The organism is Paenibacillus radicis (ex Gao et al. 2016), assembly GCF_014641555.1.
GTDB lineage: Bacteria > Bacillota > Bacilli > Paenibacillales > Paenibacillaceae > Pristimantibacillus > Pristimantibacillus radicis.
Map to the genome: position 1 here is coordinate 230,687 of NZ_BMHY01000004.1, position 230,686 is coordinate 461,372.

221 protein-coding genes, 5 pseudogenes and 3 other annotated features (1 of these 229 only partly in view) are annotated in these 230,686 nt (G+C 45.0%); of the genes and pseudogenes, 175 read left to right on the top strand and 51 right to left on the bottom strand.

What is annotated here, in order from left to right; translation table 11 throughout:
• The 3 genes from IEX98_RS12625 to IEX98_RS12635 all read left to right on the top strand — a co-directional run.
• Positions 1 to 1,198 carry the 3' portion of a DUF4179 domain-containing protein gene (locus tag IEX98_RS12625; RefSeq protein ID WP_188889547.1) on the top strand. 107 nt of this gene lie to the left of the window's left edge, so only the last 1,198 of its 1,305 coding nucleotides appear in the window; its start codon lies off the left edge, out of view; its stop codon occupies positions 1,196 to 1,198.
• 132 nt (positions 1,199 to 1,330) lie between these two features.
• A complete protein-coding gene (locus tag IEX98_RS12630; protein WP_188889548.1) occupies positions 1,331 to 1,864 on the top strand; it encodes a GNAT family N-acetyltransferase in 534 nt (177 codons plus the stop codon).
• 92 nt (positions 1,865 to 1,956) lie between these two features.
• Positions 1,957 to 2,601, top strand: coding sequence for an SGNH/GDSL hydrolase family protein (locus tag IEX98_RS12635; RefSeq protein ID WP_188889549.1), 645 nt, complete (start codon positions 1,957 to 1,959; stop codon positions 2,599 to 2,601).
• Between the two features lie 57 nt (positions 2,602 to 2,658).
• Here IEX98_RS12635 and IEX98_RS12640 read toward each other — a convergent pair whose 3' ends face one another.
• Complete coding sequence (locus IEX98_RS12640) at positions 2,659 to 3,393, bottom strand: EcsC family protein (protein ID WP_188889550.1); 735 nt, start codon at positions 3,391 to 3,393, stop codon at positions 2,659 to 2,661.
• 265 nt (positions 3,394 to 3,658) lie between these two features.
• On the opposite strand from IEX98_RS12640, the gene IEX98_RS12645 reads away from it, so the two are divergent.
• Positions 3,659 to 5,314, top strand: a complete 1,656-nt coding sequence (locus IEX98_RS12645; RefSeq protein WP_188889551.1) for a DUF6138 family protein — start codon at positions 3,659 to 3,661, stop codon at positions 5,312 to 5,314.
• A 140-nt stretch (positions 5,315 to 5,454) separates the two neighbouring features.
• Here the strand turns inward: IEX98_RS12645 and IEX98_RS12650 are convergent, their stop codons facing one another.
• Both IEX98_RS12650 and IEX98_RS12655 read right to left on the bottom strand, forming a co-directional pair.
• Entirely contained in the window at positions 5,455 to 6,030 is a 576-nt protein-coding gene (locus tag IEX98_RS12650) for a dihydrofolate reductase family protein (protein ID WP_188889552.1), read from the bottom strand.
• 383 nt (positions 6,031 to 6,413) lie between these two features.
• The gene (locus IEX98_RS12655) at positions 6,414 to 6,917 is read right to left on the bottom strand and encodes an RrF2 family transcriptional regulator (RefSeq protein ID WP_188889553.1); all 504 of its coding nucleotides are present in this window, start codon (positions 6,915 to 6,917) and stop codon (positions 6,414 to 6,416) included.
• Between the two features lie 235 nt (positions 6,918 to 7,152).
• Here IEX98_RS12655 and IEX98_RS12660 point away from each other — a divergent pair, with 235 nt between their 5' ends.
• The 9 genes and pseudogenes from IEX98_RS12660 to IEX98_RS12695 all read left to right on the top strand — a co-directional run bounded on the left by IEX98_RS12660 (position 7,153) and on the right by IEX98_RS12695 (position 14,353).
• Complete coding sequence (locus IEX98_RS12660; RefSeq protein ID WP_188889554.1) at positions 7,153 to 7,602, top strand: carboxymuconolactone decarboxylase family protein; 450 nt, start codon at positions 7,153 to 7,155, stop codon at positions 7,600 to 7,602.
• 54 nt (positions 7,603 to 7,656) lie between these two features.
• On the top strand, positions 7,657 to 8,292 hold the full coding sequence (locus IEX98_RS12665; RefSeq protein WP_188889555.1) for an FMN-dependent NADH-azoreductase: 636 nt from the start codon (positions 7,657 to 7,659) through the stop codon (positions 8,290 to 8,292).
• Positions 8,293 to 8,300: 8 nt separating this feature from the next.
• Complete coding sequence (locus tag IEX98_RS12670) at positions 8,301 to 9,242, top strand: EamA family transporter (RefSeq protein WP_188889556.1); 942 nt, start codon at positions 8,301 to 8,303, stop codon at positions 9,240 to 9,242.
• The gene (locus IEX98_RS12675; RefSeq protein ID WP_188889557.1) at positions 9,233 to 9,694 is read left to right on the top strand and encodes a carboxymuconolactone decarboxylase family protein; all 462 of its coding nucleotides are present in this window, start codon (positions 9,233 to 9,235) and stop codon (positions 9,692 to 9,694) included. The genes IEX98_RS12670 and IEX98_RS12675 overlap by 10 nt, the downstream gene beginning before the upstream one ends.
• A gap of 83 nt (positions 9,695 to 9,777) precedes the next feature.
• The gene (locus IEX98_RS12680; RefSeq protein ID WP_188889558.1) at positions 9,778 to 10,473 is read left to right on the top strand and encodes a YjjG family noncanonical pyrimidine nucleotidase; all 696 of its coding nucleotides are present in this window, start codon (positions 9,778 to 9,780) and stop codon (positions 10,471 to 10,473) included.
• A 21-nt stretch (positions 10,474 to 10,494) separates the two neighbouring features.
• On the top strand, positions 10,495 to 11,241 hold the full coding sequence (locus IEX98_RS12685) for an SDR family NAD(P)-dependent oxidoreductase (RefSeq protein ID WP_188889559.1): 747 nt from the start codon (positions 10,495 to 10,497) through the stop codon (positions 11,239 to 11,241).
• A 126-nt stretch (positions 11,242 to 11,367) separates the two neighbouring features.
• Positions 11,368 to 11,490 (top strand): annotated as a pseudogene (locus IEX98_RS29140) (SRPBCC family protein); the annotation flags it as partial.
• Positions 11,491 to 11,668: 178 nt separating this feature from the next.
• A complete protein-coding gene (locus IEX98_RS12690) occupies positions 11,669 to 13,924 on the top strand; it encodes an ATP-binding cassette domain-containing protein (protein ID WP_188889560.1) in 2,256 nt (751 codons plus the stop codon).
• Between the two features lie 12 nt (positions 13,925 to 13,936).
• Positions 13,937 to 14,353, top strand: coding sequence for a hypothetical protein (locus IEX98_RS12695; RefSeq protein WP_188889561.1), 417 nt, complete (start codon positions 13,937 to 13,939; stop codon positions 14,351 to 14,353).
• Positions 14,354 to 14,412: 59 nt separating this feature from the next.
• On the opposite strand, the gene IEX98_RS12700 is transcribed toward IEX98_RS12695, so the two are convergent.
• Positions 14,413 to 14,784, bottom strand: coding sequence for an iron chaperone (locus tag IEX98_RS12700; protein WP_188889562.1), 372 nt, complete (start codon positions 14,782 to 14,784; stop codon positions 14,413 to 14,415).
• Between the two features lie 406 nt (positions 14,785 to 15,190).
• Here IEX98_RS12700 and IEX98_RS12705 point away from each other — a divergent pair, with 406 nt between their 5' ends.
• The 3 genes from IEX98_RS12705 to IEX98_RS12715 all read left to right on the top strand — a co-directional run bounded on the left by IEX98_RS12705 (position 15,191) and on the right by IEX98_RS12715 (position 16,747).
• Entirely contained in the window at positions 15,191 to 15,832 is a 642-nt protein-coding gene (locus IEX98_RS12705; protein WP_188889563.1) for an FMN-dependent NADH-azoreductase, read from the top strand.
• 144 nt (positions 15,833 to 15,976) lie between these two features.
• Entirely contained in the window at positions 15,977 to 16,282 is a 306-nt protein-coding gene (locus tag IEX98_RS12710) for an ArsR/SmtB family transcription factor (RefSeq protein WP_229692179.1), read from the top strand.
• A gap of 15 nt (positions 16,283 to 16,297) precedes the next feature.
• Positions 16,298 to 16,747, top strand: coding sequence for an SRPBCC family protein (locus IEX98_RS12715; protein ID WP_188889565.1), 450 nt, complete (start codon positions 16,298 to 16,300; stop codon positions 16,745 to 16,747).
• Between the two features lie 118 nt (positions 16,748 to 16,865).
• Here IEX98_RS12715 and IEX98_RS12720 read toward each other — a convergent pair whose 3' ends face one another.
• Entirely contained in the window at positions 16,866 to 17,282 is a 417-nt protein-coding gene (locus IEX98_RS12720; protein ID WP_188889566.1) for an NUDIX hydrolase, read from the bottom strand.
• A gap of 393 nt (positions 17,283 to 17,675) precedes the next feature.
• Between IEX98_RS12720 and IEX98_RS12725 the strand changes: the two genes are divergently transcribed.
• From IEX98_RS12725 to IEX98_RS12780, 12 genes and pseudogenes are all read left to right on the top strand, one after another.
• Positions 17,676 to 17,864, top strand: a complete 189-nt coding sequence (locus IEX98_RS12725; RefSeq protein ID WP_188889567.1) for a helix-turn-helix domain-containing protein — start codon at positions 17,676 to 17,678, stop codon at positions 17,862 to 17,864.
• Positions 17,857 to 18,564, top strand: a complete 708-nt coding sequence (locus IEX98_RS12730; protein WP_188889568.1) for a response regulator transcription factor — start codon at positions 17,857 to 17,859, stop codon at positions 18,562 to 18,564. The genes IEX98_RS12725 and IEX98_RS12730 overlap by 8 nt, the downstream gene beginning before the upstream one ends.
• Before the next feature lie 5 nt (positions 18,565 to 18,569).
• A complete protein-coding gene (locus IEX98_RS12735) occupies positions 18,570 to 19,487 on the top strand; it encodes a sensor histidine kinase (RefSeq protein ID WP_188889569.1) in 918 nt (305 codons plus the stop codon).
• A 156-nt stretch (positions 19,488 to 19,643) separates the two neighbouring features.
• A complete protein-coding gene (locus IEX98_RS12740; RefSeq protein WP_188889570.1) occupies positions 19,644 to 20,567 on the top strand; it encodes an ABC transporter ATP-binding protein in 924 nt (307 codons plus the stop codon).
• Positions 20,560 to 21,297, top strand: a complete 738-nt coding sequence (locus tag IEX98_RS12745) for an ABC transporter permease (protein WP_188889571.1) — start codon at positions 20,560 to 20,562, stop codon at positions 21,295 to 21,297. Before IEX98_RS12740 ends, IEX98_RS12745 begins: the two co-directional genes overlap by 8 nt.
• Positions 21,298 to 21,307: 10 nt before the next feature.
• On the top strand, positions 21,308 to 22,036 hold the full coding sequence (locus tag IEX98_RS12750) for an ABC transporter permease (RefSeq protein ID WP_188889572.1): 729 nt from the start codon (positions 21,308 to 21,310) through the stop codon (positions 22,034 to 22,036).
• A gap of 206 nt (positions 22,037 to 22,242) precedes the next feature.
• Positions 22,243 to 22,839 carry a recombinase family protein gene (locus IEX98_RS12755; RefSeq protein ID WP_268237832.1) on the top strand — a complete coding sequence of 199 codons (597 nt, stop codon included), beginning with the start codon at positions 22,243 to 22,245 and terminating at the stop codon, positions 22,837 to 22,839.
• Between the two features lie 96 nt (positions 22,840 to 22,935).
• A pseudogene (locus IEX98_RS29360) lies at positions 22,936 to 23,097 on the top strand (DUF4368 domain-containing protein); the annotation flags it as partial.
• A 112-nt stretch (positions 23,098 to 23,209) separates the two neighbouring features.
• Positions 23,210 to 23,818, top strand: coding sequence for an ATP phosphoribosyltransferase (gene hisG, locus IEX98_RS12765; protein WP_188889573.1), 609 nt, complete (start codon positions 23,210 to 23,212; stop codon positions 23,816 to 23,818).
• An 87-nt stretch (positions 23,819 to 23,905) separates the two neighbouring features.
• Positions 23,906 to 24,235: an ArsR/SmtB family transcription factor gene (locus IEX98_RS12770; RefSeq protein WP_188889574.1), complete on the top strand. Its 330-nt coding sequence runs from the start codon at positions 23,906 to 23,908 to the stop codon at positions 24,233 to 24,235.
• Positions 24,232 to 24,648, top strand: coding sequence for an SRPBCC family protein (locus IEX98_RS12775; protein ID WP_188889575.1), 417 nt, complete (start codon positions 24,232 to 24,234; stop codon positions 24,646 to 24,648). The genes IEX98_RS12770 and IEX98_RS12775 overlap by 4 nt, the downstream gene beginning before the upstream one ends.
• 34 nt (positions 24,649 to 24,682) lie before the next feature.
• A complete protein-coding gene (locus IEX98_RS12780; RefSeq protein WP_188889576.1) occupies positions 24,683 to 25,279 on the top strand; it encodes a YdeI/OmpD-associated family protein in 597 nt (198 codons plus the stop codon).
• A 168-nt stretch (positions 25,280 to 25,447) separates the two neighbouring features.
• Here the strand turns inward: IEX98_RS12780 and IEX98_RS12785 are convergent, their stop codons facing one another.
• Positions 25,448 to 26,086, bottom strand: a complete 639-nt coding sequence (locus IEX98_RS12785) for a helix-turn-helix transcriptional regulator (RefSeq protein WP_188889577.1) — start codon at positions 26,084 to 26,086, stop codon at positions 25,448 to 25,450.
• 172 nt (positions 26,087 to 26,258) lie between these two features.
• Here IEX98_RS12785 and IEX98_RS12790 point away from each other — a divergent pair, with 172 nt between their 5' ends.
• Genes IEX98_RS12790 through IEX98_RS12800 form a run of 3 tightly spaced genes read left to right on the top strand, consistent with a single transcriptional unit; the run spans position 26,259 to position 27,958 of the window.
• The gene (locus IEX98_RS12790) at positions 26,259 to 26,615 is read left to right on the top strand and encodes a HesB/IscA family protein (protein WP_188889578.1); all 357 of its coding nucleotides are present in this window, start codon (positions 26,259 to 26,261) and stop codon (positions 26,613 to 26,615) included.
• Positions 26,616 to 26,631: 16 nt separating this feature from the next.
• Positions 26,632 to 26,910, top strand: coding sequence for a HesB/YadR/YfhF family protein (locus IEX98_RS12795; protein ID WP_229692157.1), 279 nt, complete (start codon positions 26,632 to 26,634; stop codon positions 26,908 to 26,910).
• Positions 26,911 to 26,914: 4 nt separating this feature from the next.
• On the top strand, positions 26,915 to 27,958 hold the full coding sequence (locus tag IEX98_RS12800) for a UDP-N-acetylmuramate dehydrogenase (protein WP_229692158.1): 1,044 nt from the start codon (positions 26,915 to 26,917) through the stop codon (positions 27,956 to 27,958).
• Between the two features lie 66 nt (positions 27,959 to 28,024).
• Here IEX98_RS12800 and IEX98_RS12805 read toward each other — a convergent pair whose 3' ends face one another.
• Positions 28,025 to 28,663, bottom strand: coding sequence for a BBE domain-containing protein (locus IEX98_RS12805; protein WP_188889579.1), 639 nt, complete (start codon positions 28,661 to 28,663; stop codon positions 28,025 to 28,027).
• A gap of 298 nt (positions 28,664 to 28,961) precedes the next feature.
• Here IEX98_RS12805 and IEX98_RS12810 point away from each other — a divergent pair, with 298 nt between their 5' ends.
• The 17 genes from IEX98_RS12810 (at position 28,962) to hmpA (ending at position 44,332) form a co-directional block, all read left to right on the top strand.
• Positions 28,962 to 29,741 (top strand): restriction endonuclease, encoded by a 780-nt coding sequence (locus IEX98_RS12810; protein ID WP_188889580.1) that lies wholly within the window; start codon positions 28,962 to 28,964, stop codon positions 29,739 to 29,741.
• A 74-nt stretch (positions 29,742 to 29,815) separates the two neighbouring features.
• A complete protein-coding gene (locus IEX98_RS12815) occupies positions 29,816 to 30,673 on the top strand; it encodes an ATP-binding cassette domain-containing protein (protein WP_188889581.1) in 858 nt (285 codons plus the stop codon).
• Positions 30,670 to 31,389 carry a hypothetical protein gene (locus IEX98_RS12820; RefSeq protein ID WP_188889582.1) on the top strand — a complete coding sequence of 240 codons (720 nt, stop codon included), beginning with the start codon at positions 30,670 to 30,672 and terminating at the stop codon, positions 31,387 to 31,389. The genes IEX98_RS12815 and IEX98_RS12820 overlap by 4 nt, the downstream gene beginning before the upstream one ends.
• A gap of 156 nt (positions 31,390 to 31,545) precedes the next feature.
• On the top strand, positions 31,546 to 32,622 hold the full coding sequence (locus tag IEX98_RS12825; protein WP_188889583.1) for a Gfo/Idh/MocA family protein: 1,077 nt from the start codon (positions 31,546 to 31,548) through the stop codon (positions 32,620 to 32,622).
• A 279-nt stretch (positions 32,623 to 32,901) separates the two neighbouring features.
• Positions 32,902 to 33,885 carry an SLAC1 anion channel family protein gene (locus IEX98_RS12830; RefSeq protein ID WP_188889584.1) on the top strand — a complete coding sequence of 328 codons (984 nt, stop codon included), beginning with the start codon at positions 32,902 to 32,904 and terminating at the stop codon, positions 33,883 to 33,885.
• Between the two features lie 194 nt (positions 33,886 to 34,079).
• Entirely contained in the window at positions 34,080 to 34,760 is a 681-nt protein-coding gene (locus IEX98_RS12835; RefSeq protein ID WP_188889585.1) for a VOC family protein, read from the top strand.
• 170 nt (positions 34,761 to 34,930) lie between these two features.
• Complete coding sequence (locus IEX98_RS12840) at positions 34,931 to 35,584, top strand: M48 family metallopeptidase (protein ID WP_188889586.1); 654 nt, start codon at positions 34,931 to 34,933, stop codon at positions 35,582 to 35,584.
• Positions 35,585 to 35,636: 52 nt separating this feature from the next.
• Complete coding sequence (locus IEX98_RS12845) at positions 35,637 to 36,329, top strand: CTP synthase C-terminal region-related (seleno)protein (RefSeq protein ID WP_188889587.1); 693 nt, start codon at positions 35,637 to 35,639, stop codon at positions 36,327 to 36,329.
• Between the two features lie 326 nt (positions 36,330 to 36,655).
• Positions 36,656 to 37,648 carry a biotin synthase BioB gene (gene bioB, locus IEX98_RS12850; protein WP_374705344.1) on the top strand — a complete coding sequence of 331 codons (993 nt, stop codon included), beginning with the start codon at positions 36,656 to 36,658 and terminating at the stop codon, positions 37,646 to 37,648.
• 154 nt (positions 37,649 to 37,802) lie between these two features.
• Positions 37,803 to 38,333: an AAA family ATPase gene (locus tag IEX98_RS12855; RefSeq protein WP_229692160.1), complete on the top strand. Its 531-nt coding sequence runs from the start codon at positions 37,803 to 37,805 to the stop codon at positions 38,331 to 38,333.
• A gap of 206 nt (positions 38,334 to 38,539) precedes the next feature.
• Positions 38,540 to 39,817 (top strand): ABC transporter transmembrane domain-containing protein, encoded by a 1,278-nt coding sequence (locus IEX98_RS12860; RefSeq protein WP_188889589.1) that lies wholly within the window; start codon positions 38,540 to 38,542, stop codon positions 39,815 to 39,817.
• A 236-nt stretch (positions 39,818 to 40,053) separates the two neighbouring features.
• The gene (locus IEX98_RS12865) at positions 40,054 to 41,133 is read left to right on the top strand and encodes a phosphotransferase enzyme family protein (RefSeq protein WP_229692161.1); all 1,080 of its coding nucleotides are present in this window, start codon (positions 40,054 to 40,056) and stop codon (positions 41,131 to 41,133) included.
• A 107-nt stretch (positions 41,134 to 41,240) separates the two neighbouring features.
• A complete protein-coding gene (locus tag IEX98_RS12870; RefSeq protein WP_188889590.1) occupies positions 41,241 to 41,606 on the top strand; it encodes a DUF6442 family protein in 366 nt (121 codons plus the stop codon).
• A 4-nt stretch (positions 41,607 to 41,610) separates the two neighbouring features.
• The gene (locus tag IEX98_RS12875) at positions 41,611 to 41,817 is read left to right on the top strand and encodes a helix-turn-helix transcriptional regulator (protein ID WP_188889591.1); all 207 of its coding nucleotides are present in this window, start codon (positions 41,611 to 41,613) and stop codon (positions 41,815 to 41,817) included.
• Positions 41,818 to 41,849: 32 nt separating this feature from the next.
• Entirely contained in the window at positions 41,850 to 42,335 is a 486-nt protein-coding gene (locus IEX98_RS12880; RefSeq protein ID WP_188889592.1) for a small multi-drug export protein, read from the top strand.
• Positions 42,336 to 42,506: 171 nt separating this feature from the next.
• Complete coding sequence (locus IEX98_RS12885) at positions 42,507 to 42,956, top strand: ParB N-terminal domain-containing protein (protein WP_188889593.1); 450 nt, start codon at positions 42,507 to 42,509, stop codon at positions 42,954 to 42,956.
• Between the two features lie 158 nt (positions 42,957 to 43,114).
• A complete protein-coding gene (gene hmpA, locus IEX98_RS12890; RefSeq protein ID WP_188889594.1) occupies positions 43,115 to 44,332 on the top strand; it encodes an NO-inducible flavohemoprotein in 1,218 nt (405 codons plus the stop codon).
• 6 nt (positions 44,333 to 44,338) lie between these two features.
• Here the strand turns inward: hmpA and IEX98_RS12895 are convergent, their stop codons facing one another.
• A complete protein-coding gene (locus IEX98_RS12895; protein ID WP_188889595.1) occupies positions 44,339 to 44,845 on the bottom strand; it encodes a Crp/Fnr family transcriptional regulator in 507 nt (168 codons plus the stop codon).
• A gap of 251 nt (positions 44,846 to 45,096) precedes the next feature.
• Positions 45,097 to 45,951 (bottom strand): manganese catalase family protein, encoded by an 855-nt coding sequence (locus tag IEX98_RS12900; protein ID WP_188889596.1) that lies wholly within the window; start codon positions 45,949 to 45,951, stop codon positions 45,097 to 45,099.
• A 451-nt stretch (positions 45,952 to 46,402) separates the two neighbouring features.
• Between IEX98_RS12900 and ppsA the strand changes: the two genes are divergently transcribed.
• The 4 genes from ppsA to IEX98_RS12920 all read left to right on the top strand — a co-directional run bounded on the left by ppsA (position 46,403) and on the right by IEX98_RS12920 (position 51,884).
• Complete coding sequence (ppsA, locus tag IEX98_RS12905) at positions 46,403 to 48,997, top strand: phosphoenolpyruvate synthase (RefSeq protein ID WP_188889597.1); 2,595 nt, start codon at positions 46,403 to 46,405, stop codon at positions 48,995 to 48,997.
• A gap of 516 nt (positions 48,998 to 49,513) precedes the next feature.
• The gene (locus IEX98_RS12910) at positions 49,514 to 49,990 is read left to right on the top strand and encodes a hypothetical protein (protein WP_229692162.1); all 477 of its coding nucleotides are present in this window, start codon (positions 49,514 to 49,516) and stop codon (positions 49,988 to 49,990) included.
• A 406-nt stretch (positions 49,991 to 50,396) separates the two neighbouring features.
• Entirely contained in the window at positions 50,397 to 50,906 is a 510-nt protein-coding gene (locus tag IEX98_RS12915) for an AAA family ATPase (protein ID WP_188889598.1), read from the top strand.
• A gap of 51 nt (positions 50,907 to 50,957) precedes the next feature.
• Entirely contained in the window at positions 50,958 to 51,884 is a 927-nt protein-coding gene (locus tag IEX98_RS12920; RefSeq protein WP_188889599.1) for an aminoglycoside phosphotransferase family protein, read from the top strand.
• A gap of 107 nt (positions 51,885 to 51,991) precedes the next feature.
• Here IEX98_RS12920 and IEX98_RS12925 read toward each other — a convergent pair whose 3' ends face one another.
• Positions 51,992 to 52,912, bottom strand: a complete 921-nt coding sequence (locus IEX98_RS12925; protein ID WP_188889600.1) for an AraC family transcriptional regulator — start codon at positions 52,910 to 52,912, stop codon at positions 51,992 to 51,994.
• A 186-nt stretch (positions 52,913 to 53,098) separates the two neighbouring features.
• Between IEX98_RS12925 and IEX98_RS12930 the strand changes: the two genes are divergently transcribed.
• Positions 53,099 to 53,836 carry an SDR family oxidoreductase gene (locus IEX98_RS12930; RefSeq protein WP_188889601.1) on the top strand — a complete coding sequence of 246 codons (738 nt, stop codon included), beginning with the start codon at positions 53,099 to 53,101 and terminating at the stop codon, positions 53,834 to 53,836.
• Positions 53,837 to 53,903: 67 nt separating this feature from the next.
• Positions 53,904 to 55,052, top strand: coding sequence for an MFS transporter (locus IEX98_RS12935; protein ID WP_188889602.1), 1,149 nt, complete (start codon positions 53,904 to 53,906; stop codon positions 55,050 to 55,052).
• An 87-nt stretch (positions 55,053 to 55,139) separates the two neighbouring features.
• Here the strand turns inward: IEX98_RS12935 and IEX98_RS12940 are convergent, their stop codons facing one another.
• Entirely contained in the window at positions 55,140 to 56,084 is a 945-nt protein-coding gene (locus tag IEX98_RS12940; RefSeq protein WP_188889603.1) for an AraC family transcriptional regulator, read from the bottom strand.
• Positions 56,085 to 56,276: 192 nt separating this feature from the next.
• On the opposite strand from IEX98_RS12940, the gene IEX98_RS12945 reads away from it, so the two are divergent.
• From IEX98_RS12945 to IEX98_RS12970, 5 genes and pseudogenes are all read left to right on the top strand, one after another.
• Complete coding sequence (locus tag IEX98_RS12945) at positions 56,277 to 57,107, top strand: SDR family NAD(P)-dependent oxidoreductase (protein WP_188889604.1); 831 nt, start codon at positions 56,277 to 56,279, stop codon at positions 57,105 to 57,107.
• 549 nt (positions 57,108 to 57,656) lie between these two features.
• A complete protein-coding gene (locus IEX98_RS12950) occupies positions 57,657 to 59,090 on the top strand; it encodes an MDR family MFS transporter (RefSeq protein ID WP_188889605.1) in 1,434 nt (477 codons plus the stop codon).
• Between the two features lie 62 nt (positions 59,091 to 59,152).
• A pseudogene (locus IEX98_RS29155) lies at positions 59,153 to 59,860 on the top strand (DsbA family oxidoreductase).
• Positions 59,861 to 60,059: 199 nt separating this feature from the next.
• Entirely contained in the window at positions 60,060 to 60,611 is a 552-nt protein-coding gene (locus IEX98_RS12965) for a GNAT family N-acetyltransferase (RefSeq protein WP_188889608.1), read from the top strand.
• A 52-nt stretch (positions 60,612 to 60,663) separates the two neighbouring features.
• Positions 60,664 to 60,735: pseudogene (locus tag IEX98_RS12970) on the top strand (VOC family protein); the annotation flags it as partial.
• A 116-nt stretch (positions 60,736 to 60,851) separates the two neighbouring features.
• Here IEX98_RS12970 and IEX98_RS12975 read toward each other — a convergent pair.
• On the bottom strand, positions 60,852 to 61,760 hold the full coding sequence (locus IEX98_RS12975) for a LysR family transcriptional regulator (protein WP_229692180.1): 909 nt from the start codon (positions 61,758 to 61,760) through the stop codon (positions 60,852 to 60,854).
• Between the two features lie 110 nt (positions 61,761 to 61,870).
• Between IEX98_RS12975 and IEX98_RS12980 the strand changes: the two genes are divergently transcribed.
• The 3 genes from IEX98_RS12980 to IEX98_RS12990 all read left to right on the top strand — a co-directional run bounded on the left by IEX98_RS12980 (position 61,871) and on the right by IEX98_RS12990 (position 63,780).
• Positions 61,871 to 62,485, top strand: coding sequence for a histidine phosphatase family protein (locus IEX98_RS12980; protein WP_188889609.1), 615 nt, complete (start codon positions 61,871 to 61,873; stop codon positions 62,483 to 62,485).
• Between the two features lie 155 nt (positions 62,486 to 62,640).
• Positions 62,641 to 63,048, top strand: coding sequence for a hypothetical protein (locus IEX98_RS12985; RefSeq protein ID WP_188889610.1), 408 nt, complete (start codon positions 62,641 to 62,643; stop codon positions 63,046 to 63,048).
• Positions 63,049 to 63,177: 129 nt separating this feature from the next.
• Positions 63,178 to 63,780 (top strand): aspartate/glutamate racemase family protein, encoded by a 603-nt coding sequence (locus IEX98_RS12990; protein WP_188889611.1) that lies wholly within the window; start codon positions 63,178 to 63,180, stop codon positions 63,778 to 63,780.
• Here the strand turns inward: IEX98_RS12990 and IEX98_RS12995 are convergent.
• On the bottom strand, positions 63,755 to 64,567 hold the full coding sequence (locus IEX98_RS12995) for a serine hydrolase domain-containing protein (protein ID WP_188889612.1): 813 nt from the start codon (positions 64,565 to 64,567) through the stop codon (positions 63,755 to 63,757). The two genes, IEX98_RS12990 and IEX98_RS12995, sit on opposite strands and share 26 nt — an antisense overlap.
• A gap of 136 nt (positions 64,568 to 64,703) precedes the next feature.
• Here IEX98_RS12995 and IEX98_RS13000 point away from each other — a divergent pair, with 136 nt between their 5' ends.
• The 34 genes from IEX98_RS13000 (at position 64,704) to IEX98_RS13165 (ending at position 118,525) form a co-directional block, all read left to right on the top strand.
• Entirely contained in the window at positions 64,704 to 65,354 is a 651-nt protein-coding gene (locus IEX98_RS13000) for a hypothetical protein (protein WP_188889613.1), read from the top strand.
• A 75-nt stretch (positions 65,355 to 65,429) separates the two neighbouring features.
• Positions 65,430 to 65,798, top strand: coding sequence for a GNAT family N-acetyltransferase (locus IEX98_RS13005; protein ID WP_229692163.1), 369 nt, complete (start codon positions 65,430 to 65,432; stop codon positions 65,796 to 65,798).
• Between the two features lie 148 nt (positions 65,799 to 65,946).
• A complete protein-coding gene (locus IEX98_RS13010) occupies positions 65,947 to 66,258 on the top strand; it encodes an ArsR/SmtB family transcription factor (RefSeq protein WP_188889615.1) in 312 nt (103 codons plus the stop codon).
• Between the two features lie 34 nt (positions 66,259 to 66,292).
• Positions 66,293 to 67,153 carry an aldo/keto reductase gene (locus IEX98_RS13015; protein ID WP_188889616.1) on the top strand — a complete coding sequence of 287 codons (861 nt, stop codon included), beginning with the start codon at positions 66,293 to 66,295 and terminating at the stop codon, positions 67,151 to 67,153.
• A 179-nt stretch (positions 67,154 to 67,332) separates the two neighbouring features.
• Positions 67,333 to 70,788 (top strand): DUF4132 domain-containing protein, encoded by a 3,456-nt coding sequence (locus IEX98_RS13020; RefSeq protein ID WP_188889617.1) that lies wholly within the window; start codon positions 67,333 to 67,335, stop codon positions 70,786 to 70,788.
• 314 nt (positions 70,789 to 71,102) lie between these two features.
• Positions 71,103 to 71,669 carry a hypothetical protein gene (locus tag IEX98_RS13025; RefSeq protein WP_188889618.1) on the top strand — a complete coding sequence of 189 codons (567 nt, stop codon included), beginning with the start codon at positions 71,103 to 71,105 and terminating at the stop codon, positions 71,667 to 71,669.
• 18 nt (positions 71,670 to 71,687) lie between these two features.
• A complete protein-coding gene (locus tag IEX98_RS13030; RefSeq protein ID WP_188889619.1) occupies positions 71,688 to 72,254 on the top strand; it encodes a hypothetical protein in 567 nt (188 codons plus the stop codon).
• A gap of 59 nt (positions 72,255 to 72,313) precedes the next feature.
• Positions 72,314 to 72,874, top strand: a complete 561-nt coding sequence (locus tag IEX98_RS13035; RefSeq protein WP_188889620.1) for a DUF4303 domain-containing protein — start codon at positions 72,314 to 72,316, stop codon at positions 72,872 to 72,874.
• Positions 72,875 to 72,959: 85 nt separating this feature from the next.
• Positions 72,960 to 73,574 carry a hypothetical protein gene (locus IEX98_RS13040; protein WP_188889621.1) on the top strand — a complete coding sequence of 205 codons (615 nt, stop codon included), beginning with the start codon at positions 72,960 to 72,962 and terminating at the stop codon, positions 73,572 to 73,574.
• Positions 73,575 to 74,597 (top strand): hypothetical protein, encoded by a 1,023-nt coding sequence (locus tag IEX98_RS13045; protein ID WP_188889622.1) that lies wholly within the window; start codon positions 73,575 to 73,577, stop codon positions 74,595 to 74,597.
• Positions 74,598 to 74,697: 100 nt separating this feature from the next.
• Positions 74,698 to 75,759, top strand: coding sequence for a glycosyltransferase family 2 protein (locus tag IEX98_RS13050; RefSeq protein ID WP_188889623.1), 1,062 nt, complete (start codon positions 74,698 to 74,700; stop codon positions 75,757 to 75,759).
• Between the two features lie 431 nt (positions 75,760 to 76,190).
• Entirely contained in the window at positions 76,191 to 76,574 is a 384-nt protein-coding gene (gene panD, locus IEX98_RS13055) for an aspartate 1-decarboxylase (protein WP_188889624.1), read from the top strand.
• Between the two features lie 6 nt (positions 76,575 to 76,580).
• Complete coding sequence (locus tag IEX98_RS13060; RefSeq protein ID WP_188889625.1) at positions 76,581 to 88,736, top strand: non-ribosomal peptide synthetase; 12,156 nt, start codon at positions 76,581 to 76,583, stop codon at positions 88,734 to 88,736.
• Positions 88,737 to 88,812: 76 nt separating this feature from the next.
• On the top strand, positions 88,813 to 89,667 hold the full coding sequence (locus IEX98_RS13065) for a CPBP family intramembrane glutamic endopeptidase (RefSeq protein ID WP_188889626.1): 855 nt from the start codon (positions 88,813 to 88,815) through the stop codon (positions 89,665 to 89,667).
• Positions 89,664 to 90,473, top strand: a complete 810-nt coding sequence (locus tag IEX98_RS13070; protein WP_188889627.1) for a CPBP family intramembrane glutamic endopeptidase — start codon at positions 89,664 to 89,666, stop codon at positions 90,471 to 90,473. The genes IEX98_RS13065 and IEX98_RS13070 overlap by 4 nt, the downstream gene beginning before the upstream one ends.
• Entirely contained in the window at positions 90,470 to 91,273 is an 804-nt protein-coding gene (locus tag IEX98_RS13075; RefSeq protein ID WP_188889628.1) for a CPBP family intramembrane glutamic endopeptidase, read from the top strand. Before IEX98_RS13070 ends, IEX98_RS13075 begins: the two co-directional genes overlap by 4 nt.
• 12 nt (positions 91,274 to 91,285) lie before the next feature.
• Complete coding sequence (locus tag IEX98_RS13080) at positions 91,286 to 101,551, top strand: non-ribosomal peptide synthetase (RefSeq protein WP_188889629.1); 10,266 nt, start codon at positions 91,286 to 91,288, stop codon at positions 101,549 to 101,551.
• Positions 101,520 to 102,491: a hypothetical protein gene (locus IEX98_RS13085; protein WP_188889630.1), complete on the top strand. Its 972-nt coding sequence runs from the start codon at positions 101,520 to 101,522 to the stop codon at positions 102,489 to 102,491. Before IEX98_RS13080 ends, IEX98_RS13085 begins: the two co-directional genes overlap by 32 nt.
• Positions 102,492 to 102,530: 39 nt before the next feature.
• The gene (locus IEX98_RS13090) at positions 102,531 to 103,247 is read left to right on the top strand and encodes a thioesterase II family protein (RefSeq protein WP_188889631.1); all 717 of its coding nucleotides are present in this window, start codon (positions 102,531 to 102,533) and stop codon (positions 103,245 to 103,247) included.
• Between the two features lie 19 nt (positions 103,248 to 103,266).
• A complete protein-coding gene (fabD, locus tag IEX98_RS13095) occupies positions 103,267 to 104,547 on the top strand; it encodes an ACP S-malonyltransferase (protein ID WP_188889632.1) in 1,281 nt (426 codons plus the stop codon).
• A gap of 15 nt (positions 104,548 to 104,562) precedes the next feature.
• Positions 104,563 to 105,939: a M20/M25/M40 family metallo-hydrolase gene (locus IEX98_RS13100; protein WP_188889633.1), complete on the top strand. Its 1,377-nt coding sequence runs from the start codon at positions 104,563 to 104,565 to the stop codon at positions 105,937 to 105,939.
• Positions 105,940 to 106,343: 404 nt separating this feature from the next.
• Positions 106,344 to 107,549: a hypothetical protein gene (locus IEX98_RS13105; protein WP_374705345.1), complete on the top strand. Its 1,206-nt coding sequence runs from the start codon at positions 106,344 to 106,346 to the stop codon at positions 107,547 to 107,549.
• Between the two features lie 100 nt (positions 107,550 to 107,649).
• A complete protein-coding gene (locus IEX98_RS13110; protein ID WP_188889635.1) occupies positions 107,650 to 108,093 on the top strand; it encodes an SMI1/KNR4 family protein in 444 nt (147 codons plus the stop codon).
• A gap of 11 nt (positions 108,094 to 108,104) precedes the next feature.
• Positions 108,105 to 109,184 carry an ankyrin repeat domain-containing protein gene (locus tag IEX98_RS13115; RefSeq protein ID WP_188889636.1) on the top strand — a complete coding sequence of 360 codons (1,080 nt, stop codon included), beginning with the start codon at positions 108,105 to 108,107 and terminating at the stop codon, positions 109,182 to 109,184.
• Between the two features lie 680 nt (positions 109,185 to 109,864).
• Positions 109,865 to 110,194, top strand: coding sequence for a PadR family transcriptional regulator (locus IEX98_RS13120; protein ID WP_188889637.1), 330 nt, complete (start codon positions 109,865 to 109,867; stop codon positions 110,192 to 110,194).
• 16 nt (positions 110,195 to 110,210) lie between these two features.
• Positions 110,211 to 111,077: a pentapeptide repeat-containing protein gene (locus IEX98_RS13125; protein WP_188889852.1), complete on the top strand. Its 867-nt coding sequence runs from the start codon at positions 110,211 to 110,213 to the stop codon at positions 111,075 to 111,077.
• A 12-nt stretch (positions 111,078 to 111,089) separates the two neighbouring features.
• Positions 111,090 to 111,860 (top strand): ABC transporter ATP-binding protein, encoded by a 771-nt coding sequence (locus tag IEX98_RS13130; RefSeq protein WP_188889638.1) that lies wholly within the window; start codon positions 111,090 to 111,092, stop codon positions 111,858 to 111,860.
• A complete protein-coding gene (locus IEX98_RS13135) occupies positions 111,860 to 112,627 on the top strand; it encodes an ABC transporter permease (protein WP_188889639.1) in 768 nt (255 codons plus the stop codon). The genes IEX98_RS13130 and IEX98_RS13135 overlap by 1 nt, the downstream gene beginning before the upstream one ends.
• Positions 112,628 to 112,881: 254 nt before the next feature.
• Positions 112,882 to 113,769 (top strand): LysR family transcriptional regulator, encoded by an 888-nt coding sequence (locus IEX98_RS13140; RefSeq protein WP_188889640.1) that lies wholly within the window; start codon positions 112,882 to 112,884, stop codon positions 113,767 to 113,769.
• 108 nt (positions 113,770 to 113,877) lie between these two features.
• Positions 113,878 to 114,537: a type 1 glutamine amidotransferase domain-containing protein gene (locus IEX98_RS13145; protein ID WP_188889641.1), complete on the top strand. Its 660-nt coding sequence runs from the start codon at positions 113,878 to 113,880 to the stop codon at positions 114,535 to 114,537.
• A 32-nt stretch (positions 114,538 to 114,569) separates the two neighbouring features.
• Entirely contained in the window at positions 114,570 to 115,499 is a 930-nt protein-coding gene (locus IEX98_RS13150) for an NAD-dependent epimerase/dehydratase family protein (protein ID WP_188889642.1), read from the top strand.
• Positions 115,500 to 115,801: 302 nt separating this feature from the next.
• Complete coding sequence (locus IEX98_RS13155; protein WP_188889643.1) at positions 115,802 to 116,083, top strand: ArsR/SmtB family transcription factor; 282 nt, start codon at positions 115,802 to 115,804, stop codon at positions 116,081 to 116,083.
• 94 nt (positions 116,084 to 116,177) lie between these two features.
• Positions 116,178 to 117,245, top strand: a complete 1,068-nt coding sequence (locus tag IEX98_RS13160) for an Atu2307/SP_0267 family LLM class monooxygenase (RefSeq protein WP_188889853.1) — start codon at positions 116,178 to 116,180, stop codon at positions 117,243 to 117,245.
• An 89-nt stretch (positions 117,246 to 117,334) separates the two neighbouring features.
• Complete coding sequence (locus IEX98_RS13165; protein WP_188889854.1) at positions 117,335 to 118,525, top strand: MFS transporter; 1,191 nt, start codon at positions 117,335 to 117,337, stop codon at positions 118,523 to 118,525.
• 125 nt (positions 118,526 to 118,650) lie between these two features.
• Here the strand turns inward: IEX98_RS13165 and IEX98_RS13170 are convergent, their stop codons facing one another.
• Positions 118,651 to 119,316 carry an MgtC/SapB family protein gene (locus IEX98_RS13170; RefSeq protein ID WP_188889644.1) on the bottom strand — a complete coding sequence of 222 codons (666 nt, stop codon included), beginning with the start codon at positions 119,314 to 119,316 and terminating at the stop codon, positions 118,651 to 118,653.
• Positions 119,317 to 119,682: 366 nt separating this feature from the next.
• Here IEX98_RS13170 and IEX98_RS13175 point away from each other — a divergent pair, with 366 nt between their 5' ends.
• The 8 genes from IEX98_RS13175 (at position 119,683) to IEX98_RS13210 (ending at position 128,234) form a co-directional block, all read left to right on the top strand.
• Positions 119,683 to 120,177, top strand: a complete 495-nt coding sequence (locus tag IEX98_RS13175; protein WP_188889645.1) for a sigma-70 family RNA polymerase sigma factor — start codon at positions 119,683 to 119,685, stop codon at positions 120,175 to 120,177.
• 1 nt (position 120,178) lies between these two features.
• Positions 120,179 to 121,420 carry an anti-sigma factor gene (locus tag IEX98_RS13180; RefSeq protein ID WP_188889646.1) on the top strand — a complete coding sequence of 414 codons (1,242 nt, stop codon included), beginning with the start codon at positions 120,179 to 120,181 and terminating at the stop codon, positions 121,418 to 121,420.
• Positions 121,421 to 121,578: 158 nt separating this feature from the next.
• Positions 121,579 to 122,253, top strand: a complete 675-nt coding sequence (locus IEX98_RS13185) for an SDR family NAD(P)-dependent oxidoreductase (RefSeq protein WP_188889647.1) — start codon at positions 121,579 to 121,581, stop codon at positions 122,251 to 122,253.
• A 49-nt stretch (positions 122,254 to 122,302) separates the two neighbouring features.
• Positions 122,303 to 122,875, top strand: coding sequence for a TetR/AcrR family transcriptional regulator (locus IEX98_RS13190; RefSeq protein WP_188889855.1), 573 nt, complete (start codon positions 122,303 to 122,305; stop codon positions 122,873 to 122,875).
• Positions 122,876 to 123,184: 309 nt separating this feature from the next.
• Positions 123,185 to 124,369 carry an MFS transporter gene (locus tag IEX98_RS13195; protein ID WP_188889648.1) on the top strand — a complete coding sequence of 395 codons (1,185 nt, stop codon included), beginning with the start codon at positions 123,185 to 123,187 and terminating at the stop codon, positions 124,367 to 124,369.
• Between the two features lie 335 nt (positions 124,370 to 124,704).
• On the top strand, positions 124,705 to 125,658 hold the full coding sequence (locus IEX98_RS13200; RefSeq protein WP_229692164.1) for an AraC family transcriptional regulator: 954 nt from the start codon (positions 124,705 to 124,707) through the stop codon (positions 125,656 to 125,658).
• Between the two features lie 132 nt (positions 125,659 to 125,790).
• Complete coding sequence (locus IEX98_RS13205) at positions 125,791 to 126,690, top strand: SDR family oxidoreductase (RefSeq protein ID WP_188889649.1); 900 nt, start codon at positions 125,791 to 125,793, stop codon at positions 126,688 to 126,690.
• Between the two features lie 191 nt (positions 126,691 to 126,881).
• Complete coding sequence (locus IEX98_RS13210) at positions 126,882 to 128,234, top strand: FAD-binding oxidoreductase (protein WP_188889650.1); 1,353 nt, start codon at positions 126,882 to 126,884, stop codon at positions 128,232 to 128,234.
• Positions 128,235 to 128,309: 75 nt separating this feature from the next.
• Here the strand turns inward: IEX98_RS13210 and IEX98_RS13215 are convergent, their stop codons facing one another.
• Positions 128,310 to 129,239, bottom strand: a complete 930-nt coding sequence (locus IEX98_RS13215; RefSeq protein WP_188889651.1) for a hypothetical protein — start codon at positions 129,237 to 129,239, stop codon at positions 128,310 to 128,312.
• A gap of 80 nt (positions 129,240 to 129,319) precedes the next feature.
• Here IEX98_RS13215 and IEX98_RS13220 point away from each other — a divergent pair, with 80 nt between their 5' ends.
• From IEX98_RS13220 to IEX98_RS13245, 6 genes are all read left to right on the top strand, one after another.
• Positions 129,320 to 129,817, top strand: a complete 498-nt coding sequence (locus IEX98_RS13220) for a GNAT family N-acetyltransferase (protein WP_188889652.1) — start codon at positions 129,320 to 129,322, stop codon at positions 129,815 to 129,817.
• 70 nt (positions 129,818 to 129,887) lie between these two features.
• Positions 129,888 to 130,376 (top strand): NUDIX hydrolase, encoded by a 489-nt coding sequence (locus IEX98_RS13225; RefSeq protein ID WP_188889653.1) that lies wholly within the window; start codon positions 129,888 to 129,890, stop codon positions 130,374 to 130,376.
• Between the two features lie 114 nt (positions 130,377 to 130,490).
• Entirely contained in the window at positions 130,491 to 131,300 is an 810-nt protein-coding gene (locus IEX98_RS29435) for a collagen-like protein (RefSeq protein ID WP_308421783.1), read from the top strand.
• A gap of 229 nt (positions 131,301 to 131,529) precedes the next feature.
• Positions 131,530 to 131,682: a Ger(x)C family spore germination C-terminal domain-containing protein gene (locus tag IEX98_RS29540; RefSeq protein ID WP_188889654.1), complete on the top strand. Its 153-nt coding sequence runs from the start codon at positions 131,530 to 131,532 to the stop codon at positions 131,680 to 131,682.
• Between the two features lie 80 nt (positions 131,683 to 131,762).
• The gene (locus IEX98_RS13240) at positions 131,763 to 132,290 is read left to right on the top strand and encodes an RNA polymerase sigma factor (RefSeq protein ID WP_188889655.1); all 528 of its coding nucleotides are present in this window, start codon (positions 131,763 to 131,765) and stop codon (positions 132,288 to 132,290) included.
• Complete coding sequence (locus IEX98_RS13245) at positions 132,290 to 133,561, top strand: hypothetical protein (protein ID WP_188889656.1); 1,272 nt, start codon at positions 132,290 to 132,292, stop codon at positions 133,559 to 133,561. Before IEX98_RS13240 ends, IEX98_RS13245 begins: the two co-directional genes overlap by 1 nt.
• 26 nt (positions 133,562 to 133,587) lie before the next feature.
• Here IEX98_RS13245 and IEX98_RS13250 read toward each other — a convergent pair whose 3' ends face one another.
• Entirely contained in the window at positions 133,588 to 134,151 is a 564-nt protein-coding gene (locus tag IEX98_RS13250; protein ID WP_188889657.1) for a DUF4269 domain-containing protein, read from the bottom strand.
• Positions 134,152 to 134,386: 235 nt separating this feature from the next.
• Positions 134,387 to 134,863 carry a GNAT family N-acetyltransferase gene (locus IEX98_RS13255; protein WP_188889658.1) on the bottom strand — a complete coding sequence of 159 codons (477 nt, stop codon included), beginning with the start codon at positions 134,861 to 134,863 and terminating at the stop codon, positions 134,387 to 134,389.
• 129 nt (positions 134,864 to 134,992) lie between these two features.
• Between IEX98_RS13255 and IEX98_RS13260 the strand changes: the two genes are divergently transcribed.
• The gene (locus IEX98_RS13260) at positions 134,993 to 135,439 is read left to right on the top strand and encodes a MarR family winged helix-turn-helix transcriptional regulator (RefSeq protein WP_188889659.1); all 447 of its coding nucleotides are present in this window, start codon (positions 134,993 to 134,995) and stop codon (positions 135,437 to 135,439) included.
• Between the two features lie 83 nt (positions 135,440 to 135,522).
• Positions 135,523 to 135,793 (top strand) — a binding site (T-box leader).
• Positions 135,794 to 135,852: 59 nt separating this feature from the next.
• Positions 135,853 to 136,124: a binding site (T-box leader), on the top strand.
• 59 nt (positions 136,125 to 136,183) lie between these two features.
• Positions 136,184 to 136,455 (top strand) — a binding site (T-box leader).
• Positions 136,456 to 136,523: 68 nt separating this feature from the next.
• Positions 136,524 to 138,236, top strand: coding sequence for a biosynthetic-type acetolactate synthase large subunit (ilvB, locus tag IEX98_RS13265; RefSeq protein ID WP_188889660.1), 1,713 nt, complete (start codon positions 136,524 to 136,526; stop codon positions 138,234 to 138,236).
• Between the two features lie 160 nt (positions 138,237 to 138,396).
• On the opposite strand, the gene IEX98_RS13270 is transcribed toward ilvB, so the two are convergent.
• The 4 genes from IEX98_RS13270 to IEX98_RS13285 form a co-directional block, all read right to left on the bottom strand.
• Positions 138,397 to 139,569 carry an MFS transporter gene (locus IEX98_RS13270; RefSeq protein ID WP_188889661.1) on the bottom strand — a complete coding sequence of 391 codons (1,173 nt, stop codon included), beginning with the start codon at positions 139,567 to 139,569 and terminating at the stop codon, positions 138,397 to 138,399.
• A gap of 209 nt (positions 139,570 to 139,778) precedes the next feature.
• The gene (locus IEX98_RS13275) at positions 139,779 to 140,543 is read right to left on the bottom strand and encodes an SDR family NAD(P)-dependent oxidoreductase (RefSeq protein ID WP_188889662.1); all 765 of its coding nucleotides are present in this window, start codon (positions 140,541 to 140,543) and stop codon (positions 139,779 to 139,781) included.
• Positions 140,544 to 140,655: 112 nt separating this feature from the next.
• Positions 140,656 to 141,234 (bottom strand): TetR/AcrR family transcriptional regulator, encoded by a 579-nt coding sequence (locus IEX98_RS13280; protein WP_188889663.1) that lies wholly within the window; start codon positions 141,232 to 141,234, stop codon positions 140,656 to 140,658.
• A 93-nt stretch (positions 141,235 to 141,327) separates the two neighbouring features.
• Positions 141,328 to 142,206: a LysR family transcriptional regulator gene (locus IEX98_RS13285; RefSeq protein ID WP_188889664.1), complete on the bottom strand. Its 879-nt coding sequence runs from the start codon at positions 142,204 to 142,206 to the stop codon at positions 141,328 to 141,330.
• Between the two features lie 129 nt (positions 142,207 to 142,335).
• Here IEX98_RS13285 and IEX98_RS13290 point away from each other — a divergent pair, with 129 nt between their 5' ends.
• Together IEX98_RS13290 and IEX98_RS13295 are read left to right on the top strand one after the other, a co-directional pair.
• Complete coding sequence (locus IEX98_RS13290; protein ID WP_188889665.1) at positions 142,336 to 143,421, top strand: polysaccharide deacetylase family protein; 1,086 nt, start codon at positions 142,336 to 142,338, stop codon at positions 143,419 to 143,421.
• Between the two features lie 107 nt (positions 143,422 to 143,528).
• Positions 143,529 to 144,767: a YbfB/YjiJ family MFS transporter gene (locus IEX98_RS13295; protein ID WP_188889666.1), complete on the top strand. Its 1,239-nt coding sequence runs from the start codon at positions 143,529 to 143,531 to the stop codon at positions 144,765 to 144,767.
• 111 nt (positions 144,768 to 144,878) lie between these two features.
• Here the strand turns inward: IEX98_RS13295 and IEX98_RS13300 are convergent, their stop codons facing one another.
• Positions 144,879 to 145,736 carry a patatin-like phospholipase family protein gene (locus IEX98_RS13300; protein WP_188889667.1) on the bottom strand — a complete coding sequence of 286 codons (858 nt, stop codon included), beginning with the start codon at positions 145,734 to 145,736 and terminating at the stop codon, positions 144,879 to 144,881.
• 103 nt (positions 145,737 to 145,839) lie between these two features.
• Here IEX98_RS13300 and IEX98_RS13305 point away from each other — a divergent pair, with 103 nt between their 5' ends.
• Positions 145,840 to 146,208: a MerR family transcriptional regulator gene (locus tag IEX98_RS13305; RefSeq protein ID WP_188889668.1), complete on the top strand. Its 369-nt coding sequence runs from the start codon at positions 145,840 to 145,842 to the stop codon at positions 146,206 to 146,208.
• Positions 146,209 to 146,245: 37 nt separating this feature from the next.
• On the opposite strand, the gene IEX98_RS13310 is transcribed toward IEX98_RS13305, so the two are convergent.
• A complete protein-coding gene (locus tag IEX98_RS13310; RefSeq protein ID WP_229692165.1) occupies positions 146,246 to 146,863 on the bottom strand; it encodes a DMT family transporter in 618 nt (205 codons plus the stop codon).
• A gap of 392 nt (positions 146,864 to 147,255) precedes the next feature.
• Here IEX98_RS13310 and IEX98_RS13315 point away from each other — a divergent pair, with 392 nt between their 5' ends.
• From IEX98_RS13315 to IEX98_RS29160, 10 genes are all read left to right on the top strand, one after another.
• Positions 147,256 to 148,137: an AraC family transcriptional regulator gene (locus IEX98_RS13315; protein WP_188889669.1), complete on the top strand. Its 882-nt coding sequence runs from the start codon at positions 147,256 to 147,258 to the stop codon at positions 148,135 to 148,137.
• Positions 148,138 to 148,356: 219 nt separating this feature from the next.
• Positions 148,357 to 148,647, top strand: coding sequence for an ArsR/SmtB family transcription factor (locus IEX98_RS13320; RefSeq protein ID WP_188889670.1), 291 nt, complete (start codon positions 148,357 to 148,359; stop codon positions 148,645 to 148,647).
• Positions 148,648 to 148,873: 226 nt separating this feature from the next.
• Positions 148,874 to 150,055 (top strand): MFS transporter, encoded by a 1,182-nt coding sequence (locus IEX98_RS13325; protein WP_188889671.1) that lies wholly within the window; start codon positions 148,874 to 148,876, stop codon positions 150,053 to 150,055.
• 149 nt (positions 150,056 to 150,204) lie between these two features.
• Positions 150,205 to 150,375, top strand: coding sequence for a PspC domain-containing protein (locus IEX98_RS13330; RefSeq protein WP_308421784.1), 171 nt, complete (start codon positions 150,205 to 150,207; stop codon positions 150,373 to 150,375).
• Positions 150,376 to 150,450: 75 nt separating this feature from the next.
• Complete coding sequence (map, locus tag IEX98_RS13335; RefSeq protein ID WP_188889672.1) at positions 150,451 to 151,197, top strand: type I methionyl aminopeptidase; 747 nt, start codon at positions 150,451 to 150,453, stop codon at positions 151,195 to 151,197.
• A gap of 163 nt (positions 151,198 to 151,360) precedes the next feature.
• A complete protein-coding gene (locus IEX98_RS13340) occupies positions 151,361 to 152,002 on the top strand; it encodes an FMN-dependent NADH-azoreductase (RefSeq protein ID WP_188889673.1) in 642 nt (213 codons plus the stop codon).
• A gap of 258 nt (positions 152,003 to 152,260) precedes the next feature.
• Positions 152,261 to 152,704 carry a cell wall hydrolase gene (locus tag IEX98_RS13345; RefSeq protein WP_188889674.1) on the top strand — a complete coding sequence of 148 codons (444 nt, stop codon included), beginning with the start codon at positions 152,261 to 152,263 and terminating at the stop codon, positions 152,702 to 152,704.
• Between the two features lie 438 nt (positions 152,705 to 153,142).
• The gene (locus IEX98_RS13350) at positions 153,143 to 153,856 is read left to right on the top strand and encodes a PEP-utilizing enzyme (protein WP_188889675.1); all 714 of its coding nucleotides are present in this window, start codon (positions 153,143 to 153,145) and stop codon (positions 153,854 to 153,856) included.
• A 152-nt stretch (positions 153,857 to 154,008) separates the two neighbouring features.
• Complete coding sequence (locus IEX98_RS13355) at positions 154,009 to 154,698, top strand: PEP/pyruvate-binding domain-containing protein (RefSeq protein ID WP_268237833.1); 690 nt, start codon at positions 154,009 to 154,011, stop codon at positions 154,696 to 154,698.
• 430 nt (positions 154,699 to 155,128) lie between these two features.
• The gene (locus tag IEX98_RS29160) at positions 155,129 to 155,287 is read left to right on the top strand and encodes a hypothetical protein (protein WP_229692166.1); all 159 of its coding nucleotides are present in this window, start codon (positions 155,129 to 155,131) and stop codon (positions 155,285 to 155,287) included.
• A gap of 87 nt (positions 155,288 to 155,374) precedes the next feature.
• Here the strand turns inward: IEX98_RS29160 and IEX98_RS13365 are convergent, their stop codons facing one another.
• Positions 155,375 to 156,097, bottom strand: coding sequence for a YheC/YheD family protein (locus IEX98_RS13365; RefSeq protein WP_188889678.1), 723 nt, complete (start codon positions 156,095 to 156,097; stop codon positions 155,375 to 155,377).
• 167 nt (positions 156,098 to 156,264) lie between these two features.
• On the opposite strand from IEX98_RS13365, the gene IEX98_RS29165 reads away from it, so the two are divergent.
• Together IEX98_RS29165 and IEX98_RS13375 are read left to right on the top strand one after the other, a co-directional pair.
• Positions 156,265 to 156,474: an NUDIX domain-containing protein gene (locus IEX98_RS29165; RefSeq protein WP_229692167.1), complete on the top strand. Its 210-nt coding sequence runs from the start codon at positions 156,265 to 156,267 to the stop codon at positions 156,472 to 156,474.
• Positions 156,475 to 156,648: 174 nt separating this feature from the next.
• Entirely contained in the window at positions 156,649 to 157,143 is a 495-nt protein-coding gene (locus tag IEX98_RS13375; RefSeq protein WP_188889679.1) for an NUDIX domain-containing protein, read from the top strand.
• A 342-nt stretch (positions 157,144 to 157,485) separates the two neighbouring features.
• Here IEX98_RS13375 and pdxR read toward each other — a convergent pair whose 3' ends face one another.
• Positions 157,486 to 158,982 (bottom strand): MocR-like pyridoxine biosynthesis transcription factor PdxR, encoded by a 1,497-nt coding sequence (pdxR, locus tag IEX98_RS13380; RefSeq protein ID WP_188889680.1) that lies wholly within the window; start codon positions 158,980 to 158,982, stop codon positions 157,486 to 157,488.
• Positions 158,983 to 159,059: 77 nt separating this feature from the next.
• Here pdxR and IEX98_RS13385 point away from each other — a divergent pair, with 77 nt between their 5' ends.
• The 14 genes from IEX98_RS13385 to IEX98_RS29620 all read left to right on the top strand — a co-directional run bounded on the left by IEX98_RS13385 (position 159,060) and on the right by IEX98_RS29620 (position 168,749).
• Positions 159,060 to 159,641 carry an NAD(P)H-dependent oxidoreductase gene (locus IEX98_RS13385; RefSeq protein ID WP_188889681.1) on the top strand — a complete coding sequence of 194 codons (582 nt, stop codon included), beginning with the start codon at positions 159,060 to 159,062 and terminating at the stop codon, positions 159,639 to 159,641.
• Positions 159,642 to 159,817: 176 nt separating this feature from the next.
• Positions 159,818 to 160,507 carry a hypothetical protein gene (locus IEX98_RS13390; RefSeq protein WP_188889682.1) on the top strand — a complete coding sequence of 230 codons (690 nt, stop codon included), beginning with the start codon at positions 159,818 to 159,820 and terminating at the stop codon, positions 160,505 to 160,507.
• A 198-nt stretch (positions 160,508 to 160,705) separates the two neighbouring features.
• A complete protein-coding gene (locus tag IEX98_RS13395) occupies positions 160,706 to 161,137 on the top strand; it encodes an organic hydroperoxide resistance protein (protein ID WP_188889683.1) in 432 nt (143 codons plus the stop codon).
• Between the two features lie 252 nt (positions 161,138 to 161,389).
• Positions 161,390 to 161,965: a TetR/AcrR family transcriptional regulator gene (locus IEX98_RS13400; RefSeq protein WP_188889684.1), complete on the top strand. Its 576-nt coding sequence runs from the start codon at positions 161,390 to 161,392 to the stop codon at positions 161,963 to 161,965.
• Between the two features lie 55 nt (positions 161,966 to 162,020).
• Positions 162,021 to 162,635: an isochorismatase family cysteine hydrolase gene (locus tag IEX98_RS13405; protein ID WP_188889685.1), complete on the top strand. Its 615-nt coding sequence runs from the start codon at positions 162,021 to 162,023 to the stop codon at positions 162,633 to 162,635.
• Between the two features lie 65 nt (positions 162,636 to 162,700).
• Positions 162,701 to 164,041, top strand: a complete 1,341-nt coding sequence (locus IEX98_RS13410) for an MFS transporter (RefSeq protein ID WP_188889686.1) — start codon at positions 162,701 to 162,703, stop codon at positions 164,039 to 164,041.
• A gap of 243 nt (positions 164,042 to 164,284) precedes the next feature.
• On the top strand, positions 164,285 to 164,638 hold the full coding sequence (locus IEX98_RS13415) for a hypothetical protein (protein WP_229692168.1): 354 nt from the start codon (positions 164,285 to 164,287) through the stop codon (positions 164,636 to 164,638).
• 51 nt (positions 164,639 to 164,689) lie between these two features.
• The gene (locus IEX98_RS13420) at positions 164,690 to 165,304 is read left to right on the top strand and encodes an isochorismatase family cysteine hydrolase (protein WP_188889687.1); all 615 of its coding nucleotides are present in this window, start codon (positions 164,690 to 164,692) and stop codon (positions 165,302 to 165,304) included.
• Positions 165,305 to 165,338: 34 nt separating this feature from the next.
• Positions 165,339 to 165,887, top strand: coding sequence for a hypothetical protein (locus IEX98_RS13425; RefSeq protein WP_188889688.1), 549 nt, complete (start codon positions 165,339 to 165,341; stop codon positions 165,885 to 165,887).
• A 92-nt stretch (positions 165,888 to 165,979) separates the two neighbouring features.
• Positions 165,980 to 166,849, top strand: coding sequence for an isocitrate lyase/PEP mutase family protein (locus tag IEX98_RS13430; RefSeq protein WP_188889689.1), 870 nt, complete (start codon positions 165,980 to 165,982; stop codon positions 166,847 to 166,849).
• 67 nt (positions 166,850 to 166,916) lie between these two features.
• Complete coding sequence (locus IEX98_RS13435) at positions 166,917 to 167,336, top strand: hypothetical protein (protein ID WP_188889690.1); 420 nt, start codon at positions 166,917 to 166,919, stop codon at positions 167,334 to 167,336.
• A gap of 33 nt (positions 167,337 to 167,369) precedes the next feature.
• Complete coding sequence (locus IEX98_RS13440) at positions 167,370 to 167,894, top strand: hypothetical protein (protein WP_188889691.1); 525 nt, start codon at positions 167,370 to 167,372, stop codon at positions 167,892 to 167,894.
• Positions 167,895 to 168,088: 194 nt separating this feature from the next.
• Positions 168,089 to 168,544 carry a DinB family protein gene (locus IEX98_RS13445; RefSeq protein WP_188889692.1) on the top strand — a complete coding sequence of 152 codons (456 nt, stop codon included), beginning with the start codon at positions 168,089 to 168,091 and terminating at the stop codon, positions 168,542 to 168,544.
• A gap of 40 nt (positions 168,545 to 168,584) precedes the next feature.
• Complete coding sequence (locus tag IEX98_RS29620) at positions 168,585 to 168,749, top strand: DUF7336 domain-containing protein (protein WP_445376013.1); 165 nt, start codon at positions 168,585 to 168,587, stop codon at positions 168,747 to 168,749.
• A gap of 75 nt (positions 168,750 to 168,824) precedes the next feature.
• Here IEX98_RS29620 and IEX98_RS13450 read toward each other — a convergent pair whose 3' ends face one another.
• The gene (locus IEX98_RS13450; protein ID WP_188889693.1) at positions 168,825 to 169,535 is read right to left on the bottom strand and encodes a class I SAM-dependent methyltransferase; all 711 of its coding nucleotides are present in this window, start codon (positions 169,533 to 169,535) and stop codon (positions 168,825 to 168,827) included.
• A 212-nt stretch (positions 169,536 to 169,747) separates the two neighbouring features.
• On the opposite strand from IEX98_RS13450, the gene IEX98_RS13455 reads away from it, so the two are divergent.
• The 7 genes from IEX98_RS13455 (at position 169,748) to IEX98_RS13485 (ending at position 175,449) form a co-directional block, all read left to right on the top strand.
• Positions 169,748 to 170,146: a hypothetical protein gene (locus IEX98_RS13455; RefSeq protein ID WP_188889694.1), complete on the top strand. Its 399-nt coding sequence runs from the start codon at positions 169,748 to 169,750 to the stop codon at positions 170,144 to 170,146.
• Between the two features lie 41 nt (positions 170,147 to 170,187).
• Positions 170,188 to 170,694 (top strand): hypothetical protein, encoded by a 507-nt coding sequence (locus IEX98_RS13460; RefSeq protein WP_188889695.1) that lies wholly within the window; start codon positions 170,188 to 170,190, stop codon positions 170,692 to 170,694.
• 597 nt (positions 170,695 to 171,291) lie between these two features.
• Entirely contained in the window at positions 171,292 to 171,915 is a 624-nt protein-coding gene (locus tag IEX98_RS13465; RefSeq protein WP_188889696.1) for a TVP38/TMEM64 family protein, read from the top strand.
• Positions 171,916 to 171,992: 77 nt separating this feature from the next.
• Positions 171,993 to 172,796: a DUF2262 domain-containing protein gene (locus IEX98_RS13470; protein ID WP_188889697.1), complete on the top strand. Its 804-nt coding sequence runs from the start codon at positions 171,993 to 171,995 to the stop codon at positions 172,794 to 172,796.
• Positions 172,797 to 173,011: 215 nt separating this feature from the next.
• Positions 173,012 to 173,860: a DMT family transporter gene (locus IEX98_RS13475; protein WP_188889698.1), complete on the top strand. Its 849-nt coding sequence runs from the start codon at positions 173,012 to 173,014 to the stop codon at positions 173,858 to 173,860.
• Positions 173,861 to 173,918: 58 nt separating this feature from the next.
• Positions 173,919 to 174,977, top strand: a complete 1,059-nt coding sequence (locus tag IEX98_RS13480; protein WP_188889699.1) for a flavin-containing monooxygenase — start codon at positions 173,919 to 173,921, stop codon at positions 174,975 to 174,977.
• A gap of 124 nt (positions 174,978 to 175,101) precedes the next feature.
• Positions 175,102 to 175,449 (top strand): ArsR/SmtB family transcription factor, encoded by a 348-nt coding sequence (locus tag IEX98_RS13485; RefSeq protein WP_188889700.1) that lies wholly within the window; start codon positions 175,102 to 175,104, stop codon positions 175,447 to 175,449.
• A 158-nt stretch (positions 175,450 to 175,607) separates the two neighbouring features.
• Here IEX98_RS13485 and IEX98_RS13490 read toward each other — a convergent pair whose 3' ends face one another.
• Positions 175,608 to 175,808 carry a hypothetical protein gene (locus tag IEX98_RS13490; RefSeq protein ID WP_188889701.1) on the bottom strand — a complete coding sequence of 67 codons (201 nt, stop codon included), beginning with the start codon at positions 175,806 to 175,808 and terminating at the stop codon, positions 175,608 to 175,610.
• A gap of 207 nt (positions 175,809 to 176,015) precedes the next feature.
• On the opposite strand from IEX98_RS13490, the pseudogene IEX98_RS29170 reads away from it, so the two are divergent.
• The 11 genes and pseudogenes from IEX98_RS29170 to IEX98_RS13540 form a co-directional block, all read left to right on the top strand.
• Positions 176,016 to 176,369, top strand: a pseudogene (locus IEX98_RS29170) (M24 family metallopeptidase); the annotation flags it as partial.
• 111 nt (positions 176,370 to 176,480) lie between these two features.
• On the top strand, positions 176,481 to 177,776 hold the full coding sequence (locus IEX98_RS13495; protein ID WP_229692182.1) for a pyridoxal phosphate-dependent decarboxylase family protein: 1,296 nt from the start codon (positions 176,481 to 176,483) through the stop codon (positions 177,774 to 177,776).
• A 295-nt stretch (positions 177,777 to 178,071) separates the two neighbouring features.
• A complete protein-coding gene (locus IEX98_RS13500) occupies positions 178,072 to 178,746 on the top strand; it encodes an SMI1/KNR4 family protein (RefSeq protein ID WP_188889703.1) in 675 nt (224 codons plus the stop codon).
• A 186-nt stretch (positions 178,747 to 178,932) separates the two neighbouring features.
• Positions 178,933 to 180,528: a xylulokinase gene (locus tag IEX98_RS13505; RefSeq protein WP_188889704.1), complete on the top strand. Its 1,596-nt coding sequence runs from the start codon at positions 178,933 to 178,935 to the stop codon at positions 180,526 to 180,528.
• A gap of 211 nt (positions 180,529 to 180,739) precedes the next feature.
• On the top strand, positions 180,740 to 182,548 hold the full coding sequence (locus IEX98_RS13510) for an SWIM zinc finger family protein (RefSeq protein WP_188889705.1): 1,809 nt from the start codon (positions 180,740 to 180,742) through the stop codon (positions 182,546 to 182,548).
• Positions 182,545 to 185,601 carry a DEAD/DEAH box helicase gene (locus tag IEX98_RS13515; protein WP_188889706.1) on the top strand — a complete coding sequence of 1,019 codons (3,057 nt, stop codon included), beginning with the start codon at positions 182,545 to 182,547 and terminating at the stop codon, positions 185,599 to 185,601. The genes IEX98_RS13510 and IEX98_RS13515 overlap by 4 nt, the downstream gene beginning before the upstream one ends.
• 18 nt (positions 185,602 to 185,619) lie before the next feature.
• On the top strand, positions 185,620 to 185,895 hold the full coding sequence (locus IEX98_RS13520) for a hypothetical protein (protein WP_188889707.1): 276 nt from the start codon (positions 185,620 to 185,622) through the stop codon (positions 185,893 to 185,895).
• A gap of 113 nt (positions 185,896 to 186,008) precedes the next feature.
• The gene (locus IEX98_RS13525; RefSeq protein ID WP_308421785.1) at positions 186,009 to 186,677 is read left to right on the top strand and encodes a chloramphenicol phosphotransferase CPT family protein; all 669 of its coding nucleotides are present in this window, start codon (positions 186,009 to 186,011) and stop codon (positions 186,675 to 186,677) included.
• 135 nt (positions 186,678 to 186,812) lie between these two features.
• Positions 186,813 to 187,328, top strand: coding sequence for an SMI1/KNR4 family protein (locus IEX98_RS13530; protein WP_188889708.1), 516 nt, complete (start codon positions 186,813 to 186,815; stop codon positions 187,326 to 187,328).
• Between the two features lie 215 nt (positions 187,329 to 187,543).
• Complete coding sequence (locus tag IEX98_RS13535) at positions 187,544 to 187,837, top strand: hypothetical protein (RefSeq protein WP_188889709.1); 294 nt, start codon at positions 187,544 to 187,546, stop codon at positions 187,835 to 187,837.
• Between the two features lie 227 nt (positions 187,838 to 188,064).
• Positions 188,065 to 189,567 (top strand): alpha/beta hydrolase family protein, encoded by a 1,503-nt coding sequence (locus IEX98_RS13540; protein ID WP_188889710.1) that lies wholly within the window; start codon positions 188,065 to 188,067, stop codon positions 189,565 to 189,567.
• A gap of 101 nt (positions 189,568 to 189,668) precedes the next feature.
• Here the strand turns inward: IEX98_RS13540 and IEX98_RS13545 are convergent, their stop codons facing one another.
• Positions 189,669 to 190,244, bottom strand: a complete 576-nt coding sequence (locus IEX98_RS13545) for a DUF1572 family protein (protein ID WP_188889711.1) — start codon at positions 190,242 to 190,244, stop codon at positions 189,669 to 189,671.
• Positions 190,245 to 190,422: 178 nt separating this feature from the next.
• Here IEX98_RS13545 and IEX98_RS13550 point away from each other — a divergent pair, with 178 nt between their 5' ends.
• The gene (locus IEX98_RS13550; RefSeq protein WP_188889712.1) at positions 190,423 to 191,010 is read left to right on the top strand and encodes a histidine phosphatase family protein; all 588 of its coding nucleotides are present in this window, start codon (positions 190,423 to 190,425) and stop codon (positions 191,008 to 191,010) included.
• A 265-nt stretch (positions 191,011 to 191,275) separates the two neighbouring features.
• Here IEX98_RS13550 and IEX98_RS13555 read toward each other — a convergent pair whose 3' ends face one another.
• Positions 191,276 to 191,722 (bottom strand): hypothetical protein, encoded by a 447-nt coding sequence (locus IEX98_RS13555; protein ID WP_188889713.1) that lies wholly within the window; start codon positions 191,720 to 191,722, stop codon positions 191,276 to 191,278.
• A gap of 355 nt (positions 191,723 to 192,077) precedes the next feature.
• On the opposite strand from IEX98_RS13555, the gene IEX98_RS13560 reads away from it, so the two are divergent.
• Together IEX98_RS13560 and IEX98_RS13565 are read left to right on the top strand one after the other, a co-directional pair.
• Positions 192,078 to 193,025: a helix-turn-helix transcriptional regulator gene (locus tag IEX98_RS13560; RefSeq protein ID WP_188889714.1), complete on the top strand. Its 948-nt coding sequence runs from the start codon at positions 192,078 to 192,080 to the stop codon at positions 193,023 to 193,025.
• A gap of 67 nt (positions 193,026 to 193,092) precedes the next feature.
• Entirely contained in the window at positions 193,093 to 193,638 is a 546-nt protein-coding gene (locus tag IEX98_RS13565; RefSeq protein WP_188889715.1) for a DinB family protein, read from the top strand.
• A 104-nt stretch (positions 193,639 to 193,742) separates the two neighbouring features.
• Here the strand turns inward: IEX98_RS13565 and IEX98_RS13570 are convergent, their stop codons facing one another.
• The gene (locus IEX98_RS13570) at positions 193,743 to 194,654 is read right to left on the bottom strand and encodes a ketopantoate reductase family protein (RefSeq protein ID WP_188889716.1); all 912 of its coding nucleotides are present in this window, start codon (positions 194,652 to 194,654) and stop codon (positions 193,743 to 193,745) included.
• 141 nt (positions 194,655 to 194,795) lie between these two features.
• On the opposite strand from IEX98_RS13570, the gene IEX98_RS13575 reads away from it, so the two are divergent.
• The 12 genes from IEX98_RS13575 to IEX98_RS13630 all read left to right on the top strand — a co-directional run bounded on the left by IEX98_RS13575 (position 194,796) and on the right by IEX98_RS13630 (position 208,142).
• Complete coding sequence (locus IEX98_RS13575) at positions 194,796 to 195,347, top strand: TetR/AcrR family transcriptional regulator (protein WP_188889717.1); 552 nt, start codon at positions 194,796 to 194,798, stop codon at positions 195,345 to 195,347.
• A 152-nt stretch (positions 195,348 to 195,499) separates the two neighbouring features.
• Entirely contained in the window at positions 195,500 to 195,928 is a 429-nt protein-coding gene (locus tag IEX98_RS13580; RefSeq protein ID WP_188889718.1) for an SRPBCC family protein, read from the top strand.
• Positions 195,929 to 196,830: 902 nt separating this feature from the next.
• The gene (locus IEX98_RS13585) at positions 196,831 to 197,901 is read left to right on the top strand and encodes a serine hydrolase domain-containing protein (RefSeq protein ID WP_188889719.1); all 1,071 of its coding nucleotides are present in this window, start codon (positions 196,831 to 196,833) and stop codon (positions 197,899 to 197,901) included.
• 18 nt (positions 197,902 to 197,919) lie between these two features.
• Positions 197,920 to 198,501 carry a histidine phosphatase family protein gene (locus tag IEX98_RS13590; RefSeq protein ID WP_188889720.1) on the top strand — a complete coding sequence of 194 codons (582 nt, stop codon included), beginning with the start codon at positions 197,920 to 197,922 and terminating at the stop codon, positions 198,499 to 198,501.
• A 113-nt stretch (positions 198,502 to 198,614) separates the two neighbouring features.
• A complete protein-coding gene (locus IEX98_RS13595) occupies positions 198,615 to 199,217 on the top strand; it encodes a copper resistance CopC family protein (protein ID WP_188889721.1) in 603 nt (200 codons plus the stop codon).
• Positions 199,218 to 200,330 carry a copper resistance D family protein gene (locus IEX98_RS13600; RefSeq protein WP_188889722.1) on the top strand — a complete coding sequence of 371 codons (1,113 nt, stop codon included), beginning with the start codon at positions 199,218 to 199,220 and terminating at the stop codon, positions 200,328 to 200,330.
• Between the two features lie 512 nt (positions 200,331 to 200,842).
• Positions 200,843 to 201,217 (top strand): ArsR/SmtB family transcription factor, encoded by a 375-nt coding sequence (locus IEX98_RS13605; RefSeq protein WP_188889723.1) that lies wholly within the window; start codon positions 200,843 to 200,845, stop codon positions 201,215 to 201,217.
• The gene (locus IEX98_RS13610; RefSeq protein WP_188889724.1) at positions 201,198 to 203,711 is read left to right on the top strand and encodes a heavy metal translocating P-type ATPase; all 2,514 of its coding nucleotides are present in this window, start codon (positions 201,198 to 201,200) and stop codon (positions 203,709 to 203,711) included. The genes IEX98_RS13605 and IEX98_RS13610 overlap by 20 nt, the downstream gene beginning before the upstream one ends.
• 385 nt (positions 203,712 to 204,096) lie before the next feature.
• Positions 204,097 to 204,801 carry a GntR family transcriptional regulator gene (locus IEX98_RS13615; protein ID WP_188889725.1) on the top strand — a complete coding sequence of 235 codons (705 nt, stop codon included), beginning with the start codon at positions 204,097 to 204,099 and terminating at the stop codon, positions 204,799 to 204,801.
• 124 nt (positions 204,802 to 204,925) lie between these two features.
• On the top strand, positions 204,926 to 205,738 hold the full coding sequence (locus IEX98_RS13620) for an MTAP family purine nucleoside phosphorylase (RefSeq protein WP_188889726.1): 813 nt from the start codon (positions 204,926 to 204,928) through the stop codon (positions 205,736 to 205,738).
• 213 nt (positions 205,739 to 205,951) lie between these two features.
• Positions 205,952 to 207,325, top strand: coding sequence for an MFS transporter (locus IEX98_RS13625; RefSeq protein WP_229692169.1), 1,374 nt, complete (start codon positions 205,952 to 205,954; stop codon positions 207,323 to 207,325).
• Between the two features lie 31 nt (positions 207,326 to 207,356).
• Complete coding sequence (locus IEX98_RS13630; protein WP_188889728.1) at positions 207,357 to 208,142, top strand: inositol monophosphatase family protein; 786 nt, start codon at positions 207,357 to 207,359, stop codon at positions 208,140 to 208,142.
• 301 nt (positions 208,143 to 208,443) lie between these two features.
• Here the strand turns inward: IEX98_RS13630 and IEX98_RS13635 are convergent, their stop codons facing one another.
• The 19 genes from IEX98_RS13635 to IEX98_RS13725 form a co-directional block, all read right to left on the bottom strand.
• Positions 208,444 to 208,995: an MFS transporter gene (locus tag IEX98_RS13635; RefSeq protein WP_374705346.1), complete on the bottom strand. Its 552-nt coding sequence runs from the start codon at positions 208,993 to 208,995 to the stop codon at positions 208,444 to 208,446.
• Positions 208,996 to 209,251: 256 nt separating this feature from the next.
• Positions 209,252 to 209,482, bottom strand: coding sequence for a hypothetical protein (locus IEX98_RS13640; protein WP_188889729.1), 231 nt, complete (start codon positions 209,480 to 209,482; stop codon positions 209,252 to 209,254).
• Positions 209,483 to 209,569: 87 nt separating this feature from the next.
• Positions 209,570 to 210,109 carry a hypothetical protein gene (locus IEX98_RS13645; RefSeq protein ID WP_188889730.1) on the bottom strand — a complete coding sequence of 180 codons (540 nt, stop codon included), beginning with the start codon at positions 210,107 to 210,109 and terminating at the stop codon, positions 209,570 to 209,572.
• 247 nt (positions 210,110 to 210,356) lie between these two features.
• On the bottom strand, positions 210,357 to 210,836 hold the full coding sequence (locus tag IEX98_RS13650) for a carboxymuconolactone decarboxylase family protein (RefSeq protein WP_188889731.1): 480 nt from the start codon (positions 210,834 to 210,836) through the stop codon (positions 210,357 to 210,359).
• A gap of 152 nt (positions 210,837 to 210,988) precedes the next feature.
• Complete coding sequence (locus IEX98_RS13655) at positions 210,989 to 211,144, bottom strand: hypothetical protein (protein WP_188889732.1); 156 nt, start codon at positions 211,142 to 211,144, stop codon at positions 210,989 to 210,991.
• A gap of 24 nt (positions 211,145 to 211,168) precedes the next feature.
• Positions 211,169 to 212,269: a GerAB/ArcD/ProY family transporter gene (locus IEX98_RS13660; protein WP_188889733.1), complete on the bottom strand. Its 1,101-nt coding sequence runs from the start codon at positions 212,267 to 212,269 to the stop codon at positions 211,169 to 211,171.
• Positions 212,270 to 212,305: 36 nt separating this feature from the next.
• A complete protein-coding gene (locus tag IEX98_RS13665) occupies positions 212,306 to 213,526 on the bottom strand; it encodes a Ger(x)C family spore germination protein (protein ID WP_188889734.1) in 1,221 nt (406 codons plus the stop codon).
• A gap of 30 nt (positions 213,527 to 213,556) precedes the next feature.
• Positions 213,557 to 215,098, bottom strand: coding sequence for a spore germination protein (locus tag IEX98_RS13670; RefSeq protein ID WP_188889735.1), 1,542 nt, complete (start codon positions 215,096 to 215,098; stop codon positions 213,557 to 213,559).
• 140 nt (positions 215,099 to 215,238) lie between these two features.
• The gene (locus tag IEX98_RS13675) at positions 215,239 to 215,970 is read right to left on the bottom strand and encodes a glutamine amidotransferase (RefSeq protein WP_188889736.1); all 732 of its coding nucleotides are present in this window, start codon (positions 215,968 to 215,970) and stop codon (positions 215,239 to 215,241) included.
• Between the two features lie 74 nt (positions 215,971 to 216,044).
• Complete coding sequence (locus tag IEX98_RS13680) at positions 216,045 to 217,355, bottom strand: M20 family metallopeptidase (RefSeq protein ID WP_188889737.1); 1,311 nt, start codon at positions 217,353 to 217,355, stop codon at positions 216,045 to 216,047.
• A 94-nt stretch (positions 217,356 to 217,449) separates the two neighbouring features.
• A complete protein-coding gene (locus IEX98_RS13685; RefSeq protein WP_188889738.1) occupies positions 217,450 to 217,959 on the bottom strand; it encodes an ureidoglycolate lyase in 510 nt (169 codons plus the stop codon).
• A 27-nt stretch (positions 217,960 to 217,986) separates the two neighbouring features.
• Positions 217,987 to 219,024: an autoinducer 2 ABC transporter substrate-binding protein gene (locus IEX98_RS13690; protein ID WP_188889739.1), complete on the bottom strand. Its 1,038-nt coding sequence runs from the start codon at positions 219,022 to 219,024 to the stop codon at positions 217,987 to 217,989.
• A 5-nt stretch (positions 219,025 to 219,029) separates the two neighbouring features.
• Entirely contained in the window at positions 219,030 to 219,968 is a 939-nt protein-coding gene (locus IEX98_RS13695; protein WP_188889740.1) for an ABC transporter permease, read from the bottom strand.
• Entirely contained in the window at positions 219,965 to 220,927 is a 963-nt protein-coding gene (locus IEX98_RS13700) for an ABC transporter permease (protein WP_188889741.1), read from the bottom strand. The genes IEX98_RS13695 and IEX98_RS13700 overlap by 4 nt, the downstream gene beginning before the upstream one ends.
• The gene (locus IEX98_RS13705; protein ID WP_188889742.1) at positions 220,924 to 222,435 is read right to left on the bottom strand and encodes a sugar ABC transporter ATP-binding protein; all 1,512 of its coding nucleotides are present in this window, start codon (positions 222,433 to 222,435) and stop codon (positions 220,924 to 220,926) included. The genes IEX98_RS13700 and IEX98_RS13705 overlap by 4 nt, the downstream gene beginning before the upstream one ends.
• Before the next feature lie 135 nt (positions 222,436 to 222,570).
• Positions 222,571 to 223,497: a ribokinase gene (rbsK, locus tag IEX98_RS13710; protein WP_188889743.1), complete on the bottom strand. Its 927-nt coding sequence runs from the start codon at positions 223,495 to 223,497 to the stop codon at positions 222,571 to 222,573.
• Positions 223,498 to 223,512: 15 nt separating this feature from the next.
• Complete coding sequence (locus IEX98_RS13715; RefSeq protein ID WP_188889744.1) at positions 223,513 to 224,529, bottom strand: LacI family DNA-binding transcriptional regulator; 1,017 nt, start codon at positions 224,527 to 224,529, stop codon at positions 223,513 to 223,515.
• A 571-nt stretch (positions 224,530 to 225,100) separates the two neighbouring features.
• The gene (locus tag IEX98_RS13720; RefSeq protein ID WP_188889745.1) at positions 225,101 to 226,267 is read right to left on the bottom strand and encodes an MFS transporter; all 1,167 of its coding nucleotides are present in this window, start codon (positions 226,265 to 226,267) and stop codon (positions 225,101 to 225,103) included.
• Positions 226,268 to 226,356: 89 nt separating this feature from the next.
• Positions 226,357 to 226,947 carry a TetR/AcrR family transcriptional regulator gene (locus IEX98_RS13725; RefSeq protein WP_188889746.1) on the bottom strand — a complete coding sequence of 197 codons (591 nt, stop codon included), beginning with the start codon at positions 226,945 to 226,947 and terminating at the stop codon, positions 226,357 to 226,359.
• 146 nt (positions 226,948 to 227,093) lie between these two features.
• On the opposite strand from IEX98_RS13725, the gene IEX98_RS13730 reads away from it, so the two are divergent.
• Positions 227,094 to 227,750, top strand: coding sequence for an NADPH-dependent F420 reductase (locus IEX98_RS13730; RefSeq protein ID WP_188889747.1), 657 nt, complete (start codon positions 227,094 to 227,096; stop codon positions 227,748 to 227,750).
• A 362-nt stretch (positions 227,751 to 228,112) separates the two neighbouring features.
• On the opposite strand, the gene IEX98_RS13735 is transcribed toward IEX98_RS13730, so the two are convergent.
• Positions 228,113 to 229,048: an alpha/beta hydrolase gene (locus IEX98_RS13735; protein ID WP_188889748.1), complete on the bottom strand. Its 936-nt coding sequence runs from the start codon at positions 229,046 to 229,048 to the stop codon at positions 228,113 to 228,115.
• Between the two features lie 244 nt (positions 229,049 to 229,292).
• Positions 229,293 to 230,525 carry an MFS transporter gene (locus tag IEX98_RS13740; protein ID WP_188889749.1) on the bottom strand — a complete coding sequence of 411 codons (1,233 nt, stop codon included), beginning with the start codon at positions 230,523 to 230,525 and terminating at the stop codon, positions 229,293 to 229,295.
• Positions 230,526 to 230,686: the final 161 nt, after the last annotated feature.

Here is a 230,686-nt window from a genome sequence, read left to right on the forward strand (position 1 = left end):
TGTTCGAAAGAGAAAAAGGAATCGGGCATTGATATGGATTGCGACAGCAGCCGCGGCCTTTATTCTCATTGCAGGAACGTATCAATATCCTGCTTTTGCTTATTTTAGCGGAAAGCTTTTTAATAAAGTCGAGCTGCACACTCTTAGCTTTGCAGAGCTGTCGGAGCAAGGCTATGGACAAACGGTCAATACAAGTAAAACGCTTAAAGATGGCACAGTCATTACGATTAGCGGTGTTATTGCGGACGATAATGCCTTGTCGATGTACTACAGTATTGATCGGCCTGAAGGTTCTTCTATCTATGATGCCAACGGTTCACACCGTTATAATGTTTGGAAGGTGGAAGGATTTCTGACGGATTCAAGTGCGACAGATGGCGGCGGCAATCCTAGCGAAAACGACACTCGTTTTGAAGGTGTACAAAAATTTGGACCGGTTAGTCCATTCGCCAAAACGTTAACCGTTGAATTCAGTGAATGGCTGGACAATGGGAAACGGGCAATCTACCCGATATCCTTCAAGTTTGATGCTAATAAAGCGATGAAGAGCTTGATCAGCCAGGATATCGGGAAATCCGTCATTGTCGATAAGGGGGCCGTACATTATGATTCCATAACGGCTTCGCCAACTTCAACGATTGTGAAGGGACACTTTGAAATGGACAATGGAGAATTACCGAGATTTACAGGTAAAACAACGCTTTATGTCAATGGAACAGCATTTTCAATGCAGGGGGGGCGTTCTGGCGCTAATGGATTTGAATTGGAATTTGACGTGCTTCCAACAGATAAGATTGAGAGCATGGAACTTGTACTCGACAATTTCCCCGGCTATCAGAAAGTAGAGAAGCCTATTTCCTTGGCTTCGCCTTCTGATCTGTCTTTGAAAATTGGCAGTGAAAAGCTATGGATTCGAAGTGTCACTAAAACGGCGCAGGGCTATGATATCGTAATTGCCAGAAAGCAATTTACATTTCTAGTGAAGGACGGCTTGTCCGTGCAAGCAGGGGGTCAAGTTGTTCCAGTTTCATCCATATCTAAGGAACGCCCATGGGATCTGAAGAACGGCAACATCTTGTGGGAGCAGACGTATTCTTTTGCAACGAAAGATAAACCGGAGTTTCTGCTGGTTGACGGATTTGATTATATTAAAGCGTATAAAGAAACGATTTCCATTCCTGTATCAGCAAAAAAATAATAGCATCTTAATGCTCGAACCGCGCTGCTGCGCGGTTTTTTATTGTAATAAATCTCGCACTGTCGAATAAACAGGATAGTTGCAAGTCTAGTTTTCTTGTATAATTGGAAAATAACGGAGGAGGTATATAGCATGAAAATCATAGGAAATAAAATCCGATTGCGAAATTTTACAGAAGATGATTTCTCTTTCTATAATGAACTGGAACAAAATCCAATCACACATCAGTATGAAAGCAGTGCACCCGATGACGCTGAAATCCAAAATGATTTTCAAAAAGCGCTCTCTGAAGTTCATGACAGTCCGCGAGAGCGTTATGAGCTGGCAATTAATCTGAAGGATGATGGAACGCCTGTCGGCCGGATTAGTATTAAGCTAAATTGGAGTGAAATTAGAGAATGGGAGATTGGCTGGGCGCTGCATCCAGATTTTTGGAAGAACGGGTATGCAACAGAGGCGGTTGAGCTGCTGATCGGTTATGCATTCAGCGATCTGAATGCACATCGGGTTGTTGCCTATGCGAACACAGAAAATACGGCATCTGAGAAGTTGATGACTAGAGCTGGTATGAAATTGGACGGCATACTTAGAGAAGTCAGAATTTGCAATGGTAAATGGTGCAATGAGTTTATTTACTCTGTACTTGAACATGAATGGGACAAGTAGAAGATTGATACTGTGCAAGTTAATAGAGTCGTAATATACTAACTATTGGCAATAGAAAACACATAACACTATACATACTGGAGGATGCAATCATGACAACGATTTTATTTCAAGGCGATTCCATTACAGATGGTGCGAGAGGCCGCAGCGAAGATCCAAATCATCTGCTTGGACACAGTTATGCGTATTTGATCGGGGCAAAGCTTGGTTATGAACTGGGCGAGAAGCAGCCTTTGTTCATTAACAGAGGGATTAGCGGCAACCGTGTCTCTGATTTATATGCCCGATGGAATGAGGATGCTATCGCACTCAAGCCTGATTTGATCAGCATTCTGATTGGGGTCAATGACGCGTGGAGAATGATGAGCGGAGAGCCTTCTGGTGTTACGGACCGTTTTGGTCGCGCTTACAAAGTGCTGCTTGAAGAGACAAGAGAGGTTATGCCGGATACGGGACTGATTCTTCTGGAGCCTTTCATTCTGAAGACGGGCGCTACGGAAGAGAAATGGGAGGAATGGCAGCAGATCATTGGGCTATACCAGAACATCACCAGAGAGCTGGCGGAAGAGTTCGGTGCGGTATATGTTCCGCTTCAGGCTGCCTTTGATGAAGCATGTACTCGCGCAGAAGCCGCTTATTGGATTTGGGATGGCGTGCATCCGACGAGCGCAGGTCATCAGATTATTGCGAATCAATGGCTGTCCGTTGTTCAGAGCAGCAAGCTTGCGCTTAGCTAGTAAAGAGATAAAAGATGGCTTCTGCAGGCGAGCAGAAGCCATCTTTTTCGTTAATCCTCATAATCCCTCGTTCAATCGGCGCAACCGGTATGCGTTCATTGCGGACTCATTAAGCTCATCGAGAATGGTATAGTTGGCCCAAGCTCCCGCTATTGCTCCAATTCCCGGTACCATCTGCAGCATTTTCCGGAAATCAATCGCGTCGCGGTATTCTTTCTGGAAGGTTTCCCAGTCCAAATTGTTGGCGTATTGAGAATCCGAGTAATACTGTTTTTTTTCAGTATCCCATCGTTTAATCGAGTACAGCAGTTTAGCACGTTGTTCCGGACCAGAGAACGCCAATTGGAACAGTTTTAGAACGAAAACTCGCTCGGAAAACTCGTTGGTATCATATCCGTAATTATGGGCCAACTCGAACAAAAACTTCATCTTGATGGCAATTAAAGCAGGAAAGTCTACCAGATTAAGTACAAAACCGCCCGCTCCTGTACCTGCGCCTTCCGCTACTGCGATTTTTTGATAGAGGGAAAACAAACGCTGCGCTTCTTGGTCGGCGAGTTCGAGCGTATCATATTGGCGAACCGGCTTTTGAGGCGTATATTCCGCACCGAATAATGCGGTACGTACGATCGATTTAACGGTAGCCGTAATAACAGTGTGTACCTTGTCAGGAATCAGTTCATTAATTCGCGTACCGATCGTCTTCGAAGTTTTCTCCAGCCACCCCGGCGATTTGAATAATTTGCGTTCCCAAGCGGCAACTTCACCGCGAACCTTTTGTTCATAATTCATCGACACTCTCTCCTCCAACAAATCTCACTATATTGTACCGGAAAACTTCTCCATTAGGAACAGACTGGAGCAGGTAGCGGACCCCGACTAGAGTCGTGGAGCGCTGTATGGCAGGCAGTAAGCTATTACTAACTTTATAACGAGTTAGGTATCCCGGCCAATTGTTCCGCATTCAAGGACAGGCTATGATAGAAATGAATGTACAACAACGAAATAAGAGAAACGCATAACAATTAATAATGCTGCCTAAAGGAGAATGATATAGATGGATTGCACGCTTGAACCGATTCTGGAGGAGATGGAACGGGAAATCGACACATGGATAACCTATATAAGAGATAAGGACGCAGAAAAAATCGTAAAACGCACTACGCTGCAAGTTGGAATTCACGGCAATGCGCTGCTCGAATATGCCAAGGGCAGGGTGGATGTGACAGATAAGGAGCTCGATTTAACAAAGCCGAAGGGTCAGGTGAATCTGGACGAATCTCTAACCGAGGAAGAAGTTCAAGCGAAGATTATTCCCAAGCTTGCTTCTTATATACAGGAGAAATTGAACGAGCTGCCATCCGCTTTAATCGATTATCGATTTACATTTAACGGAAAATTTCGGACGCGGGACGGCAGAATCAACGTTCTTATCCATGAATACGTCGACGAGACGAAGAAGGAGCAGTTGCTGGAACAAATTTCTGTGTATATCGCTAATAAGCTGGAAGCGGGAAACTTTCCGACCAAGCCGTTGGAGACCTTTTTTCTCTCCAGGCATCTGCTGGATGAGGGACTGTACCCTGATCCGGACCCCGGCAGAATCATTTCTATTTTTGAGAGCATTCAACAAGTGAATAAAGGGAATAAACATCTTGCAGAGCATCGGAATTATATCGTTTCAGCTTTGCGGAATTGGGTAGAGGATTACGGGCTGCCTCTTTATTACGATAATACAGGAACGGAGTGGCAAAAAACATATCAGAAAAAAGACGGTGCCTGGCTGGAAAAGACCGAGCAGGGTCCGATTGAACTCGTCATTTACACAGCGATAATGATTCTGAAATACGAGCCATCCTACAGTAAAAGTACAGGACTCGCTTTTATGAATTACGCGATCGAATTGGGCAGTGCTGAGGCAAAACGCCTGATGAAGGAAGGCAGCGGCACATTTGCCAAGGAAGACACCGGGTTATGTGACGAGCTGGTTGAATGCACGGCTAACGATGTATTGGCCCAGATCACTATAGCCATTAAGCAGGAAACGGAGGAGAGCTACGCGCGTGCGCTCCAGTTTCTGATTCGATTATTAAGTCAAGGCTTCCCCAAAAGCTATCAGATTAAGCTAAAGTCAGGTGTCAAGCAATGGCTGCCGGTCAAAGGGCTGGCAAAATCGAGTACGCACCGTTTCTTCGCCAATGCTCTGGAATACCCCAATTTACATCCCTTGTTAGAGCAATACTCGCATACAGCGATGGAAACCTTCGAATGGTATTCGGATACAGAAGGGGAGAAAAATTGCATGCCGGGCAGCTATGCCGTCTTCGGCCTTGGGCTGACGGATCAGACTTATTTTCCGCTGGTCGAACAGTATATGGGTAAGGTGGATGAAGAGCATCAGTCCGTTCAGAATCACTTCACGGTCGCTTTGGCCGAAAGGTTTGGTGTTAACGCGGAAACCATTCCTACTCTCGTGAAGTGTATGCTGCATAGCACGGATTCGATGAAGTTGAAGATCAAAGCCGAGATGGAGGATGAGAAGCATCTACGGCTGCTGCTCGCACAGATTCATGGTCTTCCGGACTATATGGTCGAGCATATCGTTTATTTGATCTGGGGCGGAACAGACAAGTTGAAGAAAATAGCTGCCAACGCCGACGGAGATCGGGGAAAATGGCTCTCTAAACTGGTACGGGCCGCCAGCAGCAGTTAAACTAAATGATGAATATAGCTATGCCGTTTCACTCTTTATTAAAGGCTTTGTTACATTCTAATGTTGATTTGTGACCATAAGAAAACCGCCTTTGTGAGAAGGCGGTTAATTGAGCTATCTCTTCCGTTTAAGTGACAAGCTCATCTTACCGTCTGATAGACGAGTCCTATGGCCCCGGAATCAAAGGTCTTGTTTTCGATTAGCTTAAGATTGGTTTTCTCTTTGATACCTTGGAATAGCGGCAATCCCTTACCAATGAGGACGGGAGAAACCGTAATTTTATACTCGTCAATTAAATCAAGCTGCATGAGGTGGTGTGCGAACCTAGGACTGCCGAGAATGACCAAATCCTTGCCTGGCTGCTGTTTGAGGGTATTGATCTCTTTCTCGATATCTTCTTTCACGAGTCTGGAATTATTCCATTCGGCTTTCTCCAGCGTTGTGGAAAAGACGACTTTGGCTGTCTTTTCAATCCACTCGGCATGATTCAGCTCATGCTGCGAAGCTGATGGGTTCGAAGGCACAGATGGCCAGTAACTATGCATCATCTGATAAGTCCCGCGTCCCCAAATGACAGTGTCGGCAGTACTCAGAATTTCTTGCGCATGTTTCTCCAAATCAGCATCGTAGGAAACCCAGCCAATGTCCATTTGCCCATTCGGCCCTTCTACAAAACCGTCAAGCGATGCGTGCAGAAATAGAACGAGTTTTCTCATTTTCAGTTCTCCTTTGTCCATATGGGATATGCAACTCTATTATAGAACATCTGTTCGCGATTATCAAATATTAACATTAAGGTTTAAAAAGCCTTATTAAAAGAGATCAACCCGCACTTTTAGCGGGGAAATTGAGCGACATAGAAGGGGAGCTTCAAAGCTTTACAGCAGAACAGAAGGTTGGTTTTTCGGAGTATGAAAATTTGCTTCGCCGTTATACAGAAATTCAAGCACTGCGCAGCCTAATTAATCCATAAAACAGAAGATACATATCCTATCGAAGATCGCGGAAATCCGCGATCTTTTTTTTTGCAATAGGCGTAATTAACGTAAAAATCCTCGAGAACCGCATTTTTATAACTGCGACATCTCCCGGATTTTCATTACACATTAGTGCTGTTAGCAAAAAATTGACGGGTATCTTTACGTGATTGAGGAGTTAATACGCGATCAAGCTCTTCATTTAGCCAAGAGAGCGTTTTATTACGCAGCACATTGCGCATACTCTCCTCGGCTTCTAACATAGTCATGTTAATCACACAAGGAGATGCTTTAGAACAAGCGGCATACTCCTCATCCTGACATAGATAGCTATTATCTTTAATTTTTTTACATTGAAAAATAGGAGTAGCACCTTCGACTGCTTCAACTACATCCCAAAAAGAAATGTCATCAGGAGACTTCGATAAGCGATAGCCTCCCTTTACGCCAGGAACAGAAACTACGATACCCGCTTTTGTTAACTTACTGAAAATTTTGGAAAGATAGGTCTCCGAAACACCTTGAAATGCGGAGAGCTCTTTAATTCCAATTGTAGCATCTGGAGGAATATCAATTAAATATACCAAGCAATGCAGTCCATATTCAACGCCAATACTATACTGCATGCAAACACCTGCCTTCTGTATAAAACAATACTATTAATCATCTTAGGTGGATTTAAAACCATTGTCAAATAAGGCGAAATGGATATTTGTGGTCGAATATTTTAAGTTGACACTTTGAAATGAACGAGCTATATTGTAGATGACCTTAATCGCCGATTAATGTTGTCGTCGATAAGTGTTGTCGGTGATGAATCGCGAATGCAGGATCAATTTATTATTTATGGAGGAGATTACGATGAAGGTTCGATTCAATCATATCAGCGCAAATCCGGGTGCTATGCAAACGATGTTGAAGCTGGAGGGTTTTATTCAGACAAGCGGACTGGATAGCAGGTTGTATGAACTCATTAAGTTGAGAGCTTCACAAATTAATGGCTGTGCCTATTGTTTGGATATGCATACACGTGAGTCGCGGAAAATGGGCGAGACGGAGCAACGGATCCATTTGCTTCATGCATGGCGTGAAGCGCCATTTTACTCCGAGAAAGAAAGAGCGGTGCTTGAACTGACGGAAGCTGTAACCCGTATTTCGGAGCAAGGTGTGCCGCAGGATTTGTACGAACGAGTGCGGACACATATAGATGAGGCGGAATATGTGACGATCATCATGGCAATCAATACCATTAATGCATGGAATCGGATCGCCATCTCCACGGGGATGTTTCCGGAAACAGAGACCAGATAACTTACAGTTCATAGGGAGTCATAACAAATACTGCAACTTAAGAGGGGAACCAGAATGTCGACTGTACTATATGTAAATGCACACCCGTTAGATCAGAGTGAGTCCTACAGCTTGTCTGTAGGCCACGAATTCGTCCAAGCTTACAGTAAGGCAAATCCTAATGATAAAGTGATTCAACTGGATCTATATAAAGAGGAAATCCCTCAACTAGATGCTGAAGTTTTGACGGGCTGGGGGCAGCTGAAGAATGGTATTTCTGCTAATCAATTGAGCCCGAGTTCGCAAGCCAAACTGGCCCGATTGAACGAACTGGTTGATCAATTTCTGGCCGCAGATAAGATTGTCATCGTTAATCCGGTTTGGAATTTCCTATTCCCGCCCGTACTGAAAGCTTATATTGATGCCATATGCATATCTGGAAAAACGGTCAATTACACTCCTCAAGGTATTGTTGGTTTAGCTTCTGACAAAAAGCTGCTTCATATTCAAGCTTCCGGAAGCGTGCTCTCTAAGGGAACATGGGCTGACTTTGAATTTAGCCACCGGTACTTGGAAGCTGTATCTAAATTCATGGGTATACCGTCCGTTGAAGTTATTTATATCGAGGGCACGGGAGCTGCCCCGGATCAAGCACCTGTCATTAAAGAAAAAGCGGTACAGCAAGCATTGCAGCTAGCCCAAGTTTTTTAAACACGACAGTGAAGTATATTTTATTTGTTTTAGCTGGGGCGTGCAGTTTTGGTTTATTAGCTACTTTTGTAAAAAAAGCTTATGCAGCTGGCTTCAGTGTCGGCGATGTCGTCGGCAGTCAAAATTTATTCGGTGTGATTATGCTCTGGAGCCTGTTACTGGTGAGCGCTAAATCCGCTAAGCCGTCCGCAGCCGGCCACACCTTCAAAGTAACCATACGTCAAGTGATATCGCTCATGGCAGTTGGAACGACAACAGGCTTAACAGGCATGCTTTATTATGCAGCGCTCCAGCATATTTCAGCCTCTTTCGCCATAATCTTGTTGTTTCAATTTACGTGGATGGGCATCTTATTGGAAGCGGTAGTTGAACGCAAGCGTCCGAGTAAAGATAAAATAATCTCACTCGTCATCTTATTTGCCGGGATTAGCATGGCAAGCGGCTATTTGAACGGAGGTCAGGGAGAAGTTTCTTGGATAGGAATGACGCTTGGGTTATTGGCTGCTGCCGCCTATACACTCTTCATTTGGTTTAGCGGTAAAACAGCCGTTCAAGTCGTTCCAATTAAACGAAGCGCGATCATGCTGTCCGGCTCGTTCATTCTTGTCATGATCGTTTTCCCGCCGAATTTTCTGATCAATGGCTCGTTGCACGAAGGGCTTTTACCTTTGGGGCTGCTGCTCGCTGTATTTGGCATCGTTATTCCGCCTTTGTTCTATGCCATAGGCGTGCCGCATATTGGCGGTGGACTAGCTACAATTCTAAGTGCTGCTGAGCTGCCGACAGCCGTCATGATGTCGTATGTCGTTCTGCATGAATACGTCAATTGGATGCAATGGGCGGGTGTTGGCATTACGATGCTTGGCATTGCTCAGCCCGAACTTATGAAACGCATGACTCGCAATTCTGAAATCACAAAAAAAATTAGGGGTGTAACGAAATGGAAATGAGACTGAACTATATGAAAGTGCAACCGGAATCTCTGCAGACGCTATTGAAATTAGAAGGGTATGTGAAGAAAAGCGGATTGGATCACAGCCTGTTGGAGCTGATTAAAATTCGCGCTTCTCAGATTAATGGCTGTGCCTACTGCCTGGACATGCATACGAAGGATGCACGTGCGATGGGAGAAACGGAGCAACGATTGTTCATGCTTAGCGCATGGCGTGAAGCTCCATTCTATTCGGAGGAGGAGCGTGCTGCGTTAGCTTTGACGGAAGCTGTAACCAAAATTTCGGATGCTGGCGTACCTCAGCCTTTGTATGAACAAGTCCGCAAACATTTTGACGAGAGCCAATTCGTCAATTTAATTATGGCGATTAATGCCATTAACTGTTGGAATCGTATGGCGATATCAACAGGTATGGTGCCTGGCGATTACCAGCCGGCCGTTCAAAAATAACGGACTGGTGAACGAAGCAATCCCCTAACACCGGTTAAGTTAGGGGAATTGCTATAACCGTTATCATTTTTAATGGAGGAAAAATGAGTTATAAACTGCTTTTATTTGATCTAGATGATACGCTGCTGGATTTCGGCGCTATTGAAACCGATTCGCTGAACAAATTGTTTGAGCAGCATGGATATACATGCTCAGATGAATTGTTGGACATTTATCATTCCGTCAATAAACAGCTATGGAAAGAATACGAGAATGGAAAAGTTGGACTAGACGTTGTACTAAACTCCAGATTCTCAGAAACGATGTTGAGATGGGGAGAAGTTGTTGATGGCGTGAAATGGGAAAAGCTATACAGAGAGCTATTGGGCAATAGCAGCCAATTGCTTATGGAAGGTGCTTTAGAAGTATGCCAGCGCTTGTCTGCATCCCATAGGTTGTTCATTATCACGAATGGGATAACGCAAACTCAAATCAAGAGACTGAAGCAGTCCGGTTTATATGAATTTTTTGAGGATATTTTTGATTCACAAAGCATTGGCTATCAGAAGCCATCCAGCACTTTTTTTGACTATGTAGGGAGTCATATCCAAGATTTTGATAGAAAAGAAGCGCTTATTATCGGTGATTCATTATATACAGATATAAAAGGCGGACTCCATTCGGGTATCGATACCTGCTGGGTTAACAGAACGTCTCACAAAGGTTCTTCGGAAATTCCAAGTACATTTACGATTACTAGCCTGACGGAATTATATGACATCTGCAGCGCTATAAAATAAACATTAAGGGAGAGTTATATTATGGGGAAATTTGACGGTAAAGTTGCGGTTGTGACAGGCGGTACTAGCGGAATTGGTCTTGCGACCGCACAGCAGTTCGTAGAAGAAGGCGCATATGTCTTTATTACAGGACGCAGACAAAGTGAGCTGGATGCAGCGGTGAAGCGGATCGGAAAAAATGTAACGGGGGTACAAGGCGATATTTCTAAGCTGGAGGATTTGGACAGGCTGTATGAAACCGTGAAGCAAGAGAAGGGGCACTTGGACATCCTTTTCGCAAATGCAGGGCTGGGCTCTTTGCTTCCGTTGGGCCAAATTACAGAAGAGCATTATTACAAAACATTCGATGTGAATGTGAAAGGAACTCTGTTCACTCTACAGAAGGCGTTGCCTTTGTTTCCGGATCAGTCAGGTTCGATCATTCTGACGGGGTCCACGGCTGGCTTAATGGGCAATCCAGCGTTTAGTGTCTATGGCGCATCTAAGGCAGCAATCAGACAACTGATCCGAAGCTGGATTATTGATCTAAAAGGTACTGGAATCCGCGTAAATGTCCTTAGTCCAGGAACCGTTTATACCCCTGCATATGACGATTTATTCGGAGCAGCACTGGATCATGTTCTTGAGCATGCGAAGGAGACAACTCCGCTAGGCCGAGTTGGACAAGTTGAAGAAATCGCTAATGCTGTCATGTTCCTTGCTTCTAATGAAAGCAGCTATATCAATGGAGTTGAATTGTTCGTTGATGGCGGAGTAGCGCAAATTTAATTCAGCAAGCTTCTATTTCTAGTAGACCTTCAAAAAGACCTTTCTCCGTATGAATCGGAGAAAGGTGCAAGAAGCAGGTGAAATGAAGGGTACTTCTTTGGTAATACTGAAGAGTGGCTGTTGTAAGATTTAGGGGATGGGAAGGTTAACCTTCACCTCGACCAAACCGGATTTTCCACATCTCAAGGACTAGAAGGCGCTAGATATGGCTGGAGCAATTGGTTTCGCGGGTTTGAAAAGGCGTTGTAACAGTAGTGGAAAGTGTATCACCGGAATCGACATAAAGCGGCTGCATTTCGTGTGCAGCCGCTTTATGTCGGCTTCGGACTAACATTTAAGCGCTTGGTGCTGCGGAACAAACTCGCACCTAGTGCGTATAGATTAAACTAGTAGTGAGAATTTACAAGATCGGAAGGATGTTAAGCATATGAGTGAATCTTATCAGGAGTATATTGTAATCTCCGGTGCTAGGGAAAATAATCTGAAGAACGTTTCCTTGCGTATTCCGAAGCGGAAAATTACGATCTTCACCGGAGTATCCGGCTCTGGCAAGTCATCGATCGTCTTTGATACGATTGCCGCTGAATCCACAAGATTGCTGAATGAGAATTTCAGTATGTTTGTGCGCAATTTTTTGCCCCGCGTTCCACAGCCGGATACAGATGCGATTGAGAACCTGAGCATGGCTGTTATTGTGGATCAGAAGCGGCTGGGCGGCGGTTCACATTCTACGATGGGCACCATTACTGATATTTCTCCGATTCTCCGTTTACTATTCTCCCGAATAGGTCAGCCTTATGTTGGACAAGCCCATATGTTCTCCTTTAACGATCCGCAAGGCATGTGTCCGGAGTGCAACGGAATTGGCCGCAGACTAGGTGTCGACATGAGCAAAGCGATAGATCTGTCTAAATCGTTGAATGAAGGGGCAATCATGCTGCCGGACTATGCGGTCAACAGCATGGATTGGAATATGATCGTACAGACAGAGGCTTTCGACCCCGACAAGAAACTAAGTGATTATACGGAAGAAGAGATGGATCAGCTGCTTTATAGTAAGGCAAGAAAAGTGCAGATGCAGTTCGCCGGCAAGGCAGTGAATATTACAGTAGAAGGTATCATTGAGAAGTTCACCAACAAGTACATTAAGCGGGATTTAAAGACGATGTCCGAGCGTACACAACGTTCGGTTGCACCCTATATTTCGGAAGGGTACTGTTCCAGCTGTCACGGAGCAAGACTTAGTCAAGCCGCGCTCAGCTGCAAGATCAATGGACATAACATTGCGGAATTATCCTCGATGGAGGTTGGACAGCTTATCCGTGTTATACGGGAGATCGATAATGCTGTCGCCGCGCCGATCGTCAGACCGCTAACGGAGCGATTGCAGCATTTGGTCGATATCGGACTTGATTACTTGACACTGGATCGTGAGACGGATACGTTATCCGGCGGCGAGTCGCAGCGTGTCAAGATGGTGAAGCATCTAAGCGGAAGTCTGGTGGATGTCACTTATATTTTCGACGAGCCTAGCGTTGGCTTGCATCTACGAGATGTACACCGGTTAAATGAATTGCTGCAGAAGCTGCGCGACAAGGGGAATACCGTGATTGTCGTTGAGCATGATCCTGATGTCATTAAGCTGGCGGATCATATCGTCGACGTTGGCCCTCATGCTGGCAGCCGCGGCGGTACGATAGTCTATGAAGGAAGCTTCGATGGCCTGCTCGAATCCGGTACACTGACAGGTAATTATATGAAGCGGCCGCTTCAACTCAAGCAAGATTGCAGGCAGCCGTCCGGCAAGCTGTCCATTAAGGATGCTCAGCTTCACAATCTGCAAAATGTTAGTGTCGATATTCCAACCGGGATACTGACGGTCGTTACGGGTGTCGCCGGCTCGGGAAAAAGCACGCTGATTAATGAAGTATTTCTCAGCCAGCATCCGGATGCGATCGTCATCGATCAATCGGCGGTAGGCGTATCCACACGCTCTAATCCCGCAACCTATACAGGCATTATGGATGATGTGCGCAAGGCGTTTGCTTCTGCAAACAAGGTTAATCAGGGCTTGTTCAGCTTTAACTCCAAGGGAGCTTGTGAGAACTGCCAAGGGCTTGGTGTTGTATACACAGATCTAGCATTTCTCGAGAGCGTGAAGCTGCCTTGCGAAGTCTGCGGAGGCAAGCGGTTCAAGGAGGAAGTGCTTGCGTACAAGCTGAACGGCAAATCTATTGCAGATGTGCTTGAGATGACGGTGGAGCAGGCATTGGAATTTTTCCAGTTGAAAGAAGTTGTGCGTAAGCTCCAAGCGATGAGCGATGTGGGGTTGAACTATATTACACTAGGCCAGCCGCTTAGCACGCTCTCTGGCGGAGAATGCCAGCGCATTAAGTTGGCAAGCGAACTGCATAAGAAGGGCAGCATCTATGTCATGGATGAGCCGACGACCGGTCTGCACATGTCAGATATCGGACACCTTCTAGAGATCATGAACCGTCTCGTCGACGCCGGCAATACAGTAATCGTCATTGAGCATAATCTCGATGTAATCAGCCAAGCGGATTGGAATATCGATATGGGACCAGATGGAGGAAGCAAAGGCGGACAGGTTGTATTCGAGGGAACACCGGCGAAGATCGTTCATGCAGAGCAGTCGATTACGGGGAAATATTTAAAATAGGAGGCATGCTGCTTGCAAAGTTATAAGGACAGCGAACGACCCCGAGTTGATGACGATGCGGGCGTTTTGAAAGAAATCCCATGTTGTGAATCAACAAGACGTATTATTATCGTTAGCCCGCTCCCGGCTGTTGTTCTTCCGTTGGTGATGCAACTAATGGTTCGTTGTTACGATGTATTGATCTTTCATCAAGAGAATGATCCGATTCTGGAAACGATTCCTAGCGATTTATTGATAATTGACCATTCTAAGGAGGTATCGGTAGAGCGGATGAAGATACCATCCTCCAGAACGGTACTTCTCTTGGTGGGGGACGAGGAACAGTTATTGAAGAGCAGTAATGACCAAACTGGACTAGTATGGCCCTGCCCGATATCGGAAGCGCTGGAGAAAATCGAGCAGATGGCGATTTTGAGTAGTAAGAAATAGGGGAGACTTAAATAAAGGATTACCAAGCAGGCTGCCGGTGTAACGGCAGCCCTATTTTTTTATTTTCGCCAAAACGTTGAGCAGTCTTGCTTGTCCAAAATATTAAATTCGATCATCCGTTCCAGTAAGGAATAATCAACGGGCTGATTCCAGCGGATACGTAATAACCCTTTGGTATGGTCATAGCCTGCTTGAACAATTTCTTCCGAAAAACGATGGATTCCCGCCTCTTCCGGAGCAACTGCCATATGCTGTTTGGAAATGCTAAACCCAATGATAAAGGTGTCGTGGTCGGTAAACATAGGCTGATTCCAAGCGATTTTTGGCACTAAATTTGGGAACCTCGTTATTACCCAATTGAAAACCTCTTCCGCACGGATTCGATGATCCGGGTTGTCGATACGCGTTAAAAATGGTTCAAAAACCTCCATGTTATTCCTCCTAGAAATATAAAAAGTTCTTCATTAACGTTAATCATATCAGGAGGTTATGCCACAAACAACCTCGACTGCATGAGCAAAATAACCGTCTCCCAATTTTGAAAATGATGGCCATCGAAAATTCAAGGCTATTCTTTCTTGACAGCCATTTAAAACTGCTCTATATTTAATCATGTGGTTAAATAACCAAATGGTTAAATAGTGAATTTGAAAAGTTGAATGAGTTTTCCCGAATGCTTTTCAAATCCTTCGAAGCTTTAAGAGGTGTGACCGAGCTTACTGAGAAAAGAAAGGAGGACTATTATTTTACTTTCGGGATTGGATGGAAGCGGGAAATTATGACTCATTCAATGAGGCAGGCTCAAAACCAAATTTAATAAAAGGCAGGTAATTTATTATGGCAACCGTGTTATACATTACAGCACACCCAGGTGTTCAAGAATCAGCTTCTTATAGTCTAAGTGTGGGGAAAGAATTTATTGAGAGCTACCGCTACGCAAATCCGAATGATGAAATTGTTCATCTTGATCTATATAAAGCCGATGTTCCACAGCTTGATGCCGATATTTTTAGCGGTTGGGGCAAGCTGGGAGCGGGCACAGCGTTTGCAGATTTGACTGACACCGAGAAGGCAAAAGTAAGCCGTCTTGGTCAACTTGTTGATCAGTTTGTTGCTGCGGATAAATATGTATTTGTCAGTCCGATTTGGAACTTTTCTTACCCTCCTGTTCTGAAAGCTTATATCGATTCTATCTGCGTTGCAGGAAAAACCTTCAGATATACAGAAAAAGGCCCGATCGGATTGCTGTCCGATAAAAAAGGGGTTCACATTCAAGCAAGCGGAAGCGTGCTGTCAGCCGGTTCCCAGTATGCGGAATCTGAAATGGGTCACCGCCATCTGAATTCCATTATGGAGTTTTTCGGCATTACTAATTTTGAAGGCATCTTTGTTGAAGGGATGGCTAAGGCTCCAGCCCAAGCAGCAGAAATTAAAGAGAAGGCCATTCAACAAGCGCGCGAAGTTGCTGCAAACTTTTAAGGATAGGACAAGCAAGAGCCAAGTGAATTTCAGGAATTCTAAACCTGAGCCGCTTGGCTCTTTTTTTGTAACTTCTTGACAATAGCTGAGAATCCGCCTAAACTTAAACACATGGTTAAATATGATGATGAACTCTTGGACGATGTGTTCCATGTGCTTTCCGATCCGACGAGAAGAGAAATTCTCAAACAACTGGGTGTCGGAGAGATGACGGTTATGAATTTAGCAAAACCTTTTGATATGTCATTGCCAGCCATCTCTAAACATCTTAAGGTGTTGGAAAAGGCTGGCTTAGTTTCGGTTCGGAAGGAAGGAACGTTCCGGTATTACGGATTAAATCCAAAGACGGTGGACAGTGCGTTTGAGTGGCTGATGGAGCTTAGAAATTTCTGGACCACACAATTGACCAGTCTGGAGCATTTTTTGGACAATCAACCAAAAGAAAAATAACGGAGGCACCTTCTGATGATAACAACGCTTAATGGAAAATACTTGCTTGAGCTTCATCACGTTTATAATGCGAGTAAGGAAAGAGTGTTCCTCGCTTGGACGAAAAAAGAACAATTAGAGCAATGGTGGGGGCTGACAGGTTTAACGACGACAGTTGAACTTATGGATGTTACAGTGGGAGGGAAATACCGTTTCCATATGGCAGCTCCTAACGGCAAGGTTTTTACATTAGAAGGCCGGTACGTGGATATCGTTCAGAATGAAAAGCTGTCGTTTACTTGGAAGTGGCTGAATGAAGGGGAGGATGCAGAGGAAACGGTTGCTACGATAAATTTTGTCGAAAAGGACAATAAGACCGAGCTTGTCGTCACGCACTCCGCTTTCTCCACTATGCAAATAGCGAAAAGACATAATAATAACTGGAATACTTGTTTAGAAGATGGCTTGCTTAATTATATGAATTAAGACATACAACTGGTTAAAAGTCACTTTATAGTGACTTTTTATTTTCACTGTTTTGTATAAATTGTTGCTTTCTAGAAAAGCGACAATTTAACTAACATAGCCTTATGACAACGAGAATCTACTTCGATATATCTGTTTGGTATTTAATTATAAACTCAGGGTTCGTTACATAATCTATGTAATTTACTACACCGTTAAACTCCAAATAAGCCTTATAGCGAGTGCGAATAGCTAGCGTTCCACCAAAAGGCTTACATACGAAATCAAATATAACTTGCGTAGGAACATCAGTAACACTATCATACCATTTAAATATCCCAGTATTAGAATAGATACCGATTAAGTAACTAACAGTGGTATCAATGCCGCTTTCCTCTTGGATTTCACGAACCAAAGCATCCATCAGATTTTCTCCAACTTCTACTTGTCCACCAGGGTAAACCCAACCACCATCACGAGTTTTTACTAAAAGGATATTTCCTTCACCATCTTCAACAAAACCACCTGCGGCTACAATGTGAGTAGGAAATGGCATATTTAAACCTCCTTATATGAAACGATCACTAAAAAAGCGCAAGTTTCCGTCCCGGATATGGTTCTAGGGGAATCTGATAAAGCAGAAAAAGGCACAGTCGGCACAGCAGACCATACCGTATCAATAAATGTTCCGGGACGGGATCTGCAAGATGCGGGAGGGCTACTACACCAAAACGCTCTCTTATGAGGATTTTAACTATGCCGTGGCTTCATCGGATGCCCAAAGCGCCATCTTTGACGGATATTGCGCGTTCCTCAACTATTTTGACAGCGCACATATTTTCGCACATTCGACAAAAGCATACTTTATCTCGTCTGCAAATTGGTATTGTTCGTCTGTCCGTATATAATAGATGGTGATATTGTTTGCATACGAAAGGACGGTCAAGTTATGGAATATATTTCAGCTCCCGAAGCCGCGAAAAAATGGGGCGTTTCAGAACGGCGTGTACAAAAACTTTGCGAAGAAAACCGCATACCAAGCGTTTCAAAACTCGGATATATGTGGCTGATACCAAAGGATGCGGAAAAACCGGTTGATGGCAGAATAAAGAGAGGAAAGGGGCTACAAAATGAATAATGTTTTGATTATAGATGATGACAAAGAGCTCTGCGCTCTTATGAAAAAATGCGTAGATCAAGAGAATTTATCTGCTATTATTGCACATGGAGGTGTGGAGGGGCTGCGTTTGGCCGACGAAAGTAAAAATAGCTGCTCCCTTTCTCTTGTGATTTTGGACGTAATGATGCCGGATATAGATGGTTTTCAAGTTCTGAAAAAAATTAGAGAAAAAAGTAATATCCCGGTACTCATGCTAACCGCAAAAAATGACGAGGAAGATAAAGTTTCCGGGCTGCGGCTTGGTGCTGATGATTATTTGACAAAGCCTTTCAGTATTAACGAACTGATGGCTCGTGTCAATTCTCTTATCCGCCGCTATACCACCTTAAACCCTACGACGGAAACAGATACGGAATGTATGGTACTGAAAGGAATGGTTATTGATAAAGCAAACCGCCATGTTTCAGTCAATGATATTCCAGTTGAGCTTACAAGTAAAGAGTTTGATTTGCTGTCGTTTCTATCTTCTAATAAAGGACGGGTGTTTACCAAAAAACAGATTTATACACATGTATGGGAAGAAGAATACGCTTTTGACGATAGTAATATTATGTCTTTCATCAGTAAATTGCGTAAAAAGATTGAACCAGACCCCGACCGCCCATTTTATATTTTAACAGTCAGAGGTGTAGGCTATCGTTTTAATAAGGAGGCTTGACATATATGAGTGGTTATCTACTTGTTGCGTTGGTTCTTGCCCTGCTTATTATCGCGTACCTTGTTTCTGTGCTACGGCGTGTCCAAACACAGCTTACACTTATACAAGACGCTTTAGAAGATATAAAAAATGGAAATCTTAATCGACGGGTTTTAGCAACGCAGAGCGATATGACAAGGCAAATTTGTTATGGTATTAACGAAATTGCAATCAACACCCAATCACAGCTTATTCAGCAAAAGCAATCCGAGCAGGCATACAAACGGCTAATGGCAAATCTTTCGCATGATGTGAAAACTCCACTTGCTTCATTGGTTGGATACTTGGAAGCAATCGAAAGCAAAATTGTTGTAGGAGAAGAAAAGGACGAATATATTCATGTTGCGTCTGATAAAGCCCAAAATTTAAAACATTTTGTAGAAAATCTGTTTGAATGGGTTAAATTGGACTCCGGGGAACAAATTTTTCATTTTGAGATTTTTGATTTGAATGAGTTATCCCGTAATATTATAGCTGATTGGATTCCTATTTTAGAAAACAGTCATTTCGAATATGAATTTGACATACCTGAAACAGAGTATTCCATGCGCATAGACGCAACTGCGTATACTCGTATTATCAATAATCTATTACATAATATTATTACACACAGCGGAGGTGATAATATGGCCTTACGCATTGTTGAGAATGAACAGCAAGCCAAAATTGTAATAACAGATAACGGGAAAGGTATATCTTCTGATAACCTCCCACATATTTTTGAAAGAATGTACCAATGTGACCATTCACGGGTTGCAAAAGGAAATGGTTTGGGTTTGGCTATTGCTAAGGAACTTGTCAGCGTGCACAAAGGAACTATCACTGCCGAGAGCACTCCCGGTACGGAAACCATATTTACAATATTACTTCCTAAAGCCCTGTAATGTGCAGGGCTTTCTTGCTGCCAAAACAAGATAAAAGCAAGATTACGGCAAGGTTTTGGCAAGGTTAATGTTTTATACTTTTAACTGTGATTGTTTTGCCGTTATATCGGTTCTCATATTGCGAGAGCACAATTATTGAAAGTGAGGATATATGATATGAATGATTTTGTGATTGAGACGAAACAACTGACAAAAGTTTACGGAGAGCAGACAGCAGTTAACTCAGTCAATCTCCATGTAAAAAAAGGTCGGATTTACGGTCTGTTAGGACGTAACGGAGCCGGAAAGACCACTATTATGAAAATGATTTTAGGGTTGACCTCAATCACTTCCGGCGAGGTAGATGTGTTTGGCAAGAATATCAAAGGCCGGGAAAAACGAGTATATCCCCGTATCGGTGCTATTATTGAAACACCGGGATTTTATCCAAACTTGACAGGAACGGAAAATCTGGAGATTTTTGCGAAGCTGCGTGGTACAGCCGCCCCACACGCGGTTGAAAACGCATTGAAAGTAGTAGGATTACCCTATAAAGGCAAAAAGCTGTTTAGTAAATACTCCCTTGGAATGAAGCAGCGTCTTGGTATTGCGAACGCTATTTTGCATGACCCGGAACTGCTTATTTTGGACGAACCTACAAACGGTCTTGACCCTATCGGTATTGCAGAAGTAAGAGATTTTATTAAGAATTTAAGCGTGGAGCGAGGAAAGACAATCCTTATTTCCAGTCATATTCTTTCGGAAATTTCATTATTGGCTGACGATATCGGAATCATCGACCACGGCGTTCTTTTGGAAGAAAGCAGCATGAGCGAACTGGAAAAGAAAAACCGTAAATATATCCTGCTGCAAGTTTCAGACATTCCCAAAGCGTCATTGATTTTAGAACGTCAATTTCACTTGAAAGATTATTCTGTTCAAGACGATCATACTTTACGGCTTTATGACACCGCTCTGGATATGGGTGAAATCAATAAAGCCCTTGTGACGCAGAATATAACGGTTATTAGCTCTCAACTTTGTAATGACACCTTAGAGGACTATTTCAAAAAAATCACAGGAGGAGAAGGCATTGCTTAGACTTATTCAAATAGAATGCCTTAAACTGCGCCGCAGGAAATTTGTCTGGCTAATGCTGTTATCCGCCCTCCTTATGCCGTTTTTCGCACTATTATATTTCAAATATGTGAAAGAAACAGGTGGTGATCCGTTACAGTTTTATAGATGGTCAGCGTTCGGTTATACGCTTTTCTTTATCTTGCCTGTTGTTTTGGGAACACTTTGCACCATGCTCATGTACGAGGAAAACCAACACGATATGCTCAAACAACTTTGGATTGTGCCTATCAGCAAAATGGGATACTTTTTCAGTAAATTTTTTGTAGTTTTGATTTACTCCATTTGTTTCATGCTGATTACAGCCGTTGCTTCTGTTATGTTCAGTGTACTTCCCGGATATGTCGCATTTGAATGGGAAAGCGTTTTATATTTGCTGAAAAAATGTTTAGAGATTGGTGTTATTACTTCTTTTGCAATGCTGCCGATTTTGGCAATTGCTGCGTCGCAAAAAGGATATATCCTCCCCGTTTCTTTAACCTTGGTCTATGCCTTTCTCGGTTTTATTTTAATGACGGTAAATATGTATATACACCCATTGCCTAGTATGGCAGTTATTGTCATGCGAAATGGAGATATTCCGGGTCATGTATTTGCACAATCAATCAACATTCCTTTTGCATTTCTTTGTATTTGCGTTTGGGGTATTGTCGCAGTATTACTTGCAAATATCGCATTGGGAAGAAGAAAGTGAGGTGTGAATCATGAAAAAACTACTTTGGGCGGAACGTCAAAAGATTCGCCGTTCAAATATTGTTTGGATTGCCGTTTTTGCAACCGTTATGGTAGCGGTTATTGTCTTTTTAGGAGGGCAGGAGGTATATGAAGGCTCTAGGAATATAGACAATGCAGGCTGGTATATGACTATGGCTCAACCATGGGCAACTATTTTTGTTCTTCCTGCGGTTATTGCCCTTTTGGGCAGTTATATGATTTGTCGTGAAGAACAAGAGGACACTATAAAATCTCTGCGGCTTATTCCCGTAAATGAAGCAAGCTTAACCGCCGCAAAAATGATTGTTACTTTTGTGTTCAGCATACTCCTTTACTTGTTGCTCTTTGCTATAACATTTTTGGTAGAAGCCTTTTTACATTTTTCCGATTTGTCGGTAGAAATGGTTTTAGGTTTTCTGAAAGCATATTTTCTAGATGGCTTCGGTATATTCCTTGCTATCTCACCCATTATTGCTTTTGTATCGCGTATGAAAAAGGGGTATTGGCTTGCACTGTTATTTGCTGAAATTTACTCTTTTGCCGGACTATTTATGAGTATGTCAAATTTCACAAAAGCCCTTTATCCCATTACGGCTGTATTTACTATTTCTGGATACTATGACGCCTCAACAAATCAAGTAATACTAAGTTGCATTAGCTTACTCCTTTGCTGCTACCTTTCTGCCTTTATACTGAAGGGCCGAGAAAAATCAAAGTAGGTCATCTCAAAATGAAGAAGTTGGCAAGCTTGGTCTGGATTAGTAGCTTAATTCTAATAAAAACAGTACAGCATCCACGATCGTTTGCTTTGGGTATGTACTAATGGTCTGCTCATGGATGGAAATGAAGGAATCTTACCGAATATGATGGTTGAGAGTTGGAGAAATGGAGCCTGCCTTGGGTATGTTATCCAAGCCATGGAGGTGTGATAGGAAGGAGGACAAATGGCACGGCCAAAAACAGAGGTACAGAAAGGGCAAGTTCTTTCCCTTTCAACTATCGGCGCTGGAATCTTGGAGAATACATCCGTCTTTCCAAAGAGGACATGAACCGGGAAAGCGATGACAGTAACAGCGTTGTCAATCAGCGCCGCTTGCTGGATGAATTTTATGAGAAGCATGTGGACGAGTTCGAGAGCGTAACCCGTTACATCGACGATGGGCACACTGGAACGGATACCAGCCGGGAAGGCTTTCAAAGGCTGCTGGCCGATATTACAAGCAAAAAAGTCAACTGCGTAGTTGTCAAAGACCTTTCCCGGCTATCCCGCAATTATACGGATGCCGGGGGCTTGATTGAGAACTTGTTTGAGAACTTGTTTGTGCAGTTGAATGTACGCTTCATCAGCTTGACCGAAGGCGTGGACAGCTTTCTCAACCCGGATAGCGTATCGAACATTATTGTTCCGATTACCAACGTGATGAACGACCAATATTGCTATCAGACATCCAAGAAAATCCGGCAGGTATTCGATTATAAGTGGCGTAACGGCGAGTTTATCGGACTACGAGCGGCAAATTGAAGTGACGCAAACGATTATTAAAAATCTGAAAGCGAAACTGGCCGAACTTGAAAAAGGCGTAGATACCGAGAACCCGTTTTAACAGCATTCAGTAAGTACGAAAACATTGACAAACTGACAAGGGAAATCTTGATTGAACTGATTAACCACATCAAAGTACACGAAGGCGGCGATATCAGCATACGGTTCAAGTACGCTGACGAATACCGCAGAGTTATGGAGTACATTGAAGTCAACACCCATGAGGCGGCTATCTAACGCCGCCTATCCAAAGGCAGTTTGTTTTCCTAATATAAATGGCTCATACATAAGTTTACATCAATGCTTTATTGCGATGGTATATTAGAGAAGTAAAGTGATAAAGGGTGTGATGGCAATCGAATCGGTTAGGCTGGCAATTCCAAAAGGCAATACAGAGGTATCGGCGTTATTCCGCAGCTTAGGCTATTCTTTACCTGATGACTTTGATAACTCAAGAAATTACATCGTACCAGTTGCCGGCAGAAATATAGAGTTTATATTGGCTAAAGCTGTAGACATCCCTACCTATGTTGAATATGGAGCTGCGGATATCGGTATTGTTGGCAAGGACGTTTTACTGGAAGAGAACCGAGATGTGTATGAATTGATGGATTTAGGTATTTCTAAAGGTGAATTATCAGTGTGGAGCATGTTTGCAGAGGCAAGAACGATTCCCAGAGTAGCAACCAGCTGTCCCAAGTTTGTGCAAAGATATTATCGTGAGAGAGGTATCCAGGTTGAGATCATTAAACTGAATGGCGGGCTTGAGCTTTCCTTACTGACGGGAGTAGCGAATTGCATAATCGAAGTGTACAATACGGAGACTTCAAATCATTTATTTAAGTTAGAAAAGATTTGCACTACTTCTTTACGATTGATTGCAAATAGGGCAAGCTATCAGATAAAGCATTCTATAATACAGCGTCTTTATGAAGAAATGATTGCAGTACGAAGTTGACATGACACCAAATGGTGTCTTACAATAAAAAATGTCACCGGATGGTGTCTTATTAGAAAATCGATAACTCGCTTAGGAGAGGGTGTTGTGAGCGATAACAACCAGTTGCGGGATGTGTTTGACGCGATTGCAGATTCAACTAGGCGCCGACTGATACGACTGCTGGCAGAGACAGAAGAGCTGCCTCTGCATGAATTGACACCACAGTTTGAAATGGGGCGTACAGCGGTATCCAAACATTTGACAATTCTTAAAGAAGCCGGGTTAGTATATGACCGTAAAGTCGGAAGAGAAACGCGATATAGATTAAATGCCTCTCCACTCAGCGAGGTTCAAGACTGGGTGGGGTTCTACAACAAGTTCTGGAGTACGAATATGCTGCGCTTAAACCAACTATTAGAGGAGGAAGAAGAATGAGTTTAACATTATCTTTGGATTTTCAATACACAACAACGATCGAGAAGCTTTGGTCCTACTTAACCGATTCCAGCAAGCTTGCCAAGTGGGTGGCTAATATCCACACGGGTGAAGCAATGGATAACAACTTTGAACCCGTTGTGGGACATCAGTTTCAATTTCGTACGAAACCGTCAGAATACTGGAATGGCCTTATTGAAGGCGAAGTATTGATCGTTGATGAACCAAATCGGTTGTCCTATACGTGGGCGAGCGGTGAGAAGCATACGATCACCTGGACGCTGCAGGATTTAGGAAACGGAAAGGTTAACCTTCATCTCGAACAAACGGGAATCTCTAGTGAGCCAGCACTCGGTGGGGCTAAGTACGGCTGGACGAAATGGTGCGGAGAGCTTGAGAAGGTTTTCGCCTAATTGTAAAACTTAAAACAACAGGAGGGTTAACTTGATGGCAGCCGGTGTAAGGAATTCGAAGATAGATCCTTATTTTAATAAACTGAAGAAGTGGAAAGAAGAGTTCCAGCTGTTGCGGGAAATCGTTCTGGACTCAGAACTGACTGAGGATTTCAAATGGATGCATCCGTGCTACACGTATGACAATAAAAACATCGTTCTGATTCATGATTTCAAGGATTATTGCGCGCTTCTCTTTCATAAAGGGGCGTTGCTCAAAGATCCTCATGGCATTCTAGTCCAACAAACGGAAAATGTTCAGGCGGCGCGCCAGATACGGTTCACAAGTGTTCAAGCTATTGATGAAATGCAGCTGATCTTGAAAGACTATATTGATGAAGCCATTGAAATTGAGAAGGCCGGCTTGAAAGTGGAGATGAAAAAGAATACCGAATATTCAATACCTGAAGAGTTAGAAAATAAATTCGCTGAAATTCCCGATTTGAAAACGGCATTTGAAGCATTGACGCCAGGACGTCAAAGAGGATATCTGCTTCATTTCTCTTCAGCCAAGCAATCCAAAACCCGAGAGTCCAGAATTGAAAAGTATATTCCGCATATTCTCGATGGCAAGGGATTCGATGATAAATAGCCGTAAATTGAGCTGCAGCAAAAAAAGGATGTTCCATCCGTCTTTCAGTAGACGGCAGGGAACATCCTTTTTTGCTGTTGACAAATGACTCATAAAATCAAATAATGGTATTAGTAAACATAAATATTTACTAAGTATAAAAAGAATGGAGTGGTGCAGATGAAGCTATTAAGTTTGATTTCGTCTCCGAATTCGATATACGCATTTTTTACCGCCCTTGGTCAAGCATTCCGGACGGCTGATATCCGCATCGAGCAAAGCTTCGAATAAACGCAATTCGCATTGGCAGGCATGTGTATACTGATTCGCTAATTTCGCGATCGGGCAGTTATGCTCAATTAGAACATATTCGTCATCGCTGTTTTTTTGCAATTCCGCCATATAGCCGTTCTCGTTCTGGATGGCCGTAAGCGTGGAAAGCTTATCTTGAAAATCTTTGTCATTCATCTTACCGGAGTATTTCTTGTAAAGCGTTTCTTTGCGAAGTTCAAACAATCGTTCGACCATACTTTCGCCCGATTCCTTTGCCAGCTCATCTAGCAAGTCGAGGGCGACGGTGGAATATCTGTTCGGAAACAATTCTTCGGCGCTCTCTGTTAAATGGTATGCGGCAGTTGGCCTGCCCATCGGCTGCCGGACTAATCTCGACTCGATTAATCCGTCACGCTCTAGTGTATCGATATGACGGCGGACCGCTATGGATGTAATGTCCAGCCGATCGGTAAGTTCTTTGGCTGTTAGTTCATTATTAGTTTTTAACAAATGCAATATCGTATCACGGGTCGATAAATCGGCATTAGGCTGCAAGGGGTCACCACCTTTATTTAGAATTACATGTTTCAGTAGAAACTTAGATCAATTCTAGTTATATAAAGTATTTTAACACAATACATCACATTGACAACCGCGGTTGTACGCATCAAATTTTAGAAATTCAAACTTTTGTAAAATATATAAAATAGAAGCGGAGGCGCTGGCTATGATTCAAATTAGCGATACGGCAGCAGACAAAATTACGGAAATGATAGGAGATATGGAATCCGATCGTTATTTTTTGCGTGTTGGTGTGAGTGACGGGGGATGCAGCGGCCTGTCGTATAGCATTCGGTTTGACGATACATTGGCTGAAGAGGATCAAGTCATTGGATGGGAAAGGTTTCAAGTTGTCATCGACTATGCTAGCGTGGAGTACCTTGAAGGCATTCAAATCGATTACAAGGACATGGGGATGAGCGGGGGCTTTACGATCGACAACCCCAATGCCAAATTCTCTTGCGGTTGCGGAGCAAGCTTTAGAACCGCTACTTATCGGGGCAAATCGAAAAAATGTGACTAATCTTAAGGAGGAACACATGATGAAGCTAACAGTAACGGATGCTGCTGTAGATTGTTTCCGGAAGGATTGGGGTTATCGCGATGGAGACAACATACGGATTTATGTCAGGTATAGCGGAGGCGGGGGAGATGCATTCGCATTCGGCATTACGAAAGACGATCCGCAATATCCCGCAATCTTGAATGAGCATAATCATCTTACATTTTTCGTTGAGGAAAATGATGTATGGCACTTAGATGGCCGTGATTTGTCCATCGATTGCCGCAACGATGAGATCACCTTTATCCGCGGTTAGAGCGATGATGAATGATCGATATGAGCTTTTTAATAAGCTATGTTTACGGCATGTACCGTTATCGGAGCAAAGCTCTTATGGAATCGGCGGATTGGCAGATTATTTTGCGTTGCCGGCAACGGTAGAGCAGCTCGTGACGATACTGGAAGTGAGCTCGCTGTATGGGATGGAACGCGTGGTGTTCGGTATGGGCTCGAACATTCTATTTCCAGATCAACCGAAGCAGGGGACGCTGTACATTTCCTTGAAAAATATGGCCAACATTAGCGTTGACGAGTCCAGCTGGTTTCTTACATCAGGATTGCCGCTCTCCATGTTGTCTCTTGTCGGGCTGCTCACCGGCTCGTCAGCGTTTCAATTCACCTATTTGATGCCAGGAAGCTTTGGCGCGGGTATTTATATGAATGCGAAATATTATAAGGAGCAGGTCGGCGATAAGGTAGCGACGATTTCTTATATCGATCTGACCGATCCAGCGTTAGCGGTGCGTCAGATACGTGCTGAGGATTGTGAGTTTGCTTATAAGCAATCCATTTTCCAGCATAAACCTTGGATCATTGTCGGGGCGGAAATAACGGTGCCCGAGCAAGACGGGATGAATTTTCACGTTGACGGCATAAGTCGGCTTCTAACCCATTACAAAGATTCGAATGGCAAACTATCGTCCTTGTTTTCGTTCTACTCCTTTTTCTCAAGTGAATTACGAGAGCTTCAGAGAGGAAGGAGAAGGATCGACATACCTGAGCCGATGCTGGACATTGATCAGTATCGTACGGGCAATAGGCACTTTACCTACCGTTCTTGCGGCTCTTTCTTTAAAAATAATTACGCAGCTGGTTCGTCCATCGGGGCTCTTGTCGACCGATTGGGGCTCAAAGGGGTTGCCCATGGCGGGGGTATCATTTCGCCCTATCATGGCAATATGATTTTGAATGCCGCGAATGCGACGGCTGCAGATATTTTATATTTGAAGGATATGGTCTCGGAAGCCATTCACCAGCGTTATGGTTTTATTCCGGAGCCGGAAGTCGTAATCATGAAAGAATGAATAAGTAACATCATACAAAGAACTCCGCTTCGTTGAAGAAGCGGAGTTCTTTGTATGTTCAGGGCGTTAAGCCTGCGGCTGTGGTTCGATATTGTGATTATGCCGGAAAAAGTTAGTTGGATCGTAATTGTACTTGATGATGGCCAATTTCTTGTAATTGTCCTCATATGTAGCTTCATTAATTTGACGGTCATTCTTGACCGTATTCAGGTACGAAGTGTTGCGGACGGAGAACGGCAGCATCGCTTCATAAGCGGAATCAATCCATTGTTTGAATTTCTGCTTTTCTTCCATCGGATAATAGGTCAATTCCGCTCCATTTCCCTGGCCTACGTTGGATAAATCCAACGTAGAAGTCAATTCCGCTCCGTTTCCCTCCTCTACGTTGGATAAATCCAACGTAGAGGCCAATTCCGCTCCATTTCTCTCGCCTACGTTGGATAATTCCAACGTAGAGGCCAATTCCGCTCCATTTCTCTCGCCTACATTGGATAAATCCAACGTAGAAGTGAATTCCGCTCCATTTCTCTCGCCTACGTTGGATAAATCCAACGTAGAGGCCAATTCCGCTCCATTTCTCTCGCCTACATTGGATAAATCCAACGTAGAGGCCAATTCCGCTCCATTTCTCTCGCCTACATTGGATAAATCCAACGTAGAGGCCAATTCCGCTCCATTTCCCTCACCTACGTTGGATAATTCCAACGTAGACTAATAGCCAACCATTCACAACCATCGCATGTAAATGCTTACGGGTTGTACGATCATCAACGCCCAGATACTCCCGTGCGGATGGTCCCTTCGCGCCTCCAAGCTGCCTGCATCAATTCGTTTTCGATAAGCAGTGATAAACCCGATACGCTCACAGCATGTTCATTATGCAAGAAAGCAGGTTCTAGACTTACCCAGAGAATAGATGCAAGTATAGCTCAAAAAAACTACATATCTGTGTGCAATCCGATATAATAGGGAGTAATTATTAATTGAGGGGATTTGTGGATATATGGCGAAGAAGAGAAGAAAGAAGAAACAGGCCGATCCTATTTCAGCGTTTGTTGTTTTATTAATGTTAGGTTCGTTTTTTGGGATGTATAAATGGACGCATTCATTAATCGGCGCCGCGATTTCCGCAGGGTGTATTCTTGGAATATACGCTGCTATCGTCATCCTATACAATCAAAAACAAACGGCACGATTAAAGCGATCAGGTATCAAAGAAATAGATAAAATGGAAGGGCGCCGATTCGAGATTTACCTGGGTCATCTCTTTCGAATGCACAACTACAATGCGGAAGTAACCCAAGCAACGGGTGATTTTGGCGCTGATCTGGTTATACAAAAAGGGGGAAAGAAAATCGTAGTTCAAGCTAAGCGGTACGGAAAGAATGTGGGACTGAAGGCTGTGCAAGAGATTCGCGCTGCTATGGATCATTATGGTGCTGCAGAAGCCTGGGTTGTGACAAACCGTGATTATACCGAGCAAGCATATGCTCTTGCAAAATCAAATGGCGTGCGATTGATTAATAGGGAGCAGCTCATTGCGATGATTTTAGCAGTTAATCCGGAAACCAAGAGTGGAGGACAGCCTGTGATTCAGGTAGAACAGGTGACAACCCCCGCACAAGTGGCGGCTTCTTTAGAAGAGCCAGATGATCTCGAATGCCCCAAATGCGGTTACTTGCTCGTCAAAAGAAGCAGCAAGCGTGGTGAGTTTTATGGTTGTTCGAATTTTCCGAAGTGCCGGCATACTCGAACCCTTAATGAAATAGCTGAAACGGTTTGAGGTCAGTTGCAAAACTAAAAATAGGATGCTCTTCTCTTTAAATTATTTTATTCACATTTTTAAGGTGGTTAAAAATGACAGATGGCGCTCTTGTAACCTTAAAAGATATTACAAAAAAATATGGCAGCCGAGCTGTCCTGACAGACATTTCGCTAAGTATTAAGCATGGAGAATGTATCCTCTTAAGAGGAAGGAATGGATCGGGAAAAAGTACGTTACTTCGAATTGTAACCGGATTAATCCCAGTCACTACAGGCGAACGATTACTTGATAACTCTCAATTAATTATCGGTTATACACCTGATCAATTACCGAGATTAAGACTGACATCAACGGAGTACTTAACCCATATGGGGAGAATATCGGGAATGCCGGCAAAGGAACTTGCGAATCGGATAAAGGCATTGCATGCATTCTTTAATCTTGAACAAAGCTCAAAATTGAAAATGACACATTTCTCGAAAGGGATGCTGCAGAAGGTTAATTTAATGCAAGCAACACTCAAAACTCCCAATTTACTCGTTTTGGATGAACCCTTTTCCGGACTGGATGCTGAGTCGATTCAGCACTTGCTAGACTCTCTGAAAAGAATAAAAGCTGAAGGGACATCCATTCTAGCAGCAGTTCATGATCCTTTGCTGGCGAATCAATTGGAGGGGCGGACATATTGGATCCGTCAAGGAAAACTAATTGAGGAAAAAGGGGAACAACCTCAAAATTCATTGGCTCCACACTTTGAGCTTGAATGTATCTTGAGTGAGGAGGAGCTTTCACATGTCTCAAATCAATTTCCTGATGTAACTTGGATAACGGATGAGCACGGAAGAATTACATTTACTATATTGAAAAATGACTATCGTGATTTTTTATTAGAATTTATAAACAATGACTTCGAGATCATCAGTTTACAACGAAAAGAGATGAATGCATGATTTCGATAGTTTCATTCCTACATACTTGCTTCATTCGCTCTTATCGCTATGGTCCGCCTGCCTTTATTTTTTTCATTGGCATTATTTTTGTATATAGTGTTGTTCCTAATCCTATTATGGAGAGTTATGCGTTCTCATCTGCCTTTTTATTTATTGTCTCGACTATAATTTGTTATATCCTCATCGATATCGAGACAGCTAATCAAGAAGCAATAACGATGCTTCATTCTAGAAGTTTATTAAAGCTTTATTTAGCAAAACTCCTGTATAGTTGGATTTTTACAATTCCACTAGCACTATATGCAGTCCTATTTCCTGCCATCTTTCATAAGTTTGATCGGAATCCGACTTTCGATGAGTTAATGATGTCCTTCTTGTATCATACAGCTTTATCCTGGCTGGGTATTTCATTGGCTTGCTGGTTTACCTCAAAGCTCATCCGTTCTCGCTTAATATCTTTTTTAATGCTAAGCGTTTTTGTAGTTATCACATTTTGTGTGCGGGCAATCGAAAACCTGCTTCCAGAAAACTTGAAACCAATTATAGTTCTGCTGCCTCCGTTAGATAAAACCATTAATGTCTTAATGAATTATCATACTGCTACCTCGTTCATGAAGTTTTCTGTAATAGGTGCTTCTCTAATTTACGGAATTATTCTGAATGCACTATTCCTAATCTTGCTGAATAAGCGAAAATTAGATTCTCCACAAGAATAGGTGCTTTGAATCGTAAGTAATAATTGGACACGATATAGCAGAAATTATTATAATACATAGCGAGTGCCTTTCTAGCGCTAACGAAGAATGATAGCTGAACGGGGTACCCGAATGGACAATCCTAGAGCATTTAAACGAGAAGCGAGGGAACACGTTATGTCTTTAATAGAGTTTGGCATTGTAGGCAGAGGCTGGAGAGCCGATTTTTATTTGCGGATTGCGAAATTGCTGCCTCATCGTTTTGCCGTTCGTGCAATGCTAGTCCGTGACGAGGAACGGGGCAGGGAGATCGAGCAGGAATGGGGTGTAAAAACCTATCGCGATATGGATTCTTTCGTCGCAAGCGGACCTCTTATGTTTGCAGTCGTTTCCGTTCCATGGGAAGCCATGCCAGATTGCACATTGGAACTGGCAGAGAGGAACATCCCCGTATTGACGGAGACACCGCCTGCCAGCGACATTCCAGGCATGATTGCCTTGTACGAGTCACTGCGCAAGCTGAAGGGACGCGTACAGGTAGCTGAACAGTATTTATATCAGCCGCTGCATGCTGCTCGTATTGCTTTCGTGAATTCAGGAAAGCTGGGCGACGTCTCTCAGGTGCAAGTATCGGCCGCTCACGGCTATCATGGCATCAGTCTGATCCGGAAAATGCTTGGCATTCAATTCGAGAACGCCGTCATTCAGGGACAAAGATTTACCTCTAAGATTGTGCAGGGCCCAGGACGTTATGGACCTCCAGAAAGTGAAGCGATAGACGATTCCGTACAGGATATCGCTACTCTTCGCTTCGGGGATAAGCTGGCTTTGTTTGATTTTACAGGAGATCAGTATTTCTCTTGGATTCGCCGTAATCGTATTCTCGTTCGCGGAAGCCATGGAGAGATAACAGACGAAACTTATCGGTATTTGAAGGACTTCAAGACCCCTATATCCGGGCAATTCCGAAGAGTGGATACTGGTCATAACGGCAACTTGGAAGGGTATTATCACCAAGGGATTACAGCTAATGATGAATGGGTGTATGAAAATCCGTTCGTTCCCGGACGTTTATCCGACGATGAGATCGCCATTGCGACGAGCTTAGCAAAGATGGCGGACTATGTACAAGGCGGGCCGCCATGCTATGCTTTGGAAGACGCGATGCAGGATCATTATTTGTCGATTATGATGCTTTCGGCTATCGAGTCTGGTGAGGAACTGACGACGGCAACTCAGCCATGGGCGCTGTAGCGCGAAATCCGGCGCGAGAATTATGGGATTTAAGTATACAAACATAACTTTAAGGCTGATGGAATTTTCCATCAGTCTTTTTAATTTGTCTGCAAGCATCTTTCGTTGCGTTAAAAAAATCATAAATCTCATCTATCATTATCATAAGAAAAATGATATTGATCAATAATTCTGAATTTCATACAATGAGGCATCGGCCGAGAGTTGCAATGAATTATTCATTTTTTCCAAGTAAGCACTTCGTATTCATTACACAATCATAGAAAGTGGTGACCGTCCATGCAAACCTTGGCTGCCTTACCGAAACAAAAAGCAATCGGTTCTATTCAATTTTTGCCTGTTAATCTATTTGCGTCTGTTATGGGGATTTCAGGTTTGTCATTAGCTTGGAGAGAAGCAAGCAAGTTATTTGGTACTTCGACCCTCATAGCCGATATCAGCGGCATTGTTGCAATTCTTGTATTTATCGCGTTAAGTTTAGGATATATTTCAAAATGGATCTTATACCCGCAAAAAGTTACAGATGAATTTAAGCATCCTATAATGGGCAATTTTTTCGGTACGATCACGATTGCAATGCTTTTGCTCTCTTCAGTAATCAGCAGCTACAGTCAAATAACGGGGCAAATCATGTGGGTCATCGCTACAGCAGCGACTATCGTGCTTAGCTTTATTTTTGTGACACGCCTATTGAATGGAAATCATGAACCGGGTAACGCAGTTCCAGCTTTGCTTATTCCTGTGGTAGGTACGATTGATATTGCGGTTGCTGGCGGAACCATGCCGTTTCCATGGGCACATGAAATTAATTTGTTGTCCCTTGCGATAGGCGGATTTGTGGCTGTCGTATTCTTCACCTTAATTTTATCCAGATTGATTCATCATGCTCCGCTGCCGCCAGCATTAATGCCTTCGATGATGATCATGATTGCACCGTTTGAGGTTGGCTTTCTTGGCTATACGAATTTCGTGCAGCGAATCGATTCGTTTGCTTCCATTTTGTTTTACTTCGGTCTGTTCTTGTTCATTGTCTTATTCTTTAAAGTGTTTAAAACGTCCATTCCGTTCAGCGCTTCCTGGTGGGGGATAAGCTTTCCGATAGCTGCCCTCAGCAATGCCGCTTTAAAATACGCGATGTTCGTACATTCTTGGCTGTTCATCGCGATATCCGCAATCATTCTAGCATTCTTAAGCATTGTTGTGGCCGTTCTCTTTATTCGGACGATAAACATGCTGGCTAAAGGAAATCTGCTTAAAGGTTAACCCTATTAAATATTTATTGCTATAGATACAACTAAGGTCGCGTAATTCGCGGCTTTTTTATTTTTCAGGCTATGTTAAATGATGATGCTGATGGCTATCGCACTTACTGAAATAACTGTTAGACTAACGAACTCTGTGGTATTATAATCCAACTATGGATTTATGCTTTTGATGTAAGGTGAGGGGTGATCATTTTGAGGATTCAAAGTATACGGTTACTTACGAAAAATGTAGAACAACTCCAACAGTTTTACGCTCAGCTTCTTGGACTTCCATTATTGGACCGTTCAAAGGATTCATTTACTGTATTAGCAGGGAAATCCTACTTAACTTTTGAGCAAACAGAAGATGCTGACGAAAACCCGTATTATCATTTTGCCTTTGACATACCCCAGAATAAAATGGATGAAGCGATTAACTGGTTAAGCTCTAAAAAAATATCCTTAAATTTATTGCCAGATCATTCATACAAAACTTACTCTAAAACTTGGGATGCTACATCCATTTATTTTGATGATCCTTCTGGTAATATTATTGAATTTATATCGAGGCATTCCCTTATTAACGAAGTAAATACTTCCTTTTCGGGTATGAGCATTTTAAATATTAGTGAGATTGGTCTAGTTGTTCATGATGTAACCAGTACTATGGAGTTTTTGAAGAGTAATCTAAAGCTGGATGCATATAAGAATAACTATAATTCTTTTGCTGCTGTGGGAGACGAGAATGGCTTATTCATTCTAGCTGCTCACGAGAGAGTGTGGTTTGGTTCGGATAAGAAAGCAGATATTTTCAGAACAGAAGTTACAATTGAAGGAGGCGATAAAGGCACATCGTATCTCGGTTCGTACCCTTACAAAATAACAATTAAATAACAGTCCGTGTATGGAAAATGTTAACCGCCCTTACATAAGGTCGGTTTTCTTTATCCCGAAAATCAGTTTCCCTTTTTGTTAAGAAGCTATAAACTATAATAGATTAGGTGGACTGATTACATTCTTGGATTGGTCTTGTTATTTATAACATAAAAGGAACGATAAACGATATGCACATTGTAGTTGATGACCAAAAGATTTACTTTCATGTTCAGTACGGAGCTGGTAAAAAAGTTTCGATTCAAATGGACCCATCGGGATTAATAACCGTTAAAGCGCCCAATGGCACAAAAGATGAACAATTAATGCAGCTAGTGAAGCGATATAGCAAGCAGATATTGCAGCGAAGACATGCGCTGGAAGCGGCGCAAACCGTTTCTCATACCAAGGATTATGAAGGTAATGGAAAGTTCCTTCACTTCGGCAAATACTATTCGTTGAATGAGTTGATAGAGACGGAGGGGCTCAGTACAGAAGAGCAGAAGCACAAGCTGAAGAGATTTTATTTTACAAGCTGCAAAAAGATCGTCGGCGAACGAATCAAAGTTTATCAAGAGCAGCTAAAAGTGAGGCCGAAGTCGTTCGAAATCGTAGAGTCGCTTACCAAATGGGGGAGCTGCAGCTCTAATCGAAATCTCACGTTTAATTACTTACTTGCCATGGCTCCGCTCGATGTGATTGATTACGTTGTCGTCCACGAACTGGTTCATCTCCATCATATGAATCATGACCGTTCGTTCTGGCGCCGCGTCGGCAGCATCATGCCTGATTACGAAGAGAAGGAGCAATATTTGGCGAGGCACGCGCAAGCAATGACACTGTGATCGCGAATCATTGCGGGTAACTCGGTGATTTCTTTTATAAGGGGGAATCTAGTTGAAGATTGGTGTTATTGGTGACTTCAATCCGGAGTACCTCTCACAGCAAGCCACGAGTGATGCATTAAACCATTCTATCTATACAATTGGAGCTCAGATGGAGTATGACTGGATTCCAACAGCATCAATTCCAGAACAACTAGATTCGATCAAAGAAACCTATAAAGGATTTTGGATAGCCCCAGGTATCCCTGATTCTATAGACGGCGTTTTTCAAATCATAAGATATGCCCGCGAGAACAATGTTCCCTTAATCGGAACTTGCGGCGGATTTCAACATATGATTTTGGAATTTGCTAAAAACAAATTAATGCTTGAAGATACCGGACACGAGGAGCTAAACCCGGATGCTTCTAACCTAGTCATTAGTAAACTTGCTTGTTCGCTTGTTGGTCAACAAGGTGAAGTTTTTATTAAGCATCCTTCATTGGTTTCAGGACTATATCAAGAATCAACTGCAGTCGAACAATTCAGATGCAGCTATGGGCTAAATCCGAATTTTGAGGCACTCATTCATGAAGCAGGGTTGAAAATGGTAGGCACTGATGCCGAAGGAAGACCGCGAATTGTGGAGCTGACCGGGCATCCATTTTTTATCGGTACGTTGTTCGTTCCTCAATTGAGTTCAGCCCAAGAGAATCCGCATTGCCTGGTAAATGCATTTATTGAACAGGTGAGTAATCAGAAGTGAATAACATAGCACATTAGTAGTCTCAGCCCTTTTGCAATCCATGCAAAAGGGCTGTTTGATATTCACTCTTATGTTTTTTCCCATCGTGATTATGTATCCATATTTAGATTCTCATCTTGTTGTCTCTTTACAGCGATATCCCGATCTGCTAGTATATTTAATTGTTAACCAAATAACTTTATTTTTAGGTTAACAATAAACGATTGAAAGCTGCAGAGAACTTAGCTTTTCAGACGTTACTACATAATTTCCGAGAAACAGTAGAGTCTTACCAATTAGAGACACAAGGCAGTTCAAACCATGGGAGGATGATTGAGTTGGATACTATTATTGCAGCAGATACGAAATGGCAATTGATTGCCGAGAAAGCATTAAACGGGGGGCCTCTAACTCTAGAGGAAGGACTCGAGGTGCTCGATGCCGACAATGATGAAGTGCTGTTGATCATGAATGCCGCGTTTAAGGTTAGAAAACATTTCTACGGTAAAAAAGTGAAGCTGAACATGATCATCAACGCCAAAAGCGGCCTGTGCCCCGAGGACTGCGGCTATTGTTCGCAATCGATCGTTTCGACGGCTCCGGTTAATAAGTATACTTTGCTCGATAAAGAAACGCTGCTTGCAGGTGCAAGAGAAGCGTTAGCTCGCAAGGCGGGAACCTATTGCATCGTAGCCTCCGGGAAAGGACCAACAGATAAAGAGCTTAATCAAGTGGTCGACGCGGTGAGAGAAATTCGGGAAACGATGCCGCTCAAAATTTGCGCCTGTCTGGGCATCCTTAAGGAAGATCAAGCCGAGCGGCTTGCTGAAGCCGGCGTTCATCGTTATAACCATAACTTGAATACTAGCAAAGCCAACTATCCATCCATCACAACAACTCATACTTATGATCAGCGTGTCGCAACTGTAGAGAAGGTGAAATCGCATGGCATGTCTCCTTGCTCGGGCGTTATTATCGGTATGGGTGAGACCCATCAAGAGATTGTCGAAATGGCCTTTGCGTTACGCGAACTCGATGCGGATTCGATTCCGATCAATTTCTTGAATGCAATACCGGGAACGCCTTTAGAGCATGCTGGCCGTACCCCCTCGATGAAAGCATTAAAGGTGCTAGCCTTATTCCGGTTTATTTGTCCGTCCAAAGAAATTCGAGTGGCCGGCGGCCGCGAAGTAAACCTCCGTACGCTGCAGCCTTTGTCTCTGTACGCTGCAAACTCACTATTCGTCGGTGATTACCTAACGACGGCTGGCCAAGAGGTATCGGCCGATCATCAGATCATCGAAGATTTAGGATTTGAAATCGAATTGAATGCTCTGTAGAGCCGTGAAGAGCCGCGTAATTTGCGGCTTTTTATTTGTTTTCATAAAATTATCATATAGACTGAAATATAAAGTGTTAGACTGAGACAATAAGGCTGTAGTGGGCGAGGAGGAGCCGTTTCAACAAGACAAGGACAAAAGGAGTTGAAGGATTGTGCTTAGTGAAGAAGTTGTAATCGAGCGATTGGTGCAGCGTACAAGTGCAGCTCCCTTAATTGTGATGATGTGCGGCGTGGCAGGATCAGGCAAGACGACTTTTGCCCAAAAGTTAGAAAGTAAGGGGTTCGCCCGGCTCTCGGTAGACGAGGATATTTGGACTACACATGGACGCTTTGGCATTGATTATCCTGAAGGGGATTATGAGTCCTTAAAGAAAGAATCAGAAATAAAGCTGCGAAAGAAACTAGTGAATTTAATTCAGGCTGGACAGCATGCCGTTGTGGATTTTAGCTTTTGGCAGCGTCAAAGACGAGATGAATATAAGCAGCTAATCGAGCAGTATAACGGCGTGTGGGAGCTGATTCATTTGAAGGTTCAGCCAGATGAGCTGCGTCGAAGGCTGCTAATTCGAAGCGAACGATTTGACGCCAATGCGGCATTTCCGATTACGGAAGATATTTTAATCCAATATTTAAACGGCTTCGAGACTCCTGCTGGAGAAGGGGAAACGGTAATCGAAGCGTAAGGTAGAAAATGATTGACGTTCCTTACTGATTTGGATAAAATCTCCTTATATCTTATTTTTTATTCAACTCCGGAAAGAGGCTTACGTATGTTAAATGACTTCCATTTCATCAAGTTGAGGAAATAAATGCGAATCAAATTTTTCCCTTTTTAAAGGGTTAGTTTGTGTTGCGTTATTCATCTAACTAATGAGATGGAGGCTTTTCTATGTCTAAAAATGTAGACTCACGGTATAAATCTGTCCTTTTCTTTATTTCCAATGTCATACTTCCCCATAAAAAGTGGGCTGTTGCCTGCGCACTGCTCTCTGCTGCATCCGCTGCGGTATCTCTTTTGCTTACCTTTTTCACCAAACAACTGGTTACCCAAACTGTCCACGGCGAAATATCGCTTATTACTGTTTGGGTATTTGTGCTGCTTGTTTTGATTTCTGCCGTGACAGGTGGGATGATCGTTCTGACATCCGGCAGGCTTGGGGCATATGTTGGCCGAGATTTGAAACAGTCCCTTGCTGCAAAGATTATGAACGCGGAATACCGAACTGTACAGAGCATATCATCGGGTGATGCGATATCCATTATGAATAATGACTGCAGACAAATCTCGTCATTTCTATCCAGTGATTTATTTGCGCTCGTCACACAAATGTTGACGGCCATCTGTGCCTTTGTCTATCTGCTAACAATCCATCCGCTTCTGGGCTTGCTTACATTTGCTTACACACCTATAGGGATGATTCTCGCGAGCAAAATAAATAAGCGCTTGAACACCTACTATCCTGCTGCATCCAATCAAAAGGGAGAAGCGCTAACTGCTGTCGAGCAGGCCTTATCCTCTTTGCCTGTTATCAAGTCATTCAAGATGGAACGTAAAATGATGCACAAGCTCAATTCTGTCTTCCATAGCCTATACACAACAGATCGGCAAATTAAGTGGTGGGATGCTTTGCTTCAGCCTGCTTGTCTCTCTGTGGCTAATGGTCCGCATCTGATTTTTGCAGTTGCAGGAGGGATGTACGCTGTATCCGGGCAGTTGGAGCTAGGAGCCTTCATCGCAATTACGCAAATTCTCAGTTACATTATTCCGCCAACTGTTATGCTGCCTTTTATGTTGAATAACGTGAACCAAACTTCGGCTTCCATACAAAGGATTAACAGAATATGGAGCCTTCCTGCCGCACAGAGATACGGAGCAGAGCAGCAGGAGCCTGTAGAATTTTGCGGTGAACCCTCGATTCGGGTCGAGCGGGTATCATTCTCCTATGCTTCAGATACCGGTGCCGGTTCGAGAAGACTGGAATTAAATAATGTCTCTTTTACCGTTAATGGGGCCGGCCTTATCGCTATTGTTGGGGGAAGCGGCGGAGGAAAGTCGACGCTCTTATCCTTACTGTCTGGTTTATACAGACCGGATCAAGGCACTATTCAGATCAACGGACAAGATACTGCACGAATGAATGACAGAGAAACCGGGATTCAACATTGAATTATGCGGATCGCATTTTCAAATTGGAATCGGGAATTCTGACTTCAGTATAAGTTAAATTTACTATTATAGAAAATTTATCTAGAAATAATTGGCGGTTTTCGGTAATATGGAAAAAGATGAAAGGAGTGAAGTCAATGTTAATCAAGGTGACTGACGTTTAAATCCACAGAAGATTATTTAGCATTTGTTAGGTGTCTTCTGTGGCCCCAATTAATGAGGAGGTTATAGCAGACATGATGACTTATGACGAGGCTGTAAAGATTAGTGATTCTTATTTAATCTCATTGGGATCAGAGTTGTATGGATTACAAGGTTATGAAATGAAGCGGATTCCGGCTCATGACGGAGGGCGGAATATCGTTTATACCTGTGAGAGAGAAGGAGAAGAAGCAAAAATTCTCAGAATTTCTTATTTACCTGACAGGAGCCGGGAAGACTTTCTGGCCGAATTGGAGTATATCCGGTATTTATTTGAGCATGGCGTAATGGTCTCAGATGTAGTCCCTTCCCTAAAGGATAATCTGTTGGAAGAGATTGTTCATCATAATCATACCTTTTTTATCTGCTTGTTTAAAAAGGCCAAAGGAAAAATGCTTGCGGAAAATCATTATCAGTATCGTGAAGGAGTACCTATTACCGAGTATTTTTATAATTGCGGTAAAGTTCTGGGAAAGCTTCACAAGTTGTCGAAAGAGTATATCCCTGCTGTCCATCGGCGGTATAGTTTTTTTGATAAATATAATGCCGAGTATATTGATAAACTGATACCCGATTCCTTGTCTCATCTTAAGAAGAAGATGGTAGAGCTTCTTAAAACCTTAGAAGGATTGGAGAGGGACAGCGAGTCATATGGCATGCTTCACTTTGATCTCAACGATGGGAATTATTCGATTGATTTTGATAACGGGGATATTACGGTATATGATTTCGATAATTCATGCTTCGGGTGGTATATGTATGAGCTGGCAGATATTTGGATCAATGGAGTGGGCTGGGTACAATTTGAACCAGACGCCGGCAAACGCAAGCAGTTTATGGATGATTATTATGCAACCGTTCTTGAGGGATACAGATCCGAGACCAGGATCGAAAATTCGATGCTGGAGAAGTTGCAATTATTTTTTAAAGTGACCCTCATGGAAGGAATTGTAGATTCATTCGAGGTCATGCGAAACAACGGCGAAGATCCAGCGTGCGACGAGGAATTGTCCTATCGCATAAAATGTCTGGAGGACGATATACCGTTTAGGGGTTTTTTCCATGACATTTACTCGTGTGAAAACCCATTTGAGTATGAGGCACGAATGATTTAATCTATTTAGTGAAAGCCGCATAGATTGCGGCTTTTTTTTCTGTTTATTTTCAAAAAAAATTGACAAGTAAACTTGGCATGTATATAGTAATGATATGCCAATAAAACTTGGCAAATATCCTGGGAGGGATTCCTATTAACAAAGAAGAAATTTTGTCCAAGAGCAGAAAAGAGAACAAGGATCGGGATTTATTTAAAATAGAAGTTCAGGTAAGTGCGGGGAATATTGGCTCTTTTGCAGCTACATTATTAGCAACCCTATTTTTTGTGACGCAAAGTGTGATTGGCGATGGCTTTGATTTTGGATTATACGCCATCATCCTTTCGATATCCGCCGCGGGCTTTATCTTCAAAGCGATCCGTCTGAAACGCAGACGCGATATTGTGCTTTCAATTATTTATACACTTGCGACGCTGATTCTATCGGTTGTTCATATTTATAAATTGATAGCGACTTATACGGATATAGGGTGAGCCAATGGAAGAAGAATTGATCCTGAGAAATCATTTGAAAGAAGCAAGGGCAGAGAAAAACTTATCACAAGCACAGCTTGCCAAGTTAGTCGGTGTTTCCCGGAATACCATTAGTTCCATAGAGACAGGACAATTTAATCCAACAGCAAAGCTGGCCTTAATTCTTTGTATTGCGTTGGATAAAAAGTTTGAAGAGCTTTTTTATTTCTGATTGTTATTCTGATAACATATGGAGGTTTGGAGATGGATATTGGGAATCTACTGGAGAGCGTAAAGGATGCAAATCTATTTATTCAATTAGGGGCTGTATTTTTGGTTTCGCTCGTCCCTTTTCTGGAAGGCTATGTTGCGGCCCCGGTCGGCATTATATTGGGTTTTCCGGCCGTTCCGACGATTATAGCTGCATCGCTTGGAAATTGGGTTTCGATTATGGCGATTGTTGTGTTGTTCGATAAGCTGCGTCAGCGGCGAAATGCGAAACAGAAGGACGGGGGCCCCAGCAAGAGAATGGAGACTGCACGCAAGTTTTTCAATAAATACGGCGTACCGGGTGTAGCTTTTATCGGACCTCTCACTTTTGGCCATCATATTGGCGTATTTATTTCGCTGGTATCGGGAGCAACTAGACGTTATGTGACATTGTGGATGACTATCGGTGTGTTGGCCTGGACGATCGCTGCAGGCCTGCTAGCAACTGCGGGTATTGATATTGTAGGCCGTTTGCGATAAAAAATATCGAGAGAACCTTGTGCTTGGTGCGCACAAGGTTTTTTTTGACGTCAATAGGTTGAGAACAATTTCACTTAAATTCTACCTATTTTTTAACTTCCCGCGCCTTTATTATGTATGAATAAGCAGCAGAATATGAGGAAGCGACAAGATAAGAAAGGTGATGTTGGCATGATATATGGCAATACAAAATGTGCAATGGAATATGCTCAACGAGGCGCTATTGACGAATGGATTCAATTATTTTTAAGAAATGATGGAGATAATATGGCTCTTGCAGATGGATTATTACAAGAGAAAAGATACTATATAGGTCCGATCCGTGCGGATATATCAGAGTTTGGAATTGAAGAAGGTGCCCCGTCCTATTTGACAAAAGCGAATGATATAGAGTGGTTTTTTCATAAGGTTGATAAAATAAAGGAGGTTTATGGGGAGTGGGATATCCCGCCTCTCATTGTTAATTACTCAAATGGCAAATATGAGATCAATGATGGACGCCATCGGAATGAAGCCTTGCGCCAAATGAAAATAAAGCATACACCAGTTATTTTTTGGACGAGCTCTGAAGCGGATCATCATTATATCGCAAATCTGATGTTACAAAATCCTCGCATTTGATTGCGGGATTTTTGCATGTGTATAGATAAATGAGAAAATGCTGTTTGAAGTAGTCACAGTATCTACTTAATTACTGTGATTGCAATCACATCGGGTGCACCTCTGCGGCTCGTATACTGGAGTCAAATCCAAACATGCTGAAAGAGGGGAATACATCTATGTTAAGCCAATCGACGATTGCGATTATCAAATCGACTGTTCCTGTTCTGGAGATTCACGGCGTAGCCATCACAAAGCGTTTTTACGAGATGCTGTTCGAGAATCATCCAGAGTTGCTTCATATATTCAATCATGCCAACCAAAAACAAGGCAAACAGCAAACAGCACTTGCGAACGCGGTTTACGCAGCTGCGGCTAACATCGACAAGCTGGAGTCAATTCTTCCAGTAGTTAAAGGAATCGCACATAAGCACCGGAGTCTTGGCGTGAAGCCGGAGCACTATCCAATCGTTGGCCAACATTTGCTGGCTGCCATTAAAGAAGTGCTAGGTGATGCCGCAACAGATGAAATTATTCAGGCATGGGCGGATGCATACGGCGTAATAGCCAGTGTATTCATCGACGTTGAAAAGGAAATGTATGTAGATGCGGCAACACAAAATGGAGGATGGGAAGGGTTTCGTCTCTTCAAAGTGAAGCGTAAAGTAATCGAGAGCGAGGTCATAACTTCCTTCTATCTGGTTCCAGAAGACGGCGGCCCTATTGCCACATTCGAGCCTGGCCAGTATCTAAGTATGAAGATAGACATTCCGGGAGAAGAGCATTCACATATCCGCCAATACAGCTTGTCAAGTATACCGGGTCTGCCTTTCTACCGTGTATCCATCAAAAGAGAAGATGGGATGAGCGACAGGCCTGACGGCCGGGTATCCGTCTACCTGCATAAGACGATTCAACCGGGAGATGTGCTTCATATATCCGCCCCAGCAGGCGACTTTAAGCTGCATCAGAATGATTCCCGTCCAGTTGTGCTTATAAGCGGCGGCGTTGGCCTTACGCCAATGGTCAGTATGCTTCGCACCCTAGCGGATACGAAAACAAACCGTGCTGTAACGTTCATCCATGCCGCGCAGCACAGCGGCGTCCACGCATTGAAAGCAGAGGTGGAAGAGTTGGTTAGCCAGCACCCGGACTATTCGGCGCATTGGATATACAATAAACCGTCTGATGAGGATCGAGAGTCGAAAGCTTTTCATAAAGAAGGCTACATCGATCTGCCATGGCTGCGGGAGATTGTTCCTGTAAAAGATGCAAAATTCTATTTCTGCGGCCCGCTGCCATTTATGAAAACCGTCAATAAAGCACTGAAGGATTGGGAGATTCCATCTGAAGACATCCATTTCGAATTTTTCGGTCCGGCAGGGGCGCTGGACTAAATCGTTTTATACGTCTGGCTGCTGCGCGCGCAGCAGCCGATTCACAGTCTCGCGGCGTAAGCCGATGAGCTGGCCAATCTCATCTTGAGTCAACACGTCACTCAATGAAGCCGGTTCAATATAGACGCGAAACCATGCTTGCAGCTTCTGCAGTTTGAGAGCTGGAGTTAATTGGGTGAGCTGATCGATGCGCTGCTGCATCGTACGCAGCTTGTCCTGCAGCAGCAACGCGATATCCCGGTAGCGTTCCGGATGTTCTTGCAGCTGCTGATACCATTCAGATGCAGAAATCACTTCGATCTCTGAAGCAACCAGAGCGATAGCCGTGCCGAAGTAGGGATTTGGGCTGACTAGGGAATGGTGGGGAATCCTCTCATTAGGTGTAATGATGTTGACAATAAAAGGCGTTCCATCTGCATGGATGCGAACAATCTTAAGCAGGCCGGACTTCAGATGGAAGAGCGGGCCTGATTCACCTTGGCGAAACAATACTTCACCTTTATTCAATTGCATGACGAGACTCCTTCGTAAGTAGAAACATAGTGAATCAAATATATCAATAGCTGGCGCTGAACTTCAACCTCTTTATTCCAAAGCAGGTTGGAGTTTTTTGCACGAATGCCGAGTATAGTTTATTATGCAGAAAAATTAATGGGGTTAATGATCAGATCGGAGGAGCTGGGGGGAGAGAGAGCTGAAGTTGGACGTTAAAAAAGGTGACCCGACCTGCTCTGAAAATAAGAAGCCGGGTCACAAAGCACAAGTTATCTCAGCATATCCGCTGTACCGGGGCTATGCTCATTCGGCATGTCTGGAAGCTGAGGTACAGGAAAGCCATTAGGGGGAGGTGTGACGGATAGCTGTCCGCTATTGCGGCTTGGACTTTCACCTTGGAAGATCTCAGCGATACGAGTCTCGTCTAATCTGAAATTGAATTGAGCATTATGATATCCTAAATCGACGTACTTACGGCACTCCGGGTATTTGTTAATATCATAATTCGGTACAGGAAACGTTTTGCCCCAGTCGACTCCTAGTGTTTCAAGCGCTTTGGCAAAAGCATTCTGATGCGCATTGTCCCGAACGATGAGGAAACCCAACGTTTCCCTGAACGTTTTGTTAGAGCTCATTTCATAAATCCTCGATTTTTGCAGGACGCCTGTTGATTCTAGGACAACATTGTTCAACAAATCTGCTATCAAGTTACCGTGACTGTAAACATAGGAGCCAGTCCAGGGATTGCCGCCTGCATCAACCGGCAGAGAGCTCTTCGCTCCCATAATATAATGATGGGGGTTCGCATGCTTAACTGCCTCGTCAATCGGAGCAGCATCTACACCCGCATTGCCCGGAACGTCTAACCCTGAATCGTTCAAGAGCTGATTAATCGTACTTTGTACAAGCTCCACATGAGCGATCTCTTCCAAGAACACCCCGCGAATAAGATCGCGAAATTGCTTTTCTTTTCCTCTGAAATTGGAGCTTTGGAAAAAGTATTGCATCATGGTCCGCATTTCGCCAAATTGTCCGCCAAGCGCCTCCTGAAGCACCTTAGCCGCGGCTGGATCCGGCTTGTCCGGTTGAATAATGTTAATCAATTCTTCTTTGTAATAATACATGGTGTTCCTCCTTTTAGGTTTGAAGTCGATCAATAGCGGAGTCCTGAATGGAATCTCCATTATGATCTGTAATTGGAGGAAAAATTAACACGAATTCGAGTTATATTCATGTGGAATAATAAGTAAAGAGTGCGACAAGAAATCATGGAAAATGAGGCTGTATAGCGCAGACGTCGTATACATACGGAGGAGAAGGAAGGAACGAAGCATGACAGAAAGGGGTACGAATCAAACTTTTATAATAACGTGATGTGCCCAAAAATCAAAAAAAGAACCTGAAAACACTCAGGTCCTTTAATTATTGCGTATAAACAAACAGGATGATATAATCAGATTGCAATTTTATTAAGATAAATCAGGCATAGTTATCGTATCTTACAATTTAATCTTAACATGCCGGTAACTTCGTGTCAAATGTTTTTCTCAATTTCATGGTTAGGAGAGATGTTCAATGAGTTCTTTGGTTCTTGGTTTTCAAGAAATGGATACAACACAGCTGTCTCTCGTTGGCGGAAAAGGATTAAATTTAGGGGAATTATCAAAAATTGAAGGCATACATGTGCCAGAAGGATTTTGCGTCACAACAACAGGATACCGAAAAGCCATCGAACTAGATGAAACGTACCAAGCTTTATTGGATCGCCTAACCATGCTAAAAGTAAAAGAGCGAGATCAAATTAGCGAAGTCAGCAGAAGGATACGCGAGGTCATTATGGGAGTCGAAATTCCTTCCGATGTTGTAATAGCAGTTACTCACTATCTATCGCAGCTTGGTGAAGAGCATGCTTATGCTGTACGTTCTAGTGCAACTGCTGAAGATTTGCCGCATGCCTCTTTTGCGGGTCAACAAGACACCTATTTAAATATCATCGGCCGTGAAGCCATCCTGCAGCATATCAGCAAATGCTGGGCGTCTCTATTTACAGATCGTGCTGTAACGTACCGTATACAAAACGGATTTCACCATAGGCAGATTTATTTATCTGTAGTTGTTCAAAGGATGATTGTTCCACAGGCTTCAGGGATTTTGTTTACCGCGGATCCGATTACTTCTAACCGGAAGATAATATCCATCGATGCCAGCTTTGGACTTGGAGAAGCATTGGTCTCTGGCTTGGTATCTGCCGATTGTTATAAAGTTCATGACGAGGAAATCGTCGAAAAACAGATAGCAGCTAAAAAAATAGCGATCTATGGATTGAAAGAAGGCGGAACTGAGACCCGTCAAATTGATCCTGATCAGCAAAAGGCTCAAACCCTTCATGAACAACAGATTTTACAACTAGCACACCTAGGAAGACAAATCGAAAAGCACTTTGGTTGTCCGCAAGATATCGAATGGTGTTTGGCTGATGATATCTTTTATATCGTCCAGAGCCGGCCGATCACGACTTTATATCCGATCCCTGAAGCGGCTGATCAAGCAAATCACGTCTATCTCTCTGTTGGTCATCAACAGATGATGACAGATCCCATTAAACCATTGGGATTGTCTTTTTACCTGATGATAACTCCTGCACCTATGCGCAAAGCCGGCGGGAGGTTGTTTGTTGATGTTGCACCTAGGCTCGCTTCACTTGTCGGCCGGGAAGCTTTATTAAAGACAATGGAATCGGATCCGCTTATTAAAGGCGCACTCATGACCATAATCGACCGAGATTTTATGAAATTGTTGCCAAATGATCAAACAGCACCGATTCCGAGCAGAAGTCATACAGATAGGCTTGCCCCATTCGTGAACGATCCGACAATCGTGACTGATTTGATTAAGCGCAATCAAGCATCAATAGCAGAGTTACAACAAAACATCCAAGCGAAATCGGGATCGGATTTGATTGATTTTATTGTGGAAGATATCCAGCAATTAAAGAAGATCTTATTTGACCCGCAAAGTACGGCTGTGTTTATGACGGCTATGAATGCTACATCATGGGTTAATGAAAAGATGAACGAATGGTTAGGCGAAAAAAATGCAGCAGATACGCTTTCTCAATCTGTGCCGCATAATGTCACTTCGGAAATGGGTCTGGCGCTGCTGGATGTCGCAGATGTGATTCGTCCTTATCCAGAAGTGATTGATTATTTGCAGCAGGCAAAGGACGATAACTTCCTCGATGAGTTGGTTAGGTTGAATGGAGGAAGGGAAACCCAAGAAGCTATCTCTAATTATCTCAGCAAATACGGAATGCGATGTGCCGGAGAAATCGATATTTCAAAAACTCGTTGGAGTGAAAAACCAATTACACTTGTCCCCATGATTCTTAGCAATATCAAAAACAATGAGCCTAACGCAGGCAAGCGAAAATTTGAGCAAGGACGCCAGGAAGCTCTGGATAAAGAAAAAGAGTTATTAGGCCGTTTGAAGCAACTACCGGACGGTGAAAAAAAAGCTGCGGAAACAAAACGAATGATCGACATAATACGGAATTTTATCGGTTATCGGGAATATCCCAAATACGGCATGGTTAGCCGCTATTTCATTTATAAACAGGCTTTACTGAAAGAGGCCGAACAGCTTGTACAAGCGGGCGTCATTCATGACAAAGAAGATATATACTATCTGTCTTTTGAAGAATTAAATGAAGTCGTACGTACGAATAAACTTGATGATCAGATTATCAGCAAACGAAAAGAAGAGTACCAATTATATGACAAACTAACTCCGCCGCGAGTCCTCACTTCTGATGGTGAAATTATTACTGGTACGTATGAGCGAGAAAATCTCCCACCAGAAGCGATTTTAGGTTTGCCTGTTTCCTCGGGCGTTATTGAGGGACGAGCACGAGTCATTTTGAATATGGAAGAGGCTGATCTGGAAGAAGGAGATATATTAGTCACCGCCTTTACAGATCCTGGATGGACAGCCTTATTTGTATCTATTAAAGGTTTAGTTACCGAAGTTGGCGGACTCATGACCCATGGAGCAGTTATCGCGCGTGAATACGGCTTGCCAGCAGTTGTTGGGGTGGAGAATGCGACCAAACGGATAAAAGACGGGCAACGAATTCGAGTGCATGGAACGGAAGGGTATGTTGAGATATTGTAAAAGCAGGACAGCAGCGGATCAGTGATCCGCTGCTGTTTTTTATTGAAGTATCGGGCAGGATAATTTCATGACTCTGCGAATATATACTATCAATTGTATGCATCTATCTCTGTGTTTCATGGCAGGAGTTGATATTCTGAGAGCCTTCATTAATTGGTTAAACCAAACTAGGATATGTTACTGCAATCAATGTAACACAGAAATTAATATTTACGCCTATAACTCTGGGGGATCATTAATATTATTCTGTGTAAACTGTAAGGAGTATTTTTATAGGGAAACAGAAGGCTCGCCCATAGTGAAATATATTGTGCCGGATGGACTTCTGAACATATGGAAAATGATTCCGGATAATAGTGAATATACAGGCATACCAATTAGTCAAGCTTACGAACCCAAGTGGATTAAAATTCTCCGTAAGTTATTGCGATAAATTAAAGCATTATGCAGCATGCTTGACTTAGACCCTACTCTAAGGAATTATTCGTCACGAATAAGACCGGTTACGCGGACGAGATGAATACCCGTCCTCAGACTATCGGCTATGCACTCAATGATTCGCCAGTTGCACTTGCGACCTGGATGTATGAGAAGTTTCATGAGTGGACGGACAACGATGGTCGTCCAGAGGATGCGCTGACCCGCGAGCAAATGCTGAATGACATTTCGCTATACTGGTTCACCGGCACTGGCGCATCCGCTTCACGTTTGTACTGGGAAGGTGTGGGTGCCACCATTCAAGGTCCGGAGTTCTTCTCGTCTGCCCGCTCTGGCGGCTGCCGTATTACCGTGCCGATGGGCGCGAGCCTATTCCCGGCTGAGACCTACATCCCGCCGCGCGAATGGGCCGAGCAAGTGTGGGAGAATCTTTTCTACTGGAATCATGTAGAGGCAGGCGGACACTTCGCCGCGTTCGAGGAGCCGGATATATTCGCCCGCGAGATGGCCGAGGCGTTCCGCCAGTTTCGCTTAAGCAAAATTAATGTTGACTAGAACACTATTTGCTTTATACTGGTAACAAATAGTGGAATGGTGGGATAAGTGCAGTGATGATGATGACGGTATTTCTGACGGAACTAAAAGGTTAATTAACCTAATAAGTACATGAGCGTGATAGGGGCACTCTGCTTATTTAAGTAGAGATAGATTTGCTATGTCATCGTTTATGTACTCCGTCATGAACCGATATCATCATCACTGCTTTCGCATGGAATGCTTGTTACAAGGTGTTGCCTTGTTTAGGCATTTCTTCGAATAGAAGCCGTGGGTGAACGATTGTTCATCTGCGGCTTCTTTTTGTTTCCATTCACTATTTGATTCATGCTAAGACAATCATGCAGTTAATTAATACTAGTCTATGACCCGCAACAATATAAAAAATAACATTGGGGGATTTTAAATGGAAAAATCACCGATTTTTTTCGTAACAGGGGCAAGTGGTTCAGGTAAAACAACGGTTACTCCAGATTTATATAAAATATGTTCGGAATTTATTATTTTGGATGTAGATTCCTTATATGGTCCTGGTCTAGAGGATTGGGATGTGATAGCTAACTTATGGATACGCATAGCAAATCAAATGCTACTCAATCAAAAATTAACTATCGTTTGCGGTACTTACATGCCGGCACAATTTGAAAATGCATATTTAAAAGAGAAGTTTACACCGTATTTCATTGGTTTGTTTTGTGATGATGAGACAAGAGAATATCGCTTGAAAAGGAGGGGATGGTCTGATGAAATGGTGCAGGATCACAAAGAGTTTAACAGTTGGATCATTCAGAATGCGGAAACAGCATTTGGTACCCCAATGCCTTTAATCAATACAAGTGTCGCTGAACCTAGCAAAGTTGCTGAAGATATTAAACATCATATTATGAGCATCATAGGCAGCAGTCAGCTGTTCTAATTAGCTGTGGACCGAATCCACATTAATCTTTTATAAAAAGGAGTTAGAGCGATGACAGCTTACAATAAACCGAATGTCGCCATCAACGATATTGAAAAAGTATTGCAGAATCATTTTGGACCAGGTGTGACTAAGATTACTCCACTGTTGGGCGGCAACTTGAGCAGCGTGTTTTCTTGCATGCTCGAAGAAAAAGGTTATGTAGTGAAATTCAGTGATTTAGAAGGAGCGTATGAGACGGAGCACTATGTATCGAAATTGCTGTCGGGACAGGGCATCCCTTTTCCTAAAAGTTTGGCGCTCGGAAAAATGGGCCAGTTCACCTATTCGATTATGGAGCGGGTAGAGGGGCGCAACCTATCTGATTGCACACTAGAGGAACAAAACCGCCAGTTGCCGGAGATTATAGACATCTTGACTAGAATGGCTGCAACGGATGTTGGAGCAACTAGAGGCTATGGCTGGATCGGGGCTGACGGTAACGGTTCCCATGCATCTTGGAAGGATTTCGTCGTTGCCGTAAATGCGGAAGATCAGACGGGGACGTTCTGGGAGAACTGGCACGAACTCTTCAGTACTTCTTGCTTGGAGAGAGACGTTTACGAAGAGATCTATGGCCGTTTAATGAACTACGTATCCTATAATGAAGCAAATAGAGGTTTTATACATGGAGATTTTCACCAGTGGAATATCTTGTCCGACGGAACACGGATTACCGGGATCATTGACGGGAATTGCATGTATGGCGATTCTCTCATAGACCTTGCCATTCTCGATCGGCATATGCCAAGGAGTGGAGTTGTTGAGGCATATCAGAGCTATCAAGAGAAAGGCGAAATGGTGATCCCTAATTTTAAGGAACGGTTAATGGGCGCCTATTATTTTAAAGGTCTCGACGGACTTCGTTTTTACGCGAAGATGGGAATGAGAGATGCCTACGTGGGCACTCGGCATTTTCTTTTAAATTTGAAAGCTTAGTAGCGAATAACACTGCGAAATAAAATGAAACTGCACTTTCTAGTTAGACGACTAGAAGGTGCAGTTTTTTTGGTTCTCAACCTGTAATTACCGATGTGCTGTTCGTTTCAGTTCGTAATCGAGCTGAGAATGGCTTGGATATCCAGCATCGGTGGTCGTCCGTATATACGTGCATATTCCCGGCTGAACTGGGACGGGCTCTCGTAACCTACACGAAAGGCAGCATCGGAGGCTTGTACGGTTTCCGTCAACATTAAACGCCGGGCTTCTTGTAGCCGCACTGTTTTCTGATATTGCAACGGACTCATTTCTGTAACTCGCTTAAAATGTTTGTGAAACGCCGATGTGCTCATATTTACGGACTTTGCAAGCTGATCGATCACCAGAGGACGGGCGAATTCCCGGTTAATCTGTTGGATCGCTTGGGCGATGTTATGTGCTTGACTGCCAATAATCGCGAATTGATGAATTTGCGCACCTTGTTCGCCTTGCAGTACCCGGTACAGAATTTCGCGAATGACGAGCGGCGATAGAATCGAAATATCCTCGGGTTCGTCTAGCAGCTTCATCAGCCGCACGAGGGCTTCAAGTAATGCGGGTGACGTACGGCTGACAGCTATGCCTCGACTGGCTTTCGAGGGTGCGGATGTAGAATGGCTAGTTTCTTTTACAATGTCTAATATAACGTCGGAGTCAAAGCTTAGTCTCAAGCTTAAATGCGGCTTCTCAGGCGAAGCAGCAAGAATTTTGCTGATAATCGGCAATTCGACAGAGATGACGAGGTAAGTCAAGGGATCGTATCTATAGTGTTCGTCTGCGAGTGCAGCGGATTTTGCTCCTTGTGCCACAACGCAAATTGATGGTTTATACACAGATTCAATGGGTTCAGACAGCTGTGCAGCATGCATCAGTGTCAAAGAGGGTACAGCAGTCTGAGTCGTACCGTTCGATGGAGCATGACGCCGGATCAAGAGCGCCAATTGCTGTAGGGCTTCCTCTATGCGCGTTGATTCATTTTCGTAATTCATAATATAGCGGGCTCCTGTTCAAGAAGGATGTATGTTGTTTTTTATTATATGGATACAGAAGAGAATTAGGCAAGCATCAGACAGGATTGATCTAACGGCGTCATACAAGCGCCTACTATAATGAAATTGCAAAGCCGGTTTCGGCTTGATAACTACAATTACAAGCAAACAAAGGGGCGAAGAGATATGAGTTTAAATGGGAAAGTTGCAATTGTTACCGGAGCATCTCGAGGCATTGGGCGTCAAGTGGCCATTCAATTGGCACAATCCGGCGCCAAGGTGGCCGTTAATTATTCTTTGAATAAGGAGAAAGCGGAAGAGGTTGTTCAAGTGATCGAGGATAACGGCGGACAAGCAGCAGCCATTCGTGCAGACGTGAGCCAGATATGCGAGGTCGAAGAATTGTTCGGGGAGACGATCGAGCAATTTGGACGGGTAGACCTTCTAGTCAATAATGCGGCCATTATGGAATGTAAGGCGATCTCGGAAGTGACGGAGGCGATGTTTGACCGGCAATTCGCAATCAATGTGAAAGGGACTTATTTTGCTTGCCAGCAAGCTATGAAGCATATGGAAAAGGGCGGAACAATCATCAACTTCTCGACCTCTGTGTCCGGCGCGATGCTTCCGACTTACAGCGTCTATGCGGCAACGAAAGGTGCAGTCGAGCAGTTGACTCGTCAATTGGCTAAGGAATTCAGTCCCAAGGACATCGTTATCAATTGCTTAGCACCCGGTCAAGTTTCGACCGAGTTATTCCTTAATGGAAAATCACAGGAATTAATTGATTCGTTCAGCCGAATGAACGCTTTTGGACGGCTTGGAGAGCCGGAGGACATCGCAAATGCTATTGAGCTACTCGTCAGTGACAAAGCACGTTGGATAACGGGACAGACGATTCGCGTAAATGGCGGTTTTAATTGAGTATTCCAATTACAAGTTTAGATCATACATGTTTTTTCTAATGCTGCAAGAAAGGAAAATAACCTTCATGTCAAGTACACTCAAAATTTACATTTTAGCAATTCTAAGCTTTCTTGTCGGTACTTCGGAATATGTAATAGCAGGGATACTTGATCGGATCGCAGCATCAACGGGTGTTTCTCTCGTCACGGCCGGACAGCTGATCACGGTCTTCTCGCTGGCATATGCCTTTGGCACACCCCTTGTGATGGTAATGACGGCGCGGATGGAGCGGAAAAAGCTGCTTCTCTTCGCGATCGGATTTTTTGTACTAAGCAATGCGCTTGCCTACGTACTGCCGGGGATTGAACTGCTGAATGCGTCCCGGATTCTAATGGGGATCAGCGCTGGGGTTGTCGTAGTCGTATCGATGACGATCGCGACAAAGGTCGCCCGGCCTGGTAAAGAGGGAAGTGCCCTGGCAGCAGTACTGATGGGCTTCACCGCTTCTTTGATTTTCGGAGTACCTCTTGGGAGGATCATGGCCACCGCCTACGAGTGGAAGGCAGTATTCGGAGTAATAGCACTGCTTGGTTTTGCAGCCATCTTTCTAATTGCGCTGCTGATTCCGCGGGTACAGGGGGAAGAAGTGGTCTCCCTGCGCCAACAACTGGCGTTGCTGAAGCGGCCTAGAGTGATGATTGTTTTATCTGTGACATTCTTCTGGATCATTGGATATTCGATCTTTTACTCTTATATTACGCCATTTCTGATGACGGAAGCCGGCATGAGTGACAGCGCCCTTAACACGATACTGTTCGTAATTGGCATAGCCAGCCTGATCGGCTCGCGCTCAGGCGGTTCTGCGACAGATAAATGGGGGCTTCACCGTGTGCTTATTATCGGGCTTATACTGAACGGTATTGCATTAGTTTTGATAGCCTTTGGCTTCCATGCTCCGGTACTGCTGATAGCCATGCTAGTTCTGTGGTCGATCGCTGTATGGTCTTTAGGACCGCCTCAGCAGTTGCATGTGATTACTATCGCTCCCGAATCGACAGGGATTATGTTGAGCTTGAACAGTATGATCCTTCAATTGGCGATGGCAGCCGGCGCTGGTATAGGAGGGCTGGTGGTTGAACGAATCTCGTTGCCTTCGATCACTTGGTTTGCCGCCGCTGCCATTGCTTTGGCATTCGTTGCAGCTAACGTATCACGACGAATGAGCAGCCGATAACCACAGTTGGAAAGGTATTGCATGATATAGAATAGAAAACCGCCCTATTCATGGCTAAAAGGCCGTGTTGAGGGCGGTTTTATTAGGTTACAGCTTTAGCATCTCGTCAGCATGCGGGCTTTCCTTAGCTTGGTTGCTTATTGCACGAATATCCTTAAGAGGCGGCAAGCCGAAGAATCGTTTGTATTCACGATTGAACTGCGTCAGACTTTCATACCCAACCTCTAATGCGGCTGAAGTGACATCCATATCATCAGTAAGCAAAATTCTTCGCGCTTCCTGTAGCCGGAGCTGCTTCTGATACTGAATTGGGCTCAGCGTAGTGACAGCTTTAAACTTGTGATGCAACGTAGAAGGGCTCATGCCGCCTGCTTGGGCAATCTCCTCAATAGTTAGGGCACGTTCATAATTTGTTTTTACATACTGAATCGCTTTGCTGATACCTGCCGCATCATGATGCAGCAGCATGTTGTTATAGAAGCGTGCGCCACCCTCATCAGTCAGCAGACGGTAAATCAGCTCGCGTTTGACGGCAGGTGCGAGAAAATCGGCTGCCTCACGATCTTCAGCCAGCTGCAGCAGCCGCTCCAGCACATGAAGGACTTCAAGTCCAGTCTTGCCAATAAACGCGCCTTCTGTCAGTTGATTCTCGCCGAAAGCTTTGAACTTGGCATCCAGAGCAACGGATGCAATCTCGTCCGTTGTAAAGGCAATTCGGATTGCCAGGTATGGCGCGATTTGCGTCGCATGGGTTACCTGGCCTTTGATTGGCATTTCGAGGTTGGATGCAATATAATCTCCAGCTCCATAGTTGTAGGTGCTATTGCGGTAGATTAATGTTTTACTGCCTTGAATGACTATACATATCCCTGGATTGAAGATGCCGTATTGAACAGTTGTTGGCTGGTCTGCTTTCAGCAGCGAAATAAACGAAATGCCGGTCTCACAGATACCTCGGGGAAAAGAGTAAGTATCGCAGAGCTGCAGCAGCCGCTGTAAAACAGCTGGAAATGGCTCGTTTTGATGGAGCATAGAATCTTCCTCTCTAAAGGCAAGCGCAGCATAGCAAGGTTTGCGCTTCTTGCCCCTATGTTATTGCGTATCGGAGTTTTAGGCAATAATCAGGCATAATCCGCCTATTTCCTCCATTATAATTGCATTATAATACAAGACACAAGGCCGCCGGACAGGGGCTTTCCACTAAGATAGCAGGGAGAGGATTACATGTCTAAAGTATGGTTAATTACAGGAAGTGGAAGCGGGTTAGGCCGAAATATAACTGAAGCTGCACTTGCAAAAGGTGAGCGTGTAGTCGCAACAGCCCGCAATATCGAGCAGTTGGATGATCTTGTTAAGCAATATGGCGATCAGATCCGTGTCGCTACGCTGGATGTGACAGTTGAGGAAGCCGCACAAGCGGCGGTTCAACTCGCACTGGATGCTTTTGGACGATTAGATGTCCTAGTAAACAATGCAGGTTATGGCGATATTCGTCCCTTCGAAGAAACAAGCTCCGAGGATTTCAAGAAGCTGATGGACACCTGCTTTTATGGTGTCGTATATCTGACGCGTGCGGCATTGCCAATAATGCGTAACCAACGCAGCGGGCATATTCTGCAGATTTCATCAGTCGGAGGACGATTGGCAACCCCGGGGAGTGCGGCCTACCATGCAGCCAAATGGGCAATTGGCGGCTTCACTGAGGCTCTCGCTATGGAAACGGCTCATCTTGGTATTAAGATCAGTGCACTTGAGCCTGGCGGAATGCGAACGAACTGGGTAAATCGAGCCATTCAACAACGCCCTCCAATGCTTCCAGATTACGAAGCATCAGTAGGACAGCTGCTCAAAATGATGGATGGCTTGCAAGGCCAGGAGAAAGGGGATCCGGTAAAGGTGGCAGAGGTCGTTCTTCAGCTGGCTTATGCGGATGAGCTTCCTGCACATTTGCTGCTTGGTATAGATGCTGTACAAGGTGCTCAATTTGCTGAAAAACAGCGTGCTGCCGATGCCGAACGCTGGTATGAAGTCAGCAGATCAACAGAATTTGAGTGAACGAATGGAAAGAAGGAGGCGTCGAACTGCGAAGGTTCGACGCCTTTAATTATTGCATGAGAGTGAAGTTGTCGCGTAATCGTCAGCGTTTATTTTACTCTGCTGACAGCAGCTGTTCTAATTTCTGATGATAAAAAGTCATTGCAAATTGAAGTTGAACCAAGTATTATGGATATTAAAGGTCTTTAATAGTTGCAATGAAGAAAGGAGAGGGTTGCCCTACGGAATTAAACGCATTCGGGAGGTCGGAACAGCAACGGCATCAATATTTTTGGAGAACATAAGATTTAGCCGCTGCAGAATGAGGCATGGCATTAAAGCCCTGCAGCGATTAAGCAACAAGCAGTATATTTTTTTATTTTAATTATGGATATTAAAGATCCATTGAGGTTTATTTAGAAGGTGAAAAAACAACTTTTGGATATGGTCATTACTGGCGGCGGGCCAGCGGGTTTAAATGCACCAGGCTATAGCAGCGGCTTCGATGGGCTCATTTATTGCTGTGGTCATAAATAATGAGCTAAATACAAAGGCTTGGGGGAAAAACGGATGATTGATTTAAACAATATGAAGCGCGGTCCGATCATGTTTGCACTTATTGTCGGCATGTTCGTGGCTGCTTTGAATGAAACGCTTATGGGCAATGCCCTCCCTGAATTGATGAAATCATTTGAAGTGTCTGCAGCAACGGCTCAATGGCTATCTACGGCCTACATGCTCGTCGTTGGCGTACTCGTTCCGGTGACAGCAATTCTGCAGCAATGGTTCACGACCCGGCAAATCTTTCTGTCGGCGATGGGGTTGTTCTTCGTCGGCACAGTTACTTCGGCGCTATCACCGGAATTCAGCGTACTGCTGGTCGGCCGAATCATTCAAGCGATAGGAACCGGTATGCTGCTGCCGCTTGTAATGAACGTAATCATGACCATCTATCCGCCGGAAAAGCGGGGAGGGGCTATGGGGATGTTAGGGCTCGTCGTCATGTTCGCGCCGGCGATTGGCCCGACGATATCGGGATTAATCGTTGACGGGCTTTCTTGGCGCTGGCTGTTTTACTTGGTCATACCGTTTGCGCTGCTCTCCGTTATTATTGGAGCCGCTGTTTTAAAAAATGTGTCGGAAGTAACCAAGCCGCGAGTGGACTTCTTATCCATCGTCTTGTCGACTATCGGCTTCGGCGGCATCGTCTATGGATTCAGCAGTGCCGGCGAGCATGGCTGGTCGGAGCCGGCAGTCATCTGGACGATCTCCGCGGGCGGTGCAGCCTTGCTGCTGTTCGTCTGGAGACAGCTATTGTTAAAGCAGCCTGTGATGGATTTACGTGCATTCCGTTATCCGACTTTTGCCCTTGTTGCGGTACTGCTATTTGTATTAATGATGACCTTTTTCTCATCGGCGATCATGCTTCCGATGTTCATGCAAGGCGTACTGATGGTAACCGCATTCAAGTCGGGTTTAATTCTCCTTCCTGGCGGGATTGTGAACGGGTTCATGGCTCCTGTTTCAGGGAAGCTGTTTGATAAATTCGGGCCTCGCGTTCTGGTTATCCCAGGACTGGCTATTGCCGTCATTTCGTTGTGGCAATTTACCCGTTTCGATGAATCCACGAGCACCGGCTTCCTCGTTGCCGTTCACATCGCGCTGATGATTGGCATCGCTCTAGTCATGATGCCCGCTCAGACGGCCGGGCTCAACCAGCTGCCAAGCCATCTGCATCCGCACGGGACAGCAATCTTGAATACGTTGCAGCAAGTGGCCGGCGCTATCGGTACCGCACTGTATATCAGCATTATGTCGGGCGGACAGAAGCAGTACTTGAGTGGAGCAAGCGATCCGCAGGCTCCGGGAGAAATCGTCAAAGGGCTCGCAGCCGGTATTAACAATGCGTTCTGGTTTGGTGTCATCATCGCGCTTGTTGCGCTTGTACTCGGTATTTTCATCCGAAAAGGGAAATCACAGGAGCATGAACAGGCTGCAGGATAACTCTATCTATCTGTAATCGAATCAATAATGCAAGGGCAATAAAAGAATGGGGGAATGGAGCAATGAGAATCGATGTTTGGTCGGATTTTGGATGTCCTTTTTGTATCATTGGCAAGAGAAAGCTTGAGAATGCTCTTGGTACATTTACGATGGGGGATAAAGTAGAGGTGGTATACCGCAGCTACCAGCTTGATCCTCATGCGCAAAACAGAACGCTAACTGTCCAGCAGCTTGCCCAAGAAAAGGGAATGACAGTCGAGAATTTAAAAGCCAAGCAAGTTCAAGTGGCTGAAATGATTAAAAGAGAAGCTGGACTGGATGTCAGCTATGATACAGCTAGTATAGCCAACACCTTCGACGGTCATCGTTTGGTTCATTTTGCAGCCGCAGCCGGAAAGGGAGCGGAGTTAACAGAGCGTCTTATTCGCGCTTATCTTGCCGAATCCATGAATATCGCCGATCATCGTGTGCTAGTTACCATTGGGAGAGAGGCGGGGCTTATTGAATAGGAGGTAGCAGAAATGCTTGAATCTGATGCTTATAAAGATGCGGTCAAAGCAGACATGGCCGAGGCGAAAAAGATGAATATTTCAAGCGTCCCTGCCTTTGTGTTTAATAACAAATACATGATCTCGGGTGCTCAGTCTGAGGAAGTTTTCATGAATATCCTGAATTTGATTTGGAATGAAGAGAAGGAGCTTCAAAAGCTGGAATTAGAGGGCCTGTCAAAAAATGACGACAGCTGCGCTGATGGTGTTTGCATGGTGTAATTTGGGTTCATTCGTCCAGGGTATCGTTTACTTGGACTTTTTTTTTTATTTTCGGAAATAAGCAGTACTTGAAAATACGTAACACATCCTGTCTGGATCTTAAAGTATAAGATTTGTAAGGGACAGCAGCTACATTGAAATTGAGCTATAATGGATGGTAAGCATAGTTCTATAAACAGTTAAGGAGTGACTCGCACTTATGAAAAGCGACTTTACAATAATAAATCCAGATATAATAGATGGGAATTATACGGTTAGTGTGGCAAAGAAAGAAGAAGCTGATGAAATCATGTCTCTTCTAATAGATACAGCTAAATGGCTGCAAAGCAAAGGATCTGATCAATGGAGCGGGCTGCTGAAAGGATATGACTCTCACGACACGGTAGGTTCAATTGAAAAAGAAGAAGTGTTTGTATGCAAGCATAACAATGAGATCGTAGGCGTCGTCATACTGAAACGTCAACCTAGTGAGTGGGATCTTGAGCTATGGGGAAGTAAAGCTTATGCAGATGATGAAGCCATTTATTTGCACCGGCTTACGATCAGCAGAAAACGTGCAAATTCCGGGCTGGGATCTGCGCTGCTGAATTGGTGTGATTCGGCTATAAGCTTCAGGGATAAGAAGGTAGTACGCTTAGACTGTATTGCCAGCAACCCTAAATTATTTGCTTTTTATGAGAGCAACGGATACGAATATATGGGGCAAGAAGGGGACTTCAAACTATTTGAGAAAAACGTATTTAATAACTAGAATAAATAGGATGGCAGCCGATTGTGGCTGCCATTTTTTATTAGTCTGGGAGCCGACAGAGTCGGGACATATTGCTGTCATGGAAGCCCCAGATAAAAATGTGTTTGTACTCGTTGGGCAATAAAGCGTTAAAGATCCCCATTTTTGAACTCTGGAAGATTAATGGCGTTAATAATGTAGTGACTAAGCTGAAGGCGACTATTGATTCTATCCGATCCGCACGGAGGCAGAATTAATTATCTATTCCTCTGCTTCTTTAACTGTTTTTGCGATTGAAATAAAATCACGAATGTAGCTCTCCAGAACACCTCTATCATGGGAGCAAAGCACAATATTGTTCGTAATCCGAACATCAATGACATCCACTATAGCTAATTCTCCCCGTTCGATGAATGGACTGGCCACCAGAGAAGATACAAAGCTGACGCCATAACCGGCGACTACAGCCTGAATGATTTCATTAATGCCATTAAATTGCAGTTCAATTTTGGGCAGTCTGACAGCTTGAAGGTCGCACACCTCTATGAGCTTCTTTCGGGTCGCACTGCCTTCCTCCCGCATAATAAACGGTTCTTTCACCATGTCTTCCAAAGAAATTTGCCTGTTGGCATACTTATGATTCGGCGCAACCACAAATTTGAATTCGTTTTGATACAACTCCATAAAGTGGAGGTGAGGTTCGTTATGATTGGTAATCTCGCTACTCCCAAAGATCGCGATATCTGACTCGTAATTCGTCAATTTTTCAAGAGCTGCTTGTGAATTCACGGTTGTAATTTCCACTTCTACTTGCGGATACCTTTGTTTGAATAGGGAAGCCCACTTGGGGATTAGAAAGCTGGTCGCCAGATAATTTCCAGAGATGCGAAGCTTACCCTGCGGATGCTTATGATAATCCTCAATCATTGATTCGATTTGCTCTTCGAGGAGAAACAGCTTTTCAGTTGGTTTTAACAGCTTTTGACCAAAAGGGGTCAGAACTAAGCTTCTTCCTTTTTTCTCAAATAAGATGATGTTGTATTGCTTTTCAAAATTGCGAATTTGGGCAGAGATTGCAGGCTGACTAATGTTCAGTCTCTTGGATGCCTCGGTAACGCTCCCGGTAAGAGCAACGTTATAGAACAGCATCAAAGCATGCAGATTGATCATCAATTCAATCACCTTCTATATATTTTATTGATATATAATATAAAACTTATATTTTTATATTATACATTGCGGCCGTATACTTCAATTACATAAAAAAGGAGGGTAACAGGATGACAGCTACTACCATCTATTTCGTTAGACATGGCCAGACTCAGTGGAACTTGGAACAGAAAATGCAGGGTCATATGGATTCACCATTGACACCAGAAGGAAGACGACAGGCTGCCCGACTGGGTGATCGCTTACAGATGGTTAAGTTTGATGCGATTTATTCGAGTCCTAGTCCAAGAGCGTTAACAACGGCTCAGATTATTTCTGGAAGCACAGCAGATAACATCATGAAGTTAGATGAACTGAAGGAGATTCACATGGGGGTATGGGAGGGACAAAGTGCACCCGCCATACAGAATGAGCATAGTGGGGAATGGGAGCATTTTTTCAAAGCCCCTCATTTATACCGTCCAACAGGACAGGGAGAGACCTTTTCGGAGCTGCTGGATCGGACGATAACAGCTGTGGAAAAAATTCTGCAGGACTGTAAAGGAGAAACCGTTCTGGTCGTAAGCCACCGTATGACTTTAAAAACGTTAATGAACCACTACTCGGGAATGCAGTTGAGTGATATGGGGGATTTGCCGGATGTTCCTTCCGCGAGCTTAAGCAAAATTGTGTTTCATCATTCAGAACCAACCATTGAGTTGTATGGGGACAGCTCTCATTATTAAGCGATAGCAGAAGCAATACTATATAGCTTTGGATCTGATAGAGGGGCGCAAAGCCTCTCTTTTTTTGCTTTTTTCGAAAGTGATGAATAACGACATCGTATTTTATGGTACATTTTACATGTGAAACTATAAAATGCATGGGAGGGATTAGTTGTATGGAAGTATGGGTTCCATATGAGAAGGTTAGAAATCACCCTCCTGATTTTAGAATAAGATATCGAATTCATTCAGAAGAAGAGGGCGGAAGAAAAAATCCTGTGTTTCAAGGCTTGCGTTGTGATTTTGCATATGACTTAGACGACATCAGCGAAACGAGCATATTCGCCATTCATCCTGAATTTGAAGATGGATACGGAAACATTATTCTCGATAGAAATCTTCCGGTGCCTAAACAAGGTACTGCGAACATGTGGATACTAATCCCCGAGATGAGACGGGAAGTACATATACATCGAATTAATGTGGGTGTCGTTGGTTATTTTATGGAAGGCCCAAGAAGAGTGGGGCAGGTTGAGGTAATTGAAATTATTGGTTTGAACACGAATGCGGAGACGTTAAGGTGAAGACTGTCTTTTGCATACAACAGATGAAACAATTTATGTTAATTGGAATGGATGCTATTTATCACGAACACTGTCATTTCAAAGATGAATCATATGAAATAAGCAAGTTAGAGGAGTGTAGTCTAGTCCATGAAAACAATAGGTCTAATCGGTGGAATGAGCTGGGAGTCATCGTTGCTTTATTACCAAATCATCAATCAGCGTGTGAAAGAAAAGCTGGGAGGACATCATTCTGCAAAGAGTCTTATGTATTCAGTAGATTTCGATGAAATCAAAACGCTTCAACACCAAGGGAAATGGGATGAAGCTACAGAAATGATGATTGATTCGGCACGTCGACTGCAAGCGGGCGGGGCTGATTTTATCATTATATGTACCAATACGATGCACAAGATGGCAAAAGAAGTGCAGGAATCGACCGAGATACCGTTGCTTCATATTGCCGACCCAACAGCAAATGCTATTGTGAAGGATGGAATTAGAAAAGTGGCGCTGCTGGGCACAGCTTTTACGATGGAGCAAGATTTTTACAAGGGCAGACTTGTTGAAAGGTTTGGACTTGAGGTTATAGTTCCTGACGAAACGGATCGAATGATCATCCATGACATCATTTATAAGGAGCTTTGTCTTGGAATCATTAATGATGAATCCAAACAAACTTATTTAAATATCATTAATAAGCTTAGTCAACAGGGAGCAGAGGCTATCATTCTTGGATGCACCGAGATCTAGGCTTATCCTGAATCCACCAATAGAAACCATTCCTCGGCAATGTATCATCAAGATTTATGGGGCTCTGATTAATTACAGCTTGTTCTAAAACTTCTTTTGGAACAAGCTGTCTGCCGTTAATGAACCCTCGGTTCAGGTGAAAGTAGCCCCACAAAGCCAATTCACGAGCACTTACAAAAAGATTCGTTTCTCCGCCTTGTTCCCCAGCATATTCCTCATTTAACCATAACAAATTCTCTTCTTTATTCTTGCACCAGCCTGTATCTATGAAATTACATGGTTTGAAAACATATTGCTTCATAACTTCGGAAAGAGGTGCATTATATATCTTGCGTATCAATCGGATAAGCATATTAGTTCCTACGTTGTTATACGTCCAGCCCGTTCCCGGCTGGAAAAGCTTTTCGTGATCATTTTTAAGTCCATGAGTATGCGTTAATAAATGTCTGATTCTAACTCCTTTCACTGCATCCAGGTTCAAATCATCCAAGTAATCGGAAATGTAATCATCTATGCTGGAAAGCTTATTTTGGTATAATGCTAGGCTAATCGCAAATCCAATATAGGACTTTCGTACAGAAGCGACATTAAAACGAGTTGAAGGTATTACTGGTTGTAACATTGAATTAGATTCATAAGAGCCAAAATAGTTTTCAGAGACGATCGTGTCATGATGAATAATGAATGTAGCGGCCGCTGAACATGAAATCTGGTTTTTTATTTTAACTACATACTCATTAAGTTCCCTATATTTATCGCTATTTGTCTTTTCTAATTGTATCCACATTATTTCATTTCACCCCTGATTGTTTATCGATTATTACCCACAAAAATGATATCATTTTCTGGAAGAAATGGTCAAACAGTGAAAACGGGCGTTCGTTTTTTTTGTCCATGCAATAAATAAAGGAGTGATTCATTTCGTGCTAAACAGCAGAATAATAATTGTTGATGGTATGCCGGGTTCAGGTAAGTCAACAACAGCGGAGTTCATTTCAGAAAAACTAAACGCTATGAATTTTGACCATACACTCTTCCTTGAAACAAGCCCCAATAACCCGTTATTTATAAACACACCAGCTATTGTCTCTTTAAGTACGGATGATGAGGCCGATGAATTTACGACTAAGGTTACTGCTCGATATGCTGATTTTGTTGAAAGGTATAAAGAACAGCAAACAGTAATTATTATAGAGAGCCTAATCTATCAAGGCATTCTAAGTGTCGCACTTTTCAAAGGTATGCAAGAAAACAAAGTCAAGGCACTTGCAAAACGTATCATAGAGATTTTGAAAGAGGGCATGAGCCCAGAAGTTGTTTTTTATTTTCAAGAGGATGCTGAAAAAAATTGGAGAAGAATATGTGAGGTTCGTGGACCAGAGTTTGCTAAAATTTGTGGTTTACATACCGATGAAGATTTTAAAAGAGCTGCTCAAGGCTGGTCTTATACCCAAGATATTTTTTGTGAATTACTAAATGAATGGAATATCCCTTCAAAAATAATTAGAAACAGCGATTATTCTTGGGATGAATATTACAAAGGAATAAGTAATTTTTTGCGTCTTGAGAAATAAGCTTAGAAAATTTGGAGAAACAACTAAACAAGGTGGTGGTTCCTTTAATCAACCTAAGGAATGTTGTCTGAATGTATGTGGGCAGATGAAGCAAGAGTTCATGCCGAGCTAATTAAGTATCTAGAAGATGACACTAGAGAACTTTTTGGCAGGTTCTTAAATGGTGAGCTAGTGGGATTAATTGGGCTTATACTCGGCACAAAGGGAGAAGTAGAGGTAAAGCACATAGCTATAAAGCCAAATTATCGCGGTAAAGGTATTGGAAGACTGTTGATACATGACTATATGAAAACCAAAGATATAGTTAAAATAAAAGCTGAAACGGATAAAGATGCTGTGGGGTTCTACAGCAAGCTTGGTTTCTCGATAATGAGCTTAGGGGAAAAATATCCTGGCGTAGAGCGATTCGAATGTACGTTATTGCGACATAAAGAATTGAGCTAAAGGATCTTAAGAAATAAAGGCAGCCGGTCATAACGATCGGGTGCCTTTATTTTATTTAATGATCTTCATTTTCTTTCCCAATGTCATCTCGATCTATGTCTTATGTTAAGCTATTTCTACTCATTGCTTGAAGAAAGGGAGGATAACAATGGATAAGACAAGTCAAATTACGCATGATTTTAAAAGAAATCAGGATGTGCTTGCGGCCATCGGAAATGAGACACGCCAATCGATATTGATTGCTCTGGCTCAACAGAGCTTAGGCATGCGAGTAGGGGAAATTGAACGGCTTACCCATTTGTCTCGTCCTGCTATATCTCATCACCTTAGAGTACTAAAGGATGCCGGCATCGTTGGCGTTCAAAGAGAAGGCACAAAAAACTATTATCGGCTAAATGCTAAAAACGCAATGCTGGATTTACGAGGCCTGATTGATCAGGTTTTGCTGCTATGCGACTAAAACGCATGAATCCTAAGTTCAAAGGAGAATACAAATGCGTCCGTACTTTGAGATAGTTAATGGCGTTAAAATTCCTCGAGTGGGGTTTGGTGTCTATAAAATCAAACAAGATCAAAACTTTGACAAAACCATAATTGAAGCGATTCAAGCCGGATATCGTCATTTTGATACGGCTCGTATTTACGGCAATGAAGAAGCATTAGGCAATGTAATACGTAATAGTGGTATTGCTAGAGAAGAATTTTTTCTAACCTCTAAAGTGTGGACAACTGATTTGGGGTACGAAGAAACATTACGGGCTTTTGAGAAGAGCTGCAGGAAACTGAATACAAGCTATCTTGATATGTATTTGATTCATTTTGCCGGTCCCCGTTTTATTGAATCTTGGAAGGCAATAGAGAAATTATATACGGAAGGCAAAATAAAAGTGATTGGTACAGCCAACTTTGAGATCGAGCATTTCGAGCAATTAAAGAAGCAGACAAAGATAATGCCGATGATTAACCAAATTGAGACACATCCCGGATTTCAACAGCAAAAGCTGCGTGAATATATGTCGCAGCATCAAATTTTGCATGAAGCATGGGGGCCATTGGGGCAGGGGAACAAGTCTTTGCTTGAAAATGAGACGCTACAAAAGATTGCAAACCGCCATCAGAAGACGGTTGGGCAAATTATTTTACGCTGGCATTTACATCGTGACACCATCGTCATACCGAAATCTTCGAATCCCCGACGGATTAAGGAAAATATAGATGTATTTGTTTTTAGTTTGAGCGAAGAGGAGATGGGGCAAATCGCTGCATTAGACAGTGGAAAAAGATATGCTGTAAATCCAAAAGGATTTCAAATCAATCCGATTTATGTAGGACTAACAAAGCTATTCTTAAAGTAGTACAGATTGCCTTAGTAGAGCGAGACGATCTCATTGCATAAAACGACAAGAAAACAGACAAAGGGCAGCGAAAACGCTGTCCTTTTTTGTCGTTCGAGCGATATAATAAAATAGGAATATCGTGGGATTCCTAGTAGAATGATGTGCTAGAGACGGTTAATAAATGGAGTGATTCGTGCGTGGCGAAAGGTATGGCAACAACAAGAGGTCTTGATCAAATGCTGATTGAAATCGGACTTGATGAACTAACAGTTGCAGGCATCGTACAATACATCGAAGGGGCGGGAAATGTGCCGACTGGGTTGCCGTCAATCACATTCCGGAACCATGATCGGGACGGTATCGGGCGAATCTGGACTCATTTTCGAAAGCTTCATATAAAGGGTATTGAACCGGAACAAATAGGAAAAATGCTGACTGTTATGCTCCATATTGGCAGAAAATCATTTCTTGAAGCCAGCTGTGGATATGTAGAGGATGTCCTTTGGCGAAGAGGATGCTTAACGATGGTAAGCAGTTACGATATTCCGCTGGAAATCGTATGGGAATGGTTTCTTGAGCATCACGAATTATCGAAGCGCTTGGAAGAACACCGAATCACTTTTCTCGATCAAGTCGCGCGAATAGAACCGGCATTAATGCAAAATCAAGCACAGCAATTAAGCAGCTTCGATGAATTAATCATAGCAGTCACCCTTTCGAAGGCGGGGCAATTAAGCTCCGATACAGCAAACCGTTTTGAGCAGGCGTTCATCCAATGCATTGAGCGTGAGCTTCAATTGGATCATCAAACGTCATCACTCGCTATTTCAATTCTGCATGCGATACTCAGTGATGCTGATAGTGCCGCAATCAAATTGCTCATGAAAGAAGTGAAATGGGGCTACATCGATCGCGATCGATGGTTACATAAGGCGGTCTATTTGGCTGGGGTAACAGAATCGTACACCCCTTTTTCAGAGTCGTTCATCCGTTTTCTCATCTTGTGGGATCTTTCATTCTTCTACACGGTCTACTCCGCAGCCATTCCGGAAAGGTATGAAGAACGACGTCTGCGGATTTCCGAGTATTATGAGCGATACGGTTTTCCGCGAGAGGTTTATATTAGCGAGCTATCAAATCATTACGATCATCAAGATCTGCTTCGAGCTGAACTACTCAGAGATCGAGCTTGCTATGAACGAGCAATCTTGCGCTCTTCCAAACTTGAGACGCTGCATCTCTGCCAAATACTTTGGGAAATCGACGATGAACATCCTTATTTGAAACATATGGAGGAGCAATTTCTGTTTAAGATAGAGGAAATCTTGCAAACCGAGCAATTAACAGCAGAGGAATTGCATCTGAATATGGCCTATTTTCGGGGAGATCAGCTCTCCTCTGAATTGAAAGAGATATGGAGTGGTTATAAAAAGAATGGCTTGTCATTCCGCGGTTTGTACATCGCTCAACATCTATTGCAACATTCTTTTCTCTTTAACCGTGTCATCTGTTTTCTTGCGCATACGGATGAAGATACGTTAATAATTTTGTGTAGGAGGTCCTTGGAGCCGCAGATGCTGCCCTACAGCTTCTTCGTCGAGGCTTATACGCAAGAGGGCGGAGCGATGCAGGATCTGATGCCTTATATCGTTAATACGGCTCAAATTGAACGTGCTCATATCGATGAGATGGCTTGGTACCAGCTTACGTTAGCTTATGTTGAAGAGAACATGGCTGAACTCAGCAGCTATTTCATTGCTTATTTGCATACGCAAGTGAACACGCCTCAAGCAAAATCTTTCGTTCTTACTCTGCTCATGACGCATGACGTACAGAGGCACGCCGGAATTGTTATTCCTTATTTAGCGGACGACAGCAAACTGGTTAGGAACAAAGCGGTTGTACTTTTGTCGTCCAGCACAGATCAGGCAGAAGCCATCCTGCCGCTGCTTGCCCATAAGAAACCAGCCGTTCGCGAGAGCGTCGTACGTCTGCTGAGTCAATGGGATAGCGAAATGGTCAGAGAAGAGCTGCAAGCGTTGTATAAGCGTGAGAAGAACGCCAAAATCAAAGAACTGATAGCCAATGCACTGCAAGATCAGCTGGGAATACCCTTTCAAGACGAACGGTCAGTTTCTGCCGAAATTAATACTGTTCATCTAAACTGGCTTGAGCACGAGACGCTCCCCCGGATACGATTACGAGCATCTAATGAGCTTGTCGACGAAACAGTAACGTATGCAATCTTGAATGCCTATGCTGTTCAAGAGGAAATCAATCGCAACTGGAAGGCTATGGAGCTAGCCGCCCCGCTAAGAGCAGAGGATCTGTCTATGCTGGCCGACGAAGTGCTGCAGCGGTGGCTTGGCAAGGGAGCGCCTGCGAATAGAAAGTGGGTAATGGCCTTCGCGGCCGCATTCGGCGATGAGCGTGTCGTACTTGCACTTCAAGCACGTATCCTGGCATGGCCGCTCGAATCGCGCAGCGCAATCGCATGTGAAGCCGTGAAGGCACTGCTGTTGTCTCCGTTAGATTCGGCGCTGCTGTTTATTGATCAAATCTCACGCAAATTCAAATTCAATCAGGTGAAGCAAGCGGCTGTCGCTGCATTCAGCCAAGCAGCAGGGATAGCAGGCATCACTACAGAGGAGCTCGCAGACCGGGTTGTTCCACACTTGGGATTTGATGCAAAAGGGTGCCGAACCCTCGATTACGGTTCAAGACAGTTCACGCTGCAATTGATGCTGAATCAAGAAATTCGCATGACAGACGGAAGCGGTAAGATCTACAAAACTTTGCCCGCTCCCGCTGCTGCGGACGATGTGGACTTGGCTGCGGCAGCTTTAATGGAAGCTAAGCAACTGAAGAAACAACTCAAATCCGTCGTAGAGTCTGTTAAAAATCGGTTAGAGCAGTCTTTTGCAACGAGAAGACGTTGGACTTACGTCGCCTGGCACAAGCTGTTCGTGGACAATCCGGTTATGCATGTTTTTGCATCAGGACTCGTATGGGGCGTGTATGTGGACGAAGTGGTTACAGCCACATTTAGAGTTACAGAAGACGTCAGCTTCACTTCTGAGGACGGAAATAAGGTTGTTTTATCGGAGGGAGATTTCATCGCTTTGATCCATCCTCTGGAACTGGAAGAGGGTGCAAGAAAGCGATGGATTCAACAGCTTGCGGATTATGAATTGAAGCAGCCTCTGCTTCAATTGACAAGAAATACGTTTACTGTATTAAGAGAAGAAGAGAACGCCTTGAACATCATGCGCTTTGCGGGAGTCACGATCAATGGCTTATCGCTTCTTGGCGGGCTCACTAGATTCGGTTGGTCGAAAGGCTCGATTCTGGATGGCGGCTCTTATATTGAGTTTTACAAAGAGCATGAATCCATGGGTATCGGCGTACAGTTGGCCATCAGCGATCTTGCCGTCGGGATGGAAGACGAGACGGTCACAGTTTATGAAATGGATTTTTACAGTGCTGGCAAGGTTACACGCGGAAGCTACATTTATAGTGAAATCAAGGATGAAGACCGCATTCTTCCGATCAATGTTCCGAAGTCACTGTTCAGCGAGCTGTTATTTGAAGTGGACGCCGTTCTCGTAAAGCGGCTTGGTTTCAACGAAGATTGGCAATTATATCGAACATAATCAGCAAGTTGTTAAAAATAAACCCGCTTCTTATAGAAGTATCAGCGTGTAGAGAAACCCACGGTATTCAAAAACGTAGGGTTTCTCTTTTGCGTTGTAGGGATTTCTTTCCTAATCAATCCGATTTATGTAGGACTTACGAAACTCTTTTTAAATAAGTAGCATGCTGCGGCTGCTCCATATTCCCAGAATTCAGGTAAAAAGTAGGTAGGTTTCAGGATAAAAGATCTTTATAATGGAAATTAGATGTAAATTAAATGGGGCTATTCTATTGCTAATGAGCATATAGCACCCTTAATTCTAGGAGGTTATCCGTGGGAAGATCATTCGCTAATTTGCATATAAAGTCGAAAAACCTTGAGAAGACGATTGATGTACTGAGAGAGCTAAGCGAAGGCCACGCCGAAGTATTGGGCAGAAAAGAAGCTCAAGAAATCAAAGAAGTCTTTTACATAAGCCAAAGCAACGAGAACTGGATCAGCGTGCTCCATGAATATTTTGTTTGGGGTACGGTGAAGAAGATCGGCCAAACACTGTCCCGGCTTACCGAGGAGCCAGTGATGACCGCAGCGTATATGAATGAGGAATTATTGGAGTTGTCGATTTTTGCGAACGGAGACCTTCAAGCCGAAAGAATCTTTTGCGAGCCGTGGACAAGGGAAGAATATGAAGAGCTTAAAGAAGAACGTCTTAACGATGATTACTTGGTAAAAGCGTTGGGTATCCCTCATGAGGATAATGCCAATCTGTTGAAGCTGACTAGCCCATTCCAAGCCGTAGATAAGCTGTCTGAGCTCGTAGGCATCTCTTTATGGAGCGAGTTCGAGTGGATACCCTATGAAGAAACGCTGCAAAATCAATATGTGAAATATGAGTTTTAAAGATTCAAGGAGGCATGAATGAAGCTAGATTTTTTATTAGATACATATGGAACATGCGTTGGTCAATTGAGAGATGAACTGCTGCCGTTAGAGGAATTGGCAGAAACATGGGAATTTCCGTATAATATTCATTTTGTCTTGCGTGTTTTGCCGGAAAGCTACGAGCGAAAAACTTTCAGACGTTTTGACAGCAGGGATCACGCTCTATACTTAGACATCAGCATCACCTATGAGCAGTATCAACGAATGTCTAAAAATGAACAACGCGAAGCTTTAGGTATTTATCTCTATCATTATTTGACGGAGTCTATTGCAAAATATAAAAAGCACGCAGATAAGGCAACACAAGATCAATTATTGATCCAAGTGAAAAATTGGATGTTAGAAAACAATTGGTTGGATGGAAAGATCAATAGAGCGAGGACGCTGCTAGAACAAAATATGGGGCTTTATGAGGTCAGTCAGCAATTGCAAATGCCATTAGAAGAAATTGAATACATCCTTCTCCGGATGCAGGATTATGAGTCAGATGAAGCTCATCCGGACAACTTTGCAGTGCAAAAAGCCCCTCCATATCCTTTGTGATATAAATCGGAATCCATAGTGTAGAATCCATTAACAAACAACGGAAAAGGGCGGATTTTATGAAACCTACACCGGAATTAGAAGCGCTGGCAGCTGAAATCGCCGGTGCGGCTAGAACGTCTTTTCGCACTCTTTTTGAAAATGGCGAACGTTACTATTACTGCACGCTATTTACTACTGGAGAGGGACACGCCCCAGGCATCTCTGCATGGTCATGGGAGGCCTTGGAGCGGGAAGCGGCCAGGCAAGAAGATGAAAGCGGTACGCCGGAATCAACAATTGCGGAACTCATCAAGTGGTCCTATGCGGATTCGCCTTATTGTTGTTTCGCGGATGAGGAATTTAATGACGTTAAACAATTGTTTCTGGAGCTGCCTGCCATTACAGAGCTTGAGGCAGACGACAGAAATCACGAGTTTGAGTTCAGGCTGAAGGCCATGGAGATGGCGATGACCATGCTCGATAAGGAAGGCTTGTTTGCCTTGAACCAACCGCGGGAGTCCGTATGTGTCCTTGTCGAGGTTATGCCGCCGGATGAGATCAATACCGAAATCGCCCTGCGTTTGAATCAGGCGGAGTCTCCGGCTATACAAGCATGGCTGGCGGAAGCGGCGGAGTAGGAGAGGAATATTCGATGGAAGCTTCACACGAGTTTAACAAGGCCCTGAGATATTTGGATTTAGGGCTCAATTGGCGGTGAAATAAATGAATAGGTTAAAACACAGCGGATTCTATAAACTTAAATTTCTGATCACGCCAGAAGAGTTTAAACATGTTTTGAAGCTCTTCGAGCGGCAACAAGCCCAATTTAATCATACGAATTATGCGCAGACCAAACATGACCACACACAAGTGTATGAGGCGTATGAAAAGTTCTATCACTATTTTACAGCCCCAGAAAAGCCCGAATACCACCCTTTCTTTGTCTATTCAATTTCTTTTACTGCTGGTAATGAAAGCTCTGGATTTTTTATAAGAAATGAAAGTATCAGCTTTCCATATCTCGGGCAATGGGCAGAAGATGAATTGCCATCTATCATGCTTTCTTTACCGAAAGGTTTCCAAATTGATGTGGAGGACGAAAGCGGGAAGTATTATATTTACGAGGATATCCGGGAACATCAGCCGTTAACGTATACGTTCTATAACGATATAGTTAACGATATTAAGAAAATCACAAAGCCGTTTCGTTTTTTTATATATGAAGCAGATGCCGTGCAAGAGCAAAAGCCGCCTGTTCGCATAAGCAAAAATGCGGCTAATGAACTGATGAACGCTTGGATTTTCAAGAAATATAAGCTTGTTATAGGAGGTTTATGAATGCGTAAGAAATGGAAACGAAGAATTCTGATTAATGATCCTGTTGCGCTGGATCGGGTGCAGATTAAGCAGGACTTGAGCGAAGGTAACCAAGTGATTGTTCAGTTCTCTCATCCGGATTTTTATGGCTCTATTTTGGAGGAAGTGGATGAGCTATGTGCTCGTTTGGATGAAAACTTTGGCGTACGTTTCTACGGTCATAAATCGCTCTCGTTCGATGGCCGCACGCTCCTCAGGATTCCTCATGTCAAAATGCTGCATCTCAATGCTCTTGTTCAGGCGCATAACACTGAAACATTGGCCGAGCTGGGACACTTGTACAGTTTACATCTGGGCATTTATGAACTGGAGAATTCGGAGATTTTGGGAATAGAATCGCTGCAATCATTAAGAGAATTAACTTTTTTTTCGGATAAAAAGCTCATCAATCTGCAATATTTCAAAGAGTTCTCTCATCTGCAGCATTTACATATTGGGGGCAAGGTGAAAAACCTGGATGCAATAGGCCATCTAGAAGATTTAGATTACCTTGCGCTGCATTCGATTAGCAAATTACCGTTACACTTTATAAACCGGTTGAAGAAATTGAAGCATCTACGCATTTTGCTTGGCGGGCGAGAGCATATTCAGGAAATCGAAGAGAATGAGATCGACGATTTGGAGCTCGTTAGAATCCGGGGTTTTCATGACTTGAGCAATATTACGAAGTTCCGAGCGCTGACAAGTCTTAGGATTGAGGATCAAGCCAAGCTGCAGGAAATCGGATTTGATCGCGGGATGGAGGCGCTGGAGGAGATAACCCTATCCAATTGTAAAGGGTTGGCTCATTTATTGGGAATAGAGCAGCTGCCGTCACTTCGCAAGCTTCGCATTATGAGAACAGCCATCGATTTTGACTCTTTCATCTCGCAAGAGCTTCCGAGTGCATTGTCCGAAGTGGAATTCACAACCTCCAAAAGCAAAGCAGATCAAGCAATAGAAGGTTCCTTACTCAAGCTGGGTTATCACAAATGGAGCATATAGATCAACCTCCTTATACTTTTTGTACTTGACGGCTTTCCTTTCCGCTTTTAAACTGACGTTGATTTAAAGCATACACTTTATATCGATTGGGGTGAAGCGAATGGAGCCGTTAATAAGTATTGTCATGCCAACGTACAATCGTGCGAATATCATTTCCGGGGCGATCGGGTCTATCTTGAATCAGTCTTACGCCAACTGGGAGCTGATCGTCGTCGATGACGGCAGTACCGATCATACTGAAGAGGCAATTCGCGAATGGACACGCAAAGATGATCGAATCCGCTATGTATGCAATGAACGGGCAAAAGGACCTGGCGGTGCGCGGAACACGGGGATGCTGGCGGCGAAAGGTGAATATGTGGCGTTTCTTGATTCCGATGACGAATGGTATCCTTGCCATTTGACCGACAGTATGCGAAAACTTGACCTGACGAAAGCTGACATCAGCTTTGCGCTATGGGTAGAACAGCATGGGGACATTACCTCGTATAACTTCGACAATGAGGTTGAGCGGTACTGGCTGCAATCAATGCGAACAACGTTCGAGACATGGGATGACGGAGAGACGATTGTTTTCGAAAAAGGATTGTTTGAAGCGTTCTTGTCACATACGCGCAATTTTTTTCAACTGAACACGATGGTATTCCGCCGGAAGCTGCTGGACGAAGTCGGCTTGATCAACGAACAGTTTCATCTGGGGGAGGATACGACCTATCTGCTCCGTTTTTTCGACAAGTACAAAATTGCGCTGCAGACCAAGCCTCATTCCGTCTACCGCGAGTCTTCCGACAGCCTCTATTTCTTCTGCGACCGCTGGCAGCTAGATCCCGATACGATTCATCTCAACGAGGAAATCTACAAAAAAATCGAGGGACTAAGCTTCAAATCGATCAAGGTGCGTGAGCATATCCGGGGGTTGGCCGCCCAATCTGATTCCATCAGCAATAAAGCGAAACAGCTCTCTTACATTGACATCGGCATTGCAAGTAAATACTATACGCTAAGCTATTTGAACCGCTGCGACCGTAAACTAGCGCTCCGCTACTGCCGCCAATCCCTCCGCTACAAGATTTCAATTTTTAATCTGATTTTGTTTGTTAAATTGCTGGTTTCAAGCAAGAGCGGGAGTGTTTTTTTGCAAAAGGCTCTCAATCTATGGTAGATTTTATCAAAAAAAGTAAAAGATTTTCCCCCTCTATTATATAATTTTCACCCTATCGCAAGTAATAGAATAGCACTACTATAAGGGTATGCTTCAATAAATTTCCTTCTTCTTGCATTTCATCACTTTAACCCGTCACCGCTATACCTAGTTAAACCTGCCTAATACGCATAACCTCGTTTTAAAACATGATCTTACCCAAACAGCAGTACTCCACACAAAAAACATGAGTTTGCTAGTCAACTTGACCCCTCACAATGACATGAATAACACCACGATCATGCTCATAAGCCTGCTTATTCCAAACAAACAGCTACATTGGCAAGTGTTTGCACAAAAATTCACTTTGAAAGGCTTGATTGCTCCAGCTTTTTGCTTCTCGGCTTGCGTTTGTATTTTTTCCAAACCACTCCAAAAAGGAGAGTGTATTTATGTTCAGAGAGATGCACAAGTCCAAAATTCACCGCGCTGTTGTGACAGAGGCTAATTTAAATTACGTAGGGAGTATAACTATTGATCAGGATATTTTGGATGCATCGAACATCCTGGAGAACGAAAAAGTGCAAGTGGTCAATATAAATAACGGAGCGAGGCTGGAGACGTATGTCATCTCTGGTCCAAGCGGCTCCGGTATGGTGTGTTTGAACGGCGCCGCTGCCAGATTGGTTCAGCCGGGCGACCGCGTCATTATTATTTCTTACGCGATGATGGAGGATTCGGCAGCCCGTACCTATCGTCCGCATGTGGTCATTATGGACGAGCATAATCGTATCGTAACGGAGCATTATCAAGAACTGCATTCCACAACGGTGTGACCGGCTATGAAAACCATCCGTAATTTGTCTGGTGTATTGCTGGCACATAAAGAAAACGATGCAGGCATTTTATTTTGCGAAAACGGTGAGGAGCGCTACTTATCCTACGGCCAGTTACTTGCATTGTCCAGAAGGGTGCTCCATCTGCTGCGCCAGCGTGGGGTTGAGCCAGGCGACTTTGCCGTCATGCAGACGGAAAATAACGAACGGTTCATCACTCTCTTCTGGGCTTGCGTACTTGGCGGCATTGTCCCTGTACCTGTAACGGCGGCACGCACAGACGAAGGGCGCAACAAGCTGATTCAGGTATGCAAGCAACTGGAAGACCCGAGATTTCTCTGTGATGTAGAGATTTGGCCAGGCATTCAAAGCTATGCTTTGAAGCACGGCGAAGCAGAGACGCTGACCCGGCTGGAGTCTAGCAGCGTTCCGATTGCAGAGGTGCTTACGGCGGCTGCGGATGAAGGCTGCCCCGAGGCTGATCTCTATGACGCAGCCGAGACGGATACGGCATTCATCCAGTTCACATCGGGCTCAACAGGAGACCCAAAGGGAGTTATGCTGACGCATGGCAACCTGTTGTCGAACATGGCCGCTATTATCCACGGTGCAAAGTCTACAGAGCGGGATTCTTCGCTAAGCTGGCTTCCGCTGACGCATGATATGGGGCTTATCGGCTTTCATCTGTCGCCACTGTATGGCGGCATGAATCAGTTGCACTTGCCGACCTCGACGTTTGTGCTTCACCCAATGAAGTGGCTGGAGCTTACCCATAAGCATCGGGTGACATGCCTCTCTTCTCCAAATTTCGGTTATGTGCATTTTCAGCAGCACTGGAAGCCGGAAGGCGCAGCGGATTGGGATTTGTCTTGCGTTAGGCTGATCTTTAACGGGGCCGAGCCTATATCATCCGCCCATTGCCGCGAGTTTCTGAAGGCGATGGAGCCTTACGGGTTAAAGGGAAATTGCATGTTCCCCGTGTACGGGCTTGCAGAAGCGAGTCTGGCTGTAACGTTCCCAGGAACGGATGATCACCTGAACACGGTTAAGCTTGAGCGCCAATCGCTGGCTGTCGGACAACCTGTGCGTATTGCCGATAATGAGGATCACACCTCAATTGAGATCGTCGAGCTGGGATTCCCGGTAGAAGAGTGCGAGGTGAGCATTTGCGACGAAGCGGGGAACGCTGCGGCAGCAGGCAGTATTGGCCTTATTCATATTAGGGGAAGCAATGTTACAAGCGGTTATTATAAGCGGCCTGATGTAAACAAGCAGATGTTTTCTCCGGACGGTTGGCTGAACACGGGGGATCTGGGTTTCCTGCTGGATGGGCGTTTATATGTTACCGGCCGCATGAAGGACGTTATATTTGTCAACGGGCAAAATGTGTACCCCCATGATCTGGAAGCGTTGATCAGCGTCCTGAAGGGGGCGGAGCTAGGGAAAACGGCGATTGCCGCCGTTCAGGATGATACGACCAAACGGGATGAGATTGCCGTTTTTATTCAGCATCGCGGGAAGGTCAGCGGGTTCGTACCGCTGATGTCCGAGGTGAGAAGATTATTGAACGGATCAGCCGGCTTGGACGTTGCTTATGTTGTGCCCGTTCGGCGAATTCCAAAGACGACCTCCGGCAAAATTCAACGCTATGTATTGGCAGAAGCGCTGCGCCAAGGCGAGTTTGCGGAGGTGCTTAACGATCTGACTGTACTGGAAGCAGCAGCCGCATTGGAGTTTTGTGATATGGAAGACGGCGCTGCACTGCGCTCGGATATCGGACTGGAGCCAGCTTCGGAAACGGAGCAGCGGATCATGTCCATTTGGCGTGAGGTGTTGAAGAAGGACTATATAAACCGTGAGGACGGTTTTCTGGAACATGGAGGAAATTCACTTAAGGCGGCTTATGCCGCCGCTAGGCTGCAAGAGGCGTTTGGCGTCGAGCTTTCCCTTACCGAGCTTTTCTTGCATGATAAAGTCCGTTCGCTGGCCGCTTTGCTGGAGCAAAAGGTGGAGGAGGGCACAAGCGTCGCTTTAGCTGTTGCTCCGCCGATAACCAAAGCAGAAGAGCAGAAGGTTTATCCGGCGACACTGGCTCAGAAGCGGCTTTTCCTATTGGAAGAGCTGAATCCGGGGCTGCTCAACTACCATCTGCCTTTTGTGGTTCAAGTGAAGGGGCCGCTTGATATTGAAGGATTCCGTTCGGCATGGCGGAGCCTGATCGATCGGCATCCGGCGCTGCGGACGTCCTTTTATAGAGAAGAAGACCATGTGATGCAGCGATTCGACGAGGCGGCCGAGCTGCCGCTTGTCGAGGTTGACGGAAGCGGCTGGACGGCACAGGAGCTGATGCTGCATCAGCAAAGCTTCTTACAGCCGTTTTCATTGGAACAAGCACCGCTGCTGCGTATGGAGCTTATTCGCAGGGAGAGCGAGACAAGCATACTGCTGCTGAATATGCATCATATCATTACGGACGGCACGTCGATGGGCATTTTGATGTCCGATCTTACGAGATTTTATGAAGGGAACGTAGCTGAGCCATCGTCCATTCATAGCGGGGATATTGCGCTATGGGAGGAAGCAGGCCGCAGCGGCGGCTGGCTGGAGAAGCAGAAGCTTTACTGGCAAGAAATCTTCGGAGATGGTGTGCCGTCTATAGCGCTTCCGTCCTCTTACCCAAGGCTGCAGACACCGAGCTATCGCGGGGCAGTTGAGGTCTTCGAGCTGGAGCCAGAGCTAGCCGAATCTCTGCGGGCATTAGCAAGACGTCAGGGAGTAACGCTATATACCGTTCTGCTCTCCATTTACTATACGCTGCTTGCGAAATATACGGGTGAATCCGATATCGTAGTCGGTACGGCAGCCGCCAGACGGATGCGGCCAGAGCTGCAAAACGTGGTTGGAATGTTCGTCAACATGGTTCCGATTCGCCTGCGCGGGCAAAGTGACACGCGTTTCGACCATTGGCTGAAGCAGGTCCATGGGGAGGCGCTGACGGCAATCGGCAATGGTGATGTGTCTTATGAAGAAATAGCGGAGCTGGCGAATGTGAAGCGGGAATACGGGCGGAATCCGTTGTTCGATTCGGTGTTTACGCTGCAAAACATGGAGCTACCCGAATGGCGGAGCAAGGATATCGTTTATACCCGCCAAGCCATAGACAGCGGAGCGGTCAAGTTCGACCTGACTTGGGAGTGCGTGGATACGGGGGCAGGGATCGCCTTTTCGCTGGAGTATGCGCTGAATTTGTACGATAAGCGAGCCGCTGCACAGTGGGCCCGGCATTATATAGCGCTAGCTCAGGCAGTCGCCGCTCAGCCGCATGCGGCACTTGGCGAGCTTGATCCTGTGGATGACCAAGAGCGGACACTGCTATTCCAGTTGAGCCGTTCATCTGCCGCGCCTACACAAGATCTGTCACTGCACAGGCTGTTTGAGCGGCAAGTTCTGGAGACCCCGCAGCAAATTGCCGTTGAAATGGGCAATGTGGCGTATACCTACAGCGAGCTCAATGAACGTGCCAACCGTTTGGCGCGTATACTTGTGAGCCGCGGCGTCACACCGAGGGCGAAGGTAGCTCTGCTGCTGCGGCGGTCGCCGGATATGATTGCGGGGATACTGGCCGTGCTGAAGGCTGGAGCTGTCTATGTGCCGATTGATCCGCAATATCCCGAAGAGCGGATTAGGTTTATGCTGCAGGATACAGAAGCACGGGTGATCTTAGCTGCGGATGTGACGATGGAGACGGTCGCCCGAGCTGCGGGTGACCGTATCGATGTCGTCAACTTGGATGAACTCAATACGAGATGGATCAATGAGTCCGGCCATAATCTGGATAACGACAGCTCTGGTGATGCTCTCGCTTATATCATGTATACATCCGGCTCGACAGGCAAGCCGAAAGGGATTATGACCTCTCATCGCAATGTGTCCCGGATTGCCGTCCATACCGATTATGTGAGGATTTCCGAAAATGATGCGCTGCTGCAGCTCTCGAATTATGCCTTCGATGGTTCAACCTTCGATGTGTACGGAGCACTGTTGAACGGTGCGAAGCTGACGCTGGTTGGCGAGGAACAAGTTGCAGATGTTCTGTCGCTGAGTGAGCTGATTGAAGATAAAGGCATTACCGTATTCTTTGTGACCACGGCGCTGTTCAATACGCTGGTTGAACATGGGCTAGAGGCGCTGCGCGGCGTACGCCACATTTTATTTGGCGGAGAGCGCGCTTCCGTACCGCATATCCGCAAAGCACTCCGCGCACTTGGACCGGGTGTGCTGCTGCATGTGTACGGACCTACAGAAACGACCGTGTTCGCTACCTGCTATCCGATCATGGAAGCATGGGACGAACAAGTTCAGGCTACGGTGCCAATCGGGGCGCCTATCGCGCGTTCAGAGACGCTTGTGCTGAATGAACAAGGCCGATTGCAACCGGACAGGGTACCTGGCGAGCTGTGGATTGCGGGCGACGGTATCGCATCAGGCTATGTCAATTTACCGGAGCAGACGGCTTCGAAATTTCGCCCGCATCCGTTCCGCGAAGGTGAAACGGTGTACAGAACCGGCGACCTCGTGCGCCGCTTGCCTGATGGAAATCTGGAGTTTCTGGACCGTATCGATAGTCAGGTCAAGCTGCGTGGTTACCGGATTGAACTAGGCGAAATCGAGAGCAGGCTGCTGGAGTGTGCGGGCGTCAAGGAAGCTTTTGTAACGCTGATCGAGAATGATGGTGCCCCGTATTTATCTGCCTATATCGTTGCGGAGCAAGCCGAGGGGCAGGCAAGCATTCAGAGCCAATTAACAGGCAAGCTGCCTGCATTTATGATTCCATCCGCCTTTGTACTGCTGGAGAAGCTGCCGCTGAATGGAAGCGGCAAGGTAGATAAAAAAAGTCTGCCTGCTCCAGAGCGGACAGTCCAGCATGAAGCACCAGCTACAGAAACTGAGAGCATTGTCGCAGAATTGTGGCAAGAAGTGCTTCATGCAGAAAAAGTCGGCGCGCTGGACCACTTTTTTGAGCATGGAGGCCATTCGCTGAAGGCAGCGTCATTGACCTCGGCCATCTACAAACATTGCGGGGTACGCATGCCGCTTCAGGAAATTTTCAAGCTGCCGACAGTCAGAGAGCAGGCGGCCTGGATCGACAAGGCTGCAAAGGAAGCATACGAGCCTATTAGAAATGCGCCTAAAGCCGCCTCCTATCCGCTCAGTCCGCAACAGCGGCGCATGTTTTTGGCAGAAAGCATGGCGAATATCGGACTCACTTACCATATTCCGCTTGTGCTTAAACTAACGGGTGCGGTGGATGAGAGCAGAATCGAGCCAGCACTTCAGAAGCTGATCGACCGGCATGAGCCGCTGCGGACCTCCTATCATTGGATCGACGGCATCCCAGTCCAGACCGCACACGATTCGGCCGCCTTTGTCCTGCAAAGAGCGGAACTGACGGAGACACCGCTGCTGGAATGCATGAAACAGTTTTTCCAGCCGCTTGAGCTTGCCGCAGCACCGCTGCTTGCTGCATGCTATTGCCGGGCTGCTTCAGAAGAAGCGGAGGTCTATCTACTGTTCAACATCCACCACATCGCTTCGGACGGCATATCCGTCAAGCTCCTGCTGGAGGATTTGGCTGCTTTTATCGAAGGAGCGGAGCTTGCGCCGCTAGCTCTTCACTACAAGGATTATGCCAATTGGCTGGAGCAGCAGTCCGGCTCGGAGCGTGATAAAGCAAGTCAGGCCTTTTGGAGGGAGCAGCTTGCAAAACTACCCGCTCCGCTCGATATGCCGCTGGATCTGCCGCGCGGCGACCGCCAGACGTTTGCTGGTGATACGTACACCTTCCACATTCCGGCAGCACTCGCCGCGCGGTTGAAAGAGACAGCTGCACACGCCGAGGCGAGCTTGAACAGTCTGCTCTTTGCGGCTTATGCGCTGTTGCTCAAGGGAACAGCCCATCAGTCGGAATTTGTAATCGGTTCTTTGGCAGCAGGCCGGGTACATCCTGACACGGAGCAAATGATCGGGATGTTCAATCAATTCCTGCCGATAGGGATGCAGATAGCGGATGAAATGCCGGTTACGGCGTTGGTCGGTGAGACCCATGGGCGTTTGTTAGCTGCCTATAATCATGGCGAAGTCAGTTTTGAGCACATGATGGAGGCAGCCGGGGAACACCATGATCCAACGCGCAACCCGTTATTCGATACGATGCTGATTCTTCACAATCAGTTCGAAGATGAGAAATTGGCGGTACACGGGAACGGCTGGAGCATGGAGCCTCTGCCCGTCAGCCACGGAATATCCAAGCTCGACTTCAAGCTTGATCTGTATAGCGATGGGGAAAGCGGTCTAAGAGGAGAATTAGAGTATAATACGGGATTATTTCAAAGCGATACAATGGAACGGCTGGCAGCGCGGCTGCTTTACATTTTGGAGCAAATGGCAGCCAGTCCTGACCTGCTCTGTGGCGATGTCGTCATGACAACGCTTGTCGAAGCAGACGCTTTTGCAGCATGGAATGAGACCGAGAATTCATACCCGTCGGATAAAACGATTCATGGGTGGTTCGCCGAGTCCGCAAGGCGGTGGCCGAACCGGACGGCAGTACGGTCAGCCGAAGGCACGCTGACCTACGAGGAACTGAATGACCGTGCCGACCGCATGGCTGCCGTGCTAAGGAGCAAGGGAGTTGCCATCGAAACGATTGTGCCGATTGCTGCTCAACGCTCATTGTCTATGATGATTACGATCATGGCAGTGCTTAAAGCGGGCGGGGCCTATTTGCCAATCGATCCGGAGCATCCGCCAGAGCGGATCCGAAGCATTCTGGAGGATAGCGGAGCCAAGCTGCTTCTGTCGGGAGCCAAGTGGATTCCTACGCTCCCGTACTTCCAGGGCGAAACGCTTAATTTGGATGACCTTGCTGCTGCATCGGAGTTATCAATGGGCGCAGGGAAAGTCGACCTGTCGTTTGAAGCTGGCCCCGAGCATTTGGCGTATGTCATTTATACGTCAGGCTCCACCGGCAAGCCCAAAGGCGTTATGGTGGAGCACCGCGCGGTAATCAACAGGCTGAACTGGATTCAGACAGCGTATCCGCTGAATGAGCACGACGTTATTTTGCAAAAAACACCGGTTACGTTCGATGTTTCGGTATGGGAGCTGTTCTGGTGGAGCTTTGCTGGCGCCTCGCTTTATTTGCTGGAGCCGGGCGGGGAGAAGGAGCCGTCGCTCCTGCTGCGCACCATTAAAGAGCAGGCGGTAACGGTAATGCACTTTGTGCCGTCAATGCTGGGCGTCTTTTTGCCCTATGCTGCGGACAGGGGAAGAGGCGGCGAGCTTTCTTCCCTGCGATACGTCTTTGCGAGCGGCGAAGCCCTCAAGCCCCGTCATGTTGCAGGCTTTTACAGCCTGATGGATCGCGGCGGTAGCGGGGGCCGACTCATTAATCTGTACGGTCCGACGGAAGCAACGGTCGATGTCAGCTATTATGATTGTCCGGACGTTCAAGCAGGTACAATTCCAATTGGCAAGCCAATTCATAACATCCGGCTCTACATCGTGGATGAGAGGATGAGACCGCAGCCGATCGGTGTGTCCGGAGAGCTGTGCATTGCGGGTGCCGGTCTTGCGCGAGGATATCACAACAAGCCGGAGTTAACCGAGCAGAGCTTTGTTCCAAATCCGTTTACCGCAGGGGAAAAGCTGTACCGGACTGGCGATCGCGCAAGGTGGCTGCCAGACGGTAATATTGAATATTTGGGCCGCTTCGACCATCAGGTCAAGCTGCGCGGTCTCCGCATCGAATGCGGCGAGATCGAGCACGCGCTTCTCTTGCAGGCCGAAGTCCTCGATGCGGTAGTAAAGACGGTGACAGACTCTGCGGGAGAGCCTGCGCTATGCGCATATCTCGTGACAGCGGACGGTGAAATACCGCAGGAAGGCAGCCTTCGGACTGCGCTTCAAGGGCTGCTGCCGGAGTACATGGTTCCTTCGTATTTTATTGCGATGGAAGCGTTTCCTCTTAGCCCGAGCGGCAAAGTCGACCGAAGCGGCCTGCCGCAGCCGCAATTCGCTGCTTCATTGGCTTGCGGCGGCGAGGCACTGGCTACGCCAACAGAGCAGCAGCTGGCTGAGCTTTGGCGGATCGTGCTCGGTCTGAACGCCAGCGAGCCGGACACTCAAGCGACACTCGGAAGAGACGCTCATTTCTTCCAATTAGGCGGCCATTCCTTGCGTGCCGCACAGCTTGCGGGCTTGATCGAGCAGCGTTATGGAACGGCGTTTGCGATGAAGGATGTGTTCGGCGCCCCCTTGCTTAGGGAAATGGCGGTTCGCATCGACAACGCGCCGCCTAATCGTGATCGGCCCGCGATTATTACCCGAGCGGCAGACCGGCCGTTCTATCCATTGTCTCTCGCGCAGAACAGACTCTTTGTGCTGCAGCAGCTCTACCCGGGCAGCACAGCCTACAATCTCCCGCTTGCTCTGAATCTCAGGGGAGAGCTGGATCAGGACAGGCTTCGCGGGGCGATTCAAGGACTGATTGACCGCCATGAACCGCTGCGCACCAGCTTTGAATGGATAGACGGCAAGCCAATACAGCGTGTTCATGATCGCGTTACGTTTGAACTCTCCAAGCATGTGTTGCTGGATGCAGCAGATGTGAATACATTTGCGCGTACGGTCGTCCGTCCGTTCGATTTAAGAAAGGCTCCGTTAGTTCGGGCATTTCTTGCGACGGACGGCGAAAGCCGGCATACGCTGCTGCTAGACATTCATCATATCGTCACGGACGGTGTATCCATGAACGTCATGGCGGGCGATTTCGAGCAGCTGTATCGCGGCGGAGCCTTGCAGCCATTACCAATCATGTATAAGGATGCAGCCGTGTGGCAGCAGGAGTGGATGGCTTCGGAGGCGAGAGTGCAGCAGGAGCAATATTGGGCATCCCGGCTAGCCGGTACGCTTCCTGTGCTGCAATTACCGACCGATTATTCGCGGCCGCCCGAACAAAGCTTCGAAGGCGCTAAGCTTGCACTGCCGATTTCGGCGGACCTTATCCAGGCAATGGGCAGTGCGGCAGAGCAATGGGGCGTTACGCCATTCCATATCTGGCTTGCTGCTTACCATACGTTATTGCATCTGATAACGGGGCAGGACGATCTTATTGCAGGTACGCCGATTGCTGGCCGCTTCCATCCTGCAACAGAGTCTCTGGTTGGGATGTTAGTCAATACGCTTCCGATTCGCAGCGGGCCATCCGGCGAACTGCCGTTTAGAGACTTTGCCGGACAGATCAAAGAAACGATGCTTGCGGCGTTGGACAATAGCTTGCTCCCCTTCGAACACATGGTGACGATGCTGGATGTGCCGCGTGATCTGAGCCGCAATCCGCTGTTTGATACGATGTTTGTCATGCAGCATATGGAGTCCGGACAGACGGCAGCGGACGCCTTGCAATTCGAAGTGCAGGTGCCGGATAATCGCGTTTCGAAGCTGGACTTGACGTTTGAGATTGCAGATCAGGGCGCCAAGGGCACAGCCTTGACGATCGAATATGCGACAGCACTGTTTAATGAAGACAGCATACGCAGAATGGCTGATTGGTATGTCCGTATTATCAGTCTTGCACTGGCTGAGCCCGAGATACCGCTTGGAAAGATCGGACTGCTTGACGACAAGACGGCGGAAATGATGAGCCGACAATTCAATCGTACAGCTGCGCCGTATGCAAGCGGCGATACGATAGAAATATATCTCGAAAGACAAGCAGCACAGACACCACAGGCCGTTGCGGTTATGGCTGAGGATGGAGAACTGACGTATGCGGAATTGAACCAGAGGTCGAACCGGATGGCGCAGGCGATCAGAAAGCAAGGCGTCAAACGGGAAGAGCGCGTAGCCGTCGTCATGGATCGCAGTCTGAAGATGATGATTGCCATCTTTGGTGTGCTGAAGGCGGGTGGAGCTTATGTACCTGTTGCGCCGGGCTTACCGACGGAGCGAATCCGCTACATGCTGGACAATTCCGGAGCCAAGCTTGTCCTGACAAAGGGTAAGGGCCCGGAAGGATTGGAGACGCTTGTACCATGTATAGACGTTCATGAAGCATTGTCGCAGGAGCAGGACGATTCCCCTGTGGAGAAGCTGCATGATTCACGCTCGCTTGCTTATGTACTGTATACATCAGGATCGACTGGACTGCCGAAAGGCGTCATGATCGAGCATCATTCGGTCGTCAACCGGATCGGTTGGATGCAGAAGCAATACGGACTGGACGCGAGCGGAGTTATTTTACAAAAAACACCGATTACCTTCGACGTATCGGTCTGGGAGCTGTTCTGGTGGAGCTTTGCGGGAGCCAAGCTGGTTCTGTTGCCTCCGGGAGGCGAGAAGAACCCTGCACTCATGATGGATACGATAGTTCGGTATGGCGTAACGACGATGCATTTTGTACCCTCCATGCTGCATTTGTTTCTGGAGCATCCCGGCTTATTGCGCGGCGAAGCCAGACTAGAGAGCCTGCGGCATGTGTTCGCCAGCGGCGAAGCGCTGACTGCCGATCAGGTGCAGCGGTTCCGCGAGCGAATCGGAAGTCCATGCGATACCAGGCTTGTGAACTTGTATGGACCAACTGAGGCGACGGTGGATGTAACCTATTACGATTGCTCAGATGGTGATATTCCCATTCAAGTGCCGATTGGCAAGCCAATCGACAACACCTCCCTTTATATCATGAGCGAAGGAGGGAAGCTCCAGCCTGTCGGCATTGCCGGGGAACTATGCATATCCGGCGCGGGCCTCGCACGAGGTTATATTGGACAGCCTGATTTGACAGCAGAAAAGTTCGTTGATAACCCGTATGCGGCGGGCAGTCTGATGTATCGGACAGGAGACCTTGCCAGATGGCTGCCTGACGGAACAATTGAATATTTGGGCCGAATCGACCATCAGGTGAAAATAAGAGGGCAGCGCATCGAATGCGGGGAAATCGAGCAAGTGCTGCTTCATCATCCGGCGGTAGCAGAAGCAGTGGTCATGAAGCGGAACCATGCAAACGGAAGCGAATCCTTATGCGCATACATCGTTGGCTCCGAACCTGTAGATCATCAGGAACTTCGGGATTTTGCAGCGCGGCGTTTGCCGGATTATATGGTTCCTTCAACTGTGATCGAGCTGCCAGTCATACCCCTGTCTATAAACGGTAAAATCGACCGAAAGGCGCTGCCGGAGCCAAAGCCTGATTCAGACAGCAGCACACTGGTCGTCGAAGCGGCAAGCGATATCGAGATGGCGATTACTGCCGTATGGCGCGAAATTCTGCAACGGGACGACTTTGGCATTCATCATCGTTTCTTCGATGTGGGGGGAGACTCACTGCTTCTGGTGAGAGTGCATCAACGGCTGGAGGACCTGTACCCGGGTACCCTCGGTGTGACAGACTTGTTCACCTATCCGACGATACGATCACTCGCGAACTATCTGGAATCGAGAAATCGCGAGCTCGCAAGCTGGAGCTGGGGCGGCCTGCCGTTAGCAGACGACTGTATTAATAGCAGCTATACCACAGAGCGGACCGGCAGCGTTCAGTTCAAAGTGGATAGGACGGTTGCGCAAGAGCTTGCTGAACTCGCAGCATCCCGTTCGGTGACCGTTGAAGCTTTGGCTTATGCCGTATATCTGTACTTCTGGCGCGGCGAGTCTGGCATCAGCCGGCTTGTACTGCCAGCAATGACGGATAACGGGCTGATTGCCCCGAAAGAAATCGACTTTGTGGAGGTGCGTAATTTTGATACGCTGCTGCACCATGCTGCCAAGCGAGTGAGCGCCGGAGAATGTTATAGCGCAAGGCAAATCAAAAAGCAGCCGCAATCCGACGCCGGATTTACCTTGTTCCCGCTGTTTGCTGGAGCAGTCCGGCATGGCTTCCAAGAGCAGGAGACCCTGCTGGAACGATTCGATGTTGTACTGTATATGAATGGCGCTGCTTCACTAAGCGGGGTGGAAGGGGCAGAGCTTGGCGGGGTATGGGCGTACAACGCTCGGCGCCTCAGCAAGAATGCAGTACTGGAGTGGGCTTCCGCTTATCTGGAGCTGCTGTCGAGCGTAGTTGAGCAGTATCGCGCTGCAGCAGACAGTGCAGCCTCAAGGGAGTAGCAAGTCCCAGACCGAGCTGCGCCCTGCCCTAGAATACATCTAACAGAACTGACAGAAGGAAGAAAGGAGCTTTGCTGTGAAAAAAGTGTTGATCATGATAGGGAATATTGCGCTCTATCTCGGGGTCTTTTATGCGCTGCTCTATCTGCTCCGTTCTACTTACAATTACGAAGCGACGCAGAACTTCGCCAAGTTTCTGGATGTTAACCCGGCCATGTTTATGGTCGTTCTGTTCACGCTGATTACACTGGTGTACTTGATTATTTTTCGTATCAAAGGCTGGATCTGGCCCCAAGAGGATAAAAATCTGTTCCGCGCAGCAGGTTTCAGACGGCTTAGTGCCTCGCGCGTCTTGCTGATGATTGCCCTTGGTCTTGCCGGAAGCCTATTCAGCATCGGGCTGATCGTCATTGACGATATTGCGAAACAATTTCCATCCATTCCTGCACTGGTCGACGATCTGATCAGGGGAGATTCCATCTGGTACGTCATTCTCGGCGCCGGTTTGATTGGTCCCGCATTTGAAGAAATATTGTTCAGGGGCCTGATTTTTAGGGAGCTTCGCAGGGTGATGCCGGTATATGCAGCGTTGGTACTGCAAGCAGGGGCTTACGCCTACTTCCAGCCAAGCGCAGCACTTTCGGTCATCAGCATCGGCTCGGGTCTGATTTATGGGGTCTTGTATTTGCGTACCGGGTCGCTGTGGGCACCGATTCTCGTACAGAATACGGCCATGAGCACAATTTTTCTATTTAAATACATCGGATTCTACGAATGGTTTGGCAGGCTGGGCGATATTTGGCTGTATATCATTACAGCGCTCTGTCTTATTGCATTGATAGGAGGCTCCGTCTATGTCTGGCGGACCTCCGGAAATGGCGGCATCGGCGAACAGGCTAACGGCAGCACAAAAGGGGGTCTGACTGTATGAAGGCATGGGGAATGATGCTGGCTCGGGCAGCCGTTGTTATCGGTCTGTATTTTGCATGGTTTTTCACGGCGACGACATTATTTTTCGATTATGTGTACCCCAGAAGCACCTGGTTTGAACAGAACACTGTAACCGTCATTATTTTAAATGATCTGGTGGGTTTACCGCTCATGGTGCTGGCTTGGAGGTTCCTATTCAAAGAGAATTTGTTTAAGGCAGCTAAGTTTCGCGTGATGAGCGGCAAATCGGTGGCGATCGCTTTATGGATCGGACTTGGCGCCGGCCTGTTTACAGTCGCTTTCTCCCGGCTTCCCGCCATTGCATCGGACCAGTATAAGTTCCGCGAATTGTTTGATTACCTGAACCGTGCGGAATGGTACGTATTTCTGATTTTCCTGATTCTCGGAAATATTTACAAGGAGACGTTGTTCCGAGGCATTTTAATGAATACATTCAAACGCGTACTCCCGGTTTGGATCGCTATTGTGATTCAGGGCGTGTTGTACGGAGCGTTGTTTTTCTTCGGAGACATTCCGCTATCGCTATACGGTTTTCTCGGTGCTGTTATTTTTGCGCTGCTGTATGTCTGGTTTAAATCCATCTGGGCACCAATTGCCGCGCAAATTGCTTGTCAAGGCAGTCAGTATCTATTGTGGCATTACGGGCCGAAAACGACAGACATCAGCGTGATGTCCATCGTGATGGCTGTGGCGGCCGCTATGATTACATTGGGCATATTCCTTGCGGTTAAGCATCGCTCTTCAATTTCCACGCGGCCGCCTTCTGAGGCGGTGAAGTCGGCGTGAAGGGACTGCGAATAGCGGGAAATAGCCTCTTATATTTAGTCATTTATGCAGCAATTGTGATGCTTGTTAATCAAGCGCTTTACAACTGGATCAGCGATCCCGGATTGAAGGACTGGATCGGGAGCAATTCCGGCATTGTGTTGATTGTATCCAATATTATCGTGCTGGCGCTCTATCTTCCGCTGCTGCGCTGGCAAAAAATTTCGCTAAGGGACTTGGGATTTTCTCCTGCGCGTGGCGGATCGATGCTGCTTTCTGCAGGAACAGGAGTCTGGCTCGGCTTGTTCATCGCCTCGTTTACCCGTCTTCCATGGATACAAGCTGCTTTTCCGGCCATTTCGGATCTGGTCGCTTTTGTAGCCGGCGGCAGCCTGATTATTTTTGTTCTTGGCAGCTTGCTGCTGGGATCCTTGCTGGAGGAATGGCTGTTTAGAGGTATGCTGTTTCACACGCTGCGTCAGCGTCTTTCGGTTCCGTTGACAGTTCTGCTCCAAGCGGTAATGTTCGGTGCAGTATTTATGAATGTGACGATTGGCGCATTTGCGGCACTGGGCGCGATTATTTACGGTGCCGTTCGTGCCGGCTCCCGTTCGCTTTGGGGCTCGCTTGCGGCCCATGTGTGCAGCACAGGCACCTTGTATATCGTCCAGCAATGGGCAGGCGATTGGCAATCCGGTACGCTCGGATCAATAACGCTGATCAGCGGACTTGGCATCGCGGCTCATGTGTTACTGCTGCTGCGGGGAAGCGGCAAACGGGCGGGAAAACAACAGGTCTTCAGTGATTCTATTACTAGCTAGGGGGGAGACGGCATGTTTCAACTGGATTTGCTAGATACCAAAAAAGAGACCTCAAGGAAGAAGGAGCGGAGCGGGGGCTCTGTCTCCAATGTTTCCCTCAAGGATATTGCGATTATCGGGATATCCGCCAAGCTGCCGCGCGCAGAATCGCACGAAGCCTTCTGGGAGCTTCTACGAAGCGGTCAAGATCTGGTAGCCGGTTTTCCGGATTCCCGCAAGGAGGAATTGAAGCCGTATTTGCGTCGTATGGAGGCGCAATACGGCTCTGTCTCCTTTTTTGACGGGGCGTATATCGAAGATATTTCAGGTTTTGACTATTCTTTTTTCCGGCTTTCGCCCAAGGAAGCCTCGCTAATGAGTCCCGCGCAGCGCCTGTTCTTACAGACAGCCTGGGGAGCGATTGAGAATGCGGGGTATGGCGGAGAGGCGCTGCATGGTTCGCGCACTGGCGTCTTTGTCGGCTATAACGGGGACGCGCTGCATGATTACAAGCGGATCATTGAAGCGCTGGACCCGGACGCCTTATCCATGGCGGCTCCCGGCAATCTTAGTTCCATGATACCGAGCCGGATTTCGTATTTGCTTAATCTGCGCGGACCTGCAATCAGCATCGATACCGCCTGCTCCTCCTCGCTCGTAGCGGTCCATCAGGCATGCCAATCGATCCGCAGCGGCGAATGCGAGACCGCGATAGCTGGCAGCGTCAAAATTAACGTGCTGCCGCTGGATACGGGTATAAGGCTTGGCATTGAGTCAAGTGACAACAGAGCCAGAACGTTCGACGACTCGGCAGACGGAACGGGTATCGGCGACGGCGTGATTGCGCTGCTGCTGAAGCCGCTGGCCCGCGCGCAGGAGGACGGTGACCCTATTTATGCCGTCATCAAAGGCAGTGCAATGAATCAGGACGGCAGCTCGGTCGGCATTACCGCCCCAAACGCCCTCGCACAGGAGGATGTTATTGCGCGCGCCTGGCAGGATGCGGATATTGACCCCGAGACGGTTACGTATATAGAGGCGCACGGTACAGGAACCTCGCTTGGCGATCCCATCGAAATCGACGGGCTTACACGCGCCTTCCGGCGATATACCGATAAACGGGGATTTTGTGCCATCGGCTCGCTGAAGACAAATATCGGTCATCTCGACCATGCCGCCGGTATTGCTGGGCTGCTCAAGGCAGTCCTGTCGCTTGCTCATAAGCAGCTCCCGCCAAGTCTTCATTACCGTTCACCAAACCGCAACATTCCGTTTATAGATTCGCCCGTCTATGTCAATGACGAATTGACGCCGTGGGAGACAGACGGCGAAGCAAGAAGATGCGGAGTGAGCGCGTTCGGCATGAGCGGGACGAATTGCCATGTTGTGCTGGAGGAGGCTCCTGGCAGGAAGCCATCAAGTCTATCGGACAGAGCAGAGCTGTTCTGCTTGTCCGCGCATAGTATGACGGCGCTGGAGCGATTAGTGCTGCAGATGCGGGACTGGACTCAGCAGCATGGCGATGAAAGCAATAGCCTCGCTGACCTTTGCTACACCCTGGCTGTCGGGCGGGGGGCCCATCGGTATCGCCTGGCGATTGCGGTTAATAGCTGGGAAGATCTTGTTCAGACCTTGGATGCCACAGTTGAAAACGGCATTACCAATCTTACCAACCTAACGCCGCCGAGCGTGCGCTTTGGGAAAGTCGAACAGGCTGTGGATGGGAATAAGCAGCCTCTACCAGATGAACGGGAAATGAAAGTGCTGGAATTGGCCCAACGTTACGTGGACGGAGACGAGATCAACTGGCAGGCGATCTATCGGGGACAACGCCGGCAGCGGCTGGCGCTTCCGACTTATCCGTTCGATTCTCACCATTGCTGGGTCGAGGAAGCAAGCTGTGGATCGGTGCTTCATACACCGTTCTCGGTCTGGAGCAGAGATTCGCTCACTGGGGATATTCCAGCGGAACTTCAACAAGAAATGAATGAGACGTTTGCCAGATGGCAAGCTGCGCTGGGACAGATTGAAGGGAAAACGAGTCAGCGGCGCGGTGTTGCATTAACCGGAGAGCGTTCCGGCCTGGAATGGGAGCAGCGTGTCGCAGATGTCTGGGGAGAGCTGCTTGGTTATGACGAATTGCCAGCGTATGCAGACTTTTATGAGCTTGGCGGAGATTCCATTATTGCGCTCAAAATTGTAAATCGTCTTAGCGAGCTCACAGGTGTTCGCGTGCAGGCAGCAGATTTGCTGGGGCATAGTGATCTGCCTTCGTTTACCGCCCTAATCGAGCGGCGGGTTAAGGAGAGCAGCGCAGCAACCGTGCAGAAAACGAACGTCCCGTGCAATGAACAAGGAGTGAACGTTGGGAACGGCGGACATGGCGGGCCGTTGAATGACCAAGCTTCATACTCTTTTTCCACCGAACGGCTGGAGCCGATTCCAAAGGCAGATCTGCAAGAGCACTACCCGGTGACATCCCCGCAGAAACGCATGTATTTGCAGCAGCAAGCAGTACCAGATGATCGCAGCTACAATTTACCTGAATTGCTGTACTTGGACGGGGCTATTGATACAGAGCGGCTGGAGGCTGTCCTGCAAGCCATTATAGAGCGTCATGAGAGTCTCCGCACCACCTTCCATGTCATGGACGGAGAGATCAGGCAGCTTATTCACGACGTTATTCCTTTCCGCCTGCTTACGATAGAAGTCGATGAAGCTGATGCGGACGGCGTACTGCAAAGCTTATTCCAGCCGTTCAGCCTAGATACGGCTCCGCTGCTTCGCGCAGCCTTGCTGACGCTGGGACCAGAGCGCCATGTGCTGTTTCTTGATATGCATCATATTGCATCCGACGGTATGTCTGCGGGCATTCTTTTGTCTGATCTGATGACTTTATATCAGGGCGGTTCCTTGCCGCCCCTGACGCTGCAGCACAAGGATTATGCAGTATGGCAGGAAAGAAAGCCGCTTTCTGAGAACGCCGAACTGTATTGGCGCGAGCAATGCCAAGGGGATTGGCCAACGCTGGAGCTTCCGACTGATGTCAAGCGTCCGCCTGTCAAAAGCAATCACGGCGAAACGTTTGATGTGTACGTCGAGTCCGGATTGGCTACGGCTGTGCGCAGCCTTGCTGCCGAACGCGGCGCGACTCCGTTTATGGTGCTGCTATCGGCGTATTATACGTTCCTCGCGCACTATACCGGAGCTGAAGACATTGCTGTAGGTACGCCGATTGCGGGACGGAACAGACCTGAGCTGGAAGCCATCACAGGCATGTTCACCGGCACGCTGGTACTGCGCGCTTACCCGCGCGCCGACAAGTCATTCAGCGCTTTTTTGTCCGAAGTGAAAGAGATCGCTACAGGGGCTTACGCCCATGCCGATTATCCATTCGAGGAAATTGCACAGTGGATAGACAGAAGGGACGCCAGCCGCAGTCCGCTATTTGACACGATGTTCATCATGCAGAACCTGGGTATTCCAAAAGCTTCGTCAGAAGGATTGTCCTATCGCCACCAGCGCTTTGAGCATGGTACGGCCAAATACGATTTGATGATTCAGGCGGTGGAGAATGGTGAGGAATTGAGGCTTGTCGTTGAATATTGCGCCGATCTGTTTCACCGTGAGACAGCGGAGCGGTTCATACGGCACTATATACAGCTGCTGCGCAGCGTGACCCTCCGCCCCGACACCCGGCTCGGCGAAGCGGAAATGCTGACGGAGGAGGAGCGTCTTCATATGCTGGCACTGGGGAGGCGCGAAGCGGACTTTCCGCCGGCTCGCTGTCTGCATGATTGCTTCAAGGAACAGGCGGCGTCTGTTCCTGACCTGCCAGCCGTATCTTGCGGAGGTGAGTCTCTGACTTACCTTGAGCTGGATCGCCGCACCGATAACCTGGCGGTAACCTTACGCGCCAAAGGTGTGGGACGCGGCAGTGTAGTCGGTATCATGGCAGAGCGCTCCATCCCCATGCTGACTGCTATGCTTGCTGTTATGAAAGCGGGGGGCGCTTATATGCCCGTAGATCCGCATTATCCCGAGGAGCGAATTCGCTATATGCTGGAGGACAGCGGTGCGAAGCTGGTATTCACCGACGGTGCGCGCCCTGATACCGAGGCTATAATGCCGGTTGCCTTGCAGGTGCTAGACATTGGGGATGAAACGCTGTTCTCCGGGGGAGACGAAGCGGCTAACACAATACCGCAAGATGCCGCATATCCGATGTATGTCATTTATACCTCCGGCTCTACAGGTCAACCGAAGGGCGTAATTGTGCCGCATCGCAGCTTTTACAATTTCGGACATTCGCTCCGAACATTTTTCGAAGGGCAATATGGCCTGGGAGACAGATGTCTCAGTCTGACCAATATCTCGTTTGATGTCAGCGTAGCGGAGCTGTTTATGCCGCTAATGTTCGGGGCTTGCACCGTGCTTTATCCGGAGCCGAAATTGCTTGATCCGCGGCGGATGGCTGAGGTGATTACGGAAGAGAGGATTACATTCGCCTATTTGCCGCCGTCTTTGCTGAGAGAGGTTGCGCGGCTATTGGAGCAATCGGCTGCCAAGATTACGCTGGACAAAATGCTCGTTGGAGTGGAGCCGATTAAAGACGATACGCTAGAGCTGTATACGAAGCTTAATCCCAAGATTCAGATTATTAACGGCTATGGCCCGACAGAGGCGACGGTCTGCTCCAATATGTATGCCTATAAGCCAGGCGCTTATCAGGGCGGCTATGTGCCGATTGGCGGACCGATGCACAATGTCGAGATTTTTATATTTGGCTATGGCGCTCAGCTTGCCCCTGTTGGTGCCGCCGGGGAGCTGTACATTGCCGGAAGCGGTCTGGCTGATGGTTATGTGAACAAGCCGGAGATGACAGCCGAACGATTTGTGCCGCATCCATACAGTGAAGGCCGAGTCATGTATCGCACCGGGGATATCGCGAAGTGGCTGCCGGACGGCAACGCCATGTATGTGGACCGGGCCGACCAGCAGGTGAAAATCAGAGGTGTGCGGATTGAAATGAATGAGGTCCGTTCACAATTGATTTCCCTTCCCGAGGTGGAGGATGCGGTAGTGGTTGTCCGCGAGGGGACAACCGGCGACAAGGAGCTGTGCGCCTATGTGGTCGCTTCTGAGAAGCTCCCTTCTCGTGAATGGCGAAGAAAGCTGAAAGACAAGCTGCCAGAGGCGATGATTCCGGCCTATATTGCGTCGATTGACGTGATACCGCTGACACCGAACGGGAAAGTAGACCGGCGCGCGCTGCCGGAGCCGTTATTCGGGCAACGGGAACAGGAAAATACAGAGCTTCCGCGAGACGTGATGGAAGAACGAATCTCCGCCATTTGGGAGGAAGTACTGGGCGAATCGGCTGGAACATTTGGGATTCACGACGACTTCTTCGAGGTTGGCGGTCATTCCTTGAAGGCTGCCGTGCTGGCAGGCAAGCTGCAGCAGGCGACTGGCGCTGCTGTTCCGCTCAGCCTGATATTCGAGCTCACCTCTATTGCGGAAATGGCAGCTTGGCTGAAGGATCGAGATGGTGCTGATGCGGGAGGCGATCCGGGAGTTCATCCCATCCCGAAGGCAAAGCGCCGAGAGTGGTATCCGATGTCTCGCGCCCAGCGCCGCCAATATATGATGCAGATGCTGGCCGGAGAAGCCACGATGTATCATGTGCCGTTCGTGCTCCGCTTGCAGGGCAAACTGGATGCAGTTCGGCTGGAAGATGCCTTTACAGCACTAATCAGCCGTCACGAAAGTTTGCGGACAAGCTTCCATCTGACCAAGGACGAGTTCAGGCAAATGGTTCATCCGCCGTATGAATTCAAGCTGGAGGTTCTGGATCTCTCTTTGTTAGCCGGGGACGAAGAACTGTGGGAACAGCAGGACGTCATCACGGACGCTGCCGGGGTAACAAGGCTGATGAAGATTTTCCAGCGTCCGTTCAAGCTGGATAAGCTGCCGCTATTGCGAGCAGGGCTGCTGCAGTTGAATGAGGAAGATCATCTGCTGCTGCTGGATATTCATCATATTATAACGGATGGTGTTTCCTCCGGTTTGCTGGTCAAAGAGCTTTCGCGTCTGTATGCCGGACAGTCACTGCCGGAGCTTTTCATTCAGTACAGTGATTATGCGGTATGGCAGGAAAGCGAATTTGCAAATGCCGCTAATGGGGAGCATGAGCGTTACTGGATGAATGTCTTCGAAGGTAAGCTTCCTGTTCTGGAGCTGCCTAGTGATCGGCCGCGTCCATCTCTGCCGAGCTATAAAGGCCGCCGCCATTTGTTCCGCCTGGATGCAGTGACCACGGCAGAGGCGCGAAAGCTGGCGCGGGAAGCAAAGATGACGCTATATACAGTGCTGCTGGGTGCATATGCCGCAATGCTTGCGAAATACAGCGGACAGGCTGAGGTCATTGTTGGCACTCCCGCCGCCGGCAGAGAACATGCCGATACACATGGCATGATCGGTATGTTCGTCAATACACTGGCACTGCGGACTGGGCCGGCAAGAGACAAGACGGTACGGGGTTATTTGACGGAGCTGCATAACCATGTCGTTGAGGCGCTTTCGCGCCAGACCTATCCTTTCGAGGATCTGGTCGAAGGACTGAAGGCAGACGGGGACAGAAGCCGAAATCCTTTGTTTGACGTTATGTTTATTTTGCAAAATATGGACCGTGAGGTGATGAAAGCCGGAGATATCGTCTTTGGCGAAATTCCGTTCGAGGCAGGAACGAGCAAGTTCGACCTGACTCTGGAAGCGGTAGAACGGGAGTCAGAGATCGAGCTTCAACTGGAATATGCAACGGATTTGTTTCATGAGGAAACCGCACGCCGCATGGCGGAGAGCTATACCGTACTCTTGCGGGAGATGTGCAAATCGCTGGATCGGACAGTCGGCGAGCTTGAACTGATGAGTGAAAGCGAGCGAGAGCATTTGCTTGCTCTGTTGACCGGAGGCGGCAGAACGGTCCAAGCAGCGAGTAGAGAGGGGAGCAATGGTGGGATGGAAATTCGAGCTGAAGAGGGCATGACGGACCGGCAAGGAAAAGCGCCAGCTTCCATGCAAGTCGCGACAGAATGGACGGGTTTCGTTCAGGAGGTAGAGCGCCAGGCAGCACGCACGCCGGATGCGGTGGCGATTCAATTCGGCTCCGAGATGGTGACGTATGCAGAGCTCAACGAACGTGCGAACCGGCTCGCTCATTCTTTGATCGCTAAAGGTGTGGGGAATGAGCGTATAGTTGCGCTGATGGCGTCCCGCAGCCCGCAGCTGTTAGTCGGCATCTTGGGTGTTCTGAAGGCCGGAGGCGCATATGTCGCCATAGACCCTGCTTACCCGAAAGAGAGAATCGACTGGATGCTTGAGGACTGCGGTGAAGCACTTCTGCTGACGGAAAAAGCATATGCCGGAATCATAACGAGCGCCGCTAGCGAGTGGTATCTGGACGATCCGGAGCTGTATGCAGCGGACAGGGGCAACCCGGAGGTTGTTCATAGGCCAGAGCATTTAGCGTATGTGCTGTATACGTCCGGTTCGACCGGGCGTCCCAAAGGCGTGATGATCGAGCATCGCGGGCTGGCGCACTTCATCAGCGGCTTCCGGAACCGGATCCCGTTTGAGAAGGGTCAGCGTATTCTGGCTATGGCCTCTGTCTCCTTTGATATTTTTGTCGTTGAAAATCTGCTTCCGCTGACGCTGGGTATGGCGATAGTACTTGCGAACGATGAGGAACGGGGAGACGCTGCCTTACTGCAAGGACTGATCCATACGCATAGCGTCGATGTACTTCAAATTACACCGTCGCGCTTCAAGTGGTGGATGAATCAGCTAGGCGAAACGGACGGACTTCAAACCTTGCGCCTATTGATGATCGGGGCGGAGCCGCTGACGGCTGATGTGCTAGGCAGGCTGCGTGCGGCTACCGGCGCCAGATTGTTTAACTTATACGGTCCAACGGAGACGACGGTGTGGACCTCCATCCGAGAGGTGACCGAAGGCGACGACATTACCATTGGTACGCCGATTGAAGGCTCTGTCATGATGGTGCTTGATGAAGAATTGAAGCTGCAGCCCACAGGCGTGACAGGCGAAATCTGCATCGGCGGACCGGGCGTCGGGCGCGGGTATCTCAGCCATCCTGAATGGGATGTCGCTTTTGTGCCGAATCCATATGCGCCAGGAGAACGAATGTATCGGACAGGCGACCTTGGACGCAGGCTTGAAAATGGACAATTTGCTTATGCGGGCCGCCGCGATTTTCAAGTGAAAATCAGAGGGCACCGGATTGAAATCGGCGAAATTGAGCAGCTGCTGCTCCGTCACGAGCAAGTGAGAGAGACGATCGTCACTGCGTTTGAGGAAGAGGACGGAGAATATGCGCTTTGTGCGTATGTCGTCATGCGGATGCAGAACACAGCGGCTGCGAATACGGAGCAGGAAGGCAGTGACGTGTTATCTGGCCAGTTGACCGCACAGCTGCGTGAATTTCTGGGGGACAAGCTGCCTTCTTATATGGTTCCGGCCTTTCTGGTCGTTCTGGATGACATACCGCTTACACCAACGGGTAAAATTGACAGAAGGGCGCTGCCGGCACCGGGACCTGCCGACTTAGGCACACGAGAGCTGGTTCCGCTATCGACAGATACCGAGCGCAAGTTGGCGGAGATTTGGAAGGAACTGCTCGGTACAGATGTTATCAGCGCCAAGGACAGCTTCTTCGAACTTGGCGGCCATTCCCTGAAGGCGGCAGGCATGGTCAGCCGTATTGCGGAACGCTTTGGCGTCCAAATGCCGCTGCGCGATATTTTTATGAATCCTACACTTGAAGGTCTGGCTGCCCATCTGGACAATAGCGACACCATGGAGGCTACGCGTATCCCGAAGCAGCCGGTGCGCGAATATTACCCGATGTCCCGGGCGCAGCGGCGCCAATTTATGATGGGGATGATCTCGGGCGAGGCGAAAATGTACCATGTTCCGTTCGCCGTGCATATGCAAGGCAAGCTTGATGTGGAGCGGCTGGAGGCAGCTTTTCTTGAGATGATCCGGCGTCATGAATCCCTCCGAACAACGTTCCATCACGAGGAGGACGAGTTCCGTCAACGTGTGCATGCGGAGCCGGTATTTACGCTGGAGCGAGGCGCCAGACTGAGAATGGCAGCCAGCAAGATGCTCGCAGAAGGCGGAGAAGGGGGATTGTTCAGCGGCATCAGCTCGCTGATGGAGCGCTTCATCCACCGGTTTGATCTCGGCAGTCTCCCATTATTCCGGGCTGGATTGCTTTCCCTTGGGGAGGAGCGCCATTTGCTGCTGCTGGACTTTCATCATATTATTACCGACGGCGTCTCGGTTAGCGTCCTGCTTCAGGAGCTGACCACGTTATACGGAGGCGGCGAACTGCCGGAGATGGATATCCAGTACAAGGATTACACGGTATGGCAGGAAGAACGAATCGGCAATGAGGTTTATTTGGAGCATGAGCGGTACTGGCTGCAGGCGTTCGAAGGGGAGCTGCCGCTGCTAGAGCTCAAGACGGCCTTGCCAAGACCGGAACTGCAAAGCTTCAAGGGCAGTCTGATCAATTTCAGACTGGATGAGGAGCAGAGTCTGAAGATCAAGGCGTTTGCGCGCGAGCGCGGCACGACCCTTTATACAGTGCTGCTCGGGGCGTATTCCATACTGCTGAGCAAATGGAGCGGTGAAGAGGACATCATAATCGGCACACCGGTAGCGGGCCGCAACCATGTACAACTTGAAGGACTGCTCGGGATGTTCGTCAATACGGTTGCGATTCGCAGCTTCCCTGAATCGTATCGCAGCGTTGGCGATTATTTGTCAGAGCTGCACGAGGACGTGCTGCGAGCACTGGAGCATCAGGACTATCCGTTCGAGGATTTAGTGCAGAAGCTCGGAATTGAACAGGATTATAGCCGTAATCCGTTATTTAATACTATGTTTATTTTGCAAAATATCGATCGTGTTGCTTACCGTTCAGGCGGCACTGAATTCGAACCCAAAGAGTTCGATCCTGGTGTTAGTAAATTCGATTTAACGCTTGAAGCAGTAGAAAGGGATGGCCGGATCGGCTTTACGCTGGAGTATGCGACAAGTCTGTTCCGCGAAGAGACCGCTTGGGAGCTGGCGGATGATTATATGGCCATTCTGCGCGCGCTGATCGACGATGGCGCAAGAAAAAAAATCAGTGCTGTGAGCTTGAACCCACATTCTGAGCTTAGGGAGGCGGCGAACCATGAAGCTGTCAATGAAAAGGAAACCGTTTAACGAGTTTTGGATGAACTGCATGCTGAATCAGGCTTTTTCCATTGCGGTGTCTGAGGAGCCCAGTTACAGAGATGCAGCCTATTTGAACATATACCGTTACTATCCTTGGAATGCTGCAACAGACAAAGATTTTCGCTATCCAACCATTGACACCTTGTATTATTTGGACGATCCGGCCAGATTTCCGTTGTCTCAGGTCATCCGTTACATCGAGCCCGGTCATTTCCGCAATAAGGAGACGGTACTGGAAGAAATCAGAGCCATGCTCGAGGGCGGACGCAGCTTGAGTGTTAATGTTGATTTATTTGACTGGCTGCCGGGAAGTATGGCCTGGAAAAAATTTCACTGGTATCATTATTCGCTGTTTAACGGATACGACAAGGAACGCGGCGTCTTCTACGTCATTGACGATACGCTTGCCGGCTATGAAGAGCATGAGGTGCCAGAGGAGAGGCTGCTCAAGGCATATGGCAATTCAGAATACAATGTGAATCCGAGCTATCTTGGTCCAGCCTTTTACGTATACAACCTGGCGGATAAGATTCCGCCTTACGAGTTGAAGCTGGCTGAAGTGGTGCAAAATGCGGAGCGGCTGGCAGAGGAGCTTAGCGAGTTCTCCATTGAGGGCATGTGGAATGTAGATTCTGATCCGGAGAGAAGGCAAGCTCATTTGACCTATGGTCTTGTTGGCGTCAACATCATTTGCAACCGTCATATTGCGAACCTGTCGCTGCTCCGCTCCATGCGTGAGAAGAACCTGATCGGCGAAGCCTTGCATGAGTCACTGTCGAGTCAGCTTGGCGCAATAAGGGACGGATGGGATCTAGTGAAGGACCGTTTTGTGACAGGGGACTTTGAACGCAGCAGAGAGCTGAACCTGGCGGGTGATTTGTTCGCAAAAGAAAAAGCATTCTGGACCACTCTTGCCGCTGGCGCTTAAAAACAGCTTGGATCAACATGTTACACGGGAGGCGAGCATATGACGATATCTTTAATTTGTCTGCCCTATGCAGGAGGTTCCGCTCAAGTGTACAAGCGCTGGACGAACCAGCTGCATCCTGATGTGCGTCTGGTGCCGGCTGAGCTATCGGGCAGAGGCAGCCGCATGGATGAGCCGTTCTATAGGGACGCGGAGGAGGCCGTGCAGGATTTAATCCCGTTAGTATTAAAGACAGCACTCAAATCGGATGCATATGCTTTGTTTGGCCATAGCATGGGCAGTCTGCTGGGATATGAGCTGCTGCATGCGCTGTGGGAGGAAAGATTACCGTTGCCTGCAGCAGTTTTCCTCTCCGCCAGAGGGGCACCGCATTGTGAGCAGAAGGCGGAACGCCGGACTCATCTGCTTCCCGATGATGAGTTTCTTGAGGAGTTGAAAGAGATGGGCGGCATGACAGACGAACTGTTCCGGCACAAGGAACTGCTGGATCTGTTTATGCCGATCTTGAGAGCAGACTTCAAGCTTGTCTGTGAATACGAGCATAGGATGCGGCCGCCGCTGCCGCTCCGGCTCACCATCTTGAGCGGCAACAATGACGGCTGCGTTAAAGGTTCGCTACATGAATGGGAGCGTTATGCGACAGGAGGCTGCGAGGTGGTGACGTTTGAAGGCGGACATTTTTTCCTGCAGGAGAGAGAAAGCGATGTGGTAGCCATGATAAACAAAACACTAATCGGGACCGCTGCCCCAATCTGACGCTGAGGAGCGTGATGGAATGCTGAACAAACATGCGATATGGCTGCCCGGTCAGGGCTCTCAACGCGTTGGAATGGGCAAAGCGCTGAGCGGGCGGTATGCGGTTGTTACAGAAGCGCTAACGGAAGCGAACGAAGCACTGGGCATGCGCCTAGATAACCTGATGTATGAGGGACCGATGGCTGAGCTAACGCAGACGGGCAATGCCCAGCCCGCCATTCTCGCGCTCGGTGTGGCGATGTACCGTGTCTACAGCCAGGAATGGGGATACACACCTGAGATAGCTGCTGGCCACAGCCTGGGAGAGATTACCGCTTTAACCTGTGCGGGGGCGGTTACGTTCCCGGATGCGCTTCGGCTCGTACGCTGCCGAGGTGAGCTGATGCAAAGGGCCGCGGCAGCAGGGAGCGGTGCGATGGCAGCTGTTAACGGGCCGAGCTCCGATGTTGTCGCCAAAGTATGCATGGACATCAATGCAGAATGCGCTGACGGAAGCTGTATAGTTGTGATATCGAATATCAATTCTGAGCAGCAAACGGTCATTTCCGGCCACAAGAAGGCTGTCATTGAAGCGTCCAAAAGACTGTCTGCTAATGGGGCAATAGTCATTCCGTTGCAGGTGAGCGCACCCTTCCATAGCCCGTTGATGGCGCCTGCAGCGGTGCAGTTTGCAGAAGTGTTGAACGGTATCTCGTTTGGAGAGCTGGCTTTTCCTGTCGTTTCCTCCTTGACGGGTCTGCCTTACAAGAATACGGCAGAGATACCGGAGTTGCTGGCAAGGGGGTTAACGGACCCTGTCAATTGGCTGTCAGTTCTTGCCTACCAGAAGAGCATTGGCGTTGCCGTTGCTGTTGAATTGGGTCCAGGCAGCGTATTGAAAAGGCTGGCTCAACGGGAGGAACTGCGCGTCCTATCTTTTGACGATACGGAAGATGAGGCGCAGCTGGCTGACGTAAGCAAGCCAAGCGAAGCTTATTCTATTGAACTACTTAATCGCTGCCTGGCTATCGCCACATGTGTCCGCAACCGCAACTGGAACGCATCCCAATATGAACAAGGTGTTGCATCACCTTACCGCGGAGTGCTTCAGATGATCGAGACCCTACAGGAGACGGGCGGGCAAGTAGAGGAGGCGCATGTCCGGCAAGCGCTTGCGATGCTGGAATCGGTGTTTGTCACCAAAGGCGCATCCGCCCAAGAGCAAGAGCGGCGGCTGGCAAAACTTCGCGCTGAGTTCGGCCTGAGCAGCTTGCCAGTTGTTTCTCTTGGTAACCGGCCATACGCGGGCAGTCTATTATAGAAAGGGTTTGAGGTCATGGCTATGCAACTGGCCCATGATGAGCTGGAACAGGATGGAACCCGAAGCAGTACGGTGCTGCCGTCACCGGTGGGGATTTTGCAGACACTGATTCGCTTTAATACAACAAATCCCCCTGGCGAAGAAGCCGCATGCATCCTATATATCCGGCAGCTGCTTGAGGATGCGGGTATGGAGACGGTAATCGAGTCGCTTGATCCAGCCCGGCCGAATCTGCTGGCCAGAATGAAGGGCAGCGGGGAGGCACCGCCACTGCTGCTGTACGGGCATGTTGACGTTGTTGGCGTCGATAAGCAAGCCTGGAGCCGTGATCCGTTTGGGGGCGATATCCACGACGGTTTTGTCTGGGGGCGGGGTGCGCTTGATATGAAAGGCGGCGTGGCGATGCTGGTATCAGCCTTCCTTCGCGCTCATGTCAATAAGCTGCCGCTGCGCGGTGATCTCATTCTGGCGATTGTCAGCGATGAGGAAGCGGGAGGCGAATACGGAGCTTCCTTCCTGGTAGAGCGGCATGCTGATTATTTTGCAGGCGTAAAGTATGCGCTGGGCGAATTCGGCGGTTTCTCGTTTCATGCGCTTGGGAAAACCTTTTATCCGATAATGGTTGCGGAGAAGCAGCTATGCTGGCTCAAAGCGACGATTACAGGAGACGGGGGCCACGGTTCCATGGGCAAGCCGGGAGCAGACTGCATGGTACAATTGGGAGATATGCTTCAATCCCTTAACCGCAATAAGCTGCCCATATGCGTGACACCGGCGGCCCGGCTGATGATTGAAGGGATGGCAGCTGCGCTGCCGTTATTGCCTGCGCTGCTGCTGCGCGGGCTGCTTCATCCCCAATTGGGCGGCATCATTCTGAAACTGCTAGGGGAAAAAGGCGCGACGTTCGCCCCGCTTCTGCGCAATACGGTCAACGCGACCGTCGTTCGCGGCGGCGAGAAAATCAATGTTCATCCCAGCGAAATAACCGTTGAGCTGGATGGCCGGACACTTCCGGGCGTCACTACACAGCAATTTATCGATGAGCTGCGCCGTTTCGCAATTCATGATGACATCCGCCTTGAAGTGCTGCGCCATGATCCTTGCGCCACAGCTCCCGACATGGGGTTGTTCGATTTGCTGTCCGAAGTGCTGAAAGAAGCGGATAAGGAGGCTGTTCCCGTACCGATGCTGCTGCCCGGTGGTACAGACGGAAGATTGTTTGCTAAGCTCGGCATCCAAACCTACGGATTCTTGCCGATGCCGTTGCCCAAGGATATGCCGTTTACCAAACTGATTCATGCGGCGGATGAACGCATTCCTGTAGCTTCGATCTGGTTTGGCACAGATGCGATTTATCGGGTGCTGGAGCGTTATGGAGGGCATGTCTGCTAACCTTATAAGAAATATAGGTTGTTCAGCAAATTAGAAAAGTCCGGGGAAAATGAGAAACGGTCTCTTTGCTGTACACCCCTTAAATTAGACATTGGAAAAAACTGTGGTTTATCCGATGTCTATTCTAAGGGGTGTTTTTTATATGGGACTAACGAAACTCTTTTTAATCAATAGCATGCAGTGGCTGCTTCAGGTTTTCAGAATTCAGGCAAAAAGTAGGTGGGTTTCAGGATAAAAGATCTTTATAATGGAAATTAGATGTAAATTAATTAGGGCTAATCTATTACTAACGAGCATATAGCACTCTTGATTTTAGAAGGTTATCCGCGGCAAGATTCCTTATTCATGTTGGGTTTTCAAAAATGGAGCATCTAAATCAAGGATAGAAGAAAGGATTGATGGAAGTGCCAAATGATAACCAAGCTCGCCCTTCTGCTTCTGTTAGCGAAGAGGGGAGTTATCCCATCGACCTGACAGGACCTCGCAGTCACACGCTTATCAGGCGGTCTGGTGTGGGCAGTCTATCTATCGGACCTTCGCAATTGGGGAAAAAGGCGGACCTTCACGTCGCACCAGACGCGCGCATCGATTGGACCGTATTTGATCCCTTTACTACACCTGCAGGCTCTCCGTGGCCGCGATTTCTGCACTATTCAGGCAGTGACTTGGGCTTCTTGGAATGGGCACAAAAACGCCCCATTGAAGAGATGACGTGGGCTCCGGTTCTGCCCGCCGATACAGCGGCAGATGCCAGCGAATCCATCTTGCATAGTCTTCATATTGAAATGGGTCAGTCCGGAGGGCACCTGAGCTTGAGGCTTCCGAATACAGTTTTTCGCTTGAGCGTGTCTGGCGATCTATCACGCTTTTCGGCCTCCGGTGCTATCCCATCTTCTCTGACACTAGCGCCGCGCACGAGCCGACGTAAGACGGATTCTCCTTTCAGGCTGCCTGACCTCGGTGAATTGTATGGAGTAACGAGCCTCACGCTGCAAAACGAGCCGTTGGGGCAGCCCATCTCGCTGAGCTGTCTAGACCATTTCCCTAACCTTGACTCACTGAGCTTGTGGGGAAACTTCAGCGACATGGAGCTGTTGGCGTCTCATGCCCGGTTAACGAATCTGGAGCTGCGCTTTATGCCTGATTTGGAGGGCTTGCCTTCCTTGGAGACATGGCCGTTGCTTGAACGATTTATCGCTTACAATGTGGAAGAGGCTGCGGGCAAGAGCCTAAAGCAGCAAATGAAGACACGTGCTAAAATCCGTCCGTGGGCCGGTTATGTATCCGTGAGCCAATTGCGAAAACCGGAGTGGTGGGCTGCCGAATTTGGCCGGCCATTCTCGTCTTGGCCTAAACGCCTGGCCAAGCTGGCTAACGAAGCTTATAGCGTTGCGAAGGCAAGCTTGGCTCAGGCAAGCAGCTTAGCCGAAGCCGAGGCAGCGATTACTGCGTTCACCGTGCGCTTTAATAACCTCAAAGGCATCGAGACGACGGAAAGAGAAGACCTTGGCGAAGCTGTATGGCAGCTTAGCCAGTCTGAGCACCTAATTGATCAGCCTATAACAGAGGAGCTGGCTCAACGCTGGTTCGACGAAGCACGCGATTACTGAAATAACAGCAAATGACATTGGCAAAGGAGTGTTGACCCCGTGATCACTGTTATAGCAGCGTTTAACTCGAAATCAGCATTGGCGGGGAAGGAGATTACCTATGAAAGATGCATTAATGGAGAGATTAAAGATTTTTCTGCATAGAGAAGATAATAAAACATTAGTAGGCACTCCGGCTAGCCAAGAGGAAATTGCCAAGGCAGAGCAACGGTTAAATGTAAATTTTCATGAGGACTACATTGACTTTATCAAGACGTTTGGCGGAGCATTTGGGGGTCTCCCGGTACATGCCTTCTCAAATGGTTCTAGTCTCGGTAATGAAACGGTAGTCGAGTTGACTATAGGATTCCGGGAGCAATTTCAGGATTCTCCCTTTGCTGAGGTTTTACAGACCAGTTATGTCATTTCCATGGATGGATCTGGTGATCCGATTATTATCAATCAGGCAGGCAAGGTTTTTATCTGCTATCACGATAACGGGGAGATCAAGTTGATAGCGGACTCATTCCAGGAGCTGATCGAGGAAAATTTTTATGAATGGTAGGAGTGGTACGAATGATCGTCCTCAAAGATATCGGGAAATTCGAGCAATTACCGGAGCTCGCGATGCAGATATACAAAGGAGATATTCCGGCTTTATCTGTTGCAATTGAAGCAGGATGGGATATTGAAGAGGGTATCGTCCTTAGCAAGCATACTACAATTAGCCCATTGGATCTGGCGCTTATTTCGCAGCAGATAGAGGTCGTGAAGCTGTTGGTAGAGCACGGAGTCAACCTGAATGTCCGTCATAATCCAGCTTTTTTGCGGGCTGTTCGCTATTGCAAGGAAGATATCGTTCGCTACGTTGCTTCGCATGGAGCAGAAATGGACAAGCTCAATCAAGTGAAGTCAGGCGCCTATTCACAGGCCTACTACGGCAATAAAAACAATATCTCGCTTATTCATGAGCTGGGATTAGATATCAAACTGCATGGCGGTGCGGTATTGCGTCAAGCTGTATCGGACCACGACTATAAAACACTCACGTATTTGCTCGATCAGGGAGTGGACATCAATTATAATAAACCGGATATGGTCTATCCTTATCAAGCGACTCCGTTAACCGTGGCTGCACGTATGGGGGTTATGTCCATGGTCAAATTTTTGGTTGAACACGGAGCAGACGTTACGTTGGCGGAAAAAGACGGTGATCGGCCATATACAATTGCGGTCAGCAATAAGCATACGGACTTGGCCGACTACTTGAAATCGCTGGAGCCGCTTGACTTCCACAATGCGGAAAACAAGAAGTATGAGCTGAAAACGTATAAATTAACCGATGAACTGGTTCGCTTTCTTACAGGAGACGAGCTGCGCCTTGAGCTGACGCAAAATGAATATGGAATCGCGTATATCGATTTTTTCACATTGACCGATACGATTGAGATGAAAGTGGGCAGGCAAAAGCTGCTCCGTCTTTCAGCCGATATCGACAATTACTCGGATCTGCAGCTGGTTTGGAATCCGAAGAAAAAAGGTCTGATCGGCTGCTATGACATGGAGCACCAGACCTATGCGGATTTATGCAGCTTTACTGAGTTCATCGCGCAGCCTGAATTACACCTCTTGAAATTTCTTGAGGGAGAGTTGTAATAGGCTGCTCTTCGCATTTACGAGAACGATTAATAAAAAATAAATCTGTTTCGATCATTTTCAATAGGTTATCCCGGTGAAAATATGAATTTCGATACACGGATGATACCGGCAATACAAAGTGCAGCTCACAATCACATTGTACTTGTCAAAGATAACGGCGAAAATGTTGGGTATGTCTATTCGAGTATCTCTCCCAAAGGGGCATACTCCACTGATTTCGCCACCTCTTTTGATCTATCTTCAGCTATTGGAAATATGTGGGCAAAAACATGGGATTGGATCAAAGCTTTTTGAGCGGTCCATGGTATGGCTGAGTGAGTTTGACACGATCAAAGACCGTTTCATCTTCGTCTCAAATGGCAATGATGACGCATTGGAATTTTACAAGCGTAAAGGGTTTGTAGTCAGCCATCAAATTTTAGAGGGGTTTATTACTGTTTTGCGAAATAATTGAACAAGATAGGGATTGAAATACGGAATGCGACAATCAACCATACATGAGAAATGGCGGTGCAGGGATAACTCCCAAGCACCGCCATTTCTCTATTTTCAAGCATATTCCCGAGAACTCCGCGCAGTATGGATGCACAAAATATTTGAGGCAGAGTATTATAATTAAAACACTACCTTGACAGTCATAGTAATATGCCTTATCATGCAGATATGGAGGTGATTACATGAGCGAGAACAAGATCACATCCGACCTGCTGAGAGGACATACGGATACGATGATTTTAAGGCTTTTGTCTGAAGCTGATCGTTACGGTTACGAGATTGTCAAGCTGATTGCCGAGCGTTCAGGCGGCGAATATGAATTAAAGGAAGCCACGATGTATTCCAGCTTCCGGCGGCTTGAAGCAGATGGTGACATCGAATGGTATTGGGGCGATGAATCGCAGGGCGGACGACGCAAGTATTTCAGAATAACGGAAAAGGGCAAGGATACGTATGCCCGTAATAAAAGCAATTGGGAGTATGCAAAACGCGTGTTAGAAAACTTATTATAAGGAGCGATTTATTATGATGAATCAGAAGCTGACGGATTATTTGAACAGTGTTTTCACGCCATACGATGGGGTGAAAAGCGTCACCGAATTAAAGGCAGACCTGCTTTCCGATTTGCAAGAGCGATACCGGGAGCTCAAAGCGGAGGGCAAGGACGACGAGACCGCATTCAAGCTGACGATTGAGAGTATCGGCGACATCGAGGAGACCATTCTGGAGGTCGCCAACCTCTCCCGCTCGCTGGAGAGGCAAGTCATAACCAACTTTAACGCCAGCAACCTGGCGAAAAGCGACTTTGCCGGTGTTAAGGCCCATAAAGGTGAATTTAAAGGCAGCGCGTTGCACGGTTCTGATTTTTCCGGCGCAGATTTGACCGGCAGTTCGTTTAAAAGCAGTGACGTACGCGAAGCCAACTTTGACGGTGCAAACCTGACGGACTGCAGCCTGTCCGCGCTTGACCTGGCCAATGCAAGCTTCAATAAGACGACCCTTGTAAGAACCAATTTCAGCAAGTCGGGGCTAAACGGAGCCCAATTTACAGGGATCAAACTGACCGACGTTACGTTAACGTTGACCGATCTTAGAAAAACGATTTTTAAAGGCTGTTTGTTTGATGGGGTGGACTTCAAGTACTCCGATCTGACTGGGCAATGCTTTGACGGACAGACGTTTATCGGCGTTAAATTTGAAAAAGCGGCATTAACCGGAGTTTCGTTCAAAGGCGCTACCTTCAAAAATGTTTCGTTCCAGCCAGGGTTTACTTTGACGAAGAAGTACTATCGGATGATCAAAACCGTCTGCTTTGACGGAGCCACGATGGATAAATTGACCTTTGCGGTGCTCAAAGGCATGGAAGCCGATTTGTCGAAAGTTACAGTTATTTAAGGAGGAACTCCGATGCAAACTGTACAAACCAAGTCCATTCAAGTCAAAGGTCTGCAGAAATCCTATAAACAGCTTCAAGTGCTCAAGGGCGTAGATTTCGAGGTGGAAAAGGGCAGTATTTTCGCTCTCCTCGGCTCTAATGGGGCAGGAAAGACAACGGTTGTCAAAATTCTCACGACGCTTCTCAAACCAGACGGAGGAACCGCAGCTATAAATGGATTCGATGTATCAACCCAACCTGATCAAGTCCGGCAGGGGATCAGTCTAACCGGACAGTTTGCCGCCGTGGATGAAATTTTGACTGGACGCGAGAATCTGATCATGATTGCCAGATTAAGATACCTCAAAAACCCGCGCGAGGTTGCGGATGACATGTTAGCACGTTTTGGACTTACTGACGCAGCGGACCGCAGAGTTTCTACCTACTCAGGGGGGATGCGCCGCAGGCTAGACATCGCCTTGAGCATTGTGGGGAAACCGCAGATTGTTTTTCTGGATGAGCCAACCACCGGACTTGACCCTGAGGCTCGAATCGAAGTATGGAAGGTTGTCAAGGAGCTTGCCGACGGCGGGACGACAGTCCTTCTCACGACACAGTATTTGGAGGAAGCTGAACAGCTTGCCGACCGGATTGCCGTTCTGCATGAAGGCCGAATTATAGCTAATGGAACGCTTCAGGAGCTGAAAAAGATGTTTCCGACTACTAAGGTGGAGTATGTTGAAAAACAACCGACGTTAGAGGAAATTTTCCTCGCAATCATCGGCAAACAGGGGGCGAAATAATGGAGACGGCAAAGAAACATTTTTTCACCGATATAAGCGTTATGCTTGGGCGCTCCATGCGTCACATTGTCCGCAGTATGGATACCATCATTACGGTTACCATCACACCGATCGCGATGATGCTGCTGTTCGTCTATGTATTCGGAGGTGCAATTGAAACCGGAACGGATAACTATGTGAATTATCTGTTGCCCGGCATCCTTCTTATGGCTATTGCCAGCGGAATATCCTACACGGCTTTTCGTTTGTTTACCGATGTACAGCGGGGGATATTCGAGCGGTTTCAGACCATGCCGATAACACGTTCTGCCTTGCTTTGGGGTCATGTGCTTACTTCGCTTATATCCAACGCCATATCGGTAGTCGTCATCATTCTAGTAGCGTTGCTCATGGGTTTTCGTTCATCCGCAGGAGTACTGCCATGGCTTGCTGTAGCCGGTATACTCGCTCTGTTTACGCTAGCCTTAACATGGGTGGCAGCAATTGCCGGACTATCCGCAAAAACAGTGGATGGTGCGAGCGCCTTTTCCTACCCTCTAATCTTCCTTCCATTTATCAGCTCCGCATTTGTGCCAACTGATTCAATGCCAACTGTCGTCCGCGTCTTTGCCGAAAACCAGCCGGTGACCTCGATCGTAGAATCGATTCGTGCATTGCTGTCAGGTCAGCAGGCGGGTAATGATATATGGATTGCACTTGCGTGGTGCATTGGAATTATGCTCGTGGCTTATCTATTTGCAATGAGGGTATATAAAAAAAGAGTCTGAAAAATCATCTGTAGAGTAAAGATAAACCTGAAATCACGAGTCCGACCCATCATAATACTTTCGCTAACGTACAACGTCGAATCTTGATTTGGAGGGTATTCCATTGTGCCGCAGTTAAGGAAATAACGAACCGTTCCCTGAGTATAGAGGAACGGTTTTTTGTTATTGTTATCATAGAGTGGAAAGCAGGAGTGTTAATACGATATTATCAAAACAGCTGTTACATTTTACAGAATAAAGGTGGTCCCAACAATATGGTTGATTTTGAATGGTACAGAAGCTTTTGCACGATATATAAGCATCAATCGGTTTCCGAAGCTGCAAAAACCCGCATGATGACGCAGCCGGCCATGAGTCAGCACTTAACCGCCTTGGAGGCGGAGGTGGGAGAAGCTTTATTTATTCGAACGACCAGAAAAATCACTCCGACAGAGCGGGGGAAGGAGTTGTATTCCCAGCTCGCTCCGCTCATTGAGTTGTTAGAAAATACGACAATGAGCTTTAAAGCAACTTCTTTGCCAACAATGAGCGTTATTAAAATAGGAGCGGCGCATGAGTTTTTTAGTGAAAAGATACTGCCGCAGCTTCCTAAATACAATAGTTGTACCATTTCGCATTTTGGAACCGCCGAGCAATTACTGGAGCTGCTAAAGGAAGACAAACTAGACATCCTCATTATGTCCAAAAGGTTCCAAACCCCCGGTGTTGAGTATTTGAAGTTTATGGATGAGGAGTTTGTCATAGTCGCTCCAAGCGATTATGAGATTGTTGAATTCGATAATCTGAAGCTTGAAGAGCAATGGCTCTCTGAACAGAAGTGGGTGAGCTATGGCTTGGAATTGCCGATAATAAGAAGAATTTGGAGAGAGCATTTTAAGAAGCGTCCTCAAATTAGACCTATTCATGTCATTCCTAATTTACACATGATCTTGAAGGCGGTTGAGATTGGGGCGGGCTTGAGTGTCATTCCTACGTACCTGTTGCAAAACTCATTGGAAACGGGAAGAACAAAAGTTGTTTATAAGCATTTAAAAGTAAAAAATGAGTTATATTTCGCTTATCAATTAAAGAATAAACATTTGCCTCTGATTAATGAGATCATCTCAGTCATTAGAGAAGATAAGCAGGATCAGCGAGTGTAATTTATAAAAATATTTATTAATAAGCTGTTATTTCTTAATTTGTTTAATATATATTCTGAAGCTTAATATAAAGAAGCAACAACAAAAAAATAAATGGAGGCTGATACCATGTCAAAAGAAGTGCTGATCGTCGTCACAAACCATTCCGAAATTCATGATGGCAGAAGGACCGGCATATGGCTTTCTGAGTTCGCCGAAGCATATATGGAGTTTACGGCCCAAGGATATAAGGTTACGGTCGCAAGTCCGCTTGGAGGAAATAGCCCAGTTGATCCTGCTAGTGTTGATGCTGACACACAGCAAGAGATCTTGGATGCAAAGAAATATTTGGTTAACACTTTAAAGCTAGATAAAGTATCCCCTGATGGGTTTGATGCTATTTTCTTGCCGGGCGGTCATGGAACGATGTACGACCTGCCGCATGACGAAAACTTGAAGAGACTGGTACGTGGTTTTTTTGAACAAAATAAAATTGTAGCCGCTGTATGCCACGGTCCTGCCGGACTGGTTGGTGTGACTTTGTCGGATGGACAACCGCTTGTAGCGGGTAAAAGAGTCAACGCATTTACAGACCGGGAGGAAGCACAAACAACGTTGGACAAGCATCTGCCTTTCTTACTGGAGAGCAGGCTACGCGATCTGGGGGCAATATTCGTGGCAGCGCCGAACTGGTCTACTCATTACGAAGTGGACGGCAACCTGATTACTGGCCAAAATCCGCAGTCTACGCTCGCTGTAACTAAAGCTGTTATTGAGAACTTATCCTAAAGTCATAGATTATAAATGAGGAGAGATACTTTATGAAAGTGTTTGTTACAGGAGCTTCAGGCTATATTGGTGGATCGGTGGCTAAAGCTTTACTTGATGCGGGGTATAAAGTATACGGTCTGGTTCGTAATCCCGATAAGATGGAAGCTTTAAGGGAATTGGGTATAGAGCCTATACTCGGAACGTTGGATGATACGGCTACTCTAACGAAGTATGCCAAGCTCAGCGACGCGGTTATTCATACGGCCGATTCCGATCATTTGGTGGCAGTTGAGACTTTTATAGCTGCTTTGCGCGGAAGCGGGAAACCATTCTTGCATACATCGGGTTCGAGTGTGGTTGGAGACGACGCCCGCGGAGATACAGTGAGCGAACAAATTTTTGACGAGGAAACGCCGTTTGTGCCAATGGATATTAGAGAAAACCGCGTAGCGATCAACAACCTCGTGCGTAAGGCTGGGATCGATAGTTGGGTGAGAGGCATCGTAATTGTCCCGTCGATGATCTATGGTGATGCATTAGCGCTGCCTGTAGAAAGCGATCAATTGCCGCAAATTATTCGCAAGTCGCGAGAGTTGCAAGCAGGCGTTCATGTTGGCAAAGGTGTAAACCGCTGGTCCAATGTCCACATCAAGGATTTGGTCCAGCTGTATATATTGGCGCTTGAAAAAGCACCGTCCGCATCGTATTTCTTTGCTGAAAATGGGGAGGAATCTTACGGGGACATCGCCAAATCGGTCAGTGATGCGTTAGGCTTTGGCGGCAAGACGATTAGCTGGCCCGCAGATGAAGCCATAGCAGAACTTGGAGACTGGGCGCGTTTTGCCATTGCCTCGAACAGCCGTGTCCGTGCAGCTCACGCAAGAAATTTACTTGGCTGGGCTCCAAAGGAAGAGTCATTGCTTAGCTGGATAAAAAATAATTTGAGATGTTCATTTTCCGTTTCGGCAGATTGTATGTGAAACTAGGTGATGATCCGTATGGGAAAGTAATCACAATTGAAGCCAATCATTATTTGTATCGTACCGAAGCAAAAGAAATCGCAGAAAAATTCAAAGCTTATATGACAGAAATCAAATAAGAAAAGTGATTGTGCGGCATCCTGTGTAAGTGTTCTTGCATAGGATGCTGTTTATTTTTTGTCGGACGACCAGGACCTATGCAAATTGGGTCAGCAACACCCCCTTTACTTTTGAACGGGGCGGTGGTAATATTGACTTCGATAGTTATAGAACTGCTGAACAGATTCGAGGGGGTGATGATAATGGGTGACATTCAAGAAGATATGGGACACGCGGTTAAAGTGTATAAAGCTCTTGGGGAACCTACCCGGCTAAAAATCGCTTTACTGCTCACGAGAGAAAGTAATTTATGTTTTACCGCTATTGGTGAAAAGCTTGAATCGGTTGCAGGCTCGACGCTATCGCATCATCTCAAGCAATTGACGGACTCTGGCTTAATTGATTCCCGCAAAAGCGGATCGTTTATTCACTATAACGTCAATCGTGAAATCGCGGAAAAATTTGCGCCCTATTTGCTGGCGTAAATTTTTTTAACCATCATTTCTACAGATATAGAACTGTAGAAATGAAATTGACAGATGTTCAAACGAAAAACTCATATTAAAGGAGAGAATCATGATGAATGGTCAAACAAAAACAATGGAGATTGGAATCAGCACATTTCTTCATGCAAATCCTGCAGATGGCGGTGTATCGCATGCCGAAAGATTGCGTCAAGCGATAGAGGAAGTCCAATTGGCAGATCAAGTGGGACTAGATGTCTATGCGATCGGTGAGCATCATCGAATCGATTACACCAGCTCGTCGCCAGCAGTCATACTGGCAGCCGCTGCTGCTGCAACGAAGCGTATTCGGCTCTCAAGCGCAGTAACCGTACTATCTTCGAATGACCCGGTACGGGTATATCAGGACTTTGCAACGGTGGACGGTTTATCGAACGGACGAGCGGAGATCATGGCCGGACGAGGTTCGTTTGTCGAATCGTTTCCGCTATTCGGTTATGATTTGGAGCATTACGAGGAATTATTCGAAGAGAAATTAGAGCTGTTGCTGAAGATTCGCGCTTCTGAGAAGGTCACCTGGCGCGGTGGTCATCGCCCGGCGATTGACAACATGGGCATTTATCCTCGTGCACAACAGGAGCTCCTGCCAGTATGGATAGGCTCAGGGGGAAACCCGGAATCAGCTATACGTGCCGGCCTGCTGGGACTTCCGATTGTCTTCTCCATTCTGGGCGGAATGGAGGAGAGGTTTGCGCCTTTAGTGGAGCTTTATAAGGAAGCTGCCGTGAGAGCAGGTCATGATCCGAACAAGCTGCAGATCGCAACACATTCACATGGTTTTATTTCAGATACGGCACAAGATGCAGCTGATCGTTATTTCCCGGTCATGGCGGCTCAAATGAACCATATTGGACGGGAGCGGGGCTGGCAGCCATATACTCGTGACACGTACGATGCAGCCAGCAGCCTACAAGGTGCTCTTTATGTCGGTGATCCTGAATATGTTGCAGAGAAGATCATATTGCTGAACAAAAACCTAGGCTTGACCCGATTTATGATGTACGTTGATTTTAGCTCGCTGCCGCATCGCGATTTATTGCGTACAATTGAGCTTCTCGGCACCAAAGTAGCGCCGATTGTCCGGAAGGAGCTTGCCCGTCAGGCATCTGACCGAAACGTTTAAAGGAGCAGGCAGACGAATCGTATTGAGCATTTATTTTTTTTTGAATCAGAATTCTACAGATATAGAACTGTGAAAATGAAAAGGAGAGAATCACATTGAGTATGAAAATTTATATTTTAGCCATTATCAGCTTTTTAGTCGGAACTTCAGAATTCGTAATTTCCGGTATTTTGGATATGTTAGCAAATGATGTAGGCGTATCGCTAGCAGCCGCCGGACAACTGATCACTGTCTATTCGCTTGCTTATGCTATAGGGACCCCAATTTTAATTGCAGTAACTGCGAGAATGGATCGAAGAAAGCTAATGTTATGGGCATTGAGTTTATTCTTCATTGGAAATTTGATTACGGTCTTAACAAGCGGGTACGCTATGCTGCTTGGAGCAAGAATTATACTGGCGATAAGCACAGGGGTATTTATGGTTGTTGCCCTGACTGTTGCAGCCAAGATCGCTCAACCTGGCAAACAGGGCGGCGCTATTGCTACAGTTCTCCTGGGCTTTAACCTTGCCCTTATTCTCGGCGTTCCGCTCGGAAGAATCATTGCAGGCTCTTATGATTGGAAAATTATTTTCACGGGAATTGGACTGCTCAGCTTGCTCGCAATGTTCGTCCTGATGCTTACGATTCCGAAATCGGAAGGAGAGGAGCCTGTTCCGATCCGTCAGCAGCTGGCTTTGTTGAAAAATCCTCGAATCTCTATTGCGCTGTCCATCGGTTTCTTCTGGATATTTGGTTATATGATTCTGTACACGTATATCACGCCGTTCCTCCTGACCGTTACGGGCATGAGCGAGCGGATGGTCAGCATTGGTTTGTTTGCATTTGGGCTTGCCAGTCTCCTGGGCTCCCAAGTTGGCGGCTACGGTGTAGACAAATGGGGCATTCCCCGCACGATGATTGGCGGCTTGATCTTTCACTCCGGTATATTATTTTTACTGACGGCTTTATCCCATTCGTCCCTGTTCGTTCTGCCTCTGCTGATGCTATGGTCCTTTTTCGCTTGGTTCACAGGCCCAGTACAGATGGGTAACTTAATTAGCATGGCTCCTCAAGCTTCGGGTATCATCCTTAGTTTGAACAATTCGATCGTACAGCTGGGTATGGCAGTAGGGGCTGTAGTTGGAGGTGTCATTGTAGATAACATGTCGCTTACGGCGGTCGGCTGGTTTGGCGGCATTGGCGTCGCAATTGCAATTATCCCGGCTATTTTCTCTTTGTCCATGCGTCGCAAATCTGTAACACAGGAACAACAATTGAGGGTATTCAATAAATCATAAGTTTAAAAAGTTTATTAATTGATGGCGGCTCGATTTAAAAAAGATTAGCGTTACCGATTTATCGGTAACGCTAATCTTTTTTGTCTAGGATCATTAGCAAATTGCAATTTTATTTGTAAATTCAGTCATTGAATTTCAACCGAAATGACGGCTTTCAGATTTTGTACGATGGGCAGCAGCTGTTCCCGTCCATAGGAACGGGGCAGGCGAATCGCCATCTCTAGCTCGATTTCGTCGCCATTCTTCGTGCTGCTCTCGGCGTGGAACGAAAGAATCGTAATGTTCTCTGCTTTAATTAGCTGCTGAATATGGAGCATAGCATCAGGCTCATCATGGAAACGAATGAGAAGCTGGTCTGTCTTAGGCGTAGCTAAGGAGTAGAATCTGCCATGCAGCACGATTTGAGCGAGTACGATAATGATCGTGACACCTCCGCCTACCCAGTACAAGCCTGATCCTATAGCCATCCCCATCCCAGCGGTAGCCCAAATGCCAGCGGCAGTGGTAAGTCCCTTCACGGTTTGACGCTGCATGAATATCATACCGGCGCCAAGAAATCCGACCCCGCTAACAACCTGTGCAGCGATTCGCGAAGGGTCGAGGGAAAGATTTTCCCAATGGAGCTGGTCCATGAACCCGTATTTAGAGACGACCATCATAAGCGACGCACCTACAGCGACAACAAAATGGGTGCGTATCCCGGCCTCTTTCATCCGGTTTTTACGTTCATATCCAATGAGGGCGCCGCATAACCCGGCTATTACAACACGCAGTAAATAAATAAGTTCCATCGTTAAAACACCTTTCTTATGAGCCAATCATTTTACTCGCTTCTTCAACGTATACGGCAAAGGGGAGCCTTTTAGAAGGGGAAGGTTCAGCAGATCTGTAGTCCAAAGTGTGTTAGAATATTACTCTCTTACTATGTTTCCCCTTATTCGGCAAATAAGCCTCTCGATTAGATCGAGTTGCTTCCCGTCTTGTTGCAGTTTTTTCACTGCGGTCTGTTAGGTATCGTGAAATCTTTACTAACGGAATTAAACCATTTAATCCGGATTGAAACATGACTGCTTAACTTTATTTGGATGATTTCAGTTTTTTGATGGTAATCTGTAACTTTATTTCGTCTGAACCGTGATTAGGGCAGGGGGGAGAAAATGAAGGGAAAGCATCTGGATAGTATTTACCAGCATTATGTGCAGGATGTCTATCGCTACTTGCGCTCCCTCTGCTACGACCATCATACGGCAGAAGATTTGATGCAAGAGACCTTTTATCGGGCATATCTTTACTTGGAAAATTGTCAGGACGAGAAGGTCAAGCCATGGTTATTCCGAGTTGCCTATAATGCTTATGTAGATTACAAGCGCAAGGAGCGCCGCACAACATTGCAAGCCCCAGATTATTTTCAGCGTCTAACAGATCTTCGGACCCCGGAGGATGAGCTGCTGCTTCAGGAGCGTTGGAATGAGATCGGGAGAATTTTATCCGGATTACCGGAAAATCAGCGGCAAGCGATGCTGCTCATTGATTTCAACCAGCTTACGTATCAAGAGGCTGCAGACATTATGGATATCCGGCTATCACATGTGAAGATTTTGCTGTTTCGGGCAAGGCAAGCGGTACGGGGGCAGGAGCGAAAGGAGAATTAGAATGAGTGAGGATTTCAAACGGAAGTTACAGGATTATGCTGCGGGCAAGCTCACTGATGAAGAGCGTGAAGAAGTAGAGCTTGAAATGGAGAAAATGGAGGTTTATCAAGCTTATTTGGAGGAGGTTATCATAAATCCAGACCCAGAACTTGCGGGGGAGGGGAAAGAGGGGCAGACGATTCGTAATCCCATGCCATCAGCCTCATTGAATGAAGCTGTTATTATCCGGCGCGGCAAATGGAAGGCTCGGGTGATGAATGTCTTTACCGTGTTGTCAGTCTTGCTGGTGCTGACCGTAATTAGTTCGGTAATTACTGGCGTATTCTATGGGAGCGGAACGCCGGACAGAATGGCAGCTTATCGGGATGTTGTGGAGTCAGCAGTCGCTGTGTCCCAGCCCAATGTGAAGGTTAATGTGAACGGATCGGGAAATGCATTTTTCACGATGGACTTTAAAGGCAAGCTGAATAAGCGAGTCGGTGATGAAGATATTGCTGTGGCGGATTTTTCAATGCGGTTTCTGATGAATCTTGCATCGGCTCCGAATATCACTTGGCAAGAAAACAATATGGGCGGCAACCGTTTTTTCTATCATCCTGATTATAAGCCAGGTGAAGAAAGCGAGCAGCAGGAGGTTAATCGCGGTGAAGCGGAGCGCTTTGATCAGAATGAGTGGGCTATGCTCGAGAAGCTTCCAGAGGGAACTGTGGCAGAAGCGTATCTATCATTTGACCGGTTATTCTCGACAGATGAGGTGCTAAAGAAATTCGAACATAAGAACATGGACCCGGTCTGGTTCGCCGTAGATACCGGTCTTGATCTGAAGTTTGTTGACAGCGGTGGGGTTATCATAAATCCAGTCGGTTTCCCTTACTTGCCGGTCTGGCAATCAGATGATTTGACAGTAGACTTTTACTCGGAAAAGAAGACGGGGTTAGGCAAAATGGTTTCCAGTGGCGGACATTATCCTTCACTCGAAGCCTATGGTGACGGGGAAAAACGGAATGGGTACTTCAAGAAAACCTTATCCATGCTGCAGAAAAATAAAGGTATTTCAGCCAAAGCAGCTCCTTTTCTGCAGCTAGACCGTACGATCGATTATGTGGACAAAAATGGTGTGAAGCTATATGGAGCTGTAATTACCGGCCCCGTCAAAGAATTGCTGAAGCTGCGTGAAGAGTCATGGATCAGAGATTTAAGAGTTGGTGATGTGCAGTTGTGGAACTGGCAGCCGCGGGAATAGGGAAATTGGATATGGAATATATAAGAGAAAGGACGTGGCCCAAGCAAAAAGCGCGGGAGCGTCCTTTTTGTTGAACGATCTTGTGCTTCAGCTATTGACAGGCGAACAAGTGTTCTTTGCAATTTATGGTAACAACCTATAAGTGGAGGCGACAGAATATGAATTGTTTTATATTAACCGGTGCTTCGCATGGTATAGGCGAAGCCATCGCAAAAAAACTGTTATCGAATAATAATCATCTGATATGTGTCTCGAGAACAAAGAATGAAGCACTTCTTTCTTTGGCAAATTCCGAAAAGCATAGGATGGATTATTTTGAATTTGATTTAAACCACGTTGAGGAATTAGATACATTAATGCGTAATATTCTCGAGAAGATAAGTCCTGACGTCGATGCCTTGTATCTCATTAATAATGCTGCAATTGTCTTTAATCAGCCGATAGAGGAGATAGATCCAAGCGCAATCGCCCGATTGTTAACGATCAATTTGGTTGCACCAATGATTTTGACTTCCAGCTTCATCAAATATTCAAAGCCATTGAACGTCGAGAAAAGAATGTTAAATGTTTCTTCCGGCTCCTCATTCAATTTATCCCCGGGCGGCAGTTGTTATTCCACATCCAAAGCCGGATTAGAAACGTTTACGAAAAGCATCGGAATTGAACAAAGTGATGTTAAAATTATGGCTGTTCGACCCAATATGGTAGATACGGCTATGCACGCAGCTACAGTCAATAAGAAGAACCTAAAGTCACCTGAATACGCGGCAGATCGAATTCTTACATTTCTACTGGAGCGTTTTGAACACGGGAAGATAGTAAAAGCTTGGTAAACGTTGTGTGAAATTGACTTTGATCGATCGTTCGATTATAATTTGTTTCATGAAAAATAAAACCGATAACAAAATGGAACTCATTTATCAATCAACCATTGAACTTCTCAATGAGATAGGTCTGTCTGATATATCCATGTCCAAAATTGCAAAGAGGGCCAGCATCTCTTCATCATCGATTTATTTTTATTTCGAAAGTAAAGAAGACTTGCTGATTAAGCTATATTTTAACCTCAAGGACCAAATGCACCTGTTGATGTTTAAAGGTGTAACGGAGGATATGCCAGTCAAGGATGGTTTTGAGAAAATACTGCGTAATTATTCCAATTATATTATTAACAATCAAGCAAACTTTCTGTTGATGGAACAGTTCCTTGATGCACCGTTTATACGGAATAACTGTAATGACCATAATGGCGGTGTGTTCAAGCCGTTATATCCCTTATTCGAGAAGGGGGTCAGGGAAGGATTATTCAAAGATTCGGAAAGGAATCTATTGATTACTTACTCCTGTCTGCCATTTGTCCAAATAGGGAAAGAGTATATAAATGGTGAATATGACCTTAGTTCTGCTAATATTGAGAAAATGATTCAAATGAGCTGGAATGCTATTAAGGCATAAACAGCCCATTTTTTATCAAATAAATTGATCGAACGTTCGATAAAAATGTCGTGTGGTTCAAACATAAAAATTCCAATGAGCTGAGATGCCATGAAAGCAAAATCAGCTCATTTTTTGGGAGGTTTTTGATCGAACGTTCGATCAAATTTTCGTATGAATTGATCGAACGTTCGATAGAAAGGAGGTGAACGTTTCGCCATGCATTCTAACAGAAGCCGAGGCCATCCTGTTGTCGAGGAAACCTGTTAAAAATTTTTTATATTCCATTCAAATTCAATTTTTATAAGGACAAAGGGAGATCTAGTATTCATGAAAAACTATAAATTGATTATTTATTTTCTAGCATTAGGTGCAACCGTAGTGGGTACAGCCGAATCGATAATTACTGGGATTCTTGACATGCTCGCCTCAGATATACAGGTATCGATAGGTCTTGCTGGACAATTAGTTACTGTATACTCCATTGGCTACGCAGTGGGTACGCCGATTTTAATTGCATTCACATCTAGGGTTGATCGAAAAAAACTTCTATTGGCGGCACTATGTACGTTCGTTATCGGTAATATTGTTGCTGTTATAAGCCCTAATTTTGCATTACTTATGATTTCCCGGGCTGTTTTGGGTGTAAGTGCTGGTGTGTTCGCGGTAGTTGCCTTGGGGGTTGCCGCACAAATGGCTCCGCCGGAGAAAAGAGGAAGTGCGATCGGTACCGTCTTAATGGGAACAAGTCTCGCACTTGTCGTCGGCCTCCCTTTAGGAACTTTAATCGGAGAGTATATGGGATGGCGCTGGATCTTCGCAATTCTTGGCTTAGTCACCGTGGTAACGATTGCTGCAATCGCAAAAGCCGTTCCTAAGTTATCCGGTCAAGAAGCGGTTCCGCTGTCTAAACAACTGGCTGTATTGAAAGAATTCAAAGTCATTAGCGGGTTGCTAACATCTTTATTATTTATTACAGGTTACTCCGTTGTTTCAACGTATCTAGCTCCATTGCTGCGCGAAAACGCCGGACTTAACACGAATACGATTAGTCTTGTCTTACTTGGCATGGGACTAATGGCTGTTGTAGGAGCGCGTGTAGGAGGCTACGGTGCTGATAAATGGGGAATTGCCCGTACACTTATTGTAAGTTTGCTCCTTCATGTAATTGCCTTGTTCTTTCTTCCGGTTGCTGCCGTTACCTTTGTCGGTTCCTTATTCATAGTAGCTCTTTGGATGCTTGGAGCTTGGACAACGGCCCCAGCACAGCAGTTTTATTTGGTTACGATGGCACCTCAATCAACTGATATTATTCTGAGTTTGAATTCTTCTGCATTCCATCTTGGTGTCGCCGTGGGAGCAACTCTAGGCGGTGTGATTGTAGAAAATCTTCCCCTATCATCGATTGGTTGGGTCGGAGGATTAGTCGTATTGCTTGCAACCGTATTTGCAGTCATTTCGATTGTGTTGAATAGTAAACAGAAAGCAGTAACCGAACAATTTAAGAGCTTATAAGAAGAAGATGATGAAACGGGAAAAGATATCTTGCAATAGTCCTTTGAACAGTTGTTCTGCTCATCCATGCCGAGAGTACAATTATGATGTCGTGTATAAAAAGTTATCGTAAAACCAACATTCATGCTTCAGCCTTGAATGTTGGTTTTTTGCCTTTTACAGAAGCAGTGAATAGGCAGAGATCTAGTAAAACACAGCTGATTGGGACTTATGTGTATTGGAATTAAAGAGCGTTTTACCTCCAATGTGTTAGTATTGAAGTATAGAGAACGGGAATCCAATTATCGCGTTGTAACTTATTCAAATTATACAGAATAGAGTCACAGGAGGTGCTCATGGAACTTATGTCAATCCAATCCGAACATACAGCAGCTTCACCTGCGAACGCTAGCAACAAGGAATTAATTACTGCGGAGACGCTGCGCTTGGCAAACTTGATTAGCGGCCTTGCTCCATACGATGGTTTCTTTAGTCAACGCATTCCTTGTTTGTCCGTGAGCCGGTTTTCTCGAGTAAATAAGAACGATGTGAAATCTTTCGATTTGCCCTCCATGTTAATTGTTGCACAAGGCGCTAAGACCGTGATAGCAGGGCAAGAGGTCTATCGATTTAATCAATCGCAAATCCTTATGCTTCCTGTTGCTTTGCCGATTGCTTTGAAAGTCACAGACGCCAGCCACTTCGAGCCTTATCTAGGTGTGAAACTGGTTATTGACCCGCATAAAATTGCTGAATTAGCTCTTCGAGTATATCCACATGGTGTTCCTGCCGTAACGAAATGGAATGCCGGTTATGTTCTTGATGCCGATGCAGGTATGCTTAATGCTGCTTCAAGACTTATAGAATGTTTGAACAATAAAAGCGACTCTGATCTTCTTAGCCCCCTTATTATGGATGAAATTTTAATACGCGTCCTACGCAGCCCTATTGGATCTCGAATCGCTGAACTAGGTTTTGCAGGTTCCGAAGCTCATCTTGTTACGAAAGCAGTTACATGGATTCGCAATAATTATTCCCATCCAATGAAAGTTGCGGAATTAGCTGAACTGGCACACATGAGTGAGTCCACTTTTCGAGTCCACTTTAAGTCGATTACTTCAATGAGTCCGCTGCAATACCAAAAAGCACTTCGCCTGCATGAAGCGAGACGGTTAATGATATCCGAATCAATGGACGCGACGACGGCATGCAATCTTGTGGGCTATGCGAGCCCCTCGCAATTTAGTCGAGACTATAGCCGTTTTTTTGGAAATCCCCCAAAAAAAGACGTTGCAGCATTACGTCAATAACCGAATTCCAATCTTCCGTTGGAATAGGCAATAAGTGCAGCAGAACAGGCAATCCTCTGAATAGGATGCGTACTAAAATAGTCTTGTATCTGCGCTTCAAGCAGATTTCATATCCAGAGGAGGAATCTTATTATGCGTATATTTGTAACTGGTGCGACAGGGTTTATCGGTTCTGCAGTTGTAAGTGAGTTGATAAATGCAGGGCATGAAGTCATTGGCTTTGCTCGCTCGGATGAAGCGGCCAATTCTCTTCTTAAAGTGGGAGCATCCGTACACCGCGGGTCTTTGGATGATCTCGCAAGCCTTAGAAGAGGTGCAGAAATATCGGATGGTGTCATCCATACGGCCTTCAACCACGACTTTTCTAACATGGGAGCTGCTGGACTCACGGACCGGCGAGCTGTTCAGACTTTTGGTGCAGCGCTTGCCGGCTCTGGCCGCCCTTTGGTTATTGCTTCCGTGATTGGTCATCTTGCACCAGACCGAATTGGCACTGAGGAAGATGCTCCTGATGTCAACACTGCAGGTAAGCACCGTATCGCTTCTGAAGAGGAGGCTCTTTCCTTAGCTTCCCATGGCGTGCGTGTATCTGTCTTGAGGCTCCCGCCTTCGGTGCATGGGGATGGTGATCGTGGAGGTTTTGTTCCGGCATTGATTAATGTGGCTCGGCGTACAGGCACCTCTGCATATATAGGCGAAGGTTCAAACCGCTGGTCCGCAGTTCACCGTCTGGATGCTGCAAGACTTTTCCGGCTTGCACTTGAAGCTGCTCCCGCAGGTAGCAAGCTGCATGCAATCGGCGAGGAAGGAGTGTCGATTCGCGAGATCGCAGCAGTTATCGGCCGTAAACTTGATTTGCCTGTAATTAGCAAGCAAGTTGAATCTGCTTCTGATCACTTTGGCTGGCTGGCGAACTTCGCTTCGCAGAACATTCAGGCTTCGAGTACATTGACCCAAGAGCTGCTCGGATGGAAGCCTGAGCATATAAATCTTCTGCGTGATTTAGAAGGAGACTTTTACTTTAAGAACTGAACGAGCCGAAATGGCTCCTTATATCAAACACTCAAATAAAATTAATGATAGTCGTAATCAATTGATTACGGCTTTTTTATATTTTATCAGCAGCAGCCCATACCCGGCAGTTAAACCTTTCATACGTTATACGGTATCTGCCTAATTTGCTGATGACATGTACATCCATTCAAACATAGGGAGTTGGATATGTGAAATTGACAACGAAACTTACCGGACGAGTGATATTTAAGGGAGATAAGGGGTATGAAGCCGCTCGGAAAAACTGGGATCCGCATACTGACAGATTTCCTAAAGTGTTTGTATTTGCTCAAAGAACGAGAGATGTGGCAAACGCGATAAAGTGGGCTCGCCAAAATAACGTACCCATTCGGCCAAGAAGCGGAAGACATGCCTTAGAAACTAACCTTTCACAGGTTAACGGAGGTATTGTCATCGACGTTAGCGATATGAAGAAAATCAAGTTAAATCGAAAATGCGCGACTGCTGTAGTTGAGACAGGCAATCGGGTAGGCAGAATTGTAGATACACTGGCAAGGCAAGGATTTATTGCTCCGTTTGGCGACAGCCCTTCTGTTGGTATTGGCGGAATTACGCCTGGGGGCGGGATTGGCCCGCTTCAAAGGACTACTGGACTCATCAGCGATAATTTAATCGAAGTAGAGATGGTTGACGCAAAGGGAAGAGTCATTCTGGCCAACAAAAAACGCAACTCCGATCTGCTATGGGCTACCCGAGGCGGCGGTGGCGGCAACTTTGGTGTCTATACCAAATATAAATTCAAAGTGCGCCGCGCTCCGGCCAAAGCTACCGTATTCAGTGTTACTTGGCCATGGGAGCAGTTCGAAAAAGTCGTAAAAAAATGGCAGGTATGGGCTCCTAACGCTAGTACCAAATTAGGCAGCGAATTGAGTGTAGGTCCCAAAAAGGGCGGAAATGTCAGCATGCTGGGGCTGTACCTTGGGTCGAAAACAGAAGCTTTCCGTCAATTAGAACCCATTCTTAGTGTAGGGACACCTACTAAAAAAACGATCCGGCTGCTTCCATACCTTGAAGCCACTAAGTTTCTGTTAGCCCCCGATCCCGTGCTTACTCAAAAGTTCAGCAACCAGTTCTCTAGCGCCTTCGGCAGGCGTCCATTCCCGGATAAAGCTTATAAAGTGATGCGCCAGTTTCTAGAAAAAGCTGAGGGAGGGACGCCAGCCGGATTCTTCTTCCTTAACTGGGGTGGTGCCATCAGTCGTATTGCACCTAGAGCCACCGCATTCTACTGGCGCAAAGCACAATTTTATGTGGAATGGAACAGCTCATGGGTTAAACGATCAAATGCCGCTAGAAATATTGCCCTGACTCGCAACACCCGGAAGAAGCTGCAGCCGTATATCGTAGGTTCCTACATCAACGTGCCGGACCAAGGTATTAAATGTTCCGGGCCTGTCTATTATGGCAAGAACTATCCGAGGCTGCGTAGAGTGAAAGCGAAGTATGATCCGCAGAATGTATTTAATAATCCTCAAAGTATTACACCAGCGACATTTAAATAAACCTACATGCGTGCGTGGTAAAAGAACGGCAGCCGACAATGATGATCGGCTGCCGTTTTTTATCCTAAAATGGAGTTAACCCTTATGCAACATCAACAGCCGATCTAGACCAATGCCGCTAATTAAGCAACGCTCCTTTTTACTTCCGAGCATCTGATTCATCCAATCTACAAATCCGCCATCGCCAATTTCTATTTTTTCATGTTCATGTTCCATATATATCTTGAAATTGATTCCCTGGTAATACTTATTGTCTTCATTTTCATAGTCAAAAGTAAGCGGCGTGTCAGGAAACATCGTTTGAACAACTTCGGTCATACGTGTGAAGAAGCCGCCGCCATCTGTATAACCGCCTCTTTTTCGCATAACAATAGATAGCTTTGCATTATAATGTTCTCGAATTAACTCTTTATAAAAAAGAAAGTGCTTGGTAAGCAGTTCGATTTCGCAATTGTAAGAGCCGCTGTCTTTGCCCGAGGAAACCATGCAAAACAGTCCAAAATGAGCAGAAAAACCGCGCCCGGAAAAGGCTTGTGCCCTAACAACTCTTGCAGTTGCAGCATAGTGCAAAGGAAGAATGTTGGTTGCTGCCTTGCTCTTTAACTTGTCCGCTATAATAATGGCCAACATGTTTGATGGATCTGACAGTGTTTCCGTACCGCGTACTGAACTTACCACATTATACTGATTCACGCATCCAAAAACGCTGCAACTCCCAAGAGGGGCTGAAGGAGAGAGCAGAAGCGTCTCAATGTCCATTTCCTCTGCTGTCTTTAATAACTGTGATTCTAGTATATGGAATCTAGCTGCATTAACGTCGCTGGCGGTAGAGAACCGATTAGATTGGAATGTCTTTAAGACATCCGCTGGAGTAGATTTTTCTGTTTGTTTGTCAAATAGTTCTAGCAGCAAGGAATTCAAGTCTGCATTTGACAAGGAAAGGAGTTTATCTAACAGTTCCGGGTCGCCAATCTGGTTCAAAATTCGGTTTAAGATTACACTCATCCCATTCACCTCATACCGTGTATAGTATTGTATTTGATTATAGATTATTATGAAGATAAATTCGAGATGAGGGAATCATTATGCAAATTCAAACCGCCAGACTGCTCCTTCGCCAAACAACGATCAATGATTTGGATTTTGTGTATCATACGGAACATGACAAAGAGAACCGATCCTATATCGGGCAATGGACAATTGAACAGCATCAAGAAGCTTTAAAAGATGAGGATATTTTGCACTTATTGATTGAGAACAAGCAGGGAGAAAAGACGGGCTATGTCATATTATCCGGTTTATTGGATACCAATAAGGCACTTTGTATACGACGCATTGCTATTAAGTTAAAGGGGCATGGATATGGCAAAGAAGTGATGAAGGGACTTATCGAATGGGGGTTTGAGAACAACCCGGCCCATCGGATATGGCTAGATGTTAAGGACTTTAATCAAAGGGCTATACATGTTTATGAGTCAGTTGGATTTGTCTATGAGGGTACGTTAAGAGACAGTTATTTTAACGGCGAAGGTTTTGAGTCACTAGTCATAATGTCAATACTTAGAGAGGAGTATACAAAGTAAGCGTATACATCACGTATTCGAATGGGAGAACAATTGTATAAATTAATCTTCATTATTAGGAGGTTCTGAAATGGCATTCCCAACACATATTGTATCGGCAGGCGGAATTGTTGAAGATGAGCATGGACATATCCTATTAGTAAAAGCCCATGACGATGGCTGGGTTTATCCTGGTGGAATAACTGAAGTTGGTGAAAATCTGATTGACGGTGTGATCCGTGAAATCAAAGAGGAAAGCGGCATCGACGCCACTGTCAGTCATTTAATTAGTGTGGTTTCCAATACAGCGATTCATAAATGGTACGATGGTGTAACAGATGTCCCTACGAAGGTCATGTTTGATTTTGCGTGCAAAGCTGTGGGCGGAGAGTTAGCTATTTCGGATGAAACGAGCGAGTGCAGGTGGGTACCAAAAGAAAAAGTGCTAGATTTAATTACTTTACCTGCAATCCGTATGCGTTATGAAGCTTATTTGAGCTTTACTGGCTCTGTCCATTATATCGAATACGCCACTGCGACTACGTCAGCATGTGATATTAAGCTTCAAAGGCATGTTTAGACAAAAGCAGACCAATTGTGAAAACTTGAGTCTAATTTAGACACACTAGTTACAAGTCCACAATCTTTCCGACTACCTTCATATGGTAATGTATCACATTTGGAGGTGCTGTTATTGGGTTGTCTCAAAAAGCATCGAAAACGGTTAAGTAAAAAGCGCAGAAGAAAAGGTTGCCGTAAAATAATCGTTAAGAAGATTATAAAAGGAACCCGTGGGTCACAAGGCCCTGCCGGAACACAAGGACTTCTAGGTCAACAAGGACTGCAAGGGGAACAAGGCCAAACAGGCCTGACGGGAACGACTGGTTTAACAGGGACTACAGGCCAAACAGGCCAAACAGGTCAGACTGGTCAAACTGGTGAGACCGGTGAGACCGGTCCAACTGGACCTACCGGCCCGGGTGCAACAGGACCAGCAGGACCTGTTGGTCCGCAAGGGATGACTGGACTTACAGGCGCGACCGGTCCTGCGGGGCCTCCATTTACGCCTTCCTCTTTATTCGTTAGCAGTACACTTGAGCAAAACCTGTCATCCGGACCTCCAGGAGGAGGAGAAGGCGAGGCTGCTGCGTTTAATAACCAGCTTGTTAATGGCACCGCATTGTCTTTCACTGGTCCTTCTACTATTAATATACTGGAGAGCGGAATCTACAGTATCGTATGGGAGATTGCACCTCTTCCGCCGGGAGAACCCGGAATCAGCGTTTTTGCGTTATTTGCTGATTCTGTATTGGTACCAGGAAGCAATTATGGCAGCCCGGCTGTTACAAATCCTTACACTGGTCAGGTTATTGCTGCTTTAACTGCCGGTTCAGAATTAACACTAAACCGCTTTGATGATACTGGCGGCGGTGTAATATTAGATACAACGATAGATGGTAATCCCATTATTAATGCTTCAATTGTCATTATAAAAATAGGGTAACTATTTAAAACGAAAGCTGTTGATCTTAGATCAGCAGCTCTTTTTGTATATTCAATATTGTAGGTAATTTACATTTTTTGATGAAATAACTGGGTAATATATAATGGGAAGGAGGGATATTCCGTGAAACTAAAGTATCTGGAGCAAATTAAAGCTATTTGACGTTTTCATATAAACGCGCAAAGCATAAAGTAAAAATTACAATAAAGGATCAAATAACTGCGGATAGTTGCAGAAAGCTAATTGTGATGGACTTGGGATTGGTCTTCAATTGAAGGCCTTGCATCAACAGATATGGAAGACACTGGACTGGAATGATGAATATTCTAAAATTATCATCAAGCCTCATATTCAAGTCAAAATTAAAACCACGGGTTACTAAATTAAACTGGTCAAATAATGAAAAATTTATCGAACAAAACGCAGCTGTCAATTGTCTATATATAGAGGTGATGAGAATTGATGGAAAGTTCCCTTAGATATTTGGCAAATTTAGATGCCCTTTCATTCGAAAAGCTTATGAGAGATTATGGGCAAGAGGTTTGGAGTTTTGCTTATTCAATCGTCAAAAATCATAGCATGGCCGATGATATTACGCAGGATGTATTCCTGCAGGTGTTTAGTCATGTAACCTCGTTCCGAAACGAGTCCTCTATAAAGACGTGGCTGCTAAAAATAACGCGAAACATCAGTTATAACTATCGAAAGGCAGCCTTTATCCGAAAAGTATTTCTAGTCGGGAAAGTAGTAATAACCGAAAACAGCATATCAGCAGAACAATCCTATTTCGAAAAAGAAGCAACAAACGATGTTTGGAAGCAGGTATTTAAGTTGCCTGTGAAATTGAGAGAAACTATTATTTTACACGCAAAATATCAACTCTCTATCTCTGAGATTGCTCAAATATTAGATATTCCACAAGGAACAGTAAGATCACGATTGTTCGAAGCCCGAAAGAAAATGAATATACGATTAGGGGAGGTTTTGTAATGGAACATTCAGATCCTGATTGGTATAAAGCTTTACAGACCGATATTGTAAAAGAAAAGAGATTCGATAATGACTTCATGCAAAAAATTAGGCTGCGTACTACACAGGCAGAAAGCTTGCGCAAGAAGAATAGAAGGCGCCGAGTGATATTCGCAAGTCTAGCATCTCTATTCCTAGTTATGGCCATTCTTTTCACATCTAGCGGAACAGATATTTTTCATTTAATTAACAACGAATTTGATGAGCAAAACTTAAGTTCCACGGTGACGAATTCTGAACAAGAACCTCAGAATAGTATGCATGAAACACGAGGCGGACTAGCAGATACAATAGAAGAATTGCCTTTTCAAACTATTAATCAAGGTGAACAGCCATTAGGTCCGATCGACTTATCTGAAGTTCCAGACAATGAAATTTTTATACCAAGATTAATTAAGATTCCAAGTTCATCCGAGAAAGAGTCAGAAACAATTATTGAACCAACTATCTCTGCTGAGAATATGGAAAATGTGGGTTTTATTCTGAGAACGTCTTTTTTCACCACAAGTGGTGTAAATTTTAGGATAGTCCAGGCGCCAGCAACTATGAATGAAGAGGAAACGATTCAATCTTTATTAAATTCTTACCCACTAGAAGAAAAGGAACAAACCAAAATAAATGGTCATGTAGTTATTTATGTAGACGGGGAAGAAAGAGCAGTTGCTCATTTAATTACCCAAAATCACTTTTTCACAGTCTCTACAACTAATGGAACAATCGAGGACTGCTTTAGTGTATTGGAACAGCTCAAAAAAGAGGATGACACTTCGAACCCAGTACCTTCCCTAAAAAGAATCGACCTATCTTTGGTTAACGAGCCTATAAATATACCTTTAGATCTAGCGGATGCACCTGTAGAGCATTCCAATACTTCTTTATCGAGTAATTTTCAAATTGTAAAACTTGAACGTGCATATGCACAACAGTCTAGTCAGGGAACTGATATAGTGGCAATATATCAACTTAGTGATGATAAACATGAAGTGATATTTTCACAATCTCTAAACATATTAAAGAATGAAGAAGCCGCAGTAGAAGATACGAAATCTTGGTATAATCCAGACGATGTTAGAGTTATCGAGATTAACGGTCATTCTGCAGTCATAGAAGATTCTCCTGATCGTAAACTCCTTCATTTAATAACAGATACTCATTTCTATGTAGTTGCTTCCCCAGGAATACAAAATGTTGAATATCTAATTGAATTAGCCGGAAAAATCAAGCTGCCTTAGATGGTGAGAATATAGGACTACGTTCTCTATAAATTAAACTTCTCCTTGAGTTCTGCATCAGAAAGTTCTCCGATCATCAGTAATTCAGTATAAGGATCTTCATCAATATTGAAGTATTCACCAAAGGCGGGCTCGGTTTTTAAACCGAGTCTTTTTAGTTGACGAATGCTATCATGTGCATCTCTTCCTGCTAACACCAATAGTCGATATTCAATCATCATATGTAAGAATCCATTTTGCTGGAGAACAGGAATACCTTGTCCGAAAATTTCAATATTAAAGCCTTCATAATTGAAATTGCACACAATTATTTTTTGATTTTGTATTATTGATTGATGTATCTCAAAATGATTATATTTCCCATATAGCATTTTCAGTTCTTGAATGAATGGAGTGAAACTGTGCACTTCACAAATAATATCTAAATCGCTTTCCTCAATATCTATATCAATTGGGATAGTGCCCACCAATAATGGAGTATAAGAAGATAGAGTGTCAAATATGTTCAGACTTGATAAGCAAACAAAAGCATTTCTTTGTCTCTCTGTCCCCCGAGCGAGGTATTGTATATCTTTCCAATTAATATTCACTAAAAAGCTCCTTATGGGTAGAATTAAATACTTCATATTCAAAAGGAATATAGGATTGTATCAGCGTGTTATTAGAATTTGAATTCACTTTTTTACTTAATTTATCTTTCGTAATCAACTACAGGCCGATAGAGTCTACTTGCCGTTTGAATCAGCCTTCCCATTAAACGCATTATATGTCTTTAGTTGTTTAGAAACGATCCGCTTGCGGGATGCTTCGTATTTGACTTTATAATTATTTCAAGCTTTTAATATACCAGGCATCCATAGCAGAATGCTCAGAACCTGGAAGTGCTTCAGGCAGAAGTGTAAATCCAAATTTTTCATACAAGCTACATGCCGCTTTTAATTCATGCTGTGTTTCTAAATAGCATTTATCATAATATTTTGAAGCGAATAACAAAGCGGTTTCCATGAGTTTTCTTGCAATACCTAAACCTTGTGCTTCTGGACTTAAGTAAAGCTTTTGCAATTCGCAAACGTTGTCTTGTTCATTGAACGGTGCGATACCGATACCACCAACGACTTTATTATCGATTTCTGCTACCCAGTAGTTTGCATTCGCCAAGCTATTATAATAGCCGTGAAGATCGTCCAGTTGAGGGTCAAAGTAAGCTGTCCCTGGAATTGCTAAGCCAAGTGATTCTAATGAATCTTGTATTATTTTTTTGATAGCAGTACTGTCTTCATTTTTAATTTCCCGAATATTCATATAGGATCTCCTTTAATTAAACCTTCATACAATTCGTTGCATTAGATTATAAATGTTGACTTCGTCCACTTTTAGAAGATACAGTTATGTTAAAGGTAATTGTGGACTGAGTCAACTAAGGGAGAATGTATGGATAAAAAAATCATTTGTGATATTAGAGAATTTAACCGCTTTTATACAAAGGTACTTGGTTTATTTAATAATCAAATTCTAGGTACAAGTTACTCATTAACTGAAGTGCGAATACTATTTGAGATAAGTGAGAGGACGGAATGTATTGCAAATCACCTCGTACAAGAGCTTAGCATTGATAAAAGCTACATGAGCCGTATCATTCGTAAGTTAGAGAGAGAACAACTAATTGAGAAAAAAAGTTCAACAACAGATAGCAGAAAAAACTTTCTCTTGTTAACAAAGAAAGGGAAGGCGATATTAGATAACATTCATATTCAATCGGATATACAAATTAATCAATTATTTAATGGACTTAATGATGAAGAGATTAATGAAATTGTGAGTTCAATGATGAAAATCAAACAAAAACTATCGAAAACGGGAGGGGCTCCAGTCCAATAATAGCAATGCGGAATGATTGCGGCCAAACTGTTCGATAAAACATTTGAAAACGCGCAGGTTCTGTGCTATTCTTGTCACTAATATAATTTGCGTTGAAGAGAAAAAAGTACAAAGGCTCTTATGTTCAGAGAGCAAAGGAACTGCTGAAACCTTTGCCATAACCCTTAGTATGAAGTCATCTCGGAGCATTTGATCGAAAGTCGAATCGGGATTGGGATCGATGAGTAGGCTCAAACGGAATGGCACACGTTACCGTGCTGCAGGTAAGGGAAACCTTACCTCATGAGGCTGGAGTCGCAAGATTTCCTGCAAATCAGGGTGGTACCACGAAAATGTTCCCCTTTCGTCCCTTCAGGTATGACAGCTGTATACTGTCGCTTGAGGATGAGAGGGGTTATTTGTTTTTATAAACTTAAAAAGCGATGAAGAGAAAAAAGTACGAAGGCTCTTAAGTCCAGAGAGCAAAGGAACTGCTGAAACCTTTGCCATAACCCTTTTTACGCAGTCGTCTCGGAGCTTTTGATCGAAAGTCGAATTGGAACTATGGTTCGAATGAGTAGGCTCAAACGGAATGGCACACGTTACCGTGCTGCAGGCAAGGGCAACTTTGCCTCATAAGGCTGGAATCGCAAGATTTCCGGCAAATCAGGGTGGTACCACGAAATGTTCCCCTTTCGTCCCTTCAGGTATGACAGTAGTATACTGTCGTCTGAGGATGAGAGGGGCTATTTGTTTTTATAAACCTAAAAAGCGTTGAAGAGAAAAAAGTACGAAGGCTCTTATGTCCAGAGAGCAAAGGAACCGCTGAAACCTTTGCCATAATCCTTTTTACGCAGTCGTCTCGGAGCTTTTGATCGAAAGTCGAATCAGAACTATGGTTCGAATGAGTAGACTCAAACGGAGTAGCACACGTTAGCGTGCTGCAGGTAAGGGAAACCTTACCTCATGAGGCTGGAATCGCAAGATTTCCGGCAAATCAGGGTGGTACCACGAAATGTTCCCCTTTCGTCCCTTCAGGCATGACAGCTGTATACTGTCGCTTGAGGATGAGAGGGGTTATTTATATTTAAGGAGGAATTTAAATATGGAACAAGTATCTAAGCCGACGAACGAAATGCTGTTAACAGGATCGGAGGTCCTTTTACGTTGCTTGCTTATGGAAGGTACTGATTGTGTATTTGGGTATCCAGGGGGAAATGTTCTATATATCTATGATGCCATGGTTGATAATCCAGACTTCAAACATATCTTGACCCGGCACGAGCAAGGTGCTATCCATGCGGCGGACGGCTACGCTCGATCAACAGGGAAAGTAGGCGTATGCATCGCCACTTCCGGACCAGGGGCGACTAACTTAGTGACAGGAATTGCGACTGCCTATATGGATTCTGTGCCGCTTGTAATTATTACGGGTAACGTATCAACAACAGTCATGGGCACAGATGCATTTCAAGAAGCGGATATTGTCAGCATGACAATGCCTATTACCAAACACAACTACTCTGTACGTGATGTACATGATCTGCCGCGCATCGTTCATGAAGCCTTTCATATTGCGAATACGGGAAGAAAAGGCCCGGTATTAATTGATATTCCTAAAGACGTGTCTAATCACAAAATGCTTTATGAACCATCAAACCAACTTTCTATACGGGGTTATAACGCAGCTCCTAGTGCTGATCCAATGGAGATAGATAAGCTGCTGCAGGCTATTGCGGAGTCGGATAAGCCGGTTATTATAGCCGGAGCCGGGGTAATTTATTCCGATGCAGCACCTCAACTGCTGGAATTCGTTAATAAAACGCGAATCCCGGTGGCAACCACATTGCTCGGTTTGGGCGGATTCCCAAGCGGTCACGATTTGTGGTTAGGAATGCCAGGTCACCATGGTACGTATGCGGCGAATACGGCTATTCAAAACGCTGATCTCATCCTTTCCATTGGGTCACGGTTTGATGATCGAGTTACGATGAAACTTGACGGTTTTGCGCCACATGCTAAATGGATTGCTCACATCGATATTGATCCGGCTGAAATTGGCAAGAACATCAAAACGGATTTTGCTTGTGTCGGCGATATAAAAGCGGTCCTAGAATATGCGAATACGAAGGCTAAGCCCTCCAAATCAAGCAGCTGGATCAATAAAATGCAGGAGAATAAGTCCAATTATCCATTACGCTATAAAGATTCCGATACCGAAATCAAGCCGCAATTTATTCTTGAGATGATTCATGAGACGACGAAAGGGAATGCGATTATTACCACTGACGTAGGCCAGCACCAGATGTGGACTGCACAATTTTACAAATTTAATTATTCCCGTTCATTGGTAACCTCCGGGGGTTCCGGAACAATGGGATTTGGTTTTCCCGCTGCTATAGGTGCTCAGATCGGAAACCCGGATCGTCTGGTGGTTTCGATAAACGGGGATGGAGGGATGCAGATGTGCGCACAAGAGATGGCGATATGTGCCATTCATAATATTCCTGTCAAAATTGTTGTAATCAACAATCAAGTGTTGGGTATGGTCAGACAACAGCAGGAGCTCTCATACGAGAGTCGTTATAGTCAGATTAGTCTTGCTGGCAGTCCCGATTTCGTAAAACTAGCTGAAGCTTACGGAGTGAAGGGATTAAGAGCAAGCAATAAAGCAGAGGCGTACGGCATCTGGCAAGAGGCTTTGAAGACACCTGGTCCTGTGCTTGTGGAGTTTGTAGTGCCAACAGAAGAGAATGTATATCCAATGGTTCTCGGCGGGACGACCTTAGATCAGATGATACTGGGGGACTTTGATTGACTAGGAAATCTATAAGTTGTTCGGTCATTCTGGTCTAGGATACTGGCTGATCCGCAATGAAAGGTTACAAGATAACAGGGACATCAATCATACGATAATCATGATGTCCTCTTTCGATTTCTGAACTTCATGTTCATTTTATATTTATTGACTCATAAGTTTAAGCAGTGTTTTGTTTTTTGTTCATAGATACAATAACCATTATCAGTGCCAAGGCAACTAATATCGCGCCCAGCCACATAGAACTAGTCAGGTTAATCGCATTGACTGCTATACCACCGACCAAAGAACCTGCGCTGATCGATAATTGAAAGATCCCGGTGAAAATTGCTTGGGCTGCCTCTGCATTTTTAGCAGATGAAAATATCCATAATTGCGAGCCCAAAGGAGCCATTCCCCAAGCCAGTGCCCATAAAATGAATACAATCGTTGTAGCTGTCAAATTTTCTCCTATAACTGCAATCACAACAAAGGAAACGAAATAAATTGTCGCTGTAATTCCATTCATTTGAGGCAGTCCGAGCTTAGCAATATATTCACCTATAAAATTACCAAAGATAACGACAATCCCATAAACGAGAAGTAAAGTGCTCAATAGGTTAGGGCCAATTCCCGTCACTTGTTGCAAAAATGGTGTAATATACGTAAATGCAGAATATTGAGCAGCGACGATAAAAATAACAACGGACAGGATCAATCTTATTTTTTTGGATCTGAATAACTCCAAGTAATCTTTTACTTTAACCCCTAGTTCCATTGGGATTCTAGGAAGAAGGAAGAGCTGCAAAATAAATACTATGATTGCGAACACACTGGCTGCTACAAAAGAAGCCTCCCAATTCAAATGAGCAGCAATAAATGATCCAGCAGGTACACTTATAACAGTTCCGAGTGAAATGCCGCCTAGTACGATGGAAGAGGCGCGTGCAACCTTATCACTAGGCACTAACTTGGCAGCAGTTGCTACAGCTATTGCCCAGAACCCTCCTACTCCTAGACCAAGGATGATCCGAGCAATAATGAATACTATAAAATTCGGTGATAAAAATGAGAGTATACTGGATATAATAAGCATGAGTGTTAAAGATAACAGCACAATTCGTCGGTCTAATTGTTTGATAACGATTGTTGTAAATGGTGCAGCAAAGGCACCTAAAAGAGCGGTAAAGGTAATTGCCAGCCCGGCTGTACCTTCCAGTATGCCAAAGTCCCGGGCAATATCAGGCAATATTCCGACAGGTAAAAACTCCGTAATAACAAGTGCTAATGCTCCAATTGCAATAGCAATAACTGAAAGCCATGGATTTCGTTTTGTCTGGGTTGTAGTTGTCATAGAGTTAACTTCCTTTGCTTAATTTTTACAGAGGCAGATGGACTGTATATAAAGACTTGGATCTCCTTAGAAAATTTATAAAGAGATCCAATAATACTCATAATCTCTCCTTTGTAATAAAGAAAGATTATGAGTAGTTATCGAGAAAACGAGAACGATCATTCTCCTAATCTCAAAAAAAAAATCTGCTGCTTAATAAACTGTATGGATTACCATGGCAGTGCATTTTCCTCGAAGAAGAAAGATCCGGTAGGGCCATCCTCGGGGAGTGTTGCAGCTAAGATGCTTGTGCGACTGCCTTCCACTTCATCGATATCAGCAGCGCCTCCGCCAAGACGAGTGCGAACCCAGCCAGGATGAATGGAATTCACTTTGATTGTCGTATCACGAAGCTCTGCTGCTAAATGAATAGTAAAGGCATTAAGTGCCGCTTTGGATGCATTGTATGCAAATGTTTTCATACCATAAATAGGAGAAGCAGGGTCTGCATGTAGAGAGAGCGAACCTAGGATACTGGAAAGGTTAACGATACGGCCGGCATCTGATTTACGGATTAGCGGCAGAAGGATCTGTGTCAAATCAATTTGTGCAAAGAAATTTGCATCAAATGTGTCGCGCAAAATGGCAGAGGAGAGAGTACTCGTGCGATTAACGACTTCGATGGACACATTTTCCTGATCCAGTAGAACTCCTGCATTGTTAATTAGGATATCCAGCTTTCCATAGTTCTCGTCCAAGTATTGATAAGCCGCCACATTGTCTTGATGCACATTGACATCGATTTTAATACTTTCGACATTAAACCCGTCTTGTTTAAATTGCTGGGCGATCTCATTACCCTTTTGTGGGTCGCGTGCGCCAATAATTACCGTGGCTCCCAATTTAGCGAGGCTTCGAACGGTTTCTAGTCCAATACCGCGAGTTCCGCCCGTTACGAATGCCACTTTGCCTGTTAAATCCGATGTTGTTGTCATAGCAAAAGCTCTCCTTTGTAAATACATTTTATGGGGGGGTGAATCTTTTTTGCTGCGAGAGATGCAGTTCATACGGGAATGATCATTCTCTTTTTGGTAAAAAAAATAATAACTAACCTTCTAACATTTTCATGGATGAGTCAGCAATTCTATACAGCTTTTCTTTACTTATCGATGTACGTGCCATTACACGTAGCCCTAATAGCGTATTATGCATTGACTCCGCGAGATCACTAGAGACGAAATCGTGCGAAAATTCTTGATTCTGCTTCCCCCAGTCAATAATCTCCTCGAGCAATTGTTCCTCTCTTGCGAATCCTTCAGTTGCTTTCATATCCGCATCAGCATCACGGACCGCGAGTTCGACAGCAGCATTTACAAACAAACAACCCAGGGGGTAATTATTGTTTTCATCGATTGTATACTTGAAAATGAAATGTAAGGCTTCTGCAGCTGTTTCAGCTTGTATGATTCCTTGTTGAAGTCTAAAATCCATTAGTTCTCCGTACCGATCTAAAGATTTGAGAAATAAGGTATGTTTATCCGTAAAGGTCTCATACAAGCTTCTTCTGTGTATTCCCATAAACTCAACAAGTTCTGACATTGACGTTCTTTCATAGCCTTGTTCCCAGAAAAGTTGCATAGCCTTAAGAAGAACCTCATTCTCATCGTATTCTTTGCTTCTTGCCATTGAAGTTCACCTCCCGAAGAAAGCATACCATTATGGGAACGATCAGTAAAGAATAATTTTTTGTGATTGGCTATTATTGGTCCCGCCAGTGAATTATTCACGGATGCCTCTAATTGCTTCCATTAACAATAATGCAGCCTTGCCTAAGAAGTTTTGGTTTTTATAGGCGATGCCTATCGTGACGACAGGATTTAAATCAGCTATAGGTCTTATGACCAAAGAGTCTTCCTGTTCCAGACCGCTGTATATCGGAACAATCCCGATGCCAAACTCAGCCTTAATCATCTGTTGAATAGCGAAGAAACTTCCAACCTCCATATAGGAGAACAGGCTTTGTCCAGTTGGGGAAATCGCCGTTTCCCAAAGCTCGCGATAGATACAAGTAGGTTCTTTGACTAAAAGGGTAAGTCCCTCTAAGTCGCTCGCCGTGATGCTATCTCGATCGGCTAATGAGTGATTTATATTTAACATGACCCCTAATCTTTCCTCAATCAGCGGCTCAAACTCCAACATGAGCTTCGATGGTGGAGCCGAGCAAATGCCGAATTCCAGTTCGCCGGCCTGAACCCTTTCCGCGATCGATCTGCTGCCGCTTACTTCCATGGTTAATTTGACTTTCGGTCGATCCTTGCAAAAGTTAGCAACAACGGTCGCGAGCTGCTGGCTTGCTACTGGCTCGATAGCGGCAAAACGTATGGAGCCCTTATCTCCCGAAGCAATATCTGATACGGTCAGCCTAATGGCACCGACCGCCCTTAATAAAGTCGAGGCCTCGTGGTAGAGCCATCGTCCCGCTTCTGTTACAATCACGCGTTTTCCGTCCCGCACAAATAATGAAACACCCAGATCAGCTTCGAGACGCTGAATCTGAAGGGTTACCGTAGAAGGAGCATATTGGAGCTCTTCGGCTGCTTTAAGGAAATGTTCTAGACGCGCACAAGCTTCGAAGGTTTTTAAAACTCGAAGATCCATAGTCATCACCTTTGTTTAATATTTTCGAATGATTCATTCATATTATTCAATTTTACAAAACATTATAGGGATTTTACAATAGGGTCAACGGTACCCGGGTGGAAGGATACCACAGAAGGGGGATATACAATGGTCAAATCGGTAATTACTCGCGGCAATCCAGCGGTTTCTCACTGTGCCTTTACGTTCGATGACGGTCCGATGCGAATTCCTATTGACGCATGGCTGGATGCCTTGGAGCAGGGAGGCGCGAGCGGGACGTTTTTTTTAACGGGTGAGTGGTTCGATAGGCACCCGGCGAAAGCAAGAGAAATGCTAGCGAGGGGCCATGAGCTCACAACGCATACCTACCATCACCGCAGAATGGCAGATGTGACTAAGGCCGTATTCTTCGAAGAACTCAAGCTGGCTGAGCTCGCTTATCAAGAAGCAACGGGAAGACCAGCTCCAACCTTCATGCGTTTTCCTTACGCTTCTTATCGGGAGGAGAATCTGGAATGGCTCCGGGAATGGAACTATTTGCTGATAGAAGGGGAGGATACCGTCGACTGGTCGGGACCGCCAAGCGCACAGCTTGTAGAGCGGGTTATGCCTAAGTTGGTCAACGGATCGATTTTTATGTTTCATGCCAATGAAATTGCCAAAGAGACGCCACAAGCTGTTAAATCGCTTTTACACCATACACTCGCCAAAGGTCTTGCCGTGGTACCCGTAACCGAACTGCTTCTTGCGAATGGAATCTCAACTGGCGAACGCAGCTGGCAAGTACGCTACAAACCAACTCTCTATGGTTCATTCCATAGTGAGGAGTGGAAGGAAGTAGCGGGGAAAGATGAATTGCGGAAGCTCGCAGCTGATTCGCTTGAATGGGGGAACCCGCAAGCTCCAACAGGGTCTGGCGCTTATAGCAAATGGCTGGAAGCACTATCCTTGCAGCTCCAGTCGGAAGGCGATACGAGATTTGTCGCTAGAAGCTTTGCCGGCCAGCACTGGGCATACGTATTTGCTTCCGTCCGCGGCAGCGTGCTGGTACTGGAGGACTTCGCTACAAAAGAAGCTCATGCGGATGCTTTGACATCTATCTTGCAATGGGCGGCACACGAGGCATCAATCTTGGGCTGCGATTGGATCACAAGCACACTTGATATGCGTCGTATACACAAACTGTGTGAACAGATGGGTATCGAAGCAGAGATTGTTTTGCAAGAAGGATAGCAACAAAGCCCCAAGATATATCCAGTGCAGTTAAACAGAGAGTCGTCGTAAATGACTAGTGAGCTATATAAAAGAAACCTTCTTTTGTTTTGGGGGAAGATGGAGGAATGGGTACAAAATCCGCTTTTAATTGGGTTACGCTATGGGCATCGTTATTATTTGTCGTGATACTTGGTTTTTCGCGGCTCTCCTACGGCATGTTCTTACCTGGAATACAGAGGGTGCTCGGGGGGAGCTACGGACAGTTAGGTATACTGGGCACAGTTAACTTTATCGGATACTTGGTCGGGACATTATGTCTTTCCCCATTGATCTCGCGGTTTACTGACCGCAAACAGGTCATTAATCGGATGACGTGTTTATTGCTCGGATTGACTTTGATCGGCTCGGCATTAAGTGATGATTTTACCCAGCTTGGGCTTTGGCGATTCATCATTGGATTGTTATCAGCTATCGCTACAGTGTTAGTGCTGTCCATTGCTATGGATGCCGTCCGACCGGCTGAAAGAGGAGTGGCATCGGGTCTTATATGGTTGGGCGGATCTGCCGGTATTCTAGTCACGGGTTTATTCGCCCCTTTTACAATAGATCCTTTACACTTGCAGGGGTGGCGGTATGCTTGGGTGACCATGGGTGTGTTCGGGGTAATTGCTGCGATCGGTTTCGACTTCGCCACCAGAAAAAGAGGAGTCGTAACAATACCCTCGCAGACCGAATCAAAGCTGCGGGATAGAGAAAGCGAAAATGTATATCGTCTTCTGCTGAACCCGAAGAGGTTCTTATTCTTAATCACTTCTTATTTCTTCTTCGGGGCGGGATATATCGTCTATTTCACGTTTTTGATTCCTTATCTGGTGAGCAAAGGCACTCCATCACTCTATACCGGGTTAATATGGTCCGGAATCGGATTTGCAGGTTTGTTTAACGGATGGATTGGTGGCAAAGCCATTGATCGATGGCCAAGCGGGTATACACTTGCGTTGGGATTAACATTGGGGACGATCGGAGTGTTTGGAATAACCACTAATAATTTGTTATTCACAGTGCTCGGTGCCTCTTTGATTGGGCTGGTTTCCTTTATTACCCCTCCGCTGATGACGACAGCACTTCTTCGACGAGATATCCCTGATCACTTGTATGCGGTATGTCTAAGCATAGCCACTGCCTTTTTTGCCTCTGGACAGATTATCGGCCCCATCATTGGTGGTATAGTGGTCGAACGGCATGGCTTGCAATTCGGTGTGGCATCCAGTGCAATCTTTATGGCGATTGCCGCGCTGTTGGCGGGCTTGTATGGATTACAGCAACGAAAGCTTGAGGTTCGTGATTTGCCTATCAGTAGTTGAGAAGATAAATAGTGATAAACTGAGGGCAGCAGAATCGCTCTCCTCTTGTCTCAATGATGATAAAGTTTACAATCCTCGTTACTCTCGGGGAGGGCTATTATCTGCTCTCTGTCATCCCCACATAGCCAGAACAGCTTCAGCAATGGAGCGGGCCTGCTCCCGACCAGCGATTGCCGTTATGCCGCAGCGTGTTGGATCGTAGGGGTTGTTGCCGATGGCTGCGACGCTGTGTTCATCTGGGATAATAAGATAAACTTCTGCATTTGTTTGCAAGCCAGCCGCCTCTTCTGCAGCTCCCGGAATAGCACCATAACCCCTCGGCATTGGGGAGAGAATTATAATCCGTTTATAGTCTTTCGCCAGCCGCGCATTGGTTGAGGACACCATGCCTCCGTCAGTCCAGTTGCGCTCGCCTATTGAGACGAGAGGCCAAATTCCTGGAACTGATCCACTTGCCGACACAGCATCGGGTAGAGCTATTCCAGACTGATGATCGAAAGTATGAAGTTGACCGGTATCGGCATCGATGGCGGTTACCTGCAATTGTTGTGGCCATTCTTTGGTCACAAGCCGGCTCTCAACTAATGCGCGCCGCTGTTCGGGCGACACGGAGGGGGGATTGTTTTTGGCGATAAGACCAAATTCTGCTCCGACTTTTCGTGGATCGCTTCCTCCGGTGACGAAAGCCTTGTACCACCATTCCATCAATTCTTTGGATGCGGAAACGGGTATTTCGTTTGGGTTAGATTCCAATTGGCTCGCAAACAGTTTGTTTATGTCATAGCCGCTGGCCAACGCTGCCCCGACAAAGGAGCCGGCAGACGTTCCGATGATTGTATCCGCTTGATGCAGATCGACTCCAGACTCCAGCAATCCCGTTAAGACCCCAACCTCCCACGCTATGCCGGTTACACCGCCGCCGCCTAGGACGACGGCTCGGTTAGTGGATTTCTTATTCTGACTGTTCATTCCGATTCCTCCCCTTTTGGTTTGTTTGACATGGTTCCGTTCGGCCTTTAGAGTATAAACTATAAAGTATACTTTAAGGTCAAGATTATCGAAGGAGTTTAAGATGAAAATTCATGTTCTAGCCCAAAAGACCGGGTTAACACCGCCAACTATTCGTTATTATGAGAAGGAAGGTTTGCTGACTATACGCCACGTTGTTCGTGGAGAGAATAATTATCGGGATTATACTGAAGAAGCTGTCGAACATCTGCAATTCATAAAACGTGTACAGAAGGTTGGGTTTACGCTTATGGAAATTAAAGCCGTTATGGAGGAGAAAAAGGGGAGTAAACTTGAAATTTCCCGGTCCATTGAATTGTTGCGAGAGAAGATGATAGAAATGGATTCCAGAAAATTGGAATTGGAACAAGCGCAGGCACTTCTTTCTCGTATGCTAGCCAATAAACGGGCATTGCTGAAGGAGAAGGGATAAAGAGACCTTGCGGCTCGCAGTCATCGCCGCGCCGCACTCATTTAGTTTTAGCCCAAAAATAAAACCCCATTCCCGCTATAGTAAATAATCCTCCAAGGATTTGAAAAGAACTTACAGCTTCTCCTAAGATAAAGTATGCAAGGATTATAGCAAGCACAGGTTCACCGATAACACCGACGGAAACAGTAGTTGCACCGATTGATTTTAATAACAGATTAAATATAAAATGCCCAAATATAGTAGGAATTAAGGCAAGTAATAAGAAGTACATCCAGTCAGAGGAACTGTAATCTGTTAAAGAAAAGTGGTTCATTAGGCTGTAAATCAGCATGACGCTGCCACCAATGAAAAAAGCAATAATGCTGTATATATTAGCTGGTATTTTGTGGCTAACTTTTTGTCCCACTAGCATATAAACAGAAATAGAAATAGTCCCCAATAAGGAAAGTGTATCTCCGATTAGTGCTTCTCTAGAGACGCCTATATCTCCCCAGGCTATAATAATCGAACCGAAAACCGCAGTTATCATGCATAATACCATCAGTTTGTTTACTCGTTCTTTAAAAATAAAAAAAGATCCAATCATTACAAATAGAGGTTGTAAAGTCAAAATAACCATCGAACTTGCTACCGAGGTATAGGATAAAGAATCCATCCAAAAAGGAAATGTAATCCGAGAAAGAAACCCGCAGATAAAACAAAAATACAATCATACTTAGTTAGTCGTATTAATTTAAGCTTTTTCCAAGAGACAAAAGGAAGCATGATCAATACAGTTATATATAACCTATACATTCCTGCAACAGAAGGGGGAGTATTTGATGATTTAATCATAATAGATGATATGGCAATTGCAAGAATACTAATACATAACAAAAAATACGGATTGACTGCCGCATTTGATTTTTTTAGTTCCATGTTTACCTCCACATGTAGTATTGAAAAGATCTAACGGTATATAATAATATCATCATTACCAATGTAATTCTGTAATAATATCTCTATAAAATATAGATATATCGTCTTTTTTGAAAGGGAGAACTATATTTGGTTAACAAACTACATGAGATCAATCAGTATCCCGATATTTCTTTTCCGTATGCTATGTATACCGTAAACTCTTCAAGCTGTACTCCTAAAGGGCGAGGGTTTAATGAATTACACTGGCATGAAGAACTCCAGTTTACATTAGTAACTGAAGGTAAGATATTTATACAGGTCAATGGTGTAACACATGAGCTAAGAGCTGGACAAGCAATTTTTATAAATAAGGGAGTGTTACACGTATCTAAGCAAGCTGATCAAAATAGTGAATATGTAAGCTTTAATTTCCCGGAGAAATTACTTGCTTTTTATTCTGACAGCCAAATGGAAAATAAGTATGTATTTCCTTATACCAACTCTTTATTTTTATCGCTAGTAATAAGACCTGAAACAGATTGGCAAAGCACGATGTTGGAGATACTCTGGAAATTAAAAAATAAGTTCAACGTTAAAGGAGACTGGGGCTGGGAGTACGAGGTTTCTATTTTGACCGTACAGTTATGGTTGACCATGATAACTAATATTTCTATGGATAACGTAGAATCACCCAAACACATCAAACAGCAGCAAGAACGAATTCAATTGATGATTAGTTATATCCATCAGAACTATGCGAATAACCCATCTCTACAAGAAATAGCCGATGCTGCACACCTTAGTGTTTCTGAGTGCACTCGAAGTTTTAAGAAAACACTTCATACGACTCCTTATGACTATTTAATTAAGTATCGCCTCAAAAAAAGTGCTGAGTTATTAAACTCAACTGCACACACAATAACCGAAGTAGCTAGTAAAGTAGGTTTTAACCATGTTAATCACTACATTCAGTCATTTAAAAAACATTATAATAAGACACCTAAAGAGTATCGGAATTTGAAGGATTGATGATGAACAATTATTTAAACGGAATATTTTCATTTTAATTTTTCCGTACTTTTCAATGTCAAACTGGATTGCTCCTGAACGGTTTAACTTGAATCTTCGTGATTCACTTCATCTATTACTTCTATAGAAAATATAACATTGATCTATAATGCCGAATTATATAGAATGAGCTTGTTCGATCGGACTTGCTTTAAATAGATTTCTTAGTACAATGGTTTTATGACTACTGAAAAAATGTTGAATGATGAGCACAGGGCCAGAATATTTAAGGCATTGGCTGATGAGACGCGATTAGAAATTATTCGGAACTTATATGCAAGCAAGAAAGAAATGAACTGCGGAGAAGTGGGGGACATTCAAGGAACCTCTAAATCGAATACTTCGTATCATTTGCGTACTTTAAGGGAGGCGAAATTAATCAAGGTACGAAAAGAAGCTCAATCGAGGTATATGAAAATCGATATGGATACTTTTCAAGCTTACTTACCCGGATTTCTGGATACGTTGTAGAAAGAAATCTTCTTTTTTGTTCATTAGTTCAAAACTTTTTGAATTACGAAATTAAAAGCAAGAATAGAAATATACAAATTGGGTAAGTTTACAGAAGTAAAAAGGAAAGAATCAAGGAGAAGCGGAAGAAATTCTAGAGCTCCAACATCGAATACTTTCAAAAAAATTTTACTCACTAGTTCAATATATGTTGAACTAGTGAGCGAATTATAAAGGGTGAATCATTTTGGCTAAGTTAACGGCATTGTTATTCTTCATCATGTTTTTTATCGGTACGGATACATTTTTGATTTCGCCGTTAATTCCTACGCTTCAGGAATTGTTTGATATCCCGACCCAATATGCTGGTTGGATGGTAGGGGCCTATGCTTTAGGCTATGCCATATTTGCATTAATTGCCGGACCGCTTTCCGATGGTTGGGATCGAAAAAATGTTATGTTTTATGGCATGATTGCTTTTTCAATCTCCACTATTTTATGCGGACTTGCCACTGGTTTTTGGTCAATGATTTTATTCCGTTTTTTAGCTGGAATCAGTGCGGCGTTTACATCACCTCAAGTTTGGGCTTCTATTCCGGTGTTGTTTCCTGCGGCCAAGAACGCCAAAGTATCCGGAATCGTAATGGCAGGCTTGGCTTCGGCCCAAGCGTTTGGCATACCAATTGGAGGTTTACTCGCTTCAACCCATTGGTCTTACCCTTTTTATGTAATCGGCGTGTTTTCACTAATAGTGTCAATATTTATCTATTTCGCAATGCCCTCGATGAAACCGATTCAAGACCAAACAAGCCAACTGACGTTGTTTAAAAGATATATTCCGCTATTGGCAAGCAGAATAGCGAGAAGATCTTTCCTGGGTCATTTCTTGTTTAATAGCGGATTCATGGCTGCTTTTTCTTTTATCGGAAAATGGATGAGTGACCGTTTCGAACTTTCGGTTGATCAGGTAGGGTACGTCATCCTATTTCTAGGTATTGGTAATTTGGTAGGGAGCTTTGGCGGAGCCTATGTGATTCAAAAGTTCAATCGTTTCAACACGCTTGTTGCGGGCTTTATTATCGCTATCGTATGTTTTATCATTGTGCCTTTCGTGCCCTCGGTAGCAGCATTCGATTTTGTCTACTTCTTCATATTCTTGAACATGGGTATCGCATATCCGCTAATTATGGGGCTGCTCACTTCGTTAAACCCGACGATCCGTGGCACGATCTCAAGCTTAGGCAATTCAATTATGTACGCTGCGACAACAATTGGTTCGGGTATTGCAGGCGTGATCTATGCGGCGTTTAACGGTTTTGCTGGTGTCGCCATATTTGCAGCTTTATGTTTTGCCGGTGCATTGTTCTATTTCATCTCAAGCGGCATCTTGCATAATCAAAGCAAGACGAAGGCGAAGCTTGCATCATAAAGAAGCAATAATAAAGGATAAAGGGTCGCATAAATCGCGACTCTTTTGTCTATGTTTACACCAACCACGAGTTAAGTCCCACGATATGGTAAAATAGATTGAGGAACACCAATTTCAATTAGGAGTGGATTACTTTAAACAAGAACAAATTGAGAAGGTCTTCTCGGGATAAATCGATACAAGGCGTTTGCGGAGGTATTGCAGAATTTTTTGGCATTTCTTCATTTAGTATTAGATTGATTTTTATACTGACAATGCCTGCATCCTTGATCATCTACATTATTTTGACGAATAGTCTTGATGAGAATATCAGCCTATAATCTGACCTATGTCGCTGATTTTGGAAGATCAAATCGTCTGTTTTGTGTTAAGATAAGGATACTGGAGGGACTTTTATGACTATAGGATCACAGAAGGATATTGATGGACTGAAGGAAATTGGCAAAATCGTTGCCTTGACGATTAGTGAAATGAAACGACATACACGTGCAGGAATAACGACAAAGGAACTGGATGATATAGGCGGGCAGGTTTTGAATAAGTATGGTGCTATGTCAGCACCTAAGTTAACTTATGATTTCCCTGGCTACACTTGTATTAGTGTTAACCACGACGTTGCCCACGGCATACCGGGCAAACTAATCATTCAACCGGGTGATTTAATCAACATTGATGTTTCTGCAGAATTGGGAGGCTATTATGCGGATGCCGGGCATTCTTTTACAATAGCACCTTATGAGCCATCATTAACGCGTCTGTGTGATTACACACACCAGACAATGATGAAAGTCATCTCTTCACTTAAGCATGGAGTAAAATTGAATGAAGTCGGCAGGATTATTGAAACCGAGGCTAAAAAAGGCGGCTACAATATCATTCAGAATCTGTGCAGCCACGGTATTGGGAAAGCTCTGCACGAGGCGCCAACTGAGATTCTGCCTGTATATAACAAACACGATAAGCGGACATTGAAAGAGGGTCAGGTCATTACAATCGAGCCCTTTTTATCTACTGGCCCAGGGTATGTCGTTGATCAGCCGGATGGATGGACTTTGCGTGTACCACACAACGGCTATGCAGCACAACATGAGCATACAATAATTATTACAAAGGATCAGCCAATAATCTTGACTGCTGTATAGAGCATTATACGAAGGAAGCCGCATAAACTGCGGCTTTTTTTATTTTTCTATAGATGCTCTTGCCGAGCGGAATCCTTATTTTTATTGATATTTGTCACAGAACTGTTCCTTCAATTGTCTTATTACTGTACAACCTAAATATACAAAATGGAGGAACCATTCAATGAGTAAACTACTGGTTATTAATGCACACCCCGAAGCGGAATCCGCCTCTTCATACAGTCTGCATGTATTAAATGATTTCTTGAGACGATATAAAGAGCAGCATGCTAGTGACGAGGTTATTGAACAAATTAATTTATACAATGATGATGTACCGATGATCGACCAAACAGTTTTAAGCGCATGGGGAAAACAGCGGGAAGGTAAAGAACTCACCTGCGAAGAGCAAGCAGTAACCGGGCGTATGAATGAGATATTGCAGCAATTCAAAAGTGCCAATAAATATGCCATCGCATATCCCTTGCACAACTTTAATGTTCCATCCAAATTAAAGGATTATATAGACAATATTCTGATCGCCAGGGAAACGTTTAAGTATACCGAAACCGGTTCGGTCGGCCTGCTTAAGGATGGAAGAAGCCTGCTTGTCATCCAAGGAAGCGGGGCAGTGTATACGAATAATGACTGGTATACTGAGGTTGAATATTCCCATAAGTACTTGAAATCGATGTTCAATTTTATTGGTATTGAAGATTACAACATGATTCGAGTTCAAGGAACAGCTACGCTCGATAAAGATGAAATTTTACAGAAAGCATATGTAGAGGCTGAAGAAGCAGCTTCAAAACTTGCGATAAAATAAGCACATCGGCCGCTGCCGATTCGCAGATTGGCTGCGGCTGATACGTTAGATGTGATAAATCAAAAGAACCGCCTTGTGGAAAATCCGCAAAGCGGTTCTTCTTTTTCTTTTACATCGCTTTAATTAATCATTTTTACAATCAACAAGAAATCAGAGTTTAGATGAAGAAGCGGGAAGCGGGAAACTGAAGCTATGTCAGAGTAACACATCGGCTTCGCCTACAATATGATGAGTCTAGAAAGCTAAAGAGGTGAGCCAATGGCAGTCGTAAAAGCCAGAAAACAGGATATTGATATGTTAGCAAGGTTGCTTCGCGCGGAAGCAGAGACCGAAGGCGAAATGGGCATGCTCCTTGTTGGAAATGTTGGCATTAACCGGATAAGAGGGAATTGCTCCGATTTCAAAGAACTCCGGACTATTCCTCAGATGATCAACCAGCCGCATGCGTTCGAAGCGTTGCAGCATAGCTTGTATTATCAGGGCGCAAGAGAAAGGGAGCGCCGTCTAGCACAACGGGCCGTGGATGGGGAGCGGAATTGGCCAGCTAAATTCTCTCTCTGGTATTTCCGTCCAGGCTCGTTCGATAATCCCGGGCCATGTCCGGATACTTGGTATAATCAGCCGCTTGCAGGACGATGGAAGAAGCATTGCTTTTATGAACCGACCGGGGAAGAATGCGATAATATTTATAATACGTATTAAAATAATTTATCATGTTAAAAGCCGCTTAAATCGCGGCTTTTTTTATTTTATGTATACTGCCGTTACTCTAGGATCAGTATTACAGCTAGTAGTGGCTAAGAGAGCAGAGATAGTTATTGACAAGGCGATATTTGGAATTATATACTTTTCATGTATTCAAAACATGTAAATCAGAAGGAGTGAGGTCAATGAAAAACTTCAAACAAAGCACTAGCAATAACATAGCAGGTCCTCACGGTATGTATTTTTAACTAATTCGCTTATGTCGAAATAGGCCCTGAGGATGCGTTTGTCCTCAGGGCTTTATATGTGTGATCTACTCTGAAGTTAAAGAGTGATACCGCACGCTAAAGCCACTGATTTTTTGCAGTGGCTTTTTGTTTTGACTTAAGTTTGAAGCGAGAGAAGGAGATGATTTTTTTCAACAGAGTCAGAATAATGTATCAGAATGAGATTGAACAGCTTAAGCCTTTGGTGCGTGATGTATACAAAAAAATTCATAGGTACCAGCTTGAACGCACTTTGTCTTATGAATTACAAATGCGTGAAGCAATTGCTCAGACGATTCCAGTATTGGAAGTTTTTATCGCGCATATTCCTGCGTATAAAAGCAGCTATATTAAAGTTCTTGGGAGGCAGGAGCAACTCACGTCATTTGATTTGATTATGTGTTTTGACCGGGCAATTTACGAACTGCATTTGTATGCGTCTTTAGGTAAGGGAATCGGGAGATACGCTAATGAAGCGCCGTGGAGCAAGGAACTCCGCACACTGTTAAATGAGCGGCAAGAGATTGAACCGGTAAATAACATTGTTGGAGAATTTTTTCTTGCAAGCGGGAAAGCTGCCTGTTCCGGTCATGCGGAAGGAACAGCCGTGGTCCTATTGAGTAAGGATGAGCTCAGAAACGTAAAACTGGGTGACATTCTGGTAACGACGATGACGACCCCTGATTTTATCGAGGTTGCTCCGCTTATAGCTGGACTCGTCACGGATCGGGGCGGAATCGTATGCCATGCTGCTATTTTAGCAAGGGAGTTTAACCTTCCGTGTATTGTCGGCTGCGGGAATGCTACGGAAACTATTACAAGCGGTCAAAAAATTCGTATCGATGCAATCTCTGGCATTGTTATGGGATGTGAAAGCCAATAAAACCGATACAATTATACGAAGCCAGCGAGGTTGAACTATACGGGCGTAAGGCGGTTAATTTGGGTAAGGCGCTTCAACAACGTTTACCGGTACCAGCGGGATATGTACTGCCGGTTTCAGCTGTTCAGCAAGTTGCAAGAGGAGAGCTGAATTTGGAAAGCGAAATCCAGACTATGCTAGACTCCTTAGGTGCCGTTTCTGTCAGATCGTCTGCTAGTCAAGAAGATGGTGAACAGTTCAGTTATGCTGGACTGTTTCATTCCTGCTTGAACGTGACAACCGCCCATGGAGTCGAGCGAGCGATCCAGTACATTTGGGAGTCGGCGCAATCGAATCACTTGCGTAGCTATATAATGCGAGCTGAGGGTTTAACTATGGCAGATGAAGACGGGGCAGGCGTTGGAGGTGTTGTACAAGCAGCAATCATCATACAGCGAATGATCGCTTCCGAGGTGTCGGGAATCATGTTTACACGCAATCCTGTTACACATGCGGATGAACGAGTAATCGAGGCGACTTGGGGGCTTGGTGAAGCAGTTGCTTCCGGATATGTAACACCGGATTACTTCAGAATAAACCGAGTAGGAGAAGTTATAGAAGCGACGGCTAGCAAGAAGGAAGTTACGGTTCGAGCCGGCCAGTACGAAGGTACAATTCAACATAAGCTGTTAGACGATGACGCCAATTCGCTGTGTTTGACCACCCAGCAATGCATTGAGTTGAATAATCTAGCTGTAAAATGTGAGCAGACTTTTGGACGGAATATCGATATAGAATGGGCATTCGCAAACGGTGAGCTTTGGCTGCTCCAATGCCGGCGGATAACCGGACTAAACTTATAAAAGTTGACTCTTTAACGCTGTACTTTTACACGAATCAGAAACATACATCGAATTAATCGACTATCGGACCAAAACCGAAATTTAAAAAACAAGCTTGCTCTGTTTAACTTCAGAGCAAGTTTGTTTTTTATTTGTCTTTTAAAACGATATTCTTGCCCAATGTTACGAGCGGACAAACGTACTTTTTTCTCTTGTCCACATTTATACCTTACCAAAACTCTTTAATTGCATCTAATAAACATATCAATAATTAGGAGGTTTTGAGATGGGAAATAGAGGACCTAACGGATATGACCCCGTGCATATTTTTAACTCCACTTCGTTTAACGCGTCTGGGAAAGTTGAATATGCATCCATCTTTTGCAGTGACGATAATTATAGTGTTCAGCGTGATGAAACTTGGAGAGCTTCCAGCCGTGGAGTCTGTTTGGTGACTAGAATCACCGCAACGGTGAAAACACCAAGTGGAAACATTGAAGCGGAGCCTTATACTTCTTCCGGCACATCTTTCAGCAAATTTGCCATTATACAGGTCGGGGTAAATAAATTCCAAGTGACACGCGTTGTCAGCGGCAAAAGACGCAAGTAAGTCTCAAGAGAGGCATTATCAACAATAGGTGCCAAACATGAAAAGACGACTGGCTATTGATGAAATGGCTGGTCGTCTTTTCTTGCTTTACTGTTTCTTATACCAGAGTATTCTGCGATGCATCGAGGAGTCTTTCAAGCGCCTGAAGGGGCGCAAATCCGGCTTATAATTGCCTTCGATGATCCATATCCGGCGTTTCTTGTCGATGCCTATATCGAACCCGACCTGTCTAAGCTTGGGGTAATGCTCTCCCAGTCGTTTGGCAGCCAATAACGCGATCCGTTCCGTTTTGACAAGCAAGCTCCGATCTCCGATTCGGGCTAGTTTGAGCGCCTTAAGCACTGGAAGGGGGCGGCTGGTCACATTCGTGACTAGATATCCTTTCGCTGCCACCTTCGCGTATGAGCCTGTCACGCTCCAAGTGGAGGCAGAGCCTTTTTTTCTTTGAGTCATTATCCGCATGTCGAACGGCTTGTGCCCAATTTGAGCGAGCTGAAGGCGCCTTTGGACAATATAGCCATGACCTCTGTTTTTTTTACGGAGCCATTTAAGTACCTTATCGGTGTCTCTCATAATGACCGCATTATTTTCATTTTGAACACGATAGGCATTCGCACCGTTTCGTTTAATGAACACGATATTCCTTCCGTAACTCCCGCCCCGAGGTTTCAGAACAACGCTCTGATAGCGACGGAGCATCTTCGTTAAAGTGTTCTTCTTAAGCAGCTGTGTTGCTGGCAATCGTCCGGCGAGAGAGGATCTCTTGCGAAGGATGCGATATTGCAACCATTTGTCTTTTTTGATTAACATTCGGCTCACAGCCTTTTTCAGTCTTTTACGGTAATTCTAAGTGAAATAAGTGATCCGCATAAGTGGCCATTCGTCTATATTTTTGAGCGGGAGCAGGTAATGAAGGCTTTGGTAAGAAAGTGTGGAACTTATTAATCAAGAAAATTGTCCTAATAAAGGGGTTAAAGATGGAGAGAAAAATTAGAAATTCTGCAAAAGCATTAATTATTAAAGACGGAAAAATGCTAGCCATTAAGCTAGATGACAACGGAGACGTATTTTATATTATGCCTGGCGGAGGTCAGAATACAGGGGAAACACTCACAGATGCTGTGAAAAGGGAAGTGGCAGAAGAACTCGGGATAGAAATAAGAGGTTACGAATCAAGTAGGATTTGAGTGGCTTGAAATTGAAAACCTCATAAAACAGCCTTTGTATCCGTCCAAATTACGAAAGCAAATTAAGAGATTATACAAAGGAGAACAGACCGTTGTCTATTTGGGAAATGAGGAAGCTGGAGATCCGGAAGTCTTCACTTAGAACGCGTAGGCAGAGTAAAAGGAGGGAGAAAGTTGAGAATACGAACCGCAGCAAGAGCAATGATAATCAAGGATGAAAAATTACTTGTACTTAGAAGAATTGGAGTTCAAGGGGAATTTTATGTTCTGCCTGGTGGTGGTCAAGAACATGGTGAAAGCATTCATGAAGCTTTGGTCAGAGAAGTGTTAGAAGAAGTAAGTTTGGTGGTTGAAATTGATGAACTTCTCTTTATTAATGAATTCATTGCTAAAAGAGATTCTCTTTTCCCTAATTTAGAGCCTGATGTTCATCAGATTGACTTTACATTTTTATGCAAAATTATTTCAATAAATGAAGCAAAGGTCGGAGACATTCCTGACGTACACCAGGTGGGCATTGCTTGGATTCCATTGAAAGAAATAAATGATTATAACTTGCATCCTGAAAATGATGCCAATTTTATACTTGGAGCACCCTCGAGAAATGCATTATCAAAATGGATTACAAATAAAGAAAGCGTAAGAACTCCTTCGTTTATAGCAGGTTAAACTCAAAGCAATATTTCGCTGCTTGCAGCTTTCAGCAGAAAGAAAGGGGACGGAAATTCATATTTGTGGAGGTCGATATTGCAGGGCAGAATTTGTTGAGATCGTAACCAAAGACGGCGGTGGTTTCTTGTACCGTTGGAGACGAAAAGAACGCCTGCGGCAAGTATGGTAATTAAACCATACTTGCCGCAGGCGTTTTTCTATATTTCCGCCGAGTGCAGGAGGGGAGGTGATCGGACTTTGTTTTACACTTCATTTAGAAGAAAGAATTGGTATTTAAAAGGAGCGCCGGATTGGTTATTAACCAGAGAACTCAACTGCGCTACAATTCAGGACAGTGGTCTAACGAGAAGGAGAGTGATTAACAGCTCGTGACAAAATGTTGATACCATGCCTGATTTGGTCTTCCGTAAGGTTAGCATAGCCGAGCATGAATGTAGGACGAACCTGCTTATGCAGGGCAAAGTATTCCGTGGCCGGATAGATTTGTATGCCTGCGGCCAGGCTCAATCGCTGAATCTGTTGTACATCCAGTCCAGTATCCAATTCAACCATGAGATGAAGACCAGCCTCAGCTCCGTGGACCGTTACCCGCTTTCCAAACGCCTGATTCAGGGCATGTACCAAGCATGATCGCCGAGCAGCATAAATCCTGCTCATCTTGTGAATATGTCTGGCATATTTGCCTGTAGTAATGAATCTTGCCAATGCTTCCTGCTCAAGTACAGGACTTAAACGGTCCGTGATCCATTTCACAGCCATAAATGCCGGCTTCAAATAAGGGGGTAGAACGACATAACCGAGCCGTAATGAGGGAAATAACGACTTACTGAAGCTGCCGATATAAATCACGTTCCCGGCAGGGAGCAACCCGGCTAAGGAAGACTGTTTATTGCCTTCATAACGAAACTCACTATCATAATCATCCTCAACTATTAGTGCATGATGAGCGCTTGCCCATTCCAGCAATTGCAGGCGGCGTGCAAGCGACATGGTGACACCAACCGGAAATTGATGAGAAGGGGTGACATAGATCAGCTTGGGCGATTTTGCTTTCCCTGTCGTGCGTTCATTGATTTGTTCCACACATAGTCCATCACGATCAACAGGAACGGGAACAACTTCTGCGCCGGAATATGCAAATAAATCACGCATAACGGTATGAGCAGGGTCTTCAACAATGACCTGATCCCCTTCCTGCAGCAGCACCCGGGTTAAAATATCCAGAGCTTGCGTGGCCCCAGTTGTAATTATTATTTGGTTCGGGTCGGCATGCAGAGAGCGTGTGTGCCGCAATAGAGCTGCAATTGCTGTTCTCAGTGATAATGATCCTTCAGCGCCTGCATAGGTCAAGTGCTCGGGCGTAGACTGCCGGCATGCCTCAGAGAGGCATTTCACCCATTGCTCCATAGGAAATTGATCCCAGGCGGGTATTCCGTGCTTGAAATCAATGATAGCACGGGGTTGCTCAATATCAGGCACATCCCATAGGGGTTGATCGGCTTGCTGTAGCAGGCCTTGAACCTTACTGTTAAACTCGCCGCTATAATTTTCGTAAGCTTTATAGGCAGACGTTGTAATGGGATGGGATGGTGCATTTACGCAAGTTTTGGCCCCTTGCTGCGATAGGATGAAACCCTCACTCTGCAGCTGGCTGTATGCTTCCAGAACGACGGTTCTGGAAATACCAAGCTGTTCGGCAAGTACCCGCGAAGGGGCGAGCACTGTATTGTGCTCCAGCAGACCTGTTAGAATCGCATGCCGCAGCTGCTCATAAATCTGTCTATATAAAGGAACCGAAGCATCGTGATCTATGCGGATTAGAATCTCTAAGATCAAGCGAGATCACTCCAAACCGTAGAGTTTAACTATTGTTAGAAATTATATCACAGCTCGTGGAAGAAGGAGGAAATTAGATGCAAATCATGCTAATACTAGCTCATCCCAAGAAGGGGAGCTTCAACCACGCTATCGCGGAACGAATACATGCGTGCATTCATCAGTTAGGGCATTCTGTATGGTCCCATGATCTTTATGAAGAAAACTTTGATGCTGTCTACAGGTTCGATCATGCAGATCAAGAGGATGTACTTGTGCAGCTGCATCGTGAACAGATTAGAAGATGTGACGGGCTTATTATTGTGCACCCCAATTGGTGGGGCCAGCCTCCGGCTATATTGAAGGGATGGATGGACCAAGTACTTGTAGAGGACGTAGCTTACGGCTTCGATCCAGACGATAATGGCAGTGGCGTTCCAACTGGTCTGCTTCATGCAGAACAAGCGCTTATTATCAATACCTCTAACACACCACTAGAACGCGAACAGAGCGTATTTCAAGATCCGCTTGAGATGATATGGAAAAATTGCGTGCTGTATTACTGTGGCATCAAAAATGTCGAGCGTAAAGTATTCCGTGTTATCGCTGACAGTACTTATGAGGATAGAACAGCATGGTTAGCAGAGGCGGAAAATTTGGTGCAGCAGTATTTCAAATAAGACTTGCAAATTCGAGGATTTTATCATAAGAGAGGATGTGAACGGAAGAAACCGGCGAGTCTTACGAACTACGTTAAAATGAATATGTGTAGTATAATTTTACTATATTATTCCTGTTCCTTTGAACCTGAATCTGCTATTATATAGCAAATAACGGAAAGGCGAGGAACATGGGCATGGCTACTAAAGTTAGTTTCACATTATCTTTTATTATTTCACTTTTCATCGCGTTCATCTGCGGCGTGTATTTCTCAGATGAAGTGAAATCTAAATTCAATCTCACGAACAGCACGACATTGGCTAATGATCGACATGAATCGGCTAAAGCCGAAACTGGGCAAAAAGCGGCTTCAAATGATGAGCAGAAGACGGATACCGTAAACAAACCATCTATTGAAGATGACAAAGGCGAAGAAAGTACAGAGACTTCTGGTATTGGGGATCAAAGTGGTAAAGAACAGGCTGTCGACGAACCCGAAGTTACCCGAGTGACAGCGGAAGACCGTTTCAGTGAGCCAAATGATTTCCAATATGGCATTAATTCCGCGAACGGTATCACACTGACATGGTACGTCAATAATTTGACGGGCAAAACGATCAACTACTATACCGTCAAACTCAGCACCTTTAATCCTGTAGGCGATCCTTCATATGACGAGCACTCCAAGAAGAGCACCTTCAGTCTTCGTTATGTCGGACCGATCGAACCTGAAGAAGAACTCGGCATATTTAAGCGTTTTACGTATCAAGGTGCTTTGAAATCGATCCGTATCGACGAGGTTGAACTGGAATATGCAGACGGCACCAAAGAAACGGTCGTCTACGATCTCACGACTTCGGACAGCAGCGGACTCAACGCTAGCTAGGAATAGATAGCCATATATAACTCTATAACAAAAGCAGCCGATCAGAAGATCGGCTGCTTTTGTTATAGAAATAATGAGGATAGAAACATCATGCTATAGGCATACTAGCGCAGAAACACGGGGACGTAACATGCAATATTTCTACCGCAGAGAAAACATCCCCGGAAAAGTTAACATGGTAAAGGAGAGTTGCGAAAAATGGATGTTATAGAAAAGAAGCTCTACACAGCTACCGTAACCGTAGAAGGCGGCAGGGAAGGCAAAGCGGTATCCAGTGATGGTGTTCTTGATATGGAGCTAAAGGTTCCGAAAGAACTGGGGGGACCGGGCGGCCACGGAAGCAATCCGGAGCAGTTGTTTGCAGCCGGATTTGCCGCATGCTTTGAAGGTGCGATCGGCGTTGTTTTGAGGAAAAAGAAAATGAAAACGGAAGGCACCAAAATTACATCGCAGGTTACGATTGGCAAGGACGCAAACGATGGTTTTGTCTTGTCCGTATACATGGACATTTCTATTAAGGGGCTAGAAACGAATGTTTCGAAAGAAATCGTTGAGGAAGCTCATGAGGTTTGCCCTTATTCTCGAGCAACCCGTGGAAATATCGAAGTGATCACAAACGTAGTAGAGTAAACCCGACATACGAATATAACAATATTCGAAGTACATTATGGAAAAGAACATAGAAGCGGATGTTTCTGTAAAGGAAGTAAAAGGAGGAGGAGCGTTTTTGCGTTCCTCCTTGTTTTCAATAGGTGATATTCATTTAAGAACGATTGTTCAAATTTATTCTTGACCGATCGTTCTTAAGGTGATACATTTGTTCTCGAAAGAACTTGACCGATCGTTCTTTATTCTAGGTTTGATTTGAAAGGAGGATTATGGATGGCTAGAACAAAGGAATTTGATCGTGATACAGTTTTGCATAAAGGCATGCTGTTATTCTGGGAGCAAGGGTATGAGAAAACCTCCATGAAAGAATTAGTAACACACATGGGGATTCATAAAGGGAGCTTGTATGATACGTTTAGCGATAAAAATTCGTTATATATCGAAGCATTGAAAAGATATAGTGAAAAGCTTGAGCAATCTTATAAGATTCGCCTGGCTGGTCTTTCTGCGAGAGAAGCAATTCAAATGCTGTTTGAAAGGGCGATTCATCCCGGGGAAGAGTCTCCTGTAGGCTGCTTTATCGTAAATACTGCGGTTGAATTGGCCAATCATGATTCAGAAGCAAGGGATTGCGTTCTTCAGTTCTGGGACTTTACGGAACAATTAATACATGACCTTATCATAGAAGGTCAACAATCGGGGGAACTTTCCAAGACGCTAGACGCAGAACAGCATGCTCAATATTTTAACAATGCACTGATCGGACTTCGCGTTATGGTTAAAACGATTGCAGACAGAGATAAATTACGCCAAATTATTGCAATGAATATGTCTATATTAGATTGTTAATATACTAAGTTTTTATTCAAATTCATCTAAACCATCCGGAAGGGACTGCATACCTATGACAAACTTATACGATAAAACGACGACAGGACTTCTATTGGTTGATCCTTATAATGATTTTTTGTCTGAGGAAGGTAAACTATATCCTCGAACGAAAGAAGTATCGGAATCCGTAAACATGATCGAGCATTTAAAACAAACCGTTGATGGTGCACGCAAAGCCGGCATTCGTGTTTTTTATGTCCCTCATCACCGATCTGAGCCGAATGATTTCGACTCTTGGCTGCATCCGACTCCTTATCAGCTGAAAGCCAAACAAGGCCAGGTATTTGCCAAAGATTCATGGGGAGGGGAATTCCATCCCGATTTTCTGCCCCAACAAGGTGATGTAATTGTTAAAGAGCATTGGGGCAGCAGCGGATTCGCGAACACGGATTTGGATCATCAATTAAAGATGCATGGTGTGCAAAAAATTATCGTGGTCGGCATGCTAGCCAATACATGCATTGAAGCGACCGCAAGATTCGGCATGGAGCTTGGCTATCATGTTACGCTCGTTAGAGATGCGACATCAGCTTTTACAAAAGAGGCGCTGCATGCGGCACATGAAATCAATGGCCCTACATTTGCGCATGCTATACTCACAACTGAAGAACTCCTTTTCAGGTTATAAGATTAAACTTATACAGCTTCACGAGTGCCATTAACCAAAGTGCAAATAGATAGGACGGTAGCAACATGAATGACAAAATTGTAATGCCGGTATGGACCTTTGGACTGTTCATCGTGATCATGAACACGACGATGTTTAATGTTTCGATCCCGAGCATTATTGGGGATATTGGCGTTTCGGCGTCCCTTGGTTCATGGATTATTTCAAGCTATTCGATTGGGTATGCCTTATCAACGATGATTTACAGCAGGCTGTCCGACGTACTGCCTATTCGAAGACTGTTGGCGGTTGGACTGGTGATATTGGGTCTCGCATCTGTTTTTGGCATCTTTGCTTCTAATTTTCAAGCGTTATTGTTCGCTCGAATTGCGCAATCTGCCGGCGCAGGTGTGACAGCGGGACTTGGTCTTGTGATAGCGAGCCGATATATTCCTTATGAAAGACGAGGCCGAGCGATTGCGATGATATCGGCGGGATCTGCGATGGCATTCGGTCTGGGGCCGATTGTCGGAGGACTCATTACGGAATATATCGGCTGGGAGGGATTATTCGGCGTTACGAGCCTTGTGCTTCTGCTTCTTCCCGTGTTATTGCGGCTGCTTCCTAAGGAACAGCCAAAGCCATTTCGCTTTGATTTGTTAGGCGCCGTTCTGACCGTTGCCAATGCTGTGGCCATTCTGACTGCCGTTACACAGCGATCATTCTTCTGGCTGGCAGTCGGAATCCTATCGATCGCCGTTCATATCTGGCATCTGCAACGAAAGAATGAATCTTTTATCAACCCGAAACTTTTCGCAGAACCGAAGTATCGAAAACTGCTTTATGTCGGCTTCAGTATCCTGGTGCTGAATCTGGGGAATCTGTTTATCATGCCGCTGGTACTTGCTAATCTATTCACAGATTCACCGCTGATGATCGGCCTTACAATTGCGCCTGGTGCTGTTTTATCCGCCTTTCTAACACGCTTTGTCGGGGGCTGGATTGATCGCTATGGTAATATGCGTGTCCTCATTATCGGACAGGTTATTTTAGCATTGGTTTTGATTGTATTTTGGGCGATGATCGGCATATCGGCGGCCGTAGTGTTGGTTGGATACTTATTCTTCTCACCCGCGGCTTCAGCATCGTTAGCATCATTAAATAATGAAACAACCCGTATTTTGCCATCCAACTTGATTGGTTCTGGCATGGGTTTCATGCAGCTCATTCAGTTTTTCGGCGGTTCGGTTTCCGTAGCGGTGTGCGGCATACTGCTCGATATTCAAAAGAAGGATTCCCTTGTTCATGCCTATGAGTTTGTATATGCCGCTTTGATAGCAGTCAGTATTTGTTCCTTATTCATGCTTACTTGGTATGTTCGATCGAATCAACGAGCTGCATCACGATCTATATTGGCTAACGAATAAATTATGTCTGAGAAACCTCATAATAACGAAGGACCTAAAATTTAGAAGGGGGTTTTTCGAATATCTGAGATACGTGAAGACCTAACGTTAACCAAATCAGTCTGCAGCCATGTTATCAATGTTCCTTTTGCGAAAGTTGATATTGGAAAATGGATATTCTCCCTCTCCGACGCTGAATATCAAAGATGCTGTCCTCCTGACCATATTGCGGTAGGCACTACTACAACGGAAGACGGTCGTCCAATGTCCATTAATGTTGAGACAATCGGTACCAGTCTCGCCGTACAGCATTATGTCGGAGAGGTCGTCGAGAAAGATTTTTGCCGGATGGTCTCTACCTCCGACATCTTCCTTTCAAACGGAAGAACACAAATGCAAGTGATATGGGAGCTTAGGGTTAAACCTGTCAACGACAATCAGACAGAATTTACGAATTCTGTGCAATCACATCCTACCGAGGATTTCTTGACAATTATCGAGAGCCAGGGACTAACGTTCGAACAAGTGGTGAAGGATAGACAACAAATTGTAGAGGATCACAACGGACGCGAAACACCGCTTTTTGCGGAGAGCATTGCACGTGCTGCGCGCGGATAGTTGCCCCTCAACGAATTGTACTTCCAACAGAAAAGTGAGGAATGCTGCCCTATGACAAAAGCCTATGATAAAGGAATTACAGGGTTATTGTTGGTTGATCCCTATAATGATTTCTTATCTAATGAAGGTAAAGCTTATGCTCGCCACCAAGAAGTATCGGAATCGGTAAACCTGCTTAAACATCTGAAGGAGATCGTGGATAGGGCTCGAAAAGTCGGAATCCGTGTTTTTTATGTTCCCCATCACCGGTCAGAACCGGATGATTTCGATACTTGGCTGTATCCGAATCCTAATCAGGTTAGAGCTCAAAAATCACAAATATTTGCCAAAGGTAGTTGGGGCGGGGAATTTCATCCCGATTTTCAACCTCATAAGGGTGACGTCATTATCAAAGAGCATTGGGCTAGCAGCGGATTTGCGAACACGGACTTGGATCATCAGCTGAAAATGCATGGCTTACAGAAGATTATCGTGATCGGCTTGTTAGCCAATACATGCATCGAAGCAACCGCACGCTTCGGCTCAGAGCTGGGTTATCATGTTACTCTGGTTAAAGATGCTACTGCGGCTTATAGCAAAGAGGCAATGCACTCGGCACATGAAGTTAATGGGCCTACGTTTGCTCACGCTATTCTCACAACAGAAGAACTTCTTGCTCAACTGTAACGATGTGACGAAATAACATAGAGGAGGCCTGCTTATGTCCAAGATTCGGGAAGACCTGACTCTCGCAAAATCAAGCTTTAGCCACATCATCGACGTTCCCGTGGAAAAAGTCGACATCGGACAATGGTTGTTTTCGCTTTCTGAAGCCGAATATCAACGTTGCTGTCCTCCAGATCACATCGCGGTAGGAACAACTACGACGGAAGACGGACGTCCTATGTCGATAAACGTGGAGAAAATCGGTACCAGTCTTTCGATTCAGCATTATGTTGGAGAAGTCGTTGGAAAACACAACTGCCGTTTGGTCTCTATAACCGATATTTTTATTTCGAATGAGCAGCGAACCCAAATGCAAGTAATTTGGGAGCTTAGCGTAAAGCCCGTAAACGCTGATCAATCCGAATTTACGAATTTTGTGGAAACCCATCCGTCAGAACATTTATTGGGTATTTTTGAGAGTCAGGGTCTAACGTTTGAGCAGGCCTCCGCGTCCCGTCAAGAAATATCGGAGGATCATAACAGACGAGAGGCGCCTCTTTTCGCAAAAAGCATCGAACGAGCTGCAGGTGGGGGAGTGCATTAAGAGTCGATGGGATAAAGTTCTTGTTATAAATACAAGAATTTTATCCCATTTTCGTATAATTTCATTAAAGGCAACAGACATGTTGTTTAGCTATGATAATATTATTGGAACAATATAAAGAAATGAGTGGTAGCATGGGTATCCGAATGAATCAGTTTAAGCGGTTTGAAGAGCTGCATCATCTATCTCGTACGTTTATTTTGCCAAACGCATGGGATGTAAGCAGCGCAAAATTGTTTGAGGCCACTGGTTTTGAAGCGATCGGTACGACAAGTGCTGGAATTGCTGCTTCTCTTGGTTATCAGGATGGAGAAGAACTGCCTTTTGCAGACCTATTAAATATCGTAAGTAAAATGACGAGATCTTTGTCTATTCCGGTTTCTGTAGATATTGAACAAGGATATGCCCGAGATGAACAAACATTACTTCAAAATATTGACCGTTTAATTAAAGCTGGAGCTGTAGGAATCAATATTGAGGATGGGTTTCATTACTTAGAAAATGATAGTGAAGAACTGTTTAGTATGGCAGACAGAATAAGAGCAATTAAGGCGCATTGTAACCGATTAGATGAGCCAATTTTTATTAATGCTAGAGTAGATACCTACTGGCTGCAGGTATTATCTGAAGAAGAAAGATTAACACGCACTATCGAAAATGCAAATTCATATCTGGCTGCAGGAGCAGATTGTGTATTTATACCTTCAGTCGATAATATAAAGATAATGGAACAATTAATTTCTCAAATAGATGGGCCGATAAATTTCCTGTTGGGAAAAAACACACCAACGCTAGAGGTTTTATCAAAGTTAGGTGCAGCTCGATTAAGCACGGGTTCCGCTCCTTTTAGAAAAATAACATCTGCGCTACAAGCTATTAGCTCGGAACTCCGAAATGGCAGCTATGAGTCTTTGATTAAAGATAATATGTCGTATTCGGAAATGTTTGATCATTTAAAGTGAATAAAGCAGCTCAACGGAGAACGATAGTAGAATAGCCTAGGATGAAAAAATATGCGAAGGTGACTAAATGAAGTTAAACGGTAGCATAACAGAACAAGACTTTAGACACGAGCTTATGAAATCGCATGAGCAGCTTTTTAATGATGTTGCAGAAGGTAGGTCAAATCTTAGTTTATTACAGGAACATTTTTCTGATTTAGTGACGGCATATAGTCTTCACCGAATCCCAGAGCAGGGAGAAGACATTGTAACCTATCTTATTAATACCGATATCATTGCACTAATCGAAACTAACCGTAACGATTCAAGTATAGAGCCTATTATAGAAACTATTGCAGTATCAGATTATTTGATGGGGTTGAGTAAAATTAAACGTATTAAATTAGCAGTTGCTTTGGAGATGGCTAGGGAAGATATTATGCGAAGTATTTCTTCAGCTCCGGCTAAGAATCATCATCCTGGAATGATTGACACTAATCAAGGTTAGAAGGGATAGGTGAGGCAGGTGGTAACTACGAAGATGTTTGAAAATAATGTATGGTCTTTTAAAACAGATTATCCTTCATTTTTATATTGCCGAGACATATTAATTGATTTGATAAGTCGATTCCCTTTAACTCAGCAAGAAGCAATAAAGTTAATAAATACAAGGTGGGCACGTATAGAAGAAATTATTGAAGGTGACATTACATACCATGAATTACCTAAGTATTGGTCGTCAGATATGTATTGGGAAAGCGATTCACTTTGGTGGAAGAAAGGAAATGAAAGAAATATTTATAATCTGCCTGAATTAAAGCCATATCGACCGGATAATGAAACAAAGTATGAGCTATGGGAGCCGCTTAATAACCATTTAAATGAAAGCGATTATGTTGACGATTATGTATTTGTTGATAACAGTGAAATTAATGAACTGATAGATAACCAGTTGATCATTGGGCAATATAATAAAACATGGGAAGTGACTTCAAAAAATTATAGAGAAGCATTAAAGCTATTGCATGAGTATAAAGGATGGGGCACGTATTTTGAAATGTACTAATGTCCAACGGAAGTCGCATAAACTGCGGCTTTTTTGGATTTAAGCATAACAAAAAAGCCATTATTTTCTTGACCATGAAGCTGACCGTGTTATTCTGAAGAAAAGGAACTTTAGTTGTCGACTATAGTTTTACTAAATACCGGTAATAGCGATTTTGTTCATTAAGCTTTGAAGAACGAAGAGGGGGAACCATAATGAAGACGATCAAATGCATGATGGACCACCTGTACTGGGCGGATGAACGTATCATAGACGCACTCGAGGGGAGTAATACGAAGAACAATGACCTTCTGAAGCTGGTTCGGCACGTCGCAGTCGCGGAACGAGTCTGGTTGTCCAGATTACAGGGAAAGGGAAGCGCGCAATATTCGTTGTGGGAAGATGCGGAAGACCTGACTGTGATCCGGACGATGTTTAAAGAAAATATCGAGCAATATCGCGTCTATATCGAAGGTCTCGAGGAATCCGCGTTAGAGGTGATGATCGACTATGCGAACCAAAGCGGGGTTTCATATCGAACATCTGTTCGTGACATCCTGTTGCAGGTCCTCTTACATGGGCAATACCACCGGGGACAGATTAACCGGGCACTTCGAATCGAATCTGCAGATCCTGTTCAAGTCGATTACATCACGTTCGCGAGGCTCTAACCGTTTTCTTTATTTTTAATATGAGGTCGGGGAAGACGGATTGTATAATGAGACAAAACTAATAGGAGTTTATTCCTCTAAAGAAATAGCAGAATCAGTAGTAGAACGATACAAAAGACTTCCAGGTTTTAAAGATTATTTAGATTCCTTTTATATTAGTGAATATGAAATCGATAAAGATCATTGGACAGAAGGGTTTATTTAAATGGTCAGTAGCAAATATAATCAATCAAAAAAGCTGCAGCAGATCGAAGGATCTACTGCAGCTTTTCATCTTCATTCAGGCTTTCCAAGCCGTAATTACAATACTGCCCATCACATTGGCGAATTTGCTCATCAGACGTTCATTTTTCATCATCATGGCAACGATATCTGGTTTCGTGAATAGCTCGTGATCGATTACCTGAAATGGGTCGTTATCGTTGGCCAGTTGTTTCATTTGTGTAAAATGAGACGCGGAGTACTTATGAAACCCTGATTTGCTCATCAGCTTCAGCCATTCCGGAACGGTTCGCATATGATGAAGTCCGTAAAACGACTGGAGTTTTTTCTTTTGGACGGTAGTTAATTTTCTGGCAAATGCCAGCTCGCGATCGTATAGAACTCCTTTCGGCTTCAGCACTCGCCAGTATTCACGTATAGCGGAACTTCCTTGGGTAAACGCTGTAACCGACTCCGTAAACACAGCATCGAACGTTTCATCCGGGAAGGGGATGGAAGCGGCATCCGCCTGTACGATGCGGACGGGCAAATTGCTTATCCTCGCACGATTAATCGCTTTTTGAATCATATCTTTGTTCCGATCTATTGCTGTCACGTTGCAGCCTAAGCTGGCTAAATAACACGCTGTCCGGCCAGTTCCGCATCCTGCCTCCAGCACTTTTGTACCGCGTGGAAAGCTGATCTGACCGATTAATTCTTTGGTCGCTTGGAAACCGCCCGGATGCGCACTTCCTTCGCCTAGCCGGGCTAATAATGTAGGGTAATCCATCGCCTTCTCACCTCTTCCGATATTCTATGCATAACCTCCGCCATGACTGCACCCATTCTTCGCTGCATGCTCTGTCATCTTTCAACCTCCTGTCATAGCTTGAGAGAATGGAGCAGATCTTTATTTAAAAATAGAAGACAATCGTACAGACCTTATAGCAGATTTTTTCATAGTATAAGATATACCAGCATCAGGTTAGGAGGAATGAGATAATGCAGGAAGTTTATCCGGTTAGCCACAAGACGATCTATCCGTATATCGGAAGGAGAGTTAGTGCGGTTACGCATGACGGAAGGCATTTTATAGGAACCATAACGGGAATAAAAGACGGTAAGTTAATGGTGGAGAACTGTACGTTTGACAAGAAGCCTTTAACGCTGTCGTCCGTTCGGAACGGAAAGCACTCAGCAAAACAAACTCGCTCCCAGCATAAAGCCAGACTGTCCGGTTATGACAGTTATGGTGGAGGTTATGACGGCTATGGCGGGGGATATAACGGTTGCGGTGGAGGTTATGGTGGAGGTTATGGCGGCGGGTTCGGTGGCGGCGGCTTCTTTTTCCCACTTGCAATCATTGCTTCACTATTCATTTTGCCTTTCTTCTGTATTTGATTGTGTTGACACGATTAAAAACTGTGAAAAGAGGAATCGCGATGGCATCCAGGAAATCTCCTAGAAAAAGAGAGCCTGAGGGGAGAGTTCATGCAGTCAAAAAAGCTAAACACTGGGTAGGGCAGCCAGTTTGTGTGTTATTAAATGATGGACACTGTTATGTCGGAACGGTGCAAGACGTTAATGGTCATAAGCTAATTCTTGCCCAAACCAGAAGCTGTGGGAGAGTGAATCTTTCTGATCGTTCCAAGACACCGGAAGTCCAAGTATCGGGCCTGCTGGATACCTTGATAGGGGGAATCGGTGCGCTTAATTCTTTTGGTTCAATGGCATCAGGCTTATTCAAGCCAATGTCACCAGGCCCGACAGTCTTTTCTGGAGCGGAAAATTCAACAACTCAAAAGGATTCGGATGGTCAGTCAGGAGCGGCAGGCGGAAAACAGCAGAACGGGGTTTTCGGCTCTTTTAAACAAATGCTGCCGCATTTCCAAGTCGGCCTTAAAGTGATCAAGACGATTATGCCTTTAATGGGCATGTTCAAAATCTAATGCTTGATTCTGTTTTACTCAGCCTGCCGGGATTCCCCGGTGGGCTGTTTTTATGAAATACAGCCAGGCTATCTCATTTTCCTTAAAATTAATGAAACAACACTGTATGTATATAAACACATCTATGGGTGATATTTTTAAAATAGTTTCTTAAGCAAAACGATATTTGCTTGATGATGTCTGCTGTGGTCTGCTACATGCCATATCCCCCAACGAATTGTTGCACTATTCCCATTCTCGAAAGTTTTGTATTTGGTCGTAATCATCCTCTAATGAAATACATTCAACATATGGTAATTTACCATTTTCATCGTACATTGGACCGTGTTTTTCGTTCAAATCGGGTGGAACAGGACTTGACTGAATTCGATAAATCCAATTGAGGTCAACTACAGTAAGATGTTTAATCATCTGGGCGATGCTGTTATATTCCCCGTCAGGACCTCTATAATCAATTTCTTCCTAAAGGATCTCAGCAGTTCAGACTTATTATAATGCAATTCATTATGTAATTTTACAACGTATTCATGTTTAAGTTATATTGGATTTTACATAGCACAAACGAAAATCGGCACTTAGCCATTAAGGAATCTAAAAATGAAGCACGTTAAGTGGTATATTTTTTTTATTTATCTGATATTGATCTTTTTCATACTTAATTATCAAGAAGCAATTTTAAACTGGATACGGGCTGACGACAGCGGGGAATTTTTTCTCATATTTATATGCGCTATCGTACTTGCCATAATACCATTCATTCCATTCGGGATTGTTGGGGCGATAATAGGTGCAAAATACGGTTTTTTTCTTGGTGGAACGGTAAATTTAGCGGTATCTTCAATTGCAGCTGTACTTACTTATCTCCTATTTCATTCTCTTTTTAGAAAACAGGGGCTGACCTATACCTTAAAGTCTGGAAGGTTACAGTTGATTGAAAAATCGATACGGAATAACACGTTTTGGTCTGTTTTTATTGGAAGGTTGATACCCGTCATGCCAGCCTTTTTGATCAACTGTTACGCGGGGACCTTTAAGCTAGCGTTTAAACCGTTCCTGACTGCGACTGTTCTAGGAAAGATACCGGCAATGCTAGTATTTGCTTACGTCGGAGATAATGCTATAACAGGTGCTAAACAATGGTTATTGGTTCTTTCGATTTATGGTTTGTTTGTTCTCATTATTTTTAGTATTTATAAAAAGTATATTAAAAAAATAGCCTAGAACGAACAAAGCAGCAGCGGGTGCTTAACGTTCTAAAGTGTATAAGTGCAGAACTGAAATATCGCGGGAGGTAAAACATGAGTAGAGAAAGAGAAATTAAAGAATTCGAAACACGTTTCAGCGATGAAATCTTTGAGGTTGCAGTAGTTACAGGGGCAGTTGGGGTTGGAGCTGGCAAGGGTGGAGGAAATGTGATGTGGCATGCTTCGATCGATCTGATTGGCTGGAAAAACTTATCGAGAAACGAGTCCGTGATTCAAGAGAAACTTCGATTGAGTTGGTTAGTGGATGATGAAGGTTTGAAACAATCGAGAGAGATTCTTGATCGAAATAGAATTACCAAACTAAAAGTTCGGAAAGGCAAAGACTCCATGATGCTGATTAAGGTTCTGGAAATCTATTATGAAGATCAGGAGTTACAAGAATTATTAGAGGAATCTCTCAAACCTGTGTTTTATCACGATGAAACATTGGGGGAGTTTTCTTATGAAAGAGAATTAGATTGGTTTAAAAAGGATGTTTTTTGGGGTGGGCAGAATGGGAGTTTATATATTCATAAAGATATAGATGAAAATATGAGTTCTGCTCTAAAAACAGCACGTGTACTCATAAAAGATGAGGAGACATGGAGTAAAAAGGTAAAAGAATATGCGGCAGATGAAATGCTCGACTTAGCGAACGAGTGGCTTGCAGATGATGACGAGGCTGAAATAGATATAATTACAAAAGAAATGTTTGTGAAACGGATGGAACTCAGTTCTATCAGTGTTTATCCAGACGGCAGTTTTGAAATGTTTTTTGATGATGGAGATATGTTCTGGGGTCATTCCATTATCGTTGCTGGAAATATAAATGGAGAAATGGAATCGGCACATATTTAAGGAGTGGAATTGAACGAATAAGGGGCAGGTCAACCCCTCACAAATGGTTGACCTCCTAATGCGAAGCGGGACTTTAAAATTAATCAAAATAATTTGATTTAACATTGACCTCGTTCTTGTGGCGTGCTACGATCAATTAATCAAATATATTTGATTTAACAAGATCAACACATGCCTTATTACTTTGAGGGGAGGAGAAAAGAATTAACTAGCCGATGAACATCACATATGCCATGCTTCTTGTTCTTTCGTCTGCACTTGCACATTCCGTTTGGAATTTATTTATGAAAAAGAGTGTGCACAAAGAAAGCTTCTTATGGCTGATCCAGACGATTGCTTCAGTTCTTTTTATGCCGGCATTTTTACACGATTTATTTACAATCGATTGGACGTTCCAAAGGACCGGTTTAGTTCTGACATCATTCGTTTTTCAAAGTTTATATTTACTTCTTTTGGCCAAGGCGTACAAAGCAGGGGATATGTCGCAGGTGTACCCGATGATGAGGGGATCAGCTGCTCTATTGATTCCGCTGCTTTGTTTGGTGATCTATGGGGAAGAATTTACACGATTTAATTGGATAGGACTAGGACTTATTGTCGTTGGCTTGTTTGCACTTAGCGGCATTTTCAGCAACCGTATAACTAAACAAAGTGTCATCACTACACTGCTTACGGGGACTATAGGAATTTCAATTACGGGATATACTCTGACAGATAAATCTATTTTGTTGTTTATGAGTCCAGCAGGATTATTACAGATTTACAATTTGGCTGGTTTTATCGCCTTGGGTGCGCCAGCACTCCATAGTAAAAAGATAAAACAAGAATGGCTGCTGAATCGGCGATTGATCCTTATCGGCTCGATTATCGCTCCAAGCTCTTACTTGTTATTCTTGTTGGCCATGCAATTTGCGCCGATTAGCCATATTTCTCCTATCCGCGAGATCAGTATTGTATTCGGCACGATACTGGCATCGATTGTATTGAAAGAAAAACAAGGAGCAGGAAGAATCGGGTATTCAGCCATTATTCTATTAGGAATAATTCTGATCGGATTTTTCTAATCAAATCAATACGCTACAACAAATTATTAATAAAAAATATAATAGGGAGGATTCAGGGATGAATTCAACAGTGTATGATGCAGTCATTATTGGCGGAGGGCAATCTGGTCTTGCGGCCGCCTACTATCTGCAGCAAGCAAAACTCAATTTTGTTATTTTGGAGAAAAATTCATTGAATTTGGGCTCCTGGGCACATTATTATGATAGCCTCACGTTATTTTCTCCAGCAGAATATTCGACATTGCCAGGACTCGGTTTTCCGGGGGAAGCCGATCGATATCCGCATAGAGACGAAGTGGTTGCTTACTTGAAATCGTATGCTGCTTATTTTAATTTCCCTATCAACTATAATGTTGAAGTTTTGAACGTAGAGAACTATGAAGAGATTTACTCCATTCAAACCGCCAAGAATGAGAGTTACCGCACACGGTCAATCATATGCGCAAGCGGTTCCTTTACGAATCCGAACATACCGAATTTATCAGGTTTGAATGATTATAATGGATTGATCATGTACTCAAAGGATTATAAAAATGATGTGCCATTTAGAAATAAAAGAGTGATTGTTGTTGGCGGAGGGAATTCGGCGGTTCAAATTGCAGTAGAGCTTGCTAATACTGCCGATGTTACGATAGCGACAATAAGGCCTCTTAAATTTGTGCCGCAGCTATATCTCGGCAAAGATCTTCACTATTGGCTCACGCGGACAGGATTGGATCATAACCAGTCATTGGAGGAAAAACGCTCATTGATGAAAAGTATCGATGGCGTCATAGATAATGGCATTTATCAAAACGCTATCTCTCAAAATAAACCCGATCATAAAAAAATGTTTAAAACGTTCACACAATCCGGAGTAATTTGGGATGATGACAGCCAAGAAGAAGTGGATGCAGTTATTCTCGCAACTGGCTATAAACCTAACTTTACCTATCTAAATCATCTTAGTGTGCTGGATGAATCAGGGAACCCGATGCAAGAAAATGGGATCAACCAATCGTCTGAAAAGATCTATTTCGTCGGGTTGCCTTGGCAAACTTCCTTCTCGTCAGCAACCATTCGGGGATCAGGTGTTGATGCTGAAATCGTTGTGCAAGACCTTGTGAAAAATCTGTAAATTGAAATAGATTATGTTTTTTATATCAATATTTCTTGATTAATCACTGTTCTCGTTGTATGATATGATTCTGTATAAAATCATGAGTCGAAAAAGCAAAAAGAGTATCACAGGAGGGAAGAAAATGACTAAGGAGCTTCCGGTAGTTGATCATATCGCGCCAGCTGTTGATTTTTCAAAATATGAAGCAAAGTTCAAAGCATTAGCGGATCAAAAAAGGCTGCATATCATGTATGAGCTTACGCAACGTGGAAATACCTGTGTATGTGATCTTGCGGATGTTGTTGACATGCAGCAGTCTAAGCTGTCCTATCATTTAAAGATACTGTTGGACGCCGGGTTGATCAAGCGAGAGACGAGAGGCACTTGGAGCTACTACGAATTGAATTCGGCGGAAGTAAATAATCTTCTTTCTCCTGAGCTTTGCTGCATTTTCCGAACGGTTGAAACCGAATCGAGCGATTGCACTTAATCGCTTTTATTTTTAAGCAATTAATCAGAATAAATTGATTTAAGGAAATAGGAAGTTAAAAAAGGAGAACGAATACGAAAAAAACGGTTGCATTAGCAACCGTTTTTATTTGTTCAATAACCTTGAAAAACTGAGTTGTGGCCATTGAAGTAGTATTGTTATTTGGAGCCGTAATAAAACTGATAAGCAGATTTTTCATAATGCTCATTCTTTGTTGATATAACGGTATTCTCATCATGTGATTGAATAATGATCCCTGAATCGACTAACTCGCCTTGTTGGAAAATAACAATGGGTCGAGTAAAGACACGCATTCTTTCAAAGTCAGCATTTGTAATAAGCTGTCTGATTTTAGCCATAAATCCTCCGTAGGTTTTGACAATAAAACCAATGTACCTCACGATTCGCGAAAGGTCAATATAAAGCGAACCTCAACAATTCAGATAATGTGGATGCAGAAATACGAGCAAGGTGTGCATAGTACGAATTGATGAGCAAGATATTAAAACGGTCGTAGTGTTAAAATTATTTTGTCTCAAACTCATAAGGGAAATGAGGGCTTTTTTTTGATAGAAAAAACACAAAACGATCTTGAGGGCCTGAAGGAAATTGGCAGAGTCGTTGCCTTGACAATTAGTGAAATGAATCGTCACACACGTCCAGGAATGACGACAACGGAGTTAGATGATATTGGAGGACAGTATTTGAAAAGTCATGGGGCTGTGCCCTCACTTAAGACAACTAATAATTTCTATAGCAACACATCTATTAGTATCAACGACGAAATTGCTCTCGGAATTTCGGAAGATCGAATTATTCAAGCGGGCGATATAATAAATATCGATGTTTCTGCAGAATTGGGAGGCTATCATGCGGCTGCAGGACATTCTTTTCGTGTTCAAAATGAAACTGCAATGTCGGAGTTCCGCTCTCTGCTTGAGCGTACCCAGGTCCACGCTGTTGATTTTCTCAGCAGACTGGACAGGCAATCTGTCAGCGCAACTACAGACACAGTTACATTACGGCGTCGATTGGATCTGCCCCTTGGCAATGATGGTATTCCAGCCGAACGCGTAATAGACGAGTTGGTAGCAGCCACCGAAGGAGGCCATTTAGGATCAGCGGGGGGACGTTTTTTTGCCTGGGTGATTGGCGGCGCACTGCCTTCAGCACTTGCAGCAGATTGGCTTACATCCACTTGGGACAATAACGCCGCTCTGTATGCTTGCGGTCCGGCCGCTTCTGTAGTGGAAGAGGTTGCCGGAGCATGGGTTAAGGAGGTGTTGGATCTGCCAAGATCAGCTTCGTTCGCATTTACGACTGGCTGCCAGATGGCGCACTTCACCTGCCTCGCCGCAGCACGTCACGCGCTCCTTCGAGATAGGGGTTGGAATGTGGAGAGAGACGGGTTGACCGGCGCACCCGCAATACGTATTTTGGCATCGGAACAGCGCCATGGAAGTATCGAACGAGCACTGCGCTTCCTCGGCATAGGAACAGCTGCCTTGGTCCCTCTCACAACCGACGCAGACGCGCGTGTCACAGCAGATGTGCTGTCCATAGCACTTAAAGCTTCTGACAGCCCAACGATTGTTATTCTTGACGCAGCGGATCTTAACGTAGCCGCAATTGATCCGTTCAGCGAACTCATCCCCATCGCGCGAGCTGCGGGGGCATGGGTGCATATCGATGGTGCTTTTGGCCTTTGGGCGCGAGCAAGTGAACATCATCAAAGCAAACTGGCAGGAGTCGAATTGGCGCACTCTTGGGCGACGGATGCGCATAAGTGGCTCAATACACCGAAGGACATAGGCATAGCCCTAATTACAGACTCTGATGCACATCGAGCGGCAATGGAGATTAGCGCAGACTATCTGACCCATGATGCGGAAACACGCGACCAAATCAACTGGACGCCTGATTGGACTCGGCGCGCACGAGGCTTTGCGGTTTATGCAGCGTTGCGTGAGCTAGGCAGAGCTGGCGTGGCGGATCTTATTGACCGAAGTTGCGTCCATGCCGCAGCGCTTGCAAACGGTATCGCAGCGTTGCATGGCGCTGAGCTGGTTTTCGCTCCCACGCTGAACCAAGCACTGGTCAGGTTCCTCTCGCCAGAGCCAAATGCGTTAGCAGTAGATCATGATGCTCGCACCGCCTCTGTGATTGCCGCTATTAACGCGGAGGGAACGGCATTTTTCAGCGGCACAGTTTGGAGAGGACGGCGTGCAATGCGAATCAGCGTTGTCAACTGGCGTACGTCAGACGCCGATGTGCATGCGACAATAGCCGCAGTCGCTCGTGTGCTCACCAGTATGGATCTTAATTAGTAGCCTTGCCAACAAACAATATTAAAAGACGTAGAACAATATATAGCTCAATTAAGATTATAAAACAAATCAGCGTTTCCATTAAAATTGGTAACGCTAATTTGTTTTTGTTTAAAACGAAGAACGTGCTTAACCAAAGCTAATAAAAAATGGCTGAAAAATGAGTTTGAAAAATGGAAATATGAGCGTATAAGGAAGAAGTGATTCTAAAAGAAGCAGGTTAGTTCAATCATCCCGCCGAATACATTGGGCACAGCAAATTTATGAAATTTACGAAATAGAAAGGAAGGTTATTATGAATGACTGGAATCTCTGGGAACAACGGCTAATTTCGTTTAATGATGCAATAGAAGGAATAGGGGGAGAAGCTGGCGGATATACAATCAACCCCCCCGTTGATCTTCTGGAAATCAAGAAAATTGAAGAGCAGCTTGGACACAGTCTTCCGCAATCATTTGTACAAGTTATTACTGAGTTCTCTGGTGGGATGGAAGTATCTTGGTCATTACCGGATGAAGACTCACTCTCAACCCCATTACCAGAACAATTACAGGGATTATTTGCATGCAATTTTTCTTGGGACATTGATGAGATTCTTTCAATAGAAGAAGCTAGGAAAGGCTGGGTGAGAGAAGTGTTCCCGGACCCTAATGATCTATATGACGCTGTCTGGCACAATAAATTAGCTTTCATGGAAGTAGGGAATGGTGATTATATAGCATTCGATTTAGCAATTGCTGAAGACCCTCCAATCGTATATTTATCTCATGACGATGGTGAAGGGCATGGATTTCTTTTAGGCAGCAATTTTCTTGATTTTTTCAATAAATGGACTCAAATTGGTTGTGTCGGATGTGAAGATTGGCAGCTGCTTCCCTTTATTAAAGATAGTAAATCAGGAATAGATCCGTTATCAGAGAATGCCGTGCTCTGGCGTTCTTGGTTAAGCAAAACTAATAGCATTGTGTAAGTAATTCACATAAACCCGGCAGCAGATCAGAGATCCGTTGCCGGGTTTATTAAGTGTTAAGTTATCCCTCAGCGACATACATATAAACTTAGTTTGTTTAATATACAAACTAAGTTATAAGTGTTATCATCACATCATGATAACTAAAACTTATACTCAAACCTTTTAAAGGAGGAGCAAGCCAGCATGGATCAAAATATTAAACAAGTGATCGTCAATGGAGAAACCTCACTTGGCATTGAATTTGGATCCACACGAATCAAGGCTGCATTGATTCATTACAACTATGAAACAATCGCTTCCAGCAGTTATGAGTGGGAAAATCAATTGATGGATGGTTATTGGACCTACGATCTTAATGAAATGATCAGAGGACTGCAAGAATGCTATGGCCAATTAAAACAACAGGTTGAACATAAATATGGCGTAACACTGCAAAAAATCGGTTCAATTGGATGTTCTGCCATGATGCAGGGCTATATTGCGCTAGATCAAGCAGGGGCTCTATTGGTTCCATTCCGTACATGGCGCAATGCAACAACGGGTGCAGCTGCAACGGAGTTAACCGGGAAATTCGAATTTAAAATTCCTCAACGCTGGAGCATTGCACATTTGTATCAAGCGATTTTAAATGAAGAAGAGCATGTCGCTAACATCGATTATATTACAACGTTGTCGGGTTACGTTCATTGGCTGTTGACTGGCAATAAGGCTCTTGGTTTGGGGGATGCCTCTGGTATGTTCCCAATTGATGAATCTATACTGCAATACAATGAAGAGATGATGGAGCAGTTTGCGGAATTAATTGCCGATAAAGACTACCCGTGGAATCTTAAAAGTATTTTACCTAAAGTTTATAGTGCGGGTGAACATGCTGGATATCTCCATGAAACGGGTGCACGGCTATTAGATCCATCTGGCTGCCTTCAATCAGGTATTCCGCTATGTCCTCCAGAAGGCGATGCCGGAACAGGCATGGTCGCTACGAATAGTGTGAAAAAGCGTACCGGCAACATTTCCGTAGGTACGTCTGTTTTTGCCATGATTGTATTGGATAAAGGGATATCCGTATACCCGGAGATCGATATTGTGACTACACCGGACGGCAGCCCTGTTGGCATGGTACTTGCTAATAACTGCTCCAGCGATATTAATGCATGGCTCGGCTTGTTCCGTGAATTTTATGAAGCAATGGGATTGAAATCCGACATGAATCAGTTATTCAGCGTCCTGTTCAACAAAGCGCTGGAAGCAGACGCTGATGGCGGCGGCTTGCTATGTTACGGCTACTATTCAGGTGAGAACATTACCGGGATTTCAAAAGGCCGTCCACTGTTCGTACGTTCTCCAGAAAGCCGCTTCAATCTGGCGAACTTTATGCGAGTACATCTGTTTACCGCGTTTGCTGCACTAAGGCTCGGAATGGATATTTTGACACAGAAGGAGCAGGTGAAGATTGACCATATTTTGGCGCATGGCGGTTTGTTCAAAACGCCGCTGGTCGCACAAAAAATGTGTGCTGCAGCACTGAATGTTCCTGTTTCGGTCATGTCTACGGCAGGTGAGGGTGGCGCCTGGGGGATGGCAATTTTGGCATCCTATATGGTTAACAAGGAACAGGACGAGTGCTTGGCTGATTACCTTACGATCAAAGTGTTCAAGGATGTAGAAGGACAAGAGGTTTATCCTGACAGCACAGATGTGGATGGCTTTGCCTTGTTTATGGAGCGTTACACTTCAGGGCTGGCAATTGAACAAGCAGCGGCAGATTATTTTGTGTAAAATTGGAAGTAATTACTTCGGGTAAAAGATAGTAGAATCAATCAGCGCGTATAAAGTGAAGACGATGGTGTAAGCACCAATAAATTTAGTTAAAAACAATGGAAGCCGCATAAATTTGCGGCTTCTTTTGCTTTATAATAGAAGTTCTTATCGCAAGTCTAGATGGTCCTTAACCTGAAAAAGCACGATTAACGATGCTGAAACGGGCCCTATGGGCGGAATAGCTGATATAATAGAGAGTGAAGTTTTAATATTACATAATGATGTAACCGGGAGTCAACGGATTATGGAAATGGACTACATGCTGGATGACAGCGCGTGGAGGCAGCTGCTCGAGGGCGTCGCCGCACGCTTTGACGAACTGACGATTATACGAGGTTTTCAACTTTATAAACAGGGCCGGGTTGAGGAACTGGCGCTGCGTGACGACGGCCTACATGTGGACGCGCGCGTTAAAGATAACCGGATGTACGACGTCATTGTTGATTTGGACGATCTCGCAGCGAGCGAATGCGCCTGCTCCGCGAATCGAGCCTGTACGCATATGGCCGCAACGCTAATGCGCTACGCGGAGCTATGCGGCCGGCCGATACAGGCGCTCGCCAACGCGCGCAGTGCCTTGAAGAGAGCGGCCGCCGCCGGAAAGCCTAGCGCTGCTGCGCTAGACGGCAAGCGCGGCGGGGTACGAGCGGGGAGTGAAGTAGCAGCCACGGAAGTACCATCCAGTGCTGGCAACACCGGCGAAGATGAGAACCGCAGCGCCCTGTCGTCGGCCCCTCGCTCCATCTTGCCGACCTTGACGGAGGCAGAACTGACCGAGCTCCCTGTGGCCAAGTGGCACGAGCGGTTTCAGGAACGCCGCGGAATGGTGCACCTGCATATCCGTACAAAACAGGAGGCCAGTGAGTTGCTTGCCGACCTGCAGGCAATGCGGCCCGTGCTGCCCTGGGCGCTGGAGCAGTTGTTCACGCTTCATGCTCTGCTGTTCGTGCTGGAAAAGATGGTCAAGCCGGCCCAGCCGGACAGGCACCAATCGGGCTTATTCAAGGGCTACCATACGCAGCTCGCGCTGGAAGGTCTGATTGGCCAGGCGCGGAGCCTGCTTGAGGACAAGCTAGCGCTGGCGGACGACAGTTCCGCATACTGGGGCCATCTGATGGAGACGGCGGATTTTCTCCGGGAACGCATGTTAATTGAGGATAAGACGCTCGGCTGCTTCTCAGCGCTCTATGCTACGCTATGGCTGCGATGGCTCAGTCCAGGCTCTTCCGGAAGTGCCGTGCTTTACAAGAAGGAGCTGCGCCAGTTGCAGGCGGCGGAATCGGAGCTTGGCCCGTCCTTGTCGCGGCTTCCGTGGACACTCGCGCAATGTATGCTTCTGCTCTATCTGGATCGCGACGAGGAAGCGCGGGCGATGCTCGCACGGGACGGTAGCAAGCTAATGCTGAAGCCGGAGCATCTCACGCCGCTGCTCGGCGTCCTTGAGCGCACGGAGCAATGGGTGCGGCTATGCGGCTGGCTCGCAGAAACCGGACCGCTGCTCGTAGGGTTCAGCGGCGAGGAACTGGCTCCCTATGGCGACTTTTGGGCCGTGGTCGTGACACAGATGCCTGAGGCGGAGCCTGTCATGTGGCGTACGCTCCAGGAGATGCTGCCATTATCGCGAACCGTCTACGAGGACGCGCTAGCGGCGCACGGCCGGTGGAACCGGTGGATCGACCTGCAAATGTGCATGGGCCAGGACCCGCTGTCGATACGCGTGACCGCACTGAAGCCAATCGAAAAGGAAGCGCCGGAGCTGCTGCTGCCCTTCTACCATCAAGCGGTGGAGAGGTACCTGCTTCAGAAGAACCGCGAAGGATACAAGGCAGCGATCAATCTGCTGAATCGGCTCGCCAAGCTGTATGCGCAGCTTAAAAAGGACGAACGGTGGGAGCAGTTCATCAGCGCGTTCGTGAGCCGGAACAGCCGGCAAAGAGCGCTGCAGGAAGAACTTCGCAAAGGAGGACTGCTGTCATGAATGCGTACGCGGATACACTTACGATTCAAGTGAGCCTGACCGAACAAGGCGATGCGCTGATCTTCGGCGCGGACGCGTCTGGCTACGCACCGGGGCTGCTCGTCAAGCAGCGGCTGTTCGCATGGCATGAGCCGTCTTTCTACGGCACGGAGCTTGAAATCGAGAAGCTGCAGGACGAGTTGGAGCTGGTTGTCCTGCCAGCCGAGATGGTCTTGCCGTTCTTTGCCGACCCCGGGCTGCTGCCGATGCACGTGAGCTGGCGGTTCGAAGGGGACGCTGCACGGCTCGCCGCGATTGCGCCGTCACTTGAGCGCGGTATCGCAGAGCAGAAATTCATCCCGAGCTTCCAGGACTACAAGGCCGGCAAGCTGCGTTGGACGTGGGACACGGCGGCGTTCGACGCAAAATCGCGCCGGGCGCTGCGCGCACTTGCGGGCGGCGAAAACCGTGAGTTTATCGGCTTGCACGACGAGCAAGAAGCGGATAGCGATTGGGACGAAGAAACTTCGGGCCTGACCGGCCTCGTCGCCGCCTTCTCCGCGGCGGTGTTCCAGCGCTATTACAGCACAGAGGAAGCTGCCGGCGATCTGCGCCGTGACTTCCCGCTGTTATTCGTTCACGATCGCGCTGCGGCGGCCGCTGGCCTAGACGAGCGAGGCTGGCTCGTCGCCACCGGCTGGAAAGCCGACACGCTGCCGTTCCGGCCGCTCCTGCAGCTCTTGGAGCCCGTGGACGCCGAAGCAGGCGGATGGCATCTCGCGCTCCTGCTGCAGGACAAGCTCGAACCGGCGAAGCTCGTGCCGGTTCGGCTGGCCGCGGACGGGGAGGCCTCCGGCACTTGGCCGTCCAACTGGAAGCCACATGTGCATGAGCGCTCTGCGGCTTGGCTCGCGCATCTACGCGCAAGCCTGCCGGCGGACCGGCTGGCCGGCAGTCCCGTCGACGTGCTGAACGCCCCTCTGTCGGACGAAGACGCGTGGCGCTTCCTGACCATAGACAGCCAGTCCCTCCTGACCGCAGGCTGGCAAGTGCTGCTGCCCGCCTGGTGGGAGGAGGCGAGCCGCAAGAAGCCGCGCCTGCGCGCAAAGGTGCGTCCCGGCGAAGGCGAAGGGGAGCGAGCGGGCGGCAGCCGATCCTTCTTCGGCCTTGACGCTTTGATCGAATTCGACTGGCGCGTGTCCATCGGCGACACCGACCTCAGCGAGGCGGAGTTTCGGGAGCTGGTCGCCCGCGGCGAGCGGCTCGCACAGTTTCGCGGCCAATGGGTGCCGCTTGATCCCGCCCTGCTCTCGCAGATCCGCAAAGCGATGGCAGGCGTCGATCCGCGGAGGGGTTTGTCCTTCCAAGACGTGCTGCAGCTGCATCTGCGACGTAATAACAGCTCTTTCACGCCGGCGGTTGCGGAGAAGGCCGACGAAGGCGGCCGTGGGGAGGGGAGCGAGAGCAAAGGCGAACTGGAGATGGACGTCGAGCTGAATGATCACCTGAAGACCGTTATGGCGCAGTTGACGCAGCAGACGGAATGGCCGTCAATCCCCGTACCGCAGACGCTGCACGCAGAGCTTCGCAGCTATCAGCAGGGAGGCTTTTCCTGGCTTGCGTTTCTGCGAAGACTGGGGATCGGCGCCGTATTGGCAGATGACATGGGTCTCGGCAAGACGATTCAGTTCATCACGTACCTGCTGCATGTCGCGGAGGAAGCGTCCGCAAGCGGAGGACGGCGTCCCGCCCTGCTGATTTGCCCGACCTCAGTGCTCGGCAACTGGCAGAAAGAGGTGCACCGCTTCGCGCCGTCGCTGCGAATCCTGCTCCATTACGGCAGCAAGCGGCTGAGCGGCGACGCGTTCTATACGGAAGCGGCAGAGGTCGACCTCGTGTTGACCTCGTACGCAACATCGACGCTGGATCAGGAGCTGCTCGGCGGTTATACATGGTCGGCGATTTGCCTTGATGAGGCGCAGAACATCAAGAATGCCGGCACGAAACAGGCCAAGGCGGTCAAGAGCTTGCCTGCGCGGCACCGTATCGCGCTGACGGGCACGCCGATCGAGAACCGGCTCTCGGAGCTGTGGTCGATCTACGATTTTACCAATCCGGGCTATCTCGGCACCGCCCGCGCCTTCGCCGAGCGATTCGGCCAGGCGATCGAACGCGAACGCGATGAGAAGCGGACGCAGGAGCTGCAACGCCTCGTGAAGCCGTTCATGCTCCGGCGCAAGAAGAAAGATCCGAACATTATGCTGGACCTGCCGGAGAAGAACGAGATGAAAACCTACATTCATCTCACCGGTGAACAGAGCGCGCTTTATGAGCAGACCGTGAAGGAACTGATGGACGAGGTCAAGAAGGTGAAGGGCATTCAGCGAAAAGGAGCGATCCTCTCCGCGCTGACGCGGCTGAAGCAGCTGTGCGACCACCCCGTACTGCTGACGAAAGAGGCCGTACCAGTACCGGAAGACGAACGCGAAGAAGCCGCCGAATCGGCTATGCTCATTAGCCGCTCAGCCAAGCTCGAACGGCTGCTCGAACTCGTGAGGGAGCTGCGCGATGAGGGCGAGCGGTGTCTAATCTTCACGCAGTACATCGGCATGGGAGAAATGCTGCAGCGAGTGATCGGCCGGGAGCTTGGCGAGCCAGTCCTATACTTGCACGGCGGCTCGTCTAAGACAGCGCGCGACCGGATGATCGAGCAGTTCCAGTCCCGGGAGCTGCCAGCCGCTGAGCAGCCGAACGTATTCATCCTGTCTATCAAGGCCGGTGGTGTCGGGCTCAACTTAACGGCGGCGAACCACGTTTTCCATTTCGACCGTTGGTGGAACCCCGCCGTGGAGAACCAGGCGACGGACCGCGCCTACCGGATGGGCCAGACGCGCGACGTGCAGGTGCACAAGTTCATCTCGCTGGGCACGTTGGAAGAGCGGATCGACGAGATGCTTGAGAGCAAACAACAACTGAGTAATGACGTTATCACAAGCTCGGAAGACTGGATCACGGAGCTATCGACGGACGCGCTGCTAGATCTGTTTACGCTGCGGCGCGACTGGTCGGAATAAGCAGAGGGAGTCATTGAAATGAGGGCATTTATTAAGTCTACAATACTGCAAGGCAGTTTTCTTGGGGTTGTAGTGTTAATCGTACTTTTCACATTGAATTATCGTGCAGTGTTGGGAATGCTTACTGCAAACAAGCAAGAGGATTTTTCATATCAAGATAGCTATTCTATCGTTTATCATGGTGTTTTTCAGGATTCACCTATACTTGCTATTATATTTTGGATACTAATAGTTGCAATTGTCTCCATTACTATCGTAGGAGTTGCTAAGTTTTTGTGGCTTAGATTTAAATGAAAAAGCAACTTCGTAAGGCCGCCGGTAACTATGATCGGCGGCCTTTTTCTCGAGTATGGGGCAGGATATCTTAATCACAACACGAATACCTCAATATCGCGGATTTCACTATTTTGGAAAAAAAGATGTTATCTGAAAGACACGCAATGATTATTTTTGAAGGGATGATTAAATTGAAGCAAGGGATAGTCGTTTTTCTAAATGGAACTTCAAGTTCCGGCAAGACTTCCATATCGACTGAACTATTAAAACAGAATAAAATCTCATTTAAGCATTTATCCATTGATGATTTTTTATTAAGATTGTTACGCGACTACTTTGATTTTATTAACACGGAATGTTCAAGTACTGAATCAGCCGATAGAGAAGAAGTACAAGTTTCCAACGATATCATTATTAATCCATTGGTTTCATTATTTTTTTCAACCATTAAATTTATGTCGGCAAAGGGGATAAACATAGTTGTAGATACCGTAAATGATAATGACGAGCGGCTTAATGCATGTCTAGAATTATTAATCGATCATCCCGTACTATTTGTAGGAGTAACTTGCTCGAAAGAGGAACTTACCAGGAGAGAAGATTTACGGGGAGATAGACAGAGTGGATTAGCAATCTCACAGTATGATCAAGTTTATTGCTTTGATGAGTATGACATTGAACTAAATACTGAAGCCTTGAGACCAGATGAATGCGCCAATTTGATATTAGATTTTATTAGATCAAATCGAGAATACTCTGCTTTTAAAAAGATAAACAAAAAAAGTGTTGGTGTTTCATAGAAGCCGATTCCTTCAGAAAATACCAAGTTCACGCTTCGGTAATTACCGATAGTTTTGATATATCCGTTTTTCCTGAAAATCCACCGAAAAGTGGGTTAAAAAAAGAGTGTAAGTGTAAGAGGGGAACGAAGAAGCTTGAAGAATATAGAGGCTTTAATACAACAGATATCGAGCTTGTCAAACTGCAGAATTAATCGACCGAATGGTATTCCGGTAACAGAAAGCTACAACCTCCCTGCTGATCTTAAACGATTTTATGAGCTTTGCGGTGGAATGATTTTATTTGATAACAAAGATTATTCTATTCATATCGTCTCTCCTGAGGAATTCATCTCTTCTAATCCAGTAATTGTTGGAGAACAGGTTGAGGAGGACATATCTTCTCATTGGTTTATTATCGCCCATGATGGTAATGGTGACTACCTTTCTATTGATCTGCATCCAAAACGAGTGGGTAAATGTTACGACAGTTTTTGGGATCGACATGGTGTAGTGGGGGATTGCCCTGTAGTGGCAAGGTCATTTAACGAATTGTTGAATGATCTGGTTCAAAATAACGGGGAACGATGGTATTGGCTTAAAGAAGATTTTGAATCATTAGGAGATGCTTACGATATTATTGATGATGAATTGTTCATCCTGATTGAATAGGCTTGATTAAGTTCCGTTGTAAGCTATTTTAACTTTAAGCGACACTCATTCAAGCCAAAAACCGTTTTACGAGTTTCCATTCAACCAAAGTCGCATAAATTGCGGCTTTTTTTATTTTATATTCAAATTCATAGTAGCGCTCCTTAATAGGGAAAGGTTGACACTCCCGGAGCGATATAAGCTGCAACAGGTCTGGTTGATGCAGAGCTCGCCGGATGAGGATCGTTGGCACGAAATTCGAATCTTTCCAGCGTATCGATGGACAAGCGTTCCAAGTGAAGGTGAACGCCGTCGAATTAGCCGGGCAGGAGGTATACAAGACTGAGCCGTACAAGATTGACGAGGCACTGAGCAGCTCTAGTGAACCCGATGTTTTCAGCTATTTTTGGAAGGAAAATGACGTTTGCTACCTCGTGCAGTTTAACAGTGGGGAGGGGCGCGAGATGGATGAGATCGTGACCTCCTTGATTCGGGAGCAATCTGTAGACATTAGCCGATTGAAAAAATAACAGGCATAACCTAAACGACCAAGAGCAACTCGCCCCAGCGGCGGGTTGAGCTTGGTCGTATTTGTTTATGATGAAAGCTGTTCAAGAGATCCAGTACCGCAAGATCGAATAATAAAAATTGTAAGGTAAATGTAAGACGATGTAAGGCAAATCGATGGCTTAGGCAAGCCTGGCAGGATAAGATTGGAACAAAAGAATACAGAAGTTTTTTAAAAAGGAGAATCGAGATGAGGCTGTTTGAACTGTTGCTTTTTTTGTCGAACATCGGGTTGTTTGCATTAACAGTCCTATTAAAAAGAGGACGTCGTACAATTCCAGTATTCATTGCAAGCGGAATTTCCACAGTTTTACTGGTGATTCATTGGACAGTGGAAAGATACAGAATTCAGTTATTGTTCCCATATTGCATAACGATCCTTTTTTTAGCCATTTCAAGTTATAGCTATTTTAGAAAAACCAGCCCAAAGAAAGTCCCGCGATTCATGTTGGGGGCAACTTATACAGCTATAGCGCTTATGCTGATCGCAACAGCGGGTCTTATGTATACATTTCCAGTTTTTAAACTGCCAGAGCCGACAGGCGAATTTAAAGTAGGAACACAAACTTTTCATTTTGTGGATCCAAATCGGGAAGAGAATTTCGACCAATCCAGAGAGGGTAAGAGAGAATTGATGGTGCAAGTATGGTATCCGGCTCACGCTGGCACCGGCAAGTACGCTCCCTTTATTCCCGATACCCAGATTTTAAGTTACATGGCCGAGAACTATGGCCTTCCCGGGTTTACTTTACAACACCTGAAGTACGTATCCAGTCATGCTTATTCGGGGGCCGAAGTCTCTTCGGCACAGACTTCATACCCGTTGATCCTAGCGAATCCCGGCTTCGGCTCTTCCAGGTTCCTCCACACGTCGCAAGCTGAAAATCTCGCCAGTCACGGATATATCGTGGCAGTAATCGACCATACCTACAATACATTTGCAACCGTGCTTCCGGATGGTCGAATTACGACCAGCACAACCAACGACTTATTCTCGCCCGACCATGATTACAAGACGGAAAGCGGTAATCGCGACAAGTTGGGAAGAGTTTTAACCGACGATGTGGCGCTAGCGCTGGACCAATTCGAGCTCATCCAATCGGGAAAGATTTCAAGTCATCTAAAAGGAAGGATTGATCTCAGTCATGTCGGGGTGTTCGGTCATTCTATCGGCGGAGCGACAGCCTATGACGCTTCTTACGATCCTCGAATCACGGTTGGCATAGACTTGGATGGAGCGCTTTATCGACTGCGTGACAGAGAGGGGCTGCGAAAGCCGTTTTTGTTCATGAACTCGGAAAGCGAATTCGAAAGATTGAAAAGGGTCAGGGATAACCGGGATTATACAGATCAAGAGCTTAAACGTATGGGCAACACAAGAGAATGGATGGATCAAGTAACGAAAGACAAAAAGCTGGAGCTTGAACGGATGCGCGAATCAGTCGGCTCAGGGGGACAAATCATCTATATCGAAAATTCGGAGCATTTGAATTTCACCGACGTGCAATTCATTTCCCCGATGTTCAAGATGTTGGGCATTACAGGTAAGATTGCGCCCGAAAGAACGAACTCCATTATCAATGCCTATATGCTGGATTTCTTCGATATGTATCTGAAAAATCAAGGCGGAATCTTAATGAAAGGACCGGATAGTCACTTTCCGGAGGTTAAGTTCGCAACCTCGCTATTATAAAATACGGAACAGCCTTCCGATAATAATAACTCCCCGTCAAGCAGACAGGTTTATAAATAAACCGCTGCGTGAAGGGGAGTTTTCCTTTTATTTATAATAATTTAATTAGACTTGTTCAGTTCTTCATCTATAAAATTTTTTATAGCTTTTTCCTTAGAAAACTTATCGTTATTATATTGTTTAGAGCCGTTCTTTGGAACAGATAAGCTATTCCAGCTGCTTTTCTTTAGCATTTTTGCAGCATAAATAATTTGTCCGACGTGATACGGATAATGTGCCAATTGTCTATTAATGGCCTCAACAACTGTATGACCTTCATTGCGAATATATACAATTTGCAGTAATTGATCTGTTGTAATGGAATCTATTGCATTCAGTAGACATGCCCAGCCTTCGTTCCATTTCATTAAAAGCTCGTCTTTCGTTTCAATATCATTCTCAAATTCCGCATCTCGATCTCTCCAAGACTTTTCTCCATCGCTGGTTAAAAACTCTGTCCATCTTGAAAGCATATTACCCCATAGGTGTTTTACTATAGTTGCGATGCTATTAGAATCGTCATTAAAAGTCTCAAATAGTTGTTCTGAATCGACTTGATTAATAGCTGCTTCGCCTAATGTTTTGTAATAAAGAAATTGTTTCTTTGCACTTTCCAAATAAATTTGCTCCGTATTCATGTCTAACCTCCTAATTTTGAAATTACAATTCACTTAAGCTTTTTATCATGTACGATTACATCTTTATGATCTAGCTTAATCTCTTTAGTTACTTCTATCAATGCCTGTCTATTAAAGGGCAGGATAGCTGAATGACTTCGCGAATTCTTTAATGAGACGGAATATTCAGGAGGATTATATGAAGACTATCATCTATATGGTTAGGCATGCTGAATCACCATATACTGAAGGAACCGAGAGAACAAGAGGACTCACTATTAAGGGCAAAGGCGATGTTGAAAAAATTACAGCAATTCTTAAAGAAGAAGGAATCGATATTGTTGTATCTAGCCCGTATAACCGAGCAATCCTGAGTATTGAGGGATTGGCACAAAACTTAGGAGTAGAAATCAAAACATTTGAAGATCTCAGGGAAAGATATTTTGCTGAAGAAATCATTGAAAATGCGGAGCTAATGTCAGCTATTACAGATAAATTTTATGATTTTGATTATTGTTTGCCGGGAGGGGAGTCTAATTCTGATTGCCAGAATAGATCGATATCCGTGCTAAAAAACATATTAAAGGAACACTCTGGGAAAAAAATAGCGATTGGAACACATGGACTTGTAATGACTTTAATGATGAATTATTTTGATTCAAGTTATGGTTTGAATTTTTTAAATCAATTAAAGAAGCCTGATATATATAAATTAAGTTTTGAAAATTTAGAATTAAAAGAAGTAACAAGACTGTGGAATGAGGATTCGAAGAACCCCTCACTTTAACATACGAGCTGTACAAGCAAAAAGCCCGCAAGAGACTCAGAAGTGAGGAAGGTCAATCTTGAGGTCGGGTGGCTTTCGCTAGCCTACGATTTTCTCACGAAGGCAGCTATAGATCAAAAAAACAGGAATGGCGATACAAGGATGAGCTCCCTCAGCATCGCCATTCCTTTATTTTTGCTGTTGGTAATCAAGTGAGCGGTTCCATGGAGAAAAAACTGTTTTTTTATTACTAGTCATATTACAAGTTTAGTATGTTTTTAAACGCTTAATTGTAGATGCCTGCCATCACATGCCAACTGCCGGAAGCGGACAATGTATAAAAATATTGACCTGCTGTCGTTCCTGTCACGATAGGAATAAGAGGTGCGCCTGATGCGCCAGGATAGGTGTATTGCTGTGAGGCCAGGGAAATGGTTTTTGAACCGACCCATACATTCGTGCAGGATGAGGCAGATGATGTGGTACACTCCTTTTTGTACACATTGACGGTAAGGGTGTCGTGATATTGGCCGGTGTTGACGATTACACCGTTGCCGAAATAGATGGTACCGCCGCTGAGATTGTAGACCGGGCTGGTATAAGAAAAAGCAGCGAATACCGACGGCGCGAATGAAACCAACAGGGCTACCACTAGCAGGACGGAGATAAAAGCTCTTTTCATCACAGTACCTTTGATCATTCGATCCGTAATAAATTGCGGTTGCATCATCATTAACGATTCCTCCTTAGATTTGACTATCGATTCAAATTTGAGTCATCTTGCAAATTCATGTTCATTCAATAAGTTCCATAATCTCCTTTCCGAATAAGTTCATTGTTCAGCCCTTCAATAGATAGAGGAGTGTTATCAACGCTGGGAGAATGAAAGGGGAACTCTTACATAGATTCTATTTTATGTATATTTTATATGCAATAGGATCATGGGGTTATTTTCACCTTTCAGGAGGGGGAAATTTAACTTGCAAGTGATCGTGCGAATACGGTGGTCTTGGCGCTAAGCTAATGGCCGCTTACTGTGTTAGAATAAATGAGATGAACTGGATGATGGATCAGCGAGGGAACAGAAAATGAATAAAACCGAACGGCAGCTTGCCATAATGCTTGAACTACAACGAAGCAAGGTATTAAGAGCGGAGGATATAGCTTCATTATTTGAGACGAGCGTACGGACGATATATCGAGATATTCAAGCCTTGAGCGAAATGGGGATCCCCATATTGGGAGCTCCCGGTCAGGGTTATTCTTTGATTGAAGGATACTTCCTCCCGCCGGTCAGTTTTTCGGTGGAAGAGACCGTGGCCCTGCTTATAGGAACAGATTTTATCGAACAAAGACTGGATGGGAATTACGGAACTGTGGCTCAGGCTGCCAGACGCAAGATTGAAGCTATTCTGCCGGAGCCAATACGTGATGAGGCGGCACGCGTCCGCGAAACCATGAGGCTTCTTCACGTTAGTGAACCGTTAACTGGCTTGAGGGAAAAAGACTATCTCGGACAATTGCGGCGGGCGATTTTGGAGAGGCGAAAAATTAAGATTTCGTACCAGAAAAAAATACCGGAAGCGGACGGCAACAGGAAGAGTATGCGTGAAGTCGATCCGTACGGACTGGCGCTCGTTCAGGGCAATTGGATTTTGCTCGGACGATGTGACCTGCGGCAAGATATCAGGCATTTCCGTTTGTCACGAATAACTGAATTAGTCGTTTTGGATAAGTACTTTATTATGCCGAAAGACTTTAACTTGAGCGATTATCGTCCGCCAGATGACCGTAACGAACGCGTGCTGATTCGGGCCAATCCGGAAATAGCTGATAAAATCGCCGAGACCGCTAATTTTTATATGGAAACGGTGGAGAAGCGGTTAGACGCTGTTTGGATTCACTTCCGTGTTCGAACGCCGGAGGAATTGCTGCATCTTATCCTTAGCTGGGGAGGAGACGTCGAGGTTGTGGAACCGGAGTCTTTACGCTGCCGGATTCGGGAAGAGGCCGAGAAGATTTTAAAACGCTACTGACATGCTGTTGTCAGTAGCGTTTTTTTATACTGGGATTATATCAAGATGAATGAGGAGTGTTTTTTATATGAGAAGTACAACAGAAGCATTGCAGGCGTTTGAAGCGACGATTGAACGGTATTTAGTTGAACTGGAAAACCTCGATATGGAGCAACTACTTGCAAAGCCGAATGAGGAGGAATGGTCGATCGGTCAAATGTATATGCATTTGATTCAGTCGGCTCAATTCCTGCAGCTGCGTAATGTTGACCAATGTTTGGCGGGAAGCGAAGCAGTGCTGGGCAGCACGGGGGAAAAAACGGACAATGGCAGAGCCGCGTTTGAGCTTGGAAGTCTTCCGCCCATTCGGATACGGGTCCCGGCTTCACCACAGTACACACCGCAGCAGCCGGAGAGCAAGAAGCAGTTGATCGAAGGACTTCATAGCGTAGCGGAACGGATGAAACGTACTGAAATCGCTTTGAGTCAGGCGGTGGAAGGGAATACAATCCTTCATCCAGGTTTAGGCGCGTTAAATGCTACAGAGTGGTTTTTGCTCGTAGAAATGCATTATAGGCATCATCTATTGCAGCTGGAACGTTTGAAAAATTTTCAGAAAATTGCTAATGAGTAAGAGACACAAGATGCCGACCTCCAATAGGAGTTAGGGCTATTGTTTACTTCAAAAGGTTTAAACCAAAAGCTCGTCTGCTAATAACAGGCGAGCTTTTTTTGAAATTACTGAACATGTATTTCCGATTTGACATCATTCTGACTTAGAAATTCCATTAAATCATTGCTCAACTGCACAATTTCATTGTTAGCATTATTCGCATAATCCGGCAACATCATATCCCTAACCATGTTAGTTCGCAGCCATGTCATAAAGAAAAGCTCCAAAAATAAGTTTGGAAATTTAAGCGCGATTTTAAGTATTGGCGGATCAATTGAGACGCCAGCTTTTTGTATGGCCCTTAGATACGCTTTTAAAGTGGCTGATATTTTGCGTGCAGTCTTTCTAGTTGTTTTGTTGTCCATTATGTTATTCTCAGCATGCAAAAAGCTCAACATGGCAATATCTGATACGGAATGTGTGATTAGAAACGCTTGCATATCCTTTTTAATAACGTAGGGAAGCTTTGCTGTTTTAAATAAATTGGCGAGCTTTGCTATGCGTTCTGTCACGACACCATTAATTTCTCCAAATACAGTTGCCGCTATAAACTTTGGCAGAAATCGAGCATGTAATACTCCATCTTTAATCTGTCCACCGAAGCCGGGAAAAGCTGGTAAAAGTCTGTCGCCTACGATATCCAGCCACGAAGAAAATCCAATTGAATTACTCGTCATCGTAACTATATTTTGGCTTTGATTATCTTTTAGCGCTAACAACGCGGATTCGGACCGATCATAACGAACGGTAACGAAAATAAAATCGTATATATCGTCATTTTCGAGCGTATCAATGACATTCACTTTTATCGATCTAACTGTACCTTTTTCCATATATTGCAGGCCGTTTTCTCTTAATGATTTAAATCGATTAGAATGTGCAAACAGGCTAACGTCAAACCCTGCTTCAATAAACTTAATCGCGAACATGCTCCCGATGACACCTGCACCAAAAATTAAAATTCGATTCCCTGACATTAAAACCACCCCTGCGAAGTAACCTTTTTATTATCCGACAACATGTTGTATGATGTGATTGTAAATCTTTATTATTCCTTGATCAACCATCAGTTTTTTATAATTTGTCGGATGATATTCTTATTCGAGCAGGAGGACAACATGAAAAAGCAACCCCAAATAACGGAGCAAACAAGACAAAAGTTTGTAGAGGTTTTTTGTGAGTTATATAGCCAAAAGCCGATCGAGAAAATTTCAGTTCAGGAAATTGCCAATAAGTCAGGATATAACCGCAGCACCTTTTATCAATACTTTACTGACATTTACGAATTGTTAGACTCTGTTGAAAATGACTTATTGAATGACATGAAAAAAGAAATGGCGAATAAAGAGCTATCGATGCATATGGTTCAAGATTCGCTCTATTGTCTGGACAAAAGAGAACATCTCCTTGTTCTTAATGCCCTATTGGGCGATTATGGAAGTAACCATTTCTTAAAACGCTTAAAAAAAGAAATCACTTTGGATCAATTAGCATTAAACGTTCCGCAAAATCATTCCTTAACGCCATACTTTATTGAGTTCTACCTGACTACTTCACTTTCTTTATTTCGTCTTTGGCTCCAGCGTCAAAAGGATTTATCGTCAGAAGAATTTTTCAAGCTAGTGGAGAACCTATATACAGGAGGAATTACGCCCTACTATAAAGAATGAGACCTTATAGCAAATGAGGAGCACGGTAACGCAAGTGCTATTTACCAAGGAAAGCTAACGGGCAGCATAGTCAAACAACCTTACCGTGCTATAATATTTGTATACAAATAATTACATAAACTAAATCCTTTTCAAGAAGGGAAATGAGCAATATGGCAAATATCGAGCACTTCCAGACCGTAAATGTTCCAGCTTCAACGGTATATGAAGCATTAACCACTGCAAAAGGACTTTCAGAAATATGGACAAATGAACTAATAGTCAATGATCAGATCGGTTGTATAAATGAATTCCGATTCGGCGGAAAAGGCTTAACAAAGATGCGAGTTGAAGAGCTTGTTACCGATAAAAAGATTTTGTGGCAGTGTGTTGACTCAGATCCACAATGGATAGGTACGACAATTTCATTTGATATGGAGGAAAAAGCCGGGAAGACTTCAATCATTTTTCGCCAGATGAATTGGGCTGAAGTAACCGCATTTTATCGCTTATGTAATTATAACTGGGCTATTTTTTTGTACAGTCTTAAACAGTATTGCGAAGAAGGCGAGGGTCTTCCGTATCATAAACGGAAGTTTTAGAGCCGTTGAAAACAATTGGAAGAAGAGTTGTACAGATTGAATATCGATAGAGAACAGAATAAAGAAGAGCAAGGTATCGTGTACCTTCTGGAGGTGACTACATGTCTAAAACACTCTTAAAATTAATTGTAAATATCATTACATTCTGCTCAATTGGATATGTAATCTATATAGGATACTTTGTTTTTTTTGATAAACCAGTTACATCGGAAAACATTACTAAACTATATTCAAAAATGATATATGCTTATGTAACACTAGTTGTTATTTTAATTATGAGAGCTGTCCTTAAGAAGAATAGAATTCTAAAATTTTGAGAGCAGTTCAGTAGATTAGTGGCAATGATGAATTATGCGAGACATACTACAATCGAAAGTGTTTCTAACCATGATAGCAAGCAATTGGATTACTTACATGATTCGGAAAGTAATACAATCGTAGCATTAAGAGCAAAGGATGATGGATGGTTAAATATTCAACGGCCTTTCAATCAACAGCCTTCAAATAATCATTTTCGATAGTTTCACGTTTTTGAAGATGAAATAAATCATCGAGGACAAATCAAATGGATTATTAAAAGGATTATACTCGGGAAGTCAGAAAATAAATCAAGCGAACTTAATTACAAATTATCTTAGAGCAGTTTGTCTGGCAGCAGCTGCTCTATTTATTAAGCTGTGAATTAAGTCCGGCTTTTCACAAAAAAGTCTGCAATTTCTAACTTGCAGACTTTTTTGCTACTAAAAAACACTTTTATGGTGCGGTGGCATTAAGCTAATGGGCAGGAATGATGAGAAATGGAAACGAATACATCATTTAGCTTACCGAAATAGGTTGAATAACGTAATTTCAACCTTCGAGTAATGAAAGCATCATAAAACTTAAAAGGAGTAACTTTTACTATGAAGGATTTAAAAAGTTTTGTTTCGAATTACACGAAAGATAAGAAACATTTGCATCTTGTTATCGGGATTATTAGAGAGGGAGATACTGAATACTTTTCGTTCTGTAATAATAAAAAGAATAGTATGATCCCACCTGAAAATAGGTTGTTTCAAATCTGCTCCATAACCAAGGTTTTTACATCAATACTTTTATTAGAAATGGAACAGGAAAAACTGCTTTCCTCGGATGACACTGTTGGTAAGTATATGCAAAACGTTAAAAACGATTATTTGAATAAGATTACCTTGAAAAATCTTGCTACTCACACTTCAGGATTACCTGTCATAGCCACAAATCACGTTTTATCTAAAAATAGATCGAATCCTTACTCCATTTATACCGAAGAGGATCTAACTGCTTTTTTATCTGATGCAAACTACAGTGATAGCATTGGTTCGTTTGGATATTCCAATATCGGTATGGGCTTATTGGGGAACATTCTATGTAAGGTATCAGGAAGTAAGTATGATGAACTGTTAAAAAAATATATAACGAGTCCATTAATGATGAATGAGACAGCCGTTATGCTTGACTCAGAACAGAATGGCAGGTTTTTGAATGGACATGCTTCAACTGGAAAAAGAGTCCCTCATTGGGATCTTGGTATACACGAAGGAGCGGGGGGAATTAAGTCATCTGTTAGCGATTTGAGTTTATTTGTCCAGGCCAATCTAAATGATGATAGTCCGATAGCCTCTACACTTCAAAAAAGCCATCTCCCTATATGGATCGGAAATTCAAACCGTTATTTTGGCTGGCATGAGGATAAAATTCTAGATAAATCTATTCTCTGGCATAATGGAGGCTCATCTGGTTTTAATAGTTATCTAGCTTGGAACAAGGAACTCAGTGTAGGCATTGTATTACTATCAAATTACTCTTTTTTCTCGAATTCTCTTATAGATTATTATTTTAGTCAATTAATAAAATTGATTACTAGAAAAGAGCCTTCTCAAGGAACATTGATAGACTCTACTGGTAAAAAAATATTTGAAGCAATCATATCTGGAGAAAAGTCATTAAAGTAACGGGAGTTGGATGATATCATGACGTATATTGCATTTGTTAGGCATGGAATGACAGACTGGAATATCACAAGAAGAGCGCAAGGACAGAGTGATATACCTTTGAATGACGAAGGAAGGCAACAAGCTAATGCATTGGCAACTCGGTTACAAAAAGAAAAATGGGATTTGATTTTTTCAAGTGACTTATCAAGAGCTAAAGAAACGGCTGATATTGTCGCTAATAAAATGAAACTAAACGTTCAAACGGACCAACGTCTGCGAGAAATGCATAAGGGGGAAACAGAAGGTACCACACTCGAGGAGCGAATAAGCAGATGGGGAAGTGATTGGGAGAGTTTGCCGCTTGGTATCGAGAACGATGAGTCAGTTATATACAGAGGAGCTTCATTCGTTACTGAGATTGCAGAGACTTATAAAGGTAAAAGAATACTGGTTGTAAGTCATGGTGCTTTAATAGGCTTAACTATAAAAAAACTAATTCCTCAAACTAATATTAATGAGCATTTTAGTAACACATCCATAACAATTATTAAATTTAACGGTATGGATTGGGAATGTGAACTCTTTAACTGTGCGAATCATGTGAATGAAACTGGATAACAGCAGGAGCGGGAAAGCCATCCAATGTGTTACAACTTTGTCATACTACGCTTCAAAATATTATATGAACATATGCTAAAATATTGCTAATTAGAAGGAGTGATTCTATTACCATGAAATTAAGAAGTACATTATTTATTGTGTTGCTGCTAACAGTGCTGCTGCCACCAGCATCAGCATTTGCACACACAGGGCTTGATTCTTCCTCGCCAGAAAAAGATGAAAAGGTGATGCAGGAGGTAACGCAAATTGAAATGCTATTCAAAACCAAAATCGAAGATTTAAGCAATTTTACTTTGAAAAATGGGAATGACGAGAAGGTTCCTGTTGGTTCAATTACTGTTAAAGATAAGACGATGACTGGCAAACTTGACACTGCGTTACCTTCCGGGAGCTATACAGTGATATGGAAGATCGTCGGTGTAGATGGTCATCCGATAACTGGAGAATACTCGTTTTCAGTAGAAAAGTCAGTAATACCGGAAGCAACTCCTTCTGAGAATACGGAGCAACCGGTGCAGTCAGATAATAGTTCAGCAACAGAAAATAATAACTCCTCGGCTAATAATCAGCAGCCAACTTCTTCTGAACCCATTCAAGAACCAGCAAAAGTTAGTAGTAATCAATCACCGCTCATGTATGTCGGACTTGGCGTTGGTCTCTTTGTAGTTGTTGCTGCAATCCTCTTCCTTATCAATAAGAGGAGGACTAAATAATTGTTCTATATTGTTGGCGATTTTCTCCTATATTGCAGTATCGCCTTACTTACAGGAATGCTCTTGTTGAATCTGGTTCCGGAAAAGCTTAAGCCTGCAACGGTTATTAACCGTTTACAATTAACGTGGCTGACCGCAGCAGTGGTGGTGTTCTCCAGTTTACCGGTTGTGAAGCTCATCCTTTTCTTTGTATTAGAAATGCATTACAAGCTTGATTTTGTAACCTTTCGAGTACTAAGAGACTATAATGTCGGACATGGCTGGCTGTTAACCGTAGTATTTGCCGGTTTTTTCGTAGCGCTATTATATCAGAAAATTGAACCTGAATATGAAAAGTCGGCTTTATGGATTCAGTTAGTTCTAGCCATTGGAATGACCGCAGGTATCGGGTACGCAAGCCATTCCTCAGGCTTATACGGCTTTAAAGGCTTTGTAATGCATTTTCTCCACATCCTTGCCATCACCATCTGGCTAGGATCGTTATTAGCTGCCGCATGGCTAACCCGTCACTCCGCTAATTGGGCGAAATGGCTCGGATGGATGACGCCGTTATCTATTATATCTTTCATTCTTGCATTAGCATCCGGTATTGGCGTTATGTTCTTTTTATCCGACAAGTATGCCGAAGGGCTTGTTGTCTCGTTTGGGCAAGCACTGCTAATTAAACACGCGTTGCTTCTTCCCTTAATGGCGCTGGCATTTACGAATGGATTCATGCTTAGGAAGCGACTGATTAAGGATCCTGGTTACAATCCCATTCCATGGCTTAGGATCGAAAGTGTATTTGCCTTACTTGTTTTCTTAGGAACGGCGGTTTTGTCGCAGCAATCACCGCCTCATAATATGAAAGAATCTTTACTAGCAGGGGAGTTGCCGACATCATCGTTATGGAGCTTATTTCAATCTGGTGCCATAACGGAGTCAACCTCTGTCGGTTTTCAGTTGGGATGGATAAGTGTAATTTGTGGTATTCTAGCTATTTTCATGGCGATACTAGGCACATGGTTAATGAAGAAGCAAGGGAGATGGCCTCTTGTCATCGCATTCTTGCTTGTTTCTGCAGTCTTGATGTATTTAAGCGTCATGTTTGGTGTCCAAATATCTCCTGCTTGATTCCAGGCACCTCTAGCAGGTGCCTTTTTTATGTCACATTTAATCTGTGATCCACCATCATCATATTAGTGGATACTGGTATGATGATGGTGGAATACATATTGTTTTTGAGGACCGGAGCTATGTAGAAGCTCATAATATCATATGGGCTACCGGTTTTAAGCGGAATGACAGCTTGTTACAAGTTCCAGGAGCATTTGGGGAGAACGGCTAACTCTTACACAAGGGCGGCGTTTCTCCTGTTAACGGATTGTATTTCATCGGCATTCATCGGCGTGCATTGGCAAACTTCAAGAGGCTCCTCTTTAATGGGCTGGGTTAGATACGATGCGAAAAGAATTGTATAAGTTCAGAATGAGTTTAGTATTTAGTTTTTTGGCAATTTTGTCTCTTGGGCTGCTAGGTTATAAAGCATGGACCCATTGCAGAATTAATAATTGACACTCATATTAGGAATCGCTAATATAATATATATTAGCAAACACTAATGTGATCTCTGGGAGTGGATAACCATGATAACAACAAATAGCGAAGTTAAGGCGAAATTTTTAAGAGGCTTCAGTGATAAGACGCGTTTGCAGATTCTTGAGAGCCTCAGGGAATCGGAAAAAACCGTCTCCCAAATCGTTGAGACATTGAAAGGTAATCAATCAAACATTTCGCAACACTTAGCCTGCTTAAAGGGCTGTGGAATTATTATTGGACGTCAGGAAGGAAAATATATCTATTACAGCTTGAGGAATGAAGAAATTAAACAACTGCTCGATTTGATGCAGTCCGTATTTGTAAACGTTGAGTTAGAGGTTGCAGCTTGTGAGAAAAATGATGAGTTGGATTGCTGCCAGAGCAATAAGGAGGACGTTGCAAATGAGTCAGGAGGAAGATAATCAAGAAAACAACTCAATAGACATTGACTCTGCACACAATTCTCAAGCACCTAAGAAATTTAAAAGAACTTTATCTTTTACCACGGCAGCAACTCCTGTAAAGGAATCTTGCTGCACAAGCGAAGCTGGATGTTCGCATGAGAACGATCGCGATGAAGAAACTGTAATGAATGCGAATTCTGCTCATAAAGCAAATTATGTTGTTCATGGAATGGACTGCTCAGCTTGTGCCGTTACTATTGAAAAAGCTGTAAGACAAATGAATGAGATTTCCAATGTACAAGTAAATTATAGCTCTGGGAAAATGAAGGTCTCGGCTGAGGATGCCGCTGCCTTCGATAAGCTGCCTGCAGTTGTAGGAAAGCTAGGGTATACCTTGGAGAGAATCGAGCGAAATGTAAATACTCGAACATATGCTATCCAAGGTATGGATTGCGGTTCCTGTGTACTTACTATTGAAAACCACTTAAAAGCTGTATCTGGTGTTAAGCAAGTCAATGTTCATTTTGCCACCGGTAAAATGACGGTAGAACATGATAACTCCATCGAAGAAATTATTAAAGAGGTTTCTAAAGCAGGCTTTCAAGCTTCATTGGCTTCAAAAGGTCGAAGTAGGGAAACGAAAAAAATAAAATCGGGCCTGAATACCGTTATTTTATCTGGTGTTTTGCTGCTTAGCGGTTTCGTTGGCTCCTATACAGACAGTCCATCCTTATTTATTAATATTCTGTATGCGTTATCGATTCTAATTGGAGGCTATAAATCAGCAAGAATTGCTTTCTATGCCGTTAAGAGCCGTTCTTTAGATATGAATGTATTGATGACGACAGCTGTCGTGGGTGCTGCCATTATTGGCGAATGGTTTGAAGGGGCTACGGTTGTATGGTTGTTTGCTCTTGGCAACATGCTTCAAACGAGGTCGATAGAAAAAACGCGGGACTCCATTCGAAGCTTAATCGATCTCGCGCCGCCTGAAGCATATGTAAAAATCGGCAAAGAGCTCGTCCGAAAACCCGTCGAGAATATTTCGATTCATGAAGTGATCGTCGTAAAGCCAGGAGATAAAATTCCTCTGGATGGCAAAGTTGTTCAAGGTGAATCAAGCGTGAATCAAGCACCGATAACAGGAGAATCCATACCCGTTGATAAACATATCGGAGATACAGTATACGCCGGAACGATTAATGAACATGGTTCACTGGAGATCGCCGTCACCAAGTTAGTCGAGGATACTGCTATTGCCAGGATCATTCATCTCGTGGAAGAAGCACAGGACCAAAAGGCTCCAACAGAAGCGTTTGTCGATCGGTTTGCCCGAATTTATACGCCTATTGTCTTCATCTTGGCTATTGGCGTCATGGCACTTCCACCTTTGCTTGGCATGGGAACGTGGGGAGATAGGTTTTATAAAGGTCTGGAATTGCTCGTCATTGCTTGTCCTTGTGCTCTCGTAATTTCAACACCTGTCGCAATTGTATCTGCAATCGGGAATGCGGCAAAGAACGGAATTCTCATTAAAGGCGGCGCATTCCTTGAGGTAGCAGGCAAGGTTTCAGCAGTTGCTTTTGATAAAACAGGAACGTTGACAGAAGGCAAACCAAGGCTTTCAGATGTGATTATAAAAGAAGCAAGCCAAGAAGAGCTACTATCTGTTGCCTTGACCCTAGAAGAATATTCTACACATCCTATTGCTAAAGCAATTGTTGATCATGTTAAAGAAATGAAGATTGCTCCAGCAGCAGGTGAATCTTTCCGAAACTTGACCGGCAAAGGGGTAAGCGCAACAATTGGCGGTAAAGAATACTATGCCGGAAACCTAAAGCTATTCTTGGAACTGCGAACTCCGTTAAGGGATCTGGAAGAAGAGGTCGAGCAGCTTCAGCAGCAAGGGAATACAATTGTCATTGTTGGCACAATAGACCGCATACTTGGTGTACTTGCTGTGGCAGACAGCATACGTGAATCTTCGGTTCGCGCTATTAAAGGACTGCAGTATTCCGGTGTTCACCAGATGGTCATGCTGACAGGAGACAATGAAGGTACTGCAAGGAAGGTAGCAGGGGAGTCAGGAGTAACTCGTTATTTTGCTCAGTTGATGCCAGAGGATAAAGTATCCGCAATCAAACAACTGCAAAGCGAAGGCTATCAGGTTGCCATGGTTGGAGACGGAATTAATGATGCTCCAGCTCTTGCAACGGCTAATTTAGGTATCGCTATGGGGGGAGCGGGAACGGATACAGCTATGGAAACAGCAGATATTATTTTGATGGCAGATAATCTGGAGAAGCTTCCGCATACCATTCATCTTAGTCGAAAAGCCATCCGGATTATTAAGCAAAATATCTGGTTCTCGCTTATCATTAAAGCGGCAGCACTGATTCTAATCTTTCCCGATCTGTTGACCTTGTGGATGGCTGTTATCAGCGATACGGGAGCCGCTTTAATTGTTATATTGAACAGCATGCGTTTGTTGAGATTAAAGAGCAAATATTAATTAGGATTGAAACTATCGCGTTAATGCGCAACGTATTATACTCATCGTAAGAAAAAGTGCCGACCTAATAAGGATTGGCACTTTTTCTTTTTTAAGAGCTATTGAAGATGTGTTGAAAAAAGGCCATCGCTTTTCTGCTTGAGAGGGAGAAGGAACAATGCGTCAATTCAAGGTTCTTGTCGTAGATGGCTTGACGATAACCCCGAGACTTTCGAAAAGCTTGACAATTTACTATTGGATTGATATCATTCACTTGTCTGACAAGTAAAATTAAATGTAAGACAATTATATGAACAAGTCGTACAAAGGTATGGGGATTTACACAAAGCAAGTGGATTAGTCACACAAGAGTAAGACATACAAGTTAGGAGGGAGAGGATAGATTATGAATACGAAGACCAACTTAATTATTCAGAAAATGACTCAGGAGATAGAAGACGGCATATGGCCAAGCGGCTCGCAGCTGCCCTCAGAAACGGAGCTGTCGAATATTTTTCAAGTGAGTCGAGCAACCATCAGACAAGCGTTGCAGGAGCTGGCTTTTTCAGGAAAGGTTATACGAAAAAGAGGAATAGGTACATTTGTAGGAAATGCAACCATTCAATATGGGATTAATGATTTAGTAAGTATAACTAATTTGATTAGTCAAAGTGGTTATAAAGTAAGCGTAGAGCATGTTTCACTTAAAATTGAAAAACCAAGTCCTAAAGTTTGTGAGCTGCTCAATATGAGTGAATTCGATCCCGTTTATTCCGTTGAAAGAATAATTTTAGCAGATAACATCCCGGTCGTTTATGAGAAAATTATTTATCCTACACATATTTTGACGGGTGTTAAAGAAGAAGCATTCTATGGATCGAACTTTAAAATGCTGGAGCAGCGCGGGATCTATATACAAAGCTCAGAAGGTAAAATTAGTCCAGTGTATGCGTCAAAGTACATGGCATCCCTTCTTAAGCTTCCAACAAATGCTCCGCTTTTATTTATGGATTCCGTTTTTAAAAATCAGAACCAAGAAGCGGTCTATTATGTCGAAGAATATTTTACTGAAATGTTTTCCTTTCCCATTCACCGGGTTCGATTAAATTAAATTCAGAGTTGGTTTGTTACCATTACCGTTTATTATCAAGCTTATGAAGGAGGTGAGAATGAATGCAGTGAGTTAGGCGTGTGAACGTTGAATGATCAAATTCAAACATTTCGGAGGTAAGAAGATGGAAAATGTGAAAATCGCCATTATTGGTGGAACTGGAGTTTATCGGCTGCCAGGATTTAAAGAGATTCAACAAGTCTTAGTCGAGACAGAGTTTGGCTCAATTCCAGTTAAAATTGGAATATGGAGTGGTAAGAAAATTGCTTTTATAACTAGACATGGAGAAAAGCATTCTATTGCACCAGGGTGCATTAATTATCGCGCAAATATTAAAGCGCTTTCAATGCTAGGAGTGAAACAAATTTATTCAACTGCTTGTGTCGGATCAGTAAATCCGGATTATAAACCAGGGACATTCGTGGTTCTGCGTCAATTTTTGGATTTCACAAAAAATAGAAAGAGCTCCTTTTTTCTTTTCGACGGAACGCAGGAGGGGGAAGTTATTTCTCATGTAGATATGACAGATCCTTATTGTGATCGCCTCTCAAAGGTTTTTATAGAAGCTGGAGAGATGGCGGGGATCGATGTTAAAGACGGTGCAACGTATTGCTGTATGGAAGGACCGCGTTATGAAACAAGAGCAGAAGTTAAGATGTTAAGAATGCTTGGAGGAGATGTTGCAGGACATACCAGTTTCCCAGAACAAGTCTTAGCTAGAGAAGCTGAAATTTGTTATGCGTCGATTGGCATCGTATCCAGTATGGCAGCCGGGATAGAGGAAGGTCATGTTAACGCTGGTGTTGTAGAGGCTGCAATGGAAAAAATGTTTGACAATGTGCAGCAAATCTTAATGAATGCAATTGAGCTTACAGATGTAGATGAAGATTGCTGGTGTAAACATTCTTTAGACGGCACCGTACATCAGAAATCATAGGAGACTTATGAAAAAAACTCATAATTTCAATAAAAAAAGACCCCTGAAATCATAAATTCATGTATGCTTGCCGGCCACAGAATTTATCAAGACAGGAGAGCTTTTTCGTTTATCACCTTCAAATTTATCTTAAATACTGAAATATTGCAAATGTTGTTTGATATGCCTTATCAAAAAATAATAAATCTTTCAATAGATAGAAAGGACCCTGATATGGATATAGATAAAAATGGATTGATACGATTAAGAATCGTCATTGGAATCGTATTTTTATATACGTTAATTTTTCAGCTTACTGACAATGCATTTACACTGATAACACCTGCTTTAATAGACACTTATGACCTTTCTACTGGTGTAGCTAGCTGGGTTGCATCTATAGGAGGAATGGGTGTAGCAGTTGGATTCTTGCTTTTTTCTAGCTTCACGGACTTTTTTAATGAAAAAAAATTATTGATTATTGGCGTATTATTGACATGTCTACCATCCATTTCATCACTGTTAATTCCGGATTCGTACTATGTGATAGTTGGGTCCAGATTTATTCAGTCGTTTGGAGAAGCTGTAGCGTATGCATTGTCTCTGGTCTTGGTAGCCAAATATTTGCCTACCAGAGAACAAATAATCTGGTTAGGTTTTAGCTGTGCTAGTTTTGCATTGGCAACTGTTCTAGGAACATATGTAGGGGGTTTTCTGTCAACACATGCAGGTTGGAAATTTATCTTCTACATTCCGTTGATTTCCATTTTAGGATTACCGTTTATTTACAGGTTTCTGCCCAATCATTCGAATAAAAAAACTAAAATGGACTATTTGGGATTCACCATTTTGGCAGCGTTGTTTGTATGTGTTAATTTTATGTTTTCCAGTCCAAATCTCTATTTGCTTATTGGGATTATTACGTTAGTTATATTATTTGCTATTCATATCAAAACAGCCAAACAACCGTTTATACCGCCGCTTTTTTTCAAAAACAAGAAATTTATTAGTATTCTTCTAGCACTCATTTTTTTATTTTTGGCTCAGACAGCAATTGTATTTTTGCCGCCATTTCTATTGGGTGATATATATGGATATTCTTTAGAACAGTCATCCTTCATATATATTATTCCGTATACAACTGCGGGAATACTTGCAGTAATTTCAGGAATTATCGTGAATAAATTAGGCATTGTAAGGACGTTATTGATTTCAGCTGGAATTATAATAATTGGTTTATTGATTGCCGGCTTTTGTTCAGCTGGGAGTGTCAGCTATGTTATTGTAGCGTTAACGCTTATCACTGTTGGCTATGCTTTTGCGTACGGGCCATTATTTACAGGTGCAATTTCGACTCTAAACCAGAATGAAATGGGAACTGGAATAGGTTTGTTTAATTTTACTTGTTATCTTTCCAACGCTCTAGGCATTTCGTTATCCGGAATTTTGCTGAATTCCAATATTTCTAAGACTATTCCGATTTTTAATGTCAACGAGAAGCTGGGGGTATATACCAATGCGTTTTTGTTTTTCGCAATAACCGCCTTGATTGGCACAATCGTTTATTATGTGTCAACTCGTAAACAGGTAAATTTGGGAGCAGAATAGATAAATTATTATATAAATAGGAGTGCTATAAATGAAAAACTTAGAGACAGTATGGATAGAGATGGAGAAAATAACTCGAGACGCAGGAAAATGGTTGCAGAATGGAGTGGAAGCATCTACAATCCGTCAAAAGGGTGATGTGGATTACGTTACTGAGGTAGATCTTCAGGTACAGACTGTTATATGTGAACAGTTATCAGAGCGTTTTCCTTTGATACAGTTTATGGGAGAAGAGAAGGACAATTCTGAATTAGACTTGGATGGAACAGTTTGGATTTTGGATCCCGTTGATGGAACTGCGAATTTAATCCACGATACAAGAATGAGTGTAATTTCTCTTGCTTTAGTAAAAAACAGAGAAGTTCTAGCGGGAGTTATTTATCAGCCCTATACGGATGAACTCTTCTCAGCTGCAAAAGGAAAAGGAGCATTTCTTAACGGCAGCAAGATTCATGTCAGCAATGTTGATAGTTTAAAAGGAAGTCTAGTCGCAATAGGGACAAGTCCTTATTATCATGAATATGCAGATTGGGTCTTCAACGTATCTAAGAAGGTTTTTCTTTCATGTCAGGATATTAGACGCAGCGGATCTGCCGCTATGGACCTGGCCTATATTGCAGCTGGCCGAATGGATGGCATGTTTGAGCGTGTACTACAACCTTGGGATATTGCGGCGGGAAAAATATTAATTGAAGAAGCTGGCGGGAAGATGACGGATCTTCAAGGAAATGAAATGAATATTGTTGAAAAAGGAAGCGTGCTTGCATCCAATGGATGGGTTCATAACGAACTGCAATTATTAATGGAATCTAATTGATTGTTTTCATTTCGATTTTCTTATAAAAAATAAGTGTTGTTTAAATGCGCTAGCAGATTTTTATCTGCTAGTGCATTTAAAAAAGATATTGATACAACGCCACAAGATCAAAATAATCGACTCAACCATGTATCTGAACCCCGGTCACACAACAAGAACATCCATCTATACACAGGTGAATAGCATGGTAGCATCAAGGATGGCTCCGCGCCATCTTTTTTTGCATTCAAATCTCAAGATGGGGTGTTTCGCGGTAAGTTCCTCGACTAAACATACTCGGGGATGTCTCCTCTTGCGCCGATTAACGATCTGACCGGAACGCCGCACGCCGACCGAAGCCAACGGTGATTAGTGTTATGAACGCGAGAATTATCATCGCTAAAGGGAGGGTCCATGCTCCGGTGCCTTCAACGAGAAACGCACCGATTGCACCGCCCGCGAAAATCGCTAGGTTGAAGGATGTGGTGACCAGAGATATAGCCGCGTCAGCATTCTCTCCAGCAACATGTCCTGTGGCGGTTTGAAGTTGTGTTGCCGAGCCTCCGAAGGCGAGCCCCCACAAGATGATGGCTAGGATCGCAAGCGGAGTGACCCCCTGTGTTGCGATGAGGATCGCACCGGCAACGATGAACAGGCCTACGCTAGCAAGGGTAAGGCGGCGGAGCATTCGGTCGACCAGCATACCGGTGATCCAAATACCGCCTATCGCAGCGATGCCGAAGACGACAAGCGCGATATCGGGCCTCAGGTCGATGTGCATCTGCTGCAGGTAGGGGGCGATGTAGGTGTAGAGAAGATTATGTGCAAGCATCCAGACGAAGACGACGGCGAGGATGGTCGCACCCAGTCTGATGGTGGTATAACGATCTCATTTGAATATTCACCCAATATTTATTAAAGTATTGTTTTCGAAATGGTTTTTGAACGGTTGTCGAGTGACAAGGTGACAAGACAAGAACTAGTAACATTGTAAGCCGCAGTGAATTTATAGACATATGTATAAAATACGAGTTTTGTGAAAATGTCATCAGGAAAATGAGCAATTCTTCTTGAGCTCTTTGATTCATTCTGCTTTGATCGCTTTTCTTTTGATTTCTTCTTAATCTCACTTATTCATTACTCTCCGCGTTTTCTTCTTCGTTGTTTTCTTCTTCGTTGTTTTCTTCTTCGTTTAAAGTATCTTTATTATCTTTCATAAAGAATCCCGCAACTCCCAAAATGATGCCCGCAAAAACTAGATAAACTTCATATTGATTACTGACTATGCCAGATGTATTCAAGTACACAGCTATAGTAACGCACAATATTCCTAAACCAATTAACTTCATTCCGTTTACCATTTTATTCCTCCTAAATTGATTATGGACATATATCAATTTAATTACTCTTTATATTTAATATTTATTGAATTTTCCCTGTTACTATGTTTACCACCAGTCAGCTGTTGCAACAAATTTCCATAAGCCATCCTCTAACCGAAATAAAAACAATTGTTTATCTTCTTCGACCTCTTCTTTATGATCATAAATCTTTGTTTTAAATTCTACGACCACAGGCTTCGTACCTTCAGGTGGCGTTGGGTCAGGCTTAACGGAAAAGTCTAATTTATCAAAGCTAATAAAATACTTTTTAAACCCCCCAGTTGTTATTTTTTCAGTACCTTTGGACATCAGATCATTTAAAGCATCATAATCCTTTTCATAACACGCTTTCATATAATGATTCAGAGCCTTTACTATCCCCAGCTCATCACCCTCATACTTATTCTCATCTAGATATGTAGGTAGTGGCAAGGAAACTACTGAATTGGGGGTTGACATCTCGTTAGCGATTGGCACCAGTTCCCTAACTTCCTTAGTGTTCGTTTCATCCGTGTGTAGTTCGGGATCGGGCACTTTATTTTCCATTGAACAACCAGCTAATAATCCAGCTAATAATATCGTACAACAAAGGATGTATTTTTTCACGGTCACGCTTCCTCCTCTATAAAGATACTGGAATATTAATACAGACGCTTTGGGAAGTTAGAATGTTCTTGTTTTAAGTAAATATATTTAACCCAACCAACGCAAAACACCTCTAAAGTACGATTACTGCCCATCGCACCTTAGAAGTGTTTGCTATCGGACTAAGGCCTATTTTATTCTTAAAATGAATCGATAAGTGAGATGAACTATTGTTTCATTTCCACTCGCTTATTGTTGGGCAATTAACCTAGCTAAGTCCAGCTTTCGTCAAACCATAGGCTGCGTCTGCAGATCCTGGTACGGTTTTGAAGGCGACATTGATCCGATTCCACGCATTGATCGCCATAATCGAGAAGGTCAGATCGGAGATTTCTTTCTCAGAAAGCTGCCCGCGGACACGATCATACAATTCATCCGGCACGCCATGCTCTGGCAGCTTGGTCAGAACCTCCGTCCAGGCCAGCGAAGCCCGTTCCCGTGGCGTGAACAACTCCGATTCTCTCCAGATTGAAATGTGATAGAGACGAAGCTCGCTCTCGCCATGAATCTTAGCCTGCTTAACGTGCATATCCAGACAGAATCCGCAGCCATTCATTTGCGAGGCACGGATGTGAACCAGATGAAGAATTTTTGCTTCAATAGCCCCTTTGTTCTCGGCCATGCTGAAATCCAGCATTTTTTTGAACAGCTCAGGCGATTGCTCCATGTAATTGATGCGTTGTGTCATTGTAGTGCCTCCTGTTATTTTATTTGAACACTTATATAGACAACAAGAGGCTTTAATCTGTGACATCACAGCATATTTACGTTCTCATTCTCGGAAGCTTCTTGCCCTCCCCGGGATTTTCCCTCCTGCTGCTGTTGCTGCTCCGGCTTCTCTTACTGCTGCTCTTGTCCCTGTCCCTGAGGCGCATGCTTGCTCCTAAACCACGTAACAAATGACAAGATGACTGCTAATATCAGAAATAAAATCGGCAGCGCCCACGGATGCTTCATCATCACATTGGATTGCCACGGCCAAATATAGTCACGCATACGAACCCTCCAATTCTCTCACCTTTAACTAGCCGCCGTTCCGGATTTGTTGCGAATCCACGATACCAAGAACAATAAAACCGGAAATACGATCATTAATGATAAATAGATCGGATTGTACGGGATTACTTTCTGTACTACTGCAATATGCTCTACCACATTGGGCGCCATCGTCAGTCCCATGAATAGAGCAATAAGCACGACTGGAAATATGAAAACACGGCTGCTGTTCGAATAGGTCAGTTTCTGAATGCTGCGGATTGTCGCAAACAGATAAATATAGGTTTTCAGGAAAGCCATGAAGCAGAAATAGATAACACCTGTAGCATCCAGCTGCGTAATAAAATCACTGACGGAAATCGCTTGTATCAAGGCATACATCGGATACGTGGCTCGCTTAAATATTTCCTCTCCATATACGGCAACAGCCAAGGCATCCGTGAATGCAATGAATAGGCCGGCAAACAACGACGAAATAATCATCGTTCGCCCTACTCGCTTTCGTTCGTTCATCAACGTCCAGACCAGTGCCAGCGCAAGCGACTCGCCAAATGATTGAATAATGCCTAGCGGCCACACAACCTCCCATATACGCCCCCACCCCTTATCCAGCAATGGAGATAAGTTATCGAAATGTACGACTCCTGAGCTGAAGATCAAGATCACTTCGATCAAATAGATCAACAGAATGATGGGTAAAATGATTTCGGTCAGCTTCCCCATCACCTCTATTCCGGCAAAAAGTCCATAGGAGATAACCAGCATAAAAAACAGCAGAATAACCCACGGAGGAGTGCCCGGCAAAATGGTTGTGGGCACCAAGTTTTTAATATCCGCAACGATCCTCCCGGAAATATACAGGAACAACAGCGGATGCAGCCACGCGATGGGAGTCCCCAGCAGCTTTCCGAACTGTGCCGGGTAGCATTCAATATAGGTCAGCCCTGGATTGAAGTGCGTAATTCTCGTATATATCCATACAACTGCTGTACCTAAACATGTAGAGATCAAGACAGCAAGCCAAGAGTCTCTCCCAGCGCCTGACGCAAAACCAAATATGATGGTCGTCCCGATTTGATAAATAATCGATATCGTGAGCAGCTGGTGGCGTGAAATGATTTCCATGTCGTGATTCCTATTCTTTGTTCAAATTTTAACGGCTTACTTTTTCATTTCTTTTTCTTCCCAGATTAACGAATCGTTTATACGGCCTGTTCCGATAATCTTGAAATGCGCGGTAACATCCACTTTAATCTCCGGAAATTTTTCATCCCAACGGTCTGAATATTTTTCATTCCATTCCTTATTGTTTTGCCGATGAAGCTTGCTTCCAAACCCGATAATGTCTGTTTTGAATTTGTTTTTTGACTTTTGAACCGTTGACCGAATTCGTCTTTCGACCTCTTCCTCCAGCAGCTGTTGAACCGTATGCAAGTTATTGCTGCTATTCGTACTTAATTTCGTTGTATTCTCATATAAATCACCGGTCATTTCGATGTTCACTTGAAATTGCACCTGTTCATTTTCTACTTTGGATTTAATCGTCGCTTTCGATTTCATAAGTTGGACGCTTAATTTGCCGAACAGCTTATTTTCGTCAGGAATCATGACGGTGATGACGGAGTCCTTCATTTTATTTCGCAGCCATAATAAGGTCTCTGCATCTTGGGCGTTCATCCACCCGATCAAACGATCCTTCCGATAGACACCGACGCCAACAAGTCCTAGGGCCAACTCATTATTTTTGTTCTTCTTTTCGGAATTAGAATCTTCAGTACTCTTTTCACCCGCGGGAATCATTTGCAGTTGGGACGTGATCGGCTCGATCCCTTCCTCCAGCAGCCGGTAAGTAAAATCTCTAATCGTTGCGCTGTCTATCACCCTGGCTTTTTGCTCTTCTCTAATCTCCTCTGCCGAAAACTTTTCAAAGTTAGGACCCACGTTTAACAGATCAAACGCCTTCCCCTTCGTAGTCAACAAATAACTATTCCCCCGAACATCCCGGTATCTCGAGAAAAATTCAATAACAGGCGTTATTCCTGAGCGTGCTAATTTTTCCCCGATGATAACGATCCGATTATGCGAGAAAATAAGATTGCGCGGTATTTTCTTCTGAATTTTCCGGTAGGCGTCCATGACAGAATCCCCTTGCTCGGAAAATATTAACGTCGTATTGTCGCTCGACTCCCCTCTGCCGGCTGTACCTTTCGTCATTTTCGTCTTCATCACTTGTACACCTAGTTGGATTTTTTGATCATCCACTAGATCCAGAGCTGCAGCTGTAACGATGGCGATATCATTTAACTCCACTCGGCTCCAGCAGCCTGTAAGCATGTACATGAATACAAAGATAGTAAGGAACAGGATCACTTGTTTTCTCATCGAAACCTTCCTTTTCTGATGCAAACCAAATTATTTGTTTTGTCTCTGACGAAGGCGGTTAAACGGATTCTGATGTCGTTGAGATTTCAACTCTCCTGTGTGCGTTGATTGCTTAAGCCAGCTTGCACGAACGATTACATCTTTAAGACCGCTAATACGCAACGGAGCCATTGGTGTCAGATAAGGTACGCCGAAGGACTTCAGACGCAGCACATGAATCAGCAGCAGCAACAGCATCATTAAGATGCCATAGAGACCAAAGGTGGCAGCTGCGATCATCATCGGGAAACGAAGCAAACGGAAAGCCAGTCCGAGCTGGAAGCTTGGAAATATGAATGAGGCGATACCCGTCATGGAGACGACGATAACGAGCGGCGATGACACAATACCTGCTTCTACTGCAGCTTGGCCAATAACCAAACCGCCTACGATACTGACAGCTTGCCCTACAGGACGTGGAAGGCGTACGCCTGCTTCCCTTAAGCTCTCAAAGGCAATTTCCATGACCAGTGCCTCGATAAAAGCAGGAAAAGGAACGGTTTCGCGTGAGGCCGCAATACTTATTAAGAGCATGGTAGGTATCATTTCCTGATGGTAGGTCGTTAACGCAATATATAGGGAGGGCAGCAGCAGTGAGAATAGAACTGCAAAAAAACGCAGCATACGAATCGCGGAAGCGACGAAATACCGTTGATAGTAGTCTTCTGGGGATTGCAGCAATTGAAAAAAAGTGCCCGGCACGATGATCACAAAAGGCGTATTATCAATAATGATGCCGACTTTGCCTTCTAATAAATTGCCGACCACCCGGTCCGGCCGCTCGGTGATTAATACTTGCGGAAATAGCGAAAAGGAATTGTCTTCAATTAATTCTTCAACATAACCGCTTTCCAGAATGGCATCAATTTTAATCTTTCCGATTCTATTCTTCACTTCATCTACTAATTTTGTATCAACGATTCCTTCCAAATAGGTAATGACGATCTGAGTATTGGAAAGCCGGCCTACTTTCATGTCTTCCATCTTGAGCTGCGGTGTTTTTAGCCTTCTGCGAATGAGACTAATATTTGTGCTTATCGTTTCTTGAAAGCCTTCACGCGGACCACGTATGACCGCTTCGGTTGCCGGTTCTTCAACGGTCCGTTTTTCCCAATCCTTTGCATTGATCACTAGTACTTGCTGTAATCCATCTAACAGGAAAGCCACGTTTCCTGATAAGACATGCTCAATAATGTCTGGAAAATCCTCGAACCAGCTCAGCTGTGAAGAAAATAGAAGTCTATTTTCAATGATATTTTGAATGTCAGAGTCATTCAGCTCGGCGGCGGATTCCTGAAATAATCGTTCATCGGATTCAATCAATGGTTTCATAATTTCGAAGTCGATCGTTTGCATATTGACCATTCCGCTTAAAAAGACAAGGGCGCCTTTCCTGGCGCCATGAATATCAAATTCACGAAATTTGATATCGATACAGTTATCAAATATGGTTTTAAACTGGTTTAAATCCTCGGTCACATTGCCGCTCAGAATATAATCGTAATTATGTTCCAGCTGTATTTTTTGTACCATTCGGATTCATTCCTTTATTTGGGTAACTGTAGTTTCGAATAGTATGATCATTTTACTTTTACGCTATACGCTTTTTGCCCTGGTTATAACAATAGCGCCTGCCAGCTCGAGGCTGACAGGCGCTATTCCATTCTTGACTCTTATTTCAAATATTTAATAAGATTAGACCAGAACGCTGTGTAATGCTCCCAATTCATGAACGCTAGCGATCCCCAGTGCGGAGAACAATCACTTGCGAATGCCGCCGTCTTTCCTTGCCCATAGGTTCCAACCGTCAGAATCGCATCGCCGCCATGGCTGAGCAGCTCTTCAGCATCAGGTTTGGCCGACAGCTTGTTATAGCCTAGCAGCCTTGGCCATTCTCCCAAGTCATTCACTAATGGATGAGACTGCGATACCACTGGCGAGAAGCCGCTTGGCATCTCTACGCGATCATCATTATCCGCCATGACAACGGGCAGTACATCGGCCAAAACGGTATTTTTATAATTCGCTTTTCCTTCGATACCCATGAAGGTCAGATAGCCGCCAACCATCAGCATGCCTCCTCCTTCAGCGACATACTGCTTCATTAGCTCAAGGGCATTCGGAATGATTTGCATTTGATAGAAGGTTGGATTTTGGAGCAGGAACGTATTCGCGCCTACATCGCTGAGTACAATAGCATCGTAGGCTTTCAGCTCTTCTAGTGATTGAGGGAAGCGAACTTGCACCTCATGCGCAGGCATATAGGTGACGTCAATCCCCTGCTCACGCAGACAGGACAGCAAATAAGTCGCTCCCTCCTCATATTTGGTCGAGGTAAAGCTGTCATAGCCTTTCGTATGAATCATATGCACAACCCAGGATTCTCCAACAAATAAAATTTTCATCGGTTTGGCACCTCCGTGTTTTTTTATATCTACGGCCGCAAGGACCAGCTCTTTCAATGTTTACGGCTTAATGCTTACGCTTCTTCAATTTCACACCAGTCCACAATCGTTTTGGCAATCATCTTAACCGCTTGAATCACTTCAGCGACAGGCGTAAATTCATCGCTATGATGGGCAAGGCTTGGATCGCCAGGTCCAAAGTTAATAGTCGGAATTCCTACATTCACAGGCCATCCCATATCGGTATGGAAGCCAAGTCCTTCGATTTTGCCTTCTTCTCCAATGCCCTTCAACGATTGCACGCAAGTTTGGACAAAAGGATGCGACACCGGCGTCTCTGCGCAATCTGCGTCTACCATCCATTCGATTTCTGGCATATGCTCGCTTAACCATGGGTCTGATTCCGCTGCTTGGCGCAGAAATTCAGTTAATTCCTTTTTCACATTGCCGCCCACGAGCTTCTCATCACGTTCTGAAGGCAAGTATTGTGCATTAAATACAATTTCAGCCTCATTGGCAAAGGAAGTCGGGTATTCCCCGGCATTCAATTGAGCTACATGTACCTGACAAGGGATAGAAAGGTAAGGATGTGTTTTGTTAATTGCCCATTCTTCGTTCAAGCGGTCCAACTGCTCCAAAATATATCTCGCTTTTTTAATCGCATCGACTGCACCGCCATTCTTCCAATCCGCTTGCGGCATTTCAATATGGCCGCTGCGGCCTTGAATTTTAATTTTCCCCCACAAGATTCCTCTGCAAAGCGGGGCGATCGTCAGCGAGGTTGGCTCTGTCAAAATACAAGCATCCGCCCGATAACCATGGTGAATAAAGTCAAGCGCCCCCATACCCCCGGCTTCTTCATCGACAACGGTTCCGACGACGACCGGACCTTTGAGCTTAAAGCCGCTGCGAAGAATAGCTTCGACGGCCATGATCATCGCGGCAACGCCGCCTTTCATATCGACGGTGCCCCGGCCGTACATTTTGCCATCGATGATTTTTCCCTCGAACGGGTCAACTGTCCATTTCGAGCCGGCCATGACAACATCGATATGACCGAACAATAATAGGGACTTGCCTTCCGTATCTTTGCCAAACGTCGCTGCCAGATTAGGTCTGCCAGTAAAGTCTCTTCCGGGATAATAACCGGCCATGCCTTCATATTGCTTCAAGTCATCTGCTACTGGCTCCCAAAGCTCGATGTCTGCACCTAAGCCTTCCAGCCTGCTGGCGATAAATTCCTGGAGTTCCTTCTCTTTGGATGGCGCCGGCTCGTCAAAGAACCAAGGATTAATGCTCGGAATTTGAATGAGCTGCTGTAGAAATTGAATAATTTCATCTTGATGACTCTCAATCCATTCCATTACTTGTTTTTCTTGGCTCATCGTAGTTGCTCCTTTTTAAGCGGCATGCTCCTGTATCCGAAGAATGAAATAGGATTGCTATAATCTAAAAGGATCAGGAGCGTTGCCTGCTCGCTTATTTGAATCGAATGGTATGACCGGCTATGAAATCAACCCATGGATTAATCATTTCATCGCCAAACTTATCTTTCTTCTTCTCAATGCCGAACAGATAGCGGGCATCTTCTGCCGCCGGATATGCCGGGCTATGCCAGACACCGCGGTTGATTACGATAGCTTGTCCGGGTTTGATTCTGAAGCACTTGACGGTGGCAGGGTCAGGACGTTCTTCCGGATTCTCAATATCTATGCATTCCGCTACTGGCTGAACAAGCTCGCGGTCAAAGGTAAGAAGCAATTCCTCGCGGCTGACATGCCGTTCCATTGCCGTTACAACGAATTCACGCTGCTTCGTTACGACCAGCCCAAAACCGATTGGCTCCGATACGTCCAGCATTTGAATATAGCTCCAGCAATCCCACCCGTCTCCGGATTTGGAAGGGTCAACTGCCGGCAGATCTATGACTTTGCCATAGGGCGCAAAGGCCTGCGCCGTCAAATCTTCGATTTGCACGTTATGCTCCATTAAAGCTGCCTCCTCGTATAAGGATGATTAGAAATCAAAGCTGTCCACATTTTCACTAGTAACTTGTAGCGTTCCAATAAATACATTTTGTCCGTCAACCTTGATTGTTCCTACATTCGGAATCTCTGTGCCGTCTTTAATCTCTTTGCCTTGAGCCAGCTGATCCAGAATATAGACCGTTACATACGCCAGCTTGCCTGGGTCCCAAATAATATCTGTTTTGATCGTGCCGTTTTTAATATAGTTTTTCACAACGCTTGGAACGGCAATGCCTGTAATAGCAATTTGATTTTTCTTCAAGGTGCCTGCCTTAACCGCTTGCTCTACAACCTCTGCTGCCGCTGGCGGTTCGCCGCCTGCAAATCCGACAATGCCTTTCAACTCAGGGTAAGTTTGAATCAGGTTTTGTGCATTGGCATACGCCTTTTGCTGATCATCGTCACTGGCTACCGTCGTAACGACTTCAATATCCGGGTAGTTCGCTGCAAAATAAGCTTTCGCCGCATCGGATTTGGCAATCTGATTCTGAGAGCCTAGACCGGCAACCATGAATGCAACCTGTCCCTTGCCGCCAATTTCATCTCCGATGGTTTTGGCCAGCAGTTCTCCGACCTCTTGGTCTGTAGCCGGCGCTACATAATATTGACGGTCGGTTTCTGGCGCGTCGCTATCCCAGGTCACAATATTGACGCCTTGACCGGCCGCTTTTTTGAATACAGGTCCGACCGCTTTCGCATCATTAGGCGATACGCCAATTCCGTTCACTTTGCGTGTGAGCATATCTTGGATCATATTAATTTGTTTGGAAGAATCCGCTTCTGTCGGCGCGTTAAACAGCACTTTGACCTTTAAATCCGCTTCTGCCTTTTTGGCTCCCTTTTCTGCGGCTGCCCAGTAAGCAGGTCCAATAGACTTCGGATTCATGAAATAGGTTCTTGTACCGGAAGCACTGCCGCCTTGATTCGTACCGCTTCCAGCATTCGTTGGATTGTTGTCTTTTGTTCCGCAAGCTGCCAAACTCAAAGCCAATACACCCGTCAATACTGCCAATGCCATTTTTCTCATAGGTCTCACACTCCGTTGAATTTTTTGTTTCCTACAGCAAGCAGAAGCAGCGCCCCTAATATAACTGCCTGGTAAAGCACGGATACGCCTAACAAATTCAAACCATTACGCAAGAACACGATGATGAGCAACCCGACAAAGGTACCTGAAAGACTCCCCCTCCCTCCAAAAATATGTGTGCCTCCTATTAAAGTAGCTGTTATAACATCCAGCTCTATATTGGTACCCGATGTCGCCTCCGCGCTTGCTAGACGAGACACCAGGAATACACCCGCTAAGGCCGAAAACAATCCGCTAAGCATAAAGAGCAGGAATCGGATGCGTACAACCGAAATGCCGGAATAACGGACGACCTTTTCATTATTGCCAATCCCGTACACATACGTGCTGAATCTTGTTTTCTTCATGACGAAGCTGGCGATGAGGAACATGATGACCAAGAATATCGCATTAACCGGGATACCGCCGATATACTGTTGACCCATGAAATAGAAGGCGTCCGGAAATCCGCTGACCGGCCTCCCCTGATTAATAACGTAGACAAGGCCTCGCAGCATGACCAGCATCCCAATGGTGACGACAATCGCTTGCATCCTGTGTCTCGCGATGAGATAACCGTTAACGGCCCCGCATAACAAACCTGCAAGCAGTCCGATGATCATACTGACCCATATGTTCATGCCGTGCTCGAATGCAACGCCCATGCAGACAGCGGAGAAAGCCAGGATTGAGCCGACCGAGAGATCCATTGCGCCGGATATGATGATCATCGTCATCGGGATCGCGATCAGCCCCACCTCAACCATTTGGTTCAATACATTCATAAAGTTAGAGACGGATAGGAAATAGGGAGACAAGAAGCTGAACAGGACGAGAATAACGAATAGCAGAATGAGTTGAACGAGCAACTTATTCACTCGGAGCGAGATAGTCCATGCACTCATACTAAATCCTCCTCTTTTCCTTTGTTTTGACGAATACGCTGCAGTGTATTAATGACAATTGCCAGAATAATCAGAAAACCGGTGGCGGCATCTACCCAGAACGGAGAGACCTTAGATATAATCAGCCCGTTTTTAATGATGCCCATAAAGAGTACGCCAAGCATCGTTCCGGCTATCGTGCCAACACCGCCAAATATGCTTCCCCCGCCGATCAGAACGGCCGCCATCACTTCAAAGGATAAGCTGTTGCCGGCTGTCGAGGCTTGTACGCTGCCTACTTTCGATGCGAAAATAACTGAGGCAACCCCGACCAGCAGTCCCGTTAATACATAGACCATAAACTTGGATTTCGCTACGCTGATGCCAGCGAGCTTGGCTGCGGAATTGTTCCCGCCGATCGCGTAGATTCTTCTGCCTGGCCGGGTGAATTTCAATAGATAGATAAAGACCGCAATAAGAATGATGGCTGTAAGCAGCGGAAATGATAGGCCTAGCAGATTACCTTGTCCGAAAAATCGGAAGTCCGCCGGAAAGTTCGTCATCCAGGTTCCTCCGCTGATCCCTACCGCAATGCCTCTGAAAATGTACATCGTGGCCAAGGTCACAATGATATCCGGAATTTTCCGCACAGCGATGAAATAGCCGTTTACCACTCCGCACAGTACCCCGATGCCTATCCCCATTGCCGCTGCAATCCAGGGATGGATGCCATGACTGAGAAACAGTCCGACTGAGGTTGCCGTTACAGCTAGAACAGAGCCGACCGATAAATCCATGCCTCCCAGCAGGATGACCATCGTCATCCCGATCGCCACGATAAACATGGAGATGTTCTGATCCAGAATCAGCTTAATATTATCGAATTGCAGAAAATCGGGAGAAATGACCGCAAAGAGCAGCGTAACAATAATCGTAAACAGGATAATAGGCGCTTCATGCACATTTAATATGCGTTTCATAAGGTGCCTCCTTCTATGAGCGGGTGTGAAGCTCTCTGCAGCAGCTGCTCCTGGTCCGCTTCGCCATGTGCGAATTCATGCACAATCTCGCCTTTATACAGCACCAAGATACGATCGCTTAGCCCAATAACCTCAGGCATTTCCGAAGATATGAGCAGAATGCTTAGTCCTTCTTGGGCCAGTTGATCAATAATGCTGTAAATTTCTGCCTTCGCCCCGACATCAACACCCCGGGTCGGTTCTTCCAGAATTAGAATATCCGGATGTGCCGCAAGCCATTTACCGATCACTACCTTCTGCTGATTGCCGCCGCTCAGAAAGTCTACACTTTGCCCGTCACTTGGCGCTTTAATCCGCAGCTTCTCCATATATTCTCCGCTCATTTGCTTAATCCGCGCCTCGTCAAGCACCAAGCCCTTTGAAAGCTGGGGCAGAATGGGAATCGACAGGTTTTGCCGAATCGACATCGGTTTTATGATGCCCTGACGGTGACGATCGGGAGGCACATAAGCAATCTTCTTGGCTTTAGCTTCACTAGGGCTATTTATTTTTACAGCTGCACCATGAATGCTGATTGCACCAGTTCCCCGTTTAAGCCCGAACAGGCGCTCAGCAATCGTATGCGTACCTGAACCCGGAACGCCGAACAAGCCTAGAATCTCTCCTCTTCGCAATTCGAACGAGACCCGGTGCGTAGAATCAAGCGACAGTTCTTTGACCTGCAGCACCACTTCTTGATCCTGCTGTTGTTCTCTTACCGGGTACAGTTGGCCAACCGCTTTGCCGACCATCATTTGAATTAAGCTCTGCTCCGTAACCTCTCCGATCATTCGGGTATCGATCTTAGCTCCGTCGCGCAGCACCGTTACCTTGTCCGCAATTTCAAATATTTCCTTCATACGGTGGGAAACATACACAATGGCTACACCTTGCGCCCTCAGTCGATTAACGACATCAAACATTTTCTTCACTTCGTTTTCCGGCAGCGCCGCGGAAGGCTCATCCATAATGAGTACATCTGCCTGAAAGGACAGCGCTTTGGCAATCTCGATGACTTGCTGGCTATGGACCCCGAGATGCCGGACCTCCTTGCGGACATCGATCTCACCGCCGCCGATCGAATCGACCAGACGCTGCGCCTCTTCATACATTTTGGACCAGCGTATCCGTCCGAACCGGTCCTTCATCTCAGGCCGGTCGATAAAGATGTTTTCCGCAGCGGATAAATTAGAAAATAAGTTGAATTCCTGATGGATGATCGATACTCCCTGACGCTGAGCATCCAGCGGGTTGCGGAACGTCACTTCCTGATCCTTCAGCCGGATCTTCCCTTGCGTCGGCGAATAGACACCTGACAGCACCTTCATTAGCGTCGATTTACCTGCTCCGTTTTCCCCCATTAGTGCGTGAACCTCACCTGGATACAGCTCAAATCCAACATTGGACAACGCTTTCACACCTGGAAACTCCTTGCTGATTCCTTCCATCGTCAATACCGGATGCGTCATCGTTTGACCTCCCATTCACCTGCATCAGACTGAATTTTGGGTAACTTTAACAAGACTAAGCGTTAAATCGTCAAAGTCTTGGTATGCAGGAATTCCTTTCAGAATTCCTCCTATCACATTTTGCAAATTATAATGTTATTGATCTATTGGTTTTATACGCTGAAGAAATTCATGTACTTGATCCTCTGTTGGAATCGAGCTCTGAGCACCGGCAGCCGATACGGCAAGTGCTGAAGCTGCTGTGGCATACCGCAGACTTTCCTCCAATGTGTCTCCCGCGATATATTTTGCAGCAAATGCCCCGATGAAAGTGTCTCCAGCCGCTGTTGTATCCACGGCATCCACTGTAAATGCAGGCATCTCGATTTCAGTTCCAGCTTGGTCCAAATAGAGTGAGCCTTTACTGCCCAAAGTGATAATAAGATGAGGAAGACCAGCCTCCAGCAATTGCTTCCCTGCCTTCAACGCTTGGCTTATTCCGTCTATCCGGGTACCGCTCAATTCCTCCGCTTCAACCTCATTCAGAATGAGGAAGCTGACCTTGCTCAATTGAGTGTGGTCAAATCCGGCAATCGGAGCGGGATTCAGAAATACCGGGATATTGGCAGCCGCGGCTTTATCAAGCACCCTTTGATTTGCGGCCTGGGCGATTTCATTTTGCAGCAGGATGACGTCGAATCCGGTTAGATCTAGTGTATCCACCTCGTCCTCCCCATATTTGCCATTCGCGCCCGCTGATAAAATAATGTTGTTCTCGCCCGACTGATCAATGGTTATTAATGCGATCCCCGTCATGGCCTGCTTCTCTATCACGCAATTAAGATCAATTCCATCCTCCGTTAATTGCTTGCGGATGTCCGCGCCGAAGGAATCCAAGCCCAGTCCTCCAGCCATAGCTACCGATGCGCCGGAGCGAGAGGCTGCAACCGCCTGATTCGCTCCCTTGCCGCCTATGAAGAAGCGGGTCTCGTTGCCTTGTATCGTTTCACCGGGAACCGGGTGACGTTCAACCTGAGTGACAATATCCATATTCATGCTGCCCACTACCAAGATCTTTGCCATAGGTCTCCCCCCGTATTACTTGTTCAGCCTTTTAACTGAGCCGTATTTCATCAATTCAACATCCAGGATCACTTTCTTCAGCTTGGTCTGCTCTGAAGGCTCTCCTTTAATTTTCTGGATGAGCATTTCTGCCGCTTGAAGTCCCATTTCTCGGGTTGGTCTGCTGACAACTGTTACGCGCGGCTGCACAAACTGAGCAAGCTCATTGTCGTCAAAGCCAATTAATGAAATATCCTCTCCAATACGGAGGTTCAAATCACGGATCGCTTTGATCGCGCCGGTGCAGATCACATTGTTTGCCGCGAATATGGCGGTTGGCGGCTGCTCGGAGCGCATAAGCTCCATCGTGAACCGGTAACCATCCTCCTCCAGCCAATTCCCCTGCTTATGATAGTTGGGGTCAGGTGTCAGGCCGCCCTCATGCATCGCTTGATGATAGCCCCAGTAGCGATCCTTGCCGTCGTTAAAATCATGCTCCCCGTCAATAATAGCAATGCGTTCATGTCCATATTCCACAAAATGCCTGGTTGCTTCGTATGCACCGCGAAAGTTATCAATTAAGACGCCATCGTGGCCGCAATCATTAATATAACGGTCGACCAAAATCGTAGGCTTGCGGATATTCCGGTAAAACTCGGCATCCTTATGTGTCCCGATTAAAATCATGCCGTCTACATTTTTCCCCAGAAAGCTGTCGAAAAACTCGTCCTCTTCCGCTTCATCACCATTCGTGGCAACCACTAGAGTGAAAAATCCTTCTTTCTTGGCTACCTCCACCATCCCCCCAATAACCGCAGTATAGAAGGGATTCTGAATTTCCGGTACAACGACGGATAGCATTTTGGTTTTTTTATTAACCATAGAGGCTGCCATCGTATTCGGTACAAAATTCAACTCATCGATAATCTTTAATATTTTCTTCCGGGTTGCATCACTTACTCGATCCCGTCCGTTCATCACGCGGGATACAGTAGCTACAGACACGTTGGCGTGCTTGGCTACGTCTTTAATGGTGATTTCCTTGTTAAACATAGCTACCCCCATTCCTTATGATATTGTCATAACGTTTTCGCAAAGTTAGTTTATTCATCGTCCATGGTAATAATTTCTATCGGATTGGTTCTGTGCGAAACCGTTTACGCAATTTCTAGTTTTATATTAGTACATGCCAAATCAGATTACAATAGGTTTTTTCGAAAATTAGAAAATAAAACGTTTACATTTTGTATACATTACGTGTATATGTTACATGTGTGGATGGTATTTAATTTATTCCGCTGTTATTGCTCAATTATATGTTATCTATAATGACACAAACGAGGGTTTTTCAGAAAATTTTTAGTCTAATCTTACATTGGGTAAAAATGCAATTTGAACTTCTCTGTCTGCTTTCGATCTAATTTCAATGCATATGAAGTTGAAAATTTGCCTTTATAGCATTCCACTTCCAAGTAAAAATGTTGCGAAACCGTTTACGCAAAATGTATCAAATCAGCTTCTGATAGACGTGAAAAAGCTGTGGTGAAACCAGGTTGCTCCTCCTGATTTCACCACAGCTTTTAACAAGTTTGCTTTTCATTGATTCGACCATAATACCTGAAACTTATCCTTCCATATCAGCTATCTCTCTGCGGGATATTCCCCCCATCATATAAGGCAGCAATGAAAGCACACCTGCCAAGGCAAGAACAACGCCTACCCAGATCGGTGCGGCCAGTCCATAACCGGCGCTGATTGCCAGTCCGCCAACCGAAGAGCCAACGACAACACCAAAGGTTACGATCGCGGTATGAACCGTATTGATCATAAGACCGCTCCCTCCTGTCCGAATAACCCTTGCCACCATTGGCGGGTTCATAGGAACCCCCGCAAGACCAATAACGATAACAGCAGGGATAACAATCAGAGGTTCATGTACGCCTATAGCGAAAGCCAAAAGTGCAATAGACAACACGATCAGCCCTGCAGCTAGCAGCTGCATCGTATAACGGTCAGCCAGCCTGCCGGTTATTAGATTCCCTATAACGGTTGCCGCTCCATACACAACGAACAGAATCGGAATGGAGGCGGCTGAAAATCCGGTCAAATCGGTAAAGATCGGAGCGAAATAACTAAAAGCCGCAAAGGTTGCCCCGATAATAAGAAAACTGGTCAGATAAGCTGCCCAGAGCTTACGATTGCGGAAGGCGGTCATTTCATGCCTCAGCCTTGTAGGCTCCGGTTTGGCCAATGACGGGATCAGACGCAACGCGGTTATACCGGAAAGCAAAACAAGAACAGCAACCGCCCAGAAACTAAAACGCCAGCCATAAGCATCAGCCGCCCACGTTGCAGCCGGTGTGCCAAGAACGGTCGCGATCATAAGCCCTCCGAAAATAATCGACACCGCCCTCCCGCGCTCATTTTCTTTCACAAGGGAGGCGGAGATCGAGATGGATACGCCAAATGCTGCCGAGGATGCAACGCCGGTTATGATGCGCGAGACCATCATGACTTCATAGCTATTGGCTATTGCTCCAAGCAACTGCCCGACGAGAAAAACTACGCTGAGTGCAATAAACGCTTTTTTTCTCGGCGTATTCAGCAGAGCAGCAGTCAATATAGGTCCGCCCACAACCATTCCAGCCGAAAAGGCGCTGATCAGATAACCTACTGCTGACACTGGCACGCCAAATTGCTCCGCTAGTGTATTCATCATTCCGGCGACCATAAATTCTGAAGTGGTCATACAAAAAATAGTCAAACCAAGTACATAAATAGCTAAAGGCATTTCAGTTCCTCTTTTCATAAAATTAATCATTCTTTAATATTGTAATAATCAGTACAAAATTAACGAGAAAAAATTGCCGGTTTTCCCGGCTAATAAATAGCGGATAATGTGCCTTCCACAATGGATTTGGCCAATTCTCGGTTCTGCGAGGAGCTGTTAAGTACACGAAGCCCGTAATAGCTGCTGAGAAACAAGCTTGCCAGTTCCTTTACCGGCCGCCCTGAAGTAATCTCTCCGTTCTCGCAGCCTCGCTCAATCTGCCGGCAGAGCTCCTCCTCCAGTATTTCGATATGCCTTGTCATGATCTGCTCGACCATAGGATCAACTCGCGCCCTTTCCATCGCCGCATTAATGAGCAGGCAGCCTCTGCGCCCGGATTCCGAGAAATCCTCGTTGATTCCCCACTCCAATAGCCCGCGCAGCCTTTCTTTCAGAGGTAACGTATTCTGTAAAATGGCGCTTTGTTCTCGTATCCCTTCCTCATGGTACCGCTGGAGCACCTGTCCGTACAGCTCATGCTTGCTGCCAAACGCATTATACAAACTGCCTTTCCCAAGACCTGTCTGCTTGCACAGATCCTCAGTCGAGCACCCTTCGTATCCGTTCATCCAAAAGGCATCCATTGCCGCATCGATAACAGTCGTATCTTTGAATTCTCGTGGTCTTCCGCTTCTGGTCACGACTACTTCCCTCCTTACCTACTATCGATAAATTGTAGTATATGCAATTTGTAACGTTCAGTCAAGAAGTTGTTTACAGTCATTCTGTTCTCTGTTACAGTTGAGAGGTTAATACCAAATTAAACCGGGAGAGGAAGTAGGAAATCATGCAAATCGCAATTATTGGTACAGGAAATATCGGCGGTAATCTCGCTCGACGTCTTACCAAGCTCGGCCATGATGTCACCATTGCCAATTCACGCGGACCTCATACACTGACGGAGCTAGCTGCCGAGACTGGCGCCAAGCCTCTTGGGGTTAACGAAGTAGCGCGTGGAGCAGAACTTGTCATTGTCACGATTCCGCAAAAGAATATTCCTGATCTTCCTGAAGGCATCTTCGATCACACGGCACCAGGTGCTGTTTTCGTTGATACCGGCAACTATTATCCCCGTCAACGCGACGGTTTAATTGCTGAGATTGAGGCCGGCTTGCCGGAAAGCCGCTGGGTCGAGCAGCACTTGAAGCGTCCCGTCAACAAAGCTTTCAATGGTATAACCGCTCTAAACTTACTTGAACGCGGCCTTCCAGCCGGTTCACCCGATCGCATTGCTCTGCCGGTTGCCGGTGACGATCCGAACGCTAAAAAAATCGTGCTTCAGCTCATCGAGGAGCTTGGTTTTGATGCAATAGACGCAGGCGGACTGGATGAATCCTGGCGACAGCAGCCTGGAACCCCCAGCTACCGGGAGCATAGAGCTGACTCTCTTCGCCAAGCGTTAGCCGATGCTAGTTCTGTTCGCAGCGAAGATTTTAAAGCTTAAATGACAGCAGATATTCACCCCTTCGCACCGTTTAACAACTTGCAAGCCAAAGCATCATCTACGGATGAGCTTTGGCTTCTTTGCACTTATGATCTTCAATTTTCAGCCTGCGCAGTTCATGCTATAATCCCAAAGAGGGGTGATATTGTTGAGCGGTTTCATAATCGTTGTCATTATTTTTGCAGTCTTATTAGGTGTTTTCAAAAAGAAGAAGTGAATCAAAATTCAGATGTTGTTCATTGTACATATTCCAATAGCGTTAGCCCTGTTGGCTGCGAGGATTTTCATAAATGAACAACAAGGAAGCCAAAGCATCATCTGCGGATGAGCTTTGGCTTCCTTGCTTTGTTGATGCAATGCACTTATTGACCGGATTTAATCTCTTCCATAAAGCTTCTGAAGTTCTCGGCGATTTCTTTGGAACGGGTATGGTGCAAATAGTGATCGCCATCAAAGGTCATTACTTTGCCATGCACCGAGTTTTTGATTTGCTCTTCATGCAACGGGATCCATCCTTCCGTCTCCGAATCATTCGCTTGCAAGAAGAAGATTAAAGGCAGGTTTTTCGGAAACGTTAATTTTTCAGTCGCTTTAAAGTTAGGGCCAAAGTGTTCACCTTCACTCAAAATGCTCGCATTAAACGAATTTTTCAGCGAAATGATTCGGATCTGCTCTCTGGCTGCATCATCAACATCAGGTGCAACTAGCTGATCGGGAGCTAATTTCATTATCAAGCGGTAAAATCCCGATAGCTTGAGTTGTTTATACATGCCCGATGGAAAAGGCTCATCGTTGCCGCCTTGTGTTGGCACACTACTGTCGATCCCGGCAAAGGCCGTCACTTCATTCTCATATTTGTTCACATAATCGAGTCCGTAAATGCCTGCAATGGAGTGACCCATCAGGATGTAGCGGTCAATATTCAATTTCTGCAACGCTTCATGCGTTTCATTAACGATATTCTCCACGGTGCGTTCTTTATCTGTATCATCGCTTAACCCATAGCCAAAAGGCTCAATCGCGACAACTTTGTAGTACGGGGACAGTTCCTCTATCAGCGGCTTAAAGTCAATGGCTGGAGCCCCTGTTCCAAATCCCGGCAGCAGCACGACAGTCTCTTCACCCGAACCTTGAATGAGAACATTCATGTTTTTCCCGTCTACAGGGACAAGCTGGCCATAGGACTGTATTTTCCCCTTCTCGATCTTATTGCAAATGACGTTTACAACAAATACAGTGGCTAGAAAAAGAATGATTATTGCAAGTAGAATAGCGATTACCTTTATCCATTTTTTCATAGTTGTATCCCTTTCTTATGTTCCGCATTTTGTCTTCCCATCTGTCTACCTCATTGTAGCAAGCTGGTTTTAGATCACGGTTAACGGAGCATTAACGACGTCTTAACTTTCTGAAGCAAGGGATTCACAAACTTAAGACTCCATTAAGGCATTTTGTGAAAATATAGCTTGCAATATGCGATCTAGGCAATAAGAAAAACCGTGGCTGCACCACGGCTTTATTGTTCATTCTGGTTGACGTCAATCAGAACAGAGGCTTGACCCTCTCGAATTTCTTCTTCCCGGTCCTTATGGCGAACAATGCGACACCGAGACAAACCAATCCCACCGCTGCAAAAATATAAAACAACAGATTTTCCTTCTTCAGCATCAGAGAAGAAATTAGCGGTCCTGCCGCCACACCGATAAAACGCATGCTGCTGTAGATCGAGGTGATTGTGCCCCGCTGCTTCTTCTCAATTCCCTCCGTGATTAAAGCGTCCAGACAAGGCAGAATGAGCCCCATGCCGGCACCGGCAATCGACAACAGCAGAATGAGGAAAAACAGTCCTTTCGACGGGAACACTGCGTAGGTGGCCATGCTTGCAGTCGTAATCGCCGTACCGGCGACCGTGAACCATTTCATCCTCGCTTTACTGACGCCGACAACTTTGCCCGTTATAAACGAAGCGAGGCATATTGCGCTAAGCGGGATCGCCAGCAATACCCCTTTCCAAATGCCTTCGATGTTGTAATGGTCCTCCAGAACGGAAGACAAGTAATAGAGAAATCCAAACATTAAGTACATCGCCAAGCCGCCAATCGCGAATATCGCGTAAAGCCAGCCCTCTTTAGCTAATATCGCCTTAATGCCTTGAACGAATTCCTTTAACGTGACTTTCGGCTGCTCACTGGTTTTTTTCGGAGCATTCACATACACCGCTACGGCGATAATCGATAACACGCAAATAATTGGAATAACGGCTAGCGGGAGAAACCACACGATAAGCGTTAGCGCAGAGCCGAGAATCGGACTAAGCACTTTGCCAAAAGTGTTGGAAGTTTCAATCATGCCAAGGCCGTTGCTCACCTCTTCTTCGCTTTTGAACATATCCCCCACGAGCGGCAATACGATCGGGAAAGCGCCTGCCGCGCCAATCCCCTGTATGAATCGACCCGCCAGAATGCCCGCATACGCCATCTGATGCTCTAGAAACCATGCGGACAGTCCAGATACAACGCCGCCAGCAGCCGCAATGGACAAACCAACTACAATGATCAGCTTCCGACCAAATCGGTCTGACAGATACCCGGCTATAGGGATACATACAATCGATACAGCAGCGTATACCGTAATAATCAAACTGGACATGACAGAAGTGATGCCTAATTTTTTCTGCATAAGCGGAAGTACGGGAATAAGCATGGAGTTCGCAAGCGTCATAATTAATGGAATCGAAGCAAGCGCTGCTAAATCGCGTTTCTTTTTCTCATGCATGGGGTGCTGATCCTCTTTCCTCATCCGAAAAAATGCACTACCCCGTTAATCTGTCCATTAACGCTTGGTTTTCATTCTAATTGAAATCGTTGTCAAGCATTATCGCGCAAAAAAAGAACGTATCCGGCTGCACATCGTTCAAGACGATGAGTGCGGTACGT

Bases quoted from the DNA above. Each gene is read 5' to 3' on its own strand.
- IEX98_RS13275 (WP_188889662.1), bottom strand. From the start codon at position 140,543: ATGACAACAACATCGGATTTAACAGGCAAAGTGGCATTCGTAACGGGC.
- IEX98_RS13475 (WP_188889698.1), top strand. From the start codon at position 173,012: ATGAACATCACATATGCCATGCTTCTTGTTCTTTCGTCTGCACTTGCA.
- IEX98_RS12995 (WP_188889612.1), bottom strand. From the start codon at position 64,567: ATGTGGATACAATTAGAAAAGACAAATAGCGATAAATATAGGGAACTT.
- IEX98_RS13395 (WP_188889683.1), top strand. From the start codon at position 160,706: ATGGATGTTATAGAAAAGAAGCTCTACACAGCTACCGTAACCGTAGAA.
- IEX98_RS12950 (WP_188889605.1), top strand. From the start codon at position 57,657: ATGATTGATTTAAACAATATGAAGCGCGGTCCGATCATGTTTGCACTT.
- IEX98_RS13270 (WP_188889661.1), bottom strand. From the start codon at position 139,569: ATGACAACTACAACCCAGACAAAACGAAATCCATGGCTTTCAGTTATT.
- IEX98_RS13215 (WP_188889651.1), bottom strand. From the start codon at position 129,239: ATGAGTGTAATCTTAAACCGAATTTTGAACCAGATTGGCGACCCGGAA.
- IEX98_RS13120 (WP_188889637.1), top strand. From the start codon at position 109,865: ATGAGCGAGAACAAGATCACATCCGACCTGCTGAGAGGACATACGGAT.
- IEX98_RS13480 (WP_188889699.1), top strand. From the start codon at position 173,919: ATGAATTCAACAGTGTATGATGCAGTCATTATTGGCGGAGGGCAATCT.
- IEX98_RS13665 (WP_188889734.1), bottom strand. From the start codon at position 213,526: ATGAGAAAACAAGTGATCCTGTTCCTTACTATCTTTGTATTCATGTAC.
- IEX98_RS12705 (WP_188889563.1), top strand. From the start codon at position 15,191: ATGGCAACCGTGTTATACATTACAGCACACCCAGGTGTTCAAGAATCA.
- IEX98_RS13715 (WP_188889744.1), bottom strand. From the start codon at position 224,529: ATGTTTAACAAGGAAATCACCATTAAAGACGTAGCCAAGCACGCCAAC.
- IEX98_RS13670 (WP_188889735.1), bottom strand. From the start codon at position 215,098: ATGGTACAAAAAATACAGCTGGAACATAATTACGATTATATTCTGAGC.
- IEX98_RS13615 (WP_188889725.1), top strand. From the start codon at position 204,097: ATGAATACGAAGACCAACTTAATTATTCAGAAAATGACTCAGGAGATA.
- IEX98_RS13400 (WP_188889684.1), top strand. From the start codon at position 161,390: ATGGCTAGAACAAAGGAATTTGATCGTGATACAGTTTTGCATAAAGGC.
- IEX98_RS13595 (WP_188889721.1), top strand. From the start codon at position 198,615: ATGAAATTAAGAAGTACATTATTTATTGTGTTGCTGCTAACAGTGCTG.
- IEX98_RS12725 (WP_188889567.1), top strand. From the start codon at position 17,676: ATGGAATATATTTCAGCTCCCGAAGCCGCGAAAAAATGGGGCGTTTCA.
- IEX98_RS13100 (WP_188889633.1), top strand. From the start codon at position 104,563: ATGGCTATGCAACTGGCCCATGATGAGCTGGAACAGGATGGAACCCGA.
- IEX98_RS13300 (WP_188889667.1), bottom strand. From the start codon at position 145,736: ATGAACAGTCAGAATAAGAAATCCACTAACCGAGCCGTCGTCCTAGGC.
- IEX98_RS12940 (WP_188889603.1), bottom strand. From the start codon at position 56,084: ATGCTCCATCAAAACGAGCCATTTCCAGCTGTTTTACAGCGGCTGCTG.
- IEX98_RS13505 (WP_188889704.1), top strand. From the start codon at position 178,933: ATGGATCAAAATATTAAACAAGTGATCGTCAATGGAGAAACCTCACTT.
- IEX98_RS12980 (WP_188889609.1), top strand. From the start codon at position 61,871: ATGACAGCTACTACCATCTATTTCGTTAGACATGGCCAGACTCAGTGG.
- IEX98_RS13170 (WP_188889644.1), bottom strand. From the start codon at position 119,316: ATGGAACTTATTTATTTACTGCGTGTTGTAATAGCCGGGTTATGCGGC.
- IEX98_RS13045 (WP_188889622.1), top strand. From the start codon at position 73,575: ATGCGTAAGAAATGGAAACGAAGAATTCTGATTAATGATCCTGTTGCG.
- IEX98_RS12730 (WP_188889568.1), top strand. From the start codon at position 17,857: ATGAATAATGTTTTGATTATAGATGATGACAAAGAGCTCTGCGCTCTT.
- IEX98_RS13175 (WP_188889645.1), top strand. From the start codon at position 119,683: ATGAAGGGAAAGCATCTGGATAGTATTTACCAGCATTATGTGCAGGAT.
- IEX98_RS13225 (WP_188889653.1), top strand. From the start codon at position 129,888: ATGGCATTCCCAACACATATTGTATCGGCAGGCGGAATTGTTGAAGAT.
- IEX98_RS13180 (WP_188889646.1), top strand. From the start codon at position 120,179: ATGAGTGAGGATTTCAAACGGAAGTTACAGGATTATGCTGCGGGCAAG.
- IEX98_RS12640 (WP_188889550.1), bottom strand. From the start codon at position 3,393: ATGAATTATGAACAAAAGGTTCGCGGTGAAGTTGCCGCTTGGGAACGC.
- IEX98_RS13145 (WP_188889641.1), top strand. From the start codon at position 113,878: ATGTCAAAAGAAGTGCTGATCGTCGTCACAAACCATTCCGAAATTCAT.
- IEX98_RS13680 (WP_188889737.1), bottom strand. From the start codon at position 217,355: ATGAGCCAAGAAAAACAAGTAATGGAATGGATTGAGAGTCATCAAGAT.
- IEX98_RS13655 (WP_188889732.1), bottom strand. From the start codon at position 211,144: ATGCGTGACTATATTTGGCCGTGGCAATCCAATGTGATGATGAAGCAT.
- IEX98_RS13110 (WP_188889635.1), top strand. From the start codon at position 107,650: ATGAAAGATGCATTAATGGAGAGATTAAAGATTTTTCTGCATAGAGAA.
- IEX98_RS12660 (WP_188889554.1), top strand. From the start codon at position 7,153: ATGAAGGTTCGATTCAATCATATCAGCGCAAATCCGGGTGCTATGCAA.
- IEX98_RS12650 (WP_188889552.1), bottom strand. From the start codon at position 6,030: ATGAGAAAACTCGTTCTATTTCTGCACGCATCGCTTGACGGTTTTGTA.
- IEX98_RS12680 (WP_188889558.1), top strand. From the start codon at position 9,778: ATGAGTTATAAACTGCTTTTATTTGATCTAGATGATACGCTGCTGGAT.
- IEX98_RS13620 (WP_188889726.1), top strand. From the start codon at position 204,926: ATGGAAAATGTGAAAATCGCCATTATTGGTGGAACTGGAGTTTATCGG.
- IEX98_RS13220 (WP_188889652.1), top strand. From the start codon at position 129,320: ATGCAAATTCAAACCGCCAGACTGCTCCTTCGCCAAACAACGATCAAT.
- IEX98_RS13240 (WP_188889655.1), top strand. From the start codon at position 131,763: ATGGAAAGTTCCCTTAGATATTTGGCAAATTTAGATGCCCTTTCATTC.
- IEX98_RS13605 (WP_188889723.1), top strand. From the start codon at position 200,843: ATGATAACAACAAATAGCGAAGTTAAGGCGAAATTTTTAAGAGGCTTC.
- IEX98_RS13460 (WP_188889695.1), top strand. From the start codon at position 170,188: ATGGCATCCAGGAAATCTCCTAGAAAAAGAGAGCCTGAGGGGAGAGTT.
- IEX98_RS13510 (WP_188889705.1), top strand. From the start codon at position 180,740: ATGGGCGGAATAGCTGATATAATAGAGAGTGAAGTTTTAATATTACAT.
- IEX98_RS13085 (WP_188889630.1), top strand. From the start codon at position 101,520: ATGAAGCTGTCAATGAAAAGGAAACCGTTTAACGAGTTTTGGATGAAC.
- IEX98_RS12715 (WP_188889565.1), top strand. From the start codon at position 16,298: ATGATAACAACGCTTAATGGAAAATACTTGCTTGAGCTTCATCACGTT.
- IEX98_RS12965 (WP_188889608.1), top strand. From the start codon at position 60,060: ATGAAAAGCGACTTTACAATAATAAATCCAGATATAATAGATGGGAAT.
- IEX98_RS12865 (WP_229692161.1), top strand. From the start codon at position 40,054: ATGATGACTTATGACGAGGCTGTAAAGATTAGTGATTCTTATTTAATC.
- IEX98_RS12815 (WP_188889581.1), top strand. From the start codon at position 29,816: ATGACAGATGGCGCTCTTGTAACCTTAAAAGATATTACAAAAAAATAT.
- fabD (WP_188889632.1), top strand. From the start codon at position 103,267: ATGCTGAACAAACATGCGATATGGCTGCCCGGTCAGGGCTCTCAACGC.
- IEX98_RS13640 (WP_188889729.1), bottom strand. From the start codon at position 209,482: ATGGTAAACGGAATGAAGTTAATTGGTTTAGGAATATTGTGCGTTACT.
- IEX98_RS12645 (WP_188889551.1), top strand. From the start codon at position 3,659: ATGGATTGCACGCTTGAACCGATTCTGGAGGAGATGGAACGGGAAATC.
- IEX98_RS12860 (WP_188889589.1), top strand. From the start codon at position 38,540: ATGTCTAAAAATGTAGACTCACGGTATAAATCTGTCCTTTTCTTTATT.
- IEX98_RS12800 (WP_229692158.1), top strand. From the start codon at position 26,915: ATGATGAATGATCGATATGAGCTTTTTAATAAGCTATGTTTACGGCAT.
- IEX98_RS12630 (WP_188889548.1), top strand. From the start codon at position 1,331: ATGAAAATCATAGGAAATAAAATCCGATTGCGAAATTTTACAGAAGAT.
- IEX98_RS12880 (WP_188889592.1), top strand. From the start codon at position 41,850: ATGGATATTGGGAATCTACTGGAGAGCGTAAAGGATGCAAATCTATTT.
- IEX98_RS13455 (WP_188889694.1), top strand. From the start codon at position 169,748: ATGCAGGAAGTTTATCCGGTTAGCCACAAGACGATCTATCCGTATATC.
- IEX98_RS13280 (WP_188889663.1), bottom strand. From the start codon at position 141,234: ATGGCAAGAAGCAAAGAATACGATGAGAATGAGGTTCTTCTTAAGGCT.
- IEX98_RS13245 (WP_188889656.1), top strand. From the start codon at position 132,290: ATGGAACATTCAGATCCTGATTGGTATAAAGCTTTACAGACCGATATT.
- IEX98_RS13200 (WP_229692164.1), top strand. From the start codon at position 124,705: ATGGAACTTATGTCAATCCAATCCGAACATACAGCAGCTTCACCTGCG.
- IEX98_RS13140 (WP_188889640.1), top strand. From the start codon at position 112,882: ATGGTTGATTTTGAATGGTACAGAAGCTTTTGCACGATATATAAGCAT.
- IEX98_RS12655 (WP_188889553.1), bottom strand. From the start codon at position 6,917: ATGCAGTATAGTATTGGCGTTGAATATGGACTGCATTGCTTGGTATAT.
- IEX98_RS13345 (WP_188889674.1), top strand. From the start codon at position 152,261: ATGGCAGTCGTAAAAGCCAGAAAACAGGATATTGATATGTTAGCAAGG.
- ilvB (WP_188889660.1), top strand. From the start codon at position 136,524: ATGGAACAAGTATCTAAGCCGACGAACGAAATGCTGTTAACAGGATCG.
- IEX98_RS13005 (WP_229692163.1), top strand. From the start codon at position 65,430: ATGTGGGCAGATGAAGCAAGAGTTCATGCCGAGCTAATTAAGTATCTA.
- IEX98_RS13010 (WP_188889615.1), top strand. From the start codon at position 65,947: ATGGATAAGACAAGTCAAATTACGCATGATTTTAAAAGAAATCAGGAT.
- IEX98_RS13190 (WP_188889855.1), top strand. From the start codon at position 122,303: ATGAAAAATAAAACCGATAACAAAATGGAACTCATTTATCAATCAACC.
- IEX98_RS13675 (WP_188889736.1), bottom strand. From the start codon at position 215,970: ATGAAAATTTTATTTGTTGGAGAATCCTGGGTTGTGCATATGATTCAT.
- IEX98_RS13490 (WP_188889701.1), bottom strand. From the start codon at position 175,808: ATGGCTAAAATCAGACAGCTTATTACAAATGCTGACTTTGAAAGAATG.
- IEX98_RS13500 (WP_188889703.1), top strand. From the start codon at position 178,072: ATGAATGACTGGAATCTCTGGGAACAACGGCTAATTTCGTTTAATGAT.
- IEX98_RS13290 (WP_188889665.1), top strand. From the start codon at position 142,336: ATGGTCAAATCGGTAATTACTCGCGGCAATCCAGCGGTTTCTCACTGT.
- IEX98_RS13590 (WP_188889720.1), top strand. From the start codon at position 197,920: ATGACGTATATTGCATTTGTTAGGCATGGAATGACAGACTGGAATATC.
- IEX98_RS12825 (WP_188889583.1), top strand. From the start codon at position 31,546: ATGTCTTTAATAGAGTTTGGCATTGTAGGCAGAGGCTGGAGAGCCGAT.
- IEX98_RS12775 (WP_188889575.1), top strand. From the start codon at position 24,232: ATGAGTTTAACATTATCTTTGGATTTTCAATACACAACAACGATCGAG.
- IEX98_RS13585 (WP_188889719.1), top strand. From the start codon at position 196,831: ATGAAGGATTTAAAAAGTTTTGTTTCGAATTACACGAAAGATAAGAAA.
- IEX98_RS13035 (WP_188889620.1), top strand. From the start codon at position 72,314: ATGAAACCTACACCGGAATTAGAAGCGCTGGCAGCTGAAATCGCCGGT.
- IEX98_RS13350 (WP_188889675.1), top strand. From the start codon at position 153,143: ATGTATCAGAATGAGATTGAACAGCTTAAGCCTTTGGTGCGTGATGTA.
- panD (WP_188889624.1), top strand. From the start codon at position 76,191: ATGTTCAGAGAGATGCACAAGTCCAAAATTCACCGCGCTGTTGTGACA.
- IEX98_RS13415 (WP_229692168.1), top strand. From the start codon at position 164,285: ATGTCCATTAATGTTGAGACAATCGGTACCAGTCTCGCCGTACAGCAT.
- IEX98_RS13470 (WP_188889697.1), top strand. From the start codon at position 171,993: ATGAGTAGAGAAAGAGAAATTAAAGAATTCGAAACACGTTTCAGCGAT.
- IEX98_RS12830 (WP_188889584.1), top strand. From the start codon at position 32,902: ATGCAAACCTTGGCTGCCTTACCGAAACAAAAAGCAATCGGTTCTATT.
- IEX98_RS12810 (WP_188889580.1), top strand. From the start codon at position 28,962: ATGGCGAAGAAGAGAAGAAAGAAGAAACAGGCCGATCCTATTTCAGCG.
- IEX98_RS12840 (WP_188889586.1), top strand. From the start codon at position 34,931: ATGCACATTGTAGTTGATGACCAAAAGATTTACTTTCATGTTCAGTAC.
- IEX98_RS13580 (WP_188889718.1), top strand. From the start codon at position 195,500: ATGGCAAATATCGAGCACTTCCAGACCGTAAATGTTCCAGCTTCAACG.
- IEX98_RS12945 (WP_188889604.1), top strand. From the start codon at position 56,277: ATGTCTAAAGTATGGTTAATTACAGGAAGTGGAAGCGGGTTAGGCCGA.
- IEX98_RS13705 (WP_188889742.1), bottom strand. From the start codon at position 222,435: ATGACGCATCCGGTATTGACGATGGAAGGAATCAGCAAGGAGTTTCCA.
- IEX98_RS13550 (WP_188889712.1), top strand. From the start codon at position 190,423: ATGAAGACTATCATCTATATGGTTAGGCATGCTGAATCACCATATACT.
- IEX98_RS13260 (WP_188889659.1), top strand. From the start codon at position 134,993: ATGGATAAAAAAATCATTTGTGATATTAGAGAATTTAACCGCTTTTAT.
- IEX98_RS12820 (WP_188889582.1), top strand. From the start codon at position 30,670: ATGATTTCGATAGTTTCATTCCTACATACTTGCTTCATTCGCTCTTAT.
- IEX98_RS12700 (WP_188889562.1), bottom strand. From the start codon at position 14,784: ATGGAGGTTTTTGAACCATTTTTAACGCGTATCGACAACCCGGATCAT.
- IEX98_RS12790 (WP_188889578.1), top strand. From the start codon at position 26,259: ATGATTCAAATTAGCGATACGGCAGCAGACAAAATTACGGAAATGATA.
- IEX98_RS12915 (WP_188889598.1), top strand. From the start codon at position 50,397: ATGGAAAAATCACCGATTTTTTTCGTAACAGGGGCAAGTGGTTCAGGT.
- IEX98_RS13465 (WP_188889696.1), top strand. From the start codon at position 171,292: ATGAAGCACGTTAAGTGGTATATTTTTTTTATTTATCTGATATTGATC.
- IEX98_RS13410 (WP_188889686.1), top strand. From the start codon at position 162,701: ATGAATGACAAAATTGTAATGCCGGTATGGACCTTTGGACTGTTCATC.
- IEX98_RS12920 (WP_188889599.1), top strand. From the start codon at position 50,958: ATGACAGCTTACAATAAACCGAATGTCGCCATCAACGATATTGAAAAA.
- IEX98_RS12925 (WP_188889600.1), bottom strand. From the start codon at position 52,912: ATGAATTACGAAAATGAATCAACGCGCATAGAGGAAGCCCTACAGCAA.
- IEX98_RS13115 (WP_188889636.1), top strand. From the start codon at position 108,105: ATGATCGTCCTCAAAGATATCGGGAAATTCGAGCAATTACCGGAGCTC.
- IEX98_RS12720 (WP_188889566.1), bottom strand. From the start codon at position 17,282: ATGCCATTTCCTACTCACATTGTAGCCGCAGGTGGTTTTGTTGAAGAT.
- IEX98_RS13440 (WP_188889691.1), top strand. From the start codon at position 167,370: ATGTTTGAAAATAATGTATGGTCTTTTAAAACAGATTATCCTTCATTT.
- IEX98_RS13555 (WP_188889713.1), bottom strand. From the start codon at position 191,722: ATGATGATGCAACCGCAATTTATTACGGATCGAATGATCAAAGGTACT.
- IEX98_RS12885 (WP_188889593.1), top strand. From the start codon at position 42,507: ATGATATATGGCAATACAAAATGTGCAATGGAATATGCTCAACGAGGC.
- IEX98_RS13540 (WP_188889710.1), top strand. From the start codon at position 188,065: ATGAGGCTGTTTGAACTGTTGCTTTTTTTGTCGAACATCGGGTTGTTT.
- IEX98_RS12975 (WP_229692180.1), bottom strand. From the start codon at position 61,760: ATGATCAATCTGCATGCTTTGATGCTGTTCTATAACGTTGCTCTTACC.
- IEX98_RS12795 (WP_229692157.1), top strand. From the start codon at position 26,632: ATGATGAAGCTAACAGTAACGGATGCTGCTGTAGATTGTTTCCGGAAG.
- IEX98_RS12690 (WP_188889560.1), top strand. From the start codon at position 11,669: ATGAGTGAATCTTATCAGGAGTATATTGTAATCTCCGGTGCTAGGGAA.
- IEX98_RS12750 (WP_188889572.1), top strand. From the start codon at position 21,308: ATGAAAAAACTACTTTGGGCGGAACGTCAAAAGATTCGCCGTTCAAAT.
- IEX98_RS13430 (WP_188889689.1), top strand. From the start codon at position 165,980: ATGATAATATTATTGGAACAATATAAAGAAATGAGTGGTAGCATGGGT.
- IEX98_RS12985 (WP_188889610.1), top strand. From the start codon at position 62,641: ATGGAAGTATGGGTTCCATATGAGAAGGTTAGAAATCACCCTCCTGAT.
- IEX98_RS13390 (WP_188889682.1), top strand. From the start codon at position 159,818: ATGGCTACTAAAGTTAGTTTCACATTATCTTTTATTATTTCACTTTTC.
- IEX98_RS13730 (WP_188889747.1), top strand. From the start codon at position 227,094: ATGCAAATCGCAATTATTGGTACAGGAAATATCGGCGGTAATCTCGCT.
- IEX98_RS13560 (WP_188889714.1), top strand. From the start codon at position 192,078: ATGAATAAAACCGAACGGCAGCTTGCCATAATGCTTGAACTACAACGA.
- IEX98_RS13365 (WP_188889678.1), bottom strand. From the start codon at position 156,097: ATGTTAATCAAAAAAGACAAATGGTTGCAATATCGCATCCTTCGCAAG.
- IEX98_RS13570 (WP_188889716.1), bottom strand. From the start codon at position 194,654: ATGTCAGGGAATCGAATTTTAATTTTTGGTGCAGGTGTCATCGGGAGC.
- IEX98_RS13340 (WP_188889673.1), top strand. From the start codon at position 151,361: ATGAGTAAACTACTGGTTATTAATGCACACCCCGAAGCGGAATCCGCC.
- IEX98_RS13435 (WP_188889690.1), top strand. From the start codon at position 166,917: ATGAAGTTAAACGGTAGCATAACAGAACAAGACTTTAGACACGAGCTT.
- IEX98_RS13545 (WP_188889711.1), bottom strand. From the start codon at position 190,244: ATGAATACGGAGCAAATTTATTTGGAAAGTGCAAAGAAACAATTTCTT.
- IEX98_RS13135 (WP_188889639.1), top strand. From the start codon at position 111,860: ATGGAGACGGCAAAGAAACATTTTTTCACCGATATAAGCGTTATGCTT.
- IEX98_RS12635 (WP_188889549.1), top strand. From the start codon at position 1,957: ATGACAACGATTTTATTTCAAGGCGATTCCATTACAGATGGTGCGAGA.
- IEX98_RS13155 (WP_188889643.1), top strand. From the start codon at position 115,802: ATGGGTGACATTCAAGAAGATATGGGACACGCGGTTAAAGTGTATAAA.
- IEX98_RS13565 (WP_188889715.1), top strand. From the start codon at position 193,093: ATGAGAAGTACAACAGAAGCATTGCAGGCGTTTGAAGCGACGATTGAA.
- IEX98_RS13535 (WP_188889709.1), top strand. From the start codon at position 187,544: ATGAGGATCGTTGGCACGAAATTCGAATCTTTCCAGCGTATCGATGGA.
- IEX98_RS29165 (WP_229692167.1), top strand. From the start codon at position 156,265: ATGGAGAGAAAAATTAGAAATTCTGCAAAAGCATTAATTATTAAAGAC.
- IEX98_RS12935 (WP_188889602.1), top strand. From the start codon at position 53,904: ATGTCAAGTACACTCAAAATTTACATTTTAGCAATTCTAAGCTTTCTT.
- IEX98_RS13515 (WP_188889706.1), top strand. From the start codon at position 182,545: ATGAATGCGTACGCGGATACACTTACGATTCAAGTGAGCCTGACCGAA.
- IEX98_RS13735 (WP_188889748.1), bottom strand. From the start codon at position 229,048: ATGAAAAAATGGATAAAGGTAATCGCTATTCTACTTGCAATAATCATT.
- IEX98_RS12780 (WP_188889576.1), top strand. From the start codon at position 24,683: ATGGCAGCCGGTGTAAGGAATTCGAAGATAGATCCTTATTTTAATAAA.
- IEX98_RS13305 (WP_188889668.1), top strand. From the start codon at position 145,840: ATGAAAATTCATGTTCTAGCCCAAAAGACCGGGTTAACACCGCCAACT.
- IEX98_RS13160 (WP_188889853.1), top strand. From the start codon at position 116,178: ATGAATGGTCAAACAAAAACAATGGAGATTGGAATCAGCACATTTCTT.
- IEX98_RS13660 (WP_188889733.1), bottom strand. From the start codon at position 212,269: ATGGAAATCATTTCACGCCACCAGCTGCTCACGATATCGATTATTTAT.
- IEX98_RS12930 (WP_188889601.1), top strand. From the start codon at position 53,099: ATGAGTTTAAATGGGAAAGTTGCAATTGTTACCGGAGCATCTCGAGGC.
- IEX98_RS13740 (WP_188889749.1), bottom strand. From the start codon at position 230,525: ATGCATGAGAAAAAGAAACGCGATTTAGCAGCGCTTGCTTCGATTCCA.
- IEX98_RS13125 (WP_188889852.1), top strand. From the start codon at position 110,211: ATGAATCAGAAGCTGACGGATTATTTGAACAGTGTTTTCACGCCATAC.
- IEX98_RS13610 (WP_188889724.1), top strand. From the start codon at position 201,198: ATGAGTCAGGAGGAAGATAATCAAGAAAACAACTCAATAGACATTGAC.
- IEX98_RS13050 (WP_188889623.1), top strand. From the start codon at position 74,698: ATGGAGCCGTTAATAAGTATTGTCATGCCAACGTACAATCGTGCGAAT.
- IEX98_RS12990 (WP_188889611.1), top strand. From the start codon at position 63,178: ATGAAAACAATAGGTCTAATCGGTGGAATGAGCTGGGAGTCATCGTTG.
- IEX98_RS12665 (WP_188889555.1), top strand. From the start codon at position 7,657: ATGTCGACTGTACTATATGTAAATGCACACCCGTTAGATCAGAGTGAG.
- IEX98_RS13445 (WP_188889692.1), top strand. From the start codon at position 168,089: ATGAAGACGATCAAATGCATGATGGACCACCTGTACTGGGCGGATGAA.
- IEX98_RS13090 (WP_188889631.1), top strand. From the start codon at position 102,531: ATGACGATATCTTTAATTTGTCTGCCCTATGCAGGAGGTTCCGCTCAA.
- rbsK (WP_188889743.1), bottom strand. From the start codon at position 223,497: ATGGCAAAGATCTTGGTAGTGGGCAGCATGAATATGGATATTGTCACT.
- hisG (WP_188889573.1), top strand. From the start codon at position 23,210: ATGGCAATCGAATCGGTTAGGCTGGCAATTCCAAAAGGCAATACAGAG.
- IEX98_RS13150 (WP_188889642.1), top strand. From the start codon at position 114,570: ATGAAAGTGTTTGTTACAGGAGCTTCAGGCTATATTGGTGGATCGGTG.
- IEX98_RS13695 (WP_188889740.1), bottom strand. From the start codon at position 219,968: ATGAGTGCATGGACTATCTCGCTCCGAGTGAATAAGTTGCTCGTTCAA.
- IEX98_RS13450 (WP_188889693.1), bottom strand. From the start codon at position 169,535: ATGGATTACCCTACATTATTAGCCCGGCTAGGCGAAGGAAGTGCGCAT.
- IEX98_RS13205 (WP_188889649.1), top strand. From the start codon at position 125,791: ATGCGTATATTTGTAACTGGTGCGACAGGGTTTATCGGTTCTGCAGTT.
- IEX98_RS12875 (WP_188889591.1), top strand. From the start codon at position 41,611: ATGGAAGAAGAATTGATCCTGAGAAATCATTTGAAAGAAGCAAGGGCA.
- IEX98_RS13060 (WP_188889625.1), top strand. From the start codon at position 76,581: ATGAAAACCATCCGTAATTTGTCTGGTGTATTGCTGGCACATAAAGAA.
- IEX98_RS13385 (WP_188889681.1), top strand. From the start codon at position 159,060: ATGCAAATCATGCTAATACTAGCTCATCCCAAGAAGGGGAGCTTCAAC.
- IEX98_RS12910 (WP_229692162.1), top strand. From the start codon at position 49,514: ATGAATACCCGTCCTCAGACTATCGGCTATGCACTCAATGATTCGCCA.
- IEX98_RS13255 (WP_188889658.1), bottom strand. From the start codon at position 134,863: ATGAATATTCGGGAAATTAAAAATGAAGACAGTACTGCTATCAAAAAA.
- IEX98_RS13070 (WP_188889627.1), top strand. From the start codon at position 89,664: ATGAAGGCATGGGGAATGATGCTGGCTCGGGCAGCCGTTGTTATCGGT.
- IEX98_RS13625 (WP_229692169.1), top strand. From the start codon at position 205,952: ATGGATATAGATAAAAATGGATTGATACGATTAAGAATCGTCATTGGA.
- IEX98_RS13320 (WP_188889670.1), top strand. From the start codon at position 148,357: ATGACTACTGAAAAAATGTTGAATGATGAGCACAGGGCCAGAATATTT.
- IEX98_RS13285 (WP_188889664.1), bottom strand. From the start codon at position 142,206: ATGGATCTTCGAGTTTTAAAAACCTTCGAAGCTTGTGCGCGTCTAGAA.
- IEX98_RS12735 (WP_188889569.1), top strand. From the start codon at position 18,570: ATGAGTGGTTATCTACTTGTTGCGTTGGTTCTTGCCCTGCTTATTATC.
- IEX98_RS13575 (WP_188889717.1), top strand. From the start codon at position 194,796: ATGAAAAAGCAACCCCAAATAACGGAGCAAACAAGACAAAAGTTTGTA.
- IEX98_RS12740 (WP_188889570.1), top strand. From the start codon at position 19,644: ATGAATGATTTTGTGATTGAGACGAAACAACTGACAAAAGTTTACGGA.
- IEX98_RS12895 (WP_188889595.1), bottom strand. From the start codon at position 44,845: ATGCAATTGAATAAAGGTGAAGTATTGTTTCGCCAAGGTGAATCAGGC.
- IEX98_RS12685 (WP_188889559.1), top strand. From the start codon at position 10,495: ATGGGGAAATTTGACGGTAAAGTTGCGGTTGTGACAGGCGGTACTAGC.
- IEX98_RS13310 (WP_229692165.1), bottom strand. From the start codon at position 146,863: ATGGATTCTTTATCCTATACCTCGGTAGCAAGTTCGATGGTTATTTTG.
- IEX98_RS13420 (WP_188889687.1), top strand. From the start codon at position 164,690: ATGACAAAAGCCTATGATAAAGGAATTACAGGGTTATTGTTGGTTGAT.
- IEX98_RS13080 (WP_188889629.1), top strand. From the start codon at position 91,286: ATGTTTCAACTGGATTTGCTAGATACCAAAAAAGAGACCTCAAGGAAG.
- IEX98_RS13040 (WP_188889621.1), top strand. From the start codon at position 72,960: ATGAATAGGTTAAAACACAGCGGATTCTATAAACTTAAATTTCTGATC.
- IEX98_RS12900 (WP_188889596.1), bottom strand. From the start codon at position 45,951: ATGTATTATTACAAAGAAGAATTGATTAACATTATTCAACCGGACAAG.
- IEX98_RS12675 (WP_188889557.1), top strand. From the start codon at position 9,233: ATGGAAATGAGACTGAACTATATGAAAGTGCAACCGGAATCTCTGCAG.
- IEX98_RS13485 (WP_188889700.1), top strand. From the start codon at position 175,102: ATGACTAAGGAGCTTCCGGTAGTTGATCATATCGCGCCAGCTGTTGAT.
- IEX98_RS13650 (WP_188889731.1), bottom strand. From the start codon at position 210,836: ATGACACAACGCATCAATTACATGGAGCAATCGCCTGAGCTGTTCAAA.
- ppsA (WP_188889597.1), top strand. From the start codon at position 46,403: ATGAGTTCTTTGGTTCTTGGTTTTCAAGAAATGGATACAACACAGCTG.
- IEX98_RS13030 (WP_188889619.1), top strand. From the start codon at position 71,688: ATGAAGCTAGATTTTTTATTAGATACATATGGAACATGCGTTGGTCAA.
- IEX98_RS13015 (WP_188889616.1), top strand. From the start codon at position 66,293: ATGCGTCCGTACTTTGAGATAGTTAATGGCGTTAAAATTCCTCGAGTG.
- IEX98_RS13405 (WP_188889685.1), top strand. From the start codon at position 162,021: ATGACAAACTTATACGATAAAACGACGACAGGACTTCTATTGGTTGAT.
- IEX98_RS13185 (WP_188889647.1), top strand. From the start codon at position 121,579: ATGAATTGTTTTATATTAACCGGTGCTTCGCATGGTATAGGCGAAGCC.
- IEX98_RS13130 (WP_188889638.1), top strand. From the start codon at position 111,090: ATGCAAACTGTACAAACCAAGTCCATTCAAGTCAAAGGTCTGCAGAAA.
- IEX98_RS13295 (WP_188889666.1), top strand. From the start codon at position 143,529: ATGGGTACAAAATCCGCTTTTAATTGGGTTACGCTATGGGCATCGTTA.
- IEX98_RS13630 (WP_188889728.1), top strand. From the start codon at position 207,357: ATGAAAAACTTAGAGACAGTATGGATAGAGATGGAGAAAATAACTCGA.
- IEX98_RS13685 (WP_188889738.1), bottom strand. From the start codon at position 217,959: ATGGAGCATAACGTGCAAATCGAAGATTTGACGGCGCAGGCCTTTGCG.
- IEX98_RS13195 (WP_188889648.1), top strand. From the start codon at position 123,185: ATGAAAAACTATAAATTGATTATTTATTTTCTAGCATTAGGTGCAACC.
- IEX98_RS13690 (WP_188889739.1), bottom strand. From the start codon at position 219,024: ATGAGAAAAATGGCATTGGCAGTATTGACGGGTGTATTGGCTTTGAGT.
- map (WP_188889672.1), top strand. From the start codon at position 150,451: ATGACTATAGGATCACAGAAGGATATTGATGGACTGAAGGAAATTGGC.
- IEX98_RS13700 (WP_188889741.1), bottom strand. From the start codon at position 220,927: ATGAAACGCATATTAAATGTGCATGAAGCGCCTATTATCCTGTTTACG.
- IEX98_RS13425 (WP_188889688.1), top strand. From the start codon at position 165,339: ATGTCCAAGATTCGGGAAGACCTGACTCTCGCAAAATCAAGCTTTAGC.
- hmpA (WP_188889594.1), top strand. From the start codon at position 43,115: ATGTTAAGCCAATCGACGATTGCGATTATCAAATCGACTGTTCCTGTT.
- IEX98_RS13720 (WP_188889745.1), bottom strand. From the start codon at position 226,267: ATGCCTTTAGCTATTTATGTACTTGGTTTGACTATTTTTTGTATGACC.
- IEX98_RS13520 (WP_188889707.1), top strand. From the start codon at position 185,620: ATGAGGGCATTTATTAAGTCTACAATACTGCAAGGCAGTTTTCTTGGG.